A 230,686-nucleotide genomic window follows, 5' to 3' on the forward strand; every position below is an offset into this window, starting at 1 on the left:
TTTCGTTTTTTCAGGTAACGGCACATTTTGAAAACTGTGCTTCCGCAATCCAAAAAGATAATGTCGTTATCTGTCACATACTCAGCAGCGAGTTGAGCGATTTTTTCTTTGTTCTCCTCATTATTTCCGGCTTTCGCAGTAAAACTTGTCAAGACCAACCCCTCAATTTTCATCGCGCCGCCGTGGGTGCGCATGAGCAGTCCTTCGCTAGCAATATCGTGCAGGTCGCGCCGGATCGTGGCGGGCGACATCGCCAGCTTTTCAGATAGTTCAAATACGGATAAGCTGCCAAAATCATTAATGGCCGCCAGGATTTTTTTCTTTCGTTCCTGAAAATTCATTGGAAATATTTTCTCTGATCAAAAATAATCAATATTGATCAAAGCAGGCGGCAGATCTTTTACAATTTTTCAGAAGTTCCCAATTGCAAAGGATCAGGCTCAAAGGATGAGCCTGACTTGGCGTTTTTTGGGATGGATACAAAGAAACTTGTTCCCTCCGAGGGAATGGATTCAAACCAGATCTTTCCGTTTTGGGCCATCAGGAATTCCTGGGTTAGCAATAAGCCCAGGCCAACGCCCTTTTCATTCTTAGTGCCATAGGTCGACTGGACATTCAATGAAAAGATGACAGCCTGCTTGTCCGGAGAAATCCCGATCCCGTTATCCCGGACCGTGATAATGCATTCGTTCCCTGATATGGCCGATTCAATGCTGACGCGGCCACCTTCCGGTGTGAACTTTATCGCGTTGCCAATCAGATTTCTGAAAACGACCTGCATCATTTCCCGATCTGCAAAAATTTCGATCGACGGATCTATTTCGTAGTTCAATTGGATATCCTTCCTGGTGGCGCTGCTTTTTTCCAGGGATAATGTTGAATTTAAAAGTTCATCCAGGTTCAGGGCTTCTTTTTGTGCAGAAACTCCGTTCAATTGTGATTTTGACCAGTTTAGAAGTTTTGATAGCAAAGCCATCGTGTCGTTTGTGGCATTTAGCAATTCCCTTTTGATACCCAGCTTTTCTGTTTCATCAAGATCGTAGACGGTTAACAGTTCAAGGAAATTCTGGATACTCGCCAGCGGTGCGCGCACGTCATGCGCAACGATTGACATTAGCTTGTTCTTTTCACCATTTATGCGTTCAAGCTCAACATTTTGCTTTAAAATTTGCTGATTCTTTTCTGCGATAAACAGCGATTTTTCTACCGCCGACTGTTTTTCATTTTCATAACTCCGCCGGATATAATCTGTGCAGATGTATACCAATACTGCCACCACAACATATGAAGACATCTGATCGACAAACATGCTGAACCTGTCCAGATAGGTGTAGGGAACGGTTACTGGATAGTGATATTCAATAACATTCAAGGCCAGCACAACCATAATGTTGACCGGGATCCATATCTTATATTGCTTCGCAGGGCTTATTCCAATGCTTAACAACAAAAGAAGAAGAAAATAAAGGTCAGTCGGCCCGCGGAGGCCGGAATTTAAAAAGTAGTTGACTACAAATAACAAAAGCCCCACAATGTTGGCGATCAGGATCGAAATGCCGAATTGATGGCGGAAACGGGAATTGTAATATAAAATGGTAACCGCAAAAAGCACCAGCAGGCTGATGAATGCCACTCTTGGCAGTCCGATGATGTAATTAAAGGGAACATTATAGCTCAGGGCAGCTAATGATATGAGGCATACGGAATGAAAAATCCGGGCATTTAAAGGAAATTCGGCAGACGGCCCAGATAGTTTGATCCAAAAATTGTAAAGCGTGGATTTGGAACGCAAAACAGTAGCTATATTAAGGTTCGAGGAAGGTTAATTATTCAGTGTAAATATCACGAATTAATGCGACGTATGCTCAATCTGCCAGAGAAATTTAATGTCGTTATCTGTATCCTGATGTTTACTTGCGTGCTTTTTGCAGAAAACGAAAAACGGTAACCTACCCGAAGGTGGCGCTTTTAACATTTGGTTAAGTTTTGTTTTAGTATTAAACTCGTCCTGTATTTCCGGTTTGTCGCAATATAAAGCGTTGCATTCGCCCTGATGTGCAAAATCTTATACTTTAAATCACTTTTGTCTGCACAACATTTTAATATTCCTTAACCTCTTTTAAAAAAGTAATGAAACGTAGAGATGCAATTAAAGATTTATCCATGCTTCCGCTGGCAGGAAGTATAATGCTTCCACAAAAAAAAGCGCCCGAAACGATCTCCCGGAATGCTGATGCAGCCGCTGGTAAGGAGATTTATCAGGCCATCGGCGTGGAGCCTATTATTAACTGCCGGGGAACATTCACCATTATCGGGGGGTCCATTGAAAGGCCCGAAGTGCGGGCTGCGATGGATGCGGCCGCACAGGTTTTTGTGCAGTATGACGAGCTCGCATTTGGTGCCGGAAAACGGCTTGCTGAGCTTACGGGCGCGGAGTGGGGGCTGGTCTCGGCGGGATGTGCGGCGGGGATGAAACACGTAACCGTTGCCTGCGTAACGGGCGGCAATCCTGAAAAGTTGATCCGCGTTCCGAACCTGGCTGGATTTGATAAAACAGAAGTGATTATTCCAAGATACTCCCGTAATGTTTACGATCATGCATTGCGTAATGTAGGTGTAACATTGATCACGGTTGATTCCATCGAAGAGCTGTCCAATGCCATCAGCTCCCGGACGGCGATGATCTATTTAATGGCTGGCGACGAGTCGATGAGCGGGCCTATGTCGCTGGAAGCAATTGCAAAACTGGCGAAGCCTAAGAACATTCCGGTTATGGTGGATGCTGCCGCAGAAGACCTTACGATTCCGAACGTCCATTTGAAAATGGGTGCGGACGTCGTGATTTACAGTGGTGGAAAGGCATTATGCGGACCGCAATGTGCGGGTTTGGTTTTGGGCAGAAAAGATTTGCTGATGTCTGCCTGGCAGGCGAGCGCTCCGCACCACGGTCCCGGGCGCGACAATAAAGTGGGTAGGGAAGAAACAATGGGAATGGTTGCCGCTGTGGAGGCCTGGATAAAACGCGACCACGCCAACGAATGGAAAAGATGGCTTTCCTGGCTGGATAATATTTCCAAAAAAGTTTCAACGATAGATTCGGTTAAGACAACGGTTGTTGAACCAAAGCAGCTGTCGAACCGCACACCACAGCTTAGGATCTCCTGGGATCCTGCTAAACTGAACATTACGGGCGAGGAGATTGCGGAGCTTTTCGGACGGACCAAACCACGGATCGCTTTGGGAGGCGGAAGCCGCGATGGGGCCACATTTGTCTCCATCACAACCGGACAAATGCAGCCGGGCGACGATAAGGTGGTTTCGGATCGTTTGTTTGAGGTTTTGTCACAAAAGAGAACGCCGCAAAAGACTGAGATGGCAGCTCCTTCGGTTTCCCTGAAAGGGCATTGGGAGGCGGATGTCGAGTTTTTCTCTTCCAAAAGCAAGCAAACGCTCATCATTGAACAGGACGGCAACTGGCTGGAAGGATCTCACAAAGGAGAGTTCAGTGTACGCGAAATGCAGGGTACAGTGGAAGGGAATGAATTCAAAATGCGCAGCACCGACCGTCAGCCCGGCGACGCGATCACATTCATGTTTTCCGGAACAGTAAAAGATGATACAATGACCGGCTCAATCTATATGGGCGAATACATGACGGCGAAATTCACGGCCAAAAAAACGAAATTCAAAATGAAACGGGAGAAAATCATGATCCCGTCTGGCCCGCCTCTGGCAACCTAAGAAGCTGTTCGCAGCATTGGGATATTAAATAAAAAAGAGATTGTTTAGTAAGGTTTATCCTTCTGAACAATCTCTTTTTAGTTTGCTAATGTTAATGATTTCAGAATGCTGCTATCAATGCTAATCCGGCACTTTTTGTTACGAATGCTGTGCTTACTGAAAATAGGCCAGTGTATCGTGCAGGGAAATGTCTTCATGCGAAGCGTCAAAAACACATTCGCCATTTTTTACAACCAGCAATTGCGGCGACTCATGCTGCACATTAAAGCTGTTCGCAATGGACATGGATTCGCTGCGGTTGTTGACCACATCCACAATGTAAAGCGGCACATCCACATCCGGGACCGAGTTTACGTCCGATTTCAACTGGCGATAGGCCATCAGGCTCGTCATGCACCGTGGGCTATGCTTATATATGATAGCGTATTCCGATGACTTATAAATCCTCTCGACCTCTTCCGTACTATTGATTGTAATCCAATTCATAATTTCAGGCGAAAAATTAACTTTAATTCAGGCAATGCTTCTACAACAACATTAACCCCGTTTTTCATTCCCAAACGATTAAAAAAGCGTTCCAAGAGCCTGTCGGTTTTTATTTTACAGATTGTGACCAATTCAAAAATCTACGTCTAAATAGGAGAATGTTTAAAAACAATGTAAACCTATAAGTTGATTTATGAAAATTAGTAATATCTTTGTGATTGTCCGGGAGAGCCTTTTTGCTGCGAAATTTCAGAAACAAGACCGCAATGAGTTTGCACGAATGTTTGACCTTTGGAATGATGCAGAATTCCTTGAAATGTTCTTTGAGGAGCATAAGCAGGATTTAAACGCCTTTTGGCAGCACGTGACTGTTAAAGAAGCGGTTATAGCAACTATGGCTGAGGCAACCTCTTTGGAGCGGAAGTTGGTGGCGGTAGCACGGACGGGGCTGACGGACAGGGATGAGACGCTTTCAGACTTGTTCAGGCCATTGCGAAATGGAACAACACGGCTGGAAGAGTTTGAAAAAAGCAAGCTGAGAGGCTCGCGGCGGCATAGTTGGTTGCGACTTTATGCTATTAGAGTGGATGTCAACTTATTTGTTGTTTCTGGCGGTGCAATTAAGTTGACCAGAACAATGAATGAGCGTAGTCATCTGGTGACCGAATTGAAAAAACTGGATTTGCTGCGGGATTATCTTGGTGATGAAAGTGATGAGTTGGAAGTTTTTGAAATGTATTAACTAGATAAAAATGGAAAAGATCAGGGAGAAGCTTAAAAATGCGAAGCAGGATATGACCTGGCTGCCTGAGGCGCAGGCCAGGCAGGAAAACCATGCTTGGCTGCGGATTTCGTTTGCCATTGGGGTGAGCGTGCTGAGCGCATTGCGGGAGCGCAAAATGACGCAAAAGGACTTGGCGGCGGAATTAAAATGTTCGCCGCAATATGTCAATAAGATTGTAAAAGGGTCGGAAAACCTGACTTTAGAAACGATCTGTAAATTGGAAAAGGCGTTGTCGATCAGACTGATCGAACTGCCTTTTCTTCCCTTAATATCCTGATCCGTAATTTGCCAGTATATCAGGGTTTTGCCTTTGAGAAATAAAAAAATTGCAAGTGTAAAATAGCGAACGATTCGCCGAATTCAATTTGGTGCGCGCGATTACTTATTAACCGTAATTTGACGGGATAGCCGTTATTCTACTCAACTTTTTAAAACGGAATCCGCTATTTTTGTGAAATGGTAAACATGATCCCGCAGAATTTAAGAGAGATAATGATCCACAACGCGCAGGAAGTTCAGAACGACCTTGCAAAGGATCATCCGCCCGTTGTGAAACTGCATTCTAAATATGGTAAGGCAATCTGGCTATTATCTGAATTGGACGCGACAAACAACATCGCATTCGGCTTATGCGATCTGGGGCAGGGGAAACCAGAGCTAAGTTACGTCTCCATCACCCACCTGGAAAGCATCAAACACGCCAAACTCAAGATCCCCATGGTAGAGGCCGACCCCAACTTCGACGCCCATTTCCCCATGAGCATTTACTTCGAAGCCGCCAAAAGTAACAAGCGTGTCACCGAAGATGAGGCGTTGCTTGCTGAGGCCGCATTACGACTTTCCTGAAACTTCCAGCCCCTCTCGTTTTCTTGTCCTAGTTCAATGTTTTGGCCCTGGCGGGTGTGGTATCTTTGTATCAACAAAAAACAAGGAGAACTAAACTTTTGGAAAACATGGCAAATACAATCAACGGAATCCACCACATTACTGCCATTGCTGGTGATGCTAAAAAAAATTATGACTTCTATACCAGGGTTTTAGGATTGAGGATGGTGAAAAAAACCGTCAACTTCGATGACCCTAATACATATCACTTTTACTACGGCGACAAAGAAGGAACACCCGGAACGATCCTGACATTCTTTCCATGGGGCAGCCAGATCCCAGCTGGTCGCAGAGGAACGCGGCAGGTTACGGAAATCGGTTATTCTGTTCCCGAAGGAAGCCTTGATTTCTGGTTGAAAAGACTGGATGCCAATCATGTAACTTACAATAAAGTGGCTGAAAAGTTCGGCGAACAGTATCTGACATTTCTGGACCCGGACGGTTTGAAATTTGAGCTTACCGTGCCCAAAACGGCTGATAACAGAACACCCTACGAAACCTCGGAAGTGACTTCTGAAAACGCAACACGCGGATTCCACAGCATTACGATCACAAGCAATAAAATTGAAGAAACGGCTAAAATACTGACGGATATTTTCGGTTATAAATTGCTTGAACAACATGTGAACCGTTACCGGTTTGTTACGGATGCAGTTGAAAACGCAGCCATTGTTGACCTGGTAGAAGTGCCTGGCGAAAGAGCGGGCCATGTAGCGGGCGGATCTGTTCACCATGTTGCGTTCCGGGTTGCTAATGATGACATTTTGATGGAATTCCGTAAAAAAGTCGTCGAAGCGGGACATCAGATCACGGATAAGATTGACAGAAATTATTTCTATTCTCTTTATTTCCGTGAGCCGGGCGGCGTGCTGTTTGAGATTGCAAGCGATAATCCCGGATTTGCCACGGACGAGACCGTGGAGGAATTGGGTACAGGTTTACAACTTCCGCCTCAATACGAACCCCGCCGGGCCCAAATTGAGAGCGTGCTTCCTAAGTTAGTTTAACGGAACGCATTTTGATTAGCCGGACCGCATTGATACTAATCAATCAGGTCCGGCTGATCTTTCATTTAATTTAAATACAACATTATGTATACGCATAGCAAGCAAATAGTAAAGGATGGAGCTGCCATTGGCGAGGCGAAAAAAGCAATCGTCATGCTACATGGCCGCGGCGGATCTGCGGAAGATATCATTTCACTGAAACGCGTTCTGAATATTGGTGAGATGGCCATTTATGCCCCAAAAGCATCTAATAACAGCTGGTATCCGTATAGTTTTATGGCGCCGGAACAGGAGAACCAGCCTGCGCTGGATTCTGCATTGGATATTGTTGATCAGGTGGTTAAGGAGATTGAAGCGGACGGAATTCTGGCTGAGGACATCTACTTTGCAGGCTTTTCGCAGGGCGCTTGTCTTACATTGGAATACACCACCAGAAATGCAAAGCGCTATGGCGGCGTTATCGCCTTCACGGGCGGTTTGATCGGTGAAAAAATTAATGAGGACCGTTACATAGGAGATTTTGCAGGAACACCCGTTTTCATTGCAACCGGAGATCCCGATCCGCACGTGCCGGTTTCAAGGGTTAAGGAAAGCATTGCGATTTTGGAGCGGATGAATGCATTTGTGACGTTCGCGATCTATCCCGGACGCCAACATACGATTTCCTCGCCGGAAATTCAGTTGGCCAACAAGCATGTTTTGGGTGCATAATTTTAAGCTAAACAAGGAAAGTGATGAAAAATAATATTTTGCACAAGGCCGATTCCCGTTTTGTGGCGGATCATGGCTGGCTTAAAAGTGCCCAGACATTCAGTTTTCACGATCATTATGATCCGCAGAGGATTCAATTTGGGGCTTTGCGGGTCCTTAATGATGACATTGTGAATGGTGGGAAAGGATTTGGCAGGCATCCGCATGACAATATGGAAATCATTTCGATTCCGTTGGAAGGCACTCTGGAGCATCAGGATAGCATGGGCAATGTGGCGGTAATTAATCCTGGGGAAATTCAGGCAATGAGCGCCGGTACAGGCATTTATCACACGGAATTTAATAAGCATCCCGACGAGCCGGTGACTTTTTTGCAGATCTGGCTTTATCCAAACAAATTGAATGTTGACCCGCGCTACGATCAGCTTGATTATAGCAAAGGCGATAAACACAACAAATTTTTACAGATCCTTTCTCCTGATCCAAACGATGAAGGTGTGTGGATACAGCAGCAATCATGGTTTCATATCGGAGAACTGGATAAAGGTTTTGAGATAAAATATTCCCTTAAACAAGCAGGAAACGGACTTTATGTATTTGTGATCAAAGGAAATGTTGTAGTTAACGGCCAGGATTTGGAGCGGCGCGATGGATATGGATTGTGGCCGGATGCAGAGGTTGACATTAAAGCTACGAGCAATGCAGAAATCCTTTTAATGGAAATCCCGGAAAAGTGGTAAAACGCGAATCTGACGTTTTGCCCATCGATTTAAATACTAAACCCAAATAAAATGGCAGATATAAATATCCTTGTTCTGGCGGACCATGCAGAAATCCTGGAAACCATGATCCGGCTGATCAACAAGAACGATCAGTGGCAGGGAACGGGCGTGAGCACATTGGAGGAAGCCAGGTTGGCTTTTAAGATAAATACATTTGATTTAGTACTTTTGGGCGTCGGTGTAAACGATGAAACAGAGTCGCCGATTTTGCGCTTATGTGATTCGGTAGCGCCGAAAACGGTCTGTATGCGGCATTATGGCGGTGGGAGCGGGTTGCTTTATTCCGAAATCAAGCACGCATTGGCGCAACGCTAAACTGAACAATTGAGGCATGTTTGAAAAAATCAATAGTTATGCATTGCGGTGCATGACGTTCACACCTGAGGATCTTGGATATTTTGATTCTTTGCTTCAATATAAAAAATACCCTAAAAAAAGCTTCCTATTGCAGGAAGGCGAGATATGCCAGTTTGAAGCATACATTCTCAAAGGCTGCATCCGCACTTATCACATCGACAATTCAGGCGCGGAAGTCACATTGCAGTTTGCGGTGGAAGATTGGTGGGTGAGTGACATTACGAGCTTCCAGAACCAGACACCCGGCCTTGTTTACATTGAGACACTCGAAGATTGCGAATTACTTATCCTCACGCCGGAAACGAAAGAAAAGCTGCTTGCAAAAGTGCCGGGTTTCGAACGGATGTTCCGGTTAATGGTGCAAAGAAACCTGGCCCAATTGCAGGAACGGCTGTTCCGGACGATATCAACCACTGCTGTTGAAAAATACCTGGATTTTCTGAACCGTTACCCCGCCATTCCACAACGTGTTGCCCAGCATTACATAGCCTCGTATCTGGGTTTTTCCCCCGAATTCCTGAGTAAGGTGCGAAAAAAGCTGAGCGAGAAATAGCCTGCGTTTACAGGCTGTTCTTGCTGGACTGATATACGGCGCAAAAACCTCTACAAATGTCACTCGAAACCTAACCTGCAAGTTGTTTGCGGCCCATTTTGAATGCTGGAACAATAGTTGATATCGTCTCGTCATAACCAAATAAATATAAGTCATGGCAAGTAATTCAGCAGTAGTCGATATACTAAATGATTTAATCCTGATTAATAACGACCGTATTGAAGGATATAAAAAGGCAACCGACGAGACAGATAGTTCAGATACAGATCTGAGATCGTTATATTCAAATTTGGCAGATCATAGCCGCGAAATTGCATCGGAACTGACCGGTCAGGTTACGCAATTAGGCGGAGAGCCGGCGTCGGGAACAATGGTTTCCGGAAAATTATACAGAACCTGGATGGATGTGAAAGCCGCATTCAGCAGTGACGGTAGGAAAACGTCGTTGGAAAACTCTGAATTTGGAGAAGATGCTGCTCAGAAAGCTTATGAAACAGCATTGGCATCGGATGAGTTGACACCCGATTTAAGATCATTGATCACAAGACAAAAGGCAATCCTGAAAGAGGGGCACGATACAATTAAGCGTCTTCGCGATTCAGCGAGAATGTCGCAATAGCATTCATCATCAACGAACTAGGAAAAAGGACCGATGCAAATCGGCCCTTTTTTTTGTATTAAATTATTTGTCGTGTTTCCGGCTGGTCGAATCTGCATTCAGATTGGACTGGTTTGAAGGGAATCCCAGGCTATCATCCTGATTATCTTCACCAACGCCCGTGGCTGCCCGGCTTTCAGCGCCACTGCTGTCGTTCGGCGTCGTTTCTGACTTACTTCCCGAGCCTTCACTTCCTTTTTCCGAATCGTTCACTGATCCGCACGAGGCGAGAGACATGCATATCGCAAAGGCAGACATTGTAATGATTGATTTTAACGCTTTCATATTTGATTTTCTGTTTAATTGGATGTTTATAAGCTCATAATAATAAAGTCATTATCGATGGCGACCTACGAAAGCTGTATCAACAGCCCTTCGTCCCCACCCAGCGTGATTACATCTTCCACTTGCATGCCGATGCGCTCAACTTCTGTTCCCAGTAGAATCGTACCCGAGTAAGACTCTTGTCTCGGCCTGAAATAAGCCGGTCTGTGGCTCAGGTTCAAAACAATCAAGAACCGCTCGTCGCCCCACTCGCGTACATAGGAAATCAGTTGCTGATCCGCGTAAACCGGCCGGTAACATCCCACATTCAGTGCCGCATGCTCTTTACGCAGCCCGATCAGTTTTCGGTAGAAATGCAGTTTGGAATACTTATCATCCTTCTGTTTGTCCACATTCACCCGCCCGGAATTGAACGGCAGGCGTAGCCAGGGCTTGTGATTCGAAAAACCGGCATTGATCTCGCTGTTCCATTGCATAGGCGTACGCGAAGGGTCACGGCTGATATTTAAATCCGGCATGTTAAGCCCTTGCGGATCCACAATCTCGTTCATCGGGATCGGCACATCGCGCATTCCGATTTCGTCCCCATAATATATGGTAGGTGTTCCGCGCAATGTCAGTAGCAGCAGTGCCGCTACTTTTGCCTGCGCACGGCCCACCCTGCTGGATATTCTGGGTTTGTCATGATTTCCAAGCACCCAGTTTGGCCAGCCTTCGGCCGGAAGCGCGCCTTCATATTCATCAATCGCCATCGCGATAGCAGGCGCTTCCCAGGGCAATGTGAGCAACTGAAAATTGAATGGTAAATGTGCGCCTTTATTGTCCTGGCCATAATAAGTGACCAGCTTGTGAATGGGCAGATATATTTCACCGATCAGCACGCGTTCGTCATATTCATCCGTCACAGCCCGCATCATGCGTACAATTTCGTGCACCTCAGGCTGGTCTGTGGAATAAACGGGTGTATAATGGTCGTATATCAAATCTTTCGGATCAAATGTTGAACCCGGGAATGGCGGATTATCACGAAGCTCTTGGTCCTTCACCATATGCCACATCACATCCACCCGGAACCCGTCGATGCCTTTATCCAGCCAGAACCGCATGACATTCATCATGGCCTCCTGAACTTCCGGGTTACGCCAGTTAAGATCAGGCTGTTCTTTTAAAAATGCGTGGTAATAATATTGCTGGGTAACTTCGTCCCATTCCCAGGCATGCCCGCCAAAAACGCTTAACCAGTTATTGGGAAGCCCGCCTTCCGCATTGCCGTCATGCCAGATGTACCAGTTACGTTTGGGATTGTCCCGGGAAGATTTACTTTCCAGGAACCAGGGATGCTGGTCGGAAGTGTGGTTTGGGACCAGGTCCAGAAGCAGTTTCATGCCTCGGTTGTGCACTTCGCTGAGCAGTGCATCAAAGTCTTCCATAGTCCCGAAAAGCGGGTGTATGCCTTGGTAATCAGATATATCGTAACCAAAATCGGCCATTGGCGAAGAGAAGATCGGCGAAAGCCAGACACAATCCACACCAAGCCATTGCAAATAATCAAGCCTGCTGATAATGCCTTGCAGATCGCCTACGCCATCGCCATTGGAATCCTGAAAAGACCTCGGATAAATCTGGTAGATAACGCCATTCTGCCACCAGAGATGCTTAGACCGTACAGATGGTTGTGCTGTTATTTGCTCCATAATCGTGGGTTTTGATCAATCAAATGCCTTTGGATGTAAAAAATCGAGCCTAAAAGAATATTGGGTGGCCATGCTAATGGTTCGCAAGGTTGTAACATTCCTATAAACATATGTATTAATGGATGCTTGTGGCATAGTTTTTAGATCGCCGGAATTATCTGGTAAATTCTGTTAACCAAAACTGAATATTTTCAAATGGAGCAAATAACGACACAGGAAAATGACGCGTTCTTCAAAGTTGCGGAAGGCGTCTGGGGGTTGACGGACATTATGGTGAATGTATATGTTGTCCAAAATAAAGAGGATAAATCCTGGGTCCTGATTGATGCTGGATTGAAATCTGCTTATCCCAAGATCAAGAAAATGGTAACCCAGCTGTTCGGGGAGGATGCGCGGCCTTCGGCCATAGTGCTCACCCACGGCCATTTTGATCATGTAGGATCCTTGAAAAAGTTAGCCGAAGAATGGGATGTCCCTGTATATGCACATTATCTGGAATTGCCTTATCTCAGAGGGAAGTCAAGTTATCCGCCGCCGGATTCCAGCGTTGGGGGAGGGCTTATGGCTTACATGGCTGACCTTTATTCATCTACACCGATTGACTTGCAAGATCGGGTGAGCGAATTCCCGGGAATCACCGCAGATATTCCGTTTATGCCCGAATGGAAATACATTCACACGCCCGGACATGCACCCGGACACGTGAGTTTCTGGCGTGAGAAAGACAAAGTGCTCATTGCCGGCGATGCTATTGTTACTACAAAGCAGGAATCGGCAACGGCTGTTTTGTTTCAAAAGAAAATCATCAGCGGTCCGCCTAAATATTTTACGTGCAACTGGCTTAAAGCCGAAGACTCCGTCGATCAGCTTGCTTCCTTGCAACCAAATGTGCTTGCCACCGGCCATGGAAAACCCATGTACGGAAAAGAAATGCAGCAACAATTGCTGGAACTGGCTTATTATTTTGAAGAACAAGCCGTGCCTAAGACGGGCCGCTATGTAATGAGTCCTGCCATTACGGACAGCGAAGGGATTGTGTCGGTGCCAAAGGAAACTACGGAGCCATATCAGTTGCTGTTTACCATTGGCGCGGTTGCTGCATCGGCGGCACTTGGATGGGCATTATTTTCAAAATATAAAATGCAAAAAAGTTACTAGGCAGGCCTATCGCTGTCTTTTTAGATAAATATTGTTCTCACAATGCCAGGATCAAACTTGGGCGGTGTGCTATGCCAGCACAAAATGCCATGAGCTGACCTGGCGTTGTGTGGAAATCTGTGCACTCAGCGACCAGTTTTTTATAGCAAAAAATCGAAATAAACCGATCAGACTCCTGTGCCAGTTTAACATTGGCTTAAGGAATGATTTTTTAGGTTGATATTTCTCAATTCGTGAGAATTCAGAAGTAAGCAAACAAGTGCTATAACAAAATGGATCAAAAAGAGATTTACCTTGTTGACGATTCGGAGGATCACAGATATCTGGTCCGGACAATCTTTAAAAAATTTCTTCCCAACTACCACGTGCGTTTCTTCCAGGGTGGCAGTGAATTGTACCAATTCCTCATCTTACAATCATCCCCGGATTACGCTGGCAGGCTCCCTGCATTAATTATCCTTGATCAGCAAATGCCAGCCATCAGCGGGCTCGAAGTGCTGAAATTATTGCGGCGGACCCCGGATAATGCAAAAACCAAATGGAAAACAATGCCAATAGTCATTCTGAGTAATGATAATTCAAATGACATTGTCAATAAATGCTATCTGGCGGGCGCAAACTCATTTTTTGTGAAACCACTCGAATTTGAAGAACTGCGGTACATGCTGGAAACGATCTGTCATTATTGGATGGACTACAACAGGCTACCCGAAGTGAGCCAGAAACAAGCTGAACAAAAGCCAACTGCACTGGATCATGACGAGTAATTCGCAGTCTGATCCGGCACATTCGAATGCGTTTACACACATCCGGGATTCCGGAATTGAATAGCACATTCAGCTTTGTAAATCGCAGCAGGTAAATGTGCCCGGCATGGCTGCGTATTATTACCTAATCGGTTGCCATTTAATAATTTAGAAACCGTTTGATAACACAAATTCGCGGATTACGGCTCAATTTGGGTTATTTTTGACATTATACAAAACTAGTAAAACCGTGGAAAGCAATAGAGAAATCGGCGCGACGATTATATTATTTGGGATGATAATTTTCTGGGTTTATTCCAGCATCCGGAAAAATCAAAAAGCAAAACAGAAGCAAAAAATCTTACGTAAAGGCATCCAGGCGAATGCAACGGTCCTGAACATTAAACCAACCGGCGAGTATTCCAACAATTTGCCCGAATATCAAATGAAAGTCAAAATCCAGCATCCAAAAGGCACGGACTTTGTCGCAGAGGTTACAGAAACATTGTCCTATTCCAAATACGACGCCATGAAGCAAGGCAGCCAGGTTTTGGTAAAATATGACCCGGACTATTACAAGCGGGTAATTTTCTTACAAACTGCCTGATAAATCAAAAGAGATTATAAATCACACACCTATTCGCAATTTATTGCGGCTTTTTCAAGGCAACTTCCGGTTATCCGGCGGTTGCCTTTATTTTTTCCGGTAAGCCGCGATTTTTGTGTATAACTCGTTGGGGGTAAAAGGTTTGCTAATGTAATCGTTCATCCCTACACGAAAGGCAATGTCTTTAATGTCGAGCATTGCTGACGCGGTGAGCGCAATGATCGGGAGCCGCGCATATTTCGGGTCTGGCAGATAGCGGATTTTGGCTGTGGCTTCGTAACCGTCCATTTCGGGCATTTGTAAATCCATCAAAACAAGATCATAGTCGTTTTGCTGGACGATTTCATAGGCAATGAGTCCGTTCTCGGCTACGTCGTACTCGATTTCCCATTGCTTCATGAAGTTTTTCATCAGGAAAATATTCACCGCATTGTCTTCAACAATCAGCACTCTCATGCCTTTCAGACTTTTGTTGTTGGTGATCAAGTGGCTTGTTTGTTCCTGGACCGGCTTTTCGCTTATTTTAAATGTCAGGCTAAAATAAAATGCGGAGCCTTCTCCGGGATTGCTGCGGAGGTTTATTGTGCTTTTCTGTAATTCCAGTAACCTTTTGGTAATGGTAAGGCCAAGGCCCGAGCCTCCGTACTTTCTTGTGGTGTCCGAGGTTGCCTGCGTAAAGCTGTCAAAGATATTATCTACCTTTTCGGGTGGAATGCCTATTCCTGTATCTTTTATTTCAAAATCAATGGTTACTGAATCCGCATTGCGGTTTGCTATGGAGGCAGAAACAGTTACCTGGCCAACCTCAGTAAATTTCACAGCGTTGCTAACCAGGTTGGTCAGGATCTGGCCGAGCCGCACCGGGTCACCAATTACATTTAAATTCAGGGCTTTGTCTGCATTCAGCACAAGCGAGATGCCTTTTTCATCGGCTTTTTGAATGTTACCGGAGCGAATGTTTTCGAGTAATACGAAAATGTTGAAATCCACTTCTTCAAACTCAATTTTCCCCGCTTCTATTTTGCTGAAATCCAGAATGTCATTGATGAGCACAAGCAGGTTTTCGGCTGAAAATTTCAGGATATTCAGATATTCCATCTGCTCCGGCTTCGGATCGTGTTGCAGCAGCAAGTGCGTGAAACCGATCACCGCGTTCATAGGTGTGCGTATCTCATGGCTCATTGTCGACAAAAACTGGGATTTAGCAACGGCAGCCATTTCAGCTTGCTCTTTCGCCTTAATCAGTTCCTGCTCATTTTTCTTTTGCGCATCAATGTCCATAATGGCACCGTAAAGCTTTACTACCCGTCCGGTTTGATCTACAAAAGGTTTTCCAATGGCATGAATAAACTTGATCTTCCCATCCGGAAGCACAATTCTCAGGTCAAAACTCGCTGGGCTGAGATTGTTCACCGCGTCCTTGATATGCGAGATGTATAAATGCATATCATCCGGATGGATCATTTTAGAGAAGAGCTCGGTATTCGGGCCCGCAGAATTGGGTTCCAGGCCAAAGATGCGGAATGCTTCATCGGACCAGTAATTCTGCTTCGTTACCAGGTCTGCTTCCCAGCTTCCGCTGTGTGTAAGTTGTTGTGATTCAGCGAGCATTGCCTCATTTCGCCTGATGACCTCTTCGGCATTTTTCCTGTGGCTGATATCGTGCCAAACCACCAGCAACACCAGTTTATCATCTACATGCACCGGATTAAGCGTCACTTCAACAGGAAATTCGTCTCCATCGAGGCGCTTATGGATCCATTCGAAGCGGTTATAGCCGGTTTCGTGCGCAATGCGGTCCATTTCCAGTGACTTCTCTTCGGAGCGCCGTCCGTCGGGCTGGAATTCGGGTGAAAATTTTGCGGGATGGATCGAGAGCAGTTCACTTTTATCACGGCAGCGCAGCATGGTTACGGCGGCCTTATTGCAATCTATAATTCCTTTGTCGTCAATTAATAAGTGCGCATCCGTTGAACGTTCGAAAACGACACTCAGCTTTTCCCGGAGAGAATAACGCTCGTGAATGTCTGTAACGGAGCCCACCATTCTTGCTGGTTTTCCATCGATAAACTTCGCGTTTCCGCAACATTCGAAATATCGGTAACCCTTATATTTTGTGCGCAGCCTGATCTGCACATTATAAGGAATGTTCTGTTCAAGTTGCGCGTCTATTGCGCTGGCAACAATGCCCCGGTCGTCGGGGTGGACGAGCATATTAACAAAATTCTCATAACCCGGTGTAATTTCATTCGGCTGATATTCAAGCAATTCGAAAAACCGGTCTGACCACGTCTGCTTGTTTGTATCGAAATCCCAATCCCATATTCCGGCGTTTATACCGGAAATCACCATTTCCAAAGACTCGATTGTAAATGCTGAACTCATTAGCTAACCTGTTCCATTATTTTTATAAAATTAAGCTAATTTATATGGCAATGATACTGTATTAAGGGTGAATTTGTAAAACTAGTTTGAATAAAATCTTCCTGCGAACATCGCTTTTGCCGTCACTATTTATATCAAAAACCGCAGCAGATCGTCCAAACATTCGTTATGGCATCTGCTGCGGTTATTTCAGAAAAGCTCAGTTCCGAAAAGTAATTTATTTAAAAAATAAATTTGGTGCTCAGGAAGTTGGAAGTATCCTCGTGAACGATTTCGTTGATCAGCTGTTTGTTCGCTTCATTCATTTTAAATGCAACGAGTGAGCGGATCGAGAACGAACGGATCGCGTCGGCGACTGATAATGTTCCTTCCGCGCTGTCTTTACGTCCGGTGAAAGGAAACACATCCGGGCCACGCTGGCATTGGCTGTTGACATTCACACGGCTCACCTGGTTTACCAGAGGATCGATCAGCGAAGCAACCTCATCTGCATTGTTACTGAAAATACTCACCTGCTGGCCGTGGGTTGATTCGATCAGATATTCAATCGTTTCTTCCAGATCATCAAAAGGCACAACCGGCACGATCGGCCCGAATTGTTCTTCATAATAGAGCTTCATTTTATCATTTACAGGATAAACGACCGCCGGATAAAAGAAAGAGCCTTCCGAACTTCCGCCGTTTTCGTTCATGATCTGCGCACCATGTTCAAGCGCATCCGTGATGCAGCCGTTCAGATATTCGATTTTGTTGGTTTCGGGCAGGGGCGTAAGAGCGACCCCTTTTTCCCAGGGCATACCAAATTTCAATTCACCAACCGCAGCGCTGAGTTCTTTCAGGAACTGGTCGGCAATGCTCCTGTGCACCCAAACGATCTTCAAAGCCGTGCAACGCTGGCCGTTGAAGGAAAGCGAACCGGTAATGATCTCTTTTACAGCCAGGTTAATGTCCGCATGAGGCGTAACAATCGCCGCATTTTTCGCATCCAGACCCAGAACAGCACGTAAGCGGTTCACTTTCGGGTGGGATTTTTTCAGTTCATTGGCCACTTTGCTGGAACCGATCAGCGTAAGCACATTGATCTTCCCGGATTGCATTAGTCCCGGAACAATGGCATTACCACGACCATAAATCACATTCACGACGCCTTTTGGAAAGCTGTTCATGAATGCTTCCTGCAAAGGATAATGCAGCAATGTCCCGAATTTCGGAGGCTTGAAAAGTATGGTGTTGCCCATGATCAATGCGGGGATCAGGGTCGTGAATGTTTCGTTTAACGGATAATTAAATGGTCCCATACAAAGCACCACGCCTAGCGGCGAGCGTCTTACCTGCGCTGCGATGCCATCCACAATGTCAAAACCGGAAGAATCGCGGTCCAGGTTTTTCAGGGAATCTATCGTTGCATAAATGTATTCAATGGTCCGGTCAAACTCCTTGGCCGAATCGGCAAAAGATTTACCGATTTCCCACATAATGAGTTTCACGATAATGTCCTTTTGCTCAATCATTTTGCCTGTAAACTGCTCCACACGGTGGATCCTCTCGGCAACACTCATCGTGGGCCATTCGCCGCGGCCATTGTTATAAGCAGCAACGGCAGCATCCAGGGAAGCAGCGGCTTCTTCGGCCGTGCATATTGGGTAACTGCCGATTAGTTTTCGTTCCAGCCCGTTTTCGGTTTTAATGCAGACAGGTGAGTAAACCTCGTGCACGGGACCATCCCAGGTCTTCATTTCGCCATTGCTCAGATACTCCCGCTGATGGATCAGTGAGGGTAACAGGAACTCCGCGGGAATGTCTTTTTCTTCGACAAAGATGTTTTTTAATGTGGAATTGAAATCCATTGAGTCATTTTTTATTGTGGAACCGTAACATTTTAAACACACTGGGATGATGACGAGATTTTGCCATGTCATCCCTAATACCAAAACAAACTTAGCGGAACTTACAATTCTTTAATGGATTGATTTCGACCTAAAATGACTTAAAATTGTCAAATATTACGCTGCTTCGTCATTTTGAAGAAACGGGTAATTAAAAAGATCGAAGCCATCGTCAGCCCGAGGATTAATCCCAGCCACATGCCCACGGCACCCATCTCGAAATGAAATGCGAACAGATAACCAACCGGGATTCCAATAACCCAATAGGCAATGCCAATGAGGAAGGTCGGCGTTTTTACATCCTTAATCCCCCGCAAAAGTCCGGCACCGATCGCCTGGGTGCTGTCGGAGATCTGGAACACGGCGGCAAACAGCAGGAGAAGGGCAGCAAGCGCCAGAACTTCTGTGTTTTTATTGAACAGTGTAGGGATCTGGAACCTGAAAGCGGCAAACAGGATCGCGCAGAGCGTTCCGTAGATCAATGCTGTCAGAATGGTGCTTTTGCCGATAACGAATATTTTGAACCAATCTTTCCTGCCCAGTGCATTGCTTACGCGGATGGAACCGGCCTGCGCCAGGCCCATAGATACCATAAATGTGAGCGAAGCGCTGCTTAATGCAATTTGGTGCGCAGCTTGCGCCACCGCACCCAATGTGCCTATAATAATCCCGGAAACGGCAAAAGCGCCGGCCTCCATGCCAATTTGCAAGCTGCTCGGAACGCCTATATGCAGCAATTCCCGCCAGGTTTTTGCTTTAAATTTCCATTGACTGCTGCTTACGGCAATATATCGGGAGAATGTTTTATGTTTCAAAACAACAGCAGCCAGTGCCAAGAACATGCACGTCCGCGTGATCAATGTAGCCCAGCCTGCGCCTTCGAGTTCTAGCCGAGGGAAGCCCCAGTTGCCATAGATAAGGAGCCAGTTGAGCAAAATGTTCAGCGGCATCCCGGCGAGCGACAGGATCATGGCAGTTCGGGTGTATTCGAGCCCGTCCGCAAATTGTTTCAGCGTCATGAAAAGCAGCATGGGAATGATGGACAAGCCCATTAATTTCATAAAAGGGATCGCCAGCTCCACCACTTCGGGATCCTGTCCCAGGTTATGCAGCAAGCCTTTTCCAAAAACCAGCGTCAGGGAAATCGCTACGGCCGTTAATGCACAAAGGCAAAAGCCATTGAACAAATAATGAGAAACCAGCTGAGAATCGCGGCGTCCATTTGCGAGGGAAACCATTTGGGAAACCGAAATGGTCATGCCTATGCCGATCACAAATGGAATGTTCATGGCATTAATGACCAGGGCGGCGGCGGCAAGTTGCTTGTAACTAATCGCGCCGACCATGGCGCTATCGATCAGGTGGAGGGCCATTTGGGCGAGTTCTCCGATAATGATAGGTAAAGCTAATTTTAATGTTTGTGATGCTTCGGTTTTCATGGAACGCTAACAGATGCTAAAAAAAGACTGCAAAGGTAAATAACCGATCCGGATAAACTTTGATTCGCTAAAAAGTCACTTCTTTAATTCAGCCCGTCATCAGTCCAGGACAATGCTGAAATTATTCGTCTGTCCAGTAAGTTGGTAGAGTAAAAACAATGAGAAAATAGGTTTCTATATTTGTACAAAAAACAGAATATCGACAAAACGCTTACAAATTTTTATAATGGTTAGTAAAAGCAGCATTGCAGCAAGAGGGCCCGGTAGGGCAACGGTAACGTATACGTTTGCCGGATTGGGATTGTTATTTATGATTATTTGCGGCGGTCAGCCGCTGCTTGCGCAAACTGCAAACAAACTGGCGGTTACCGGGAAAATCGTCGACGGCCAGAACAACAGCCCGCTGGGATATGCGAGCATCAGGCTTTTCCGCACTGCGGACAGCACCTTTATAGCAGGCGCCATTACGGATGAAACGGGCGGATTTATTGTCGATATTGTTGCTGGTTCCTATTATGCATTATCCGAATTCATTGGTTACAAACCCCAAATCACGCAGAATATCAGGCTTACGGCTGCGAATTCGCCATTGAATATCGGCACGATAAAAGTTTCGGGATCAGCAAGGACATTGGATGAAGTGACCGTTCAGGCAGAGAAAAGCTCGATGGAATTGTCGCTGGATAAAAAGATCTTTAATGTGGGCAAAGACTTGGCCAACGCAGGCGGAACCGGGGTGGATATCCTTACCAACATTCCGTCGGTTGCTGTGGACGTGGAAGGCAATGTCAGCCTCAGGGGAAGTGGAAATGTACGTATACTAATTGACGGTAAACCTTCGGGATTGGTAAGTATCAAAGGCGCAAGCGGCTTGCAGCAATTGCAGGGAAGCATGATCGAGCGCGTGGAGATCATTACCAATCCATCGGCCCGGTATGAGGCTGAGGGAATGGGCGGAGTGATTAATATTGTTTTGAAAAAAGAAAGAAAAGAAGGCATTAACGGCTCATTTGACATTATCACGGGCTATCCTACGAATTACGGAGCGGCTGCTAATGTGAATTACCGTCGCAAAAATCTCAATTTCTTTATCAACTACACATTGTCTTACCGGAATACACCGGGCAAAAATTATCTTTATCAGGAGCTTTACCGAAACGATTCGACTTTCATCATGGAGCGGGATATGACCTCCAACCTGAAAGGAATGAATAACAGCGCCCGCGGTGGAATTGATTACTATTTTAACCCAAAAAACATTCTGACCGGTTCCTACACGTGGCGCACCAGTAAAGGAAAGCGCTTCTCGACGTTAAAATACAGGGACTACCTGACAAGTGTCAATAATCTGACAAGCTTCACCAACAGGACACAGGACGAAACGGAAACGGAACCAAACTCCGAATATTCCCTGACTTACAGGAAGACATTCAACAAAAAAGGGCAGGAGCTTACGGCTGACGTTCGCTATCTGGATAACTGGGAGGATTCTGACCAGTATTACCGGGAGAATGTTTTCCGGCCCGACGGCAGTCCATCGGATATTCCCCCGCTGCTGCAGCGTGCCGTGAACTATGAGACGGAGAAACAATTACTTTTTCAGGTGGATTATGTGCATCCGTTCGGAAAGGACGGAAAGTTCGAAGCCGGGGCAAGAAGCAGTTCGCGCGATATGACGAACGATTATGCCGTTACGCAGGAAACCAGCGAGGGCTGGATTACTTTGCCAAATCTTACGAATGACTTTTTGTATGAGGAAAACATTAATGCAGCTTACGGAATTGTCGGAAATAAAACGGGCAAATTTTCATATCAGGCAGGCTTGCGGGCGGAATGGACAGGTGTTACAACCGAGTTGAAGCAAACCCGGGAGGTGAATGAGCGCAATTATGCCAATTTATTCCCAAGCGTCCATGTAACTTACGATTTCGCCAAGCAGAATGCATTTCAGCTGAGTCTCAGCCGCCGCGTCCGCAGGCCGCAATACAATGACCTGACCCCATTTGCGACTTATAGCGACAACCGTAACTACTGGAGTGGTAACCCGGACCTCAATCCGGAATTTACCAATGCATTCGAGTTTGGGCACATTAAGTATATGGCAAAAGGTTCGCTAACATCCTCGCTGTATTACCGTCACACCAATGGCAAGATCACCAGCATCCGGAGCGTGCAGGAAGACGGCAGCTCCTACACGCGACCCGAAAACCTGGGAACGGAGGATGCTTATGGTGCGGAATTCACGAGTTCGTTCACACCATATCAATGGTGGAAGCTGGATGGAAGTTTCAACTTTTTCAGGGCAATTACAGACGGCACCGGCCTGGATGAGGATTTTAAGAGTGACACTTACAGCTGGTTCGTCCGGATGATGTCGCGGTTTACATTGTGGAAGAATACGGATGTGCAATTGAGGGGCAATTACGAAGCGCCCCAGCAAACGCCGCAGGGCAGGCGCAAAGCTTTGGCGACCCTGGACCTGGCGGCAAGCAGAGATATTTTAAAAAATAACGGGACACTGACACTGAGCGTGATAGATGTTTTTAACTCACGAAAATTCAGGTCGGTGATCGAGGGTGCGAATTTTTATACAGTGAACAATTCTCAGGGCCGCAGGAGGCAGATTAACCTTACTTTAAATTACAGATTACACCAGGCCAAGAAGAAACCGAAGGAGGGTGTTGAAGGCGAATTTTAGGTCCTAAAATATTATTAAACGGTAATTTTTTTTAACTTGTATTGCGATTTGGCTAAAAATACATTGAATGAATTCTCCATAGTCTGCCGAAAGCCAGTATAGAAACGTGAATTGAGACATTTTAAACCGTATTATGAGCGCTATTCCAAATAAAACAATTTTTCTTGCAGACGACGATGCAGATGATTGCATGCTGTTCGAAGATGCATTGAGAGAGGTGAGCACATCAACGGAACTTACTACGGCCAATGACGGGGTTGAATTGATCCATTTAATGGAAAACAATGTCCCGCCGCCGCCGGACGTGATTTTTTTGGACCTTAATATGCCAAGAAAAAATGGTTTCGAGTGCCTGGAACAAATCAGGAGTACAAAAGCTTGGGAAATGATTCCCGTTGTCATATTTTCGACGACCGGACAAGAGGAAATGGTGCGTAAAGTTCACGAACAGGGAGCTAACTATTTTATCAGAAAGCCCGGTTCTTTTCCAAAACTTAAACAGGCAATTAAACAAATCCTGGATATTGACTGGACGAAGCATAGCTGGAAACCCGTTGCAGATAATTTTTACTATCAATACTAATCCTCAATTGTTCACCTCCTAAGTTTGTAAAAAGACCTTTTATAGAAAAGCAGTGGACAACTCACAGCAGGGCACGGATGCCGACAACCGGGCCACCAAAGCAGAATCTTACAATACGCACTGCCTAGTCGATAGCGAAAGCAGGTTTAGAAACACAATGAGACAGGCGCCCGTGGGAATCACAATCCTGCGGGGACCTGATTTTTTTGTTGAAATGGCCAATGATACCTATCTCAGTATCATTAATAAACCGGAAGAAGAATTCGTAAATAAACCTCTCTTTGTTTCGCTTCCCGAGGTTAGGACTTCCATTGAGGATATTCTTAATAATGTGATCAAAACGGGCATTGCCTATCACGGGAACGAGTTTGAAGTAACTATCAGGCGTTTCGGTAAGCCCGAGCAATGCTATTTTAACTTCGTGTATCAGCCGCTTGTTGAAGAAACAGGTGAGATTTCGGGCATATTTGTCGTTGCAACGGAGGTTACGCAGCAAGTACTTGCCAAGCACCGGCTCGAACGCAGTGAAAACCAATTCCGGACGCTGGTTACACAATCCCAATTTGCCAAAGCCATTGTGAAAGGCCCTGAATTTGTGATCAGCATTGCCAATGAAGCCATGCTGAAAAGTCTTTGGGGGCGTCAGCTGCATGAAGTGGCGGGGCAGCGGTTGTTTGATGTTTTTCCGGAACTGGAAGACCAGAATCTGGGTAAGATTCTTCGGAATGCTTACCAGACTGGCAAGTTATATCGGGATAGTGAGGCGTCGATGATCATTGCCGGTGCCAACGGGCCAACAGAACATTATGTGGATTTCCAATATGCGCCCATTGTGGAAACGGACGATGAGGTTTCGGGCATTATGATTTCCCTGAATGATGTTACGGAAAAGGTCAGATTTCGTAAGCAGATTTCGGAGGCTGCTGAAAGGCTGTCACTGGCCACAGACGGGACGCAACTAGCAACCTGGGATCTGGACCTGAATACAAAGCACATTATCTACTCCGGCCGTCTTGCGACTATTTTTGGGTTTGAAGAAACGGCAACATTGACGCACAAGCAGATGCGTGATCTGGTCCATCCGGAGGACCGGCGGGCTGTGGTGGAGAAAGCTTTCGAGATTGCTTTACAAACCGGCACATATTACTACGAGGCCCGCATTGTACATCCTGATCAAACGATCCACTGGATCCGGACACAAGGAAAGATCCTGTATGATGAGCACCACCGGCCACACCGTATGCTCGGGACAATGATGGACATTACGGACCGGAAAGAAGATGAGCTGGCCTTAAAGATAAGTGAAGATAAATACAGAACATTGGCTGATGAGCTGGAATCACAGGTTCAGCTGCGTACAAAAGAGCTCACAATCGCCAACAGCGAGCTGGTAAAAACCAATATGGAGCTTGCCCAATTTGCCTACGTCGCCAGCCATGACTTGCAGGAACCATTGCGGAAAATCCAGACGTTCGCGACGAGGATACTTGAAACTGAGAATGAGAACTTGTCTCCGCGTGGTCAAGATTATTTTCAGCGGATGCAGGCTTCATCTACGAGGATGCAGCAGCTCATTGTTGATTTACTGGCATTTTCGCGCGCCAATGCGGTTGAAAAACATTTTGAGGAAACGGATCTGAATGATGTTTTGCATAATGTTAAAGAGCAGCTCGGGGATTTGATCCATCAGGCGAACGCAGAGATAATCAGCGACGAGCTTCCGGTCTGGCACATTATCGAATATCAGTTTGAACAGCTATTCACAAACCTGATTGCCAACGCCATTAAGTTTACCAAAACCGACACTAATCCTGTTATTATCATCCGGTCGGGACACATTTCGGGAGAGCTTATCGCATTGAATGGGGCCGAAGCGAACCGGACTTATCAATATTTATCGTTTTCGGACAATGGGATAGGTTTTGAACCTCAGTTCAAAGACCGGATCTTTCAGGTGTTTCAGAGGTTGCACAACCGGAGCACGTATGAAGGCACGGGCATTGGGTTGGCGATTTGTAAAAAAATCGTAGAAAATCACAAAGGACTGATTGACGCCATCGGCAAACCAGGATTGGGTTCTACTTTCATTATCTATCTGCCGCTCTGACTTTGGATTTTTGAAATGTAATGGCGATCCCGGTAAGAATGATGACTCCTCCGAGGATCATTTGCCAGGTGATTTGTTCATCAATAAAAATCCAGGCAAGCAATCCGGTCACAACAGCCTGGCTCAGCAGGCTCAGCGAAACACGCTGTGCGTCCATTTTCTGGACTGCATAACTGATTGCCAACCAACCAATCAGCTGACATATCAGACCCTGAACCCCAAAAATGCCCCAGATTACGGGTTCGAAATTCCAAAGTGGTTCACCGAAAAACAAGCAAACAAACAAAAGGAAGAGGCTGGAAACGGCCATACTGATGGTCATGAAACTGCCGATATTCACTCGGTTTAAAATGGGTTTGCTGATGAGCATGTAGGTGGCATATAGCATTCCGGAAAGAACGGCCAGCGCGAAGCCTCTGTCAAGCCGCATTTCGAAAAACGCAGACGGACCGATAAGGACCACCATGCCGGCAATGGCAATGAATGTCCCGAGCCAGAAACTGGCTTTCGGCTTATCATTCAGGAAAAAGAATGATCCTACTCCCACCCAGGCAGGAGCCAGGTTTGTCAATAATGTAGCTTGCGTAGCATTGGAATACTGAATAGAGACATTCCAAACGGCTATATCCGTGGCGAAAATGATCCCGCACAGGATGATAGGGATCCAAAGATCCTTGTCGGGCCAATTGAATTTACGCATATACAGGATGCCCGGCAGCAAAAACATAAGCCCGAAAAACATTCTGTAAAAAGCAGAAGTTATCCCGGAAACTGGCGCCCATTTGACCAGAACCGGGAAAATACTGATGCTGACAAGTCCGATAAGGAGGCTTACGCGAGGATTCATTATTTATTCGTTGGCTTTGCCCGGTCATACTGGATAGGCCAGCTAATGTCTTCGCCGAGCTCATGCGCTGCGTGCAATGGGAAATACGGATCGCGAAGCAGCTCCCTGGCCATGATGATCAGATCAGCTTCACCGTTCTGCAAGATTTCTTCGCATTGTTTTGCCTCCGTAATTAAGCCTACGGCACCGGTTAAAGCACCCGTTTCCTTCTTTATTTTCGCAGAAAACGGCACCTGGTAGGAAGGTCCAACCGATATTTTCTGGTGCGCCGCCAATCCACCGCTGGAAACGTCGATCAAGTCTACACCTTTGTTTTTCAGTATTTTAACCAATTCCACGGACTGGTTCTCATCCCAGCCATTTTCGGCCCAATCGGTTGCGGATATGCGCACAAATAATGGCAATTCAGCTGGCCAGACTTTCTGAACGGCGTCAATGATTTCAATCAGGATGCGTGAGCGATTTTCTAAACTTCCCCCATATTCGTCGATGCGTACATTGCTAAGCGGTGAGAGAAATTGGTGTATCAGATAACCGTGCGCGGCATGCAGTTCAATAACTTTAAAACCAGCACTTAATGCACGTTCAGCAGCTTTTGCAAAATCTGAAATCACTTTTTGAATGCCCGCAGCGTCCAGGGCGAGCGGCGCCACCTCTTTTTCGTGAAAAGGGATCGCCGACGCGCTCAATGGTTGCCAGCCTCCTTCGTGCACAGGCACCTGCCCGCGACCTTTCCAGGCAGGGTAGGTGCTGGCTTTTCGGCCCGCATGCGCCAGTTGCACGCCCGGAACAGCTCCTTGTTCCGTTATAAATGTGGTGATCTGTTTTAACTTTTCGATATGTTCATCTTTCCAGATGCCCAGATCTTCGGGTGAAATGCGGCCTTCGGGCGAAACAGATGTGGCTTCGGCGATCAGTAAGGCCGCGCCGCCTACTGCGCGGCTTCCCAAATGCACCAGGTGCCAGTCGTTGGCAAAGCCGTCGACAGACGAATATTGGCACATGGGGGAAACAACGATCCTATTTTTGAATGTGATATTTTTAATGGTAAGCGGAGTGAATAACAGCGATGACATATATTGAATGTTAGGTTTTTAATGCTTTAATTTTTTGCAGGATTTTAATTTCGTCAATGGTAATGGTGCTAATCAGCTCAAACAATCCATTGATCGTTTTCAGGTCTGACAGCATCTTACGCGCCGGTGACTGATCTGCCTTTTCGATTCCCAGTTCTTTAATTTCCTTCTTCCTTTTTGCTAAAAGCTCAACGAGCTTCTGGTTTTGGGGCAGCGATTCGCGGGCTATTTCGTAACTGCTTTCCACTTTTCCCTCGATAATGTCCGTTGCCGCTTTGATCTGCCGGTCGATCTGCCGGATCATAACTTCAAATTCAACCGAAAACTCCGAATATTCCAGCGTCTGGGCGTAGGTCGACAGCGAGGCAATGTAGGAAGTCAACATATGGCTCGTGGCAACGAACTGGTGATACTCTTCCATATTCAACTGCTGGCGTTTCGGCTCGGACAGCATTTTTTGAAAATTATCGGAAAGATTGGCCATCGCAATGATCGCGTCTTTTCGAAGCAATTTTAACTCGTTAATATTCAGATCTTTTCCCGTGAATTTTGCTGCTACAACGTCAAAATATTTGCGGTTCGCATCCAATGCATCACGAATGTATTGATTGATCTGCGTATGTTCCCAAACCGGAAGGACATAGGACGAGATCAGGTAAGCGATGAGAGATCCGATGATTGTATCAATCACTCTGTCGTGTAAAACCTCTGTAATCTGCTGCGGGTTCAGGAAATTGAAGGAAAGGATCACATATAATGTAATGGTCGTGGACGCGATGAAATAATTGATCTTTAAAAAGCTGTAAGCCATGATCATTGCCAGCATCATGATGATGAACAACGCGGTGCCGTCTTTAATCAGGTACAAGAGCATAAAGCCCGTGAACACACCCACGAGCGTTCCCCCAATCCGCTGGACATTACGCTGCTTGGTAATGCTGAAAGCCGGTTTCAGGATCACAACAATGGTCAGCAGGATCCAGTAACCATGACCAACCGTCAGAAAAAGGGAAATAATATAACCAACCAGAAGCCCGAGCGTGATGCGCACGGCATGACGGAAATGGCTGGATTTCAGGGAAAGATTGTCCAGCAGGATACGTGGATGATATTCCTGTTTTGGTATAAAATTCTCTGCCTCAACATTTAACTTGTAACCCTTGCTCACCTCCGCATCATAAGTTGTGGCCCGGTGAAGCTTTTTTACGCGTTCCGTCACATCCTGCAAGCTGTTGAGAATCTGACGCAGCATGATAAAATCTTCCATGTTATCATGCGTCATTTTGTGTTCGCGCATATTCTCAAACGCACGCTGACATTTATTAAATGCTTCGTCCAGATCGTGCTTGGGGTGGGAGGGGAAACCACTCTGCACTGCAAGTCCAATCTGCTGAATTTCAGCCGATAACCAGGTTATATATGTACCAAAAAGCCTGAGAATTTGTGTGTGATCAAATGCGCGGTGCAGGTTTGTATAGTTTTGCTGCGAGTTCAGTATCCTTTCAAACAAATCAATGCTGTCTAGGAACATCAGCATTAAAACCCTGCTTTTATTTGTGGATTCGGAAACGATCTCACGGGTTTTGAAGAGGATTTCGCGCAGGTTTTCGTGGTTTTCACGGAGGATAACCTGCTGCTGGATCATCCGGTTGAAGAGGTCGTCGTAGTCAGGATTTGCAAAGTAGTAACCGGCCTTAATCCAGAGGAGCTTTCCCAGTTCCGCAAAGTTCTCCCCTAATAGCTGCTGGATCAGCTTGTAGGGAAGCAATTTTTGCAAGATCATAAACAGGATAAAGTACCAGATTCCGCCAGCCGCGAAGATCGCCGCCGTGCGAAACACCATATCGCCGCTTAAATGGTCATCAATGTTAAAGACAAAAACGAGCAACGCAATGAGCCCGATGCTATTAACCCGGTTTCCATAAACGCCGACCAGCGAAAAAAACATCCCGAAAACGATGATTTCAAGGAATATTATGAAGTGAATGTGCCGGAGAAAGCCGGTAACGCAGGCAACAAGGAAACACGTAGCAATGGCAATCAGCAGGGAATTCCGTCTTCGGTGGTAAGGCCCCGGATTATCCGTAGCGCCGATCAGCAAAGTGCCAAGCGGAAACGCGATCATCTCACCAAGAATACCGAAATGTTGAAAAATAAGGCTCGGAACAACCGCGCCCAAGGTTAATCTTACGCCTGTGGAAAGGTAATGACTTGAAATAAACTTTTTGAATTCGTCGAGGTAATTCATGTAAACAGGCAATCGGTAGCTGTTGCAATACTACTTATTAATAATCCACAAGCAACAAAACGCGTTCCAAAATTCCCGATTATTTGCATTGTCCTGTTAATCGTCGATATAGCTTTGTTTTTGTATTTTTGGTAATTACGGTAACCGGGTTGCTTCCTGAAATGAGCTTCAACTGAATCCAAACACAATGCTGTTCGTAAATTTTGATCCTTTCCCAACATTGCAGACAGACCGTTTGCTACTTCATGCAATGTCCGAAAAGCATGCGGCAGATATGTTTAAATTACGGAGTAATGCGCTTGCTATGCGTTACATTGGAAAACCATTGATGCAATCAGAGACGGACGCAAAGGATCTGATCGACGCCTATTCCCGAAATTTGCGGGAAAAAGGTGGGATTACCTGGGGTATTTCAATGAAGCAAGTGGCAGCTGTGAATAGCAGCAGTCCGTTGATCGGCACCATCGGATTTCACAAAATGGACCTTTATAATTACCGCGCTGAGATCGGTTATATGATCCATCCCGACCATTGGTCCAAAGGCATTATGGGCGAAGCATTAAAACGGATCGTTGATTACGGTTTTCAAAACATGCAATTCCACAGCATTGAGGCCAAAATTAGCCCTGATAATGAGGCATCCAGAAAGATTTTGCTCAGACACGGTTTTGAAAGGGAAGCTTATTTTAAGGAGAGCTTTTATGAAAACGGTAAATTTCTGGATACGGAAATTTTCTCGCTGCTGAATAAAAAGGCATAAAAAAATAGCTGCTCCTTTCGGGGCAGCTATTTTAATTTATATCAAATTGGATCAGTTTTCAGATCCAATTTTAAGAATTGCTTTGTCAATGAAATATTGTCCGGTTCCTTCTTCGCCGATCACGTCAAACAGTTCGATCGCACGACGGGCGTTGTCTTCTTCTTCAATTTGCTCATTCACAAACCATTGCAGGAAGCTTTCAGTACCGTAATCCTCTTCTCTGCGGCTTTGTGTCACAATGCGGTTGATAGATTGTGTTACTGCAATTTCGCTTTGCAATGCTGCTTCGAAAACGCTTCTGAATGTTGCAAACTCTTGTTTCACAGCTGCTACTTCCGGTGAAACGGCCGTTCCACCCACAGTCATAATGTAATTGAATATTTTAAGCATATGTCCGCGTTCTTCGTCAGACTGCTTTAAGAAATATTTTGCGCTGTTTTTGAATCCGTTACGGTCGCACCATGAAGCCATGGCCAGATATTTGGCAGAAGCTTCCGCTTCCATTTTTACCTGATTGTTCAAAAGTATTTCTATTTCCTCTTTCAGGGAAGTCCGTTGTCTTAATAAATCTCTCATGGTTTACTTTCTTTTATTTGTATTAACAAGTACAAATATCATGCGAAAGTTCAGCATTACAAACGAAACCTGAAATTTGGAATTGGTCTAATATGATCGAAATGAGCTATTTAGACTAATTCTGGCTCGCTAAACAACAGTTGGTGCAGGAGAGAATTGAGTTCAATTGCGAAGTGGGTGCCATTCACCAGTTCTCTTAACTGGATCAGCTCGCAAAGGGTAAGTTTGTGGTTAATGTTCAGCTGAGGTGCCTCAACAAACTCATAGTCAGACTCATCTGACAGGTCAAAAATTTTGCTGTGAATGTCAATGTTGTTAATGAAGCGGCGGAAAGTCAGGAAGTCTTGAATCCTGAACGAAGCCTGCATTTCACCAAAATGAAGAATGATCTTAGAAGTTAAATCGCACTGTAAGCTAGATCCTTTCGCAGTACTAAACAATTCATTTGGGGTATTCACTGACAGCAATCGATTTGAATCGTGGAAATTGTTGCACAAATATAACCGCAAACTGAATGTCAAGCAAGTTTATTTGTAAGCAATCTAATTACAGGGAAGAACATTTTAATGTTCACTGTAATTAGATTGCGTCAGATGCCGGATATCAATTTCCAGCCTTCGCCCAGTTGTCTCGCAATGTTACTGTCCGGTTAAAGACTAGCTTTTCTGTGTTGCTGTCCGGGTCTTTGGCGAAGTAGCCTTTTCTTAGGAATTGGAATGATTCGCCTTCTTTGGCTTCGTTGAGCGCTGGCTCAGCGTAGCCGGTTATGATTTCTAAGGAATTTGGGTTGATGTAATCTTTGAAATCACCTTCTTCGGACGAAGGATCTTCGACGGAGAACAACCGGTCGTAAAGCCGCACTTCAACTTCCTGGGCGTGCGGAACAGAAACCCAGTGCAATGTGCCTTTTACATTAATACCGGTCGTGTCGTGACCGCTTTTGCTGTTTTCAATGTAAGAGCAATGCACTTCTGTTATTTCGCCGTTTTCATCTTTAAGAAAATTATCACACTGAATAATGTAGGCGCTTTTCAGTCGCACCATTTTACCTGGTGCAAGGCGGAAGTATTTCTTTGATGGCGTTTCCATAAAGTCCTCTTTTTCAATGTAAATTTCTCTTGAAAAAGGCACTTCACGATTTCCGGTCGCAACATCTTCGGGGTTATTTTCGCTATGGCACATTTCGGTAACGCCTTCTGGGAAGTTGGTGATAATAACTTTCAGAGGATCCAAAACCACCATTCTGCGCAATGCTTTTTTATTCAAATCTTCACGAACGCAGAATTCAAGCAAACCCACATCGATCATATTCTCGCGACGTGCAACACCGATCCGGTCGCAGAAATCACGAATGCTTTCCGGTGTGTAACCTCTTCTGCGCAAGCCGCTTATCGTTGGCATTCTTGGGTCGTCCCAGCCGTTTACGTGCTTTTCCTGAACCAGTTGCAGTAATTTGCGCTTGCTGGTCACCGTATAATTCAGGTTGCGGCGTGCGAATTCATATTGATGCGATGGATAAATGCCGAGCTTTTCAATGATCCAGTCATACAATTCGCGGTGCGGCACAAATTCCAATGTACATATAGAGTGCGTTACCGTCTCTATCGAATCGCTTTGTCCGTGAGCAAAGTCATACATCGGGTAAATGCACCATTTGTTGCCCGTGCGATGATGGTGCGCATGTTTGATCCGGTAAAGAATCGGGTCGCGCATGAGCATATTCATGTGCGCCATATCAATTTTAGCACGAAGCGTGCGGCTTCCGTCGGGGAAATCGCCGTTTTTCATTTTTTCAAAAAGCGCCAGGTTTTCGTCAACCGAACGGCTTCTGTAAATGCTGTCTTTTCCAGGCTCCGTCGGAGTGCCTTTGAGCAATGCAATTTCCTCGGACGTCGAATCGTCAACATAGGCTAATCCCTTATTAATCAGCTCTATGGCATATTGATATAATGTATCGAAATAATCGGAAGCGTAAAGCTCATTCTCCCACTCAAAACCCATCCAGCGGATGTCATTTTTAATGCTTTCCACATATTCCGTATCCTCGGTAACCGGGTTGGTGTCGTCAAAACGAAGGTTTGTGTAGCCTGGGAATTTTTTGGTCAAGCCAAAATTAAGGCAAATGCTGGATGCATGGCCGATATGTAAATAACCGTTTGGTTCGGGTGGAAATCGGGTGATGATCTGGGTATATTTTCCTGCCTGCAAATCCGCTTCCACAATTTCCTCTATAAAATTCAGGCTTTTCTCTTCTTTTTTCTCTTCCGTAATCATACTAAACTGGAAATATTTTTCGATTTTCAAAGTTAACCTTCTTCCCAACATTATCAGCAACCAACGGCGGCAAATCGCAAATCCGGGCTGTTTCCTTTACTTTTGCAAAATGCGCTATTTTCTCGAATTCAGCTATAAAGGAACGGCTTACAACGGCTGGCAAAAACAAAACAATGCATTGGGTGTCCAGCAAGTGCTGGAAGAAGCGCTCGCGAAAATCCTTCGTTGGCCCATTGAAATCACAGGCAGCAGCAGGACAGACACGGGCGTACATGCAGAACAACAATTTGCGCATTTTGATTTAGAAAATCCCATCGAAGATAATGAACTGCTGATTTACAAACTCAACGGGCTTATACCCAGGGACATTGCCGTGCGGCAGGTCATTCCGGTTGCGGATGATATCAACTCCCGGTTTGCAGCCACGCACCGGAAATACGAATACAGGATTACAAGAAGAAAAAACCCTTTTCTGACGGATTTGGCTTATATATTAAAAGCTGAACTTAACATTGAGCAAATGAACGAAGCGGCTGCATTACTGCTGAAACACAATGATTTCGAAAGCTTTAGCAAGATCCATACGCAAGTAAATAATTTCAGATGCACCATTACCGAGGCCGTTTGGGTCGATTCCGGCGATATGCTGATTTTTCACATTCGCGCCAATCGTTTTTTGCGCGGAATGGTCCGGGCTTTGGTGGGAACATTGCTGGAAGTAGGAAAAGGCAAGCGGACTGTTGCTGAATTTGAACAGGTTATTTTGGCAAAAAATAGAAAGGTCGCAGGAGCCCAGGCACCAGCGGAAGGCCTTTTCCTTGTTGAAGTGGGATATGATTTTATTGAATCGCGTCCTGACTGAACTGATTATTAACCAACCTGAAAATGCCAAGCGGGTTACTATTCTTCAATTCATCCGGCAAGAGCGCATCCGGCCAGCCTTGAAATGACTGCGGGCGAACGAAACGCAGAATGGAGTGCCGGCCAACTGATGTAAATTTTGCATCCGCAGTCGCGGGAAACGGCCCGCCGTGGTGCATGGACGGGCAAACTTCCACGCCAGTAGGAACGCCATTCAAGATAAAGCGACCCGAAATTTGCGCAAGCTTATTCACAATCTCAGTATGTGTATTTACTTCACTTTCCTCAGCCATCAGCGAACAGGTCAGCTGTCCTTTTAACTGCGAAATCGCTTGAAGCATTTCGTCCGTGTTCTCACAAATGACCAGGAGCGAAAATGGCCCGAAAACTTCTTCCTGTAATTTTGGATTGGCAATAAAGTTTTTGCCTGAAACCGTCGCTATGGATGCCTGCGCTTGATTTTCTCCATCAGAAATCTGCTCAGAAATGGCAAGTTTGGATACATCTTCCTGCTCAAATGCATGATCGCGGAGCTTATAGTAATTTTTATAAATGCCCGCCGTAAGCATTGTGGCAGATGTGGTTTTCAGAATTTCACTTTTATAAGAATCTGTAAATGCGATCAGGCCCTGCGTTTTTGTTACAAACACGAGTCCAGGATTTGTACAGAACTGTCCTGCGCCCAAACTTACCGAACCAGCGAGCGTTTTTCCGAGTTCCAATGCATGGCGTTCCAGGTAATCTGGTAAAACAACAATCGGATTGACACTGCCCATTTCAGCAAAAACAGCAATAGGTTCCTCGCGTTCCTGCGCCATTTTGAAGAGCGCCATTCCACCTTTCATCGAACCTGTAAATCCGACCGCTTTACTTGCAGGATGCTTTACTAATGCTGCTCCCACTTCAAAACCATCATCATACAACATAGAAAAAACACCATCCGGCATTCCGGTCCTTTGCGCAGCTTTCACAATGGCCTGTGCCGTCAGATCGCTTACGCCGGGATGTGCGGCGTGGGCTTTTACTATAACTGGATTTCCTGCTGCCAGGGCCGGACCCGTGTCGACACCAGCCACAGAATATGCAAATGGAAAATTACTGGAACCAAAAACGATGACCGGGCCAATAGGAACGAGCATTTTGCGAATGTCGGGCTTAGGAACTGGCGTGCGGTCGGGTAGGGCGGTGTCGATGGACGCGTCCACCCAAGAGCCTTCGCGAAGCAGTTCTGCAAATTGGGTAAGCTGGTTGATCGTGCGCGCACGTTCACCTTGCAGGCGTGCAATGGGCAAGCCGGTTTCCAGATTCGCCCTTTCGAGCAAAACATCGCCGATTGCCAGGATTTCTTCGGTTATAGCAATGAGAAAATCAGCTCTTTTTGCGGCGGGAATTTTGGCATATTCGCCAAAAGCCTTGTTGGCAAGCAGCATAGTCCGCTCGACTTCTTCAATCGTGGCTGTATGAAAATTGTCAGCAAGAAAAGAATCTTTTGCGGGGACGTAAGATTGGAATGTGCGGTCGCCCTGGCTGGAAAGTGAATAGCCAATGTAATTTTTGCCTTTGATTTCCATATGTTAAGATTGTGTCAGACGAGACGTGCGATAAGGTCATCCACCGAAATTCCTTCGGCCTCAGCCTTGAAGTTCCGGATAATTCTATGCCTTAGCACCGGCAATGCCACTGCTTTAACGTCTTCAATGTCAGGCGAATATTTCCCGGAAAGCAATGCGTTACATTTTGCAGCCAGGATAAGCGCCTGTGAAGCACGGGGACCGGCGCCCCAGTCAAGATAGTCGTTGGTGTCTTTTACCGCGAGTCCTGCTGCGGGCCTGGTTTTGTGAACGAGTTTTACTGCATATTCGATGACGTGATCGGTTACCGGAACGCGTCTTACCAAATGCTGGAAATCCATGATCTCCTCGGCAGAAACGACTTTTTGAACCTGGTAACGAACGTCGTTGGTTGTGTTTTTAACGATATTAACTTCCTCAGCATAAGAAGGATAATCCAGCTGGATCATGAACATAAAACGGTCGAGCTGGGCTTCCGGCAGGGGATAGGTTCCTTCCTGTTCGATGGGGTTTTGGGTTGCCAAAACAAAGAAAGGACGCTCTAATGAATGTTTTGCGCCGGCAATGGTTACCGAATATTCCTGCATTGCTTCCAAAAGCGCAGATTGCGTTTTTGGAGGGGTCCGGTTAATCTCATCAGCGAGGATAATGTTGGCAAAAACAGGTCCTTTGATAAATTTAAAATTGCGGTTCTGGTCTAATGTTTCAGATCCAAGAATATCTGACGGCATTAAATCGGGCGTGAACTGGATCCGGTTGAAATTCAAGTCAAGAGAAGATGCAATTGTCTGGATCAGAAGCGTTTTGGCCAATCCCGGAACGCCTACCAATAGGCAGTGGCCCTGGCAAAAAATCGCTGTTAGTAACCCTTTGACAACTTCATCCTGTCCGATAATTACATTTCCTATCTCACTCCGGATTTTATCATAAGCTACTTTCATAGCTTCGGCAGCTTCAACGTCCGATGAATACTTCACAATTTGTCAGATTAAATTTTCAACTCCTTTAACCGCAATCCTGTCTCAAAAAGCTAAATATCGTTTGCCATAGCCTCTAATCCGAGCACTTTACAATCTTTATATTCAGGTTCGATGCTGATGAAAACATCCCCCTGCGCCTTTTTAAACCATTCCTCCAATGCATTATTCCGCTTGTTACTTAACACGATCTGGGCAAGCTTTTCATAATCATCGCGCAAATTTGCCGTATGCGGTTCTGATTTACTTTTGTACCAAATGACACGCATCGCGCTTCTTCCGTCTTCCGTACGATATGCAACGGGTTTGCTAAGGTCGCCCACTTTCATGGTATCAATCGCAAAATATAGTGCCGGATCCATGGAAGCGTCCAACGTAAGACGAGCCAGGCCGGTGTTTCTATCCATGATCAACCCCCCCGATTCAGCCGTTTCCTTGTCTTCGGAATTATCCAAAGCCGCTTTTGCAAACTTCAATGTGTCAATTTCTATCAGGTTTCGCAGACTGTCCAATGCGCGTATGGCCGACGTCATATCGGTTCCTTTATTGTAATCAGGACGAAGCAGAATGTGTCTTGCATGATATTCAGCGCCGCGTGTTTCGATTAATTTAATTAAGTGAAAACCAAACTGCGACTCAATGATATCCGACATTTCACCAGGTTTCAGCGACAATGCTGCTCCTTCAAATTCAGGAACCATTGCGCCACGTTTTGCGAAGTTCAGGTCACCACCGTTTTTCGCCGATCCAAGATCTTCTGAATAGATCTGGGCTAATGTGGCAAAGTCTTCTCCCTTTTCAGCGCGTTGCTTCAATTCGAGCAATTGTTGTCTTAATTTATCCTTTTGCTCACGGGTTACAGTTCCCAGTTTCACAATGTGACCGATTTCCACTTCGGAAGGAATGTAAGGAAGACTGTCTTTTGGAATGGAATTAAAAAACTTGCGCACTTCACTCGGCGTGATTTTTACATTGCCTGAAATGGTTCGCTGCATTTTTTCAACGATCTTTTGTTCCTTAACCTGCGTGCGGAGTTCGCTTTTCAGGTTTTCAATGCTTTTACCGTAGGCTTCCACAATGTTCTTTTCTGAACCGAAACGCTGCACCATGTAACCCATCTTGGCATCCAGCTCGCCATCTACTTCTTTGTCTTCCACTACAACCGAGTCAATTTCGGCTTTGGCAAGGAGCATTTTGTTGATGATCAGCGATTCGAGAAGCTGGCATTTTTCAGGAGCGGCGCGTCCTTCGGCTTTGTACTGCGTGTACATTTCCTCCAATTCGGAGTTCAGAATATAATGATTGTCAACCCTGGCAATGATCTTATCAATGCTGATCCCCTGCTGGCCCTGTCCGAAACTGATGAGACTGAAAAACAGTGTGAAGACTGCTATCAGACCGGGCGCAATTACTTTATTTATTTTCATATGTTTATTTGATTCTCCTTAATCTGTTCGGGTTACTCTGGTTTTAATTACAAAAACGGTTTACGAAATGCTAAAATACGTTTAACGCTTAATTTTTTCTAATTCTTGTGCATTCACTTTGATAGGGAATTTTGCCTCCAACCGGTTCATTAACTGTTTTTCCAGTTCTTTCTGATAATCATTGATCACACTTCCGCGTGCTTCGGAAAATGTCTTGCCACGCGAAGGCTCAATTTTTTGCACGGAAGTCCAGAAAACCTTATTGTTATCCGTCACCGTTTGCTCGCCTGCCTGCCATTTGAATTTGGTAAACAATGGATTTTCTTTGGTAAAATAGCCATCCCGGATCATCACAGCATCAGGCACGTCAGCATTATACACATTCTCGACGTCTTCTTTCGACTGGCTGTAAAACTGGAAGCTAACCCGTCGGTTGCGATCCGCCTCTGCCGCCTGCCTGAATGAGCCGTAATCTTTTTCGATGATCCGCAAAATCGGGATATTGCGGCCATTCAGATACTTCACAACGTTCCTGATCCGGTTTGCGGATGTGATCTCACTTTCGTCCGTAGACCTGTAACCCGCAATTTCTACAATGTAATCAGGATTCTTTTCCATTACAATATAAACGTCGTTGAGCGCTTCAAGTTGCTCATTATCAATTTCACTCGCATTTGCGGCGAACAAAATTTCTCTCGATCTTCTTTCCAGCTTGTAAGGGCTTTGTGAAAGTGTCCTTTTAATTGCATTCACAGTCTGTGTGTCTTTGGCAGAAACAATTGTCGCCAACGCACGTTCCGGGAACTGATAACGGTCCTTATGCTGATCGTAAAACGCTTTCTGGCCGGTAGAATCAGTCAATGAACGCCCCCAGACGTTTTCCTCCATTACCTGCGAAAGCAGCACACCTTCCTTGATCTCGCTGATCAGGCTGCGGAATTCAGCATTGGTTTCTTCCAGATGTTCTTTTTCAAAATCAGCCAGACTTTCAGTAACATAATCATTATAATATCTGCGAAAGACAACCTGTGGGGATGAACCCTTCGGTTTGGCCTGTTGCTTTCTTTTTACATAGTTCAGAAAGCTCAGCGCATCATAAGGCAGCTCCTCAATTTTAAATAACGCAATAGAGGCCCAATCTGTTGACACCGCACTCAGATAATCCCAGTTGCCTGCTAAGATTGTGCTGTCTCCAAGCGCGGCAACCGCGTTCCATTGATCTGCAAATTCCTGAACCTTATATTTTTCGCGAAGTCGCTTTGCATTGGCCTGTTCCAGAATTTTTCCTCTCGAATCCGTTACAACTTTTTTGCGAAGCGAAGGCGCCATGACGCTGTAAGGTTCAATGCCGCGTTTTTCTGCCAGCCGCACAATGTGCCAGCCATACATGGTCAGGACAGGTTTGGAATAGGCGTTCACCTTACTCAATGCAAATGCAGCTTCTTCGATTTCCGGCACCATTTGGCCTGTGCCGAACATCGGCAATAACCCCTTGTTTTTTCTGGATTGTTTGTCGTCCGAAAAGCTTTCAACCACCGCTTCCCAATCTTCCCCGCTTTCCAGCAAACCATAGGCTTCATCGATGCGCGCCTTTGCCGATTCCTTTTGCGCCGCAGTTCCGGCAGTATCCTGCTGGACCATAATGTGTGCAATCCGCACCATACCGCGGTTTGAACGACGGTCCATCACTTTTACCAAGTGATATCCTGCTTTCGTGCAGATAGGCTGGGACACTCTTCCGACAGGCAACGTATAAGCAGCGGTTTCAATGGGATAAAGGGTCTGAAAAGCTGTGAAGTAACCTAGGTCGCCTTTGGTTTTTGATGCAACGGGATCTTTGGAAAATTTAGCGGCAAGGTCACCGAAATCATTACCTTCCTCCAATCTCCCGCGCAGTGCAATGGCAGCACGGTAAGCTTCCAATGTATCGGCCGGAGAAGCATCTTCCGAAACACCGATCAAAATATGGGATGCCCTTACTTCTTGTTTCAGCCTGTTATAGGCCTCGTTGGAAAGTTTTTCAACCAGGGATTTGTCGACCAGGTGGTTTTTAGCAAGCTGCTCGCGGTAGGAAGTGATCTCTTCCTTATAGTCCTGGGTGGTGTCTTTCCCTTCTTGCTTCGCGTGTAGTACTTTGATTTTTAAATCCTTATATAAATTAAAATACTCTTCCGGAGTTAATTCACGCGTTGAATCAGAAGCATTTTTGTTTTTGTTATATGAATCCTGGTAATCTTCAATCGAAAATTTCTCGTTCCCTATTTCCAGTAAGGCGGGTGTTTCAGTTGTTACTGCTGCTTGCTGAGGAGGCGCCGTTGTTTTACAAGAGCTTACGGTTAAAAGGGCAAGCAGGGCAATGTTGTATTGTATTTTAAGCATATTTATTAAGCAAAATTTAAAGGAGCTTTCGGCATCATATTACTGCCGTTGAACGCTGGTAAAGCCGGCAAAGTTAGACGCTTTCCGAACAGATTAAAAATATAACGTTCCGGCACGCGATTTGTTCTGTTCCATCCACAACGGCTGGGGTTCGGGTATGGCGTGATCACCCCAATGCAAACGTTTGTAATGTATCCTTTCTCAAAACAATCGTTTATTAATGTTCCATTTTGCACTCCTGGACGATTCTTTGGTTTAATAACGATAAATGCCATTTTTAAGCGTTTCAGGCACAATTTTTTTATCAAATGCGGGCAAAAGTAGTTCTTAAAAAGGTTGGTTATGGAAGAGAGTAGAAAAAATGATTTCGTTCAGGCAATCAGAGCATTGTGGATCGAGCAGAAAACCAGAGAACTCCTTTATTTAGAAGCATTGAAGAAGGACAATATGGGCCCTTGCAGGCGCATTCTCAGCCAGGGCCATGTAAGTGCTTTATTGTTCCAGAAGGAGATCAAGTGGATATACGATTATTTTAAGTGTTTCCTCACAGATAAGGAGTTGGGAGAAACGAATCATATCACGGCGAGGGCAGCATTGAAAATGCTGGAAGACGTCGAAGAAAAAGAGGAGATCGCAACGTGCCTGAAAAAAGTGGAAGCGGCAACATTACAACTTTACAAAAAGCTCCGCATTTACGTCGATAAAGATTCCGAAGCAAGACAAATGCTGGACGAACATCTGGTCCGCATTTCAGAATTTTATGAATCGTTATGCAAGCTTGAAGTCGGAACGCGGACTAAGATCGGATATACGGCAGCGGCTTAACTTGCGCATTTAAATCTCATACAATTCAATCGGCAGGTCATCAGGATCGGCAAAGAATGTGAATTTTTTGCCGGTAAATTCATCTACTCTCACGGCCTCCGTTACGACATTTTTCTTACGCAGCTGCGCAATCGCCAGTTCAATATCATCAACCTGAAATGCAATGTGCCGCAAGCCGGTGGACTCTGGCCGGGACGGACGTTGTGGAGGGTCCGGGAATGAAAATAGCTCAATAATGTATTGTCCATTCAGGGAAAGATCAAGCTTATAGGAATTTCTCTCTTCCCGAAAAACTTCCCTTTCTATTTCAAATCCCAGAATTTCAGTATAGAAGCGTTTCGATTTGTCGTAATCCGAACAAATGATCGCAATGTGGTGGATGGCTTTAAGTAATTGCATAATGCTGAATTGTGAGGTCAAATATAGGCCGCAGATTTTTAGATCCTGATAAATATCTTTCGCACGTATAACCAGTAAAGGATTGCCCATTCCACAAGCAGGATGATGGCACCGCGAACCAACGGCTGGTAATCTAAACCAAATATCAAGTCGTAATTCTGGCTTATATTGATCCTGAATGAACTGTCTATGAAACTCACAATGGTCTCAGCCATGACATATGCCACGATCGAGTTGGTCCCGATGACGACAAGCGGGAAGAAGAATTTTTGTTTTTGATTTACATCAACAATAAAATAGAATCCGGCCAGGAACAACATACAGATCCCTCCACTAAATAGCGTCCACGCAGGCGTCCATATCCGTTTTACGATCGGATTGATGCCGGTAAAATTCAGGATCAATGCTAACGCGAGGAGAATCGCCGCTGTTAAGGCGAGGCGTTTCAATAACCAGATGGATGAAGTTGCGGATTTCAGCCACTTTCCGGCAATGAGACCGAGGATCATGGTTCCTAATGTTGGAATAAAACTTAATGTGCTATATCCGCCACTGTTAAATTTAAATGTTTCGGGGCGCGGAAATAAATTCAGGAACCAGCGGTCAAATGCCCAGGCAATGTTCGTGTTTTTATTCCAATGCGCTGCAAAGCCTTTCAAATTATGCTCCCAGTTTGCCACATTGCCGGTTTCGGACCAGTCGAAATATGGGCCCGGTAAGCTGTATAATGCGAATGCAAGACCATATGCCGCCAGAATTCCAGCCAGAGCGCCCCACTGCGTGCGCTCACCAGTAAAGCCCAGCGCAAACAGGATTGGGTAACCCAATCCGATCTGAGTTAATGTGTCTTCAAATGTGAAATTGGTTTGCTCACTGTGCATGGAACGGAGGAAAATACCCAGCAGAATCAATGTCAGCGACCTCCTGAATGTATGCAGCCACATCACTGTGTTACTTTGCTCCCGACTGGCGCGGCTGGCAATGGAGTAGGGAAGTGCCACCCCGACCAAAAATGAGAAGGAAGGCTGGATCATGTCGTGCAGGGAGCAGCCAACCCATTCTACGTGACTTTGGTGAAAGCTCAGGAAGGCCCAAAATGCGCTCGCCGGAAACGCGTCGGCAACTTTTCCCAGCCGCAGCACTTCGGCCATCATCAGGAACATGACGAATCCGCGATAGGCATCGATGGATGAAACACGTTTGGGCGCGGGTATATACTCTTTCAAATTTTGATGGGTTTAGTCAGAGCATAAAAGAAAAAACCTCGCCGGATATACCCAGCGAGGTTTTTTGTATTCAAAAATATCGTTTAACTAAACATTCATCTTTTTAAGCTCCTTCACTGCATGGTCTGCCGCACGTGCGGTCATGGCCATGTATGTAAGCGATGGGTTCACGCAAGATGCCGAGGTCATAAATGCGCCGTCAGTCACGTACACATTCTCTGCGCCCCAAACCTGATTGTTTTTGTTCAAAACAGATGTTTTAGGATCATTACCCATCCGGGCGGTTCCCATTTCGTGTATACCAATTCCCGGGTGTTTTGAGTCGTCAATGTATGGCGTAACGTTTTTCAGGCCTGCCGCCTCCAGCATTTCTGCTGCATCGTTCATCATATCCACGCGCATTTTCTTCTCGTTTTCACCATATGCTGCATCAAAAACTACAAGCGGAAGTCCCCATTTGTCTTTTTTGGTCGGGTGCAATGTGAAACGGTTTTTCTCATCCGCGATCATCTCGCCAAAGCCCTGAATGTTCATATTCCATCCGCCTGGCTCAGAAAGTGACTTTTTGAAATCAGCACCGAAACCGTCTGTTCCTACGCCGCGTCCCCAGCTTTCGCGGCTTGCGCCTCCCTGGTAACCAAAACCACGAATGTAATCGCGTTTGTCGTCGCCCCAGTTGCGGTAACGTGGAATGTAGATCCCGTTTGCACGTCGTCCGAAATAATACTTATCTTCAAAACCATCCACATCTGCTCTTGCGCCTACTGCCAAATGGTGGTCCATAATGTTACGTCCCAGCTGGTCGCTTTCATTTCCCAGTCCATTTGGGAAACGTTTCGACTTGGAGTTCATCAAAATGGAAGCCGAGGCAATGGCCGAAGCGTTCATGAAAATGATCTTCGCGTAGTATTCTTTGGTTTCCAATGTGTTCTGGTTGATTACGCGAACACCGGTTACTTTGCCCAGTTTATCATCGTAAATCACTTCCGAAACGATAGAGTCCGGCACCAATGTAAGGTTACCCGTTCTCTGTGCAGCAGGAAGCGTTGCCGACTGTGTGCTGAAATAAGCTCCATAGGGGCAACCGCGCATACACATGTTACGGAACTGACAAGCAGCACGTCCCAGTTCTGTATGGAGCGCTTGTGGCTGGGTAAGGTGCGCTGCGCGACCCATAATGATATGGCGGCCTGCAAATTTCTTTTCAACTTCCCCTTTTACGTGTTTTTCAACACAGTTCATTTGCATGGGCGGCAGATAATTTCCATCCGGCAGCACATCCAAACCATCTTTTGCGCCGCTGATCCCGGCGAATTTTTCCACGTAATCATACCAGGGCGCAATGTCCTTGTAACGGATCGGCCAGTCTACGGCGATGCCGTCTTTTGCATTCGCTTCGAAATCCATTGGGTTGAGGCGATAGCTCTGGCGTCCCCACAGCAGCGAGCGTCCGCCTACGTGATAGGCACGGATCCAGTCAAACTTACGCGTTTCGTCGTAAGGGTTTTCTTTATCGTTTTCAAACAGGTAAGCCCATTCTTCATTGGCTGTATAACCAGTCCGGATGCCTGCCCAGTATTGCTCTTTTGCAATGGTGGTCACACGGCCTCTGTGCTCAAATTCCCACGGAGCCAGGGTTGCCGTTTTATAATCTGTAATATGCTTGATGTCGCGGCCTCTTTCGAGCATAACCACTTTCAAGCCCTTTTCTGTCAATTCCTTAGCTGCCCAGCCGCCGCTGATCCCCGATCCAACCACGATCGCGTCGTATGTGGTTTGTTTCGCTGCCTTTATGTTTAAATTCATGATGAATGTTTTTCAATATTAATGACTCGGCCAGATCCAGGCCTATAAAAGAATATTCGAACAAGCAGTGCTTACATTGCCCATGCTTTTTGCCCCGGCTTGTAATCGATGCAACCGTCATATCGGCCCGGAACTGCCACATATTCAAGTGCTTGTGTAGCGCCTTGCTCCGATGTGAAATAGCCTAACAAGGTAAGCTCCTTTAATAAACGGAAGAATGGGACTGGTGCATCCGTATATTCTTTTCCGGCTTCTGTATACTTTTTCTTTTCCGTGTCTGCCTTGGCCAAATCCTGCTTGGACGCTTTTTCCATTTCGGTCAGGATCGCCGTTCTTTCTTGTGGCGTTGCCTTCATGAAATCTTTCTTTTCAAGCTCCTCCAATCCTTTGTTAAAGCTTTTCTGCTCGGGTTCGGAATAGCAGTCCTTCATCATTTTTTCAATAAACTCGCCCACTTTCGCATCTTTCGCTCCCGGCGTGTCTGTTTTTGGAATAATCATTTCGGTAACCTCAGCAACCAGCGCCTGTCTTTCCGGGGTGAACGGAAATGTAATCCCGGTAGCAGTATCAGAAGCTTTTTTGCAGCTTTCGAGAAAAGCCAGCATGGTGGGGGCTGAGAGTGCACCACCCATTAAAAGTGCCACACGACCAAGGGCATCACGTCTTTTCATTTGATATACTTTATATGATAGGTTAACAATCCAAAGTGTAATAATACATTTGATTAATGCAATTTTAAAATGCTTGCTAATTTATGAAATAATCTCTGTTTGCGGGTTCTTAGAATAATTCTATATAATGTTTAAAGCTGCTATGTAGCTCACTATCAATGCGCATATCAAAATTAAAAAAGCATTAATGTGAACAACAATAGCCGGGGCGCTTTTACTGGCCGCAACAATGAACGACTTACATTACCATTAAATTGCAACCACGGATGTCAGAATTGTCAAACCGGCCCATGACATAAAATGAACCTTCTTTTTCCCCGAATCTGCCGAGGTCCTGGGTCTCGATGAAGGAGCAGCTATCGAGGTTGGCCAGGTCGATGACATTGATTCCGCCCGTTTTGGAACTGTTGATATTGTGATCGTAAATCGCAAAGGGATCATTGATATCCCGCAGCAAAATGCGCATTGAAAATCCTGGCATGAGCAGCCCCGCGCCGTGTGAATAGCCTTGCGAAAGCATTTCGGTCATGCCGTATTCAGAATGGATTTTGTTAACCCCAAGTTTGCCGGTAAGGATGTCATGAACTTCTTCTCTTAAAAGCTCCTGCCGACGTCCTTTCATGCCGCCAGTATCCATTACCGTAAGTTCTTTAATATTGGCTAAAAACGAGAGATCGTGGACACTCTCAGCCAGGTCGAGCAGCGCAAATGTCACACCCAGCAGAAGGACCTTCTTTCCGTCAGGGTTGTTTGCAAGAAAATTGAGCGTTTCAAGCAGTTCATCCACATTTTTAAGATAAAAACCGGATAATTTTGACCGGCTTTCATCAATAAAATGTTGCATCATATACACCAGCGAAGAGTTGTTTCGTTCAAGGTATGATGGAAGCAGCGCCAGAATATGGAACTGTTTCAGGTAACCAAAATTTTCCTGAAAAATGCGGGTGGAGACGTGCTTATATAAGGTCTCGTCGAACAAATGGTGCTGGCTGGTTTGCTGCCCGGTTGTTCCGCTGCTTTGAAAAATAATGGATGCAGCAGGCAGGTCACCGCTCCGGATAATATGGTTTTTGAAAAACTGGACCGGCAAAAATGGGATCTGCGTCAGGCGGGTTATTTGCTCGGGCTTAATGTTCAGGTTCTGGATATATTGATGATAAACCGGATTGTATAGTGCCTGATAACGAAAAATTTCGAGCGTAAGGCGTTCGAAATTAGCAGGTTGCAAGTTCAGGACCTGCTTGCGGAGTTCCTGCCTTTTTTCGGTTTGAGATTTGTTGTTTTGAAGTTCCAATACTGTTACTTTCGTAGAAATATAAATACAAAGCTAATATGCAATTGAAAGTTTCCCTATTCATCATTTTGGCAGCAGGAGCATTTGGCTGCGTGGATATCCCGGACTTTAACGATACGCCGAAAATCTACTATAACGGCATTGACCAATATACCGAAGTAAATGATTCGACCGGAAAAAATATCCGTGAAAATGTGATCATTACCATTGATTTTGAAGATGGAAATGGGGACCTCGGTGCTTCTGCCGACGAGCGTTCGGATTCTTCTTTTGTAAGACCTTATGGAAAATGGGGCAACTACGAGCTGGTTACTGCAAGAAGAGGTGCTGACGGCAAATGGACGGAGTCTATCCTGGCGGAGGATCAGTATAAATGGATGCCAATTTTGAAACCGGATGGCAAGCCAGGTCCTATTAAAGGTAAATTGGATCTCAACACCAGCTTTTTATATGGTAACAGCACAGTTCCGGTTTACGTGAGATTCAAAGTGCGTATCCGTGACAGGGCGTTGAATGTCAGCGAGCAGATCCAGACAGACAGCATCCAGGTTCCAGGTTACCGTTAAAATTAAGAACTCTTCAAAAGATCGCATATGAAAGTTGTTCGCGCATTAGTCATCGTTTTTTCAGCTTCATTAGCTGCGTGTGTGCCTGCACCGGATTTCGATTCGGTTCCCAGGATCGAATATTCTGCCATTGATCAATCCACTGAAACGGATCCCTTAACAGGGAAAAAGTTGCGGGAGAATATCGTGATTACAGTGACTTTTGAAGATAAGGACGGAGATCTTGGGGCAACGGCTGATGAACGTTCGGACGAGACCTTCCAATCGATATATGGCAAGCGGGGAAATTATGAACTGGTAACGTTCACTAAAAATCCCGATGGCTCCTGGGACGAGCGAATTTTGTCCAGTGACTCAACAATGTGGATGCCTATCCTGAAACCTGACGGTAAGGCGGGCCCGATAAAAGGAAAACTCGATTACGAACTGAGAAGGCCCTACGGAAACAGTTCGGTTGACATTGAACAGAAATACAAGGTCAGGATCCGGGACAGAGCCTTGCATTACAGCAACCAGGTTGAAACGGATATTATTACAGTTCCCGGTTACAGATAAAAATTACTTATTCAATAATATTAGCATTCAGCAGGATCCGGAAAGTTGTTCCCCGGCCGATTTCTGAGCTTTTCACAAACAGCTTTCCTGAATGATAGTTTTCAATAATCCTCTTGGCTAATGTCAATCCCAATCCCCAGCCGCGTTTTTTCGTGCTGAATCCCGGATTGAAGATCTTGTTCATATTAGCCTTGCTCATTCCTTTTCCCGTATCCGCAATATCAATCCAGATTTCTCGGGTATTCGGCGGCGCTTGAAGCGTTACATTGATTTCACCAATGCCGCCCATGGCGTCCACCGCATTTTTGCAGACGTTTTCAATCACCCATTCAAACAGGTTTTTATTAATTAATGCAGTCTGTTCATCCGCGAGCTGGTTGAAAACAGAAAACTTCACTTTGGACGAAACACGTTTTTCCAGATAGCTGATAAAATTCGTTACGATCTCGGTAACGGGCTCTTCCTTTAATGTGGGCACCGAACCAATGTTGGAAAACCGCGTAGTGATCATTTCAAGCCGGATCACATCTTTTTCTATCTCTTCTGCAATCGACGGATCAATGCTCGGGTCGCTTCGGAAATATTCCACCCAGGCCATTAATGACGAAAGCGGTGTTCCGAGCTGATGCGCCGTTTCCTTGGCCAAACCAACCCAAACACGGTTCTGCTCGGCTTTCCGCGCTGAACTAAATGCCAGGTAAGCCAGGTAACCGATCAAAAGCATGACCGAAAGCTGCAAGAATGGGTAGTAACGTAATTGTGTGAGCAAGAATGAGTTACTATAATAAATGTTCCCTGTGCGGCCCTTTCCCAAATCAACCGGAATTGGCGGATGTTCCAATTTCATGTCGGCGAGCTTGTCCTGGATAATCCTTTCCCGTTCGGCAGGGCCTGCGTTTTTCGGAAATACAATGTTCTTGTTGGGATTAGGGAGATTGTTTTCATTTACATAAATAACCGGGATCTGATAAAAATTCACTGCGTCCTGGATCACCTGGAATACCACATTAAAGTTTTCATCAAAAGGACTATTGAACACATATCGCATTCCCTCGGCATAAAGCTGAACTTCCCTTTCTTCGCGCTGTTCCAGTTCCTCCACCAACTTATCTGTATAGAACAGTGAGCCAATGCTGAGCAGAAGCAGGATAATGCCAATGATGTATTTATAAAAGCTTTTCTGATCGTAGGTGTCCATCAGAGACCGGCGCAGGCGCTGGCTGTTCAGAATGGCAACCGGATGCAGTCGAAAACGAGGCTTTTGCTTTGGAGTTTCGCTAATCATTCATGGGCGGGCACGCATTTCCCGCAGTTAATGTTATATCCTGTAAATAACGTAAAATATTCGTGCTTAGTGGCCTGTAACGAAAGAAATCAATGTTTGCATGCGGTTGTTATTTGTAAGATTTCTAAATAAACTTCCGGTGCTTTACACACGTTCTTATTGTAAGTTTTGTGCCGTACTTTTGTGAACCGAATAAGAACCAGTGATGTATAATCAGTTCAAATCAATCAGTTTATCACATCGGAATGCTACTCTGGCGATCAGAGAACAGCTTGCATTGAATGAGGCGGAGGCAAAAAGCATAATGCTCAGGCTGAAAGATTTCTTCGATGTTTCTGATGTCCTTGTTGTCTCCACCTGCAACCGCACCGAAATATACTATTCCGCCGCAACGGACTTGAATGAGGAAATTATCAAAATGCTTCTCATCCAAAAGGGTGTGACTGACATTGATTCCTTCAAATCGTATTTCGAGCGTTTTTCAGGAGGTGAAGGTGCTGTTCAGCATTTATTCCAGGTGGCTACGGGCTTGCAGTCGCAGGTTGTCGGGGACATGCAGATTCCAAATCAAATTAAGCATGCATATCAATGGTCGGCTGACCTTAACATGGCCGGGCCATTCTTACACAGACTTTTACATACGATTTTCTTTGCCAATAAGCGCGTAGCGCAAGAGACTTTCTTCCGCGATGGAGCTGCGTCTATTTCTTATGCGGCCGTAGAATTGCTGGAAGGCTTAATGCCCAATCCAAAAGTGCTGATCGTAGGATTAGGCGAAATTGGTGCGGATGTTTGCCGAAATCTGGCCCAAAAAGCAACTTCGGAGGTTACCATCGTCAACCGTTCAAGGGACAAATCGGATAAGCTTGCTGAGGAACTTGGTTTCCGCGTAGCTGACTTTTCAGACATTGAAGGCGAAATTTCCAGAGCTGATATCATTGTTTCTTCCATCGTTCGCGACGATCCTTTCTTCACCAAAGAAATGATGGTTCGCCTGCGCGGGATGTCTTTCAAATATTTCATCGACCTTTCTGTGCCACGCAGCGTTTCCCCGGAAGTGGAAGAAATTCCCGGCGTTATGCTCTATACGATTGATTCTATCCGTTCAAAAGCAGACCAGGCATTGCACCGCCGACTGGAAGCAGTGCCGCATGTGCGTGAGATCATTGATGAAGCGGTGATTGAATTCAACGACTGGTCCAAAGAAATGATCGTTTCACCAACCATTCAGAAGCTGAAAGGTGCGTTGGAACAGATCCGAAAAGAAGAGCTGACGCGTTTTACCAAAAACCTGACAGATTCCGAACTCGAAAAAGTGGAACGCATCACCACCAGCATGATGCAGAAAATTCTCAAACTCCCTGTGCTTCAATTGAAAGCAGCCTGCAAAAGAGGAGAGGCAGAAACGCTTATCGATGTGTTGAATGATCTCTTCAATCTCGAAAAACAATCAGAGAAACATTAATTAAGATTTTATAGAAAGCAAAAAAGAAAGGATGGCATTTGCCATCCTTTCTTATGTATTACCTTACCCTCCACAATAATTAATTGTTTCTTATTACATTCCCATTTTCTTGATAAATGGTCCTGCTATTGCCAAAACCTCTTCCATAGTCAAAGGTTCGTCAAATGATTCTGTTACAGTATCTCTGCTGATACCAACAACTCCCGACAGTGTAGCAGCATCCAAACCAGCGTGAACTGTGTTAGACTCAGGTGTTGAACCTTTGTATACTGCCTCTGGGAAGCCTTTATCCTGTGTGATCCATCCTTTCATCATTGGATCTTTTTTCAGGTGGCCGATGATTCTTCTTACCAGCGAAGCATGGCGTGCTTCTACTGAGTGAACTTGCAATGCATATTCCAAAATAGCAGGAGCAGTGATCAGGTTACCAGCTTGGCCTTTGTAGGCACGAACACCAGTGTCTTCCAAGGCTGCTGAGATCGTGATGAATGTCATGAAGTTAGTCCATGCATCAGGGAAAGCACCACCATAAGTGAAGTCAAACTGAGGACGATCAACAGCAGCGCTGCCCAATGCACCTTTCAGAAAGTCAACGTGTTGCGTTTCATGTCTTTCAATTTGAGAGAATACCAAAGTATATTCCGCAGGAATAAAATTGGTCATTCTGTTTGCCTGAAAGTAAAATGTTTCTTCTAGATATTCGAGTGTTAGTGCGAAATTAAGGACTTCGGTAACAGAAGGAGTTGCTCCGTAGGCTTTGTTAACAACGGCAGCAAATGCAGTAGGAACAGCAGCAGTTGCCAAAGTATTTCCTATGCGGTTCATAAACATGCGACGGGTTGTATGCGCAAGGCGTCCTGCTGCGTCACCGTCAACTTGTTGAATGCTATCTAATATTCTAAAAATATTCATGTCAGTAAGTTTTTTAAATGTTAGCGTGGCAGATCTTTTCCACTGATTTTATCCATAATAAATGGTGCAACACCGCTCAGAATTACGGACGGAGAGAAAGCATTTTCCAAGCCCATATTGTTGATCTGTCCACCTGCGAATTCCAATGCGTTCGGGTTGATCAAGTCAGCGATTGCAGAAGCGTGTCTTGCTTCAACTGATACGATCTTACCAGCAACAAGCAGATAATTGACATCCTTGATCAGCTTGCCAGCGCCGTTGTAAGCAGCTACGCCAGTATCTTCAAACAATTTTGCAGCGCCAAGAACACTCGTACGGTCTGCGAAGTCAATGGCAGAGAAGTTTGGGGTAAGGCCTTTGATAGCATTTGATCCCAATGCAGCTTTGAAAAATTCTCTGTGGACGATTTCGTGGTCACGAATGTCGGTAAGGATCCATTTTTCCATATCTGTCATGTTCAGATAAGGAGTCATCATTACTTGCGTATAGAATGCAGCTTCAAGCTGTTCCAATGCATACGCATAATTAAGAATCCCAAGATCGCCTGTTCCCAGGTTCACTGTGTCATCTGATGCAAGATCCTGCTCTGTGCAGGCACCAAGGATAAAAGCTCCCGTGGCAGCGGCAACACCCGCAGATCTCAGGAAGTAACGTCTGCCCACTTTTGATAGCATTGCGCCCTCAGAAGGTTCAGGATTTTGAGTTAATGTTTTGTTCATATCAAAAAGTGTTTGAAGTTTATTGTGAACCGTTTTAGAATTTCCGAGCTGGTCCTGGCAGACTTACGCTGTATAAATCTTTATGGATTAAGCAGAAAGAAATTATCTTGCAACTTTTAGGAATACTATTTTTTGATTTTGCATTAAACCAATTTAAACAAATCATATTCGGTAAAATCGTTGGATTATTTAATTAAAAGTATTTTTCAAATATCTTGAAATAAATAAAAAAAGGGCGCTATAATTAAATAGCGCCCTTTTTTTAGATGTGAATTACAAACCAAATCCCAAAGCAAAGCCTTTGACAGATCCTGCGAAATCGGAAACTTTTGTTGCGCTTCCGTTCGTAAGGTTAATGGAGTATAATCCGGTATTTCCGCCTACGGTAAGCATAGCGTAAGCCATGCCCGTTGTACCGCCGATATCAAAGCCATTGGCTGCATCAACATCGACGCCCAACGCCCCGATTTTTTCAAGACCGCCGTCGTTTGGTGGGTTTTGCTTGAACAAAGAATTTGATTCGCTGTCTATATCATATAACACTGTGCTGGTTGTGCCTGCAAAGCTGTTGGTATAAGCCGCTGCATTCACGAATGGTGTTCCAGGTCCAGGCACGAGTTTCAATGATCCGTCCACAAGTGTGATGCCGTTTGAAACATTGATACGAAGGTTTTGTCCTGTGTTGCTAACAATGCGCAGCCTGTCAGCAACCGGGTTGAAGTCGAAACCGAAGCTTGTGCCCATTACTTTGAAATTAGGATCATCCAGGTAATGCAGCGGAGCAAGCGCCTTGGCAGCAGCAGTTGCCAGGTCAAGTCCGTAAAGTTTTCCGTCTGAACCCAGTGCATGCAAACGGCCGTCTGCCGGGCGGAAGTCAATTCCTTCGATGTTTACTCCCGTTGGTAAGCCTGTGATCGCTTTCTCGATGCGAGTTCCTGCGTTCATTGGATTGAAGATCAACAGCTTGTTGGATGCATCAACGGCATAAGCAACCGGGCTTGTAGGAATTGCGATGCCAATGATCTTGCCGGTAGGAAGATTTCCGATTTTGGTAAGCGAACCCGTCGTAAGGTTGATTTCTGCCAGTTCCCAGATGTTGTTCACTTTTACAGAAGCAATCGCATAGTTGTTGACAGAAGAAATGTCAAATCCACCAACATCCTGAATGTCTGTTCCCAACGGCCCCACTTCCTTTAAAACGCCATCATTAGGAGGCATTTGCAGGAAAAGTTTATCCACATCCGGATCAATGTCATAAAGCTGCGTGGTTGTTGCACCAGCCACATTGTTTGTATAGGCAGCAGCGGCAACTTTCACATCATTATAACCTTTCAAATAACCATCCAGTGCAGCCAATGCATTGGTTTCCGGATGCAAACGCATATTTTGGGCAGTGTTTGTAACCAGCCTGATGCGGTCAACAGTTGGGTTGAAGTCAAAACCAACCACTTCCGGGCCTGAAATACCTGGATTGAATGGAACCGGGCTTATCACCGTAACTCTTCCCGGATTAATGTCGGAGCGAAGATTAACCGTGTAAATGTGATTCTTGTTTCCTACTGCGTAGAGCTGGCCTGTTGCAGGACGGAAATCAATGCTCAATAATTTTTCATTAGGCTCCAATCCTGCGGAGATCGAAAGTGTGCGGATGGGCGTACTTGGGTTTTGTACATTTAATTCATAAATCTTGTTGTCGCTTGTTAATGCGTAAAAAATCTGGTTAGGAGCGCTCACCAGCGGCACCGGCTGGCTATCGAGTTGGGTTTGTTCCGTACAAGCCTGATTTACAAAGACCAGACCAGCGAGAAGCAGCGAACTGCCGGAGACGGATCGCAAAATTTTAGAGATTTTCATACCATTTTGGTTGAGTGTGACAAGTAATTTGACACACCACATACGACTAGCCCTTCGTTTTAGATCAATCGCATTTAATTAATTTTTAATCCGAAAGGCATCGGATTTAATAGCATTTTAATGCTCGATTAATGTGCATAGAACAGATCAATCACTCTTTCGACATCATGCCGATCATCTTGTCCAGGTTAAGACTCCTGGCCGAAGCGTCAAAAATTTCCCTGTAAACGCCCTCTTTATCATACAGTTCGGTGTGCGTTCCGAACTCTGCAATACGCCCTTTTTTCATGACGTAGATCTGATCCGAATCCAGGATTTGAGAAAGACTGTGCGAAATGATGACGACTGTTCGGCCTTTTTTAATAGCATCCAAACTGTTCTTGATCTGCTCGGTTGCAATGGCGTCGAGGCTGGCGGTGGGTTCGTCGAGGAAAATGACGGGTGGATTTTTAAGAAAGAGTCGTGCGATGGCGATGCGTTGCTGCTGGCCGCCCGAAAGCATCTGAGCGTCGGTTTCATATTGTGCAGGAAGTTCCATAATCTGATCGTGCAGATAAGCTTTTCTGGCCGCTGCGATCAACTCTTCCTGCGAAGCGTTCATTTGTCCATAACGGATATTCTCAGCAATGGATCCCTTGAAAATGTGATTTTTCTGCAAAACCATCCCAATGGAATTACGCAAAGCAGGCAGATCATAATCTTCCAAAGGACGGCCATCCAGCGTAAGTGTGCCCGAATCCGGGGCGTAAAAACCGATGAGCAAATTGATCAGTGTGCTTTTCCCGGCCCCCGACAAACCAACCAGCGCCGTGGTTTGCCCGGATTTGATGTTGACATTAATGTTGAACAATGCTTTCGTCCCATTGGGATATGTGAATGAGACGTCGTTCAGCATATAATCGCCCTTAATGGCTTCCGGAATGACTTTCCCACTTTGTTCCACAGCATTATCTGCATCCAGAATGTCGAAAAATCCTTCGGAGTATGTCAATGCATCATTCATCTCGTCATAGATCCGGTGCAGCTGGCGGATAGGAGCGGAGACATTGTTGAAAAGCAGGATATGGAACATGATCGCACCAATGGACATTTGCTGGTCGAGAACCAGATAGGCCGTTAGGATGATAATCAGCACGACGCCAATTTGTTCAATAAAGCTCTTGATTCCGTCGTATGCAAAGTTGGTGCGGCGCGTTTTGAGCTGCGTTTCCATCAGCTCCATCTGCGTCTGATACTGCTTTTGCCCCTCAAATATTTCCCTTACAAATGATTTGATGACAATGATGGACTCAATGAGATTGATCAGCCCGCTGCTTTTATTTTCCCGTTGCCTTTTCAGTTTGCGCCTTACGCCCTGCAATTCGCCTGCCTGCTTGTAACTGATCCAGAAGTAAACCGGTAAGATCGCCAGGGCAATTGCCCCGACATAAAAATTTGCAGAAAACATGATCGCAAGCGCGACGATGGAATTGGCAAAGAGAGGGAGAATGTCGATAAAAAAGTTCTGGATCAGCTTAGTAAGGCTTTCCACGCCACGGTCAATGCGGGTTTGGAGCTTACCTTTCTGATTGTCGTTATCGCTGTAAAATGCAAGATTATAAGTTAAGATCCGGCTGATCGCTTCCTGCGCGAGATCGCTGGAAACTTTGATCCTGATTTTTTCACCAAAATAACGCTGCCCAAATACGATTAGCGAGTTGACAATTTCCTTTACAAACAGAATCAGGGAAATCTTGATTAGCAAGTCCTTACCCTGAATGATCCCCCAATTTTTATCCAGCATTGCCTGAACGGAATCCACCGTATAGCGTAAAACCCAGGGGTTGACCTGGGCAGTGACAGCGCCTAGCAGTGTAAGAAAAAGCGCGAAAACGATTTGCTTGTTATACGGCTTTACGTAAGGTTGAAGGCGCTGGAATATTTGCCAGATACTCATAGTGGATTTTCGGGGAAGCTATGGAGATTCAATTCAGGAGTTATCCCAATAACTATGCCCTACTTTTTGCCGGAGCGCTTGATGGGGCGCCCGTATTTCTGCATTTTTTCCTGCGCGTGGTTTCTTCTGACGTTCACCTTCTTGTTTTTATCAATCTTTTCATGAAATGCGCCGCCGCCTGCTTCTCTTTTGGGAAGCTTTACATCAATGCTCTTCATGTAGATTTGCGGTTCTTCATCCGGCGTAAGGATTTCCGATATTTTAAGGTTTTCGGGAAGGTCTGCGATCGGGATCTGGTAATTCATCAACTCCTCGATTTGCTCTTGGCGCTCTTTTTCGCCTTCTGTAATGAAAGAAATGGCCACGCCCTTTTTATCTGCCCGGCCTGTCCGGCCTATGCGGTGGATGTAATTTTCCGGAATTTCAGGGATATCAAAATTGAAAACGTGCGAAACCTCCGCCACGTCCAATCCGCGCGCAATGATGTCTGTGGCGATCAGGACGCGATAATTGCCTTCGTGAAATTGTTTAACAGTGTTAAATCTGTGGTTTTGCTCCTTGTTGGAATGGATAACGCCAATTTTATTCAAGTAACCCAGTTCAAGTTGCCCAAAGAGCTGATCGGCCAATTTCTTGGTGGCAACAAACACCAAAACCTTTGTCATATCCGCATTTTCTTCAAGGAGCAGATCTAGCAGGTTGACTTTGGTATAAAAGTTCGGAACATTATAAGCCTTTTGCTCAATGTTCTCCAACGGCGTGCCTACGGGAGCAGCTTCAATCCGCACTGGGTTGTTAAAGTAAGTCTGCATTAATGCTTCGACCTCCGGCGTTAATGTCGCTGAGAAAAGCAGGTTCTGGCGTCTCTGTGGCAGGAGGTCCAGAATATTTTTAAGCTGCGTACGAAAGCCCAGGTTCAGCATTTCGTCCACTTCATCGATCACCAGTTTTTTAATCGCTTTGGTTTTGAGAGAGCCGTTCAATGCCAGGTCGAACAATCTTCCCGGCGTTGCAACAACCACGTCCGCGCCGTTTTTCAGCTCAGCCATTTGGACTTTAATATTGCCGCCGCCATATGCGCCCACCACTTCCAATGTCAGGTAAGCGCTCAGTTTTTTCACTTCTTCCACCACTTGCACCACAAGCTCGCGCGTAGGAACCAGGATCAGCAGTTGCGGCAGGCGATCTTTGGAAAATTCGATTTGGCGTAGGGTAGGGAGCAGATATGCGAAAGTTTTTCCTGTCCCGGTTTGCGCAATCCCGCACACATCTTTGCCAGACATCATAACCGAAAACACCTTATGCTGGATAGCCGTCGGCGTTTCGTAGTTCAGATCAGCTAGTGCCTGTAATAGAGGTTTGGTGAGATTTAATTCTTCAAAAGTCATAACAATGATTATAATAAAGCACAAAGTTACGCCTATTCTGCGGTTAGCGCGGCATCATTTGCCTGTATATAGCCACGCCCACCAAATCAGGACAAATTGCAGTGGCAGCCGAAGGATCGCGAGCCATAGATAGGGATTCTGTTTTTGGTAAAATGTAATGGCCATTTGAATGTTTGCGGGAAACACGGCCACCAGCAAAATAATGATCAGCCAGGCGCCTATCGGCCGGGTTGCAGGGAAAAGCAACAGCAACGCAAAGGCGATTTCACAAATTCCACTCACTAAGACGAGCTGGTAATGCCAGGGCACAAATTTTGGCATGATCTGCATAAAGCCCTTCGGGCGAAGGAAATGCATGGTGCCTGTGAAAATGTAGAGGGCGGCCATGATGTAAAGTCCGGTGAGTTTCATGGCTTGTTGATTTAGTAATGTTGTGCTTACTACTCTACAAAAAAAGAACCAGAGGATAATTCCATCTGGTTCTCTTCAATGTTGCTGAGCAAATGACCACTTATCGTGTTCTAAGTCTGCCCGTGTTGCGGTTATAAGTGCCTAGCGGGAAGCTAAGACCAGCATTGATCCCGAAATTCTGGTTTTTAACATTGGTATTGCCGTCTTTGGTCACGTCAATAAGGCCCAGGCCGTAACGTGCATCGAGGTTCAGCCAGATTTTTTCTTGCAGGCGGATGTTAATCCCTGCCCCGAAAGTCAATCCAAGATCAAATGGAGAATAAACGCGGTTGTTAGAATCGCCATTCAGGTTGTTTCCGTCTTTGTCCCGAGCGCCTACCAGGAAATTAAGGTTCGGTCCCAGGAAAATTTTCGGCCGCACTTTATCGCCATATTGTCCGAAGAAGAATGTTGCCAACAATGGGGCCTGGATGTAATTAAGGTTGATTTCGTTGGTTTTATTGTTGATCTGTGCGCCCATTTGCGTAAACAACAGCTGTCCGCTAAATCCGAAGCCGGATTCTGAACTGTAATTGTAGAAACCGCCGACCGTTAATCCTGGTTTCCAGTCCGTGTTAGCAACGTCCCCTCTGAAATTGGCGATAGAAACACCGACAATCGGTCCAATGGAAACATTCTCTTGCGCTTGTGCCTGCGATACAAACAATGTAACCGCAAGTAATAGAATAATACAATTTTTCATCTGAGTAGGTTAAATATAAATTTGTTCGAAAACAACAAATCATATACCAAGACAAATGAAAAAGCACCCGCCGCTCAATGTGCTCATTGCAAGCGGCATATTTATATATTTATATTTAGTCTAAACTCGGAACCGGGGAATTAGCTCTACAACTGTATACGTAACCCGCAAAATCAACGGATTGTAACTGTCAATAATCATCGTCTTCAAGGAAAGACTGCCCCGGGATCTGGTAGGTTTTTAGATATGCTTTGAGCTGTGAAGGCACTTTCCAGTTTTTGATCACATTGCGGATGTTTTTGATCTCCGCTTTCATCTCATTTACATTGGTGTTGAACTTGACGATCACAGTTGTAAGAGAATTGGCATGTTGGAATGGCAATCCACAAACCGCCGAGATCTTTTTCTGAATGCCTTCTTTAACCAGTTCCAGTTCTTCCACTTGCTGTTTGAGCACCTTGTTGTAGTAATTCAACTGATTCTTACTCAAATTTTCCAATTCGTCCTGCCCAATCCGATCCAGCTCAATCTGTAATTTCAGAAGTTTCAGCAAGTTATTTTCCTGGTATGCCTGGGTTACCTGCTGCATAATGTCTGTCTTACGCAGCTTTTCGGTTTCATCCTTTTCCAGGTCGGGGTGAAACGCTTTTACGAGGTCCATATAAACGGTTCGTACAGATTTCGTTGTTTTCTGCTGTTCGGCAAGTTGTTTTGCCTCCTGAATGCGCTTATTCAGCCGTTCTTCACGCTGTTCCGCTTTAATGCGCTGCTGTTCTTCTTCGGGAAGATCATGGAAATTTTCATATTGAACAGTTTCCTTGGCAGCCTCACTTTCGATCAAAAAAGCCGGATCCGTGATTTTCTCCGATTTTGCTCTTTCTTCCGCGAGCAAAACCTCAATGTCCACTGCACTGTATTTATTGAAAACCGGCTTCAAATCGTCAAACCCGTAATGTGCGATCAGGTCGTAAGCGCTTTCTGTGATCAGGTAAGCAAGTTTGTCCTGGTAAATTTTTCTAAAAAGATCAGCAGAATAAGTCCTGTCCATAATGTGGACGATCTCAACACGGAATTCCTGATATTCTCTAACCAGCGGGTCGAGGTCCGTCGGGATACGCTGGATCATCTGATCGTAAGCGCTTTCCAGTTCGGGGATCAGCCGATCCAGTTCTTCGATTTTTTCGGATAGCTGGTTAAATTCTTTTTGTCTTTTATTCAAGACATTCTTCCGCTCATTAATATGTAAAACAGCAGTTTCGGGCATGGAGGTAATTTTATGGGAAACTTGCGATCACAAGCCTAACTCCTGGTAAGATATCATGATGATCGCAATGACTGCCAATAGAAGCCCAAATTTGTTAAGATGGTTCAGTCTTTCATGGTAAATCAGCCAGGCGGCGCATGCGGACACCAGCATGGTGAGAATGTTGTAGATCGGGAAAACGAAAGCGGCGCTGTTGCCAAATGACGCGAGCGCGCGCAGCAGGAAGTAAAGGGAAAGAAAATTAGGCACACCCAGGATAAATCCGCCGACAATGCTGCGCCAATGCAGTTTTTCTCCACGCGCCAGAATCCGGAAAATTAAAATCACAGTCCCGATAAGGATTGCCCCCGAGCAGGCAATGATCATAAAAAGCGTGGTTTCGCCCGCTCCGTAATATTTTACAGATAAGTAATTGATCAGCGTGTTGTTGGTTCCGGCGGCCAGAAACGTAAGGAGGGGAAGGATCAACAGTAAGTTTGCCGGTGAAACAGCATTTGTGGAAGCGGCATTTGTTGGCGGATCGGTTTCCTTTTTTGTAGTTTGGATAGCACCCAAAGCCAATGCCGCGAGCGCAATAACAAGCCCGGCGTAATTGACAGCGGTGAATGCCTTGTTGTTGTTTTGAAATACAAACAAACCAAAAAGCACAGGGATCACGAGCGACATATTACCAGCCAGCGACGTAGCGGTGACGCTTACCTTTTGCGCAGTAAGCCCGATCAGCATAAATGTAATAACAAACATCCCGCCCAATGCCAGCGTAATCAGCGTTCCTTCTGAATTCCAGATCACATTTTTGAACAAATCCAGGTCCGGTGTGAGCACAAGGCCGGTGAGCACGCAGGCGTAATAATTGAATACAACGGCATGAAAAGAATGCACCCGGTAGCGCGGAAACGCCCGCATGATCAGATAAAGCGCGACGGTGAAAAGGACCGACAACAGGAAATAAAGCATAAACAGTTTTTAGCGCTTCTGATAAAGAACTTCATCAATGATGCGCGGATAATTCGCGTGTTCCAATGCATGGATTTTGTTTGCCACATCATCCGAAGTGTCGGTAGGAGCAACCGGGCAAGTTGCCTGGAAGATCACATTTCCTTCGTCGTAATGCTCGTTCACATAATGGATCGTAATGCCGGATTCTGTTTCCTTCGCATTCACCACTGCTTCATGGACAAACTGTCCGTACATGCCTTTTCCGCCGTATTTGGGAAGTAAAGCGGGATGAATGTTAATGATCCTGTTCGGGAAAGCTTCTACCAGGAACGCGGGCACCAATAGCATGAAACCGGCAAGCACAACCAGGTCAATTCCTTCGTTTTGCAGGATTTGAAGCACTTTGCGTGTGTCGTAAAAAGTCTTTTTATCAAAAAACACGACTGGAATCTGCAATTTGCAAGCCCTTTTGATCACGCCTGCCTGGGGATTATTGGTGAAAATCAGTGACACTTCTACATCTTGCCGCTCAGCAAAATATTCAGAGATTTTTTCCGCATTTGATCCAGATCCGGAAGCGAAGATGGCAAGTCGTTTCATTTGTCGTCAAGAATTAATTATTGGTAAGGTAGTATCAGATTTTCCTGTCAAAATTATAACAAGAACGGCTTTCGGTAAATAACCGGAAGCCGCATCCAGAGAATTGTAATGTATGTAGTTGAATATCAGTAAATTTTTGTGAGCTCACTGCGACCCATCAGCTTTCCTTTGCGATAAGTCTCCGTTTTCAAGTCCCATGCAACGCCCGGCGCGCGGTAAGAAATGGTTTCCATGTCCATTTTTACAGGAAAGCCCATTCTCATTTCAAAACTCATGTCCGCTTTGAGCTTGTAAGCGTCGAATGTTCCGGCAGGCAGGGTAATTTTTTCCTGGCCGGTTACGCTTCTGTTTTTAATCAGCATATCAAAATTGACTGCCATAGGTCCGGATTGTCCCGTTCCTTTTACAGATGCATCTTTTAATTTATCACCCACCGAATATTTTGTAGGATACTCAATGTTTTCGTAGGTAAATTTCATCTCCATATTCTGGAAGGATTTGAGCTGCTCCTGGCTGATGAGCGATTTCGCGTCGAGACTGATCACATTGCCGTCGCATTTCATTTTATAAATATTTTTCAGCTCCGATTTGCCTTTCGGATTAGTAGCCTCCATTTCAATGTTGAAGACTGTGAAAGCGCCCTCCGTTGAAACGTCCAGTATTTTGTAAATGATCTTTCCCGTTTCCTTTCCCTTTCCGTCAAAATTAGTCATCTCAAAGCCGCTCCCTTGCTTCAACACGACTCCGCCACAATCCTGGGCGAGGGTTTTTGTTTGAATAAAAAAGAGCAGCAGTAAGCTAAGTAGCAGCAGTTTTTTCATGATCATAACGCGGATACGTGATTTAGTTTGCGGTAAACAAAGATAGTCCTCGTTATCAGAAATCCACTTTTTGTTTAATATATTGATTTTACGGTAAGGCGCTACGCCCAAACCATTGTGATGAGGCCGAGCAGCATAATGATCTTGCAAAGACTGCTGATGCGCTTGAAATCACGGCGCGTATCCGCCCGGGCAAGGCTTGCTGTGAGCAGGGCAATAGGGATCAGAAGAAGGAAAAATAATATCACGAGCACATTGTTGTCAAGCGCCCGGGCCATCACGAATAATGTGGTAACAAACATTAAAAGAATCACATACAGGAAGTTTTTGGTCCGGCGGATGCCCCATATGATAGGCAATGTCCGGCAGCCATGCGCTTCGTCGCCCTTAATGTCTTCCATATCCTTCACAATTTCGCGAACGAGTGATATGAAAAAGGAAAAAACGGCATATATGAATACCAAATGCCGGTTGGCAGGGAAATGAACGGTGAGGATCAGCAGCGAAAAACCGGTGAGCAGCGAAACAATAAAATTCCCTATAAAAGGAAGACGCTTATATCTTTCGGAATAAAACCAGAGTAATGTGATCGAACAAACATTGATCACGAATATGTAAGGACTCACCACCAGCCCGAAAACTGCGCCGAGGACATTCAGGACCTGGTGCGCGCCCATTGCCCAGCGGCGTTTCAGGTATCGCCCGACGACGACGCGTTCGGGTTTGTTTACAATGTCGATCTTAATGTCAAAGTAATCATTGATAATGTAACCTGCCGCGGCTATGCAAACGGTGGAAAGCGACAGGAAGAACATGTCAACATTTGCTATAATGCTGCGCCAGTCGTCGCGCGGGCCTATCAGTAAAATGCGTGTCAAATACTGCGTTACGACCACAATCACCAGATTGGTCATACGGACCAGACGGGCGCTTCCGGTAATGTAATCCCATAAAGTTATTTTTGGTCTGGCAGACACATTCATGGAGGCTAACTCTGGAAACAGAAGGTTTAGGGATTAAAATTATTCATTTTATCCCATTAACGACAAATCTCAACATCTTTATCCATTTTGGGGATAAAAAATGGATCATTTGTTGTTAGGCTAAAAGATCTGTTATCAGAACAGCTCGCCCGAGTGCGACTTTCAACTTTTTAAATAGCATTATGAAAATTGGTATTGTATGCTATCCTACCTTCGGAGGAAGCGGAGTGGTAGCTACCGAACTTGGTAAAGCACTTGCAAAAGTGGGCCATCAGGTTCATTTTATTACATATTCACAGCCTCAGAGACTCGACTTCTTCAATGAAAATCTTTACTATCACGAAGTAAATATCCCGGCTTACCCGCTGTTTCAATACCCGCCTTACGAATCTGCATTGTCCAGTGAAATGGTCCATGTGGCTGCCAGCGCTAATCTGGATCTGCTACACGTGCATTATGCCATCCCGCATGCGTCATCCGCATATCTCGCGAAACAAATTTTAGCGCAGCAAGGCATTCACATTCCCGTGATCACGACCTTGCACGGGACGGATATTACATTGGTTGGGAAAGACGAGTCCTATGAGCCGGTTGTAACATTCAGCATCAACCAGTCCGACGGCATAACTGCTGTTTCGGAATCGCTGAAAAACGATACTTACGCCCATTTCGCCATTACCAAAGACATTGAGGTGATCCCGAATTTCATTGATCTGGATCGTTTCAATCGTCAGAAAAAGGAGCATTTCAAGCTTGCTATTTGCCCGAATAACGAAAAACTGATTGTTCATACATCCAATTTCAGAAAAGTGAAACGGATCGACGATGTAATCATGATTTTCGAAAAGTTGCGCAAATTGCTGCCCAGCAAATTGTTACTCGTAGGTGATGGCCCGGACAGGCAACGCATTGAACGCATGTGCAAAGATTTGGATATGCTTTCAGATGTTAGGTTTTTGGGTAAACTGGATGCAATCGAAGAAGTCCTTTCCGTGGCAGATTTATTCTTAATGCCTTCTGAATCAGAAAGTTTTGGACTGGCGGCGCTGGAAGCACTGGCTTGTGAAGTTCCTTTGATAACATCGAATGCCGGCGGCCTTCCTGAGCTGAACTTGCATGGCATTACGGGCTTTTTAAGTGACGTAGGTGATGTGGACGATATGGTGAAACATGCGGCTTACATATTGGATGACGCCAATTTGCCGACATTCAAAGCGAACGCCCTTGCGCGGGCAAAGGATTTTGATATTGCCAAGATCCTTCCGCATTATGAGTCTTATTATGAGAAAGTTGTCGAAAACAGCAAAGCTGTAACGATATAGGTATGGTATTTTTAAGGTCTGGTCGAAATTCAAAAACGATCAGACCATGTTACCAAACATTCCATATACACAATATAAGCGCGTTGTCATTGTAGGCGCAGGCTTCGGCGGACTTGCTTTGGCAAGAGAAATTGCTAAGCGCGAAGACCTTCAGGTCGTGCTCATTGACCGCAACAATTACCATCAGTTTCAGCCGCTGTTTTATCAGGTTGCAATGGCTGGCCTCGAACCAAGCTCCATTTCTTTTCCGCTCCGGAAAATCTTTCAATCCAAGAAAAACGTACATATCCGCATCACAGAGGTGCAAAGCGTAAACACCGACCGCAAGTCCATCATGACGGGCTTAGGCGAGATTACCTATGATTATCTGGTCATTGCGACAGGTGCGATCACCAATTATTTTGGCATGAAAGAAATTGAGGAGCGGGCCATTCCTATGAAGACTGTTTCTGAGGCATTAGCATTGAGAAACAGGATATTGCAAAATTTTGAAGACGCCCTTTCCGTGGATTCGGATGAGCAACGCGCGGGGTTAATGAGCGTGGTTGTCGTAGGAGGAGGGCCTACCGGCGTAGAATTATCGGGAACACTTGCGGAAATGAAGCATTTTATTTTGCCAAAAGATTATCCTGAAATGGATTTCAAATCCATGGAGATCCATTTGCTGGAAGGTTCCAAAGAACTGCTGGGCGCAATGTCGGATGAATCTTCCCAAAGATCACGCGAATATCTGGAAAAAATGGGCGTCCACATTCATACGGAACAAGTTGTAACCGGCTTTGACGGTAAATATGTGACTACAAAACAAGGTATGCGCATTCGGGCTGACAATTTGGTTTGGGCGGCAGGGATTAAGGCAAATCCTTTGAATGGTTTAAATCCGGAAGTCATTGTTCGCGGTGGTCGTATTAAAGTGGATCAATATAACCGTGTTCAGGGTTATGAAAATGTTTTTGCTCTGGGTGATGTAGCGGCCATGCAGGAGGGCGAATGGGAAAATGGGCATCCGCAGTTGGCGCAGCCAGCGATCCAGCAGGGTAAGGCGCTTGCGAAAAATGTGTGGCGGGTAATGGATGGAAAAAAAGCAGTGCCTTTCAAATACAAAGATTTGGGGTCAATGGCCACGGTGGGACGGAACAGGGCCGTTGTGGATCTTCCTTTTATGAAATTCCAGGGGTTCCTGGCCTGGCTTACCTGGATGTTCGTGCACTTGATTTCTATTGTAGGCGTTAAAAACCGGGTTCTGATTCTGATCAACTGGGTTTGGAATTATGCAACTTACGACCAGTCATTGCGCCTGATCCTGAAACCAAAGACCATCGAACAGATTTCGAATAAAAACGAGAAGAACGAAGAAGCTGTCAAACAAGAAGCCTAGTTGATCCGCAGGTTGTCGGCCAGGCCGCCTGTAATTTCATGGGGCCTTTCCCACCGGGATTGGGTCATTCATTAGGTTTTCGTTATATTCGTGTGCTATTTATGCCAGCTTTACGTTATAGATTAATGTAACAAAATTTGAAAAATGAAACTCTTATTTAATATAATCCTCATATTCTTGCTTCTGATCGCCTTCGTGCCATTTTTCAGAAGGTTTGTTTTCCACTTGCTTGTAGGCCGCCAGCTCATCAAGGAGCAGGAAAGACAATACAAGGCCCAGCAGCAGCGTCAACGTGCGAACGCAGGTGTAAAAGTGGATAACGTGCCGCCGGATGCCAATAACCCATCATCCCGTTTCGGCGGCGGAGAATATGTTGACTATGAAGAAGTGAAGTGATTTTTCTTGAAGTTATATAAGCAAAAAAGCCGACACATATGTGCCGGCTTTTTTGCTTATATAGCAATGATTTAAAACTAACGGCTCAGATACAGATTCCGTTCGCTGTAAATCTTTTGGAAGAAATCATCTTGTAAATCATCGATGAAATAGATCGCTTCACCGGTTGACTTCATTTCCGGGCCGAGTTCCTTATTTACATTCGGGAATTTGTTGAAAGAGAACACCGGGATTTTGATCGCCCAGCCTTTTTTCACCGGATTAAATGTGAAGTCTTTCAGTTTCTTCGTGCCGAGCATCAGCTTCGTTGCGTAATTTACATAAGGCTCTTGGTAAGCTTTGCAAATAAACGGAACTGTGCGGGACGCTCTTGGATTTGCTTCGATCACGTAAACAATGCCGTTTTTCACAGCAAACTGCACATTGATCAATCCAATCACATTCATGGCTAGCGCAATTTTCCGCGTGTGCTCTTCGATCTGACGAATCTCATCCTCTGTCAGATCAAATGGCGGAAGTGCAGCGTGTGAGTCCCCGGAGTGGATACCAGCTGGCTCAATGTGCTCCATAACCCCGATAATGTAGGCATCTTCGCCGTCACAGATTGCATCTGCTTCCGCTTCCAATGCACCTTCCAGGAAGTGATCGAGCAAAATATTGTTATCCGGAATGTCATGCAGGATCTTCACCACATGCTGTTCCAGTTCTTTTTCGTTGATCACAATTTTCATGCTCTGTCCACCCAAAACGTAGCTCGGACGAACCAGCAGCGGGAAGCCCAGCGTACGTGACAATTCCACAGCAGCGTCTGAAGTTCTTACGGTTCCGAATTTTGGAAAAGGAATCCCTAGCTCTTCAAGAAGCGGTGAAAAACGTCCGCGATCTTCGGCCCAGTCGAGTGACTGATAACTGGTTCCAATGATCTTAATGCCATATTTTTCAAGCTTTTCTGCCATTTTCAGGGCAGTTTGGCCACCCAGCTGAACAATGACACCCTCCGGTTTTTCATGCTCAATAATGTCGAAAACGTGTTCCCAGAAAACCGGCTCAAAGTAAAGTTTATCTGCAATATCCGGATCGGTTGAAACCGTTTCGGGGTTACAGTTGATCATAATGGTCTCGTAACCTTCCTCTTTTGCAGCAAGGACTCCGTGTACACAAGAATAATCAAACTCAATGCCCTGTCCGATGCGGTTTGGTCCTGAGCCCAGAACAACCACTTTCTTCCGGTCGCTTACGATGGATTCGTTGTCTGGATATTCCTGGGATGTGTTGAAAGTGGAGTAGTAATATGGTGTTTTTGCTTCAAATTCAGCGGCGCAGGTGTCAACGCACTTGTATACACGCTTGATTCCGAGCTCTTTCCGCTTGTCGTATACCTTGCTTTCCTTGGTTCCGATCAAATGGGCGATCTGGCGGTCGGCATAGCCTTTTTGCTTAGCCGAGAGCAGAAGCTCTTTTGGAAGATCACTAAGATCAAATTTTTCTATCTCGTGTTCCAGTTCGATCAATTCTTCGATCTGACGCAGGAACCAGGAATCAATCTTGGTAAGGTTCTGGATCGTTTTGAACGACAAACCGATTTTGAAAGCATCATAAATATGGAAAAGACGGTCCCAGCTCGGATGTGCCAGGCTGTGCTTGATCGCTTCCTGATCACGCAGCTCGCGACCATCCGCTCCCAAACCATTTCTTCTGATTTCCAGTGATTGACAAGCTTTCTGCAATGCTTCCTGGAAATTCCGGCCTATTCCCATGGCCTCGCCAACAGACTTCATTTGCAGCCCGAGCGAGCGGTCCGCACCAACGAATTTATCAAAATTCCAACGCGGCACTTTTACGATCACGTAGTCGATGGATGGCTCGAAGAAGGCCGAAGTGCTTCCCGTGATCGGGTTGATCAGTTCGTCCAGGTTATAACCGATCGCCATTTTAGCGGCAATCTTTGCGATAGGATAACCCGTTGCTTTCGAAGCCAGTGCAGACGAACGGGAAACACGCGGGTTAATTTCAATTGCAATGATCTGATCATCAGCAGGGTTTACCGAAAACTGAACATTACATCCACCCGCAAATTTACCGATCCCGTCCATCATTTTGATAGCGAGGTCGCGCATTTGCTGGTAAAGCGTGTCGGGCAGCGTCATAGCAGGCGCAACCGTAATGCTGTCCCCTGTGTGAACGCCCATCGGGTCAAAGTTCTCGATCGAGCAAATGATGATGAAGTTTCCTTTGCTGTCGCGCAAGAGCTCCAACTCGTATTCTTTCCAGCCCATTGCGCTTTGTTCAACCAAAACTTCATGGACCGGAGAGGCATGCAACCCGTTGTTTAATGCTTTGTCAAAATCAGCTTCCGAATTCACGAAACCGCCTCCTGTTCCTCCCAAAGTATATGACGGGCGGATTACAAGTGGGAAACCAATTTCCTGCGCAATCTCTTTTCCTTCCAAAAACGATCTCGCTGTGCGGCCTTTGCAGACATTCACATTGAGTTCCAGCATTTTCAGCCTGAATTTTTCCCTATCCTCAGTGGTTTCAATCGCTTTGATGTCCACACCGATGATTTCCACATCATACTTTTTCCAAACACCAGCTTTGTCACAGTCAATGGCAAGGTTCAATGCAGTTTGTCCGCCCATAGTAGGGAGCACCGCATCGATAGGCCTGCCCATCGCTTTGTGTTTTTCAAGAATTTCAACGATATATTTCTTTTCCAGTGGAAGCAGATAAACATGATCTGCGCTAATCGGGTCAGTCATGATCGTGGCAGGGTTAGAGTTGATCAACACAACTTCTATCCCTTCTTCGCGAAGTGAACGGGCAGCCTGAGAGCCGGCATAGTCAAATTCGCATGCCTGACCGATGATAATTGGACCTGAACCGATAATTAGAACGGAATTGATATTCGTATTTTTGGGCACAGTAATTGGTAATTTGTAGAAATGAGGAAAACTTTTTTACAACTTTTGGCAGCATTATCCTGGTAATCTCAGCAGGGGTACGTCCAAAAATTCCACAAAGTTAATTCACATATCCGAAAAAGAAGGGAAGGTTAGCGGAAATTACAGTTATTTTTTAGCGCAGGATATTTAACGGACTTATTATCAGTTAAATGCAATTATTGAAGTGGAGCAATAGCAGGTGCAGAGATGTCAAAATCCCTCAATCTCAGCGGAACATTGCCGTTCGCACCAAAACGGAACACCGAAGAGTTTCCCGGAATATTCGGATAGTAACCGATCCGGAATTGAACTGTATTAAATGTCAGGTTCTCGTTTCTTAACCGCAAACCGATCCCATAACCCTGGTAAAGCGGACTTTTCCAGATTGATTCGGCACCATTGACCAAACCAATGTCTGCGAACACAAAATATGCAATACGAAAGCCCAGCAAACTCTTATCCGAGAAGAAAACCGTTTCAGTGCCCAGAGTAAGCCGAGTCGTCCCGATAAGTTGTTCGCTGTTGATTCCCCTGATGCCCTGATCTCCGCTAATGTTCAGATAATCGAGCGGATCGCGGTTGACGCCGCGTGTGTAGCGGCCCGTTAGAAACTGACGGAAAAAGCTGTATCTGAATGGGATAAGGTTGCTGATATAGTTGAGCTGCGCGCTGATCACGCCTTGCTGCGCTTTGGCTTCCTTAATGTAAGAACCAATGTTGAGCAAGCCATACATGTAACCCAGGTTGTGCGCCAGATATTTCCCCGTTGCATATTGCAGGCCTGCATAACCGCGCGCTCCGAATTCTGTGTCTTCCCGTCCGGCTGTTAATGCAAACAAATGTCCGACGGGAACGTCCTCCGTCCGCCCGAAACCGTAGATCAAGACGTCCCGTTTGTAATTTCGGTTGGAATAACCCAAGCTGAGAAGCGTGGCGCTTTTATTCCAATAAACCTTATTAATGTAGGGCGAAACCTCCGGGCGCTCTGTATAATGATATTTGTTATGCCGCGCCGCAACTACGATCCGCGAATTTTCCGCCAAACGGCTCGCCGGAAACGGGAATTTAAATGAGCGCCCGAGCCAGACATCATAGAAATTGAACCGGGTAGGAAATATAATGGGCTCTTCGGTGTCGCTGGGGTTCCTTTTGATCTGCCTGATCATGGATTGGCCGGCTTCAATTGACCCTGCATACTTTGTCTCATTGGTCAGGAATCGCCGGAAAAAACGGATAGACCTGTCTTCCAGGTCGCGCTCATAAATAAAGCTTGCCTGGCCGGTAATGAATGTTTTTCCAATATACGGAACTGTGTAAATGGTCCGGAACTGGAATTTTTTACCCAGGTCATCATTCCCATCCCATCGGACCCGTGTGAGCTGGGAATGGGTCGTTCCACGCACATTGATATCCTCTACACCAACATTAAATTTATTGAATGAGCTGAAACCGCCCCGGAAGTTGAGCGACCATGCATCCTGGACGAGCACAACCACATCCGCCATCCAGGTTACATCTTTTCTGGGCACCACAATGATACGCGCATCGGTAATGGTTTTGTTGGTCCGCAGCAGACGCTCATTATCTTTCAGCATCTGTGCCTGAATGTCGTCCCCTTCAGAAAATAACAGAAAAGAACGCCTTATAATGCCTTCACGGGTGTTTGTATGGAGGTTTTTACTAAGAAATTTTTCAAGCCTTTTACCCTCCCGCGTTGTGTCATAAACCGATTCGCCCAGAATGTCGAGCTGCCGGATGTATATTTTCCGGATCACCATTCCTTCGTAAGGCGTAAACGGGTTGGTTTCAATTTCCTTCACCTCCGTCACCTGGCCCTGGTTGTACACATCCCTGAACAGAAGCCTGTAAATCGCACGCGAAAATTTGGTTTTCGACATCCGTACTTTCAGGTTGGTATACCGAAGGCTGTCTCTGCTGTACACTTTCAGGCTATCGGGGTTTTTTTGGGCCGAGGCATAGGTCGATAGCAGCAAAAACAACAGGACATATCTAATCATGTGTACTTTCAATTCCAAACCAACAGACTAAACGATAAGGTACGAATGATAGATATAATAAGGTGTTGTAAACCGTTTCTTAAATTTAAATGTAAAAGGAATTATTACTTTCCAGCGTCCAGTATGGCCTTAATTGTCTTTTCTGTTGCGCTGGGGGCCGATGCATTTTTGGATGCAAATTTACCGTTGGGACGGATCAGTGAGAAGGTTCCGGCATCCAGCGGGTTCAGGCGGAAGAGCAGGTCCATCATTTGGTTCGCATCCATGAATAAATGGGTTCCTTTCAGCTTGTGGCGCACAATGTATTGCCTTAGTAATGCCTCGGTAGGAACCACTTCTTCACCTGATAAATGCACAAACAGAAACACGACATCTTCCGGGACATTTGCTTGTAATGCAGGAATGTATTCAAGCTCTTCACGGCTTCTGGCATCATCCAGGTTCCATTTTGTGAGATAAACCGTTTTGCCTTTATATTGATCCAGGACACGGTTAAACCAGCTCGTGCCGCGGTCATTGGAAGCAGCCAGAAAATAGCCCGGTAATACTTCGGTAGGCTCCGTTTTTACATTTTTATATTCAACAAATTTGCGGATATCTGCACTATCCTTCACTTCCAGCCGGACAATCTCATCCAGCGATTCCCGGAAAACCGGCAGGCTGCTGCGGGACTGAATGTGCTTGTTCAGATGCAGTTGTTGGGGGTATGTAAATCGGAAAAGATTTTTGGCGAGATAACGGATTTTGAGAAATTCAGTTGCGGTGCTATCAAAAAGATCTGCATAAATACGGCTCTCCCGCTCGTAGTTAAAAAGAATGTTCAGCACCGCCTCGTTTTTGGCAAACAGTTTGTTTAGGAAATCCAGGTCTGTTTTCTCTGCCAGACCATTTGCGATAATGTCATCCAGCCGTTGGTTTTCCGCCGACGTCAGGTTCACAGCATTGTTTTTGATCAATGTGGCCATCAGACGAACGGGCAGTGAATTGGTTTTGCTTGGATTTGTGTATTTGCGTTCCTCCACTTTGAGGTCGGCATAATTCCCGAACCGGTTTGCCCAAATTACGCGCTGGGCAGTCAGTGGCGGCTCAGAAAGACGTTTAAGGCTGTCGAGTAGTGCTTTGCTAATGTCTGTCTGGTTGCTTAATGCGTGCTCGTACAAGATCTGCATCTGCTCCTCGTCCGTGATCGATTTCGCCCACTGGGACAATGTCGGGGAGGGAACCGTGTTGGCTGCGGCTTGCTTTACGGCCGAAAGTCGCAGGGTTGCGCGCTGCTGCGCCATTTCCCGGGCAGCGGAAGCACTGTTTTCCCAGAAATTTTTGAAAAAATTGGAGCCTAAAAAACTGTTTGCGGCCAGTAATTTGTTTTCAGCGGCCAAATACTGGGCATACTGATTGTTCGCATCCGCATTTACCCCGGCAAAATAAAAAAGCTTGGAAGCCTTACCGAGTGAATCGCCGTCAAATGTAATCTCGACGGTTCCCGGTGAGCCAAGGAATGTTGTAAAAGCCTTTCCACCGTAATCCAGATAAAACTCTTCCTGCGGAAAAAGAATGGGAAGTGACACCCTGAAACTTCCGTCAGCTTCCAGCGGCGTCTGCTTGCTAAGCTCGGATTGGGGTTGTAAAATGTTATTTCGGGAAAACGTAATGACAGGAGCCTGCCTGTAAAGTCTGCCATTAAGGTTTAATATGCGCCCCTTAACGATCAGGGAATCAGTTGAAGCAGAAGAAAATGTAAAAAAGCCTGAAAAAATAATCGCCAGACCAATGAAGCGCATGCCCATACATTAGTGATTTATCAATTTAAAACATTAAGCCCTGTCCTCATTCTCAGGCAGCTGCTCAGAGACACCATCTTCATAACGAACATAAATGCCGTGATAACGGTCCTGAACCTTATAATCTTTTCTCAACGGGTGACCATTCCAATCCTCAGGCAGCAGGATCCTTCGCAGATCGGGGTGTCCATCAAAATGAATACCCATCAGATCAAATGCTTCTCTTTCATGCCAATCGGCTGTACGCCAGATGTTTGCTACGGACGCGACAACCGGTAACGACCCTTCATCCGAACTTCTTGCAAAAATTGTTTTGAGCATCAGATCATGCCCGTAGGGTATGGAAGTAAGGTTGTAAATCAGTTCCATAGTCCCAGCAACGGGGCCATTATCCATGGCTGTGATACAAGCCAAATAATCAAAATACAAACGGTTGTCTCTATATAAAAAACCGAAGATTTCGGCGATACTGTCCACCGGAGCGATCAAAATGGGTTGTGGCCCTTTCGTGTCCGTTTCAATATTCCTATCCGAAAAAGTAGTGATAACCAGTTCCGAAATTTCCTGAAAAGTCATTTGAATTGAGTTTAGGCGATTGCAGTTTCTGCTGCTTCCATTTCCAGAAAAAGCTCAGGAGCAAGCGGATGTTCACCTTTGATTTTTTCCTGCAACTTCATAAAACCACCGATCAGGGCTTCGGGTCGGGGCGGACAGCCCGGAACGTATACATCTACCGGTATGATCCTGTCAACACCCTTCACAACGTGATAGCCATGTTCCCAATAAGGCCCGCCACAATTTGAGCAGCTGCCCATCGAAATTACATAGCGCGGCTCAGGCATTTGCTCATATAATCTCCTGATGCGGTCGGCCATTTTAAATGTTACCGTCCCAGCCACAATCATCACATCCGACTGGCGCGGGGAAGGGCGGGGAAGGATACCAAAACGTTCCAAATCGTAATTTGACGCATATGCAGCCATCATTTCAATCGCGCAGCAAGCAAGGCCGAAACCCATCGGCCAGAGGGAAGACAGTCTCGCCCAGTTCATCAGATCCTCCGCATTTGTAAGAATAATGCCTCCGTCTCCCGTTTTTATTTTATCACTCATCCTATATTTTCCTCCTAAAAATCCAGTGGTACAGATATTGCTTGTTAAGCTACATCAATGTATACAAAAGTAACCATATTTAGCAAAAATCTGTTTCAGGCTTTCATCACAAGCCATTCAACAACACAACTCTATGAAAAACAAATTACTTTTAAGCACCATTCTGACTACGATCATTTTCAGTAATGCGCAGGCACAAACGGACAGCACCGTGCGAATGTTCAAGAGCGGCATGGCCATTTACGCCGAGTTCGGAATGCTCCCTAATAATAAAACCATGCGCGAACAGCTTGACAGACTGCAAATTAAGCCGTTCACTTCCTTCATGGGTTCCATAGTCCTCGCCAAGCGGACCGAATCACAGCGCTGGTTTTCGGAAGGCAGGCTTATCCTGATGAACAGCACCAATTACACCACTGACAAAGATTCCAGGAAAGCCTATCTCAATGGCATTGGAATCGGAACGGATGGAGGGCCGAAGCTGGTCAACAGCCGTCGCTGGAATGTGCTGATTCCCATTGGTTTCGACCTGATGTTATATCAACTAAAAATCAAAAGCAACCAGACTGCGACCATCGGCCAGGTAACGCAGAATCCGCAGTCCTACCAGCCAGTGCGGCTCCGGACCGGTAACATTAATGTCCACGCAGGGATTGGGGCAGATTATAAAATGAATGTGTTGCCGAAATGGCACGATCAGGTTTATTTGAGCGGAAAAGCATCATATCATTTGCCTTTGCTCGGACGCAGGGACTGGAAAGGTGAGGATGTAACGATCAGTGACCTTTCGTCCCTCAAACTAAACCAGGTTTACCTTCAATTAGGTCTTGTATTTTTCCCAAAAAAGGATGCAAAGATGTGGAATGGAATGGGAAAACATCAATGATTTCAGTCATCTTTTTTGCGTAGATCATCCAGCTGCCTTTCCAGTATTTTAATGTAGCTGTCTTTTTCTTCAATGACCCTGATCAGCGCAGATTGCCTACCCTTGGGATTCTCCGAAACGTCGGTATCCCGAGGGTTTTTCTTGCTTTTTGCATCGGAAATCAGTTCATCGACAGACACTTCCAGTATTTCCGAAAACTTTTTGAGCTGATCTATGGATGGGCGTGTTTTACCTCTTTCAATGTCGGAATAGTTGGGTTGTGACATTCCGCTCAGAAACGCCATATACACTTGTGTAAGTCGTTTTTCCTCACGTTTTGCGAGTAAATTACTGGCAAATATGTTCATGATAGTGTGTTGAAAGTATGTAGTCACGGAAGGCATTCGGTGCGCAAAATCCATATTTTTTCTATGTCAACCAAGCTCCGAAAATCAATTATAAGCAGTGGTTATATTTTATAAGCATTGGCTATTGACTTATAAGCACAGCTTGTTGGATTGAAGTGTCATTACAAAGCAATTTTGCAAACCCACTCATCATCGCCCGAATTAATGCGGCGGGAGGGAGTCTTAACATGTGCAAATGCTTATGAAAATACATTATCCAGCAGCTAGGACTGCGCTTTTTCTAATGATCATCGCCCTGGTATTTGCAAAATGCCATCGCGACGAACCGATCGGGAAATCAGAATCGTTAAAAGAGGCCAGGTTTGACTCTTTGCACGTTTCACTTATTGAAGCGTCTGAGGTTGCCTCCGCCGTAAATGCCACTGCAACAGGAGCAACTATTGATTCTTCCGCCAGAATAACAGGCGAAAGAAATGAAGTTGTAGATCAGGTGACCATCAGGGATTCCGCAAACGGCACTCCGCTTCTCTATATTTTTAGGAAAACAAAAGGATTTGCAATTGTTTCGGCAGATTTCAGGGTTATGCCCATTCTTGCTTTTTCAGACAAGTCCGAGATTGACCCGCACAACATTCCCAACGGAATACAGGTTTGGTTGGAAACCGCTACGACCAAGATCAAAAGGGCCAAGGCCGACAAATCACCGCCTCATCCCATTGTTCTCAAAGAATGGGAAAAATTTCTCAGCCGAAAACTGAGAGTCACCGATACCAATTGCATTGAATGGTATCAATACGGGCAGTATCAGTGTAAGAATAAAATGACCATTAAGGGGCCATTGATATCCACGATATGGGGGCAGAATGCCCTGTCAACAACAAAACTTAGCACAGCCGGCAATTGTGATGGATGCCAGCGCAGGAGGGCTGGCTGCGGTCCGGTTGCAATGGCACAGCTTGAAGAATTTTATCATCCAAACCTTTTACGACCAAGAGTTTCCAACACAAGCTGTGATGCGGCCACTGCGGGTGAACATAGTTTAGGCGCAGTGATGAAGACAATGGGCGATAAGTCAAAGGCCAGTTATAATTATATGGGTTCGTGCAATACATTCACTTGGCCTGCTGATGTAAAAAGCGGATTAAAGAGTTTCGGATTTTCAAGTGGTGGGTCTGCGAATGAAGCCTATAACCTCGCATTAATTAAAAGTGAGCTAAATACGAACCATCCATTGCTATTTTGGGGATCCACCTCTTTAAGTTGCTTCAATGATTATCATATTTGGGTGTGCGAAGGTTATCAATTTAGTGAATACAGCGAATTTGATTGTGCGACAAAGACATGCAAAGAGTGGTCGTATACTTTTTTAAGAATGAACTGGGGGTGGGATGGTGAATGGAATGATTACTATGCATTCGGTAAGTATAATCCCGATGGCGACGATTACAATGGTAATTTGCATATCATTACAGGGATCAGGCCATAATAGGTGTGGTTTAAAAATCAATCTGAACAGGTTTAGAGATATGAAACATTTCGAGAGATTCGTCGTCATTATTGTTGTTTTTTTGTTCACTGGTGGCTGTGACCGTAAGGACGATTTATTTGCAGCAGGACCGCTTTCTGCCCACCTTGTAGGAACCTGGATTTTAGATAAAATCGTAACACCAACACGGACATTGACAGGGGCGCAAATGGGTTATTCTGAAAAAATGGTGCATCGGAATGAGGCTGATGGTGATGTGGAGCGTATTATTCGTGATGATACACTTTACGCAAGACACATATGTGCCCGAAACCCGGCCCCAATTTCAAGCAAAAAGCATAAAACAGTGCTGATGTCTTACAGGGGCGGACTTAACAGATTCTATAAAATAACGAAGCAGAGTGGAAAACAGGACACGCTTGAAGCCTCTGATTATCTGCCAGAAATAGGAGGTGCTGCGGATACGGTCAAGTATTTCTACACCAATGCGATGCTTCTCTGATGATCCATTGATGAAAGCAATCAATTCTCAATAGTTTGCGCTGTTACGAGGAATACCCAGACATCAGAAGGTTCCCTAAAACTATTAGGGATGTCGGAAGCTCTACAATGAAGATGATACAGTGATAATTGCCAGGCTTGTCTGTCGAGAATTAAAGTAGTCTTATTGAACTTCAACTTTTACAAAAATTGTCAGCAATAAATTGATCGCTATGAGAAGCACTATCAAATTCTTAATGATCTCCATCCTAACAATCTTGACAGCCAACGGTTGTAAACGCGGTGACGATTTATTTGCTGGAGGGCCGCTTTCGACGCATTTAAATGGGACATGGAATTTAGAGAAAATTTTAACACCCACGCGCACGTTGACCGGATCGCAGATTGGTTATAACGAAAAACTGGTGCAAGTGCATGAGGGTGACGATGATGTAGACAAAGTTTACCGTAATGATACACTTTATGCTAAGCATATATGGGCGCGTACACCGGGTGTAATTACGAATGACAAAAAGAAAACTGTGCTGATGTCTTATAGAGCTGGGCTTAAAAGGTTTTTTAAAATTGCCAAACAAAGTGGAAAACCGAGCACGCTTACCGCTTCTGATTATTTGAAGGAAGTTGGAACAGCCGGGGATACGGTTACTTTTTTCTATTCTCAACCTATTCCTCGTTAACTAAACCTAATAATGATTTAGGTCTTGTTAGCTAAAAACTTTACTTTCTTATTTTTTCTGATACTTCGCATTCACCTGACTATATAGATCCGCAGGCACAGGCGAATCAATGACAGGAACTTGGGGTTTTGGTCTTACCCAGTCGAGGTAGCCTTTGCCCCAGGCATAGGCCAGGCCTAGGATGAGGATGCCGACAAAAATGGTCATTTCGGCGAGTGCAAACCAGCCCCATTGACCATTTGTTTGTGCAATAAGGTCTTCGTTTCCGAAAACGATCGCCCAGGGAAAAAGGAAAAGGAGCTCAACTTCAAATAAGACGAAGATCAATGCTATGACATAAAAACGCACATTGAACTGAATGTTGGCATTGCCTAATGGATCCTCGCCAGATTCATATGTGGTCAGCTTTTCTTCATTTGGACGATGCGGACGCAGGAATTTGGCAATGGTGAGCATTAGACCTAATAGTGCTATTGCTGCAATAATGAAGAGTAAGATGTAGCCAAAATCAGAGATCATAGTCCGGGACTCGTTTTTGCAAAGCTACTGATTTTAGGCTTTTGACGTGGATTCGTTCTTTAAAACCTTTACGAAGTTACCCAAACAAAGCAGGTCACATTACAGACTTAACCAAATTGTTCTCACACTCAGCCCGATGACCAATGCACCGATAATCAGCATGAGGGGCTTGCGTTTGATCTTTCCAACCAGCATTGCACCAAATGGAGCTGCGATAACGCCTCCTATGATCAACCCGGACACAACCTGCCAGCTGCTTACGCCGGTAAAAATGAGGAATGTAACGCCACTGGCAAAGGCAATCACAAACTCAGCCGCATTAACGGAACCAATCGTATAACGTGGGTCGCGCCCCTGACCGAGCAACGTAGAAGTTACAATCGGGCCCCAGCCGCCACCGCCGATCGAATCTAAAAAACCGCCCGCCGCTGCAAGAATGCCGATTTTCTTGGTTTTATTTTTTACCAAATTCTTTTGCAATGCCTTTCTGATAATGATCAAACCAAGAATAAGCATGTAAGCAGCGATGTATGGTTTTACAAAATCACCATCAATAACATCGGAAAGCAGATAAGCGCCGGTTATTGCGCCCAGCACACCAGGAATCAGAAGGCTTTTAAAAAGCTTTTTATTAATGTTCTTGTAACGAAAGTGCGAGATTGCGGAAGCTCCGGTTGTGAACATTTCTGCCACGTGAACGCTCGTGCTGCTGATCGCAGGCGGCACACCCAAACTCAATAAAAACGAAGTAGATGTCACCCCATAAGCCATACCCAACGCCCCGTCAACAAGCTGCGCGGCCAGTCCAACCAGCAGATACAACGCAAAGTCACTTCCTATAAACGCATTTACATCATCCTGACTCACTGATAATGAGCCATTAAATACAAATATTGCCGACAGGAGAATGGCAACAGCCGCAGGAACAATGTACCAGGCCGATATGGAAGGGAGTTTAAGCGAGAGCACTTTTGTAAGCATTGCTGTTGGTTTTTAAATTCGCCGTGAACAGGAAGTTACAAAAGTAGTAAAACTATTTAATCTACGTAATTAATAGATTATTAAAATTCATAAGAGTTTTTGTTTACCAAATGATCTTAACCAATGAGACACCTTGCGCAGGTAATGCAAATTGCAGCTTTATTCTTCCCTTTTCAACATTGACCCATTGCGGGGAAGTCAAAGTTTGTAACTGTCCGGCTCGTTCTAATTCAGCGATTTGCACGGCAGTTGGTTTTTGAGGGGATCCCATTTTTTTCCAAGCTTCATAAGCATTGCTATGTTCCTGATCGATCCGGTAATGATGCACTTGCACGCGCTCTGCATTGAGCCCGTTGAGTTGAAGATTGACAGGCGATGCGTCGACCATTTTGTTGTCGTCATGATAATTCCAGACCATTATGGCCGCTTCCCTCGCATTTTTTGTGGCAAAAGCATTGATATCCCGCTCTCCGCGAACGCTTTCTTTTTTCAGTTTTTCACCATTATAAGCCAGGTTCTGTCTTACCTCCACGCGGTTTCCATCCATCATCCCGAACATTCTGAAAACATTTAAGACAGGTTTATCTACGCCATTCGTCGCCAGATCCCGGAAACCTCTGAACCACGGCTGGTCCTCAAATTCAAATGCCCAGGTCACGGCACCCAGCAAATTAACGCCCCGGGCGTCGGCCAGCTCGTGCTTCCGGGCAAATGAAGCGGCTGTGTAACTGGAATACATGGTCCCGTTCCGGTAAGCATTCTGCGGATGAAGGTCTTCCGAGCAAGCCGCGCAGCCTTCGGGATCAGATTCACCAATGATAATCGGCAGATTTTTAAGGCTGGGATAAGAGGCCACGATCTCAAAACCTTTGTCAATGTCGCGCAGCTGCGTTCCCATATCCATGCGCACAATGCCGTCCACAACCTTGGGATTGCCTTTTGCGTGGAAAGTAATGAAGTCCAGGGGAGAGCCGGTCTTTCCCGTTACATAATTTTTACCGCTTACAACGTGGTCCAGAAATGTCCTGAAAAATTTTGCGGAAACGTCCCAATTTGGCCCGGTAACTTCCGGTCCGCCGATTTTTGCGGTCGGTAACGCACGCTTTACAGCGTCGGCAGAATAGTCGTAAAGCTTGATGTACTCCTCTGTCGTCCCTTTCCAATATCCAATGTTCGGCTCATTCCAAAGCTCCCAATACCAGGTTTCAACCTCCTCTTTTCCATACCGCTGAACAGAATGTTTCACCCATTGAAACACCAGCTCCGCGAATTTTTTATAGTCATTAGGCGGATAGGCCCAGCCAGTGTAAATGTCATTATAGTTGTCTCCCGGCTTCCAATAATGCCTGTAAGGCTGCGGTTTGGACGATAATGCTTCGGGCATAAAGCCAATTTGGGCAATCGGCCGCATGCCTCTTTCAATGTATGTATCAAAAATTTTGTCAACGATCGTCCAGTCATAAACCGGCTTTCCTTTTTTATCCTCGGTATAAACATTGGTCGAGCCCCACTTCAAAGCCGCCACGCCATCGCCCGTCACGAGCATGCTATGCGCCCGCACATAAACCGGAACTTTGCTCAGCTGCGAAATTTCCGTCAGCAACTTTTTCCCATCCTTCATGTAAGTATAGTTCGGCTCGTCATAACCAAACCAAGCCCAAATCGGCTTCGCCAGGCCCTTTTCGACATTCAGGTTGACTTCAATGGTGATAGGTTTTTGTGAAGATTCCTGGGCTACAACAATAGAAGAACTGATTAGTAATAAAGCAGAAACAAGTAATTTATGAAATGACATAGGGCTGTGGGTTATTGCAATGGCCAGAAAGTGGTGATTAGCATTGGTAAGGATATCCCTTTAAAAAACTACTAACCCTAAGGAGCAATTCACCAATTCCCAGCCCAGAAACTCGCTCCGTCAAACCCGCTTTGTGCTAGCAACTTGGCTGCCTGGGCGCTTCTTTTTCCGGTTTGGCAGTAGAAGACGATGGTTTTGTTGGGGGGTAATGTTGGGAGAATGTCGGGGATTTCAGATAGGGGGATGTTGATGCCGCCGAAGTTGTCGGCTTCAAATTCGTTATATTCCCTTACGTCAACGAGGTGGATCTGGCCGGGGTAGGATGCTTCGATTCGTTCGAAGTCTTCGTATTTCATTTCCATTAATTGGCTTTGCGGCTCGCTTTGGGCTGTTGTTTTCTCTGTTTTTGGAGCGGATGCAATTTGTTCGGATCTGGAAAATTCGAAAATGCTGTTTGTGTTGGTTAAAGCATTCATTACCAATAATTTGCCTGATAATGGTTCGCCGATTTCGCAGATGATCTTGATGGCTTCATTGGCCATATAAGTGCCGATCATTCCGGGTAAAATGCCGATTACGCCCGCTTCGGCGCAATTGTCCCCTTCTTCTGCATCGGGGAAAAGGCATCGGTAAGTGGGGCCGCCTTTGTAATTGAAAACCGAAACTTGCCCTTCAAAACGCAGGATGGACCCGAAAATCAATGGCTTATCCAGCTCGACGCAGGCATCATTGACGAGATAGCGCGTAGGGAAATTGTCTGAACCATCGACTACGATGTCATAGTCAGCAATGATTTTTGCAATATTATCTTCTTGCAGGCGAATGTTGTATGGAGTGAGTTTGACAAAAGGATTTTGGGCATTTAGTTTTTCAGTGGCAGTCAACACTTTGCTTTTGCCAATATCGGCTGCCGAGTAAAGAATCTGTCGATGCAGGTTGGTAATGTCCACCACATCATCGTCCACAATGCCAATGTGACCCACGCCCGCAGCCACGAGATATTGTAGCACCGGACAGCCCAGACCACCCGCGCCGACAACCAGCACTTTGGCAGCTTTCAGCTTTTCCTGGCCGGTTAGGCCCATTTCCGGCAATAATATCTGCCTGCTATAACGTTTGCGTTCCTGTTGTTCAAACATGTTATTCCAATTTCTTTATTGCACAAAAACCTGGTCCCAATCCTTCCAAACCGGCTCATAACCCCTTTTTCGGATTATGTCGGCAATCTGAGCCGGACTGCGTTCATCCGAAATCTCAAACTGTTCCAGCGACTCCGGTTCAACCGCATAGCCGCCCGGATTGGTTTTGGAGCCTGCACTGATAGACGTAACGCCCAATTGAATGCAATGATCCCGGAACTGCTCAGATTCACGTGTGGAAAGCGAGATTTCCACTTCCTCGTTCATGATCCGATACGCGCAAATCAGCTGTACAAGCTCCCGATCGGTCATTTCTACCTTCGGTTCAAGTCCGCCGGAAAATGGCCGCAGCCTGGGAAATGATAAACTATAACGCGTTTGCCAATAGGTTCGTTCGAGATATTGCAGGTGCGCGGCGGTGAAAAAGCTGTCTGTCCGCCAATCTTCCAGGCCAATCAAAACGCCGAGCCCCATTTTATGGATTCCGGCCTGCCCGAGTCGGTCGGGTGTCTCGAGGCGATAGTTAAAATTCGATTTTTTGCCTTTCGGATGATGTTTTTTGTAATCTTCCTTGTGATAGGTTTCCTGATAAATCAAAACAGAATAAAGCCCCAGCGCGATCAACTCCTCATATTCAGTGATTTCCAATGGTTGCACTTCCATTGAAATCTGTGAAAAGTAAGGTCGTATCAATTGGATCACTTCTTTGAAATAAGCCGTATGGACCGTCTGATTTGCCTCACCCGTTACGAGCAGAACATGGTCATAACCGAGCGATTTAATGACCTCGACCTCACGCAAAATCTCATCTTTTGAAAGCGTTTTTCTCCGCACTTTGTTATCCAGACTAAACCCGCAATACGTACAAATGTTGGTGCACTCATTTGACAAATAAAGCGGAATGTACATTTGCATGGTTTTGCCAAAACGCTTTTGAGTCAGTTTGCGGCTTAGCTGCGCCATCGGTTCCAGGAAATGTGCTGCTGCGGGAGATATCAATGCTTTGAAATCTTCCAATCTTCGTTTTTGAGCCAAAAGCGCCTTTTGCACATCATTTCCGGTTTTGGAATAAATGCTTGCCTTGACTTCCTCCCAATCGTATGCCTCAAATTTTTCTTTAAAGCTCATAATCCAGAAATGCAGTTAACGGACTGCTCGCCACAGCATGATTTTCCTGATTTCCTAACCGCGCCTCAAACGCCATTCGCCCCGCGATGACGGCCCACTTAAATGCCTTTGCCATAGCCACAGGGTCACCCGCAATCGCAATGGCTGTGTTTACCAAAACCGCATCGGCGCCAATTTCCATGGCTTTGGCAGCATCCGAAGGCGACCCGATTCCCGCATCCACGATCACAGGAACATTGCTTTGCTCAATGATAATTTCCAGAAAATCAATCGTTTTCAAACCCTTATTGCTCCCGATCGGAGCGCCGAGCGGCATGACGGCTGCGACGCCAGCATCCTCCAATCTTTTGCACAAAACCGGGTCTGCATGAATGTAAGGCAGGATTACGAAGCCCAATTTCGCCAGTTCCTCCGCAGCTTTGAGCGTTTCGATCGGGTCGGGGAGAAGATACTTTGGATCGGGATGGATTTCTAGTTTGAGCCAGTTGGTTTCCAAAGCTTCCCGTGCTAATTGTGCCGCAAAAACAGCTTCTCTGGCCGTTCTGACGCCCGAAGTGTTGGGCAGCAAATGAATGTGCGGGTGTTTCAGATGCAAGAGCATATCATCCTGCGCATCATTCACATCCACGCGCCGCAGCGCAACGGTCACAAGTTCCGAACCGGAAGCCAGCAGCGCTTCTTCCATCAACGCGGCAGAACTGAACTTGCCAGTCCCCGTAAACAGCCGCGATTCAAACGCTTTATCTGCGATTTTCAACATAATATTTCATCAAGTTTTTGGACCGTTTCTGTCCGGTTCTCGGATTGGATCAATGCAGAAGACATCGCTACGCCGTGTAAACCTGTTGCTAATAAGGCCGGAATGTCGTCCGGCAAAATGCCTCCGATGGCAATGATCGGAATGCTTAAATTTCGCTCAGATAGTTTTCGCATTAAAACCCGATAACCGTCCAGGCCCAGGATGGGACTGAGATTTTGCTTCGTCTTAGTAAATCGAAATGGCCCTAGTCCAACGTAATCCGCGCCTTCGTTGATCCGCAAACGAATGTCTTCCAATGTGTTGGCTGTTCCGCCAATGATCATGTTGGGGCCAACAATTTTTCGGGCTTCTGGGATAGGCATATCATTTAAACCCAGATGTAAACCATAAGCATTTACTGACACTGCAATGTTCGGGAAGTCATTGATAATCAGTTTGGCGTCATAACCATCGCAAACCGCTTTTGCAGCTCTGGCCATTTCTAAAACTTTGCTTTCAGGTTCTTTCTTAACGCGCAACTGGATCCAGCGGCAGCCAGCTTCCAAAGCCAGTTGAATGCTTTCCAGATGGCTCATTGTATCTGACTGATTGGAAATGAATTGCAGCTTTTGAATTTTCTCAATTTTCTCAATTTTCAACAATTGCCGGGGGCTTAAGCCCCCGGCAATTGTTGAAAATTGAGAAAATGAAGATTGTAAATTCCAGATTGCTCCTAGCATGGCTGCGCCATCGAAGTTCATCTTTTCTATTCTATCTATATTTGAATGATCAATTCCGCCAATAGCGATCACTTTCATTGTTTTTTGTTCTTCTTTTAAATAAAAATCATCATTAACGACTCCCTGATAGCTCTTTTTCGAAATGCTTTCGAAGACAGGCCCGAAGAATGTATAGTTGAAAAATTTGGGAAGTTGTGCGAGTTGGGCAATGTCGTGAATCGATGTGCTGAGTTTGAAACCGCCATTTTTTAGTTTTTCAAACATCAATTCCGGCGTGTCCTTTCTCAATTTTTCCGGGAAATGAAGCCTGGTGATCCCATATTGCGCTGCGAGTTCGTGATGCGAATGCAAAGCAATTTTGCAATAAAAGTCAGCGTCGATTTCTTCAAGCAACCCGTTCAAATCGGCCACATTACAACCGGGTTTACGGAGATGCAGGCGCTGCAACCCATTCCGAAAAAGCGCGTTGATCCGCTCGGATTCGTTCGGAATAAATTCAGGATGCGAAATGATGATCAGCTCCATATTATAAGTAAATCTGGCTGCCCAGACTCGCAAATTCCCTCGATTTTTCCTCCATTCCCTCTGTAATCGCCTCTTCATTCAAACCATTCTCCTCTGCATAATCGCGTACATCCTGCGTAATTTTCATCGAGCAGAAATTCGGTCCGCACATCGAACAGAAATGCGCGATTTTGGCGCCTTCTGCCGGTAATGTTTCGTCGTGGAATGATTTTGCCGTTTCAGGATCCAGCGAAAGGTTGAACTGATCTTCCCAGCGGAATTCGAAGCGGGCTTTGCTTAATGCATTGTCGCGATATTGCGCTCCGGGATGTCCTTTGGCTAAATCCGCGGCATGGGCGGCGATTTTATACGTAATTACGCCGTCCTTCACATCCTTTTTATTAGGCAGTCCCAAATGTTCCTTCGGCGTCACGTAACAAAGCATGGCCGTCCCGAACCAGCCGATCATAGCCGCGCCGATCGCTGATGTAATGTGGTCATAACCAGGGGCAATGTCGGTTGTTAATGGTCCTAATGTATAAAATGGCGCTTCCTGGCAATGTTCCAGCTGCTTTTCCATATTTTCCTTAATCAAATGCATCGGTACGTGGCCGGGGCCTTCGATAATGGTTTGAACATCATGTTTCCAGGCGATTTTGGTGAGCTCACCCAGCGTTTCGAGTTCAGAAAATTGGGCGGCGTCATTGGCATCCGCAATGCAGCCCGGACGCAAGCCGTCGCCTAACGAAAAAGCGACGTCATAGGCGTTCATAATCTCACATATTTCCTCAAAATGCGTGTAAAGAAAATTCTCTTTGTGATGCGCCAGGCACCATTTGGCCATAATAGAGCCACCTCTGGATACGATTCCCGTAAGTCTTTTGGCCGTAAGCGGAATATAACGAAGCAGTACTCCCGCATGGATCGTGAAATAATCGACGCCCTGTTCGGCTTGCTCGATGAGCGTGTCGCGGAATAGCTCCCAGGTCAAATCTTCGGCTTTACCATTCACTTTTTCCAAAGCCTGATAAATTGGAACAGTGCCGATGGGAACGGGAGAATTACGGATGATCCATTCGCGGGTTTCGTGAATATTCTTACCTGTGGAGAGATCCATGATCGTGTCAGCGCCCCAGCGGCAAGCCCAAACGGCCTTTTCTACTTCTTCCTCAATGGTTGAGGAAACCGCAGAGTTGCCAATATTAGCATTGATTTTTACCAAGAAATTACGTCCAATGATCATCGGCTCGCTTTCCGGGTGGTTAATGTTCACTGGAATCACCGCGCGGCCTGCTGCTACTTCTGAGCGTACAAATTCGGGCGTGATAAACTTCACAGGCGTGTTAGCACCAAAACTATGACCGCGGTGCTGGTGCGCAAGCGAGCCTGCCTTACTATTCAGTTCCAATAGATTTTCCTGGATCCGCTGGTTTTCGCGGATCGCAATGTATTCCATCTCAGCCGTAATGATGCCTTTTTTTGCATAATGCAATTGGGAAACATTCGCACCTGCTTTGGCGCGTAATGGCTTGGTAATGTGCGCAAAACGCAATGCATCTAATGACGGATCCGAAAGGCGCTGTTGCCCGTAATTTGAACTGATGCCTTCCAGTTGCTCCACATCCTGCCGTCCTTTAATCCATTCCGACCGTAATGCGGGCAGTCCTTTTTTTACGTCAATTAAAACATTGGGATCAGTAAACGGGCCGCTTGTATCGTAAACGGTCACCGGCGCATTTTTTTCCACCTGCCCAGCTCTTCCATGCAAACGCGTATCGGTCAATGCAATTTCCCGCATCGCAACGGACACATTATGCAGGTTGCCTTTTACATAAATTTTCCTGGAATTCGGAAATGGGTCTGTGGTCACACTGCCGCTCTGTGGCGTTTTTTCAGTTTTCATAAAATGTTGGATTAAGGATAAACATATGGGGGAGAATGGAGGCTAGCCGCCTTGGGTAGCGGTGATCAGCATCACGCGGTCATGCGGTTGCAGCTTATGATCAGTCCATGCCGATTTAGGCACAACAGACTGATTGACAGCGACTGCGATCCCTTTGGCCTGATCAGGAAAAAGAGCAGAAAGTAATTGCTGGACCGAGAGTGGTTCAGAAAATTCGCGCGATTGACCGTTGATGATAATTTCCATTCCGAGTTGTGTTTTTGAGAAAAACTTCAGGAATGGACCTTTTTTTGGAAAGATACATTGAGATACAATAGCAGTATCTCTTACTTTTCCCTTCGGCAGTACTAACTGCATCAGGTTCAAAGGGTATTATCTCAGTCCGCATATCGGGACACCCCTAAAGTTTAGGCAAAGCTATTCCAAAAAATGTATTTATAAAAATTAACCATAGAAAAGAGTGGCAAAGGACACATTGGGATCACTTTTATTTTAAGAATTATCGGGTAACTTTAAGGTCATATTTACCAATTATATCGAACCTACGTTACTTGATGGATCTCATTATCAGAAGCGCTGCTCCAAAGGATTTGCCATCCCTTTTAGAAATTATTAACCACGCCATTCTCAACACCACTGCCATTTACGACTACGAACCCCGGACTTTGGACGAGCAACGGGAATGGTTCGAAAAAATGTTCAATGACGGCATGCCTGTGATTGTCGCGGAAAGGGAAGGCAAAGTCATTGGTTACGGTTCCTACAATATTTTCCGACCCAAAATCGGCTACAAGTTCAGTGTAGAACATTCCATTTACCTGGATGAAAAATCAAGAGGATTGGGCGTAGGCGGCAAATTGCTCGGCAGCCTCATCCAGCGCGCCCGGGAATCCGGCCTGCACAGCATGATCGCCGGCATCGACGCCGCCAACCGCGGCAGCATCGAGTTTCACAAGAAGTATGGTTTTGTTGAAAAGGGATATTTGAAGGAAGTAGCCTATAAATTTGATCAGTGGCTGGATCTGGTTTTTATGCAGTTGCTGTTGGAGGAGGATTGAGAAGCTGTCTGCCTGAGCGTTGCTTATGCCTGTCAGGAGCGTACTTCTGCCGGTCCGCTCAGGCTGACAGGGCGTTGTTCTTGTCAGCAGCATCTCTCAATGTGCCCGTCCAGTCTCCACATAACTCTCCTCATCGCCAGTCGGCTTGCCTTGCCACCAGGATGCAAGTATCGAACCGGTAATGTTCATTAACGGCCCGAAAATAGCGGGTGCGAGCCCTACCGTGGCCATCTTTCCCATTTCCTTGGCTATACCGGACGCCAGGCCGCCGTTTTGCATGCCCACTTCTATCGCAATAGTGCGGCAGTCCCTTTCGCTCATTTTGAAGAGGCGGCCGGACCAGTAACCCAACGTGTAACCGGATAGATTATGGATCAGTACGAGCAGCAGCAATGTTGGTCCGATCGTAAGCAGACTGTCGCGACCGGCTGCTGTGATGATGACGATGATAAATGCGATCCCGGCCATGGAAACGATCGGCATAGCGTCGTCGAGCCACTTGGCTTTGCCGCTGAAAAATTTGTTGAACAGCAAGCCTGCGCCGATGGGAATAATGACCATCTTGATAATGTCCCACATCATATGCAATGTATCAATTTGTACAAATGCACCTGCTAATAAGCTCATTAACAATGGTGTCACGATAGGAGCGAGCATTGTTGAAATCGCTGTGATCGTGATCGATAATGCCAGGTTTGCTTTGGCCAGATAGGAAATTACATTGGATGCCATTCCGTTCGGAGAGCAGCCGATGAGGATAATTCCGGCTGCGATCTCAGGTGGGAAACCGCTTAGGTTGGCCAGTGTAAAGCCAATGGTTGGCATAATGATAAAATGGCTTACTACACCGATTAACACGCCTTTTGGCATTTTCACAACGCCTACAAAATCCCCGAAGCTCATTGAGGTGCCCATACCGAACATAATGATCTGGATCAGCGGAGTGATTAATGCAGCCAGCTTAAAACCATCGACCGTTTGGAAATGCTGCGGATAATAAAGCGCGGTGGTAACTGCGGCGAAAATGACGGTTGTGTAGGTAAAGCCCTTGAGCTTTTCAAAACCCCTGAAACTGATGGCTAACAACAGAAAAAATGCAATAAAGAAGGGTCCGGCTTGCGGAAGGTTTCCGGAGAGGGCCATGAAAAGCGCAACCAGAAGACACAAACCTGCGACGCCGGCGAGTAGCTTGTAAACATTCATATAATTGTGGTTATAATGCTATTGAAAAGGGAACGCAATAGTGCCCTGGCACTTCACAAACAGGAGTTACCAGGTTCTTTTCTTCATGTATTCGTCCAACTCGGCGCGCTTCATCGGAATTTCCTTTGGATTGCTGTCCAGCCATTTCAGGAAAGCTTCTTTGAGCTGGTCGGTCCATTGGTTGTCGATCTGGCCGGGAGTGAATTTGCCTTCGCGAAGCATTTGAAGCGCGAATTTGTCCCTTAATGTGAGAAATTCGGCGGTCAAGATTACTTTTTCGGCCATGTGCGCGGGAATGAAGATCACGCCTTCTTTTTTAGCCAAAACCACATCACCTGGCAATACAATAGCGCGGCCAATTCGGATGGGCGTATTAATGCCGGTCAGAAAAACGTCTTTCAGGAATGATGGGTCAAAGTCCCTCACAAAAGCATTAAATCCTTCAATTTTAGAAAGTCCTTCCAGATCGCGGACGGATGCATCGAACACGACGCCATTGCCTGATTTGGTAAAAATGGATGTTCCCAAGTTATCGCCGATCAATGTTCCGCTGGCGATTTTACCAAAACCATCTGCTACATAAACGTCGCCTTTGGAAAGCTTGTCGATGGGCCAGGAATTGGTGTTTCCCAACATTCCGTTCTTGTTACCACGGTCTTTTACCAATTTTTCAACATCCGGGCGGGAAGGCATAAACTGGGCGGTTAACGCACGGCCGGTGATGACGATATCATCTTTCAAAATCTTCCAATTACCATCGAACTGGCAGTTATAGCCCTCATTTTGAAGCACAACCCAGGCCTCTTCAATAGATATATTTTTAGCGCGTTCAATGAGCGCATCCGGTACTTTGGGGCGGCCGTCCGGGAAGCGTTCGCCTTTCCATTCGGAGGTTAGGAACATGAGTTCTTCTTTGGGCATTATTTGCGCCTGCGTGGACTGCGAAGCGCCGAAATGAAGGGCTAAAAGGGCTATTACGCCAAGAAATCGTACTCTCATATTTGAAAAATAAAAATTGCGGCAAGATATTGGGTCAAAGATGCATCGAATGGATTATCATTCAAATTATCTTTTGGTCATCACGAGCGGTTCTGTAAGGCCATTGAGATCGTAAACCACTTTTCCGGCACGGATAGTGACCTCAGCTTCAAGCTTTTGCTTTCCCTGGATCTTGGTGCCCGTGTAATCCCAGAAACCAAATGTGCCTGTGTCATTCAATTGAAATTTACCATCTAAAACCCGTAAAACGGTCACGTCCGCACGCGAGCCGACGGATAAATTACCAAGTTCTTCTCTATGAATGGCTTGCGCAGGCGCCCAGGTGCTCGCTTTAATCACTGCGGGAAGGTCCATGCCCATGGCCAGGAATTTAGACATTACATTTAGCATATCTTTCATTGCATTGTTCATGCTGCCGGTATGAATGTCGGTGCTGATGGTGTTGGGGTAAAATCCGCTTTTGACCGCTGGAATAGCCTGGGAAAATGCGAAGCTGATGCCGCCATAACCCACGTCAAAAAGGATTCCTTTCTTTCGCGCTTCATATACAAACGGCTTGATCTTTCCCGTCGCAACATCCAGGATCGGCTCTCTGCTGCTGAGCTGACCGAAGCAATGTGTGAAAATATCACCCGGACGCAGGCGCTTCATGAATAACTCTTCGATAGGCAAAACAGGCTTGCTGCCTCCAAAATCCACCATAACAGGCACATTGGCAAGTTTTCCGGCTTCCACGGCGCGCTCCGTCGGCGTCCAGTTGTAGCCATTGTAATGCGCAAGTTTAATGCCGACAATGTAATCCGGGTTTTCCTTTACCACTTTGGCAGTTGCTGCAGCGTCCATATCCTCCACATTCTGCTCGTAAGTGCCGCCCCGCATACCTTCTCCTACAATGTTCAAAAATGCGAGCACGCGGGTTTTGGATATATCAATGGTTTGTTTCTTGAAATCGGGAAAAGACTTCCAGCCCGCGCAGCCAGCGTCCACAACCGTGGTAACGCCCGTGCGGAATGTAAAACCGTCCGGCGGCAATGCATTGGGGCCATTGCTGTAAGTCTGGTCCATGTTTGTACCGTAAAAGTTATGGGAATGCATGTCGATGAGGCCGGGAGTAACGAACAACCCTTTTGCATTCACGACTTGTTTGCCTTCTTTGGGATCAATGTTCTTGGCAACGAGCATCACGGTGTCGCCTTTGAGGGCCACGTCCATGATGCCGTTCACATTGTTTTTGGGGTCAATAACGTGGCCGCCTTTGATCACCACAGAATATTGCTGGGCTTTGACGGAGCTGAATGCGACGAGAAACGCAAAACAGGTTAAGAGTAATTTTATGGTCATGATTTCAGGTTTTAGGAATATGGGCACTCGATAAGCAAAAGAAATTCAGGGTCTGTTTTTAATGCTGGTTGTGTGTTTAATGTTAAAGGGTTTGATATGAATAAATCAGACTTCCCGGTTTGTCGCCTGGAAGTCTGATAATTGGTCGTTGTTTAGACTTGCTAAGTCTTTAAGACTTAGCAAGTCTAATAGCAAAAATTATTTATCCCACCAAACAGTGCTTGAAAGTGTATTAGTACCGCCTTGTCTCGTTCTTGCTTCGTAGAAGTTGTCTCTGTTATAAAGCTCTTCTGAATCTGGGATCACGAAACGGGTCGGGATTTTTCCGCCGGTTAAGTTTCCGGGATAGTTTGTTGGCGTCAGTTTAGGATATCCGGTGCGTCTCCAGTTTGACCAGATCTCATATTCATCTTCCAAAAACAGCGCAACCCATTTCTGCGTGCCGATTTGCTCCATTTTATCGGCCAGTGTTCCGGTGGATTTATATGGATTTGCTTTCAGGTAAGCCGCAATTTTGGCATCGGAAATGACACCGCCTGCACCAAATGCCGCCCATTGTTTCATGCCGGATGTTACTGCGCTTTCGTATTCAGCAGCTGGCGTTGTCGTTGTATACCAGCCTCTTAGTCCAGCCTCAGCCAGCAGCAGGTGAACTTCCGCCGGGGTGAAAACCAGCAATGGCGCATTGTATTTCAGGATTGTGTTTGGATTCGGCTCGGAGTAGGAGTCGAAATCCGCCGGCAACGAGTTGAATGCGGCATTAGGCATTCCTTTTTGTAAGGCAGTTGCAGTGTCGGCAACATAAGGAGCTGTTGCAGAAGCTTTTGTCCAAACTACGGAAATAACATTCAACCGCGGATCTTTGGTTGTTTTCAAATGGTCGACCAATGTTTTGGCCAATTTTCCGCCTTCTACATTGTCACCACCCGGAGAGACGTAATCTGTTGACATCAGGCCTGCCGCGATGAAGTTTCTGCTTGCCGTAATGGAGCCGTCCACATAGGCAATCGTCGCAATGTCTGCGTCCGACGTGATCACGCCGCCAGCGATCGCTTTCTTCACCCAGGTTTCAGCGGATGCTGCATCCACTTCGGTAAGGCGCATTCCCAAACGCAGCATTAATGAGTAAGCGAATTTTTTCCACTTGGTAATGTCGCCGCCATAGATCAGGTCCGCGTTGCCGAATGTTGGCTGAGCCGCGTCAAATGCATTGACCGACTCGTCCAGCTCTTTCAGCAAATCGGCATAAATGGCCTGCTGCGTGTCGTATTTTGGTGTAAAATTCTGGTCAGAAAGTGCTTTTCCAGCGTCAGAATAAGGAATGTCACCATATAAATCAGTCAAGCGGTGAAACAGGTAGGCTTTCCAAATGCGGGAAACAGAGAGCTTATTAACGTCAGCCGGATTCTCCGAAACGGCGTCGATCACCTGTGCAATGTCGATCACCGCGCCCTGGCTCACCGGATCGCCTCCATAAAGCTGCCAGCTTGCCTGGCTGTAACCGAAATTGAAATACTTATCACCCGCACCCGGCACTTCCTTGTAAGTAGCGAAATGCTGCATGGAACCGCCGATGGTCAGGTAGGCAGCGCCTGTGAAGTTGTTGCTTACCGTTACCAGCTGCGCACGTGTGAATAGAAAGCCCGGCACAACCTCGGTTGACGCATTCGGATTCACATTCATTTCTTCAAAACCATTGTCGCAGGAGGCAAAAAACATGGCCGGAGCCAGATATAGTATTTTAATTAAATTTTTCATATCCACTAAAATCTTTTGAATGATTAAAACTTCACTGTAAGGTTCACACCCAAACTCCTCGTTCTTGGAACCCCGAATGCTTCCAGACCCTGCGCATTTCCATTCGTATAGCTCGATTCCGGATCGAAATAATTGTTGCGCTTGTCTTTGTAAAGCAACAGCAGGTTACGGCCCACAAGCGAAACGGATGCAGCTTGCAGTTTCAGGAAAGAAAGCTTGCTTACATTCAAATTGTAGCTCAGGATCACCTGGCGCAGCTTGATGAAGTCATTGTTGAATGTGAAAATGCCCGTGTAGTTTTTGTCATTGTCATAGTATGTATCCACGTCCTTTTTCTCCCACAATTTGGTGAATGGCGCTCCTTCCGGCGTTACACCTGTTACGGTTACACCCGTTTCGCGGCCTGGAAGTGTTTCTTTTGGCAAACCAAAACGATAGGCATACTGGTACATGTTGGAGTAAACCACGCTTCCGAATTTACCGTCTACCAGAATGTTCAGCGAGAAATTCTTGTATTTGAAATTATTGGTGATACCCATCGTCAAAGGCGGGATACCATTGCCCAGTTTTTCGAGATCGCCTCTCACTGCATAACCGCTGGCGGTGTTGTAAACAATGTTTCCATTGCCATCCGTCTTTTTGTTATAACCCCAAACTTCCCCATACGTGCCGCCTTTGTAGTTGTTGATCAAACCACCGCCTACACCGGCACCAATGCTAAGGCTTGGCAGGTTATCCGCCAGTTTCACGATCCTGCTTTGATTGTAAGCCATGTTGTAGCTGATATCCCATGTAAAATTATTCTTGCGAAGCGGTGTTGCTGTAAGCAAAAGTTCGATCCCTTTGTTGCTCAGCTCGCCCACGTTCAAAAGCGCCTGGGTATATCCCGAAGATGCTGCAATGTTGCTTTGCACGATGTCATTGGTTGTCTTACGATTGTAAAAAGTAAGGTCAAGGCCAAACCTGTTGTTCAGGAAACGCGCTTCCAAACCGGCTTCATAAGTCGTGGAAGTAAGCGGGCGCAAATCCGGGTTAGGAACCAACGCCGAAGCCAGCTGCTGTACGGGACGACCATTGTGGCCACCTTGCGCCATTTGGTAACTTTGGTAAATGCGGTAAGGATCCACATTCACAGCACCCACTTGCGCCCACGAAGCGCGCACTTTCGCAAAGCTGATCGCGGAGGGCATGTCAATGGCCTCGGAAAGAATCACTGTTCCACCGATTGCCGGATAGAAAATGCTGTTGTTGGATTTGTTCAAAACCGAAAACCAGTCCTGACGGCCCGACATGGTCAGGTAAGCCAATCCTTTATAACCCAAATCCACCGATGCAAACACGGAGTTGATGCCGCTTTTCCGGTAATTGGGTGTGGTAGTGGTCGTTGCCAGGTTCGTAAAGCTGTAAAAACCGGGAATCGTGAATTCTGCGCCTCTGTAAGCCATTTCATCGTAAATGTTCCTTTGCGTGTTACCACCCAGCAATGCTGAAAAACTCACATTTTCGAATTCCTTATTGTAGTTCAATGTCAGCATGCCGTTGGTCTCGGACGACGTTGTTCTGTTGGACTCATATTTTCCCAGAGGCTCGTAGGCATTGTTGGTAGGCACTACAAATTCATATTTGAAATTGTAGTAATCCTGGCTTACGCTTCCTTTGATGAACAGGTTGTCAAGGATATCATACCGGATGTTCGCCTGACCCAGGAAACGGTTTTTCTTGTCATCGTTTATGAATTTATTGATAACAAAATAAGGGTTTGGCGCTGCCGGAACCGGGTTCCATTCTACTTCTCTGCCTGTAACCGCATCATAACCTGGCGAAAGGCTTCTGATATCAACCGTGTTGGCGATCAAATGCGTGGCCCAGTGCGGGTTATAGTCGGCATAACCTACTTTCGGACGGTTATGGCCGTCTTCAATGTTGTACTGGACAACGGTTTCAATGCTCAGTTTTTTACCCAAAAAAGCATTCACATTCAGGTTGGCAATCCTTCTTGTAAAGTCCGAATTAGGGACGATGGCGTTGGATTTTGTATTATTTAAACCAAAACGAAAGTTGACTGTTTCGTTACCGCCCGTGAATGCAATGGAATTAATATAGTTCGTTCCGGTCCTGTAAAAGTTTTTAAGATTGTCTTTCTGAGGAGAATAGGGGCGCATCTGGCCATCAAACTGGATCACATCGGTGCCATCCATTCGTGCACCGTAAGACAAGCGGCCAGAGCTTTTTGCCTGCGTTTGCGTTGTTGGTTTCACACCGTCCACACCCTGGCCGTATTCATATTGCCAGTCCGGAATGATCGAAAGATTTTCCGTGGTAAAGTTGCTGTTAAACTCCACGCCGATACCTTTTTGCGCGCGTCCTTTTTTAGTAGTGATCAGAATAACACCATTACCAGCACGTGCACCGTACAAAGCCGCTGCCGGGCCACCTTTCAAAACGCTGATCGACTCAATGTCGTCCGGGTTAATCCCGCCGATCCCGTCACCGCGGTCCGTATTATTACCATTTCCGTCCGATGCATTGCCACCGCCCGGAACGCTGTTGTCCATCGGCATACCATTGATCACATACAAAGGCTGGTTGTTTCCGCTCAGTGAACCATTACCCCGAATGATAATCCGGCTCGATCCGCCTGGTCCTGTGGACATCCCCGTAGCATTCACACCCGCGATTTTACCCGTTAAGGCATTCGCTACGTTGTTTTCACGGGCCTGTGTAAATTCAGAACCTTTAACCTCGGTTACCGCATAGGCCAGCGCTTTTTTCTCTTTTGAAATACCCAAAGCGGTTACTACGACTTCATTTAATGCTTTGGATTCCGGTTCCAGTTTTACATTGATTGTCGCCTGTGTTCCTACCGCCACTTCCTGGGAAGTATAACCTACAAAGCTGAAAATCAGGATAGCTGATCCAATTTCTGCATCAGGAATGTCCATCGTGTATTTCCCGGTTGCGTCCGAAGACGTTCCGCGCTGCGTTCCTTTCACGAGCACGCTCACACCGGGAAGTCCGGTGCCGGTTTCATCCGTTATCACACCCGTAACATTGCGTTTCGGGGCATCCTTGGATGTCGAGCCGGATTCTGCCGCTGCTGTTTCGCGTTTCAGAATGATGCGGTCCTGCACCACTTCGTAAGTCACTTTATGCGGAGCGAGGATTTTACCTAACACTTCCGAAAGCGCTTCTTCCTGGAATTTGAATGTATATTTTTGATTGTTGAAAATCTGGGGGTTATACATGAATTTAACCTTTGTCACATTCTCAATTCTTTCCAACGCCTTATCGATTTCGGCATTGGCTAAACGCAACGTCACTTTTTGTTCTAAAACCCGCTGACCGCGCACGTCATTGGCATGCACGAATGTGCTGAGGGCGATAGCGAATATGGCTTGATACAGCGTAATACGCATGATTTTCTGTAAAGCATGGTGAAATTGTACTGTTTTTGACATAATTTTGATTTTGTCGGGTTAAAATTCGGCATAATTGATTCCCACGGCCGCTGCGAGGCGATGACCGTAAGAAGATTCAAACAGGGGATTAACAGAGCCGGTGGTGTTGCAGCATCATCGGCTTATTTTTTAGGCAACGGATAATAGATTCTAGTCATAGGCATTATTGAATTTTACGGGGTTGGTGAGAATGTTAATAGCAACCTTTGCTTGTAATGATAATGCTGGCATCCAGCTGTTCATATTGCGCACCGATCGTTTTGCAGATCAGGTTTATTTTTTCAAAAAGCGGCTCGTCAGACAGCGAGGCCGTCAGGAAGCAGTCTTTCATTACATCCGTGTCATGAATGATCTTCACGCCATACGATTTTTCCAATGTCGCAAAAACTTCGGTAATAGGCGTGCCTTTGAACTCGAACGACTGGCTTTGTATAGGCAGTTCAAGCAGTCTCGGATCCGGCACAAGGCTGCGGGTAAGGCGTAACTCCTTGGCGGTGAACACGATCTGTTGATTCGGTGTCAGCACCATTCCGCCTAGCTTATCGTCGGCCTGCTGGGTCGCAATGGCTTCTTTTGTCATCGGGAAAACTGAAACTTTACCCGTTTTCACCACCACTTTCACTTCTTTGTCCCCCTCAAAGGCGCTTACTTTGAAGCTCGTTCCCAAGACTTTGGTTGCCAGCGTATGTGCGTATACATAGAAAGGTTTGTCGGGGTTTTTAGCCACTTCAAAAAACGCTTCTCCGCTCAGGAAAACTTCTCTTTTATTTCCCTCAAACTGCGAAGGGTAGGTGATCCGGCTGTTAGGCTGCAACAGGACCGAGCTTCCGTCAGCCAGAATGATCAGTTGTGCTTTGTCGGTCGCGTTTTCTTTTTTCACCAAAGGCTCCTTAATTTGGCTCAAAATCACCTTATACTGATCCGATTGCTGCTGGGAAGGTGTTTGTTTGTTAAACCACCAGCCTGCGAACATCAGCAGCAGAACAGACGCGGCCATATTGTACCAGTTTGGCGTGAAACGGCGCCATATGCCTGATTTCTTCGCCTTATTTTCACCAATCGAATGCGACAGCCGGTAAATTTCAGTGGCAATTTCATCCTCGGAAATCTGGTCGAATGCAGCCTCTGTATTGATCAGGAAATATCTTGCTTTGGCGACGAGATCGCTTTTGTCGGGGTTAAGTTCAAGCCATTCAGCCCAGAAAGTCTTTTCCTCGGGGTCGTTGAGCAATGTCCAGCGTCGGAATGATGGATCTGCTGCTAGCTCCTCCGGAAGAAAATTGCGGTAATTATGCATATCGGGCAAATAATAGTATGGCTAATTTATCTAAGGATGCATTTTCATGCGGCCAATACTCTTTTTTTAGAAATTATTTTTTGATGGGAGAGGATGTGCTGTTTAGAGCAAAAATGGCAGGATAGAATCAGCGGAGAAATACTTATCTAGTTCGCGGCGAAAATCAGCAGCATTAAGCTTGTTACTGCGCGGATTTGGGTTTTTAGGGAGGTTATTGCTTTGAAGAGGAGATTGGCAACGGATTGGCGGTTGACCTGCATGAGATCGGCGATCTGCTCATTATCCATTCCTTCGAAATATTTGAGGAAAACAGCCTCTTTTTGGCGGCGCGGAAGTTCATTCATAGCCGACCGAACCTTGATCTGATTTTCAGAATAGATCTCACTTTGTTCGATCTCCGTCTCCACAGTCTGGTAATCCGAAATCTGCCCGACCTCGTCAATGTCCAGAACCGAGTTGGCTGGATTGTTCCTGCGAAATTCTTGCAGCAGCTGATTGCGCAACGCTTTCAGGAAATAAATGGAGACGTATTGGATTTGAATGGTCTGGCGCTTTTCCCAGATGTGGATCAGCAATTCCTGGATAGAATCCTTGATAAATTCCCTGTCAGAAGTAAAGCTAGTCGCGTAATTGAAGAGCGTACGATACTGCTTATCTGCAAGTTGACAAAACGCTAGACTGTCCCCGGCCTGGGATTGTTGCCAGAGATTCAGAAGAACCACATTCTCCTCAGCGATGCGTTGTCGTTTGTTCAAATCTTATTGGGGTCAGATAAACAAAGTAACTGCTTAATCACTGAATTTTAAAATATAAGTAGGACTTTATTTTTTATTTTAAAATTACATTCGGCATAATTGGATTATGCCAGAATTTAAGTTTGTGATTTGAAGTTTGTAAGTGGCGTCGTGGTAGCCCTTCGACCGCCCGGCGGCCCGGTCCGCTCAGGGTGACAGGGCTCTTGTGCTGGTAATTTATCGGTTGATCTGTTTGATGGTCGAACACTTACTGTTCGACCATCAAATTTAATAGCAAGTGTCGGCAATCGCCCTGTCACCCTGAGCGGAGCCGAAGGGCAAGCACGACGCTGCACCTCGCGCACAAACGCCCTGTCACCCTGAGCGGACCGGGCCGCCGGGCGGTCGAAGGGCTAGCGCCCCCGACTATATATAAGCAATACAATCAATCTCAACCAACGAATCCCCCGGAACACCGCCATATACTGCCACTGTTGTGCGGCATGGGGGTTTTGAGCCGAAGCGGCCTTTGTAGGCCTCGTTCATGGCTTTGTAATCGTTCAGGTCGTGGAGGAAGACGCTGCATTTCAGTACTTTTTCCATCGAGGAACCGGCTTTGATGAGTTCTTTTTCGAGCTCGTCCAGTACGTGCTTGGTGTGGGCGGTGATGTCGCCTTCGAAGTGGGCGCCTTTTCCGGCGATGAACACCATATTGTTGAACTTGGTATGACCTGAAAACAAGGGTACATCCTGATACATAACGACATCGCCGACTTCCTTTTCGGGCGCTGCCACGGCTGCCGGTGCTTCTGCGATTGCTTTGGAAGCGACGCCGATACCAGCTACTCCGGCAACAGAAGCGAATAATTTTTTGAGAATGGATCTTCTTTCGGACATGATTGTATAATTAAGGTTATTAAAACGGATATACTTACGATCTTTTTTTCTTGTTTCTCTTCGCCATTTTCTCGTTGGCGGGCATGGTGACTTTCCAGATGCTTCCACCCGACTTGTTACCGCCCTGCTTGCCGCCGTATTCGATAATGTATAAAGTATTTCCAACCAGCAAAGCATCGGTAGGCGATGTAAAGCCGTCGATCATGCGTGTTGTTTTTACTTTATAATTGTCTGAGGCTTTGTCATAGGCCATTTCCAGGTGCAGCAGGTCTCGTCCCTGCTTTCTTAACGGACTCGGATTGGCCACGCCGTTCCTTGGTCCGCCGGTATAACGGATCACGAAACCGTCACCCGTCAGGTCTTTGCCCAGCGCATTTTTAGTATCAAAAAACAAACCCAATGGAGATGAATGTGCATTGAATGTGCTTACGCCTACACCTGTGGAATCCCCGTCCACAACCAGGCCTGATTTACGATCGCGGTATTCGTTAGCGTCGGGGCCCATATTCCGCACGCCGGGACTGAATTTTACGCCTTCCGGTCGTTTTGGGAAATTAGGGTCATTGTGAAAATACTTCATGAGCCAGGCAAAAGCAAATTTGCTCAGGAAGGGATCCGTGTCGGGATTAGGCTGGTAATCTGGAAATTGCTGGGGGTTATCGATGCCGCCCATCACCCACGGAAAGCCGTAATGATGGCCCTGCCGAACCCAGAACATATCTTCTGCGTGATCGTAATCGCCTGAATTAGAAACTGCAAACAAATTGCCTTTCGGATCAAATGCCATATCATATGCATTGCGGATGCCTTCTGCGTAGAGATAGCCGTCGGCTTTTAATTTCTGCGTGTCGGTAGACAGCAGCAAATCTTTGGCATCAATCGGAAAGCGGAAGATGTTGGCTGTTAATGCATTGTCGCGGGCATTTGGATATTCGCCGCCGTTGTCCTGCACTTCGCCGTGATCGGTCCTGGCGCCGGTGTTTACGAAAATGTATTTGCCGTCCGGGCTGATTTCCAGTGCATTCCAGCCGTGGTCGAAGGTGGTTTTGTTGGCACCATATTCCACGGTGTTGAAAACAACGGTCATTTCGGGTTTGGCATCGCTATTGGCCAGCTCGTAGCGCACCATCCGGCCTTTATTTCCTTTGTTATTATTCACATTAATGTTCCCGGCGAGAAACAATGTGTTGCCTTTAAAAGCAGCGCCTTGCAAACGTGTGATCCCGTGATCCTCAGCGCTGAGGATTTTCTTGCTTTCGGGCTGATTGTTTGTGGTAACGATTTTAAAAACATCCCCGAAAAACGTCGTATAATAAATGTCGCCTGTTACGGGATGCTGGATAATTCGCACCGCTTCCGGCTCGATCTTCATGTAATGCTCAATAGTAATGTCTTCCCGGAGCGATTTGGGCGTGTTCGTAACTGTTTCTTTGGGTTGCGCCCAGGCATTGAAAGCGACTGCCACAACGAGCAGGGCAGTGATTTTTGGTTTGATAAAGCGGCTAATAGTCAACATATGGGGATGAAAGTTCAGGATTTACTCGGTTTTGCCTAAATGACGGATGTAAGCGACAAGCTGCCACTTTTGCTCGTCGGTAAACACATCTTTGAACGGCGGCATGTTGCCACGGCCCGTTGCGATTTTCCAGAAAACGGAGCCGTCGCTTTGGGCTTTTACCAATGTGTCGTGAAAATTAGCGGGTTTTTGTCCCAATGCACCACCAGCTGCGCCATCGCCATAACCGGCGTCACCGTGGCAGGTTGCGCAGTATAAGGTAAAAAGTTCTTCTCCTTGTGCCAATGTCAGCGGTTCTTCGTGATACGGGCTTTTGAGTGTGTCGGCCCATGCGGGTGCTTTCCAGGGATCCTGGCCCGCGTGCGGATTGGAAGTCCCGGAGGAAAACCCGGCCAGAACAATTCCTGTAAAAAGTATAATGCTTGCGGCTAAAATCTTATTTTTGATCATTAAATTATAAGAGAAACGTGGTTTATAGTTTTTGTCTTTCTCCCTCCAACCCCTAAAAGGAACACTCAATTGCCGGAGAGTAATATCCACTTAAACGAGGTTGGAAGGAGAAAAACGTTATTTCGGGCTGTCCAGGGACGATCTTGTTTTGGCAACGTCGTCCGCGGTTACGGCACTGGCGCTGTTTCCAAAATTGCTCCTGATGTGCGTAAGCACCTCGGCGATCTCTTCGTCCTTTAAAAAGCTGTGTTGAGGCATCACATTGTTGTACGATTGCCCTTTTACTTCGATTGGCCCTTCCAGCCCTTTCAGCAATACTTTTATAAGGCGATCTTTATCTCCGGTTACCCATTCGGCGCCGCCGAGCGGTGGAAAACGTTGGGAATCGCCCATGCCGTTTCGCTGGTGGCAGGCCGAGCAATATACACTGTACACCGCGCTCCCGGCAACCGGCTTGTCTTTATCCAGATTGTCGTTGATCTGGTCAGGCGTACGAATGTTGGACATCGATTTTCTCTTCTCCATTTTCACAAGGGCAGATTTAGCAAATTTTTGCTTGTTACCCTTGTAAGTGACCTTCCAGATCTTCCCTTTTTCTGTTTCAGCAATGTATAGTGCGCCATCCGGCCCCATGGCAAGTCCCATCGGACGATAAACCGCATCGCTGACATTCACAATCGGATCTACACCCGCAAAGCCATCTGCAAAAACCTCATAATCACCCGAAGGCTGACCAGCCTTAAACGGAACGAAGCCAATAAAATAGCTCGACTGAGGATAGGGAGCGCGGTTTGTGGAACCATGGAAAGCAATGAATGAGCCATTTTTGTAACGGTCGGGGAAGTGATTTCCCTGGTAAAACAAAATGTCATTAGGCGCCCAGTGCCCCGGAAAGCCGATCAATGGTTTTTCGTAATCGCCGCAACGGCCCACTTCATTTCCATCGCCGCCATATTCGGGATTAAGGACCTTTTTGCCCTGCATCTGATCATAATAGCAATAAGGCCAGCCGGCGTCTGTGCCTTCTTTGATCCTCAAAAACTCTTCGGAAGGCAGCATTGCGCTTTGCCAGGGAGAAAAGAGCTGTGGGAACAAGCGCAGCAGATCGTCGCGGCCGTGTTGCAATGCATATAGATTATTATCTGCAAAATTCCAGTCCAGCGCCACAACGCTGCGTAATCCCGTAGCGAATTTTACGCCGTCTTTTTGTAGCTGACCTCTTTTATTGGCATCAAAACGCCAGATCCCTCCATGGTCTTCGAGGATAGGGCAGGGGTCCATTCCGCTGGATGAAGGGATGCGGTTATAGCCCTGACAAGAATTGGAATTGGCCCCAAAAGGCACATACATAAATCCTTTATCATCAAAAGTGACGGGTTTCGCAATGTGCTCGTGCATGCCATGCGCGTGATCATCGGTCAGGATCACTTCCTCTTCGCTGGAAGGGACCAGTTCGCCGGGCTTTAATTTGTATCGGTAAACAATGAGTTCAGAGCTGAAATAAAGATAGCCTTTGTAGATGCGCATCGCGGTTCCATAAACCCCTTCACCACCCCGTCCGCCAAAACGCTTGATGATGTCCGCACGTCCGTCGCCATTGGTGTCGCGCAGGGCAATCACCGATTCCCCTTTGTCTGCAAAACGCGCTTTTACATATATATCACCATTATCATTAACCGCAATGTGCCGGGCGCGGCCGGGCAGGCTGTCTACCACGACAGTTGCTTCAAAACCATCCGGCAAAAATAAACCGCCGTTTTTCGTATTAACAGGCAAATCCTGCTGGTCGCCGCGCTGGGTAAAGCCCAATGCAAAGAGCAGCAGAAAGGAAGCTGAAAGTTTGAACGAGTGATAGCGCATTGTACGTCAGGAGGAGTTTGGGATTGCGGTCAGTTCGTGAGATAAATGGGCTTGGCAATGCCATTCAGGTCGTAGACGATTTTGCCGCCCATAATGGTCATTTCACATTCCAGTTTTTCCTTGCCTTCCATTTTAAAACCTGTTTTATCATAAAAACCAAAATTGCCTTTGCGCATCGAGAAGATCGCTACGTCGGCAATGGCGTTTTCGGAAATATGGCCGAGGTTTTCTCTATGGATCACTTGTGCAGGCTCCCAGGTGCTGGCTTTGATCACCATTGGCAGATCCATGCCCATCACATAAAACTTGGACATTATGCTCAGCATATCCTTCATGGAGCCGTTCATGCTGCCTGTATGCAAGTCGGTGCTGATGGTGTTAGGATAAAAGCCCTGCTTAATAGCGGGAATGGCTTGTGAATAATTGAAGCTCGCGCCGCCGTAACCGACGTCGAAAATAATGCCGCGCTTGCGCGCTTCCAGGACAAATGGCCGCACTTTCTGTGCTTTTTCGTCCACGATTGTTTCTCTCACATTGCCTTCCAGCAAAGTGTATGCGTGTGTAAAAATGTCTCCCGGACGAAGGTGTTTAAGAAACAGATCTTCCAACGGCAATGGTGGTGTGCTCCCGCCAAAATCGATCATAACCGGCATATTAGCCAGTTTTCCTGCTTTAACAGCATTATCGACAGGTTTCCAGTCATTGCCCATGAAGTGCGCTACTTTGAAACCGACCACATCATTCCGGTTCTTAATGGCGACTCCGGCTGCGAGATCCGGGTTCATGTCGCTCGTATCCTGCTCCCAGTTTCCGCCGCGCATGCCCTCGCCCACAATGTTAAGGAAAGAGAGCACCCGCGTTTTGGAATTGAAAATCACATTTTTCTTAAACTCTGAGAAGGAATCCCAGCCCGCGCCGCCTGCGTCCACGATGGTGGTTACGCCTACGCGAAAGGTGAAACCATCCGGTGGTAACGCAACCAAACCATTACTTAAATAATGGTTTGGCTCTGTTCCGAAAAACACATGCCCGTGAATATCAATGAGTCCGGGCGTGACATACATGCCTTTGGCATCCACAACCTGGCGGGCTTCCTTCGGATCAATGTCCTTGGCAACCTTCCTGATCTTTCCCTCAAATATCCCCACGTCCATGATCTGGTTGAGGTTATTTTTGGGGTCGATGACCGTTCCGCCTTTGATCAGTATGCTGTAAGTCTGCGCATGAACGGCGAGACTCACACTGCATATCAGCAGGATAAGCAGGGATTTGTATTTCATTTTTTAAAGGGGCTTAGGAATAGGTATTCTTGGTCTTGCAAAATTTTAAACAACCGCTTTCGATAATTCTTCTTTCAGGCGGGTTGCTACTATTTTTTCTTCACCGGGTTTCAGGCACCAGGTTGTGATGGTCAATGTGTTGTTTTCGCCGGGCATGATCTCGATGGAAGGCTCGCCTTTGCGCAGATTTTCCTGCAAGAGTTTCACAGGAAGGCTCACTTTGGCAGCATCCCAGGAAATCCTGAGGGTAGGCGTGTGGTTGCCTAGTTCCGGCGCAAATGTTTCCACATTGACTCCTGCGACGCTTTTGGCAGCATTACCAATGGTTGCCGCACGGTCTTCCCACATTTTCCACTCTTTTTTGTGATCCATTTTCACAAATTTTTCCAATGCCACGTACATTCCCAGGATCTCTTCCTTATTTACTTTCATACCGCGTCCGATCGTCGATCCGCGTGGCGGCATGCTTAGTCTTGCGGCGTCGATCAGGTGTTTTTTACCCATTAATATACCCGCGCTTTGAGGTCCGCGCATGGCTTTTCCACCCGAAACGCACACCAGGTCGAAGCCCATATCATTGAACCGCCAAAGGTTTTCAACCGGCGGAACGTCCGCAGCCATATCAATCATGGTCGGAATGCCGTTTTTCTTTGCAATTTCTACCCATTGCTCATGCTTGATCTGCCCTTTGTCCGACTGGATATGCAGAAACCAAAGCAATGCAGTTTTTTCATTAATCGCCTTTTGCAGGTCTTCAAGCGTTTCTACCTCAACGATTTTGCAGCCTGTATTGGTCAAAGCGTGGGAATAGCCGATGCTGTGTCCCTTTTGAATGATCACCTCGGATTTCATACCGGTTCCTTCCAGGTGCGGCAATGCTTCCACTCTCTTCTGATCCATTCCCGTAAGCACGCCGGCAAGTCCTAATGTTAATGCAGAGAAGCAGCCAGCCGTTACCACCGCCGATTCTGCGTGGGTTAACGCGGCTATTTTTTCACCGACCTTGGTTTGCACCTCGTCCAACATCATGAAATTTTGGGCAGCGCCCTGGATCGTCTCTACCACTTCGTCCTGCATCAGTGAGCCGGTCATAGCCGTGTAGGTACCCGCAGCGTTAATAAAAGTTCTTATTCCCAGCTCCTTGGCGAGGTTCCTGGCTGGCAATTTAGCGGCGAACGTTGCAGCTTCCGCACTGCCGTTTCCCAAAATTCCGCCTAGTAAGGGCACAGCGGATAAATGTTTGATTAAATCTCTACGGTTTATCATGATATTGGAAAGGACTTGAAAAGTGATAAGGGCGTTAAAAATCCACATTCAAAGGATCAACATACCAAGGATGCAGGAAATGCATGCTGATACTCTTTTTTGTAAGATTATTTTTTTTGATTATCTAAATCTAGAAAATAAACTTTGGTCAATGTAAATTTTAGCGCCTTATTATTCCGCTGGGATACTTCAATTGATAAAAAGCTGCTTCACACATACGGGCGTCGGAATGCTGATCTCCTTGCTGGTGTAAGTTAGCTGGCCGGTTTGCGCATTTCTTTTGAAAAACACCACATTATCATTATCCCGGTTGGTAACCATTACGAGTTCACCCTTTGCATCCACCAGAAAGTTGCGTGGGTGTTTTCCATGCGTTTCGGCATGCCCGGCGGTGGTTAACTTGCCCGTTTTGGCATCTACGGCATAAATTGCAAGGCTTTCATGTCCGCGATTGGAGGCATACAAGAACTTACCATCCGGTGAAAAATGAATGTCAGCAGCGAAACTTTTCCCCGTGAAATCGGCCGGAAGCATTGTAACACGCTCCATAGGAACAAGTGCGCCGGAGTTTTTCACGATTTTGAAAGAATTTACAGCAGAACCCAGCTCACAAGCCGAGTAACCAAAATTTCCACTCGGGTGAATGGCGAAATGGCGCGGCCCGTCTCCCGCTTTCACTTCGGCATAAGGAACGGCTCCGGGCGTTAATTTGCCTGTTTTCGGATCAACGCTGTAAACCATGATCTTATCAATGCCCAGGTCGGAAGCGTAAATGTATTTGCCGTCTGCCGAGGGGATTACGGAATGCATATGCGGCTTTTGCGACGCCGCACCTTTATCCTGAATGCTGTCGGCCACCGCCCCGATTGTGCCATCGCTGTTGATCAGATACACGCCCAACTGGCCGCTTCCATAATTGGAAATGTACAGAAAGCGACCTTTCGGGTCTACGCTGACGTGGCAAGGCCCTTTGCCCAGCGATGGTTTGGAATTCAATGTTGTCAGCTTTCCCTCGGCATCAATGGCATAGGAAGAGACTGTGCTGTTGCCCTCATTGGCGGAATACAGGAATTTTTTGTTAGGATGAAATTCAAGGAACGACGGGCTATTTTTGTTGACCATAACCTGTAATTCTTTGAAAGACAGATTGCTTCTGTCGAATTCATATACATAAATGCCCTCGCCCTTTTGAGTATATGTGCCTATGTAAAGGATTTCTTTTCCAGATTTTTGTGCAAATGTCATGACCGCGGAGATTAGGCAAATGAATGTAAGCAATGTATTGCGCATGGTTCAGGAATTAAATGTATGGATCAGATTTTAGCGTGGTAACAACCGTTTTATTCAAAAATCAATGTTCCGAATTTGTTGAATTCGTGGAAGCTTCCGCCTGTTTTTTGCCAGGAATAGTAAGCTGTTTCGGAATCGTAATCAATGCGATAGAAGTTGCCGCGCCATTTGGTGCCGGACTTCGGAGCACCGGTTACCATTGGGCTCATTAATGTATAGGGGATGAAAAATTCGGCTTTCCAGCCTTCCACTGCGGCCATGCTCTTTTTTTGACCTCCCTGTGCGCTGGTAGCGTGTTGCACGCGGTTGCGATCTGTGTAATGCCAGGCTTTCCAGCCTTCCGTCCGGCCTTTGATGTTGGCGATGATGATCGGGAGCTCGTAGTCGAGGGGCGAAAGTTCGTATTCAAGATAAATGGGCAATGATGTGTCGGGCCAGAGAAAAACTTCCACAACATCTTCTTTAAAAAGCAAACCAAAATCCTCCATAATGGTCGCAGTCAGTTTAATGTCCGTGCAGTCGAAGAGGAAATACAATCCTTTTTCGGAGTAGAGGATTTTTACTTTGGTGGGAAATTGTTTTCCCGGCGCGGCTTGGTTGGGGCCTGTCTGGACTGTAATATCAAACGCTTTGGCGGTGGACCAATTGGCAGCACTGCCTTGTCCGTCTATTTTGAAGTCGGTGGTTTTTTTGATTACCAGGGATGAATCGGGGATTGCGGCGTGCGTGTAGGTGCCCGTAGCAGCAGCACTTATTAAAATTGCCGCCCACAGCGAAAAGAGGACGCATTTTTTAAACATTATGTTATGGTTTAGGATTGGAATAGGGCTGCGGGGAGCAGGTTTCGGCAATTTCCTCAGGTTTTTACATATTACCAAATGATTATTCATGCACAATCTTGGGTAAGTGCCCGATTTTCACATTTGTGGCACGCTTTGGAATGATTATTTAACGAGCTGGGATAAAACATCAACTGAAAACCATTTAACTTTTAAAATTATGATACGCGAACGAGGAGAACCAGCAATAGCTGATACCAGCAAACCAATTCTTGAAGCACCGGTAGTTCCGGATTTCCCAACCAACACGCAGCAAACCCGCTCGGTAGCCGATGATCCGGACCTGGTAGGCGGTAATGATGACGATGATCTGGATGGGGACGACGATGCAGATGACGTGCTTCCACAAGATGTCCTGGATGATGACGACGACAGCCTGCTCGATGATGAGGAGCCTGTGATCATCGACGGCGATGAGATTATCGACAGTGAAGATGACGACGAGGACGACGATATTTTATAGTCTTTCAATACAGTCAAAACAATTGGCCCCTGGATTCATCCAGGGGCTTTTTTATTGGTATAATGAGTAATGATATCCTTCCCGCCGCTTTTCCAGCTAATTCAGGAAGATTGTTCTTATCCTCACCATTTACCTAACCCATGCAGTCCACAGACAAAAATGTTACCCAAAGCATTACCCAGGTAATCGCTGCTTCTTCTCTTGGTACTTTAATTGAATGGTATGATTTCTACATTTTCGGCAGTCTGGCTGTTATTATTGGTCAACAACTTTTCCCCAGCGACGCCGGGGCTTCTGCTTTAATCAACACCCTTGCGATCTTCGCTGCGGGTTTCATTGTGCGGCCATTCGGAGCATTGGTTTTCGGGCGGCTGGGCGACCTGATCGGCAGAAAATATACATTTTTACTAACCCTCGTTTTAATGGGCGGTTCTACATTCCTAATCGGATTAATTCCTTCCTATTCAAGCATTGGTTATGCGGCTCCGATTTTGGTTTTGATTCTGCGATTGGTGCAGGGCCTTGCGCTTGGAGGAGAGTACGGCGGTGCGGCTACGTATGTAGCGGAACACGCGCCGGTGGGTAAAAGAGGTTTTTTTACAAGCTGGATCCAGACGACGGCAACATTGGGATTGTTCCTTTCACTGGGCGTTATTGTACTCACCAAGAATATGTTAGGTGCCGAAGCCTTTGCCGACTGGGGCTGGCGTATTCCATTCCTGGTGTCGATATTGCTCGTTGGCGTTTCGATCTATATCCGGATGAAAATGCATGAATCCCCTGTTTTTACCAAACTCAAAGCTGAGGGCAAAGTTTCTACCAATCCGTTGAAAGAAAGTTTTCAGAAAAAGGCGAATTTCAAAATGGTGCTGCTGGCATTATTTGGTGCCACGATGGGGCAGGGGGTGGTTTGGTATACGGGACAGTTTTATGCGCAATCGTTTTTGGAAAATACTTGTAAGCTGGATTTCAATGAATCGCGTTATGTGCTGCTTTGGGCCATTTTATTTGCGACGCCGTTCTTTGTGGTGTTTGGCTCATGGAGCGATAAAGTGGGACGGAAATGGATTATGCTGACGGGCATGTTGCTAGGCGTGATATGCTATCGTCCTATCTATCAGTATTTTATTGATGCTACCAATGTGAAGGAGTTTGCAAAAACGGAGCTAAAAAGCACGTCGGATCCCGTTGTTGAACGCACTTTGGTGAAAGACACAAAGGATTCCCTGATCACAACCACGACATTAAAAACGCTGAACAACGGGATGACTTTCAAGGAAGCAAAAATTGTGACCATTCCCGATGCAGTGACGACATTTCCTGAGGAGCAAACGGTGATCAAAGACGTGACGCTTTCTGGTTCGTCGTACATTATCATTATCGCATTGGTTTTCTTCCAGGTTTTGCTGGTAACGATGGTTTACGGACCTATTGCGGCATTTCTGGTGGAATTGTTCCCTACCAAGATCCGCTACACATCCATGTCACTTCCTTACCACATTGGAAATGGCGTTTTTGGTGGCTTGGTGCCGTTTATTGCCACATTAGTCGCTTCATTCAGCGGGTCTACACCATTGTCGGGACTCTGGTATCCCATCGGGATTGCGGCGCTTTCATTTGTGATCGGAGCGGTTTACATTGACAATAAGGGCGATGAAAACGTCGCGGATTAAGATTTCGATTTTGGAAAAAACATTTAAAATGAACTCAATATGAATGCTTTGAAGAAATTTCTGGGAATCATCTGGATGCTGCTGGGGCCGATTATCATTATTTTCCTTTTTATGCAAGCCAGCGAGAAAATCGGGCTGGCGGCTGAGGGAATTGCGCGAACAAACACCACATTACAATGGTCGATCATTATCCTGATCTTCATCCCCATTTGCGCCGGACTGGTGATTTTCGGCTATTATGGCTGGAAGGGGGAGTATGAAAAGTTGCCCGGAAGTTCGGCGGAAATATAAGTGCGCAGGTTAAACAAACTTCTTCTTTTGTGGATTTGGTGCTTGTTGACATAGATTTGTCGGGATAGTTTCTATTTTTGACGATCTCATCATACAAGCCGATAACCATGAAAGAAGAAGTTTTTATTTTGTCCGCAGCCCGAACGCCTATCGGAAGTTTTGGAGGAAGTTTGTCGTCCGTTCACGCTGCAAAACTTGGTGCAACGGCTATTAATGGTGCTGTTGAAAAGGCGGGTGTTACGCCGGAACAAGTGCAGGAAGTGATCATGGGCAATGTAATTTCCGCCAATCTGGGCCAGGCGCCTGCGCGACAAGCGGCTCTATATGCGGGCTTGCCAAACAATGTAATTTGCACAACAGTCAATAAAGTGTGCGCTTCGGGGATGAAGGCCGTGGTTTTTGGTGCGCAATCGATCCGGCTTGGTGATGCAGATCTGATCGTGGCAGGCGGGATGGAAAGCATGTCGCAAGTGCCTTATTACCTTCCCAAAGCAAGAAATGGCATTGGCTACGGAAACGGCGAAATTATCGATGGTTTGCTGAAAGACGGTTTGGTGGACGTTTACGACCAGATCGGAATGGGCTTGTGCGGCGACAGGACGGCTGAAAAATACGATATTTCAAGAGAAGAGCAGGATGCATTTGCCATTCGCTCCTATACAAAAAGCGCGGAATCAACGGCTAACGGACTTTTCAATGCAGAAATTGTAGCTGTGGAAGTGCCTTCGCCGAAAGGCGGGGAGCCGACCATTGTGGCTGAGGATGAGGAATTTAAAAAAGTAAAATTTGAAAAAATCCCTTTTCTCAAACCAGCGTTTTCCAAGGATGGAACGGTTACCGCAGCGAATGCTTCCACAATCAACGACGGCGCATCGGCGCTTGTAATTGCAGGAAGTGATTTTGTGAAAAATAGCAGCGCCAAGCCAATAGCCAGGATCGTTGCCTATGCAGACGCTGAACAGGAACCCGCCTGGTTTACGACAACGCCCGTGCTGGCCACGCAGAAGGTTTTGAAAAAAGCAGGCATGTCACTTTCTCAGATAGATTATTTCGAAGTGAATGAAGCGTTTGCAGTTGTGGCGCTGGCTTACATTAAAATGCTTGAACTGGACATGGAGAAGGTAAATGTCTTTGGCGGCGCTGTCTCGCTGGGGCATCCGCTGGGATCTTCGGGTTCGCGCATTATCACCACATTACTTTCTGTTTTGAAACAAAATAACGGACGTTACGGCCTGGCAGCCATTTGCAACGGCGGTGGCGGCGCATCCGCAGTGATCATCGAAAGATTGTAAGGAAATTAGCGGATCAGGACTTTGAGGCGGTTGTAGAATCCTGTGCTTTTGAATGTGAATGTTTTGTGCAAAATATAATTACTCACAAAACTGAAACCCATTCCGGTTACATAGGAGCCCATTTCGGTGATGTTAACCTGCTTTTTTCCGAAAGGAAGTTTCACAATGTAAATGTCCATGCCCAAAACTTCGGTCGCAAGCTTGAATGATCCCAATGTGAAAATTTTGGTCACGCCCAGCGAAATTAAAGCAACGATTAAAAATTTCACCATTTCACGGCGCGTCTGATTGCTGCGGCGTGCGTCGAATGCAAATAATTTGGTAAGGATAAAACCTACAACAAATCCGACTAAATAAGACAGGGTAATGGACTCGCTCCATGTTACATCGAACCAATCCTGGATTAAACTGCTTGAAACAAGTTGTATAACTGCCCCGGTGCCCGCAACAAGAAAATACGCTATTAAATCTTTGGCATTGAGAATTTTATCCTGCTTTACTGGGGCCACTTGAAAGTTAGTTAATGGACTGCCGGGAACAACTGTGGCCCAATATTAGAAAGAAAATGATCCTGAAACAAAAGCAGAATCGTAATTTGAGCATCAGCAATCGGACGATCAGCCCGAGGTTATGGCACTATTTTTGCCCTCTTTACAATTTTGAATAGTGATTATGAAAAAATTCCTTACGCTCGTTTCTCTCTTTTTTATTGCAGTTCCTGCCTTTGCCCAAACACAAAAATGGGCCGTTGGATTTGAAGTCGGTGAGCCTATTGCGGTCAGCATTCGAAAATATGGTGAACGTAATGCGCTGGACATCAGCATTGGAACGTACATTGGATTATTTAAAAGCAAGGATAATTACAAAGTCAGCAATGATGACCTCGGCGGTGTAGGAGTTATGTTCAACGGGACTTATCTTTGGTATGCGCCACTTTTCAACGAACGGATGATTGCGTATGCGGGTCCGGGTGTGCAGGTGAATTCGAGAAGATATTACCCAGACCGGAATGTAAAATCCGTTTATACCACCAACATTTCAACAGGGCCATCGGCAACAGCCGGACTTGAATTCTTTTTCTCGCAAAAACCCGCTTCATTCTTCATTGAAGGCGGCGGCTATCTAGAATTGATACCCAAATTGTTTTACTTCAATCCCAATCTGAGCATTGGATTAAGACATAACTTTTAACAACAAAAACCGTGAAAAACATTTATCTGATCTGCTTTATGGCCGCTTTGACGGTGATAGGCTCATCGTGTTCCCAGCAATTACAAAGACGCTACGATCAGCGTCACGGCACTACGACCGGCAGCACTGATGCCTCTGCTCGTTCCTATGACAGCGATTACCGCTCCAACAACGGGACTTACAAAAGAGATTACGATCGCGTGCTGAACGATTCGCAACGCAGCGAGTCGCAGAATAACGGTTCGCCGGGTAGTGCAGATTATAACCAACAACTGATTTCCCAATATCAGGAAATGGACAAGCTCGGTGAGGTTGTTTTGTATGAACTGGACAACCTGGAAAGCCGCTATAATGTGCTGATCAATGAATACAAGACTGCAAAATCTTCTCAGAAAGGCGTTCTGGCGGATCAGCTAGATAAAGTCAGCGCAGACCAACTGGTTCTTTACCGGGCATATACGAACATTTATCGCAACGGGAAAACCAATTGGGTGGCTGTGAAACGGGATGTGGAGAACGATCTGAGATCGGTAAGGCGCGTTGCAGACCGTTGATTACCAGCCTGCGCCCTTGGTGTTGGTTTTGACCCTGCATATATAGCCATCCACGGTCATATATAATGTAGCGCCATCATTTCCCCAGGCACAATTGGATGTCAGTTCACCCATTTCGATCCTGCCGATCAGTTTTCCGGCAGGTGTGATAATGAGCATTCCGCCGGGACCGGATGACCATAGGTTTCCGTCTTTGTCTATTTTCAATCCGTCGGGTAAGCCTGGTTTTCCGGCTTTTACCATGGGTGTGGCGTCGTAAATCAGCTTCCCTTTTCCGGTTACATTGCCGCTATCATCCACATTGTAGGCCATGATTACGGCCTTTTCAGGATCGGACTGGGCGATGTAAAGGATCTTTCTGTCGGGAGAAAAAGCCAGTCCGTTCGGCCTGGTGAGATCAGGGATTTGGAGGCTTACTTTCCCGTCATTGGCGATGCGGTAAACGCCGAATTGCTTTGTTTCCCTGCTTGGATCTTCATGTTTTTTTGCCAATCCATAAGGCGGATCAGTGAAATAATAACTGCCGTTTGCGTGCTCTGTAACATCATTCGGGCTATTGAATCTGTTGCCATCAAAATGATCCGCAAGCGTAACTTTTCCACCGATTTTTAATGATAATGCTGAAATGCGCCGGTCGCCGTGCTCGCAGGAAACAAGTCGTCCTTTGCTGTCGATAATTAGACCATTGCTGCCAGGTTCATCGCTGTAAACGCCGCGGCCTGTATAACCCGATGGTTCCAGAAATACCGATAATCCGCCTTTTTCATCCCATTTATAGACTTTGTTTTTTGGCACATCAGAAAATAATAAAAAGCTGCTATCCTTCACCCAAACCGGCCCCTCAGACCATTCAAAACCCGAGGCCAGCACTTCAATTTTCGCATCTTTTGCTAGCAATTTCTCAAACGCCGGATCTTCGTAAATGATCTTTCCCATTGTAGGATAAGATTTTTGGGCAAAACCAATGTGCGAAAGCAATAAGAAAGAATACAGGAATGGTGCGCAAAGCTTCATAATTCCGAAGTTTATTGAGATGAATATGGAAAAGAAGCCGATGCACTGCAACCTACTGTCCTGGTTTCAGGAATGAGAGGCGAGAATGAGGCTGCAATGTGGCGCGAGCTGCATGTTCTGCAATGTGCCGGAATGCTGCGGATCTGTGGAAAAAAGGATGTGTGTAAAGTTTGACTTGTCTTCCGGCATCAGAATGGGCTTATCGTAACTGCTAAGGTTATGGATGATAACCAGCGACTTATCCACGTGCGGACGGAAGTAGGAGAGCATCTGATCGTCTTGCAGGCATACGCGATGCAGGTTAGGCGCAAAAATCTGGCTCAGCGCAGGTTCCGTTTTCCGCAGGTTGATTAATGTTTTGTAATGATTAAAAACGGAATCCGGATCATGCGTTTGGACAGACAGCGGCACAACGGTTTCTGGTTTTGAAAACTGCGCATCGATCCAACTTGTGGTCCCGGCGTCTTCCAACTCGTTGGACCAGATAAACGGCTCCCTGATATAAGGATCGGGCTTGGTTCCGAGCATGCCGATTTCTTCGCCATAATAAATGTACGGCTGCCCGGGCAATGTCAGCAGAATGCTGGCGGCCATTTTGATCTTCTCTTTGTGGTTGCCTGTCACGCTCGCAATGCGGTCCTGGTCATGGTTTGTGAGCATAATTGCATCCACGAAAAGCGGGTTATATTTCTCAAAAACTGCATAACTCGACTGCAACTTTTCAACAATGTCCTCGTCTTTTTCGCCAATGAGCATACGCTGCAAGGCAAAGCTGAGATCGAAATGAAAGGTCGCGTCCAGATATCGGAAATACGGAGCAACTTCCTCCGTCTCTGCCCACACTTCACCCACCGTAAATGCACCGGGTTTAATTTCCTGGACCAGTTTTGAAAAATATTGCCAGAACTCGACACTTAAATGCTTTTCCCATTCCGGGTAAACGTGCCGGGCCGCATCCAGGCGAAAACCATCTACACCAACGTCAACCAGCCAGAAACGTATGATTTTTTCCAGTTCTCCGCGCAATGCTTCGGAATGGTAATTGAGGTCGGGCATGCCTTTGTAAAACAGCCCGTAATATTTTTCCGGATCTTCCGGGTTAACGTGCCATGGATATACCACCTGCGAATCATCGGAAGTTTCCCTTTCTGAAATTCCCAGGGCTTCGATTTGTGTGGGCGTCATCCACCAGTAAAATTCGCGATAAGCATTAGCGGTGTTTTTCCGGGCTTCCGAAAACCAGGGATGGAGCGTGCTGGTATGGTTAATGATCAGGTCCAGGTAAATTTCAATGCCCCGCTCGTGTGCGCTGGAAAGAAGTTTTTTAAAATCGTCCATTGTTCCGAATTCAGGTTCAATGGCATAATAATCAACCACATCGTATTTATGATAGCTCGGGGACGGATGGATCGGCGTGAGCCAGATCGCCTCTATGCCCAGGTCGGCGAGATAATCCAGTTTTGAAATAATGCCATTTAAATCGCCAATCCCATCGCCATTGGAATCACAAAATGAGCGGACAAAAATCTCGTAGCAAACCCTCGGAATAAATCTTGACTTATCTGCAATCATAAATGTCGCCTGAAACCGGCCGGCTTAGCTGATGAAATAAGGTTTCAGCAATTTATAAACAATATGCACCGGTAAACCCATTATCGTGTAAAATGATCCTTCAATTTTTTCAACCCCAACCATCCCGATCCATTCCTGAATGCCATAGGAACCGGCTTTGTCAAATGGTTTGTATTGGTCGATGTAATATTTCATTTCCCAATCTTCTAATGCGCTTAATGTTACTTCCGCGATGTCTGAGACAGTCTGAATGCTGTTATCAGAAAGCAAACTCACCGATGTAATCACCGTATGCGTCCTGCCAGACAGCATTCGCAGCATTTGAAATGCGTCCTGAAAATCCCTTGGCTTTCCGAGTATTTCATGATTTGCAACCACGATTGTATCCGCAGTGAGAACAATATCGTCCGGGCGGATGCCGCGAAACATTTCTGCTTTTTCCCGGGAAATGTAATCTGCAACCTGCTCGGCTGGTAATGTTTCCGGAAACGTCTCGTCGGTTGGCAAAACTTCAATTTTAAAATCAAACCCGGCGTCCGCAAGCAGCTGTTTTCGGCGTGGTGAATTGGAAGCGAGTATGAGGGGTTTTTTTAATAAAATCATGTAAGACTAAAATATTTTTCGCGGCGGTGAACCATTCGTTTAAGAATAGATGTTATAACATTAAATGTATATACATCATAAATACATTTGTCAGCAGCTATGTCTATTGAAACTGATATAAAACAAAAAAAATTTCGAAGCGCCTATCAGCGACTCGCATTGAACCTGGTTTATACAACCAATTGGCTGGAATCCAAACAACTTGAATTTTTCAAAGGACACGATATCACGAGCCAGCAATATAATGTGCTCCGGATCCTGCGCGGTCAGCAGCGGAACCCGATCAAAGTCAGTGATATTACTGAAAGGATGCTGGATAAAAATTCTAACACGTCGCGACTGGTTGATAAGCTTTTGGCTAAAAACCTTGCAAAACGATCGTCTTGCCCGAACGACAGACGCGCTGTGGATGTGTTGATTACGGAAGAAGGCTTGAAATTACTTGAAGAACTTGATCCGTTTGTAGAAGAATGGGAGAACCGTTTCAATGTGATTTCCACCGAAGAAGCGGACCAGATCAGCGCTTTGCTGGATAAGCTTCGTGAATCGGACAAGTAATGAACGATTAAATACCCAGTTGTGAATACCCAAAAATGAATAACCCAATAATTTAATTACAATCAATTAATTCAAAAATGAAAACTACAATGAAATCCGTTAAATTCTTCCTCGCTTCTGTTGCAGTTGCTTTATTCGTATCAGGCTCTGTTTCAGCTGATGACAAAGTGAAAAAAGCAACAAATCTGAAAGTAAACACCTCTAAAAGTGAACTTACCTGGTTGGGTAAGAAGGTAACCGGCGAACACACTGGTAAAATTGCCCTGAAAGAAGGAACGATCACAATGGACGGCGCTAAACTGACTGGCGGTAAGTTCGTTGCAGATCTGAACAGCATTACTTGTACAGACCTTACCGACAAGGAATACAATGCTAAATTGATCGGCCACTTGAAATCGGATGATTTCTTTGGCGTTGAAAAACACCCGAACGCAACATTTGTAGTTACAAAAGCAACACCAAAGTCAACTGGCGTTTACGAAGTTACGGGCGACCTTACGATCAAAGGCATTACAAAACCTGTGACTTTCCCGGTGACTGTAAAAACAACTGCTGCCGGTGCGGAAGCAACTGGTAAAATTGTAGTGGACCGTTCTAAATATGACATTAAATACAACTCCAAGTCTTTCTTCGAAAACCTGGGCGACAAAATGATCAACGACGATTTCACCATTGACGTGAAATTGGTTGCTTCAAAATAATCGACTGATATTTAAGATTTTATGGCTAAGATTGTTAACCTGTCCGACCTTTTGGTTGGGCAGGTTTTTGTTTTTTATGCCAAAAATCAATTGTTAAATTCCCTGTATTTGGGAAAATCGTCCATAAAATGGATCTGACCATTTACAGCTTTAAAACAATAGTGGCTCATGCCATTGGTAACAGCCAGATATTGAGGCTGTAATGTGAAGTTGTAGCGGCTGATCTGCGCAAATGTGGCGTCGTTGACCGAAATAAAGGGCGCTTTGCATTCCACCAAAAGAAAAGGAAGCGACTCACCCGACAGGATCATAATGTCTGTCCTTTTAGCCAATGTATTGTATTGAAGGCCGGTTTCCACGGCGAAAAGGGATTTAGGATAACCATATTCCGTGATCAGCAAATGGATGAAATGCTGCCTTACCCATTCCTCCGGCGTAAGCGAAACGAATTTCCTGCGTATAATGTCGAAGATATGCGGTTTCCCGTTAACGTGCTTAACTTTGTAAGCAAACGTCGGGAGGTTCAGAGATTCCATGAACGAAGATACACATCACAACAAACGCAGCCAATAAACTCATTGAATTCATGACTACGAAGGAACAAATCGTCGAAAACTGGCTCCCACGCTACACGGGCACGGCCGTTGAGGATTTCGGAAGCTATATTCTGCTGACCAACTTCGGGAATTACGTAACCATGTTTGCGGAGAAGTTTAATGTAGATGTAAGAGGGCAGGGGCGCGCCATGCAAACGGCTACTGCTAAGGATATTACCATTATTAATTTCGGCATGGGAAGCCCGATGGCCGCCACGGTGATGGACCTGTTATCCGCCATTAATCCGAAAGCCGTTTTGTTTTTAGGTAAATGCGGGGGCTTAAAAAAGACGCAGGTAGGCGACCTTATTTTGCCTATTGCAGCCATCCGCGGGGAAGGAACGAGTGATGACTATATGCCTTCCGAAATCCCTGCATTACCCTCATTCCGGCTTCAAAGCACGGTTTCGGCCAGCATTGCCAAGCATAAAATGGATTACTGGACCGGGACAGTTTACACTACCAACCGCAGGATATGGGAGCACGACGACAGTTTCAAGGAATATCTGCGGGACATTCGCGCGATGGCCATTGACATGGAAACGGCGACGATTTTCATTGTTGGTTTTGCCAATTCCATTCCGCACGGCGCATTGCTTCTGGTTTCTGACAATCCATTGGTGCCAGAGGGTGTTAAAACTGAGGAGAGCGATAAGAAAGTGACTACGAATTACGTCAAAATGCACCTGGAAATCGGCATTGAATCACTTACGGAACTGGCCAGATCCGGTGCGTCGGTGAAACATTTGCGGTTTGAAAATTGATAAAGAAAATGAGTGAAGCTTCATTATATGAGCGCATTGGCGGCGACGCAGCGTTAAGACAGTTGACGGATAAATTCTACGACCTGGTTTTCAACCACGAACTGATTTCCAGGCTCTTCAAAAGTGACAAAGACGAAATCAAGGAAAAGCAACGCCTCTTCCTGACCCAATTCCTCGGCGGCCCGCAACTCTACTCCGACGTTCACGGCCACCCGATGATGCGCGCCCGCCACATGCCCCACGTCATCACCGAAGACGACGCCGTAGCGTGGCTGCAATGCATGTCCGAAGCGGTAGGAACGCTTTCTATTAGTAAGGAATTAAAGGATGAATTGTTCGACCGTTTTCCCAGGACGGCGTTTTTTATGGTGAATAGGTGAATTGTGAGCGATTAACTATGTAGCTAGCTCTTTTTTGATATACTCGAAAACCTCGTTCAAAGAAATATCAGTACTTTCCTGAACGGTTCCATTGGATAGATGTTTGTGATGAGGAAATGTTGCAAGATTCGGGAAGTGCGGCGCGTTATCCCAGCGGATAAGCAAATCTCCATTCTCTTTTTGCCAATGAAACGCATATTTCCTTCGGGTTGCCTCTACATATTCCCTAGCGTAAAGAACTGTGTTCTGACGAAATGTTATTTCCAGATTGAGGTAATAGCTTTCAGAAAACTCGCGGAAGTCATTAATTGTATAGGAAGCAACAAACTTCTTATCATCCAGCCATTTGAAAATCTCCATTCCTGATATCAGCTATTTTTGAATCTATTTCTGACAGGAACTGAGTATAGGCTTTCCATTCGATAAGATCGTCCCAGGCTTGGAAGTCCTCAGACGTTGCGGATTCAAGCGTCGTTTCAAAAGCTTGAAGATCAGCATTATATTTCTTTTCAAGAAAATTAATTTTATCTTGAAATTGTTGCCTTTGAGCCAAATAATCCAACAAAACCCAATTGCCGATTTGTTTTTTTGTCAGCGTAAGCATAATATTTTTGTTGCCGGTGTCTAACAAATTTAAATATTCCGAAAGGTTAAACAAGTTTTATCAGACATTAGTTAAGTTCTTTACCTTTGCCGCATGAATTTTAAAGAGCAGTTAATCCAGTATCCGATTCTTGAAATTGTGGCGAAGGCTGCGGCGGAGCTGGGGGTGGAGGCATATGTTATCGGTGGATTTGTAAGGGACCTGATACTCAAACGGAATAGCAAGGATATTGACATCGTTTCGATCGGAAGCGGCATTGAACTCGCGGAAATGGTCGCCAGCCAGCTGGGACCGGATGTTTTCGTGAGCATATACAAGACCTTTGGAACAGCACAGATCCGGCAGGGCGATCTGGAAATCGAGTTTGTAGGCGCGCGCAAAGAATCCTATCGTGCCGATTCGAGGAAGCCTGCCGTTGAAGACGGAACACTGAGCGACGACCAGAACCGGCGTGATTTCACGATCAACGCGATGGGGATCAGCCTCAATAAAGGAACATTAGGCGAGCTCGTCGACCCATTTGATGGTCTGCGCGACATCAAGAGAAAAATCATCCGCACGCCGCTGGAACCAGAAATCACATTCTCCGACGACCCATTGCGTATGATGCGGGCCATCCGCTTTGCAAGTCAACTCAACTTCGACATTGAGCCCGACACTTTCGACGCGATCATCAAAATGAAAGATCGCATCGAGATTGTTTCCATGGAGCGCATTTCAGATGAATTGAATAAGATTATCCTCTCACCGACGCCTTCCTATGGTTTCAAACTACTTTACCATGCCGGCATATTACAAATCATTTTCCCCGAAATGATCGAGCTTTTGGGCGTGCAAACCATTGATGGAAAGGGGCATAAGGATAATTTTTACCATACATTACAGGTGCTGGACAATGTGTGTCAAACCACAGACGACCTTTGGCTGCGCTGGGCCGCGATCCTTCACGACATTGCCAAACCTGCCACTAAAAAATTCGATAAACGCATAGGCTGGTCGTTCCATAATCACGAGGAAGTTGGTGCGCGCATGGTGCCCGTGATTTTCCGGAGAATGAAATTGCCTTTGAATGAAAAAATGCGGTTTGTAAAAAAGCTTGTTCGATTGCATTTGAGGCCCATTGTTTTGTCCAAAGAAGAAATTACGGACTCTGCAATGCGGCGTTTACTGGTGGAAGCCGGAGAGGACATTGAGGCGTTAATGAAACTCTGCCGGGCAGACATCACTTCCAAAAATCCCGACAAAGTAAAGCGTTACCTGCACAACTTCGACCTGGTGGAACAGAAGTTGAAAGACCTCGAAGAACGTGACAAGCTGCGCAATTTCCAACCCGTTATTACCGGCGAACTGATCATGCAGGCGTTTGGTTTAAAACCGGCCAAGGAAGTGGGCATTATCAAAGAAATTATCCGGGAGGCAATTCTGGAAGGCATTATTCCTAATGAATTTGATCCTGCCTACGCGTATATGGTGCAAGAGGGTGAAAAAATGGGCTTAACTTTACAATCATAAATCTGACTCCTCATTACAATTAAATGGAAAACAATACGCAGTTTAAACGCTTCTTCGGCGCACTTCTCACAATCTTAGGCATTTCGGTTCTGCTTTTTGCCTGCATTGCATTTTTATCAGATAAGCCCGTTTTAGGACTCACCGTTTCCAAATGGGAATCTGTTGTTCCGTTTTTGGTGGGGACGGTGTTTCTGCTGACGGGTGTGAACCTGGTTAAGGGTTAACCGGAGCGCACCAAAGCAGCCCCAACTGTACATTCCAGGCATTTCCGGAATGTACAGTAATTGTTATACCACTCGATAAGTGCCTGTGAATCAGCCGCCGTTTTAACCTTCATTCCCAATAATTCCCACTCACGCGTAATGCGGTTCTTTTCCGCACCGATTTCCGACAACCAATAAATTGCTTTTTCCAGCAACTCCGGTTGCTGCCGGTGCTTTGCATAGGCAACCAAAAGAGGCACAGCGCCATTGACAATGAGCAAATTGACCGAATCCTTTCCCAGAAATGGCACTTTACCTTTTGACTTTTTCTCAAAAAGATAATGATCCTGCCAATAATCCGACTGCTCGATCTGGAACATGGCCTGCAAACTGGAAAAGGTTTGGGCGGAAACGATTTCAGAAAACAGATTGCCATTTTTGTTAAGTAACCGCGCAAACTGGGCGAGCCGCACCGTAGGAAATCCTGCCGGTCGCATGCGGAGGTTTTTCCATTCATGGCCATTCATTTGCTGATCTTTTAATCCATATTTTGCACTCAGAAACTGATATTCCGTTCGCAGCTGTCGAATGTAAGGATCGGTGGATTCGGCTGGGATAAGTCCAGCACTGCCAAAAAGCAAAGCTTCAACCTGGTTTAGTTTTTCGCGATGTTTCCGGATCATTTTCCAGGAAGCAATTTCGGTAAGCCGGGCAAATGGTGCATCATTTAATTTAAAACCAAAATGCCTTCCCAGCCATTGATAAGCCGTTTCTTCCCAATCATTGTTGTGTCTGCCTAACAAATCCATCACAAGACCGGCTTTCCTATCAAGTCTTTCAAGCAGGACCCGATCGAGCATTCCATATTTGTGAATGTCATTCACCTCCGCGAACATTCCCGCGCACGGGATCGTCTCAGTCTCGTCTTGCAGCTGCGCGTATCGTTCCAGAACGGTTTGATTAACACTGCCTTTCAATGTTAAAGTGGGCAGCAGGGAACCGTCCTGCCGGACAATCGGCCTGTCATTTTCCCAAACCACATGCAGGATCACTGTTTCGTAAGCCGGGTCTGTCTGGTGGTGATGCAAAAACCAGTCGGACGATCTTACATGGATTTCAATGCTTCCTACCCATTGAAAATCCTCGATCATGACCCTGGCTTCCGAGAAGTCGGGACCCGCATTGCCATTCTTATGGCCGGTTCTGAGGATGGAAAGCTTGCAACCTTCGTCCGTGCATAGCGCTTCGGCGGCGAAATATTGGAATCGCCATATAAAACTCAGGATATCTTCATTCATCGCATTTAGAATCAGCGTGTGTAGAAATATTTAATGTAATGGCCATTATTTTCTTTGTCTAAACCTGATTAGTTTCTGTTCTTTGTACGCTGATGTTTTGGTTTGGTCACAGGTTTTTGAAGTAAAAAAGTTTTATGCTCCGCCGTTTGCAATTTATTGCGCTTAGAATCCTCATTGTTTTTTTCGTTGTTTCAATCTTTTGGGTGCTGGTTTTGAAGTTCTTACCTGTCTGGGTAACACCATTCATGCTGTCGAGAAAAATCGAAGCGTTCCGTGCAGATGAAGACACCGAAATCCATCACGATTGGGAGCCTTACGAAAATATTTCTAAGGAAGTCGCGCTGGCGGTTGTCGCATCCGAAGACCAGAATTTCCCGAATCACTGGGGATTTGATTTCGACCAGATCTATAACGCGGTGACAGAGAAGCGGAAACGCGCCCGTGGCGCCAGCACCATTTCGCAGCAAGTCGCCAAAAACGTCTTTCTATGGCACGGCAGAAGCTTTGTGAGGAAAGGTTTGGAGGCTTATTTTACCGTCTTAATCGAATTGATCTGGGATAAAGAGCGGATTCTGGAAGTGTATTTGAATGTTGCTGAAATGGGAAAAATGACATTTGGCGTAGAAGCAGCCTCATTGCGATACTACAATAAATCCGCCAAAAAGCTCTCCCGTTTCGAAGCCGCCCGCATCGCCGCCGTGCTCCCAAACCCAGTCCGTTTCTCCATCAAAAACCCCTCAGGCTACGTCCAAAAAAGAACCGGCCAAATCGTAAGGCAAATGCGGTATCTGGGCGGTCAGAAGTATATTGCGGATTTGTAAGGCGAGTGTATCAGTAAACCTACATCTTCGATAAATAAAAATGACCTGTCATAAATGGCAGGTCATTGGTCTATAACTTGGTTACGTTATCCGAGGATAAGAGGCTTTTCCAAGCATCACATACAAAAATATCTATATTTGGCGAATAAAAAAAACGCTGATGCATTTTGATCATTTCACACTATATTTTTCTGAATCAAGGGTTGCGAGATATGTGAAGGCAGCTGATGGCTCACACAGTTTCGCTCAAAATTTATACAAAGGAAATCTCATGGTTTCCCAAGCCTTCCATCCGCTGATTGGTGTCTTGGAGGTTGTCCTTCGAAACAGGCTTAATGACGTAATTGCTGACCATTTTAAGGACGACAAATGGTTATTAAATCAGCGAAATGGTTTCATGGCTGACCCTTCCCTAATCTTTGTTCACAAAAAAAGTCATTCTCAAACAATGAACGACTTTTTGAAGAAGGATGTCACTAACGCAGAAAAGAGAATTAAAAAAACAAAAGCTTCTGTAAGTATTGGGAAGATTGTGGCAGAATTGACCTTTGGCTTTTGGACTGAATTGTTCGAAGTGCACCACTACAAGCTCCTTTTCGGTAGACCTATCCAGGTTTTTCCAGCACTACCACCTGGGTTCGGGAGGAAGGAAGTGAAAGACACACTTGATTTCATCAGAAGATTCAGAAATCGGATCAACCATAACGAGCCTGTATGTTTTAATAACGAGATTGTTGATTTTACATATGCTTTAAAGGTGCATGCATCCATTTTAAACGTACTAAGTTGGATAGATCCTCAATTGTTGATTTTTGTTTCTGATGTTGATCAAGTTGAAACGGCCATAAATGTCATTACTAGGAATACTGACTTATGAAATCCCAACCTCAACTATTCCCCCGACTTTTCTCCTTCAAAAATTTATAAGTCCGGTGCCTGGCTAGGGCTGGGCTGAGTTTTTCGAAGAGGCCTTGATTTTTTAGGGCGTACCAGTTGATTTTCAGGAGGTAAAGACTTACGAAGGAGCTTAGGTTGTTTTGGATGAAGGTGCTGGTTTTGGTTTGGAGGTCGAGGCGTTCGATGGCTTGCAGGCCGCGCCAGTAGTCGATGCTGTCGGCATAAGCTTTGTTTCTGGCCCGTCCTTCACCGGCGGTGTAGATGAGCAGGCGGTCGTCGGAGGGTTTTTGGATGTTGTCCCAGAACTGCCGCCATTCTTCATTGCTTCTGGAATTGCTGACGACGGATCTCGAAATATCAGTTGTGTCGAGCTGGATCTTGATTCCGTTTTCGAGGAAGAAAAAAAGCTGGCCTTTTAACTGGGAGACTTGCATTTGATACAAATTGGGAACCAAATCCTTCTCCATGAGCAGATTAATGCTGTCCTGCCCAAGCTTGATCGAATGTACAGTGGCTGCGAAACCTTTTTCCCGCGTCAGTAAGATGGCCTTGCGACCTTTCAGCTGTTCCGGGTTGACAATTTTTATCTTAATTAGCTGACCAAACGCAGGGGATAGGAGGAAGAAAAAAGCAATAACCCGGAAGAGCAATTTGGTCATCTTGGAACAAAAATTAAGAGGAAGCCAGCGATTAAGAGCGGGCGTTTGACAAGTAAATTAGAAAAAAATTCTCAATATCATTGCCAAAAGCCGACCCACTTCTTACTGCCGTTACTTAATCTCGATCTTAACCAAAACCGGCTGGTGATCAGATGGGTAACGCTGCTCTTTGGCATCTGTTAGAACGCCGTATTTAAGCACATTAATGTTCTTGCTTACAAAAATATAATCAATGCGTTTGTCCATCGGCGCGTCGAATTTGAAACTGTTGAATGTTCCTTCGGGCCCGTAAGGAGGCTGTTTGGTTACCTCATGCGAATCGCTCAGCAATCCCTGAATTGTTTTGATCTGTTCCGTTTCAGGCGTTGAGTTAAAGTCGCCAGTCAGGATCACTGTGGATTTGCCAGCGATCTCGCTGATTTTTTTTACCATCAAATGGCCCGATTGTCTGCGCGCTTCAACGCCCTGGTGATCAAAGTGAACATTAAAGAAATAGAATTCTTTCTTGCTTAACAAATCCTGGAACTTTACCCAGGAAGCAATTCTGTTACAGCAGGTTGCGTCCCAGCCTTTGCCCGGTTTATCCGGCGTTTCGCTGAGCCAGAAATCGCCTGATTGCAAGGCTTTGAAGCGGTCCTTTTTGTAGAAGATCGCTGAATGCTCTCCGCCTTCCTTACCATCGTCCCGGCCCTTTCCGTAAAAAGTGAATTCCGTCAGTTCAGCTACGTCTTTTAATTGACCTATCAGTGCTTCTTGTACACCGAAAATGTCAAATTCATGGAAACGGATCAGGCCTTTCACATTTTCTTTGCGGTTTGGCCAGGCATTTACACCGTCGTTCGCAGTGTTATAGCGCAGATTATAAGAGGCAACATTGATTGTATTCTTTTGCGCAAAAGTGCTTTGCGACAATGCGAACATCAGGGAAAGGGCGAAGGCGATTTTTTTCATTTAATGCTTAAAATTTGTGAACATGGGGCAAAGTTAACAGGCTTCCTGGTTATTGATATTCCGGTTTTGTGATCATTTCCCCTTTTTTGCAAGAAGGAATTTGCCGACAACTTCCCCGTCGTCCCGGATCATTTTCAGGTCGAGTTGCTTTTTGGTTGCGTGCAATTTGATCAATGTTCTTTTGCCTTCCAGCGGTCCTCCGCCAATCACGATGGGATAATTGTGCGTTGCATCCGGCTCGTGCGTGGCATACCGATGGGTATGACCGGAGATTTGTAAGTCAATTTTTGCTTTATTCAAAACCGGCCCGAAAAGCTCGCGACAATGCAATGTTCCATGCCAATCTCCTGAATGATAAGGGGATATGTGGATCAGCACAATCCGGAAATCGGCTTTTTTGAAATCAGGGGATTCCACTTCTTTTTCCAGCCACCTTTTCTGGACCTCCCGATACCGGTCAAATGCCGAAAGTCCGCCATATTCAACGCTGTCATCCGTCTTGTCTTCGCCGGAATCCAGGACGACCAACCGCACCGGCCCCCGTGTGAAGGCATAGTAATATTTGTTTTCGGGATAGGCATAGTAAGCCGGAATGTGCCTGGAAAAGCTCCCGCGGCATTCATGATTTCCCTGCGTGAGGATAAACGGGATTTCGGATGCGAAAATGTCCGTTGCAGGCTTGATCAGATGGTTAACCATCTGAGTTTCTTCGGTTACCCAGTCAAAGCAATCACCATTGAAAACCACGAAGTCATAGTCTCGGGTGTTGCCCGTATAGCCATGTCTGTAAAGCAGTTGCGGGATGATTTGCGGGCGGTCGTGAATGTCGTTGAAGATGACCATTTTGAATTCTTCCTCATTTTCCGCCGGTGTTTTGAAGCCGAACATGGCGCTGGCAATGGTGTCCCCAAACTCGACTTTCGAACCTTTGTAACCTGTTATTTCAGTGGAAACGATTTTGTATTTGTGCTCTGTGCCTGCATTCAGTCCGGATAATGTGACCTTATTAATGCGGTTGTTGGCTTCGATAAGGCCATTGTTATAGCCAAATTCGCGCTTGCTGGTGTATGTTCCGGCCCCGTATTCTACCCAGCTGAAACAGTTTTTGTGCGTAATCCACATGATTGTCACTTCGTTGGTGCCCATATTCTGCAAATAAGGGCCTGCCACAAAATGATTTTTTTCTTCGACTGATGCATTGGAATCGCCGGCTTGTGCAGCCGACAGGGGCAAAAGGCTGAGCGCCCCGATCTGCGACATTTTTTCAAGAAACGACCTTCTGTCTGAAAGCATAATTTATGGGTTTAGGAATAGATGCGATTGATTAAAAAGTTACTCCCAGTTTGGATTTTGAGTCAGGTTGGTATTTAAAAGCCTTTCCTGCTTGGGAATCGGATAGAGGTAATCCTTATTTTCATCAAACTTCTTGGTAATGTGGTTGTTGACCACAATGTTGCCGCCTTTGTTACCATTTTCTAGAAGGATTTCACTGCCGAGTTTCAACAATTGCGCTCCCGGAACATTCGGCTTGGCTCCTTCATAAATGACGAGGTCAACTTTCCCGTTTTTGTCCAGATCGTAGTTTCCGGGGCCGGGAAAGTACATTCCCTTGAACTGCTTGGTCAATAACTGGCCTTCTTTCCAGCGGATAATGTCGTCCCAGCGGAAGAAATTCTCCATAACCAGCTCAATGCGCCTTTCCCTGCGGATTTCCAGGATCACACCCGTGTTTTTACCCGTCAGTTTGGTGTATTGCGCGGCCTGGTAAGGATCCGGTTTTGCGTTGGCGGTGGCCATGTTAATGTTCGGCATGCCCACGCGGTCGCGGGTAAGTTTGGTAGAAATGTCCAGGTCAGCTTGGGTCAATGTGCCTTTTTCTGCCTTGGCTTCGGCATAATTGAGCAGCACTTCGGCGTAGCGGAAAATAGGCATGTCCGTAATGTCCTTTCCGAATGTATCCCATTTCGGCTCCGAGACGAATTTGATCAGCTGATAACCCGTAACCGTTGCACCGAACTCAGGAACAAGCGGCGTCGTCTCGCCGATGCGCGTGTAACCCGGCGTGCGGATCGTCTGCGTCAGGCGCGGATCGCGATTCTGGACTTCTTCATAAAACTGCATGGTTTCATAGCCCTTCATGTCGGTAAACCGCGAGCCGTCAGCCATTAAATAGCTGTTAACCAGTTTTTTCTCCAATCCCGGTTTTCCGTATGAAGCCGTCATTGTATAGTAATTCAGGTTATGATACACCTGCAATGCATCGCTGAAATCGCGCGCCATGATCACCTCATCCGCAATGGCGTTGTCGGATGCGAAAAACATTTGATATGCCGTTTTAGGCGTTGATTTATAAATGATATATCCGCTGTTTTTCATCAGATCTTCCGAAGCGGAAATGCAGGCATCCAGGAATTTCTCGGAATCGGGCAGGTTGAATTCTGTATGGTATTTGCGGAATGTGCCTTCGTATAACCCAATGCGCGATTTCAATGCCAACGCAGTCCATTTTGTAACAGCGCCGACTTGCCGTGTAGCTTCAAGATTAGCAATCGCGAAGTCAATGTCAGCCATCACCGAATCCATGACCAATGTTCTCGGATCGCGCGGTTTGGTAAGTAATGCTTCATCTCCTGCTTCAATCGGCCCACCATACCAGGGCAGGTCGCCGAATCTTTTAACCATTTGGAAATAAAAATAAGCCCGGAAAAAACGTGCGACGCCATTGTATTTGGCAACCGCTTTGGGATCCTGAACTTTGCCGGAATTGGCAAGGAAGTAATTAATGTTCCTCAGGTTGGTCCAGGTCCAGCCGCCGCCGCTTGTAGGCACGATCCGCGTTCCCTGCAATTCATCGCGCAAACTGTTTTTGACCACATTATCCACGTCTTCATTGTAAACATCTTCCGCGCTCGGCAGCATGTTGTAAAATGAGTTTGTATAAAGCAGCAGGTCGTTTTCCGTTTTGAAAAAAGTCTCGGGAGAAATGGCGTCAAGCGGAAGCCTGTCGAGGTCGCACGAAGCTAGACCGAGGGCCATCGTGAGAATGTATATCAGCTTTTTCATTTGATTTTCTTTTAATGTTTTGGCAACTGATTTTAGAAATTAATGCTCAGGCCCGCAGAGTAGGTTTTGGAAAGCGGGTAAGTCCTGCCATTGGTAAAATCACCGTCAAATTGCTCAGGATCAATGTATTTGGATCTTAATGGCGTGTAAGTGAGCAGGTTTTCACCGCTTACATAAATGCGCGCCCTTGGAATGCGTACTTTCTTGCTGATGCGCTCTGGAATGGTATAACCCAGCACAATGTTCTTCAACCTCAGATAACCCACATTCTGAATGTAGCGATCATTGCGTGCATTGAGGTCGCCACCGCCGTTGAGCGCCGTATAGCCGCGCAGGATCGGGAAATAAGCATCCGTATTTTCAGGCGTCCAGATATCCTCCTCGAAGTTTTCAGGAATAAATGAATAGTAAGGGCGGGAGTAAGGGCCCCAGAATTTATCCGCATTCGGTCCCGGATACCAGTTGCGGCGAAGAATGCCCTGAGCCAGCGCAGAGAAATCAAATCCGCCCCACGAAGCACCGAGGTTCAGGCCATATCTGAAACGCGGATTGCTGTTTCCGATCACTTTTAGATCGCCGTGGTCCGCCAGTGTGTTAGCGCCTTCGGAAATCTTGCCATCACCATTCACGTCCAGGAATTTGAGGTCGCCAGCCTGCAACTTGCTCCATTCGCCCGGCGCGCTCAGGCGCTGCTTGTTAACCAATGTCTGGTCAATCGGGTAAGCTTGTGCCTCGTCATTTGTTTTGAAATATCCGTCGATGGAATATCCCCACAATTCACCCACGGTTTGCCCTTCATAGCGACTGGAAAGAAGCTTGTTTGGGTTATCGTAGCGCGTGATTTTGGCTTTGTAATCCGACACCATGAATGTTGCATTGTAAGCAAATGTCTTCCCGGCGAGTTTAAACTGGTCTTTCCACGCAACAGAAAGTTCGAATCCTTTTGTCGTCAAATCACCCGCATTCTGCGTAGGGACCGTTGCGCCGTACACCGACGGAAGCACGCGTCCGGGCACGAGCATATCCTTCGTTTCGCGGATATATGCGTCCATAGCAATGGTCAGTTTGCCCTTCAATAGATCCGCATCCAGACCAATGTTGGATGTTGTAGCCGATTCCCAGGTCAGGCCGGCTGCGATCGGGTTCGGACTGTCCACGTAAGGAAGTTTTTGTCCGTTATTGATCCACGGCGAGAGTGCCGTAGGCATAATTTCAATGTAGGGATAAAAGCTTGCGGAACTTGGGTTATCATTGAATCTCGGCGGAAGCTGGTTGCCTAATGTTCCGTATGAAGCCCTGATTTTCAGATTACTAACAACATTTCGTGCTGACTCGAAGAACTTTTCCTCACTCAATCTCCAACCTGCGGAAACCGACGGGAAAAACCCGTAACGTCTTCCTGCACCAAATCGCGATGTGCCGTCGTAACGACCATTGACTTCCAGCAAATATTTGCCCATATAGTCGTAATTCAGCCTGAAAAACGCTCCGAAAAGAGAATATTCATAAGCTCCGCCGTTAACCAGCTGCTCGCCGGTCCCCAGATTCAGGTCATTAATGTCCTCGGAAAGGAGGTTTTTGCGGGCGCCGGTCAGCACCTGGTGCTTTTTGGATTCATAGTTGATCCCCGCTGTTGCGCCCAGGTAATGTTTGCCCAATGTTTTATTAAATGAAGAATAGACATTGGTAACATGCATAGGATCAAACCAAAAGGTCTTTTTGAGCTGATCCGTATTGTAGTTGGGAACCGTTGTCAGGACGCCCGGCTGAATGGAGTATTGGGCAATGGCCGAGCGATACCAATCGTCCGTGATGTAGAACGAGTAGGAATGGTTTGCGACCAGGTTCCAGGTTTTGGTAAAATCAATGGTCACAGAGTTAATGGTCGTAAGCTCGTGCACTTTTTCTTCACCGCCTGCAACGCCTTTCAAAAGGTTTGCAAATAATCCGTCTCCGATCGAATAATTGTTTTTCAATGTGTTATAAGTAGCCGTTCCGTCGGGGTTGCGCGGTGCATAAGCGGGAAGCGCGTGCACGGTGATGGCGGTAAAGTTTGCATTCGCGCCGCCTTCCAGGCCCGGATATTTGTAGCGCGAGTCAAAATACTGCGTGTTATTGCTCACTTTAAGCCAGGGCGTCAGTTGCGCATTCACCTTTGTCCTTAATGTGTAGGAATTGAAACGGTCGGTGTTGATCCGCATGATCCCGTCTTTTTGGAAAGCGGAGCCTGATAGGAAATAATTGATCTTATCCGTGCCGCCCGATAGGCTGATGTTGTGCTGCATGGATGGCTCTACCTGCTTGAAAAGTGTTTTCCACCAATCGTAATTTCCGTAATAGTTGTAAATGTCCTTGCCATTCACATTCTTCACCACAGTCCATGGCCGGGCCGGATTTTCTGTTTTATCGTAGCGGCGTGCTTCCAGTTCAGCATAATCTTCTTCGGAATAACGCGTGTAAGTGTTTCCGTTTGCGCGCTTGAATGCTTCGTCATTAATGCGGGTATGATCGTAACCATTGGTCAGGAAGTTCGTGCTCACTGTCGGCGTTGACCATCCGAAGTTGTTGCTGTAACTCACGCTTGTCTTTCCGTTTTTGGCACTTTTAGTCGTAACCAAAATCACCCCGAATGCACCACGTGCACCGTAAATGGCGGAAGCAGCCGCATCTTTCAAAACCGAAACCGACTCCACATCGTTGGGATTAATGCGGTTGATGTCGCCCGGGATCCCATCGACCAGAACGAGCGGACCGCCGCCGTTGATGGACGTTTCGCCACGGACATTCAAATTACCGCCCTGTCCCGGCTGGCCGGTTCCGAATGTAATGTTCAGGTTGGGCACCATGCCTTGCAGGATTTGCGACATATTGTTCAGCGGCCTGTTTTCCAGGTCCCTGGATTGAACCTGGCTCACCGCGCCGGTAAGGTTTACGCGTTTCTGTGTGCCATAACCCACCACAACCAGCTCTTCCAAAGCCTTGTTGTCTGCTGCCAGCGTCACATTCACCGTCGACCGGTTTCCTACCACCACTTCCTGCGAAATATACCCCACAAAACTGAATACCAGCACCGATTCCACATTGGGCACAACCAGCTCAAAATTCCCGTTTCCGTCCGTCGTTGTCCCGCTCGAGCTTCCTTTCAGCACAACACTTACGCCTGGCAATGAGCCCTGTCCGTCCGACGAGGTTACTGTGCCTTTGACATTGATTTCAACCGGCAGGACGTAGTTTTGCAGCTTTTCTTCCAGGTCCGGAAGGTTGGATTCTTCTTTTGCGGCTTTTCCTCTTGCCAAAACAATCTGCCCGTTGATAACCCTGTAATTAATGCCGCGGGAAACGAGAAGCTGGTCCAGGACTTTCGATAATTTCTGATTTTTTGCTTCAATGCTGACATGCTCCCGGAGCGAAACCCTGCTGCTGTAAACAAACTTCGCATCCACTTTCTCCTGAATCTCATCCAATGCTTCTTTCAGCGAAACATTTTTAAGACTGATCGTCATATCCTTACTCAGGATCGACTGGGCCGTACTTTCCTTTGCATAGCTGCTGCCTGCCAGTAAGGCCACAAAAAGCCATTGAAGCAATCCAATGCGCATAATTATTTGCCAGTTTACGGGCTTGTTACGTACTGTTTTTTGCATAATTTTGATTGTCTGATGGTTAAGCACTATTAGGTAAAACGTCCCTTAGTTTCGGTGGTACGAGGTTAAAAGGATGGAATTTTGAACCGGGGGTGGTGGTACACCTCCGGTTTTTTCATGGCGGAATAGATCGGTGGTTCATACGAGGTTAATCACAAGGTGTTCCATTGAGTAAAATTGTATTTCCGGAAATAGTATAATTGGCTTCCAAGGTCGTGCAGAGCATTTCCAGGATGACAGTGAATGGCTGGGCTTCAAAATTAGCCGTTACGCTGCAAGTGGCCGTGGCAGGATTGGACAAGTGAATATTCACATTGAAACGCTTCTCCAACTGCTCAATGACTTTATTCAAAGGTGCTTCTTCAAAAACAACCGTCACGGGTTCGTAAATTTCCTTGCGGGCATGCAAAGTCATTTGTTTGGAAATCAGCTTTTTAGACTCGATCTCGAAAATGGCCTGCTGCTTTGGTTTAAGAACGAGTTGCTGCGATTTTGTCTCTTTACCCGGCGCGGTCACCTCCACACTTCCTGTCATTACGTCGACTTGAAAAACCTTCTGCGCCGATGCTGCTTTAACATTAAAGCTTGTTCCCAGGACTTTAATGACCATTTCGCCGCTTTGGATCAGGAAAGGCCTGTTTTTATCTTTGGTTATATCAAAAAAACCTTCACCCGAAAATGTCACGAAACGGCGGTCCGCATCAAACTTCGCGGGATAAGTTACCGATGCCTCCGGGTGCATGATGATGGAGCTGCTGTCCGGGAGGATGTGGGTAATGATCCTGGATTCTGTATTCACAAACTGCACAATCTCGGATTGTTTCTTTTTTTGGATTTCTTCAATGATAGAAACCGGCTGTTCTTTGCTGATCGGATAACTGAAATACAGCCCGGCAGCAATGGCAACGGAAGCAGCAATGCCCGAAATCCAGCGCCACGGGAATGTGCGTACCGGCGATTCGTCCAGAATATTCAGTTCACTCTTAATGTTTTCAAAAGCATCCCCCTTAATGTTTGATTTTTCAGTTTCCGATAATTTTTCCAAATGATCCGCGTCGCCTTTGATGGCTGCATACCACGCCTCAACCTCTTCTTTTTCCTGATCATTGCATTGATCAAGCAGATATTTTTCTAGTAAAATCGGGGAGATAAAGGGTGCTTTCATTGCTTAAAGTATGGTATCAAACTTCAAGTCGCACGCCGGAAAGCGAACCCTTAGGTGGGAAGAAAATTTTTTTTAATTAAAAACAAAAAAGAGGATTCCTGAGATAATATGCTCTTTCAAATGGGCCCTAAGAATGCGGATCGCTTTCGAAATGTGTTGCTCAACCGTTTTTTCGGCAATGGCGAGGCGGTCTCCGATCTGTTTGTTGGAAACGCCTTGCCGGCTCAGCACAAACACTTCCTGACATTTGGGTGACAGCAAATGCAAACCCTGTTCGTAGCGGGTTTGCAGATCGGCTGTTAATGTATGCTGGTCGGCAAAATCAACGGGATCTGCATGCAGGGTTTCCCAGTGATCGTAATGCTGTTTTCGGGTGAATTCTTTGCGGTAGAAAGAAATGATCTGCTTCTTGGCAACAGAAAAAAGGAATGTACGGCAGCAAAGGATCTGCTGCCCGTGACGCTTTTGCCAGATGTTTACAAACAGTTCCTGAACAATTTCCTGGGCTGCAAACCGGTCGTTCACCTTACTATAAGCGTAATTGAACAGCACATTAAAATAGCGGTTATACAGCTCGGCAAAAGCCAGCTCATCGTCCTGCTCACTGATCAGGGCAAGGATATTTTCATCGGAACAGGAAGTATAAATGGCGTTCATAACGAAGATTTCCTTTGAATTCCGGTTGTCCGGATTGGAATGGCTTACAAAATTCGGACAATATTTCCTTTTTGAATCTTTTAACAGATTAAGTATTCTCGTTGTTTTTTTTACTTTCTTAACAATAATATAAAATTGCCCGAACAGCGATTGATTTTTGTAACCGCCGGTTCCTTAAATTGCCTATTATTTATCCCTACACGATCAATTGAATGAATAATTATCCGCAGGCTTCGCGCATTCTGCTGGCAATAGACTGTATTATTTTCGGGTTCGACGGGAAGGATATCAAGCTTTTGCTGATCAAAAGGAATTTCGAACCTGAAAAGGGAAAATGGTCGCTGATGGGTGGCTTCCTTAATGCGGATGAAGATCTTTCGGACGGTGCAGCGCGCATTTTATACAATCTTACCGGTTTAAAAAATATCTACGTTGAGCAGCTTGAAACATATGGAAAGATCAACCGCGACCCGGCTGAAAGGACGGTTTCAGTTGTGTTTTTTGCATTAATTCAAATTGACGATCATGATTCTGAGGCCGTTAAGAGCCATAATGCTTCCTGGATCACGCTGGAAAACCGGCCGGCGCTGATATTTGATCATGAAGAAATGGTTTGCAAAGCCATTGAGCATTTGAAATACAAAGCTGCGCTGCATCCCATTGGTTTTGAGCTGTTACCCGAGTTTTTTACCATTCCCCAATTGCAAAAACTCTACGAAGCCATTTACAGCATTCCGCTCGACCGCCGCAATTTCAGCCGCAAACTTTTATCAACGGGCTTACTGATCGACACAGGAAGCAAAAACAGCAACAGTACGACGAAAAAGGCGACTTTGTACAAGCTGGACGAAGTGCGGTATAAGGAAAAGTTTCACTCGTTCTGGAATTTCATGCCCGATAGTATGAAGCAGTCATAGGGGCGATTGTCAGTTTTGGCGTCAATGATTAATATTAATTGTGTCAAAATAACACCATAAACAAATTTATTTATATTTGTTACGTGATAAGTGAAATAAAACGACCATGAAAGAAAGTTACGTCATAGGGATTGATTTCGGCACGGATTCTGTGCGGGCACTGGTTGTGAATGCGGAAACGGGCGACCAGGCCGGAACTGCGGTTCGGGAATATAGCCGGTGGAAGCAGGGAAAATATTGTGATGCAGCGTCTTCCCGGTTCAGGCAGCATCCGCTGGATTACCTGGAAGCGATGGAAGCCGCTTTGCTGGAAGCACTGGACAAATCACCCGATGGTGTGCGGGACAATGTTCGCGGAATTTCGGTGGATACAACGGGTTCCACGCCCGTGGCGGTGGATCGGAACGGAACGCCTTTGTCACTGCTGCCAGAATTTGCTGAGAACCCGAATGGCATGTTTATCCTTTGGAAAGATCATACGGCCAATGCCGAAGCGGAGGAAATTAACACGTTAGCACACAGTCTGGAAACAGATTATACCAAATACGTCGGCGGCATTTATTCTTCCGAATGGTTTTGGGCCAAAATTTTACGGACGCTGAGAGTCGATAAGGATGTACGGGAAAAGGCATTTTCCTGGGTGGAACATTGCGACTGGATCTCAGCAGAACTAACGGGCAACACAGATCCGCTCACATTAAAGAGATCCAGATGTGCAGCTGGACATAAAGCATTATGGCATAACGATTTCGACGGTCTGCCGCCAAATGATTTCCTGACGCAACTCGACCCGCTTCTGGATGGCATCCGTGAAAGACTTTTCTCCCAGACTCAAACTTCGGACGAAGCCATGGGCACCATTTCCGGCAAATGGGCCGAAAAACTGGGTATTTCTGCGGATACGGTGATTGGCGTCGGCGCTTTTGACGCGCATATGGGTGCAGTAGGCGCATTAATTGAGCCTTATTCGCTCTGCAAAGTGATCGGAACGTCGACGTGTGATATGTTGATCGCGCCGAACGAGGAAGTCGGACATTTGCTTATCAAGGGCATTTGCGGGCAGGTTGATGGCTCCATTATTCCCGGCATGCTGGGTATGGAGGCCGGCCAATCTGCATTCGGCGACATTTATGCATGGTTTGCCAAGCTTATCGTGGAGCCTGTCAGAGCATTGCTGGGCGAGGAAGCTGCGGAAAAATTATCCAAAGAACTAATCCCGCATCTTGCCGAACAAGCCGTAAAATTGCCCGTCACCGAAAACGACATCATTGCCATCGACTGGCTGAACGGCCGCAGAACACCTGACGCAAAACATACATTAAAAGGCGCTATACTGGGATTGAACCTCGCCAGCGATCACGTCAGGATCTTCAAGGCGCTGGTGGAAGCCACGGCTTATGGTTCAAAAAGCATTGTGGAGCGTTTCCGCAAAGAGGGCGTTCCTATCAATGAGGTCATTGCGATTGGGGGAGTGGCTAAGAAATCAGCATTTGTCATGCAAACCCTGGCGGACGTGCTCAATATGCCGATCAAAGTGGCTGCGTCCGAGCAGGCTTGTGCGTTGGGAGCGGCGATGTTTGCAGCGGTGGCCTCGGGCATTCATAAAACATTACCGGAAGCGCAGGAAGCGATGAGTTCAGGTTTTGATGCAGTGTACACACCGCGACCGGCGCAAACAGCTGTTTATCAATCATTATATCAAAAATATACACATTCGGGTGCATTCCTCGAAAACGACTTTTTGCAAAAAAAACAGTCGGCCCCGGAAAGTGCATTGTCAGCTTCTTTATAAATCGTAACCCTTTCACAGGCATAATGGTTGATTTAAAACAATTTGAAATTTGGTTCATTACAGGCAGTCAGGATTTGTACGGAGCGGACACGCTCCGGCAGGTTGCGGAACACGCCCAGATCATCAGCAAGCATTTCGACGAATCAGCTCAAATCCCGGTCAGGACGGTTTTTAAGCCCGTCGTGAAATCGTCGGAGGAGATTTTCAATATCATGCAGGACGCGAATGTGGCTAAAAACTGCATTGGCATCGTGGCCTGGATGCACACTTTTTCACCGGCAAAAATGTGGATCCGTGGTTTACAGATCATGCAGAAACCGCTGCTCCACTTGCATACGCAATTCAACCGCGATATTCCCTGGGCGAACATTGATATGGATTTCATGAACCTGAACCAGTCGGCGCATGGCGATAGGGAATTCGGTTTCATGATGACGCGCATGCGCCTGAACCGGAAAGTGGTTGTCGGACACTGGCAGGAGGCACATGTCGTGGAGGATCTGGCGCAATGGACACGCGTTGCAGCCGCACGGCATGATATGATAGGCGCGAGATTTGTTCGTTTTGGTGATAATATGCGTGAAGTGGCCGTTACGGACGGTGATAAGGTTGCTGCGGAAATGACTTTTGGATTTTCGGTGAACACTTACGCTGTAGGCGATCTGGTTGCTGTGATCAATCAGGTTTCCGAGCAGGCAATAGGGCTTTTAATTGATGAATATGAATCGCTTTACGGTCTGGCGGGCGGCATCAGGAAAGGCGGGGAGAAGCATAATGCCCTCTGGGACGCAGCCAGAATCGAATTGGGACTGAAATACTTTCTGGAAGACGGAAACTTCAAGGGTTATACCAACACATTCGAAGATTTGCACGGAATGAAACAGCTTCCCGGCATTGGCTCGCAGCGCATGATGGCGGCGGGCTATGGGTATGCGGGCGAAGGCGACTGGAAAACGTCGGCAATGGTGCGGGCACTCAAAGTAATGGGCAGCGGGCTGGTTGGTGGCAACTCGTTCATGGAAGATTATACGTATCATTTCGATCCGGCCAACAACCTTGTGCTGGGATCGCATATGCTGGAAATATGCCCGAGCATTGCATCAGGCAGGCCTTCCTGCGAAATCCATCCGTTGGGCATTGGCGGTAAGGAAGATCCGGTAAGACTCGTTTTTAATGCAGCAGCCGGCCCGGCGATCAATGTTTCTTTGGTGGATATGGGTAACCGTTTCCGGATTTTGGTCAATGAGGTGGAAGCGGTGGAAGTTACGGAAGCGCTTCCGAAGCTCCCTGTGGCGAGGGTGTTATGGAAACCGGCGCCCGATATGGCCACGGGATGCGCGGCGTGGATCTACGCGGGCGGAGCACACCATACGGTTTACAGCCAGAACCTTACCACAGACCATATTGAAATGTTTGCCGAAATGACTGGTGTTGAGTTGGTTGTGATTGATAAGAACACGTCGCTGAGGCAGTTGAAAAATGAATTGAGATGGAGCGAGGCTTCGTACAGATAACATTAAAAGTGCATGTCTAAATACACATATTTAAAAGAGCAGGTTTACGAAGCCAACATGGAAATCCCCAGGGAAAACCTGGCCATTGTGACCTTTGGCAATGTAAGCGGCATTGACCGCGCTGCTGGCGTAATTGCCATCAAACCCAGCGGCGTGCCCTACCACAAGCTGAGAGTGGAAGACATTGTTTTGCTGGATCTTGATAATCAGGTTATTGAAGGCACTATGCGTCCATCATCTGACACTAAAACACATACATTGCTTTACAAGAATTTCCCTGGCATAGGGGGCGTCTGCCATACGCATTCTACCTACGCGGTGGCATGGGCGCAGGCGATCCGCGCGATCCCGAACCTGGGCACAACACATGCCGACCATTTGACCACAGCTGTGCCGGTTACGGAGGTGATGTCCGATGAGATGATCCAGCGGGATTACGAGCTGGAAACGGGTAACCAGATCCTGGATTTATTCGGAAATGATAAGTTGAATTATGAAGAAACGGAAATGGTCCTGGTTGCCTGCCATGGGCCGTTTACATGGGGGAAAGACCCGGCCAAGGCTGTCTACAACTCCGTAGTGCTGGAAGAAATTGCCAAAATGGCCTATCTCACGATGCAAATCAATCCATCCGCTCAGACCATTAAGCAGGGGCTGATCGATAAGCATTATTTTCGCAAGCATGGAAAAGATGCTTACTACGGGCAGGGTTGCTGATTAATTCTTATTTTCCGGACGTTTGCTGGCAATGTTGCGCATTTGTTGCAGGGCTTCCTGGCGAGACATGCGTTTTTCGCTCGCTTTTGCCTCTTTAATAGATTCTTTTGAAAAGCGACCTTTGAAAAGGTTAAAAATAGCGAGTAACATATTTGAATATTTTGAAGAATGGACCTTGCATATGAACGTTCATCAAACATAGAAAAGTTTGAGGTAAAAAAAAACTACCAGGAGTGTGTTCCAGGTAGTTGTAAGCTTGCTAAACGTTGAGTAAGAATGTCTTTTTTCGGCTAATTGATCTTATACGCCTCTGCGTAATTTACTTCCGGGGTTGAAATCGTCCTGTATCCAGCGAACGAAGTTATTTGAATTGGTTTTATAAATTTCCATGGACAAAGGCTTGATGCCGCTATACTCAACCTCTTTAACGTACTCCGCGTGTAATTTTAAGATCTCAGACAGAGTTTTGCTATCAGTTTTCATTTTTTTAAGGGATGTTAAAGGTTACGATATCTCCAATCCCTGCACCAAACCTGTTCCCAAAAGCTGAAACTTTTTAGCAATATTAAAAAAGTTATATTAATGGAGCGTATCCTTATATCGTGGGGCGCAAATATCCCACATATGCGTGAAATAGGGATTATGTAGAATAAAATTTGTTACATTTCTCAACAAATTGGGAAATCTTTCCAACTTTTAGTTGATCGTGTAACATTTATATGGCTTCAAGGACGCATATACATGAATAGATAAAGTCCTGTAAATAAGAAAGTTAAGACAGTTTATGTATCTTGAAACAGATGATTATTAACCACGCCTTTTTTCCAAACCTCGGCAAAATCCAAATTCAAATTTCAAGTTTATTTCGGAGTGTTGTGATTTCCAGTGGCTTTGGAAGCAGGTCAATAATGTGGCGGCTGGCTTTCGCTTTGTCAATGTCGCGGGTGTCGATGGTGGAGGATAGCATGAAGATCCTGATTTTTTCGTGCAGACTTTGCGGAAGGTGGTCGAATTCGTCGATAAACTCAAACCCGTTCATGTCAGGCATTTGAAGGTCCAGGAGAATAACGCTTTCAGGAAGACTATCAGCCTGGCTAACCAGGTATTTTAAAGCGTCACGTGCTGAATTGAATGTTTTGACGGAGTCGGTGATGCCGCTTTTTTTCAGCAATTTTTCATATATAAACAGATCGAATGTGCTATCGTCTATAAGAAAAAAGTGTAAAAGTGGCTTCATGACTTATTATTTACGGATGGAAGGTATGTTGACTTCGAAAATACTTCCTTCGCCAACTTTCGAAGAAACGCTAATTTCACCCCCGAGCTTAGCAATCGCTTCATGCACAATGTACAGACCTATGCCTGATCCACTATTCGTTGCGCCGGCCCGGTAAAACATTTTGAAAATTTTATCCTGATCCGATTCTCTGATGCCCGAACCATTGTCTTCAATGATAATTTTGGCTGACTTGGGCGTAGACTTGATTTTCAAATGCACAAACTGATTCGGCTTCGAGGTATCCTGGAATTTTATCGCGTTGTTGATGAGGTTGTTAAAGATAATCCTGAGCTTCATCACATCAGACTGGAACACACCGTCCTGCTCAATGTCCGTGGTCATTTGGAGATTACCGTATTCGGGCAGATATTGGATTGTGGCCTGCACTTCGGTTACCAGTTCATCAAAACTAATGTCGGTAACAACCGGAACGCCGCGTGCATTTTTGTAATAATCAATAATATTAATAATGAATGTATCCAGCTTCTTAACAGACTGACGGATCAGTTCCAGATATTCATTTTGCGATTTGACGTCGTCTTCAAGCAGCGCCAGATTCACGATCCCCAGCACCGACATTAATGGTGCGCGCAAGTCATGGGAGGCACTGTAAACAAACTTGTCCAGCTCTTCATTCGCCTTCTGCAACTCTTCATTCCGCTCTTTTAGGTCTTCCCGCGTTTTGTAAATGTCATAGGCGTGTGAAATTGCATTTTCCACATAACCATAATCCCATGGTTTGTCGATAAACCGGAAAACTTCACCCTTGTTAATGGCGTCGATGGCCGCGCCAATGTCGGTGTGGCCGGTAATGAGGATGCGGATGGGTTTCGGATATTTGGTCCTTATTTTTTCAAAAAACTGCACACCTGTCATGATCGGCATACGCTGATCCGCGAGGATGATGCAAAAATCCTGCTTTTCAAGAATTTCTTCCGCAGTGACTACCGATGAGGCAATTGTAATGTCGTACTGCTTCCGGAAAGAAGCTTTGAACGAATGGAGGTTGTGTTCCTCATCGTCAATGTAAAGGATGGTTATCGGTTTTTCACTCATTGAAATCTTGGATAGGGCGTGCTTTTTGTTTTACTGGAAGGGTGATCAAAAACTCGGTTCCTTCTCCAACTTCGGTATTTACCTGGATATTTCCGCTATGCACTTCAATTATTTTAAATACAATGGATAATCCCAGTCCTGTTCCGTCTCCAACCTGCTTGGTGGTGAAGAACGGCTCGAAGATCTTGGCGCGGACCGCAGGTGGCATTCCGGGCCCGTTATCCCGAATAGAAATGGCTATATTTTCGGGATCTTTCAGCCATGATCTTACCCAGATCGTGGGTGTTTTACCTTCGGTTTTTGCATTCAAAAGGGCGTAAATGGAATTGTTGAGAATGTTCATAAACACCTGGTTCAGCTTGCCTGCGAAGCATTCGATACTCGGAATATTTCCCAATTCCTTGACCAAATGTATCGAATTACCCATTTGATAATTCAAAATAATGAGTGTCGACTCGATGCCTTCGTTAATATTGACGACGTTCAGGTCCGATTCATCTACGCGGGAGAATATTTTCAAACCTTTTACTATCTCAACCGTCCTGCTTGCGCCGTCTTCCATGCCTTTAAGTAACGTACCCAGCTCGGTTTTGATGTAATCAAGATCAAGATCTTCTTTCAGTTTTTCGATTTCTTTGATCTTTTCGTGTAAACTGTCGATCGAGTTCACATCCCGGATATCATTGTAGGAATCAAGTATTTCTAGCACGTCGTCGATGTCGCGCCGGAGGGGCCGGATGTTTGAGCTAACGAAGTTGATCGGGTTGTTGATCTCATGGGCGATGCCGGCCGTAAGCTGACCCAGCGAAGCCATTTTTTCGGAATCCAGCAGCTGTGTTTGCGTGTCTTTCAGTTTGTTGAGCGTAACATTCAGTTCTGTATTAGCGTATTGCAACTCAGCAGTTCGCTCGTTGACGCTTCTTTCCAGATAGGTGTTTTGCTCCATAATTATTTTCTCATTTTCCAGCGACACTTTCAGGGCTTCGGCCTGGGATTCCTCTCTTTCCTTTTTAAATATATTAATCTTATCGGCTAGTGCAATAGATAGCAGTACAACTTCTGCAATAGAACCGAACTGCATGGTATACGTTGTAAAAACATTATACGGCAGGATGTTGATATTTCGAAGGACAAGAAGGAAAAGACCGAACAGGAAAATCGTCCACGCCAACAAGAATAGCTTGGCCGGGCGGTAATCTTCTTTTGAAAGTTTGAAACCAATGATGAAAAGACCAATGGCCCCGATTCCTCCTGACACGTCTACCGCCCGGAAGCTCAAAAGTTCGAATCCAAGCAGATTTAACAGTCCGGTCGAGGAGTACAGTACAATGATCACATTGAGAATAATAACGCCGGGCGGCCATTTTTCGGCGAGCTGAAGAAAGTTCTTGACGAACAGCATGGCAAAAATTCCCGCCACACCCGAGAAGTAAATGGTTGCTACCGAATTGAACTTAGGAGCATAAGGCCAAATGTACTTGAAGCCATAACCCGATAATGCTGTTTGCGCCAAACCTACAAAAAGCACATATAGTACGTAAAAGAGGTAACTTTTGTCCCGGGTAGAGAAGTAAATGAAGACGTTGTAGAGCACCATCACAGCGATGATCCCTGCGAAGATGCCGTTAATGGTTTCACCGGTCTGGGCTGCTTCAAAGAAATTTTCCTGGTCACGGACAATGAGCGGGAGGATTACCTGATTGTAACCCTTCACCCTCAAATAATAGTTTTTTTGCTGGCCTGGCCTTATATCAAGCGGAAAAACAAGATTTTGGTGCTTGATCCTTCTCTCATTAAAATCCGCATTTTCCTGGTGTGTTTCGACTTTAACCTTTGCGCCATCAATCTCGAAAAGTTCGCAAGTGTGAATTAAAGGATGTGCAAGTTCTAAGTAAAGCAACGAGCTGGCGGACTTGTTCGCGATCGAAAACCGGATCCAGAATGTGGATTGGCTCAGTCCCATATTCGGCGTATCGTCCGTACTCTGCTTGAAAGCGTTCGCTGCCAAAACCTGTTCGAAAGTGCGCGTATTGGTGGCATCTTCGAAAATTTCAACATGCTTGCCTATGATCTGGGATCCCTGGTAAAAGTTTACCGGAATACCATAAACAAGCTTAGCGGAAAGTAAAAATGTGATTGCAAATACGTGCTTTAAAAATTTCATAAAAATCCTAAATCTTCATATCAAGATCGTAATGTAATGCAATTTCACCCTTGGGCCCCTTTTCAACGGCAAACTGGACAGGATGCTCGCGCAGGTGCATAATGCGCTCCCGTTCTTCTTCATGAGCCTGGGGTAAATTGTTCAGGTCATTGACAATGATGGCGGTGGCGATCAGCCCTTCTTTCGGATAATAAAATGTTCCGTTATTACCCAGGTCACGAATAATTTCAAACCCGATCCGCAGACATTGACGCAAGGTAGGAGGGGAGCACAATGCAAGTAAATGGTCAACCCCAATCTGCGAGGTGATCGCCACGCCGATCCTTCCAAGGAAAATGCTTCCAATGCCGTAACCAGCCACTTCCTTGGAATTGAAGAGCCCGCAAAATTCCGCGATCTTCTTTTCTTTCAGATTGTCTACGTACCCGTAAATGCGCTCATCCTTCTTGGCAATGGCATCCTCCATCGGCATTTTCATTTTTTCATTTCGGACCTGAATTCTCCCTCCACCATAAATCTTTTCTCCGTCCTCAGATTCCACAATGATCACGTAAGTATTTTCATCATTGAGCCAGTCATGGCTTGCGGAAGTTACCTGCTTTACGCCATAGGCTTCCAGTACTTTCCGGTGCTCGTCAATATACCTGTAGCAGGTTTCAATATCCTCAGTTGACTTGTACGCTCTAATTTTTGCTACCATCAAATTGCGTCATTTACTATAAACAAGGTTTCATTTAATGGGAGGCGTGGTAATTGGATCGCTGGCATTTCAGGTTTGATGATCTTTAAAAGGAAAACCGTCTTGACGTTATTTTTTAAAGATATGATATTTTGAAGCTCGTTTTGTAAACCTCGCAATTTGTCTTTTTCCGTAACACTTAATCCGGCGCCTGAATCGAGCCGTTCGAGCAAAAACAGAGGCGATAGCAATGGCTGGCCCCCCAGACCGAGCTTCTCAACACGCAACCAAAGCCTCTGCGCTGCAATTCCTGCCAGGAAATGCTGATCCGCAGAAACAGGCAATGTGATGAAAGCAACGCACGCGGCATTGCCAACGCTTGTCTGAGTGGCTTCGGTGAGTGCATTTCCACCGCCGATCACATTGAGCGCGGCAGCAATTTTTTTGTCCTTAACAATGGATAATGCGGCCATTTGAGCCGGTGAAGACGCTAATGTCTGAATGGGGACCCCGTCCCCAGCGTTTTCATTTTCCGCGCCCGGCCATCGGGTATCGCGGTTAAAGAAGTCGTTGTGACCTTCTGGATTAAGCATGGCCATCAGGTCACAGGCAGCCACAATCTTTCCTAATGCTGCAAGTTCTACTTTATCCGTAATAAATTGAGCATTTGCGCCGGATACGCTAGCAACAGCCTCACGCAACGCATTGATTTCCTGCTCAGGCAATGTGTATGATAAACTGGAATTGCGGTGAATGTTGCAGGATTCCGGAAGATCGGCAAGTCCGGACGTTTGATTTGCCGGTTGGTTTTCCTTTGTGAATTGAATGCTGGCAATTAATTCGGCTGAACCTGAAAGAGGAAATTGTTTTGTAATTGTCTGATATCCAATGCTATTGGCCTTCAACAGCGCATTTTCAAATGCAGCGCCCAGGGCCAGGTGCGCCGCGATGTTATTGAAATTCGCAAAAGAATGCGAGCGGAACGTATCGTGAAATAAATGCAGCATACCGTTCCGGAAAACCCACTTCCAGGGCTGGTCATTACCGGAAGAATACGCATAATTCCCTGCCGTCACAATCTCCCTGATCTCCTCCGTTTGCGGGACCATATCAACATTGATTTGCGGTAATGAATCGATAATTGCTATGGCCCGATCCAGGTCAAACGGTGTGTTCGGATTACTATAAACGGTTACAGCGGAAGGGTCAGATTTGTTACCGATCAGATGTTCCAGGTCTACATAATATCTCCCGGAATCCGTGAACTGATCCAGCAAAATGCGCCTGCAAACATCGGTTACAACGCCTCCGCCCAATGTTACGGCACTCGCCAACTGAGGCCACGTGCTGATCGTCTGCCCGATTTCGAGCAACGAAGCGCGGCCGCGGGTGGAAGTGTTCATGGCGTCGATGATGCGCATAACCAGGGGGAAACGGTCCGCCGGGCTGATATTCTTCAATTTTTCAGGAGGAATACTGGCCAGCATTCCGTGAAGGATAGGCCTGTCGGCTTCTCTGTCAAACCTTTCAACATCAAGCATTCCCCGGTCGCTCGTTTCCATCACCACCGGGATCTGAAAACTTTTAGCCATTTGCCGCGCACTGATCTTCACTTCCAGGTCGTCGCATTCGTCAACCATAATGTCGAGTTTGCCGCCCTCGGTAAGAAATGAAGTGATATTATGCTCTGTAATCCCGTCCGGGTAACATTGAATGTCCAGGTATGGATCTATTTCCGCAATTTCCCGGGCAGTTACGATGGATTTATTGACTCCAATATTGTGCAGGCCGGTTTTGATCCTGTTCAGATTACTAAGTTCGATTGTGTCGAAGTCAGCGAGTTTTAATGTGCCGCAAATGCGTTCGGTTGCCACACTAAGCGCAACAGCATGCCCCACCGACAGCCCGATAATGCCGATCCTGCGTTTAGATAATTTCGTTTGTTCCTCAGGCGTAATCTTGTAATGGTTCCTGCTGGTCCTCAATGTTACAAAATCGATCTCACTAAGAATGTGCAGCACGCGGTTGGACCAGGGATAATAGATCCACGAGCCCAGCAGATCCGGATCCTTACCAGCGATCCACTCATCGTAATTTTCGTCAAGCTCAGCACTTGTCAGTCGTTTCCTGGGGTTTTGTATTTTGATCAGCTCCTTCATTTGGGATGGAAACAGATCCAGGATTGTTTTTTGCTGATAGTCGGAAATGACTGCGTTAAACTTTTGTTTGTCAGCGCTTTGCTCCTTGAAGATGAAAATCGGCTTGTAGATCGTATTGTTTGCTGGATCTGGATACATTTTTAAGCTATTAGGAGGACGGTTCCCAGAAGAACTCACGTAATATTTAAAATTCGACGAAATGTATTGATCTTCGTATAAAATCGCTGCCGCAGGAACTTTGGAACCGGCAACAAGTGCTCATATGTATATCAATAGTTACACAAATTGCTTAATTTATTTTAGTAAAACTACCACTGCTTCACCCGGGGACAAAATATTTGGTTGAAAAGCGTCAAAATTCGTTGACACGTAGTTGGTTACAATGCCACAAAAAGTTAATTTGTAAAAAGCACTTACCGCTTTTATACTATTATAGAATTAATATTATAATATTATCAATTAGTTGAGAGTATCGGATCGAACTAAGAGATCATACAACCTCCGAAAAGAATATTTTTGTAATAATGGAAAGCAAAGAGAAGATAAGTGTCCTTTATGTAGATGACGAGATCAACAATCTTAACTCATTCAAAGCTGCATTTAGAAGAGATTTCAATATACTGATTGCAACGTCGGGGCGGGAGGGTTTGGAGCTGTTGAAGCATAATGTCGTACATGTGATCATCACCGACCAGCGCATGCCGGAAATGACCGGAGTGGACTTTTTAATAGAAGTTTTAAAGGATTATGCAGAACCGGTCCGTATTCTGCTTACCGGCTACACGGATGTGTCTGCGGTGATCGATGCGGTCAATAAAGGGCACATTTACTACTATCTGAATAAGCCCTGGGATGAGGCCCAGCTACGGATCATCATTAAAAATGCGCACGAGATTTTTTACCTGCGGGAAAAGAACAAGGAACTAATTGAAAAGCTTATCGAAGTAAATGGTCAGCTTGAATTCCTGCTCCGACAAAACCTGCTTTCATAGTATGCAGCCGACTGCAAAAGTCATCTCCTTCTGAAGCTAAAATTCCTTCTTGCCAGCTGTACAGGCTTAAACTGTTTCAGCAGGTTCAGCACAATTGAGAAACCGGCGGTGATGAAGACTGCCAGGAAAAGTATGGCTGCAAAAACGAGGTTGCCAATTGCCTTTAAAAATATGATAACGTCCATGTTCTTATGCGTTTAGTGGGTGTTTGCGTGATGATATGTTAAAATCGTACCAGCGGCATAAATGGCTCCAATAATGCGTGCGGCTGTATGCTTTGGTATCCTTTTTGCTTAGGGAATGTAGAAAGTGACCATAAAATCATCAAACAGATTCAATCATGAAAAAGATATTGGCAGTAGGAGCAGTTTCGGGCGTTGTGTTATATGTTTTCTTCAACAAATTTTTCAGACAGATGGAAAGAAATTTCAGCACTGAAAAAAAACAGAACGAACTTGCCGGGAATAACAAAACAGAAGGGTATTTTTACCACCAGAGTGAGCTGGCAACGGATAACACCGCAGGGCAGCTTGCACCGAATTTCAACAATTAATAAGCCTGATTGCCGGGCAAGTCAAGAATAACTCTACCTGGATAATGTGGCGGACAGTCTTCCTACAATGCATTTTTTTACTTTTAGTGGGATTGTTCGCTGCATGCGAAGGGCCAAGCCCCTTTGAACCACCTGTTAAGGAGCCCATCGGCGAGCCGGGCACAAATCCTGAGCCTGTTGATACTTCGGGCAATGAAAACCCTGGGTCCTCTGATCCCGACCCCATCATAATCGATACATTAAAGCCGCGTAACAGCAACCAGTTTTTGGCATTGTCGAAAGGCTTTGGTACGACCAACATTTACAGTGAGTCGCAACTGGGTATTCGCACCGGCACTTACAAGCAGGCGCCAGACTTCAAAGGGCTTGCCGTCAACCTCAATTATTCATTTCTCGCACCTCAGAATGATACGCTAAAATATCGACCGTTCGTGCTGATGGTGCACGAAGGCGCATTTATCTATGGCGATCTTGGCAGTGAAATGGGGAAGGCCAAATGGATGGCCAGGAAAGGTTACGCAACTGCTGCGATCAATTACCGGCTTGGTTTCGATGGTGGAAGCGAGTTCAATACATGCGGCGGAAATAACACGGAAGTGATCCAGGCCATTTATCGCGGCGTTCAGGATACTTATACTGCTTTGCACTATTTCGCAGATAAGTCAAATGAGTTTGGCATTGACCCCGGACAAATGATGCTGGCCGGAAGCAGTGCCGGATCAATGATTATTTCGGCATTGGTTTACATGGATGAAGCGGATTTTGAAGCATTGCAGCCGGGTATTACGAAAACATTGGGACCGCTTGACCCTGTTACAGGAGGCACCGAGTTCCGTGTGCGTGCCTTGCTGACCTATCTGGGTTATGCTGTTTTCCGGACGGCTTATGTTGGAAAATCCAATGCTAAACCAACTGTATTTTTCCAGGGAACCAGCGACACTGTTTTGCCTTACATTCAAGGAAATTTATTCTCATGCGGAAAATACTTCTGGATGCAAGGTGCTAAGCCGGCCTCCGAACGGCTGCATTCATTGAAAATGCCTTACGATCTCAATTACCAGCCAGGCAAAGGGCACATCCTTACCTATACCGAAGAACACATTGCAAATCGTTTCGCGCAGTTTATGAAGCGGTTCTGGTCCGGTGATTTGCGGCAAACCACCGTTGAAAATATGAACACCATTCAGGATATCAAACTTCCGTAACGCCCGCTATTTTCTCTTCATAAAGGGCAGGAATTGTTTCAGATAAGTGGATAATCTTAATTCGAGATATTGGTAAGAGAGGTAAGATGCGACCATTGTCATAAACAATGACAGGAAAAACATCGCAGTGCCGGTGCTGTAAACCGGATACCCCATGCTTTTGAAAAACTGACCTAAAATTACCACAATGGGCATATGCACAAGATATATCGAAAATGACATATCGCCGATTTTAACCAGCCACTCCGGAAAATTGATCGGGCGCCTGGCGTTGTAAAAAATGAATGCGGTAAAAAGCAGGCTGGAACCAAAACCCCACTGCGACGGGCCTAACCCGCCGAAAAATCCCGACCAGTACTGCCACAATGCAAGGAAAATGAACAGGAACACCAGCCAGGTCCTCGCAAAAGCGGATGCCAGAATGGGGAACAGTTTCGCATCCATGTACACGAGGCCGATAATAACCCCATATACGAAATTCCAGATAATGGGATTGGCGACCATGTTCAGATAGCCATTGCCATAATCTGCGGTGCGCTGGGTTTCCAATGTGATATAACCCAGTGTGATCGGAATGACGATCAATGTTATGATCACGATCACAAAGAAAACATACCACCTGAACCTGGAAAAGAACATGGAGATTGCGACGAGCGCATAAAAATAGATTTCATAATTGAGCGTCCAGCCCACCGGAAGAAAAGCATATCCGTAAAAAGGCGGATCGGTGTGTGTGACTGGGATGAAAAGCAGGCTCAGGATCAAACTCTTAACAGCCCCGGGTTGCAGGCCGATCCTGCTTTGGAACAAAAAGTAAAGCAGGGTGATGATTGCATAAGTAGGCCAGATTCGGATGAACCTCCGGGCCATGAATTTATAAACGGGCAGCCATGAGAATGTGGTGTGTTTGGTAATGTACACCATAATGAACCCGCTGATCACGAAGAACAATGCAACGCCGGAAGGGCCTGAATTGAAAAAAAAGTCAAGTTCCTGCTTGAAAGGTTCACCTTTGCCAATAACGTCTTTAAGATGGTAAATGGTGACAGTTAATGCCGCAGCCGCTCTCAGGACTTGTATGCTGTTTATTTTGGACTCAAAGGGATTGCTGACCGGCTTTATCTCCTGATTCATTCTGTTAAGTAAAAATTTGCGGTTTGGGATCCGGCTGTAAAGTAAGTTAAAGTTTGCTTCATGTAGTAATTTGAAAGCGCCTGCGTCTGATTTTCCGTTAAACTGCATGTACTACGGGAAATCGGCATAGTTTTAGTTAAAGCAAGGAAAACGTATACTGCAAAAAGTAAATTAAATATGATGGATCAAGCGCTGACAGTTAAAGATCAGATACATATAGAGGCTCCGTTGAGCAAAGTTTGGGAAGTGCTCGTGGCCCCGAAATACATCAGGCAATGGGATGAGCTTCCTTCGGATTTTGGGGATTATTATCTGGAACAAGGCAGGGTTATCGACTGGTCGGGCAGGTCGCGGCTGACGGTTACCGCGCACGAGCCGAATGAGCTTTTGAAACTTTCCTTATATGTTGATAAATGGGAGCAGTCGCCTGCCTCTTATGACATTGCGTATCATTACAGGCTCTCGGAGCAGGACGGAGGCGTTTTATTGCAACTGGAAGTGGGAGATTTTGCTGTTTTGGAAGATGGTCGGAACTACTACGATGCTTCCTTAGACTTTGTTAAAACGGCAATGGAAAAAATCAAAAATCTGGCAGAAAACAGACTTTAATTGTGACGGTGAGTATATTTGTAGTGATCACCGCCGAAAGTCATGCAACCGAACACCAAACTTTACTATGATACCAACGAAGTAGCCGAAATGGTTGGCTGCGAGCCATCTGCCCTGCGCTTTTGGGAAAAAAAATTTCCACAGCTGAATCCCAAACGGGACGCACGCAACAGGCGCAGATATACCGAGCGCGACATTGAGATCATCAGAAAGATCATGCACCAGCGCGACAAGCAGGGGCGTACGATCAAAGGCGCGCGCGAGCAAATGCGGAGAAAAGAAGAATCACAGTTGTTGATCCAGCGTTTGATGCGTGTCCGTAAATTCCTGGTTGAGTTGCAGGAAACATTATAATGATCCGTTTTGCCTAATTACAGAATTCCCATGAAATATTTCCTTTTGTTACTGCTTGCCTGTGCTTCTTTTTCATCCTATGCGCAGAAATTTCAGGCCCCGGCAATCCGTAAACACATTGAATTCCTTGCTTCGGACGAGATGGAAGGTAGAGGAACGGGGAGTTTGGGCGAAATCCGGTCGGCAAACTACATTGCCACTATTTTCGGGGAACTGGGCCTGAAACCGGCTGGAACCGATGCAGGTTTCTTTCAGCCTTTTCAGGTAAAATATTCCATTGAGGGAAACTTGCACCAGCTGACTGGCCGCAACGTTGCCGGGTTTTTAGATAATGGTGCCAAAAAGACGATTGTGATCGGTGCTCATTACGACCATCTGGGAAAAGGTTTTCAGGGAAGTTCGCTTTCTCCCGACAGCCGTAACAAAATCCACAATGGTGCCGACGACAATGCTTCCGGAACAACCGGGTTGCTGGAGTTAGCCAGGCATTTTGCAAAAAACAACATTACCGAAAAGCATAACTATCTGTTTCTGGCATTTTCGGGCGAGGAGCTCGGGCTTATCGGCTCCAAATATTTTACGGAAAACCCAACAGTTCCGCTCACGTCCGTTTCCTGCATGATCAATATGGATATGATAGGCAGGCTGAGCGACGAAAAAGGCATCATTGTTTCGGGCTGGGGCACAAGTCCGGTCTGGGGAAAACTGATTCCGGATCTTGCCAAGGCGCAGAATCTGAAATACACTGTGGATTCGTCCGGCGTGGGCGCTTCGGATCACACTTCATTTTATTTGAAGAATATTCCTGTTGTCCAGTTCTTCACAGGCGGTCACGGCGATTATCACAAAGTGAGCGATGACATTGAACGCATTAATTTTGAGGGGGAAGCGAAAATCCTGACCATCATTGCCGGGCTGCTTGAAAACATTGATAAGGAAACCACGGACCCACAATTTATAACCGCTGCAAACCCACATACCGGGAATCAAACGACGGATTTCAAGGTGACGTTAGGCGTCATGCCCGATTATAGTTTTTCGGGAAAAGGCTTGAAAATCGATGGTGTTTCAAAAGCCCGTCCCGCCGACAAAGCGGGGATCCAGGCCGGCGACATTATCACAAAGCTTGCCGGAAAAGAAATTACGTCCATTTACGATTACATGGAAGTGCTCGGCAAGCATGAAAAAGGGGAAAAAGTAGATGCAGAGTTTTTGCGCGGATCGGAGACTAAAAAGGTTTCCATCACATTTTAACTGATCATTGCGCCGCGTTTTCCCAACTCAATAGCCTCCATCTGGCTGATCAATCCTTCGTGCAGGTTGAACCGCAGCAGCGTCCGGAATTTATGAAAACCTTCCCGGCCAGCCGCGCCAGGATTAATGTAAAGCATATTATTCAAAGATTTATCACGAATCACCCTCAGAATGTGCGAGTGTCCACATACGAAAATGTCGGGTGTTTGTGATTTCAGTTCGGGCATGACAATCGGGTTATAACGCGGTGGCGCGCCGCCAATATGCGTGATCCAGACCCTGAATCCTTCCAGTTCGAAATGCAGGTTTTCCACGGTTCTCGCCCGGATATCGTTGTGATCAATGTTACCGAACACGATCCGGCAGGGCTTGAATGCTTCCAGCTGCTCAATGATCTTCACCGATCCGATATCTCCCGCGTGCCATATCTCATCACAATTCAAGAAATGGTCAAAAACCCGCTCGTCCAGATAGCCGTGTGTGTCTGATATTAGGCCAATTGTCTTCATTCGTTTCTAAATATATATCCTGTCATAGCGAACATCAGTCGCATTTTTGTAACCGCAAAATAAATTAATTAATTTTTCTCCGAAGTTAAAGTAACTTATATATAACCTTTTCATATATTGGGTCTCAAATCTTAATTAAAGTTAATTTTTTATTAACACGTTATAAAACCGCTTTCAAACTAATTATTTAGTTGTAAAGTTGCATCAGTTTCTATATTATTGCGTATTGTAATTTATCAGTTACAAACTTCAATCCACTTAACCACCTACCAGCCTTGAAAAAAATCCTACTTCTGTTCTACTTATGTCTTCATCTGGCGGTTGTGCATGCACAAACCGGAGGACGCTTCACGCTGAAAGGTGTAGTAGCCGATACATCCGGCGCGGTGTTGCCCGAAGCGACGATCATGCTGCTGTTACCCAAAGACTCCTCCCTGGTCAACTTTGGAAGAACGAACAAAGAAGGGGCATTTGAGCTAAAAAACCTGAAACGCACGCAATACATTTTCAAAGTTTCTTATGTAGGCTTCGTTCCATACCAGGAAACGGTTAACCCAAAAGATGGCGATGTGACCGATCTGGGCAAGATGAGAATGAAAGTGCTTCAAAAGGAGCTTTACGAAGTCGTTATTAAAACGGCACGGGCACCATTGAGCATCCGGGGCGATACGGTGGAATTTGACGCCCGGGCATTTAAAGTTCCGCCAGGCTCAACGGTGGAAGACCTGCTCCGGAAGTTACCGGGTATGCAGGTTGACGCGGATGGAAACATTAAGGCGCAGGGTGAAGAGGTCAAACGTGTAACCGTGGACGGTAAGCGGTTCTTTGGTGACGACCCAAAGATGGCAACCAAAAACCTTCCGGCGGAGGCCATTAACAAAGTTCAGGTTTTTAACGGAAAAACAGAGCAGTCCAAAGTGACGGGCGTAGATGATGGAAAGCGTGAAAAAACGGTTAACCTGGAATTGAAAGACAGTCATAAAAAAGGCGGATTTGGTAAAGCAATAGCGGGCGTAGGGACCGATAAGAGGCTGGAAGGAAAAGTGAGTTACAACCGCTTTAATGACAAGCAGCAGTTTGCCTTATTGGGCTTTGGAAATAACACGAATCAATCCGGGATTGCACGGAACGATTATCAGGATTTTAAAGGAAGCCAGTCTTTCAACTGGGGTGATGACGGTGATTTTGGTTTTAACAGCGGTCGTTATTACGGTGGTGATGACATTACCATTCAGCCCAACTGGGGTGGAGGAGGATCCGAAGGCTTCACCAAGAACTTTGCAGGTGGCGCCAATTATAATTATGATGATAAAAAAACAAAACTTAGCACCAGCTATTTTTACAACCAGACCAAGGCGATCATGGATGTGAGATCGCGGACAGAAAACTTTCTGACGAACGATTCTTACAGCTCTCTGGCCAACTCCAAAACAATTGGTTTTACCGGAAACCACCGCCCGAGCTTTCGGTTTGAGAAGAACATTGACTCACTGAATACAATTATCCTGATCAGTAATTCGAGGATCAACTCAGGTGATGACAGTTTTAACAGTTATCAGCAGTCTTTCCTCAACGAAGGTGTTGTTACTAACCAGTCATCCGTGAAAAATCTTAGCGAATACAATTCTTTTGCGATGGCCAATCTGCTCATATACCGGCATAAGTTTAAGAAAAAGGGAAGGAATTTTGCTGCAAGCATTGGTTACAATATTAACAATGCGGACGAGAATAAGAACCTAAGCTCTAACAACGTCTTTTTTCAGGATTCGACAAGGAACAGCATCATTAACCAGCTGAATGAAACCGAAAGCACCCGCGGGAATTTGAAAGGAAGCCTGTCCTACATTGAACCCTTTGCAAAAAAGTTCTTTTGGGAAACATTCTACAATTACAGCATGCGGAAGGACAAAGTGGACCGTGATGTGTTTGATGTATCAGACGCAGGCCAGCAGGTTAACCCGCTACTGACCCGTTTTTATTCCAATGATTTTACTTACAACCGCGTCGGTTCGAGCATTCGTTATTCTAACAAAGGACTCAATATCGCAGCCGGGCTTGCGGGCGTCCAGTTCGAGTTAAGGGGAAAATTTGCTGCTGATAAAGCATCTGCTGATTTCATGCGGGTAAGCAAGAGCTATTTCACATTCGTACCAAACGTTTCGGTGAATTACGATCTTAAAAATAACCGTTATGTGTATGCAGAGTATGGCCTGAATGTCCGCGAGCCGTCGATCACCGATTTGCAGCCCATTATCGACAACAGCAACCCGCTGTTCATCACGGAGGGTAATCCTGACCTGATCCCGTCATCATCGCATAGCGTTTATGCAGGTTATAACATGTTCAACCCGGCTAACTTTATCAACATTTATATTGGTCTTTCTTACAATTATAATGTCAACCAGATCGTCTACAACCGGACCGTCAATGTTGAGAACCTGATTACAACCACCAAGCCGATCAATGTTACGGGCGGATATAGTTACGGAACTTATGGCGGCTTTGGCTTTCCGTTGAAAAAAACAAAGGCCACTATGAACGTGAATGCAAGCGTGAACCTAAGCAACAATATTACTTACATTAATAATGTTGAAAATGAGACAAGCACGGATAGCTACAATTTCGGAACACGTCTGGACCTGACGCCGAGTGATGCATTCACTTTTTACGGAAACGCGAACTGGGGCATTAGTGAGGCGAAATATTCTATCAATACAAACCAAAACCAGAAGATCTTCAACGCAACGTATGGGGCGGATGTAAATGCCAAAGGGCCTATGGACATTTATTTCAACGCAAAATTTAATTACAGAATTTACAAAAACGACCAGTTCGGCTTTGATCAAAAGCTGCCGATCCTGAATTTGTCCGTTTATAAGATTGTGCTAAAAAGTAAAAAAGGAGAAATCCGCCTTACTGCTAATGATGTGTTCAAGAAGAATTTGGGGATTACCCAGAACGTAAATCAAAACTACTACACGGAAAGACGTGTGGCGACATTGTCCAGGTATTTTATGCTTAGCTTCACGTATAACATGCGGGGTGTAACCGCTTCGGTGAAACGAAACAATCAATTCTAACATTTGGAAAAGAACCTATGAAATCAATTGGCTTACTAATATTGATGTTTCTGAGTTTTGGAGCTGCTGCGCAGAACATGGCGGGCGAAATCACCTATGAGCGGGTAAAAACCTGGTCTCGGATCAATAACCGCATGACTTTTTTGAGCAAAGAGGAAAAAGAACGGGCTGCGACAACCTGGGCTAATAATGACGAGCAAAAGCAGGAAATGGTGTTGCTCTTTAATGAAAAGCAGAGCTATTTCAGCTATCCTGCCAAGGAAGACCTATCCGAAGGCGGTTACTCTTGGCAAAAAGATGAGTTTAAGATCTACCGCGATTTTGAAAAGGAAAAACGGACGGACATCATTGCCATGCTGGGCAAAACCTATATTGTAGAGGATTCCTTGAAATTGCCCAAGTGGAAGGTCATGAACAAGATCAAAGAAATTGCAGGATATATGTGCATGATGGCCGTGACAGAGGATACGGTCAAGGGGCAAAAAATTACGGCCTGGTTTGCAGATAATATTGCGGTTTCGGCCGGTCCGGAGCTTTATGCCGGACTACCGGGGCTGATCCTGGAACTGGATATCAATGATGGGGATGTTGTCACAACGGCCAAAGTGGTGAAGCTGCGACCTGTAACGGATGAGGAGATAGCACTCCCTAAAAAGATGAAAGGCAAAAAGCTCAATGACCAAAAATTCCAGGAGCTGATCGCCACGCACATCAGCGACAGCATGAAAGCACACCGGAATCCTTATTGGTCCATGCCGTACTAGTTTCCCATTAGAATTATACAAAAAGAGGAAAAAGGGAAGATTGTCTGGAACAATCTTCCCTTTTTTTGTACCTTTGCGACTTGAAACGGGCATGACTGACAAGAGTTTGGCTCGATATTTTTAGAATTAACCTAACGTACCGATTTTTTATACTTAACACTGTTGATTTAATTAACCACCCTTTATTATGAAACAAACGCTTTTGGCCGTTGCCATGCTTTTTATTCTGGGCTCATGTGCGAGCAAGAAAAAAATGCTGTCTGCACAGAAACAAGCCAATGAGATCCAGATCCAACTAGACAAGGCGCGTGCTGATCTTAACGATTGCGACAGCAGAACTGCTGGACTAAATAATGATTTGAAGGCAAAAAATGATGAGCTTACCAGCAAAAATGCAAAATTGAAAGAGCTGGAAGAACAAGTTGAATTCCTTAAAAAGAACAATAACAATCTGCTCGACCGCATGTCTGACCTGTCGGTGATCAGCAAAGAAGGTTCTGAAAGCATTAAGAAATCACTTGCTATGATGGATGCACAAGGCATGCAGATCCGCGATCTGAATTCCAGCATTCAGAAAAAAGACTCACTTAACATGGCGCTTGTGCTGAACCTGAAACGTTCGTTGGCTGATGTTAGCGATGAAGATGTTCAGATCGAAGTGAAAAAAGGCGTTGTTTACGTTTCACTTTCAGACAAAATGTTGTTCAAATCGGGAAGTTCTGTGATCAATACACAAGCTGAGTCGGTGTTGAGCAAAGTTGCCAAGATCCTGAATGACTACAAAGAAATCGAAATTCTGATCGAAGGCCACACGGATAATGTGCCTATCGCAACAGATAAAGTGTCTGACAACTGGGATCTTAGCGTATTGCGTGCTACATCCGTTGCACGTACGCTTCAAAAGAAATACGGTGTTGAGCCTGTTCGTATGATTGCCGGTGGTCGTGGAGAATATTTACCCAAAGTGGCAAATGATTCGGCACCAAACCGCAGCCTGAACCGTCGTACTGAAATCATCATTACGCCGAAATTGGATCAATTCTTTAACCTGTACACGCCTAACGCTGGCAAGTAACAGTAGGATTGCATTATTTTTAGAGCCCGTCCGGTACGACGGGCTCTTTTTTTTGCCATTTTCTGATTACTTTGACCCATCAAATGATCTTTAAAACAAATCCTTCAAATGGCGGATACTGTACCATCCAGGGAAACAATTGAGGCAGCGCATAAGCTCATCGCGCCATACATTCACCATACGCCCGTCCTGACATCGAGCTTCCTGAATGATCTGTGTGAGGCAGAGATTTTTTTTAAATGCGAAAACCTCCAAAAAATCGGCGCTTTCAAAGCCCGGGGAGGACTTAATGCCATTCTTTCGCTTTCGGAAGAGCAGCTTGAAAATGGCGTTACTACGCATTCAAGCGGCAATCATGCCCAGGCCATTGCGTTCGCGGCAGCCAAAGTAGGAGCGAAGGCCTACATTGTTATGCCGGACAATTCGCCTCTCGTGAAGATCAAGGCTGTGGAAGGCTATGGAGGAGAAATTACATTTTGTAAAAACACACCCGAAGAACGGGAGCAGACGGTTCAGGAGATTACGAAGAAGACAGGTGCGACATTCATCCATCCATTCAACAACTACGAAGTGATGGCCGGGCAGGCAACCGCGGCAAAGGAATTGATTGAGGATAATGATGGAAAGCTGGACCTGATGTTTGCGCCGGTTGGTGGCGGTGGTTTGCTGAGCGGAACAGCATTGGCAGCACATTATTTTTCACCTGAGACAAAAGTTTACGCAGGCGAGCCCGAAGGTGCAGCAGACGCAGTCCTCTCATTCCGAAGTGATAAGATAGAAAGAGCGCCTTATGTCAAGACCATTGCCGACGGGCTGCTGACTTATCTGGGCGACAAAACCTTTCCGATCATTAAGCAACATGTTACCGACATCTTTACGGTGTCCGACGAAGAGATCATCCAGTCGATGCGCTTTTTGTGGGAGCGGATGAAGCTTGTTGTGGAGCCGTCGGGTGCGGTTTCGCTGGCTGCTTTCATAAAGCATAAGGAGCATTTCAAAGGAAAAAAAGTAGGGATTATTCTGACAGGCGGAAACGTGGATCTTGGAAAATTGCCATTTTAGCCATGCTCAGGCTCGACTTTTGTATCAGGATACAATTTAGTTGCGGTTAAATATGCGGTTAACACTTCATTGCCGTTATTAGTAGAAAATTGCCGCACTCCGGCTTATTAATTTAGATGTTATTTACTCTTAAAGTCAAAGTATGAAAAAGCTGATTTTTTGCTGCCTGGTTGTTTTAATGGGTTCCTGCAAAGATAAAGAAGACGATGTGGAACCGGAGATTGATTACGCACCGGAATACGTAGGAAGTTTCGGGACAGTGGTTGTCGACGGTCCTACGAGCACTAAAAATGATTGGGTTATTACAGCAACCGGCAAAAATAAACTCTCAATCTATTACACGAGAGATATTCATATAGGAATTGCAGGAACAGAGGTTGACATTCTTCAGGAATATAATTTGATTGATGTGAAAACGACCAAGGATTCTTTTACGATCAATGAAACTGTTGATGTGAAACAAAGCAACAACAAGCCCTTAAAACATACCGTAACAGGGATAGCAACGAAGGTTGTCAACAGCAGTGGGGTGCCTCAGTTGAATACCAATATAAAATTGGCGGATCCGACCAGCGGGAATTCTTCTTACGAAGGTTACCTCGAATTCAAGAAGAAATAAGCTTAAAGCGAAATGATAAAAAAGCGATTGGTTCTCCAATCGCTTTTTTTTGTTATAAAGAGATCTTTTGTTTACCGGCCGCATATCCCAACGAAATCGCAATACTGGCAAATGGACAGATCCGGCGTTTTTCTGAAAGGCACGTCAGGATCCAGCAGCACATCTAAAATGTCCGTCAAAATCACCTCCGACTTCTCAATAAATTGAGCAGGGGCCAGTTCTTCGGTCAGGTCCAATGGATTTGAGATCAGGTTCTTTGGATCGCGGAAGGAGTAAAAGCCGGACTTAACTGCATAATCGCCGAAAGCGTAATTTTTTCCGGCAATTTTCAAGCCCTGCTCATCGAGCATTTTGCGGTACATTAAATATTCATACATCCAGAGCTGCCTTACGTAACCCATTTTCCGGTCCGGATCATTGCGGATCACTTCTTCGCGTCTGACAGGATCGGCTAGCTTTTGTTTTCCGGTCAGTTCTACGCTTCCGGTTTTGTAATCCATTACATACAATGTTCCGTCATCGCTTTGTTCAATGCGGTCGATCTTCCCACCTATGCGTACGGGCGTATAAGCGCCTTGTAGTATGAGCTGGATCTTAGTGCTTAATGGTTGTTCGGCCGCAAGAATTTCCCTTCGCGGCCGCTGTGACATCTGATGTTTCAGAAAAACGAGGATCTGGTTTTCGCCAACTTGATAATAGATCCTGTTCAGGCCCATATCAGTGACGTAGCCCTTAAATTTATCATCAAATTCTTCGCGCAAAACGGCCTTGATCTGTTCTTCGGAAGGATCGGTTTTTTGAAGAAAAAATTCATTGTCCAGCCTTTCCAATGCCGCGTGCAGCCAGGTCCCGATCTTATCCATCCCTAGCTCTTCTTCCACCTCTTCTTTCTCCTTAACGCCCACAATGTGTTTTAAATAAAACTGCATGGAACAGCGGATAAACTCATTCAGATGCGTCGGAAAAATGCCCTTACCAGCCAGGTAATTCCTGATAACGGCCAGCATTGCCTCATCTTTATGCACAACTTCGTCCAGCTCGTCCTGCTTGCGGCTTTCCAGCACGACGGCTTTATTCTCGATCCGGATCAGCGGATTGTATTGTGCCAGCTCATATTCGACCTGTCTGATAAACCGGCTTTTTTCACCGCCGCCAGGCGCATCATTGGTGCTTGTATATAGCATATGCACCTCTTTTGCGCGCTGCAAAAGCCTGTAAAAATGGTAAGACATGACGGCTTCCTGATGCTGGTGCGTAGGAAGTCCCACGGCCTGGGCAGCGTCATAGGGGATGAGCGAGTTTTGCCTTTTTGCCTGCGGGATCATTCCTTCGTTCACAGAAAGAATGATAATACGCTCAAAATCAAGCGCACGGGTTTCGAGCATGCCCATGATTTGAAGATTGCTCACCGGCTCACCGCTGAAAGGAATTTTGGTCTGACGGATCAGCTCAAACATGAATGAACGCAATGTCCGTAATGTGATCAGCTCGGATTTCTCCTCAATCGTTTGTTCAAATTGTTTTAGTAGCGTATAAAAAAGATAGAGATACTCCGTTTCCAGCGCATTTTTGTAATCCTTATAAACCTCCCGAAGCAGCTCAATAAGCTGGTAAAAAGTCTGGATAACCTGCCGCGAATTGTTCTTTTGCCAATGTGTGAAAAGGATCCTGAACAGTGGGTGATCATCGCTCAGTGCCATCAGATCCTGCGGGCTCAAAAACACCTGATTTCCACTGGTAATGGCCCAAAGTGTTTTCTGAATGATCGTTTGTCCGTCGGTGAGCGGTTTCAGTGCAACATATTCATAATGTCGGATAAAGGGGTGGTTCAGGACCTTATTGATGGATTTATGTCCGAATTTCGGGATGCGGATCAGCTGTCCTTTTTTGTTTTTAAATTCAACAACATTCTGTTGAAGCTCAAAAATACTGTCTATTAATGTGTAAAGCAGCGAGTTACGCATGGAAAGGCCCATGGTCACATTCAGGTCGCTTACGCTTTCGTCCAGGGAATACAACATAGGCGAAAGCAAGTTTTCATCTGCAAGGACAATGGCCGTAGGAATGGCTTCCCCCTGCGCATCCAGCTCCCGCATTTGTTTATAAAGCTGCCCGGCTACTTTCGTCTGCAATGTTGCATTAGGCACGCCATAAATGGTAATGTGCTTCTCCGATGACATTAAATGGTCCGTAGTCCAGCTCCAAGCGCCAAATGCATTGCTTTTTTGATATTCCCTCAAACTTTTCCCCGCTTCAACACCTGCATTTTCGGACATATAGTAACGGTCCGTATCCCAAAGCACTTCCGCCTTCTTTGCTTTAATCAACGCGCTGACGATCACTTTTTCAGATTCCGTAAATGCGTTGAAACCAGCAAAATAAAGTTTTTCAAAATCACTTTTTTCAACGAGTATCCCGCTTACATCTTCCGCCACTTCGCGGTATGCCATGCCCCGGTATGCCTTGCCTTTCGCCAGCAGGCGGTTGCGGAAGGAAACGTAAACCCTGTTTATATTTTCAAAAAGGGAGAAATATTGCTTCGTCCCGCCTTCTGTTTGCAGCGTCCGGCCAGCCGGCAGGCTTTCCTGCCAGCGCGTGATCGCGTGCGCTTCTGTCAGATATTCAAACAGATAGGAAGTTTTTACAAGATATTGATCAATGCGGTCGAGGTCATTAAGCAGCACCGATGCCCAGCCCATAAACCGGTCAAACTGCACATCCGGGTCGATCTCCTGGAAGGTTTCATAAAGATCAAACAGCAAATGCACCGGATCTTCGATCTCCAATGTGGACATGCTTTCGACAAAATCATCCACTGCAACCACATTCGGGCTCATAATCGGCTCCGTGGTTTCCTTTGCCAACTCCTGCATCAGGAAAAACGCCGCCCGGCGGGTGGGCACAATGATATTTACCCTCTCCAATGTTGCATGGTTGCCTAGAATGTGTTTTGCAACAAGATTAAGAAAGGATTGCATGCGAATGGGTTTGTGAAAAGTTAATGTATCCGGTCGCCGCGAGGTGTGATCGACCGCATGATTTCGGCTTCCTGGTGTAATAACTCCTTCCAGCGGGCCCTTACTTCTTCCACCGGCAGATATTTTTCCGCCAGCTCAACGAACGTCCGGTAATGTCCTGCTTCCGAGATCATCAGCTCGCGGTAAAATTTCCTAAGTGATTCATCTTCAAGAGATTCGGATAACAATTTGAAGCGCTCGCAGCTTCTTGCTTCGATGAGGCCGCTGATGAGCAACCGGTCCAGCATAGCACCTTCATAGTCACCCTTATTGCGCACCAGTTTCATGAGTTGGCCCACATATTCATCTTTCCGCTGCCTTCCCAGGGGAATGTTACGCTTTTTTAATTCCTTCAAAACGCGCTGGAAATGTCCCCATTCTTCGGCGACGATAGGCGTCAGTGTTTCAACCAGTTCCGTTTTTTCGGGATAATGTACAATGATGGAAATGCAGGTGGAGGCAGCTTTCTGCTCGCAATATGCATGGTCGATCAGGATTTCGTCCAACTGCATGGCCGCAATGTCGGTCCAACGCGGATCAGTTGGCAGTTCAAGTCCCAATGTGGTAAGCGATGCCGCCATAATGTTCAGGATTTATTAGTCAAATAACGGCCAGTTCACGCCGAAAGAAAAAGATCTGGCGAGGCCAAGATAGCTTGGAGCAATGTAATATCCCTTCGGGAACAGACCGAAATTGCCGCCCTGGTTCAGATACTGCATTTTGAAAAACAGTCTTACACGCTTGATGCGCACATTGGCAAAGCCATCCACGATCAGATTATCACCAAGCCGGTAATCGTTCTGAATGTGAAATTGCTGCGTAATGGGCATATAACTGTCGGCCAGATAACCCGAGCGATATCGGGCAGCCAGTCCCAGCTGGATAAACAGAACTTTGGCATACACAAAATCATAAGTAACCTCGCCGCTGGCGAACAACGCAGGAATCCGGATCACATCTTTATTGTCATTCAATGTCAGGAAACCCATCGTCGTGAAGTTCCATTTGTTGAGATTAATCCCGGAGTTAAAACCGACCCTAAGCAACCGGAAACCGGAGTTCAACTGCTTTGGCAGCGCCAGCGTGTCATAGTAAATGTAATCATTGACCTGGTGGATCTGAATTTCAGGAACAAAAGAGATTTTTTCTGTTTTCAGGGGCAGGGACGCGAAGATGGTTTGTACTTTGGTTGGGTCAAAATTGTTGCGCCAGTCAAAATGATTGCTCAGATAACGCTGTACCAGAAGGTCCGGCGCAGTTTGGATGCTTTGAAAACCAGCCTTTCCCCAACGCGTATTCAGTTCTCCTTTCAACCGATATTCTACATTGGCAGCCAGGTTAAGGTCAGCTTCGGCAGTCAGATAATTGACAGAATCTTTCAAATAATAACCCAGCCACGCGCCGATAATGTTATCGAATTTCAAACCTGTCCGGTAAGTTGTATAAGTCTCGCCGATTTCGTTTCCCAGCTGCGTGGCGGCACGCATGCCGTAAAAACGCTGGCGAATGTAAGCACGGTAATTGAAGCCGGAATAAAAGCCCTTAATCCCAACTTTGTTATCAAATAGCTTGTAATAAATGTCCTGCCGCGTTTTCTCCAGATCGTATTTGGCAGCCGGGTAAACCTCTTTTTCCAAACCACGCGAAATGTCAAGATCGGTATAGCGATCGATTACTGTGGAATAATCCGCTTGCTGGAATACCTGGAAACCATTTGCGAGGCGATACTGCTGGTAGATGTGCAGTCCTTGTCTCCTTTCCCAGGAGTTCGCATCGTCGCTGATCCGCGCCGCGCCGTCATACGAATATTTGTCAACGATACCATCGTCGCCCACATCCGGGATCACCCCGCCCTGCTCGCGGACTTTCTGGTTCATATGGCGGTAATGGGCGAGTATCAGGTATTTTTTATTTTTGGAAAAAAAGCTTGTATGTGCCAGAAGGGTCCAGTTTTGTCCCAGAAATGCGCCGGAGTTCAATGTGTTTACAAACCCGTATTGCTTGTTGGAAGTAAGCCTTCGAAAGCCAAGCCCGAAATTGAAACGGGAATGGACATTCTGTGTATAAGAAAAGCTTCCCAATGAGGTTTTTCGTGCACCGGAAATAAAATTGAGCTCTGTATGCTGCGATTTGGTGTCCATATACTGCACATCCTCAGGCTTGATCGCATAAGCATCGTAAGATCTGAAACCCAATTGTGTCCCGATATCCTCCCGCGGCGAAAAAAGAAGGTTCCGGGTGGCGGTAACCGTGTTCCCCAGGTCCGTAAGCTTTCCCCATGAACGGTCCACCGGCGTCCAGCGGTGAAAATTTGTCAAGCTCGTGTCGACCCGGTAACGTGTTGAATCCCGGTTATTTAAAATGTCGTTCTCGAAATAATGGTGGGTGGTGCTGGGGCCGTAAATGTTCTTTGTGCTGTCGTCGAGGATCACGCCGCCCGTCTGTGAGCCGCCCGTGCCGCTTGTGCTTCCCTGCTGGCCGCGTGCGCCGCCGCTGCCCGTATTACCCGGCATCTGCATGCCGCCGGGCATCCTTACCTGCGCCTGAATGGTCGGAATAAAAAAGATGAAACTGCCTAAAACCCACAGTATTATATAAAAAGCAATTCTCATAGAAGCAACTATCGTTCTGCCTGAAAGAGGTGACCGGTTTGTTTAAAAATCCATTCATGGAAGCGTCCGGTATCACTGCCGAAACTCACGGTAACAGGAATATAGGCAAACTTTCCTGCCACGCCTGATGCTTCAACCAACGGCTTCAACTTAACCATATCCTTTTCGGTTGTTACCACAAAAGTATCGTTTTTTAAGTTCTTAATCAGTTCTTCCACGTCACCGGAAGAGTAATTATGATGATCCCGAAAAACAACCTCATCTGTAACGTCAAACCGGGCCCGCAGATGTGCAGCGAAGGGCAAAGGATTTGCAATGCCAGCGGCCATTTTAACTTTATTTAACGATATAGGCTTCCCTGCAAAGCTTTCGGGTTGACCGTATTCAATAAATGAAAAGAAAACCGGCGTTTCCGGGCGGCTGTATTTCTGAATTTGCCGCGTAACTTCCGCCCTGACGTCGTCCGTCAGCAGGGCAGGGGCTTTGGTGACAATGATGGCGTCGGCCCTTCTGGCGCCCTTGCGGTTTTCGCGCAGGCGTCCGGCAGGGAAAGGGAGATCATTATAAAATGGTCTCTGAAAATCGTTTAACAGCAAATTAACATCCCGGGAAATGGCCCTGTGCTGAAAAGCGTCGTCCAGGAACAGGAGCTTTCTTTCAGGATTTGAGACAGCAATGTTCTGCGCACCTTTGAAGCGGTCTTCCGAAACGGCGACCACGACTTCGGGATGAAATTTGAGAAAATACTGCATAGGCTCATCGCCGATCCCGGCTGGCGTTGACGCAGGATTGGCCAAAATGAAACCACGTGTTTTGCGTCCGTAACCCCTGCTTAATATGGCCGTGGGTATTTTATTGGAAAAGAGTCTTGTGAGATATTCGGTAACAGGCGTTTTGCCCGTTCCGCCGACGGTGAGGTTGCCAATGGAAATCACAAACCGGGGAGGCCTTCCGGAAGAAAATAACCGGTGATCGTAACACGAATTGCGGAGGTTGGTGATCAAACCATATACCCACGAAAACGGTGTCAGTGCGATTTTTATCCAATTATGTTCTTTCATAACTGGTGCATAATTACGTATTTTTTGGCTAATATTGTGCCCCGAAAAACTCTGACACCTCAAAATCATGCCTTTAAAAATTGTGTATAAACCGTACACGCTGCATTTTCGGAATGAAGCGCGCACCTCCCGGGGGGTTCTTACACAAAAGACTTCATGGCTGATCAAAATCACTGATTCCGAGAAACCTGGCATTGAAGGTTATGGCGAATGCGGCCCGCTGCCCGGTCTGAGCGTCGACGATATGCCCGATTATGAGCTGCAACTGACCGCTGTCTGCGATCTTTTCAACGACATGGATCTGGACGTTTTTCCTTTTAATCTCGGCATTATTCTGGACCAGGTTATCCCGCAGCATTTGCCTTCTGTTCGGTTTGGAATAGAAATGGCTTTGCTGGACATTATGAACGGTGGGGAAAGGGTTCAGTTCAAAAATGCTTTTTCACGAGGAGAGAGCGGTATACTGATGAACGGGCTGATCTGGATGGGTTCCTACGAAAATATGTCCGAGCAGGTCCAGGATAAGTTGGAGCAGGGTTTTTCTACATTAAAGATGAAAGTTGGCGCGATCAACTTTGATCAGGAATGCCGCATTCTTGAATCCATCCGCAAGCGTTTTGATAAAGAAGACATTACATTAAGGGTGGATGCAAACGGTGCTTTTGAAGCAGATAATGTTGACGAAAAGCTCAAACGACTGGCCGAATTTGACCTGCATTCCATTGAACAGCCCGTTAAGCCCGGACAACATCAGCTTATGCAGGAATTGTGCGTTTCGTCGCCCATTCCCGTTGCGCTGGACGAAGAGCTGATCGGCATATTCGATTACCGGGAAAAATTTGCTATGCTGAAAAAGCTGATGCCCCCGTTTATCATTTTGAAGCCCACATTACTCGGCGGTTTCCGGCACACATCCGAATGGATCGAAATTGCAAACCGGCTCAACATTGGCTGGTGGATCACTTCTTCATTGGAATCCAACATTGGCCTCAGCGCCATCGCGCAGTTCACGGCTTCCTATAATAACCCGCTTCCGCAGGGTTTGGGGACCGGCCAGCTTTACACCAATAATTTTGAGTCGCCATTGGTTGTGCAAAACGGCTATCTTATTTACGATAAATCAGGAAGCCCAATTCAGCCCTTTTTTTAACGCTTCCAAAGTTTCAGCCTCCGGCGAGCCTGCTTCGGGTTCGTAATTGTATTCCCAATTTGCCTGCGGCGGCAAGCTCATCAATATTGATTCCGTGCGGCCATTGGTTTCCAGGCCAAACTTCGTCCCGCGGTCCCAAACCAGATTAAACTCCACATAACGGCCTCTTCGCAGAAACTGCCATTGCTTTTGGGCTTCCGTGAATGCTTCGTCGCGGTGTTTATGCATTAATGCAGTATATATAGGTGCAAATGATTCGCCGATCTCCTTTACGAAAGCAAAAAGAGCCTCTTTTGAAAGCCCATTCCCATTTCCGGCATCATCCGGTTTCAGATAATCAAAGAAAATGCCTCCTATGCCCCGGGTTTCGTTTCTGTGTTGAATAAAGAAATAATCGTCGGCCCAGGTTTTGAATTTGGGGTAAAAATCAATGTGATGCTTATTGCAGGATTGTTTCAGATAATTGTGAAAAAAAGCGGCATCTGCTTCATTAATATAGTGCGGGGTTAAATCAATGCCGCCGCCAAACCAGCAAGTGCCATTGCTTAGCTCGAAATAGCGCACATTCATATGTATAATAGGCACATGCGGATTGTAGGGGTGCATGACTATGGAGACGCCGGTAGCCGTGAAGTGAAAATCGTCATTTTCGCCCAGGTTCATTTGCTGACGAAGCCTTGGATGCACTTCACCCTGCACTTTTGAAAAATTGACGCCGCCTTTTTCCAACACACTGCCATGCTGGATCAGCCGCGTCCTTCCGCCGCCACCCGAATGGTGTTCCCACAGATCTTCCTTAAATTTTCCCGTCCCATCCGCATCCGCAATCGCACTGCAAATACTGTCCTGCAATTCCTTAAAAAATCCTTCTATTTCGTCGACCTTCATACCTAACCGTTATCGTAGCGGGCAAAAATACGATAAAACTTAAAACACCCTTCGCAGGACAGGCAAATCCGGCATCTGGTTTCATGATAGTTTGCAGGCATGTGTAGAAAAAATTAGATAAAGTAAAATTTTAACCAGAATCGTTATAAAAAAGTAAACAAAGGGTGACTTTTTACCGAAAAAATGCGCACAACGTCGTTTGAAAGATAATGTTGCCAAATCGGCCACGATTTTCTTGATATCTATGATTTTTTCTATAATTTGCCAGTAATAGCCTATTTTACTCGAAACATCAATTTTTAGCCCGCTCTGTTTTGTGACAGTAGGTTACAACTACATCTTTTTTTATTTATATTTTAAACAAACCCGAACAGTTAATGAAAAAAAATCTCTACCTGACTATCTTACTGTGTTTCTCTGTGCTGCACGTCTGGGCACAAAACCAGCTAAGCGGACGCATTACTGATGCTTCCGAAAATGTGCCATTACCCGGGGTTAGCGTGCTCTTAAAAGGAACAACTACCGGAACGACGACGGACGCTGACGGCCGTTTTATGCTTGCCACTCCCTCTAACACAGGAACACTGGTTGTTTCCTACATCGGTTATTTCACCCAGGAGGTTGAGATCGGAAACCGCAGCACGATCGACATTTCCATGAGCGCGGACGTAAAATCTCTTACGGAAGTCGTTGTAACAGGTTATGCGGCTCAACGCAAAAAGGACATTACCGGGGCTGTGACGGTCATTAATACCAAGGAATTAACGGCTGTGCCTTCTGCGAGCGTTACGCAAATGTTGCAGGGACGCGCAGCGGGTGTAACCGTTGGAAATGATAACTCTCCGGGCGGCGGAACAATGGTCCGTATCCGTGGATTCGGGTCTATCAACAACAACAGCCCGCTCTACGTAATAGACGGAGTTCCTACACAAGGAACACTTAACCAGCTGAACCCGAATGACATCGAATCCATGCAGGTGTTGAAGGATGCTTCCGCGGCTTCTATTTACGGTGCACGTGCGGCAAACGGGGTTGTGATCATTACAACTAAAAAAGGAAAACAAGGCGACCCGAGCATTACATTTGATTTTTACACGGGTACGCAGAGACCTGGTAAAATGCTTGATCTGTTGAATACAAAGGAGTTGGGCCAGTATTTGTATCAGTCGGACCTGGGCGCTGGTAAAAATCCTTCGGCGACTTCGCCTTCTGTACAATATAAGTTTGACGAAAATGGCAACCAGACCATTGCGGATTACATTTATCCGAACGTTTATGGTGAATTGCCATCCAATTACACTTATACCAATGACATTGCGGATCCTGCGCTTGGCAAAACAGCTTTCAACATTACAAAAGCAAACAAAGAAGGAACTGACTGGCAGGACGTGATCTTCGATCCGGCACCGATTTCCAACTATCAGATCGGTGCAAGCGGTGGTTCGAAATCAGCTAAATATGCGATTTCTGCCAACCATTTCAAGCAGGATGGTATTTTGAGATATACCAAATACAAAAGATACTCGATCCGCGCCAACACAGAGTTCACAAAAGGCAAATTCACTGTGGGAGAGAACCTTACGTTCTCTTATGATGAAAGACAAGGCATTACTAACAATGACGAGGGTAACCCGATCATGTTTGCCATCCGCGTTCACCCGATCATTCCGGTTTTTGACATTACAGGAGGTCCTGCTGCCTTGGGCGGAACGAACCTTTCAGCATACAATGGATTCGCAGGAAGCCGCGGCAGTAACCTGGGTAATGCGCCAAACCCGTTGGCACGTCTGTATCGTGAGCAGGACAACATTACAAAAGGCACGCACGTGTTCGGAAACATGTTTGCACAGGTGGATATCTTGCCAGGACTGGTTGCGCGTACCAGCTTTGGTTTGGAATACAACCAGACAAACCGCTCGGAATATTTCCACCGCGACATTGAAGCAGCAGAATCCAGAAATGCGAATAGCCTGAACGTGATCAACAACCTGGACCGCTCGATCACGTGGTTCAATACATTGAATTATGCCAAAACATTTGGTGTGCACAACTTCAATTTCCTGGTGGGAACAGAAGCTGTTAAAACCTATTTTGCTGCTTTTCAGGCAAGCAGGAGTGGCTTTGCATTTGATGACCTGGACTATCGTTATCTGGATGCAGGTTCGGCGTCCGGTTTGGCCAATGCAGGAGGTGGTGCGGAAAGAACGGCACTTTTCTCCCAGTTCGGAAAAATCAACTATGGTTTCAAAGAGCTTTTGCTGGCTGACTTTACATTGCGTCGCGACGGATCTTCCCGTTTCTCAGAAGCCAACCGTTACGGTATATTCCCCGCATTCTCGGTGGGTATGCGCCTTACAGAGCTGGAATTCATGAAGCCTACCAAGAAGATTTTGGATGACCTGAAAATTCGTTTTGGCTGGGGTAAAACAGGTAACCAGCTGATCCCGAACGTTTACAATGCTTACACATTGTACGCGCCTGACCCACAGAATAATGCTTACGATATTAATGGAACAGGAACATCTATCGTGGGTGGATTTGACCTTGTGCAGTTTGGTAATAACAATGGTAAATGGGAAACCAATACTTCTACGAACATTGGTCTTGACGCCGTGTTGCTGAATGGTAAACTGGAATTCGTGCTTGACTTGTACAACCGTAAGACAACGGATATGTTGACGCAGATCGCCATTCCAAGAACAGCCGGAACAGGAACGATCCCTTACACGAACATTGGTGAGGTTAGCAACAAGGGTTTTGACATCGGTCTTAACTTCCGCGATAAAAAAGGAGATTTCTACTACGCAGCGGGTGTGAATTTTGGTCATTATAAAAATGAAGTGATCAAACTGAACAATGACCCTAACGCAACGATCTTCGGTTTCTCAACGCGCCTTCCGGCTATGTCCGCAACCAAAGCAGGTTACCCGATCGCGAGCTATTATGGATACTTCGTGGATGGTGTGATCAAAGATCAGGCAGAGGCAGATGCAGCTCCTAAATTCGGATCGTATACACGTGAGGGAACATTCAAATTCCGGGATGTAAATGGCGATGGCATCATCACTGCCGCTGACCGTACGATCATCGGCAGCCCGCACCCTGATTTCAATTATGGTGTGAATTTGAATGTAGGTTACAAAGCATTTGACCTGACTGTATTCGGCCAGGGCGTTCAGGGCAATGAAATCTTTAATTATGTGAGATACTGGACGGATTTCAACGTTTTCCAGGGTAACAGATCCAAAGACATGCTTTACAATTCCTGGAAAAAGCCGGGTGACGACGCGAAATTGCCACGCTTGAACTCTGGCGATGCAACGAGCCAGCAGGTTTCTTCCTACTTCCTGGAAGATGGTTCTTACTTCCGTGTGAAAAATGTTCAGCTGACTTACACATTGCCTGTTAAATTGCTGAAAAGGGTGAAAATCGCTTCCGCGCAGGTGTACGTGCAAGGACAAAACATGTTCACATTCACGAAATACACAGGGCTTGATCCGGACATTAACCTGAGAAGATCTGGTAATAACAACGAAGACAAGCACATGGGTGTGGATGAAGGTGCTTACCCGGTTTCTAAATCATATCTGGTAGGCTTGCGTTTTGGTTTCTAATCCTTTGACATTCACGAAATTTCTTATCATTACAATGAAAAAAATAACCATATTAATCGTTCTGATTGGACTGAGCTTTTCATGCTCTGACAGCTTTTTCGATCTTAAACCGCAGGGCCGCGCGTCTGTTGAGCAGCTAAGTAATAAAAATGGCGTAAACGCCTTATTAATAGGTGCTTATTCGCTTGTTGATGGCGTTGGCTCAGGGAATACAGGTCGTCAGTCTACGGTTTCAAACTATGTTTTTGGCGGAATTGCCAGCGATGATGCGGTGAAAGGAACCGATGCAGGTGACCAGCCGGAACAGTCGTTCATCGAGCAGTACAACTGGCTTTCGGACAACACTTACTTCCTGGGCAAATGGTGGCACCAATATGATGGTGTTGCAAGATGTAACGAAGTGATCCAGATCGCTACGAGTGATTTGGTAAAGGATATGACGGAGGCTGAAATTGCTCAGGTTGTTGCGGAAGCGCGTTTTTTGAGAGGTTTCTACCATTTTGAAGCCAAGAAAATGTGGAACAAGATTCCATTTATCGACGAAACCGTGTATGTGTCAGCGGATCCGAACTCAACCAAAGTCCCTAATACAGACGATGTTTGGCCTAAAATTGAGGCTGATTTCAAATTTGCAGCGGATAATTTGCCACCGGTTCAGGCCCAAAAAGGAAGAGCAACACAATGGGCTGCGAAATCCTTTCTGGCAAAAACCTATTTATTCCAAAAGAAATGGGCTGAGGCAAAAACTTTGCTGGACGATGTGTTGAAAAATTCAGGCAAAAAACTGGTTGCCAACTATCACGATAATTACAGGACAACTGGCAACAACAACACCGAATCGATCTTTGAAGTGCAGTTTTCTGTAAACGACGGAACGAATGGTAACAATGGTAATGCGGGTGATAACCTGAACTGGCCGTATTCTGCGGGTGCGCCCGGACGTGGCTGCTGCGGTTTTTACCAGGCTTCGCACAACCTTGTGAATGCATTCAAAACCGAAAATGGCTTGCCGATGATCGGTACTGCTGCGGACGGCACTTTGGATACATACAATAAAGTGGACCTTCCGAATGACCAGGGAATCGTTTCTTCCGCTGCATTTACATTAGACAAAACAGTTCCTGTGGACCCACGCCTTGACTGGACAGTTGGCCGTCGCGGCGTTAACTTCCTGGATTGGGGCCCTATGCCGGGCTCTGCCTGGATTCGTGATCAGGTTTATGCGGGACCATTTACAGGTAAAAAATGGATGTATTACCTGTCTGAGGAAAACAGCACAACGCACTCCACAAGCAAGCGTAACGTGAACAACAACTTCCGCATGATCAAGCTTTCACACGTATTATTGTGGCTGGCTGAATGTGAAGTTGAACTTGGAAACCTGGCAGCCGCGGAAGGTTATGTAAACCAGATCCGTTTGCGCGCAAAAACCGGCTCGGTTCAGGATGCTTCCGTGACTTACAAAGTGGAGCCCTATCCGGCAGGAACATTCGCAGGCAAAGGTGCCGACTACGCCAGAAACGCAGTCCGCATGGAGCAGAGATTGGAATTTGCGATGGAAGGCCACCGCTTCTTCGACCTGGTTCGCTGGGGCATTGCCGCCAAAGTGCTTAATAAGTATGCTGCTGAGGAAGCAGTTCCCGGCAAAGAGCCATCCGGCCGTACATTCAGCAAAAGAGGTTACATGGCTGGCAAAACCTTTACAGAGAAAAACAACTACTATCCGCTTCCTCAGGACGAAATCCTGAACAGTCAGTTGGATGGTAAGCCTACATTGACGCAGAACCCAGGTTACTAAGATCTGTGCATAACAAACAAAAGCGAGGGCGGCCAAATGGTCGCCCTCGCTTTTTTATAACATCCATCCGGTTAATCAGTCATCAATTCTAAGAAATGTTCCGCTCAGGTTGAAGACAAGTTCTTTGTTATCCGACAAGCTCACTTCCTGCGTCGTTTTATTTTTCTCCCAATCGGTAATGTATTTATCAGGATGGTTTTTCTGCACATATTCCAGGATTTTCAATGGAATTACGCTGTCCGGCAATTTCTCGTTCGCATTGCCATCCACACTGTAACATTCTCCCTGTTTGTCAAATTCCAGCTCAACCTGGTTGTCAAGGATGACATCAAAATTGGTGAGCAGGTCGTCGCGATCACGCACTACGCGGGCGATTTTCGCATTTGGAAAGTGGGCTTCAATGAATTCTGAGGCTTGCTGCGGCAAACTGGTTTCGTCTACAACTTTCTCATTATCACAGCCAGAAACGGCCAAAAGAATCAGTACAAAATAAATTGAGATTGCTTTCTTCATTTTATCAATGGTTAAATTGGAACATTGCTTTTCTATTTTGACAACTGAAAAACAAGAAACCCCTATGTCTGTTCTAGATTTTTCATTCAACACAGATGTTGTGTGCAGGATAGTTTGTAACTGGTAACGACCTATTTTTGCCGAAATAATTACTATAACGTCCTGAAATGATTAGAATTCTGCCTTTTTTGTTGTTTTTTATCACACCGGCCTTTGCCCAAAACATCAATTCAACCATCCGTGGTACGGTCAGGGATTTTGATACACGATCTCCGCTTGTAGGCGCAACTGTTTCTCTTTCCTCACCTCAAACCGGAACAATAACCGATTCAGAGGGCGCATTCCGCTTCGATAACCTGCCGACAGGGCGCTATCAGCTTTCCGTTTCGTATGTAGGGTATGAAACAGTCCGGATTCCTGAGCTGCTTTTGGAGTCCGGAAGGGAGAATGTACAGCAAGTGAGGCTGGCACCCGCCGGAAAACAACTGAACGAGGCAATAGTTACAGGCGCCCGGCCGGTTGCTTTTAATAGTGTGCAAGAAATTACCATCGAACAAACGCTCCGTTATGCTGCCACTTATATGGACCCAGCCAGGGTTGCGACTTCATTCCCCGGCGTAGCAGCAGCCAATGATCAGGCCAATGGGCTGGTTATCAGGGCAAATTCACCTAATAGCATGCAATGGAGGCTGGAAGGCGTGGAAATTGTAAACCCGAACCATTTGTCCAATGCGGGTACATTCAGCGACCGGCCTACATCGACAGGCGGCGGCGTGAACATTCTAAGCACGCAGCTTTTGGGCACATCACAATTTCTTTCCGGACCATTTCCAGCTCAATACGGCAATGTCAATGGTGGGATCCTGGACATGCAATTAAGAAACGGAAATGATGAAAAAACTGAATTTACCGCCCAAGCCAGCTTATTGGGACTCGACTTTGCGGCCGAAGGACCATTTTCCAAAAAATCAAAAGCATCCTATCTGGTTAATTACCGCTATTCTTTCACAGGGTTGCTGGGCGCGGTGGGCGTTAAGTTTGGCGGAGAAGACATTCGCTTTCAGGATTTGTCATTCAATCTGAATTTTCCGACTGCGAAAGGAGGGAAGTTTACGGTTTTTGGAATGGGTGGAATCAGCAGCAATACTTTTGAGCCGGACAAGGACACCACAGCATGGGAGTTTGCAAAGGATGGGCAAAATATTTTATACAAAAACAGAATGTTCGCGAGCGGACTGACTTTCGAACAACCGCTCGGGAACAAATTATCATTGCGTACCGCGCTTGTCGGCTCAACATTATATAGTTCCAGGGTTGCATACGGGGTTAACAGCAGGAATTCACAACGAAACGAGCTCCTGGATGATCAGGAGCTGGTTAATGGTAAAGTTTCGCTGAACACAACATTAACTTATCGGTTCAATCCGCGGGTCAGGTTTCAGGGAGGGCTTTTTGTTACATTGAATCAATACGAAACGGATGTCTGGTCTGCAAATACCAATTTGAAAAGCCTGGTTTTTCAGCCATTCGTCAAATGGTCGTTCCAGGTAGCGCCCAGGATTTCAGCAGAAGTCGGACTTCATGCAATGCTCAGCCAGGTCGAAAAAACCGATAAATTGAGTGCATTACCAGAACCGCGGGCTGCAATTAAATGGCAACTCAACGAGACGGATCAACTCAGTGCATCGTTTGGCCTGCATAGTCAAATGCAGACCGCCGGTTTGTATGCTACACGTATTTCTGATACGGACTTTTACAGTAACAAAAATCTTTCTCCGACACGCTCTCAGCAAGTCGTTTTGGGTTATCAAAAAAGCCTTCCCAAAAACAGCAGCCTGAAAATTGAGGCTTACTATCAGCATTTGTTCGATGTGCCGGTTGGTCAGGGAATGCGGGATAATTATTCGGCGGTCAATCTGATCGAGGAAATACCTTCTGTGTTTATGAAAAATACCGGCTCAGCCAGAAATTATGGCATAGAAGCCAGTTTTCAGAAGCTGCTGACCAATGACTTTTACCTGCTCGTTTCAGGTTCATTATACGACGCGACCTATGTAGATCTCTTAGGTCAACGGCACAAAAGCCGCTTCAATGGAAGGCATACATTCAGTCTGACGAGTGGAAAAGAGTTCAAGTCCGGGAACGAAAGCCTATGGGGCGTTAATGTAAAAGTGCTCTGGCTTGGTGGTTTCCGGGACAAGCCCATCGATGCAGCATATTCCAAAATCCTGAAAACTACCCTTTACGAAGAACAAAGCCATTATTCGGTCAAAATGAAAGACTATTTCAGGCCGGATCTAAGGGTTTATTGGAAGAAAAGCAAAACGAAGTTCAGCAGGACATTGTCGATTGACCTGCAAAATGTATCCGGCACCAAAAATGAGGCATATCGCTATTTCGACAAGAGAAAGGATTCCGTTGTGACACAGTATCAGCTTGGATTGATCCCGGTGCTTAGTTACCGGTGGGAGTTTTGAGGTTCAATGAGTGAATGAGTGAATGAGTGAATAATTAAATGAGTCTAATGATGCAATGTGGGGCAGTAAGAGGTTTACGGTCAGTTGCTTAGGGGAGTTTGGTTGGGGATGTGATTGAAATTCTCTTTGGTTGGGTGAACCTTTTGATGAAAAATGCTGTAAATTAGCTTGCAATGAAACTTTAACCTGGCGGCATTTTGCTGCTATTGTGAAGTCCGAATGCCAACTTAATGATGGGGGTGACTGGAATTGACAGCGGGTTGGAAGTCTGTGTGTAAGCATGTCGGGAGTTGAGATTACCTCCCGTAAATAATGGTCTCAAACAATAACTGGCGAATCTACTTACGCCATGGCAGCCTAATCCGGAGGATTTAGCTAATGCCATCATCCCTCCAACCTACGTGCTGATGGTTGGGCTCCGGGGTGTCGCAAATCAGCGCTGGTTGAAATAGTGATACGGAAATTCAACGAGACACCAGTATCTAAGGCCATGACGCGGGTCCGCCGTGCACCTTGTCTGGCCCGACAACCTAATCACGGATAAGCATGTAGAAGGCGCAGGGTTTCCCTGTTCTGGACCAGGGTTCGACTCCCTGCATCTCCACAAGTATCAGTTGCAAAAAGCATCAAAAGCCTGCAAATCAATGATTTGTAGGCTTTTTGTTTGTTGGCGTTAACTTAAAACATTCAATTATTCTCAAATCTGTGGTGAGCGTTTCGGTGAGCAAAATTTGAATACAAGAAGGTGCTCACCAAAACTGACTTAAAGCATTGATTGATAGCCGGTTCACCGAATGAACATCTTGATTTTACTTAGCTGCAATTTTATCTTTATCAATCTTAAATTGCTATGCTATGTTAACAAAAAGCTTCACGCTGCTATTCTATTTAAAAAAACGCAGCAATTACTTGAAAGGAAAACTCCCAATCTACTTGCGAGTGACGGTGGATGGAAAACGCATGGAAGTCGCTACAAAACGAGAATGCGAACCCACAAAGTGGAACTCGGCAGCTGGAAGGGTGGTGGGCAATAAGGAAGAGGTCAAAAGCATAAATTCCTATTTGGATGTGCTTCAATCCAAGGTTTACGATCTTCATCGAAAAATGGTTGAATCAGAGACTAACATCACCGCAGCGTTATTTAAGAATAAGCTGGTTAATGACGATGACAAAAAGAAAATGATTCTAGAGATCTTCGAAAAGCATAATTGTGATATGGCTTCTCTGGTCGGTACAGAGTATTCGAAAATAACTTTGGTTAGGTACAAAACCTCATTAGAGCATACGCGCAAATTTATCAAATGGAAATACAATTTGAATGATTTGAGTATTCAAAGCTTGGATTACGACTTCATTGCACAGTACGAGTTCTGGCTTAAAGCGCAACGCAGGTGTGGGCACAATGCTACAATGAAGTACCTCGCAAACTTCAAGAAGATTGTACTAAGCTGCGTCAAAAAGGGCTGGCTAGGTAAAGACCCGTTCTACGGATTTAAGTTTGCTAAACGTGAAGTAGATCGGTCTGCATTGTCTGAGAAGGAGCTCGAAAATATCAGTTTGAAAGACTTTAACAACGTGAGACTGGATCAAGTAAGAGACATATTTTTGTTTTGCTGCTATACAGGCTTGTCATATGTCGATGTCTTTAAGCTGCAACGTTCTGAGGTTATTGAAGGGCATGGAGGCGAGCTATGGATAACAATCAAGCGACAGAAGACAGAGACAGCCTCACGAGTGCCAATATTGCCAGCAGCTCGAAAAATATTGCAGAAGTACGAAAACCATCCGCAATGCTCGGTTAAGGACCAGCTTTTACCGGTGCTTTCTAATCAGAAAATGAACGCTTACCTTAAAGAAATTGCTGATGTCTGTCAAATAACTAAAAATATAACCTTTCACTTGGCAAGGCACACGTTTGCAACCACAGTGACATTAACGAATGGTGTTCCTATGGAAAGCGTTTCCAAAATGCTAGGACATCGAAATATCAGAACAACTCAACTTTATGCCAAAATTGTCGATAAGAAAATCGCAGAGGATATGAAAAAAATAGAGGGCTTGTATTCTTAAAATTGTGCTTACAATACTGGTTATCGACAAACAAACTCGGTAAAAGGGCAGCTAAATAAGTGGCCCTATTTCAAAAGACTGAGAGAAGCCGCCAAAAGCTTACGGCATAATGGCGGCTTTTCCATTTTTTCAGGAAGTGCAAAGTTGAGCCACCAGCCTTCCAGGCACTTATTCCGTTTCCTTTTGGCTGTTAGAGGGCCACTGTTAGAAGGGCTTTCTTTAACTATTAAAATCCAAATAAGACGGTTTTCTGACATTCGCTTTTTTTAGTGAAGAGGACAACCAATTTCCCAGATATGACCAAATGGATCTTTGAGCTTCCCAATTTTCGAGTCTTCTTCAACCGTGACTGGACAAATTTGGGTAGCTCCGGCCTTCAATGCATTGACGAATATTGTGTCGGGATCCGATGTTGTCAAAATCATGCGAACTGGCGATCCTCCTATTGTTGTGGGACTAAGATTGTCAAATTCCGGTTCCTCATCCCCAATCCAGAAGTCTGCATTGCCTATTCCAATTCTCGCATTCATTCTCCCATCGTTGGTAGACTTTTCCAATATGGTTGCATCAAATGCCGCTTCGTAGAAAGCGGCTGCGCCCAAGGCATCGGTGACTATCAGGAACGGTGTAATGTTCAGTTTTATGTGCGCGCTCATAATTGAATTCAGAGATTTATTCCTAATTACCACAATCTGGGTATCGACAGATAGATCTTGTCTTAAACAAAGTCGACTGGTCGTTTGTCCTTTAAAGAATCTAATACTGCTTTAAATACTTTGGCCTTTTTGATTGCAAGGTGTCCATTAGGTGCCCAAAATGTCCCATGAAGATTATCGCCTAGATCTACTGGCGCTATCTCGCCAATCCTATTCAGATTACGCATCAACTTATCGACAGTTAATTCGTCAAGGTCATCGCAAAGATCATCTACTAGTTCAATGCCGTTTCGACTATTGTTGAAGTTAATCATGTACGGTGTTAAGCCAACGTCAACTAATCGTGTGTGCCGGTCCGTTTTGAGTTTATTTGTGGATTTCAAAACAGGCCTGAGCCCAACATCACCCTCTACAAATGCTTTACGCGTTTGACCAAATTAAGAGCACAATCGAAATCAGAAAATGCAGCTGCTGGTTCGTCTGCACTTTTAGCGAACGCGGCAATCACCCATACAAATGTTGGATCATCAATCTTAGTAATGTCAGAAGTTGAAAGTCCCACGCTATGATAAAGTTCTCGCGTAGTCATTGGGAATTTAGTAGTCATGGCGAAAGGTCAGTTTGTTCATGAGTGAACAGTTGAGATATTTTAAGTATCAAACTAATGATTTCAAAAATATCTAAATGGCGTCTTAAATTCAAGTGGCTGTGAGAAATTATGCAGATCTAAATCTTGGTTCGAGATGTTATCCACTGACTGAGTAGCCATTACGACCAAAAAATTTCCTACAACTTTGCAAGCCGGTCATTCAAATCTACCAGGCCAGACTTTTGCAGACAATCTGCTGACAAAGCCAGTAACTCATCCTTCGACTCACTTGAAGCTATGTCGATCAAGTCGGGATTGCTTTCATCACCAGGAATTCTAAGCGCCCTTCTGATTGCCTGGGTCAGCAGCAAAACATTCCGTCTGCTGATTTTCAAATCGATTTTGATTTGGTCATTCATTCCAGGGATACTCATGATGGTATCATACACACTGGTCAAATCTTTCACGTTCATCATGTCTTTTTAAGTTAAAATTGGAACTCTACAAAACTACCAATTGCCCTTGAAACGATCCTAAGGAGAATTTACCTAGGATAGGTGTCTGACTTTCAAGCTCCTTACTTTCGCTGTCACAAAACAAAACATTGAGCAAAATGAGGGAAAGAACGAGGGGGAATGGTGGGCTTTTGACCTTGGCCCAAATCAAGGAATTAGACATTGTGGATTATCTATTGGAGCTCGGGTTCGAGCCGGACAAAATCAGAAGTGTCGACCATTGGTATTTATCGCCATTTAGAAATGAGCGAACTGCCTCATTCAAGGTCAACAGAAATCTTAATCGATGGTATGATCATGGGCTGGGTAGCGGTGGGAACCTTGTCGATTTTGCAATACTGTTTTATCAGTGTACCGTCCGCGAAGTGGTCAATCTATTTTCGGATTATCTATCCTTTCACAAGCCACGACCGAGACCTATTCCAAGGGTGATCCATGTTACTAAAAGTCCACTGGAAATTTTATCGACGGCGACTTTAAGCAGTGAATTGCTAATCAGTTACATCTCGTCAAGATGTGTGTTTGAAGAAATAGCCAAGCGATATTGCACGCAGGTGAATTACCGAGTCGGTGACCGGAGGAATTTTGCTTTGGGCTTGCAGAATGATTCAGGTGGTTACGAGCTGCGCAACTCATTTACAAAGCTTGCGAGCAGTCCGAAAGACATAACCACCATTGATGTTGGTGCTTCGACTGTCTCTGTGTTCGAAGGGATGTTTGATTTTTTATCGTACAAGACCATCATGAACCAAACAGTCGAGGTGCCGGAGAATCATGTGATACTCAATTCCATCTCACTTTTCGAAAGGTCACGATCGTTTCTTGAACGCCACAGTCAGATTAACCTGTATCTCGACCGGGACACGGCGGGGTTAAAGTGTAGTTCAGTAGCAAAAGGCATCAGTGAAAAATACAATGATGCTAGTCTACTGTATGATGGCTTCAAAGATTTAAATGATTGGCTAACAGCATCACCTAAGCCTCTCAGACTTTTGAATCTTTCTTGAAAGAAATTACCAACATTGACGTACTGAAAAGCTGTAAAGATTGCCTCTTATCCGCAATCGGCCAGATGTCAGTTTGTCTTACAAACTAAGGATCTGGCCCGCTCAAACACTCCGGAGTCGTTGGCGGGATTGAATAAAAAATGAATGTCGAAATGTGAAAATGGAAGTGTGATGAAGAAAGACAAAAACAATCGAACCAAGTTGCTGAATGTCCGCTTAACGCCTGAGGAGTTTCAGCAGCTTCTCCGGAAAGTGCAAAGAACAACATGCCGGAAGACGAGCGAGTACGCAAGGAAAGTATTGCTTTCCGAGCCGGTTATCGTCAACCACAGGAACCAGTCATTTGACGAAGTGATGGTTGAACTTACACGCCTTCGCAGCGAGCTAAGCAAGGCCGGCAGCAACCTGAATCAAGCTGTTAAAAGACTGCATGCACTCTCACAAATTGCCGATTTCCGAAGCTGGTTGGAAGCTTATGAGGGTGATAAAAATCGCCTGATCGACAAGGTGAATGAGATCCATATTTACATCAGCAAAGCCTCGAAAATATGGTTGCAATCATAAAGACTGGAAAGTCGATCCGCAGCACTTTCTATTACAATGAAAACAAGTTAAAAGAGGGAGTTGCAGAGTGCATTATAGCAGGAAACTACCCAGACGATGCCGCAAATCTTTCCGAACAAGAACGTTTGAATATGCTCTTAAAGTTAGCTTCTTTGAACACCAATGTGGTTCGAAATAGCGTCCATATCTCCCTAAACTTTGACTCTTCTGAGCAACATTCCAAGGCGCTGTTGAAAGAAATTTCGCAGGCTTATATGGAGAAGATTAGCTTTGGTGACCAGCCATTCCTGGTGTATCAACATCACGATGCCGGGCATCCGCACATCCATATTGTGAGCGTAAAAGTAGCGCATGACGGAAGCCGGGTTGAAACACAGAATATCGGACGAAACCAATCGGAAAGGGCAAGGAAGGAAATCGAACAAGAGTTTCATCTGGTGAAGGCATCAGGCAAAAAACAACAGCAATCCGAACATTTGAAGCCTGCTATGGTTAGTGCAAACTATGGTAAGGTTGAAACCAAACGGGCAATATCGAATATTCTTGCATGGGTTATCGACAAGTACAAATTCACTTCAATTCCCGAGTTAAACGCGGTATTGAACCGCTACAATGTGGCGGCAGATCGCGGAAACGAAGAGTCTAGAACTTTCAAGAAAGGCGGGCTTCACTACCGGCTGTTGAATGCAAAGGGTGAACGGGTTGGTGTGCCTATTAAGGCAAGCGACTTTCACCAAAAGCCAACATTAAAAAACTTGCAAAATCGGTTTGAAAACAATGAGCAATTGCGGCAAACAGACAAGCTAAGGATCAAAAACGCGATTGATTTTACATTGTATGGAAAGACGAATGTGACACTTGATCGCCTCATTAATATTTTCGAACGAGATTGAATCGATACTGTTCTCCGAAAGAACGATAACGGACTGATCTATGGAATTACTTATGTCGATCACCGCTCGAAAGCAGTTTTTAATGGAAGTTCTCTCGGTAAGAATTATAGCGCAAAGGCCATCCAAGAGCGCTGTGTGACTTTCGATATAGCCATGGCTAACAGGATATCGAATACGCAGAGGCAAGAACAATCAACCACAGATAATAGACAGCAAGCCACATCACAAAGCTATTTGATGCTAACTCCTCAGCAGGGCAATGACGCTAGACTTGCTAATGGCGAGGAGTCACTATTAGATCCTGTAAAACAAGATGGTTTTGCGCCTGCGGACCTACGTGGAAGCAAACGAAAAAAGAAAAAGGGATTCTCTCAATCACTCTAAATCCGTTTTATTATGGCATCGAACACAGGCGAAAACGACATAAGCCTTCGCAAAATAACTGATATGACCCGCCTAATCAGCATCCTGATCCTCGCATTGCATTTTTACTATTTCTGTTATCAGGCATTTCAAAATTGGCACCTGACATCTTTAATCTCAGACCGGATTTTGGATAAAATTTTTGCAGCAGGGTTGTTCTCTTCGTTCAGTAAAACGAAGATTGTGGCACTCGTTTTCTTAGTCATTTCACTGGTCGGGGTAAAAGGTAAAAAGGGCGAAAATATCAGGGTGAAACCTTCACTAATCAGCGTTTTGACAGGGTTCATCATTTATTTTTTAAGTGCTATGATTCTGAAAATACCAGTCGAAGAACTATTCAGATCAGCCCTGTATATGGTATTTACCTCAGTTGGTTTCCTACTTATATTATCCGGTGGAAGCCAGTTTTCCAGATTGATAACTGCTCGTTTGAGCAACGATATCTTTAATAAAGATAACGAAAGTTTTCCTCAATTTGAACAGCTTCTAGAAAACGAATACTCGATCAATCTTCCCGCAGAATACTGTCACAAGGGCAAAACGCGGCAGAGTTGGATCAATATCATTAATCCTTTTCGTGGGGTGCTGGTGAGCGGATCTCCGGGATCCGGGAAGACATTTTTTATCTTTCGACATGTGATCACTCAGCACATTGAGGAAGGTTTTTTCGATGTTCGTTTATGATTTCAAATACAGCGATTTGACCCTGCTAGCATACAATGCCTGGTTGAAAAACCAATCCAGTTTTCCCGTTGAGCCGGCTTTCTATACGATCTGTTTCGATGACCTATCGCGTAGCCATAGATGCAATCTGTTAAATCCTGAGAGTATGCTTTACATTAATGATGCAGTGGAATCAGCACGTACTTTTTTAATGGGATTGAATCGAGAGTGGATCAAACGCCAAGGCGATTTCTTTGTCGAATCATCCATCAACTTTATGACAGCTGTTATCTGATCTATTGCATACCGTGCTGTATGCATCGCGATGATAATGTATCCTGCTTCATTCTTCGTCGCGTAGTCAAGTCTTGACTTGCTAGCAGCACCTTGTTTTGCCCCATAGATTTGTCTAGCTTATCGACGAACGCCATTAAGTGCCTCTGACGAGGATGAGTGTCTTCGGACCTCTAAGTCGTTATTGAATTTTCGGCTGGTACACAAATACCGTGGTTAAAATGAAATCTAAGCTATCTCCTTTTTTATTGAATATCTGAATCGAATTGCCCAAACTGGTACAGTTAATCTAAATAAAAGCACCTTAAATCAAACTTTGTCAGTCTACACGGATTAAAACACATAGTATCTTAAATCAGTTTTTCAAATGATGCTTGGAGTGGCAATCTGGATTCAGCGGTGCAAAGCGATGTAAAAGACAGTCGATTATTGAATCAGATTTAACATATCAACATGGGGAAATGCTTCCTTCGGTTGAATTCTAGGGTTTAGCTCTTGATTCATGTAATTTTATCTTTTCCAACATCGGTGTGTCCATAACCAGCCATAGGGCTCTTCGTTGATATTTTCCGTGAGCACCCATAGCGAATACCATCAGAATCATCAAAATAACAGCCATCGTCTTACGAAATAGAAGATGAGTTGTTCATAAACTTTTGATCCTTAAAGCCTAAGAGTATGGTTGCCAGGCATCGGAATGTGTATTACACAAGGAAGGCTAAAAATTGCATGGCCATATAGTGTCACACTTATTCAGAATTATCTAACTAATCTAACGTTTTGGAACAATCAGGAACCCTTCTGATTCATTGCCAAAAGCCTCATAGTTGCCTGACAAATAAAAACACCCGACAATGGCCGCAGTAATCGCATCAAGCTCATCGTGGGAGATTGGCTTTTCAATAAACGAGCCGGTAATCCCAAATCCTTCCAGTCCCTTTGCCAGATCTGAAATGCCTTTCTGTTTACGCGGGATTCCCAGGATATCCTGAGCGCCACCTGGATACCCTTCAATGACTTCAAAACCCCGCATTCTAAATTCAACCGCCAAACGTATACCGCGTTCAGTAAGTCTTTGCATGCTTGGTAGCAGGCATGGATAGGACCGGATACCCACTTTAAGCAGCGCACGCTCGCATTCCCGGGTAATCCCAAATTGCTGCCGGCCAGGGTCTGTATCAAATACACTTAATCTTCCCGCCGGTAGCGATAGCGGTGCGTCAAGGACAATAACCGCTGGGTTTTGAGCAATGGTAGTATCTATTAATTCCTGATCCGTGCGGATACGGCGCGTCGACGCTACATTATTATTTAAAACAGCCCAGCCGCTATGTTTTTTCTCAGAACTGGTGAGGTCTATTCCAACTGATATGACATTGCCGATCTTGTCCACCTAAATTTTTTTTCTGTTAAATGCTTCCATCTGCCATACTATCTTTCTGGATGGATTTTTGATTTACCCGTTGGGAATCAAGTTAATCATCCCGTCTTCTGAGATAATGATAATCAATATCAAATGCTTTGGGTGATTGGTGCCAAAATAACGGATAGCTGAATTATACCGGGCACCCCGTGAGGCATCCCCCTGTTTGTCTGAGACAATGCCGTCCAGGATTACACCGATTGCATGACATACACAATCCTGGTCGAGCAGCACCGCACCATCAATGGAGGTGATTTGGCTAACGAGCTCCTCGGTGAGTACCAGAGGCTCTACTTTAAAACACTGACCAGCCAACCTCCTAGCTTCTGATTTGGCATGATCGGAAATAACGAGCATCGTACCCGCTTTTTGCTGGGTCGCACTCAGCGTAATATCCCAGAGTCGGTCGGTTTGCGAAGCGTTCAGGCCCTTGAACACCTGATTGACCAGCCCCGTAAAATAGTTGCGGTCAATGCCTTCCACCCGCATTTTCGGCAGGCCATGACAAACCGATAGCAACGGGTTGCCATCATGGAGCAACTCCCATTTGTAATGGCCCTTAAAGTTGATGCAATACAGTGATTTTTGCTTTGGATTGTAATCGCCACGTATCATGCCTAATCCCGTAATGTATTCACCATCACATAGCACGCAGCTGTCTGGATCAGAGAGCTCTAAAAATTTACGGACTTTTCGGGAATCCTTTAACGGGATCGGTTTTGACAGGCGTAGTTTATGGACAATATTTGAATGTCCTTGTTTAGCCAGCAAGATTTTACCCATCGCATCGCTTCCCTCATACCGAAGCAGGGAAACGTTGTCAAACACATCGAACAAGCTAACCTGATCCGAGCCGGGTTCAATGTTTTCCTGGATACTTGTCATGAAATTGCGACCTGCGCTTTTGAGCAGTTCCTCCGAAGACCGGTCCATAAACCGCTTTTTGAACTGGCTATCTTTCAAAGCACCCCACGATTCCGATAAAAATACGTTTATGGCGCTTTCAAGAAAAGAGCGGGTCGATTGGTTCTGCTCGGCATTTTCTGACTTTTGAAGTGTAAAATACCGGGCAATTACGTCTTTTGGCAAGCTCAGTACAATGAATACCAGGTAAGACCCTATTTCACAAGGCACCGAAAGGTGCAGCTGCTTATGTTCGAAAGCCGGGGAAACCATTAGCAGGTTTTCGGCAGCCAGCTTGTAAGCTTGAAAACGCGCCCGCTCAATCTGGCTTCCCGTAATCCTTTTTTGCGAGCTTTTCACTTTACTGACCTTTTCATCAGTGCCAGGTTGCCGGGCAAGTTCATGAATCTTGATAAAGTCATCAGCCCCAAGATCTGAGCCGGATGGCTCCAAAAAAAACGAGGTTTCATCTATGGGTTTTGCCAGCTCGAAGCCCAGCAGCAAAACCTGAGGCACCAGGCTAGGATCGATGATGGAGAAAAATTCTCTCGCCACCATTTCTATCGACTTCTGAGATGATTTCTGCTGGCGCCATAGGAGATTGGACATAGGCGAAAGTGATATGAATTCTTAAAAGGTCTGACATTAAAACAGGGCACACAATTGGTGCCCTGTTCCCTGTTTAGCCAAATCGGTTTTAACTTACCCAAGGCTGCTTATCGGCTGATCAAAGCGGTTTTCATTGTTCTGCGACTCTGTTCCCATTTTTGCTCCGAAACCAGCAGCTGCAACGCCAATCAGCAAACCGAGAAAGCCAAATATAGCTGCCTTCGAAGCTGCCGAAGCGGCGTCATCCGCCATTTGCCTTGCTTTGATTTCTGCCTCTTTTTTGGTCTGTTCTAATTTGACCTGTGCTTGTTTATACGTATTGATCCAGTTGTCCACGATCTGCTTTGATTCTTGCTCAGACTTTCCTGTCCGTTTCATCACCACATTCACCGCATCCTGCCGATCCACTTGTGATACTGTTGCCTGACCTTCTTTGAAAAGGTTTTTGAACATACTACCTGCGATATCATCTGCATTTCCTGGATCCGAAGCGGAATTTTCCGCTGCATTGCCTGCATTGTCGGCAGCACGGTCTGCTTTCTGTTCTAATCTGTTTGGATTTAATGACGGATCACCGGTTTGACGCAGAAGCTTATTCGCCTCGCTTTTCAGGTCAGATAAATCCAGGTTTTCCATGTCAACACCATTGGCTTTCAATTGGCCCTGGACTGCATCGCCAATGCCCGGCGCAGCTGCTGCAATGCCTTTACCGGCTGTTTTCACCAATCCGCCAACCAGTCGGCCTGTTCCGCCTATGATGCTGCCGATTGTTGTCGTCAGAAAGTAAATGGTCAGCAGTGTTACCAGGCACCACGTAAGCACGCCATGCAGGATGCCATCGAACAAGCGCGGAGCGCTGGCCAGCCGACCCGCAACCCAGCTCCCAACAAAAAGGGAAATCAGGCTCGACAGGATATACCAGATCGCACTGCCAATGCCAAGGCCTGCCGCTGGATTTTTTTCTTCGACGGCATCAATCGTACCCAGACCGATCCCGAAACCCAGGAGCGAAAGCAGCATTTGAGCTACAATGGCTACAAGTACACCTGCAAAAATGGCACTCCATGAAATTCTTTTTAAGTTAATAAAGTTGCCAGCTGACGCGGGCTGCGCGTAAAGATTACTACGTTCCATAAATTAGTGGTTATTAGTTGTAAAGATGAAATGGTTGAAGAAGCCGGAGCCAGTAATGCTTGGCAACCGGCCTTCGGGGTGTGGACTTATTAATATTTTTTCTGGAAACGGTCAGCGACTGTTTCTACACCATCCTCGATTTCGTTTTCTGCCTTATTGGCAAGGTCCTTCAATTTGGATCCGGTCTCATCGGCTGCTGAACTAATGGCATCTTTTGCATCGCCTGCTGCCTTACCCGCCTTATCTTTCGCCTGCTCCCAGGAGCTGCCTAGCGTGTCGGCCTGTGAGTCGGCAAGATCCTTAATTTTTCCACGCAAAGCTTTGCCCGATTTAGGAGCAAGCAGGATCCCAACGCAGGCACCTATGGCCGCTCCAAGTAGCAGGCCTGTAATCAATCCTTCAGTGTGCTCGTTTCTGGAAGTGAAGTGAAAATCTTCGAACTTAGATTTCATAGTTTGACTTATTTTAGTTTGATACTATTCTTCCACTTAGAAAAAGCATGCCATATCCGTAAATTTAATACTCCCGAAAGTTGTGTAACTCATTGACAATGATGTAACTACCAGATACTAAAATATGAAATTCTTGCGATTATAATGTGAATTAAAGGACGTTATCAAAATAATGATGCTGGTAAAGCAACGATGTCATTGACAGAAATCTTTATTAAAAAAATTTAAAAACTCCAAGGATCTCGCAGTTTTAAGTTTTAGATTTTGTGGAAAAAAGTAGGCAGGGCTTAAGCCTAATTTTTAGCACGTTGCAGGGTTCTATTGGATCTTGAAAAAAGACAATCAGGTGTTAAAATGATCGAGCAGGGCAGGAACTGTCGATTCACGCTAGGCGAAATGCGCGTTATTCATTAGAAAAAACTGGCTACCGAGCTGTGGATATTTAGCTTTGGGTATGCAGCAGAATAATAATGAACCCGTAAGTGGTTACTTACCGCAAAATTCCCAAATCGCTTTTAGAAAAGCATCATTATTTTCATAATACAGTAAATGCCCCCCATTAATGGAAACGGTTTTCTGAGATGGGAACTGGAAGGATTTGTAATGATTTACACCTATTGCGTGGTCTTGGTCACCTGTTATAATTAATGTTGGCAAACCGATTTCACCGCTCATTTTGGAATAGTCCTGATAGTACTCGGGATATGTTTCCGGTTTGGTGACCACATCAGTTCCAAAATCTATGATTCGCGGATATAAAGAATCTATCTTGTCCATTAGCGCGATGGTTTTGATGTCATCTGTCAAGAATCTGTATCCCATCCTTTTTTTTCTCAGTGCAGCACTTACCTTGAAAAATTGTGGTAAGAGGCTATCCTTTGGAATCACTTTATGGCCGCCCGGAACCTGCAACAGACTATCTCCATATGCAATCTGTTGCTGTAAGGTGGCAGTATTTAAGAAATGCAGTGTGGCGTTCGCCAATATAAGGCCTCTTACATACTGGGGATATTTTTTGGCGTAATTGATAGCTATGATACCTCCAAAAGAGTGGGCGAGAAGGTACATTTTTTTCAGGTTGAGATTTTGCCTTAACTCTTCGATATCTTCAACCATTCTGTCTAGATGATAATTATCGGATTTACCCGAAGCGCCGGATCCTCTCTGATCCATATATATCATCTTTAACTTTTTCTCTAAGTTATCGCCCTTTAATTTTTCAAAAGTTGCATAGCCTTGCCCGGGGCCTCCCGGGACATACATACAAGGGATACCATTGCCGGAAATTTTATAAGCAAGTTTAACCGTATCAGATGTTAAAAAGTATGATTTTGCCTGATTTTGGTGATCACTGGCTGTATGCTTTATGGGGCGGGGCCAACCGAAAAACAGGAATGGCGTGAAAAGCAAGATTATAAAATGTCTCATCTTTTGCAGTTCTTAATTTAGCAATTTTATGAAGAGGTTTTTCATAGGCCTAATTCACACAAGAGCATTTCCTCTTTTGGACTAAGCAAAAATACCTGATCAGACTGGCAGATAAACACAAAAAGCAGCACCGCTCCCGGGTTGACCTTGTGCGGAGATTGCCCCGCCGTGAACGGTAACCACTTTCTGGCATATGGATAGGCCAATTCCTGTGCCTGCAAATTCGCTGGTACTGTGAAGCCTTGCAAAAAGCTCAAACATTTTTTCTGAATGCTGCTGCTCAAAGCCAATCCCATTGTCAGCAACTTCGAATACGTGATATTCTTCGCAGATTTTAAGGGGATGTATTCCGGGCGGCAAATCTGCCTGTAAGAGTTTCTTATACCGGATACTGATCTGCATCTGCTCTCCGGCACGCCTGAATTTGAGCGAATTGCCAATCAAATTCTGAAATAACTGACTTAACTGTGTCGGGTTCCCTTCAAGCTCAGGCAGTGGGCCGTATGTTATAAGCGCTCCTGCATCGGAGATGGCGAGCTCCAAATTTTGCAAAACCGTTTGCAGTACCCAATCCATGGAAACTATGATATTTTCCTGTCGGTTTTCGGGCAGTTTCGAAAGGACCAACAGGTTATTTATTAGCTGTGACATGCGGCCTGCGGCAGATTTTATTTTATATAAATAATCTGCTGCATCTCCAAACTGATCCTGGTAGCGTTTCATGATCAGCTCACTGAATGCCTGGATTTTCCTTAACGGCTCCTGCAAATCATGAGATGCAATAAAAGCAAACTGCTGCAAGTTTGTATTTGATCTTTTTAAGTCTTCATTGTTTTTTAAGACACTCCGGTTGAGATCTGAGAGAGCCTGGTTCTGATGGGAGAGTTGCCTGGTGCGATGTGTGAGTAGACGCTCAACCCTTGCTTCAAGCTCCATTTCATTAGAATTTAACGCCGACACGGGCCGTCTGAGCTCAAAGAGCCGCGCAACCTGCCTGGCCAGGACTTGCAATGCGAAGAGCTGCTGGGAGGTGAGCTGCCTGGGCATATGGTCAATGACGCAGAGCGAACCCAAAGCATAACCATCGCGATCGATCAATGGGACACCGGTGTAAAAAACGATATAAGGGTCCCCACTCACGAGTGGATTATCTGTAAACCTTTCATCCTTTCTTGCATCAGCTACAACCATGGGCTGGTTGGGATTCTTAATCGCGTGTGCACAGAAAGAAAATTCCCGCGGAGTTTGGATGATATCAAGCCCATGACTTGCTTTAAACCACTGGCGGGTCTGGTCGACAAGAGATACAAGCGAGATTGGCGTATTGCAAATCTGGGATGCCAATTTGGTTAGCTCATCATAATCTTGCTCCGGCAATGAATCCAAGATACCATAGCTGTGCAATGCCGAAATTCTTAGCGATTCATGTGTAGTTACTGACTTATTCATAAAATGCTTGTGGTCATTAAGCGATCTATGGATTTGAAAATGAGAAACAACAAATACCAAATCCATAAATATCAAGCCAGCGCAGTAAGTAGTGAGTTAGTTTCGAGATTGCTGGCAGGTAAACACAATTACCAGGTCTGGAATAATATTTTTGTGGTTATCATAAAATTAGAATTATGGAAAATGTTGATCTTAGCTTAAAGCTGCTACTTATAGAAGAGAGGCTTTCAGATGCGCGAGCACGAGTGCTTAACTGCCTTGGTTTTACAAAATTTCACAGGACTGACAGATTACAGGCGTCAATTACCATTTTCTGGTAATACCGGTAGAGAAGAATACGAACGGAATGCACATAAGTCGAAGATCTGCATCCTTCTTTAACTTTTCCAGCAACTGAAAACCGTCCATATACGGCATATTAATACAATAAAGGTGGAATAGCTATTAGGTAGTCTATTTGTACACTATTTGTTCGGTCATGAGCAATTCCTACAAATGCCCAAGATCCTGATCGAGGGCAACTTTTAGCTATCGCCAACTTTCCAAAAAAAATGGACTTGGCCTTGAATATACCCAGTTAGGCAATTGCTCAGGACTTTTAGTTTGATCAGCCGAGTTAAATATTGAAGTGCAAAACGGGAGTTGATCGGGTTATCGTACGAGTCTACGGAATTTATGCGGCTAATGTTGTTGTTAAATTAATTGAAAGTATCAGCGTCTTCTTTCAAGTATTGGCTGGAATTCTCCATTACTGTGACATGCCAAATGGGATGTATATTTTGCAATCGCATTCAAAAGATATAGTTTTTATATTAAGTACTTTTGTACAAGTACTTGGTAAAATATGAAATTATATCCGCTTCCAGACAACGAGTATGAGCGCCTGAACGCGCTGCGTGGTTATCATATCAAGCAAGCCGATCCTAAGAACGAATTTCAGGATTTAGCCAGACTTGCTTCTTTGATCTGCGAAGTGCCTATCTCCTTTGTTTCTTTTATGGATTTTGAGCATCAGTGGGTGCAGGGCCAGGTGGGAACCGATCTCAATGAAATTCCCAGGGAATTATCCTTTTGCCAGTATTTGCTCATGCAGCAGGAGCTGTTAGAGATTGAAGATACGCTGCAGGATGAGCGCGTCCGTGACAATGTCTTTGTCAGTCAGGACCCCAATATTCGATTTTATGCAGGGTATCCCCTGATCGATCCCGATGGCTATGCGCTGGGCTCGCTTTGTGTATTTGACGTTAAACCCCGCAAGTTATCAGGGCTTCAAAGAGAAGCACTCCGCACATTATCCAACCAAGCGATGCGGATTATTATTGACCATGCTAACCTTCGGCGACTGAGAAACTATGAAGGCATTGTCACACTGGCAGAAGACCTGATCTGTGTCACTTCAAATGAAGGGATATTGCTTAGTGTAAATCCCGCCTTTGAGAAACTGTTAGGGTGGCAGCCTGAGCGACTTTTACAGACATCTATTTTTGAACTGGTCCATCCCGAGGACCGAGGCGCTGTTCTCAGGATGGCGGCCAAGACCTTATCCGGCCAGCAATCGATCAAGCTTTCACTTCGGTGTGTAGACAGCCAAAATCGATATCTTCACCTGCAATGGGTTTGTGCTTTGGAGCCGCTCACAGGGAATTTGGTCAATATCGGCCGCGACATAAGCCGGGAGAAAGCAAGGGAGAAGAAAATTAAAGAAAGCGAGGAAAAGTTCAGGTCTTTTTTTGAAAACGGCCAGGGGCTCATGCTGACCCATGACCTGGATGGCAGACTGCTTTCAATTAACGGTTATGGTGCCGCATTACTTGGTTATTCTGTTGAACAGGCCTTACAATACAATTTATCAGACCTTGTTCCGGAGAGACATCAACTTGCTCTGAGGAAATACCTGATAGACATGGACAGGTTGGGTATCGTAGGGGGTATCTGTGCTGCCATACATAAAGATGGGTCAGAACGGTTTTTTCAATATAAAAATATTCTGGTCGAAAATGATAACGGCCTGCGTTATATAATAGGTAATTCGATTGACATTACTGAGCGTTTTAAACAGCAGAAAACACTCAGCCGAATGCAGGATATTCTTTTGCGCATCAACAAGATGGCAAAAGTAGGGACTTGGGAGCTTGACTTTGAGAGTAATACCATAGAGTGGTCCGAACAGACGTGTCAGATACATCAGGTAGTCATGGGCTATAAACCGGACCCTGAAACTGCACTGGCTTTTTATGGGAACGGTGCTGACGCTGAGAAGATCAAAGCTGCTACGCAGGCGGTATTAAGGAACGGAGGAAATTTTGATCTGGAGGTTCAGATCATTACAGCAAAGGGTGAGCCGTTGTGGGTACGGATCGTCGGGATCACTGAATTCAGGAATGGGAAATGTGTCAGGTTTTACGGCACCATTCAGGATATTAACCAAATAAAACTGACTGAGCATGCGCTGATGGCAGAAAGGTCCCTGCTGACCGCTTTTGTAAGGGACGCCCCTGCTGCTGTTGCGATGTTCGATACAGATATGTGCTATATTGCCCACAGTAACCGATGGATAGAGGAGTACCGGCTAAATGGACAGGAGTTGATTGGACGATCTCATTACGAGGTTTTTCCCAATATTAGCCGCGAGTGGAAAATATTGCATCAGAGATGCCTGGCAGGCGCCATAATCAGCGTTGAGGAAGAGAAGTGGAGACCTTTTGGCTGGGATAAAGATCAATACCTAAAATTTGAGATTCGGCCCTGGAAACTGCTTGATGGTAGTATTGGCGGAATGATGATGTCCACCCAGGATATCACAGAAATGGTCGAAAGCAGGGAGGAGCTTAAACAAGCTAAATTACAGGCCGATCAGGCCAACGCAGCCAAATCGGAATTTTTAGCTAACATGAGCCATGAGATCCGTACACCGCTTAATGGTGTAATTGGTTTTACGGACCTGGTTTTGAATTCTGGCTTGACGCCAACCCAGAGGCACTATCTGGAAATTGCAGGTCAATCGGCCCATACACTGCTCAGTTTATTAGATGATGTTCTGGTCTTTTCAAAAATCGAAGCCGGTAAACTCGATCTTCTAATTGAAAAGACTGACATCTTTGAATTAATTTATCAGGTTGCAGACATAATTGCTGCACCAATTCAAAGCAGGAACATAGAAATGCTTGTTGACCTGTCCGCAGGCGTCCCCCAATTTATCTGGGTGGATGCTGTACGCATCAAACAGGTGTTGATGAATTTGTTAACAAATGCCGGAAAGTTTACACACCACGGCCAGATCGAGCTCCGAGTAGAACTGCTTGGGCCCTTGAATGCTTCTGAAAAAATCGCCCGCATAAAATTCTCAGTGATTGATACCGGGATTGGAATCGAGGCAGGCAAGCAGGCCAGAATATTTGAAGCTTTTTTACAGGAAGATAGTTCTACCACCAAAAAATATGGCGGTACCGGTTTAGGACTTGCGATTTCAAACCAGTTGCTGGATCTAATGGGTAGTCAATTACAACTGGAAAGTATACAGGGTATAGGCAGCACTTTTTATTTTGAACTGTCGGCAGTTTATGAAAACGGAGCCGGGGTTGAATGGCATAACCCATTATCGGTTGAGAATGTGCTGATCATAGAAGATAATAGTGATAGCGCAAGGATTTTGGCAAACATGCTTCATACGATGGGGATTCATGCTGAAACGGCATCGCAACCAGATCTGGCACGCACACTATTAGAATCAGAAAGGAAATGGGACGTGGTGATAGCTGATTATCATGAGTCTGCTGACTACTTGCCAGGTTTAACAAGTCAGCCCGAAAGTACAACTTCTCAATTGTCAGGCCTGCCTTACATTATGCTTATCAATGGCGCAGAAGATATCAGCAGGCTAGAAAAACTTGATATGTCAAAACCTATTCATACGCTGACAAAACCAATTAGGATTAGTGATTTGCTGCTTTGTCTAACCCGGCTTTCTACAAGTGAATCCATTAACCAGCACTTGCCGGTGCAGGATGAAATCCTGGCCACCATACCAGCCAGGGGCCTCCGTGTCCTGATTGCTGAAGATAATTCAGTCAATATGCTTTTTGCCAAAATTGCGATCCAGAAAGCTTTTAAGGATGTTCTAATCACAGAAGCCGTCAATGGGGTAGAGGCAGTTGATTTATGCAAGAAGGCTCTTCCGGACATTATTTTTATGGACATCCAAATGCCGGAAATGAATGGCTATGAAGCAATGCAGGCAGTCAGAAAAATTCCCGAGGCAGATCGTGTTATTATTATTGCATTGACGGCAGGAAATAGTGAAGGTGAACGTGAGCGGTGCCTTCGGGCTGGTGCCAACGGTTTTCTTACAAAGCCCTTTACTTTGGAGGATATCAAGGGCATTGTGGAGCAGCATGTCAAAGTATAAAAGAAATTTTGTTCTTAGTTATTTCCCAATAGCTTCTATAAAAGTCCCTCTTGACAGGTTCGTTGGCAAAGAGTCTTCATATAGCAGTTTAATCGCTTTTGATCTGCATCTGGTAAAGAAGATGGTAAACTCCAGATCAGTGAGCCGGTTTGCTCTATATGCTGAGGTAGCTCGCAGCGACCGGGCTCGAAAACTCTTTCCCGTCTACAAAAACCCAGTCGCGTATACGTACTTCAGTTGTGCAGTTCGTAGGAAGATGCGTTTAGGATATTTAGGTGGAAGTTGCAAAGCTAACATCAAAATCTGGCAGTGAGGGACTACTAAGTTGTCCAACAAAGTTTATTATCGTTAATTATGTAAGCAATTTCAGAGAGGAGAAAATACGGTGGTATTCCTGAAATTCCTCCAAGAGGCGAGGTTTATGCGATTTGCTTGAAATAGAAGCTGAATAAGGCTTTTTAGTACAGCAAACAGAAATGGCCCCACCTTTAAATGTAACTTGCGAAGACGTATGCTACCCGTATTTATTGTCAACTGTTTAAAGGATTGTCATAATAAAGGCGGGTTCGGGAAATGAGCAAAGCCACTTCCTCTAGTGTCTTCAGAAATTATTCGGGGCCGCACACCTTTTCCAATAGTCAATCATCAATTTAATTATTGCCTTAATTTCATCGTATTCGCCTGGCTTAACGAAAAAGCCTTGTGCAGATGTGCTATATGCGTCAATAACGACCTGCTGGTTGATCGCTGTGGTAAAGTAAACGTAGGGAATGCACTTAAGGCTGAGCTCTGCATCAGTTTGTACCTTTCTTCTGAGCTCCAAACCATTTAACTGTGGCAGATTAATATCTGAAATAATAATGAAAGGCAGCTTTTTGCTGGTATAAAGAAAATCCAATGCCGATTGACCATCTGAGAAATACATCCTTTGATTAGAATACCCTAATTCGCCAAAAACTTCTTCCAATACGAACTGGTCGTCTGCATCATCTTCTATAATGATAATTGGGCCATTTTTATCCATCCGATAATTAGTTTAGTGTAAGCTCAATATTTACTTACATAGCTTGTCATTTCAAGTCAGTTACACATAAGATTACATTCCAACAAGTTGGTAAGTAGTCAACGCCTGGTTGCATATTGCGAAAAACATTGTGCCACCTACAATAACTTTCTGTACCTTATAAGAATAATTATTTGATGATGTGGCATTTACGCTCAACATCCTGCACCTAACCTAAACTTCTTAATGAATTCAATTGAACCAAATCACATTGTTGCCATCGGTGCATCGGCCGGGGGCCTTGATGAGCTGATTTCTTTTTTTGAAAACACACCTCTGGATGGTATTGCCTACGTTGTGGTCCAGCATTTATCCGCTGATTATGAAAGCAGGTTGGCAGAAGTCTTATCCAGGTACAGCAAGCTGACCATGGTACAGGCGGTAGAAGGGACGGGCATTGCGTCCAATTATGTATATGTAATCCCGGGAGATAAGTTTATGACCGTAAAAAGGGGGCATTTACATTTAAGCGATAAAACCGACGTGCGCGGTCCGCACATGACCATCAATACATTCTTATCTTCCCTCGCTGCCGACTACGGCCCAAAGGCGATTGGCGTCATCCTGTCCGGCCTGGGCTCTGATGGTAGTGATGGTGTAAAAGCAATTAAGAAGGCAGGCGGGATGGTGATTGCCAGAAACCCACAAACCACTGAATTCAACAGTATGCCTTCCAATGCAATCGCCACTGGAATGGTCGATTTCATCGTGGAGCCCGAGGCAATGCCCGGCACTATTGAAGAATATGTCAAGCGGGAAATTGAACTGCTAGCGGCCGGTATCTCTGATGGAGAAAATATGGCTGGTTTGATCGAGATCATAAGCCAGCAGCTTCCACTGGATTTTTCAGACTACAAGCAGTCGACTATTTTGCGCCGGATCAAAAGAAGGGCGGCTTATAACAACTTTGAACGCCTGGAAGCTTACCTGGAATTTGCCAAAGGTTCCCCTGATGAAATTGAAGCGCTTGCCAAAGATTTTCTTATTAGCGTGACTGCTTTTTTCAGGGATACCGAAGCATTTAGTGCGCTGGAAAAACGGGTACTGCCTTCTATCATTAAAAGCCTTTCTACTGGCCAGGAAATCCGGATATGGGTTACTGGTTGTGCGACGGGCGAAGAAGCTTACTCGATGGCTATCCTGGTGCGAGAGCTTTTGGGGGAAAAGATCCAGGAACAGCAGGTGAAAATCTTTGCTACCGATATTGATACTGCTGCCCTGGACCATGCCGGTAAAGGCATTTACGCTGCTGCCATAGTGTCCAAAATGCCGCAATCCTACCTGGAAAAATACTTTATACAGGAGGGGGAGGATTATAAGGTAACGGTTGCCTTGCGTAAAATGGTTATCTTTTCCAGACATGACCTGGTGAAAAATCCGCCCTACTGCAACATGCATCTGATCAGCTGCCGCAACCTGCTGATTTACATGACCCCGATCTTACAACAAAAAATCTATCACATGCTCCTCTTTGGGCTAAAACCCGAGGGATACCTGTTTCTAGGATCCAGTGAGAACCCCTCGCCGATATTAAAGAGCATGAAAGTCATTGATAAAAATGCAAAGATCTACCAGAAACTGGATGCTACCCCATCCGTAAACTTTGAAACGTTTACCCTGCCGGAATATACCTACCACAAACCGGCCAGCTTAGGGGTTGCTCAACCAGAAACCAATAAAGCGCCCGACCGCACCTTGGATGGGGCAATCCATGAAACCATCCTTAATGAAGAGCAGCGCCTGCTTGTCTGTATTGATGAAAACAACAGGGTGCTTAAATCCTACGGCCCAACCGGAAGGTTCCTTACCCAAAAGATTTTAACGTCAGATCTGACCGAACTTCTACCAGGCCCTCTTAATATTGCTTTCAAGACCGCCTGCAAAAAAGTCAGTGAAACCCATAAAAAAGCAGTGGTCACAGGCGTGCAGATCCAGCAGGGAGAACAGATAATCAAAGTAAACCTGTCGGTTAGCCCGATGGTCCTTAAAGGCCGGCCTAATGGGTTCTTAGTTGTACAGTTTAGCGAAGATCAAGGTTCCGGCCAGCCAGCAGATGCAATGCAGTTTGACGAGAAGCTCTATCTAGACGATTATACCAAGTTTTTGGAGCAGGAAAACAAAGACCAGAAAGAGCAACTGGCTGCTGCCACCGAAAAACTGTTTGCACTCAACGAGAATATGCAGTCCTTTAATGAGGAGCTGCTATCGGCCAATGAGGAGATGCAGAGCAGCAATGAGGAAATGCAGTCCGTCAATGAAGAGCTGCACACGATCAATGCGGATTACCAGTTAAAGAACCGGGAGCTGTTAGAGCTTAACGATGATCTGAACAATTATTTCAAAAGCAATATTAATGGCCAGCTCTTTGTCAGCTCGGATCTTCGCCTGATGCGATTTTCGCCAGGTACGGTGCGGCATATTAACTTGCTCGAAAGCGACATTGGACGGCCCATTAGTAATATCTCGACCAATTTCAGGTTTGAAACCCTTTCTGATGACATAACGGATGTCCTGGAGAAGGGTTATCCTATAATCCGGGAAGTGCAATCCAATGATGGAAAATGGTACCAGGTCATGACCATGGCCTATATCCAGCAGCTTGGCAATAAAAGGACGGGTGCCATCATTACTTTCAATGACATCAGCAGCCTCAAAGAAATACAACACCAGCTGGATAAAAAGAATGAAATCCTGACGCGCATCAACGACGACCTGGACAATTTTGTACATACGGCATCTCATGACTTCCTAGGACCGCTCAGTAACATAGGTGTAAGTATAGGGCTATTGACAGAAATGCGTGCAGACGACCAAGAGCTAAGGCCCATTTTAAACATCATTGGCAATTCAGTAAATAAGTTTGGGGCCCTGATCAAGGACATTGGCACAGTAGCCAAACTTGAAGACCAGGCCCTTTTGACTGAGATGGTTGATATGAATGAAATTTTGGAAAGCATGCAGTGGAGCCTGGGCGATAAGATCAAGCAGACCAGCGCGGTTATCACAACCGATTTGAAAGTGGGACAAATCCTTTTTTCTAAAAAGAACCTGAGAAGCATTTTGTTCAACCTGGTTTCAAACGCGATCAAATACCGATCAGAGGATACGCCTGTTGTCAGCATCCAAACTTCTAGTGTAGGTGAATTCACTGCCCTGACAGTCCAAGATAACGGGACTGGGATGGCCGAAGGCGACATTGATAAAATCTTTCAAAAGTACCACAGGCTCCAAACGGACCATGAGGGGCAGGGCATCGGACTTTACCTGGCAAAGAAAATAATTGATGCTGCCGGTGGCAGTATCCGGGTGGAAAGCACGCCGGGTACGGGAAGCAAATTTGTGATCTATTTCCCGGTAGCCGGGCTGCAATAATAGATAGCCAATTAGTGCTACGGTTTACCAGGATCATTTACGCTTTATAACCAAATCACTATGGCAAAAAATAAACCGGCCCCGTCAGGAAAAGTTGTAGTCATCGGCACGTCTGCCGGCGGCCTTAATGCATTGAAAACATTAATAAACCAATTGCAAGAAGATTTTCCAGCGCCGATATTGGTTGTCCAGCATATTTCAGCTGACGCGACGGGGGACGTGCTTTTGAACGAGCTTAGTAAGCAGAATAACTTGAAATGTCAGCACGCTGTAAATGGCGAAAGCCTAAGTAACGGACATTTGTACCTGGCACCTTCTGATCACCATTTGATGATCGGTGATGACGAAAAGATCTTGGTTACAAAGGGCGCGCAGGAAAACCGCTCCCGGCCAGCGATTGATCCATTATTTCGGTCGGCTGCTGTTGTTTTTGGCAGCAGCGTGATTGGGATCTTGTTAACGGGCTATCTGGATGATGGCACAGCGGGGATGATCGCTATCAAGCGCTGCGGCGGGATATGCATCGTTCAAGATCCGGCAGATGCAGAATACCCAGATATGCCTGCCAATGCTTTAAAGCAGGCAGAAGTTGATTTTTGTTTGCCCCTCTTGGAAATGGGAGATTTGCTGTATCAGCTCCTGGCAGCAAAACTGGAAAAAAGCCGGCCAGTCCCCAAAGACATTTTGACCGAAGCAAAAATTGCCAAACGCGTACTTAGCGATTTGCCAGCCGTCAATTCACTAGGCGACCAGGTGCCTTTCAATTGCCCGGGCTGTGGTGGCGTGCTATGGAAAGTGGACAAAGGCCCCTTGACACGCTACCGCTGTCACACAGGTCATGCCTATACTGCGCAAGCCTTGATCGCCGAGCAGACCTTAAAGATCGAAGAGACGATGTGGACAGCCCTTCGGATGTTTGAAGAAAGAAGAAACCTTTTGACCACCTTTGCAAAAGAGCAAACCGGGGCAATTAAGATATCAGCGCTCGAAAGGGCAGAACTGTCTCAGGTACACATTGACCGAATTAAAGCAATCCTGCTTGCTGATGACAAGGGAACTGCTCAGGATACACCCACTTAATGCACGTTTTTCAGTACTTACTAAGGATCAGAACAATAAACAGTTATGAATAAAAAAGGACCTATTGTAATTATAGAAGATGACATGGACGACCAGGATATCCTGTCTGAAATATTCAAAGAACTGAATTATGAGAATGAGCTGGTTTTCTTTGGAGACGGTGTTCAAGCTTTGGAATACTTAACACACATCGATATTGAACCTTTTCTTGTCCTCTCTGACATAAACATGCCGAAATTAAATGGGATGGAACTATATGAAAAAATTCATAACAACGAAGATCTGAGATTAAAATCAATCCCATACCTTTTTTTTTCGACAAGTGCCGAACAAAAGCATGTGATCGATGCGTATTCAAGGTCTATTCAAGGATTCTTTATTAAGCCAAGTAATTACGATAAATTGAAAAAAATGATCGTAAAGATTGTCGAGTACTGGCAAGAATGTGAATCACCAAAATATATAAAGAATGCTCAGTAGCAGTTTTTAAATTGTGTTACTTTTTAGGAAGGGCAGTAGGAGCTTAATCAGCTATCATTGTTTTTCAACCAAGCTGAGATTTTGGCAAGGAATTCATTCTCGGGATTGCATGACAAGATCCCGCAGGAGTGTGAGGTCCGCATAACTCGGCTTATTTATTAGGTAAGTGTCGCAACGATACTGCTTCGCTTTTTTCAAGAAACAACTTCTCCTAACTGTTTTGATGATCTTCATTGTCATTCCCAGGTAATATTTGGCCATAGGATGCTGCTCATAAAGCATTAAACAACCATAAAGCTAGATCTGGGCCTTACCGTATTCGCGTATTAAATAGTAGTCTATTTCAAAGTGTAGGGGCGAATTGCCTAAGTAGGGCTGGAACAGATTTATTATAAGTTACAATACCAAGAGACTTTTGCTTAAAGATCATGAACAAAGTCAATCTGTGTTATTACCTGAACTAACTTCGCTCGTCGACAAATATTTGATTTGCTAATATGAACGATAATAAAGGCAGCTATCTGTTTCTAAATGGTGGTGGTGAACTGGGGAGATTGACCCGGGATTATAGCTGGGATCAAAGTCCTGTCGGATCTCCGGAGTTCTGGCCTCAGAGCCTTCGTACGATGGTATCAACAATATTGAATTCCCGTTTTCCGATGTTCTTATGGTGGGGTACGTATTTGACCCAGTTTTACAATGATGCATACCGGCCAAGTCTCGGCAATGAAGGCAAACATCCAACGGCATTAGGCCAGAGCGGCCCGGATTGCTGGCCAGAAATTTGGGAAACTATTGGTCCATTAATTAACCAGGTGCTGGAAGGCGGCGATCCTGTTTGGAGTCAGGATCAATTAATACCGATCTTTCGAAATGGCCAAATTGAGGAAGTGTATTGGACATTCGGATATAGTCCTGTACTGGATGACCAAGGTAGCATTGCAGGGGTACTCGTTATCTGCCAGGAAACAACCCAGCATGTTGCCTTTAAAACCGAGCTCCTCCGTAGTGAACATAGGTTCCGGGGGCTAGTGGAGCAGGCACCTGTGGCGGTTGCACTTTTTAATGGCCCGGATTTTATCATCACATCAGCTAATGAGCGTGTGCTTGAATATTGGGATAAAACTTACCAACAGGTCATTAACAGGCCCTTATTTGAGGCAGTGCCCGAAGTCCGCCACCAAGGCCTGGAAGAACTACTGTCTGGGGTTTATGCAACAGGTATCCCTTTTAAAGCAAAGGAAAGGCCCGTGACATTGCGGCGCAATGGGGAGCTGACCCATACCTACATTGACTTTATCTATACGCCGTTCTTTGAGGATGATCAAACAGTGTCAGGTATCGTAGTTATTTGCACTGAGATCACGCAAGAGGTAAACCAGCGCCAGACCATTTTAAATGCAAATGAACAACTAACTACCGCAAACAAAGCGCTAAAATCGGTTAACGAAGACCTTGAACGTTCCAATGACAGTTTGAAAGAATTCGCCTATGTTGCATCACACGATCTGCAAGAACCGCTTAGAAAGATCAAACAGTTCAGCAGTTTATTGATGGCCAGATTTGGAGACAGGATCGGAGAGGGGGCACAGTATGTGGAACGCATCCAGTCAGCCGCTTCCCGAATGTCAGTCCTGATGGAGGATTTACTTAGTTTTTCACGCCTCTCAACCCAGCAAGACGCTTTTGCACTGTTACCGCTTGAAGAAGTCCTTAACTACGCTTTAAACACGTTAGAATTAACAATTCAAGAGTCGAATGCTCAAATAAAAATTGGGCCGCTTCCAAATGTAAGTGGTATTGCGTCTCAGTTGCGGCAGTTGTTTGAGAATTTACTTTCCAATGCAATTAAGTTCAGCAGCGTCGACCTGGCAGGGCACCCATCAGTGCCAGTTATAGTTATAGAATCTAAAGCGCTTGCATTAGGTGAGCTGCCCGCCCATATCAAGCCAGCAGCGAAGGTAAGGCTATATCACTGTATACAGATTACTGATAATGGGGTAGGCTTTGAACAAAAATATCGTGACCGTATTTTCCAACTCTTTCAGCGGCTTCATGGCATGAGCAAATTCACAGGGACTGGAATCGGGCTGGCTATCTGCGAAAAGATTGTCCATAACCACAACGGTGCAATAACAGCTAACAGTGTGCTCGGAGAAGGGGCTACATTCGAGGTTTACTTACCAGCGGCTGCTAAAGATTCGTGACAGAAATTTAGGCTCGTGCTTGTCGATTTAATAAATGCCTCTGAGGTGTCTTACATGTTTACAGAACTGGCTGTTTTTGGAGTAGGTTTAGATTCAAAAATTATTAGGTGCTGCGCACTTTCTCCAATACTCGATCATCGCCTTAATTGTTTCTTTAATTTAATCGAAACTAACTGGCTTTACAAAAAAGCCCTGGGCAGATGTGCTGTAAGCGTCAATAACAGCTTGTTGATTAACCGCTGCGGTGAAATATACGTATGGAATACACTTAAGACTCAGTTCGGCATCGTTCTGAACTTTCCTTCTAAGTTCAAGGCCATCAAGCTTTGGCAAATTGATGTCAGAAATTATGATAAAAGGCCGGTCGAGGCTCGAATGAAGATATTCACAGGGGCAAGTTATTAGTGTTCGAAACAGCTTATTATGTAACCACTTGAAGGTAACTAAAAAACCGGTCGTTAAAATGTACTCTGCCGGAAAGTTAAAATACCAGTTTAGAACCCATAAACACCTCCTAAGGTTTGATATACTCTAAATCCTGTACCTTAAAATGTACTGCCTAGCCAATATATTTATAATGGGGTCTTATTGATTTGGACGAACGCAATACCCCCTGAGCTATTGGCATGAGAGAGATATATTATATGTGATCTTGTACATGTATGAATAGCCGAAAACGTACAAGTAATGTTCGATAGTGAACATCAGGGCTGTTATAAATCGGCCATAGCAAGCTGCAACAACCATGGCATTATATTTGTTTAACAAACAACAATGATATAAATCTTTAAGTAATAGTTGAATGGCAAGAGCTTATTTGGGAGAATTTGAGGAGCTCGTTCTTCTGACGGTCGCAGTGCTTGATTCAGACGCGTACGGGGTAACCATCGCCGCTGAACTGAACAGGCGAACCGAAAGACCTGTAAGCCTGAGCGGAGTTCACGTAGCGTTATATAGGTTAGAGGAAAAAGCTTTTGTCAGTTCGGAGTTAGGTAGTCCCACAGCAGCCCGTGGCGGGAGGCGTAAGCGCATATTTACTGTCACTACGCTTGGCAAACACATGTTATTGGATATGCGTGAGCTTAGAAATCAACTCTGGGAATCAATCCCTTTACCATTTATCTCCTGATCATGGCCGACCAACATTCAGAGCCTACCCCTCCCGACTGGGCTGATTTCTTTTTAAAATGGACATGCCCTTCGGAGCAGCACGAAGAAATCTTAGGTGATTTACACGAACAGTTTACAATTGATGCATCTGCACTTGGAGAGACTGTCGCCCGAAGACGGTATCTACTACAAGTGCTAAAATTCTCACGGCCTTATTTTCTTAAACGCAAGATAAATGCACTGAGCGAACCGGCCACGTACCCAACACCGTTTTTTGTCAATGCGGATATGATAAAAAATTACTACAAAATTGCTTTCAGAACCTTTCAAAGAGGACATATTTATTCATTTATAAATCTATTCGGGCTGGCAGTTGGGTTAGCAGGTGTTATGCTGATCATTTCCTATGTTTTTTATGAGTTGTCTTTTGATAAACATTATAGCAATTCGGACAGGATTTACCAGCTTGTAATGGAGAACCGGAAAACATCTCCGATCGAGCGCAATATTGTGGTTCCCGTGGCTCTGGGCCCGACACTAACACAGGAAGTCCCGGAGGTGGAAGCGTTCACTAGTTTCAATGCTTACGAGCTGGTATTTCTCAAAAACGAGAAACCCTTGCGCTCAATTCGTTGACGGTCAGTCCTGATTTTTTTGAAACATTCAATTTCAATTTTCTTGATGGCAACAGATCAACGGTTTTTAAGGACCAGTCAAATGTAGTCATCACGGCAGAGGCAGCAAGTAAGCTCTTCCCAAATGCGGATGCGATGGGCAAGTCAGTTGTTCAGAAAGGCTGGAATGGCAAGAGGGAATATTTCACTGTAACCGGCATTATCGAGAATATTCCTGCCAATACGCATTTTAAAGGAGACGTATTTTTTCCAAAAGTAGATCGGCAGGAAACGTTGAATTTCCACGGCTATTCTGGCACCCCCCAGTATGTGCTGCTCAAAGCAAATGCAGATGTAAAAAAATTGGGTGGTAAGATTTCAAAGACTTTCACCAAATACAATTTGTCCCCGGAAGTGGGTATTCAGTTTTTACCAGTGACCGATATTCATCTTCACTCAGCTGGCATCAATAACCCTAGTGCCAACATGAGCGACATCAAGTATGTGTATATTTTCGGATGTGTTGCTTTTTTGATACTGGTTATTGGCTGTATCAACTATGTAAACCTGACGACAGCGCAGGCATTGGGCCGTGTGCGGGAAGTTGGTATCAGGAAAACTTTGGGAGGCGGAAAGCATCAGCTAGCATTTCAATTTATTGGTGAGTCATTCTTGTTTTTTAGCATTGCTACCGTGCTTGCAATGGTCCTGTCCATGATAGGCTGGCCGGTATTCAGCAATTTTCTCCTGATCAAGCTTCCATTGAATTATCTTTTTAACTTCAAGAACTTGGCACTTTTTTTCGGCATTGGTTTGACAGCCGGTGTTTTGTCGGGCATGTATCCAGCCTTCTTTTTGAGCAGGATGCAGCCTGCCGGTATTCTCAAAGACCGTCAGGGTGGATTGAAAATTAATTTTAGTCTCCGAAAAATGCTGATCGTTTTTCAATTCAGCATTTCTATGGTGATGGTTATTGCCACGATCGTGGTATGGCAGCAGCTTGACCTATTTAATAATCGCCCGCTTGGTTTTGATAAAAACCATCTGCTAATCTTACCTGCGGTTGATATCTCTAAAAATAAAGACGCTTTTAAAAAGACACTGCTCGATAATCCGAATCTTGAATCTGTAAGTTTTGTTGGCATGAAACTGGGAGAAAATTTCGGTAATTCATCCAGTATGCCAAGTCCATTTGACTCGACCAGGCGGCTGGACTTCGCCTTTATCTCAGCGGACCTGGATTTTATCAAAACCATGGGCATTGAAATGAAACAAGGCTGGGCATTTTCAAGGAATTTCTCAACCGACGTGATGGCCTACGATTCGCTGATGGAAGATTTTACTAAACGCGGTGAACATGCCCGGGCCGAGGCCTTACACTACCAAAAGCCAATCATCATAACTGAAAGCGTGGCGAAAGCAATCGGAATACAGAATCCGGTGGACTCTATCTTAAAACTGGGTGCGGTGCAGGGCCGGGTTGTTGGGGTGGCCAAGAATTTTCAGATCACTTCGTTGAAGAAAGTAAGCCCGTTACTTGTTTATAATCCACTTACATTTTTTGCCATTAGCAGCACCTACATTCGCGTGAGCAGTAAAAATATGCCGGCAAGTATTCAGCATATCGAAAAGAGCTGGAAGCAATTTTTCCCCGATGAAGAATTCAAATACAGCTTTGCAGATGAAAATATGCAAAAAATGTACGAGTCAGAAAATCGGCTCGCATCACTTTTCACTGTGTTTGCATTGTTTGCAATCGGCATCTCAGCATTGGGTTTGTTTAGCCTGGTTGCACTGATTGTCCGGCAGAGGACGAAGGAAATAGGGATTCGCAAAGTGATGGGTGCGTCCGTTTCGGGCATTGCAATCCTTTTAACGAAGGATTTTGTTGTCCTAATTATCGTTTCGGCTGTGATTGCCTCACCGATTGCTTGGTTTGGTATGAATCAATGGTTGCAGGACTTCGCCCACCGCGTCGACATTCGCTGGTGGACTTTCGGAATCGCAGGTTTGCTCGTGCTGCTGACCGGACTCATCACCGTTAGCTTTCAGACCATCAGAGCCGCAAAAATGAACCCTGTTGACTCCCTCAAGCGAGAATGATGGATACAATTAATAAACTAAATGGACCTCAAAGTTGATGGTAATCAAATAATCATACTTTACCTCTTAAAGAGCAGATTGACAATCGAATGAAGTATTATGCGCTAACATATAGCCTGAATCCCAAACTTTGCGGCCCTTTTCCTCAGGTCGAGGATACATCAAGTACTGGTAATGAAAACTCAATTGAGAACTTCGATCTGAAATTCATTGCAACAGATGTCTTGGTGCCACAGGTGAGCATTTACAACCGTGCAAAACCAACAGACATCATCTCTGGTGTCAGTGCAGAATTTATGAGTAACTTGCTGGTAAGTGGGAAGCTAAAAAATATCCTAGATAAGTATTCTCCCGAAGCGTTTCAATACTTCAAAACAGTAGTGGGGCACCGAGGCAGTGTGTATGATGATTACTGGTTTGTTCATCCAACAAGAGAATCGCTTGAATCTGTTGATTTTTTTAAAAGCCAGGTGATAAAAGCCCCTTTCTTTGAGTTGCAGGAAGGTAAAGGCATCACCGAAGAAGTTCTTTCAGTCATAGATGCCGACGGTTTTATTCAGGAACGAGCGCGAAACCAGAGAGATTGTACAAATCTGGACGAATATATACGAATAGCAAACCTTGCCTTACTTGACTCGGACGAAACGCCGCAATTTTTATATTTAAGGTTTGTTGAAGGCGCCTTTGCTTACATAGTCTCAGAAACCTTAAAGCAGCAAATTATTGATGCAGGTTGTTTTGGCGTCGAGTTCAGACCCATAGAAATGTCTTTTAACGACTGGCATAATTATCTAAGCGAGCGAAGCAGTCTTACTCGACAAAAAAGCAAAGTTTCAAAAAAGGCTAAACCAGTACTAGCAGTTGAAAACAACATGCCTTCTGAAAATATAGGAGAGATAACAGTGAACGAGCTTGCAAATTGGATAAAAGAGACGCGCAAACGTCATTAATTTGTTGAATGTCGACATCTTTGTTATTTACCACATTATCTACAATTTAGCCAATAAATACACGTCACCTATTGATTCAAGTCACCGGATCATCTAAGTGAAATAAACCTAACTTTGATGTCCTAAAAAACAAAGATGATATTACAGACTCCTATCCAATTCAGATGCCATGAAAAATCAGTTATGTTGTTTTGTTTTTTACTTTATGATCCTCGGATGCGAGCGTAAACATTCGCCGTCGCCAACGCCTGGGGCAAATATACGTTTGAAAAATGTTACCGTAGAGGGAGCGAAAAGTGTCCTAATAGATCACGATGCTAAAACAATCCAGGTTCTACTTCCTGAAAGTTATCAGTCAGATTTAATTACACTAAAGATGGATTTGGCTGAGGGCTTTGTTGTCACTCTCGACGATCCTTTTATTTCCATGTATTTTCGCGGATTTGAGCCGCGTCCATTAATTGTGAATAATACTTTTACAAATGCCATCATTCTCTATAAGGTATATGTAGATCTGGAAGGCGCTCTTCAGGCAAGGCTCAAGGAGGATATTTACGTGACTGAAAATGGAACGGCTATCGCTGACATAGATTTCACGCATGGCGTCGGAACAATACCCGAACGCCCGGACGACGCTGAAAAGATAGAAGCAACGCTACGCGACCTTAGTACAGGGGCCGCCGTGGTAAAAAATACAGGTCCTTACTTTTTTTATTTTGAAGATGGATACAAACTTTTACCTTCTGAGAACGTCGAATTGAGCATTACTTACTATCAAGAGCAATTTGTATTTCCTCAAAAGCTCAAATTAGGCAGGATGCAAGTAGGCGCACAATTTGATGGCATATCTAATTGGTGGCACACAATTCCGAAAAGCCAACAGATCACAATAGCTGGAGGTTGTTTTTTACCCGGTAAATCCTATCGGGTAAAGCTTGAGAATGCACCTGAGAACAAAGCTCTTTGGGTTAATGCCAAATATGAGGGGCCAGACAGATTGCAAGTTAATATTCCTTCCAACGTGGGTAATGGTAATTATTATGTAAGTGTTTATGAGGATAAGGATGTCATTTCCAGTACCATTTACATGATTTCAGACAGAAATAACGAGAATGGATTTCAACGTATCTGGACCAATAAACCAGTGGATAATGAATTCGACCCTGGTTTTTTTGAACCTATCAAAGCTCGTGCAGGAGAAGAAATTTTCATAAGCCCATTCCCAATATTCACCGGAACGTTTGATGGGCCTAAAGTTACTGTGGACAAGTTCCCTTCCTTAAAAATCAAAGGTTCGCAGGGCTCTTTTGATGTGTTTCCCAAAGTCAAAGAAGACAGAACATACGGCGATGGCGCCTTGGTTCTATTCTTTGGCTCATACACATTGCCAGTGGGAGTAAAACCGGGGAAATATCAGATGCAGTTAAATTTCAAGGAATCGGGTGTTTCAGGTCCATTTTGCAAGGAACTGGAAGTCAACTAGATTTAAGTTAGTATATATATGTTAAGAATTTAAATTTGTTACGGCAAAGTATTTAAAGTGTTATGACAAATGCCGGTTTGGAGGGTTTAGTATAAGCTCTTTGACCGAGTTCAGAAAAGAAAAAGGAACTATACCGTAGCACAGTAAAATGATTTAAAATGGCCTGAAACCTGGTTTACAATGTTCATATTTATGAAAATACTGGCCACAAACTGGATTAACGTTTTGGGCGTATTTGTAGCCATGCTCCTCTATTCGGTAATTTTTAACCAAACTAATAATCATCTTAACAATACTATCTTTCAATCAGTAGTAGCTAGTCTGATCCTAATCTGTTTATATGGACTAATTTTCTGGGGTTTGTTCATAGCTGAATTGGCTATTCTGGATTTGTTACTGATACTACCGAACCAAAAGCATATTAGTCAAAAACTTATAATCGAGTGGATTCTGGTGAGCACCCCTTGTATTTATTGGTTGATCCGGTATAAAGTATGGATATTTCTAGTAGCTATAATTGCCTTTGCTATCACTCAGCTGTTACGCAAGCAATTGATAGTCAATATTCTGAATGCTTGATTGTCAATTCCTAACTTGAACACAGAATATATAAGAGAGAACGAGGTAATGCAGGTTGAAGATTTGTGATTTAAGACCTTTAGTATCTCCTATTAAGTGCCAGACCCACAAATAACAGGTTGTTAAATATTGCTAAGTAAAGAATAACATATTGTAAGTCTGATATGCATGAAAGGCAATCAGCACTTTCTAAACATGGTTCACACAAAGGTTGGTGATACCAGAAAAGGAGTACAAAAAAAAGGTTGGTGAGTAATAAACCAATCCAGGATTTTGCATTTTTGACCGTGAGATTTTCCACAATATTTACTTAACGATAATGCAACATTGATAAGAAGTAATGGAAAGTTACGATTGTTTTTAAAAATACAATAGATGATAATAGTTGTGGAACGCCCACGTCCTTTTCCTGAGAATAGATGTCCCATTGAGCCCCTGCCAGGTTTTCAGACGGTTGAAAGGAAAGTTTCCGGTGTTTCTGGATTATATGGTCTTTAACAATCCTGCATGATCCGGATCACAATGATGAGCAACCTTTAAAATTGATGTGATCCGTCTAAATTTCTTTTATTGAATATGCAACAGCGGTTCAATAAAGAATAACATGAGAGCTAGGTTGTCGAGATTACTACATGTAAGGTAGGCGTATTCAGGCAGCACTTAGGTCAATTCATTCGTAAAAAACAAAAAAACCTCTCGGCTGTTGGAGGTATATTTGATCCTTCAGATCTTGCATAGTCCGGAGTGAGCTAGGGTCTGTGGTTCATTCTCTCATTCGTCGTTTATCAGTTTACGCAGAAACGATGGTCACGTAGAGCGGGTGATTTAAACTACCATGTAGGTATTACCTTAACTTACTTAAAGCTGCGTTTCGTAAATTCGGTGGTATAAACGTAATTTGGATTATAGGGGCAAATGTCGGTTGGCAGCTAATGAGCACAGCTTAGAGTTCGTTATACTCCAATTTCAGCGCCTTAACTGTACTTCGGGCTGACTTTGACATACATACAACCAGTCGTATGTTTGACAAATATGACGAAATGCAGCACTTCGTCGCAAAAATTGAGGGTTTTTGAGATTGGCAGCATTTTGCACAACGCAGCTTAACAGTACTAATTAATGGCAGAAACTCCGAAAGGTGCCCATGGTCTTCTAATCACTTCCGGATTTACACCTGGCTCAGCATCCTTGCAATACCAGGCAAGAAACGAAAAGACTATAAAATACAGCAGATTTTTTTATGGCAATAAATGATCAATGTTATTTCAGAATGGTAAATGCTGCTTTGACGGCCAGGCTTTGTCTCTCCAGATCTGTCTTAACACCATTGGCTACCGAATTTCCTCTGTACTTTTTAACAAGCGGTGTTCCTAGAAAATACTGATATTCTGCTGATAACGACCATCTGCCCCGCCTGATACCGGTCGCAAATATGATTGCCGGATTTATGTTGTTTAGAAGTGTCGGTTTCCAGGTTTCATTGTTATAGCGCCAATATTCATTTTTAAAGCAAACCAACCTGTCCGCCTTTATGCCGGCATCAGCGAATAGTCTCAACCTCGAATTTGACACGAAATACTTTCTCAAATGAAGCGCAAGGGAAACATAATGATGGGTTTCCTTAAGGTCATCACCGCTGCCAGACTTTGATAATCCCCCAGAAAGTACATTGTCTTTAATACGTACAATTTGATAACCGAATTGAGGAACCAGTGACCAAGTAGGAGACAACATTCTCTCAGCCCACAACGCACCACCAAAATTCGACCAGGAACTTACATTGTACGCCTGAGTAGATACTACCTGAGTTTGATTTTTGAAATCTCTGGTGACTTTAAATCTTTCAGAGGTTAAGCCAACCGAGACACCAAAGTTCCATTTTCCAGCGCCTTGAGCATATACATACTCCATGGCCACAGTTTGTAGCAAGAGCATCGCCACTAAATGAAGGAATAGCTTTTTCTTCATAACACTTAAAATTAGTCACAGTACTGATGTAATATTTAAATTTACGGTTTGTAACCCGAAATAACTCGAGATTGAAAATAATAGCATTACGAAACTAACACCTTATCAAAGAACAGCAAATGCTGGGACTTGGCATGTTAGATAGAGGATGACTGTCTCACGTTTGAGCGTTTTGTGATACATGAGTCGCCAAAAGGATCCGCTATTCACATTTACAACAAGTGTAAACCTTGGTAGCAACTGATCATGCTACGCAGAATGCTTTTTCAAGCTACCAATCAACACATACTCCGTATTTTCGGTAAATAAACTTTCTTCCATTTTTTTATAATTATTCATCAGCAAAAGTGAGCCATCCACTGTGCCCTCATAGTCATCTTCCGCTCTAAATACTTGCTTCTCATATCTAGGTCGTAATAAAAAAGTATCGCCGGTGTGACCCTTAATTGATATGTGATGGTATGACTTAAAGATTATAGCAAGGGGTGAAAGAACCTCTAAAATTTCGCCTGCTATCAAATTCTGGCCAGCGATGCCCTGAAAATCCCATGGCTCACTCACTATAATTTTGTATTCCCCTGTCGTCATGCAATAGGCTGTTTCGTTTATGCCAGTCCGGGAGTAGTCGTGTTTCATCAGGTACCCGACAAACTGACGTAAAATTAGACAATAAGCCTGTCTCACAAAACGTCCGTGGCTGTTGCACAACTGCCGATCAAACTTCTTACGCTGGTTGCGGCTCCTATGGTCTTAACGAAAAACCAAATTCTGCACCCAAATGACAGGTTAATATGTTCAATTGCTCTGAGAGGTAATCTTTGGCCTTATGAAGGGCATCTTCGGCGGCCTTATTAGGATGACACTTGATGTATTTTTTAATATTAAAGGCAATCGCCGCCATCAGCATCGTTTTATGAGCGCCATCAATTCCAAGTACTGGAATCTTGTTGAGCCCATAATATTGTGTTAAGCTGCCAAAGACTGGTTCGACTGTTCCCTGTCTCAGACCTTTCATGCGTTTCCCGGCTGTCGTTTGTTGGCGGAGATAAGCACGCTGATATTCTTCCTCATAAATCGTCTTTACAATTCTCTTAGTACCAGCCTTTGGAATACATTTCTGTTTAATGGGCAGGACACGCAGTCACTTCTTGTAGTCCAATATGCCTTTAAGGGCTTACCGTCTGTGCTGTACTCGAGTGACCGAAACGGTAACCCTTTCCTATTAGGACAAGGGTAGGAATCTGTCTCCTTATTGTAATCAAAGCCATCCACCAGCGGTTTGAACTTTCCGAAGACTGGGATCCACCCTGCGATTTTGCGCTTTTCCAGGAACTGATAATTGTATCCGTTGGAATAACCTGTATCAGCCATCAGGTCTGTTAAACTCAGACAATTTCTCTTGAGTCTATCCTTCAAAACACTTGCGATTCTAGGTAAATACTGGCTGTCGCGACCGTCGGCAAAGTCAGCTTGAATATGACTTATCACGCCTTTCGCGACGTCAACAGACATTGAACAGTGGTAATTGAGTTTTCTGGCTTTGCCTGGTTTAATTGAGATCCTGGCATCCGGATCATGCGGGTTGTAATGCGTTTTATTACTTAGCAATTGCGCTTTCTCATTACTGGCTTTCGGTCGGTTTGGCCTGTCAGCATTTAAGTTGTCCTGGTATTTTGCCAGGCGTTTGAGTTGACTTGGACTAGCAGTCATCACGGTGTTGTCATCTTGATAGTTTGCTCTCATATCCGGATTGTAGTGATCAACTCCTGTAAAATGCGCCGTAATCGACTGTGCTGGAACCTTTAATTCAAGGTTTTCTATTGAAGCATTTGCTTTTATTGGAGCCGAATCGATGGCATGAGTGTGACCTGCAACCATTCCATTTTCAACACACATGGTAAATACCTTGTCAAACAACGACTCGAAGAGCGTGGCGGGATATAGTTGCCTGGTCCTGCTAACAGTGGAATGCCATGGCAGCGGTTCGTCAATATCATAACCGATAAAATAAAGAACATCCATCCGCATAGAGCAATGCTCCATCAAACGGCGATCAGATGTTATGTTTTCCAGATATCCTGTTAGCATCAACTTAAAGAACACAACCGGATCGATTGATGGATTGCCCGTTTTGCCATACAGCTCGCGGGTGTCTTTGTATAGAAACTGTAAATCGAGCGTTTCGCGCAGCCTGCGATAGAAATTTTCCTTAGGAACGCGATCTGAAAGTTGGAAGCTGACGAACAACTTTTCCGAGTAATTTTTCCTTCCTTGCATTCCTGAAGTTACAAAAAAAGGATTAAACGAGATCATACGGCTCTTTAAAAAAGCAGCAGGCAAGCCCCATAATTTAAATTCAAATGACTATAACAGGAAAGCTTTCAAAATTTTCAATCTATATAGCAGCGAAATGGATTGCCATATATTTACTTCAAACAGTTACTGGCAAAACAACATGGGATTGGGGAAAAGTAATATCAATAGAAGACATATTTTATACGATTTGGATCCTACTATCACTACCAGCGATTGAGATCATTCTTCTATATTTTCCTTTTCAGCTCGCTTTACGACAAAGGGGGTTCAAAATGGGCTGTATTCTTTCTCTTTCATTTCTGTTTGAATTTTCAGTCGTATGGTATGCCACCAGCCAGCATTTTGAGAATTGGATGTTGATAAAAATCATTATTAGCTCTGTACTCTTCGTCCTTTTTTACAAGAACGAAATGATAGATACTCAAGGATTGCAATAGCACTACCAAATGTGTCTGTGACAATCTGTGCATATCGGAAAAGATTAACTCCGAGCATAAGGTCACATTTTTAAGATCGTATTTCAATAGTTGTGCAACAGCCACGTCCCGTTTTGGTAGGTATGGGATGACGGCCAAGATTCTGGACCAAACCTTGAAGAAGGGTTCTCAAATTGTCGTCTCACAAATCAATGTCTCATTTTCAGAAATTAGCTGAGTTGATGAGACATTACATTCCCAGCTACCTGAGATTTTGCCTTGAGGAATGACCTGTCAGTAGATCAACAATAACCTTTGTTTATAGGAGGCTGGTGAAAATTTAATCGGTGGTTTTTCCGTACTCTCCCGGTTAGCAGCTAAGTGGTCAATATCCATCATCGAAGACCTTGAAAGAGTACAGTTTAGTGGTACATGAAATCAAATTACAGTCTATTTCGACCCTAGGGGTTTGAGCACGTTTCGAATGCTTTTTTTTCGTACCTCTTTTCAAAGAAAGAGCAGAACCAAGACTTGGATAAAAATTCTTTGGAAAGTATCTTTGTAAGGAAATTGCAGCTTGATTATTTCTTGGTGAGCGATTCGGTGAGCAGAATTTTGACATTTTATAAGTAACTGATATTTAGGAAGATCTGAGGAAAGTTCGACTCCCTGCATCTCCACTGATTGAAAAATCAAATCTTACAAAAGCCCGCAAAATAAATTTGCGGGCTTTTTGTTTTTCCGCAGATTTCGCATCAAGACCCGATGGACGAATAAGGGACTGAGAAAAATACGGGAAGGTAAGTATTTGAAAATAAGTTGATTAAAGATAGAGTTCGACTTCCTCCATCTCCATTTCAATAAAATTTCAAAACATTAAACCGGCGGTAGATCAATGATTTACGAACGTTTTGTTTAATGCTCGATATCTCAAATCTTTCAAAGTCTAACAATAGCGAAGGGACGAATTCGGGACCGAGTCCAGTTATGATTTTTCAGTCCCTTTTTGGTCCCTCTTGTATGCCTAATTATTTGTCAATCAATAACATGTGCAGGAAATGAACATCTTGATTCAACAAAATGAGATATCTAATTTTAAAACAAAAAAAGATGGAATCAAGCATGACAATTCTGTTTTCGGTTAGGCAATCGAAGATCAATCGAAACAATCAACTGCCCGTTTACATGCGGATAACAATTGGTGGAGCAAGGTTTGAGGTTGCAACAGGTAAATCTGTATCACCAGAAAGGTGGTCAGTAAGCTCGGGAAAGGCGAAGGGCACAACAATAGAGGCGAGAGAAGTCAACGCATTTTTGGAATCCTTGGCAGGTAAAGCTTATGCCATTCAGCGGCAAATTATCCAGGAGGACTTATTAATGTGCATTGAAGTTTTTAAGAGTAAATGGCAAGGCGAGGATCAGAATATTATTGGACTCCTATCCTTATTCGAAGAACATAATATGAAGGTTAAACAGTTGATAGGATCAGAATATGCTCATGCAACCTACATGCGATATCAGACCACTTTCAGGCACACCCAGGAATTCATCAACTGGAATTTCAAAGCAAAGGATTTCGATGTCCGGAAACTCAACTACAAATTCATCTCAGATTTCGAGTTCTATCTAAAGGGTGTAAAAAAGGTTGGTCACAATGCCACAATGAAGTATTTGGCAAACCTGAAGAAGATAGTACTGATCTGCGTGAAGAATGATATCATAGCGAAAGATCCATTTTTTGCTTTCAAATTTGCAAAGCATGAAGTAGATCGAGTTGCACTGACGGAGCACGAATTACGCACAGTTGCGAATAAAGTATTCGAGATTCCACGCTTAGAACAAGTAAGAGACATCTTTCTCTTTTGCTGCTACACTGGCCTGGCATATGCCGATGTTGCAAAACTCAGCAAAATGGATATAATCGAAGGTCGTTCAGGTGAAATTTGGATAAATATAAAGCGTCAAAAGACAGACTCTGCCTCACGAATTCCACTTTTACCACCAGCTTTGAAGTTGCTAAAAAAATATGAAAGCCAATTGGAGCATTTAGACAAGCATCTGCTTCCGGTCCTTTCCAACCAGAAGATGAATGCTTATTTGAAAGAGATTGGAGATGTTTGTGGAATAGTCAAGCCAATTACTTTTCACCTAGCTAGACACACCTTTGCCACCACAGTTACGCTTTCAAATGGAGTTCCAATTGAAACGGTCTCAAGAATGCTTGGACATCGCAGCCTGAAAACGACCCAGCTATACGCGAAAGTCCTGGACAAAAAAGTAGGTGATGATATGCAACGATTGTCAGAGATTATTGGTGCAAAATTTTAGATCATATGTATGGTACCATTAATTAAAGTTTGACAAACAAACTCGGCAAAAGGGCAGCTAAATAAGTGGCCCTATTTCCTAAGACTGAGAGAAGCCGCCAAAAGCTTACGGCATAATGGCGGCTTTTTCTATTGTTTGAGGCACTACAAGTTTTAGCCGTGAGCTCAGTGGGGCGCTTATTTCGTTTCCTTTGGCTGTTAAGGGCCACTGTTAAACAGGCTTTTTCTGTTGCCAAGCAAATATTTTTAGATGAGCATGAGGAATATGAATAAAATCATTTCCACCTCTCACATGAAGTATCTATGGCTCATAACATCAATTATCTTAAAAAAAGACAGGTACAGTCATTTCTGTTAAGGAAAAAGCCAAACAAGGGCCTGGACGGGTGGTCGATCAGTACCATAGTAGCCGAGGGCAATCACCAACGCCGGATTAGATTACCAGGTTGAAAACGCTAAACTATTTGCTGGGGTGTTAATTGGACCTACTATCGATTAATGCAACAAGGCCGATTGCTGATTCGCAGCTCAAAAGCTAATAGAGATTGCCATGGCACTTACTAAGGAAGTGATGTGGGATTTGGAGGGAAGGAGAGTAAATGTGTTTTCAACGCAATATATAAATATTGTCGAGGATGTTCGTGTTCCGTCAGCGGCTAATAGCCTCAATTAGTGGGGGAGCTTGACTTCCTTTTTTTATCACCAAAGCTGGCCGCCGTGGAAGCGAAGCTGTAATTAGCTTTTAACTCAACCAGCCACACTTTACTTCCCTGCTTAGGATGGTATGATGGTAAGTATTTTATGTAGCCGAATATTTCGAGCTCTTTCAAGTGTTTATGATATGTCGAAGGGCTTTTTGCTCGGGACATCTGCATGATCATCCGCCTAGTTACCTGAAAGGGACTTGATTGCCTGTTTTTATCCCAAAGCAGCACCAAGGCAAGGTAAGTCCCCACATGCCAGATCCTTACTCTTTGGTCAATAAGGATCCGGTTAAAGATTTTTATTATTGATCTTTCCATCACTTAGTTCGTTTTGTATCAGCTAGCACCAGTGATTGGGTTTCCTGGAATGCATAATAAAATGATCCTCCTATATTGCTATGTTTTAACCTCCCGTTTATTCTCAGATTCTGATGCGTACCGGATGAGATGTTCAGCATCCTCCTTTTTGCATTAGCGCTTCGAAGCCATTTCTTCGGAGCCTTCTTCGAGCTGGCAAGAAACCGCTTTAAGTCTTCGAGCAGCTCCCGCCATAAGACTTGCAAAACTTCATTAGTTATTACCTCAATATTTATCTTCCAAAAATTAATTGTCAGCCACTAAGTTTAGGCGGAGAAATTTTGGTCGTCTTGTTTTTCTTGAATGCCAGTTGCTGACAGATGTACCCGAACTCACTGAATTATAGGCCAAAGAACGATTGTAGCACGGTAGCGACTACTACCAGGAAAATACAGCTGCCAAACCACGCCGCCGCGACCTTTCCAGTATCATTGTCCCCGGCATTCCATTTCTGGAAAACCTTCACTGCACCTACCAGCCCGAGCACTGCGCCAATGGCGTACATTAGCTGTGTGCCTGGCTCAAAATAGCTGCGCACTTGGCTGTCCGCTTCGGAGATGCCCGCCGCGCCGTCTTGCGCTTTGGCGATGGTTGCAATTACTGAGAGCAGCGCTGCTGCCCATACTTGTTTTGCCCTGCTTGAAAGGGCGGTTTTCCCACATTTCATACGCCTCGTTGATTATTGTTTTGAACTTGTTTACTCGGTTTGTCTCCTTGCGGCTCCCAAGCCCGAAGGCGCGGGAGCGCAGGAGAGCGGGCTCATCATTAAACCTCCCTTCTATAACTCCTCTAGCTCTACTGCACTGAGGTTGAGAAGCCATATTTTGCAGATTCCGAAGTGATCACATTGTTGATCGCCTCACGGAACAGCGTGCCTTTGACGGCAGAAAAATCTTTTATTGACATTTGGATTAGAAAAACAAAGTCTCGCTTTTCGTAGCCTTTTTCGTATGCCTCTCTGATACTAGTCCTGAGCTGCGAGCTTAGCTCTTCGACCTTGGCAAACAAGGCTTCATTTTGCCAGGGTTGCTTTTTCACTTCAACAGGCTCAGCGGTTTCTTCCGGCTGACTTGCCTGTGATTTGATTATTGGCGGGGGCTTTTCCGGCCGTTCCCAAAACCGGGATTTTGAATTAATTAGTGCCCTGATGTCCTGCCGGTAGTACAGTATGCCGATGATCACATAGTAGATCGCCACTGCAGCACCCACTGCAAGAAAATAGCCTGTCCAGGATAAATGCGTTGCCATAACTCGTGTTGTTTAAGGTTGCTGCTGCATTGATTACCTGACAAAACAACACTCAAAACGAAGGCACTTCAAGTACAACTTTTTCTTGTACCCACGCCGCGACTACAGTACCCCAATGATTATCAATTGAATAGAAAAAGGAAATTGCCACAAGACTTGCCAAATTTTTGAAGACCGTCTAAATGCCCGAAAGAGTTTCTTGCATCAATGATGCCCCAAAGTTAGGCACAGGGCCGCGGAGCGTAGTGGAAATTCCGGCATAAACGCATGGCTCACCCACATGCTTTCCTTTATTCCGTTGCTTCCACTACTTGCTTGCCCAGTGCCAGAATGAAGCGCCATAATTCATTCAATCACTTCAAAATCAAGGTAATTATGGAAAGCTTTGCGAATGTTTCAAACTTGTATCAGGTAGCAGAGATTGAGCTGATCTACAAAACCAATGTCCAAGCAAGCCAGCGTCCTAAAGTAGCATCGTCCAGAGATGCATACAATGTGCTGATCCAAAGCTGGAACCGCGATAGACTTGAATTTATTGAAGAGTTCAAGATACTGCTATTGAACAATGCCAGCCGCGTGTTAGGGATTTTTGAAGTTTCCAAAGGTGGGATTTCAGGAGCAAGTGCTGATGTAAGGATCGTTTTTGCAGCTGCTTTGAAAGCAAATGCAACAGGGCTTATCCTGGCACACAATCACCCTTCCGGGCAGCTAATTCCGAGTGATGCTGATAAGTATATTACTGGGAGTATGAGAAAAGCCGGGGAGTTACTGAATATACGGGTTTTGGACCATTTGATTGTGACGGCGGAGGGTTTTTACTCGTTTTCAGATGAGAGTCTTTGGTAAAATTCCAAATCCTACTGTGATATACCTTGACGGCAATATCACAGTAAATACAACCGAAATCAGCAATGGAATTCGCCTGGAATTTTAGAGCTTGATCTTCTGAAGAAATATAATACTTGTCTACCTTGGTCGAATATTCGTTGGCTGCCCTTATATTTTGCGGTTCCTTTCCGGCCGGTTCTAGAACCCTTGCTTTGAATTTAGGAGTGCCCTGATGTCCTACTGGTAATAGCTAATTCCGATGAGTACATAGTAGATCGCCACTGCGGCACTTACTGCCAGAAAGGAGCCGGTGCAGGATAACTGCGTTACCATAACTTGTGTTGTTTTTAAGGTTTCTGCTGCGTTGATTTCCTGACAAAACAACACTCAAAACCAAGGCGCTTCAAGTAGATTTAATGATCTTAAGCTTCTACTCAAAAACAGCGTATGAAAAATGATCGTGTAATTGTATCGCTAGCTCTGGTCACCTTCACGGTAGCCATGTTCATCAGTGGCTCATTTAAATATGTTTTACTTGGTTTTTCAATAGCGGCCTTCCTGATTTTTATTCTCAAAATTGTTAACCGAGATAAAACCACATAACATAATGCCCTTAAATAGCCTAATCGATACTCACACATCCCTCTCGGGAAATAGCGTGAGCTCAGCGAAGCAGTCCGCCTATTTTATCTAAATGGCTTCTTAAATTCAAGGGGGTGCGAAAGATTATGCAGATATAAATTTTGGTTCGAGATGTTATCTACTGACTGAGTAGCCATTACAACCCAAAAAATTTTTACAACTTTGCGAGGCGGTCGTTCAATTCTACCAGACCGGATTTCTGCAAGCAATCGGCCGACAATGCTAATAGTTCTTCCTTTGACTCGTTTGAGGCGATTTCGATCAAATCAGGATTACCCTCAACACCGGGAACACTTAAGGCTCTTTTGATCGCCTGGGTCAGAAGCAAAACATTCCGCCTGCTAATCTTCAAATCGATCTTGATCTGATCGTTCATTCCGGGGATACTCATGATGGTATCATACACACTTGCCAGCTCTTTCGCGTTCATCATGTTTCTTGGTTTTGGTACGGTACAAAAATAATAATTGCCCCTGAAACGATCCTAAGGAGAATTTACCCAGGATAGGTAGCTGACATTCGTGTTCTTTAATTTCGCTCCACGAACCAAAACAGAAAGCAAAATGAGCGAAAGAGAGAGGGGAAGCCGCGGGCTGTTAACGTTGGCAGAAATTAGAGAATTAGACCTTATTGATTATCTGTCAGAATTAGGATTTGAGCCAGTCAAAGTGCATAGTGCAGATCACTGGTATTTGTCCCCCTTGCGGGATGAACGGACTGCATCGTTTAAAGTCAACAGGAGACTTAATCGTTGGTATGATCACGGAATCAGTCTTGGAGGGAATTTAATTGACTTCGCCACGATTTTTTACCAGTGCTCAGTTGGGGATGTAATCAAGATTTTCTCCGATTACTGGTCCTTTCACTAGCCTAAGATTCTTGTACGTTCAACAGAGAAGGCTGCTGCAAATTGCCCCATACAAGTTTTGTATACCGGGCAGCTCACCAGTAAAACACTTTTGGACTACATAGTTTCAAGATCTGTTTCACCTGATATCGCCAGGCAATACTGTCGACAGGTTAACTACCAGATCGGGGACCGAAGGTATTTTGCAATTGGCTTGCTCAACAATTCTGGTGGTTATGACCTACGGAATTCTTACTCGAAGTTGGCAAGCAGTCCGAAGGATATTACTACAATCAATGTCGGTGCTCCGTCAGTCTCGGTGTTTGAGGGCATGTTCGATTTTCTGACCTACAAAACCTTGATGACAAAGATGGCTGAGCAGCCCGAGAATTACGTCATCCTGAACTCCATCTCTCTCTTCGATCGCGCACGGCCTTTTCTGGAAAGCCACTATCACATCGACGTATATTTTGATCGGGATGCTGCGGGTGTTAGGTGCACTTCGATGGCAAAGGACATCAGTGAAAAATACAATGATGCCAGTGGAATGTATACTGGCTGTAAGGATTTCAATGAATGGTTTGCTGGTGGAGCGGCCGGGCGAAATAAATAACTAGTCAGACCTATCAAGTTTTTATGATCCAGACTAGAAAAAGTCTGGGTGGATTGCCTCTTACCCGCAATCGGCCAGATGTCAGTTTGTTTTACAAACTAAGGATCTGGCCGCCTAAACACTCCGGAGTCGTGGGCGGGATTGAATAAAAATGAATGTCGAAATGTGAAAATGCTAGTGTGATGAAGAAAGACAAAAACAATAGAACCAAGATGCTGAATGTCCGCTTAACGCCTAAAGAGTTTCAGCAGCTTCTTCGAAAAGTACAAAGGACAACATGCAGAAAAACGAGTGAGTACGCAAGGAAGATCCTGCTTTCTGAGCCCATCGTTATCAACCATCGAAACCAGTCATTTGATGAAACGATGGTCGAGTTGACCCGTCTCAGACGCGAACTGACCGCTGCTGGTAATAACCTAAATCAAGCCGTCAAACGGCTACATGCCTTGTCCCAAATCGCCGACTTTCGCAGTTGGTTGGATGCCTACGAGAACGACAAAAATCAGTTTGTCGAGCTGGCGGAGGAGATCAATATTTACATCGGTAAAGCCGCGAAGATATGGTTGCGATCATAAAGACCGGAACGTCCATCCGCAGTACTTTTTACTACAACGAGAACAAGTTAAAAGAGGGAGTTGCAGAGTGCATCATGGCCGGAGACTACCCGGACGATGCAACAAATTTGACGGAGCAGGAGCATTTGAATATGCTTTTGAAACTGGCTGCATTGAACACAAATGTGGTTCGAAACAGCGTCCATATATCTCTAAACCTTGACCCTTCTGAGCAGCATTCGAAAGCACTTCTGGCGGAGATCTCGCAAGCTTACATGGAGAAGATTGGCTTTGGCAATCAGCCTTACTTGGTGTACCAACATTACGATAGCGGACATCCGCACATCCATTTAGTGAGCGTAAAAGTTGATGCAACCGGTAGGCGAATTGAAACGCAGAACATCGGACGGAACCAATCAGAAAGGGCGCGAAAAGAGATTGAAAATGAGTTTTATTTGGTAAAGGCATCGAGCAAAAAACAACAGCAATCCGAGCATTTGAAGCCTGCGATGGTTAATGCAAGCTAGGGTAAGGTTGCGACCAATAGGGCCATTTCAAATGTACTTTCTGGAGTTGTCGATAAGTATAAATTCACTTCAATCCCCGAGTTAAATGCGGTTTTGAACCGCTACAATGTGGCGGCAGATCGTGGAAATGAAAAGTCCAGGACTAATTAGAAAGGGGGGCTTCATTACGGGCTGCTTAATGCGAAGGGGGAACATGTTGGAGTTCCCATTAAGGCTAGCGACTTTCACCAAAAGCCGGCATTAAAATACCTGCAAACCCGGTTTGAAATTAATGAGCAACTGCGGCAAACAGACAGGCTAAGAGTCAAAAACGCGATTGATTTCACGTTGTACGGAAAGACGAATGTGACACTTGATCGGCTCATTAATATTCTCGAACTTGATGGAATCGACACGGTTCTCCGAAAGAATGATAGTGCGCTGATCTATGGAATTACTTACGTTGATCACCGCTCGAAAGTAGTTTTTAACGGAAGTTCTCTTGGTAGAAATTATAGTGCAAAAGACATCCAGGAGCGCTGTGTGGCTATTGATACAGCGATGGCTAACAGGCTATCAAATACGCAAAAACAAGAGCATCCAATGGTAAGTAATGGACAGTCAGCCACATCAAAAAGCTAGTTGTTAGCAACTCCTCAGCAGAGCAATGACGCCAGACTTGCCAATGGTGAGGAGTTGCTATTTGATCCTGTCAAACAAGATGGTTTTACACCAGCTGACCTTCGTGGAAGTAAACGTAGAAAGAAAAAAGAGTTCTCTCGATCGCTTTAAATCTGTTTTATTATGGCATCGAATACCGGCGAAAATGAGATAAGCCTTCGCAGAATAGCCGACATGACCCGCTTGATCAGTATCCTGGTCCTCGCATTGCACTTTTATTATTTCTGTTACCAGGCATTCCAAAATGGCACCTGACATCTTTAATTTCAGACCGGATTTTGGATAAAATTTTGCCGCAGGGTTGTTCTCTTCGTTCAGTAAAACGAAGATTGTGACAATCATTTTCTTAACCATTTCACTGGTCGGGGTGAAAGGTAAAAAGGGCGAAGATATACGGATAAAACCTGCCTGGATCAGTGTTTTGACCGGGCTCATAATCTATTTTTTAAGTGTTTTTATTCTGGAAACATCAGTCGAAGAGCAATTTAGATCAGCCCTGTATATGGTAATTACGTCAATTGGTTTCCTACTGATATTGTCCGGGGGGAGCCAGTTTTACAGATTGATAACCGCTCGTTTCAGTAACGACATCTTTAACAAAGACAACGAAAGTTTCCCTCAATTTGAACAACTTCTGGAAAACGAATACTTGATCGCTCTTCCAGCGGAATACCGTTACAAGGGCAAAACGCGGCAGAGCTGGATCAATATCATTAATCCTTTTCGTGGGGTGCTGGTGAGCGGATCTCCGGGATCCGGGAAGACATTTTTATCTTTCGACATGTGATCACTCAGCACATTGAGAAAGGTTTTTCGATGTGCGTTTATGAATTCAAATACAGCGATTTGACCCTGCTAGCATAAAATGCCTGGTTGAAAAACAAATCCAATTTTCCAGTCGAGCCGGCTTTCTATACGTTCTATTTCGATGACCTATCGCGTAGCCATAGATGCAACCCTTTAAATCCTGAGAGTATGCCTAACATTAATGATGCAGTGGAATCAGCACGTACTATTTTAATAGAATTGAATCGATAGTGGATCAAACGCCAAGGCGATTTCTTTGTCGAATCATCCATCAACTTTATAAAAGCTGTTATCTGATCTATTGCATACGGTGCTGTATGTATCGCGGCGATAATGTTTCCTGCTTCATTCTTCGACGTGTAGTCAAGTCTTGACTTGCTAGCAGCACCTTGTTTTGCCTTATAGATTTGTCAAGCTTATCGACGAACGCCATTTAGTGCCCGTGACGAGGATGAGTGTCTTCGGGCCTCTTAGTCGTTACTGAATTTTCGGGTGGTTCACAAATACCGTGGTTTAAACGAACTATTCTCCTTGACTGTTGATATAGTATTTGCAAGCTGTGAGAGCCCTTATTAGTTTAATCAATGAAATATGTGACACGTTTAACTGTAATCTTTCCCATTTAGCTTTACTGATAATTGATCTAAAATCCGTGCAACTTCCTTAATCCACTCCACAATCCGGATATTCTTTTCTTGCAAAACAACCAATCGTTCGAAATTGTCGCTATTTCTAATATGCAGGGCCAAAATTCGGTCTTGTACTAAGGATAATCTCTCATTGTTGAAAGAATGGTATCTGGTTGAAGGGGTTGATTGTTTCATCTGAGCTCTGGTGATAGTTCCCTGGAAGCCTCCAGGTTACCCTGATTACAGTGGTTTCCACTATCAGGAATAATTTTTTTACTTGGCTCCGGCTTTGAATTATTCTTAATAGAATGGGACCAAACATACCCGGATTTGATAAACCTAATTTGGATAAACTTGAATTTAGAAGTATTGAAGAGTTAGAAGCCTATGAACAAATCCTTAATGGAAATAGGTTGAAATGGCAGCTTCAAATTGATCAGCTGACAAAAATGCTGTATCGGCTTTACAAGATCAAAGTCATGGATTAGCTGACCATTAACAGGTATGGATTTAAAAGGGCCGTTTTTTTACCAATCTGAATATATGGGCAATAAGCAACTTTTAGTGATGATCGACGATGATACCGACGATCATGAAATATTTAAAATAGCCATCAACGAGCTTAATGAACCATTGCAATGCCTGTTCTTTTTAGACTGTGAATCTGCAATAGCACATTTTTCAATAAACACGTCAACACCTCCCGGTTATGTCTTCATCGATCTGAGGCTGCCCAGGATAGATGGTGACGAGTGTTTGGAAGAGTTGAAAAAGTTAAAACAGTTCGATGGGCCGTGGCTTGTGGCATATTCTTCTTCTATCCCGACGGAATACCGCAGCAAGCTATCCCGAATTGGGGTGGACCAGTTTATCGAAAAGACAGGGTCGATACAACAGCTTACCAGTCAAATACAGAATTTGCTCTTAACGAGCTAATTACAATTGATGCTGGATCATTCTTACACCAGCTGTTTACTCTTACAAATGGACAAAACAACCAATTCAACATGGCCGCAGGCCGATATCAAGTTGACAATACGAGAATTTTTGAAAGTTTATCAAAAAAACCCGTTGGCAATGGCTAAACTGCAGTCGCTTATTGAATCGCAACCAGCTCTTAAAGAAGGGTCACATCACTGGCGGCCCACCTCTGAGGACGGAAGGGAATTTACTTTACAAAGACCCCACACAGACAATCTTCCATACATTCTGGCCTGGTCGCAAATATTAATTGATCGCGAAGTCTTATGTGCGATAAATTTGGACCAGCGTAAGCAAGCCGCATTGTATGTGACAATAGATCAAGCCATGTATGCCCAAGATGAAAAACTGTACCGCTTGTTAGGACCTGGACAAATCCCGGCGGAATTAAATATAGAGGTTAGGAATGGAAAATCGGTCCGGCTTACCATACCGCCGAATACACTTGTCATTTATGGGAAGCGATCAATGCTTTTGTAGTTTTCAGAGAAAGTAAATGCTCACGGATGGATCGATAATTGCTAGGGCACCGCTTCGCAGAAATATTGGACATCAAAAAACTTTATGGCATTTATTGATAGAGTATTACAAACCCCATCATATGGGTGGTCTGATCAGGCAGGTGAGCTGATCAAACCAAAGGCAGGACAGATTTTAACGGAATTTTTTACCAGGTTGAATGTCTTTGCAGACCGCAGGAACTGGCTTCCCTTAATGAGCTGGGTCAAGGTGCTGTGCACAATACCATTACTGATGCTATTTCTTTTTAAGTTTATCAGCTTACCCTTATTTGCCGCAGCCTTTGTATATAGCATGATTATTATGGGCACGCACGGCACGATTTGGCATCACCGGTATTGTACCCATGGCGCATATAAGTTCCGCAACAAATTCTGGCGGATTGTCACGCAAAATCTGACTGTCAGCATGATTCCAGAAGAGATCTATGCAATTTCCCATCATGTCCATCATGCCAAATCTGACCAGCCAGGCGATCCCTATAATGCACGGGCTGGTTTCCTTTACTGCTTTCTGGCCGATGTCAACCATCAGCCCATTGCAAAAGAGCTGAGTGAAGCGGATTACAACCGTGTAAGGCTGCTTATGAAACATACAGGCGTTGAAGGCAATTCCTACAAGCAATATCAAAAATGGGGCTCTTACGTGCCCCCAGGTCAGGCACTTTTTGCCTGGCTGCTAAACTGGTCGTTTTGGTACTTTTTATTCTATGCTGTTGGGGGGCATGCACTGG

Annotated in this window: 209 protein-coding genes, 1 other RNA gene and 1 riboswitch (2 of these 211 cut by a window edge); of the genes, 91 read left to right on the top strand and 119 right to left on the bottom strand. The window is 45.3% G+C overall.

Annotated elements, in window-relative coordinates:
• Window positions 1-341: the 5' end (the start) of a DeoR/GlpR family DNA-binding transcription regulator gene (locus tag L0659_RS06605; protein WP_235124941.1), read on the bottom strand. 421 nt of this gene lie to the left of the window's left edge; 341 of the gene's 762 nt are visible here — the first part of the coding sequence; it begins with the start codon at window positions 339-341; the stop codon falls past the left edge of the window.
• A gap of 59 nt (window positions 342-400) precedes the next feature.
• On the bottom strand, window positions 401-1,792 hold the full coding sequence (locus L0659_RS06610) for a sensor histidine kinase KdpD (RefSeq protein ID WP_235124943.1): 1,392 nt from the start codon (window positions 1,790-1,792) through the stop codon (window positions 401-403).
• 338 nt (window positions 1,793-2,130) lie between these two features.
• On the opposite strand from L0659_RS06610, the gene L0659_RS06615 reads away from it, so the two are divergent.
• Window positions 2,131-3,741 carry an aminotransferase class V-fold PLP-dependent enzyme gene (locus L0659_RS06615; RefSeq protein WP_235124944.1) on the top strand — a complete coding sequence of 537 codons (1,611 nt, stop codon included), beginning with the start codon at window positions 2,131-2,133 and terminating at the stop codon, window positions 3,739-3,741.
• A gap of 153 nt (window positions 3,742-3,894) precedes the next feature.
• On the opposite strand, the gene ytxJ is transcribed toward L0659_RS06615, so the two are convergent.
• A complete protein-coding gene (ytxJ, locus tag L0659_RS06620) occupies window positions 3,895-4,227 on the bottom strand; it encodes a bacillithiol system redox-active protein YtxJ (RefSeq protein WP_235124945.1) in 333 nt (110 codons plus the stop codon).
• Between the two features lie 193 nt (window positions 4,228-4,420).
• On the opposite strand from ytxJ, the gene L0659_RS06625 reads away from it, so the two are divergent.
• The 9 genes from L0659_RS06625 to L0659_RS06665 all read left to right on the top strand — a co-directional run bounded on the left by L0659_RS06625 (window position 4,421) and on the right by L0659_RS06665 (window position 9,925).
• The gene (locus tag L0659_RS06625) at window positions 4,421-4,969 is read left to right on the top strand and encodes a hypothetical protein (protein WP_235124946.1); all 549 of its coding nucleotides are present in this window, start codon (window positions 4,421-4,423) and stop codon (window positions 4,967-4,969) included.
• A 10-nt stretch (window positions 4,970-4,979) separates the two neighbouring features.
• On the top strand, window positions 4,980-5,288 hold the full coding sequence (locus tag L0659_RS06630) for a helix-turn-helix transcriptional regulator (RefSeq protein WP_235124947.1): 309 nt from the start codon (window positions 4,980-4,982) through the stop codon (window positions 5,286-5,288).
• A gap of 188 nt (window positions 5,289-5,476) precedes the next feature.
• A complete protein-coding gene (locus L0659_RS06635; RefSeq protein WP_235124948.1) occupies window positions 5,477-5,857 on the top strand; it encodes a DUF2958 domain-containing protein in 381 nt (126 codons plus the stop codon).
• A 107-nt stretch (window positions 5,858-5,964) separates the two neighbouring features.
• The gene (locus tag L0659_RS06640; protein ID WP_235124950.1) at window positions 5,965-6,903 is read left to right on the top strand and encodes a ring-cleaving dioxygenase; all 939 of its coding nucleotides are present in this window, start codon (window positions 5,965-5,967) and stop codon (window positions 6,901-6,903) included.
• An 84-nt stretch (window positions 6,904-6,987) separates the two neighbouring features.
• Complete coding sequence (locus tag L0659_RS06645) at window positions 6,988-7,614, top strand: alpha/beta hydrolase (RefSeq protein ID WP_235124952.1); 627 nt, start codon at window positions 6,988-6,990, stop codon at window positions 7,612-7,614.
• Between the two features lie 23 nt (window positions 7,615-7,637).
• Window positions 7,638-8,354: a pirin family protein gene (locus L0659_RS06650; RefSeq protein WP_235124953.1), complete on the top strand. Its 717-nt coding sequence runs from the start codon at window positions 7,638-7,640 to the stop codon at window positions 8,352-8,354.
• A 51-nt stretch (window positions 8,355-8,405) separates the two neighbouring features.
• Complete coding sequence (locus L0659_RS06655; protein ID WP_235124955.1) at window positions 8,406-8,711, top strand: response regulator receiver protein; 306 nt, start codon at window positions 8,406-8,408, stop codon at window positions 8,709-8,711.
• 16 nt (window positions 8,712-8,727) lie between these two features.
• On the top strand, window positions 8,728-9,306 hold the full coding sequence (locus L0659_RS06660; RefSeq protein ID WP_235124956.1) for a Crp/Fnr family transcriptional regulator: 579 nt from the start codon (window positions 8,728-8,730) through the stop codon (window positions 9,304-9,306).
• 154 nt (window positions 9,307-9,460) lie between these two features.
• Entirely contained in the window at window positions 9,461-9,925 is a 465-nt protein-coding gene (locus L0659_RS06665) for a PA2169 family four-helix-bundle protein (protein ID WP_235124957.1), read from the top strand.
• Window positions 9,926-9,988: 63 nt separating this feature from the next.
• On the opposite strand, the gene L0659_RS06670 is transcribed toward L0659_RS06665, so the two are convergent.
• Window positions 9,989-10,249 carry a hypothetical protein gene (locus L0659_RS06670; RefSeq protein WP_235124958.1) on the bottom strand — a complete coding sequence of 87 codons (261 nt, stop codon included), beginning with the start codon at window positions 10,247-10,249 and terminating at the stop codon, window positions 9,989-9,991.
• 65 nt (window positions 10,250-10,314) lie between these two features.
• On the bottom strand, window positions 10,315-11,943 hold the full coding sequence (locus L0659_RS06675) for an alpha-amylase family glycosyl hydrolase (protein WP_235124959.1): 1,629 nt from the start codon (window positions 11,941-11,943) through the stop codon (window positions 10,315-10,317).
• A 195-nt stretch (window positions 11,944-12,138) separates the two neighbouring features.
• Here L0659_RS06675 and L0659_RS06680 point away from each other — a divergent pair, with 195 nt between their 5' ends.
• The 3 genes from L0659_RS06680 to L0659_RS06690 all read left to right on the top strand — a co-directional run bounded on the left by L0659_RS06680 (window position 12,139) and on the right by L0659_RS06690 (window position 14,454).
• Window positions 12,139-13,101 (top strand): MBL fold metallo-hydrolase, encoded by a 963-nt coding sequence (locus L0659_RS06680; RefSeq protein ID WP_235124960.1) that lies wholly within the window; start codon window positions 12,139-12,141, stop codon window positions 13,099-13,101.
• A 272-nt stretch (window positions 13,102-13,373) separates the two neighbouring features.
• Complete coding sequence (locus L0659_RS06685) at window positions 13,374-13,868, top strand: response regulator (RefSeq protein WP_235124961.1); 495 nt, start codon at window positions 13,374-13,376, stop codon at window positions 13,866-13,868.
• 229 nt (window positions 13,869-14,097) lie between these two features.
• Complete coding sequence (locus L0659_RS06690) at window positions 14,098-14,454, top strand: hypothetical protein (protein WP_235124963.1); 357 nt, start codon at window positions 14,098-14,100, stop codon at window positions 14,452-14,454.
• Between the two features lie 87 nt (window positions 14,455-14,541).
• On the opposite strand, the gene L0659_RS06695 is transcribed toward L0659_RS06690, so the two are convergent.
• The 3 genes from L0659_RS06695 to L0659_RS06705 form a co-directional block, all read right to left on the bottom strand.
• Window positions 14,542-16,839 (bottom strand): PAS domain-containing protein, encoded by a 2,298-nt coding sequence (locus tag L0659_RS06695; protein ID WP_235124964.1) that lies wholly within the window; start codon window positions 16,837-16,839, stop codon window positions 14,542-14,544.
• Window positions 16,840-17,060: 221 nt separating this feature from the next.
• Window positions 17,061-18,686, bottom strand: coding sequence for an NADP-dependent glyceraldehyde-3-phosphate dehydrogenase (locus L0659_RS06700; RefSeq protein ID WP_235124965.1), 1,626 nt, complete (start codon window positions 18,684-18,686; stop codon window positions 17,061-17,063).
• Window positions 18,687-18,835: 149 nt separating this feature from the next.
• On the bottom strand, window positions 18,836-20,164 hold the full coding sequence (locus L0659_RS06705) for an MATE family efflux transporter (RefSeq protein WP_235124966.1): 1,329 nt from the start codon (window positions 20,162-20,164) through the stop codon (window positions 18,836-18,838).
• 310 nt (window positions 20,165-20,474) lie between these two features.
• On the opposite strand from L0659_RS06705, the gene L0659_RS06710 reads away from it, so the two are divergent.
• The 3 genes from L0659_RS06710 to L0659_RS06720 all read left to right on the top strand — a co-directional run bounded on the left by L0659_RS06710 (window position 20,475) and on the right by L0659_RS06720 (window position 25,552).
• Entirely contained in the window at window positions 20,475-22,862 is a 2,388-nt protein-coding gene (locus L0659_RS06710; RefSeq protein ID WP_235125257.1) for an outer membrane beta-barrel family protein, read from the top strand.
• A gap of 133 nt (window positions 22,863-22,995) precedes the next feature.
• The gene (locus L0659_RS06715) at window positions 22,996-23,445 is read left to right on the top strand and encodes a response regulator (protein WP_235124967.1); all 450 of its coding nucleotides are present in this window, start codon (window positions 22,996-22,998) and stop codon (window positions 23,443-23,445) included.
• Window positions 23,446-23,497: 52 nt separating this feature from the next.
• A complete protein-coding gene (locus L0659_RS06720) occupies window positions 23,498-25,552 on the top strand; it encodes a PAS domain-containing protein (protein WP_235124968.1) in 2,055 nt (684 codons plus the stop codon).
• Here the strand turns inward: L0659_RS06720 and L0659_RS06725 are convergent.
• Genes L0659_RS06725 through L0659_RS06735 form a run of 3 tightly spaced genes read right to left on the bottom strand, consistent with a single transcriptional unit; the run spans window position 25,533 to window position 29,723 of the window.
• On the bottom strand, window positions 25,533-26,399 hold the full coding sequence (locus L0659_RS06725; RefSeq protein WP_235124970.1) for a DMT family transporter: 867 nt from the start codon (window positions 26,397-26,399) through the stop codon (window positions 25,533-25,535). The genes L0659_RS06720 and L0659_RS06725 overlap by 20 nt on opposite strands.
• Window positions 26,399-27,475: an NADPH dehydrogenase NamA gene (gene namA / locus L0659_RS06730; RefSeq protein WP_235124971.1), complete on the bottom strand. Its 1,077-nt coding sequence runs from the start codon at window positions 27,473-27,475 to the stop codon at window positions 26,399-26,401. The genes L0659_RS06725 and namA overlap by 1 nt, the downstream gene beginning before the upstream one ends.
• A 10-nt stretch (window positions 27,476-27,485) precedes the next feature.
• Complete coding sequence (locus L0659_RS06735; RefSeq protein WP_235124973.1) at window positions 27,486-29,723, bottom strand: FUSC family membrane protein; 2,238 nt, start codon at window positions 29,721-29,723, stop codon at window positions 27,486-27,488.
• A 187-nt stretch (window positions 29,724-29,910) separates the two neighbouring features.
• On the opposite strand from L0659_RS06735, the gene L0659_RS06740 reads away from it, so the two are divergent.
• Entirely contained in the window at window positions 29,911-30,483 is a 573-nt protein-coding gene (locus tag L0659_RS06740) for a GNAT family N-acetyltransferase (protein WP_235124974.1), read from the top strand.
• Window positions 30,484-30,534: 51 nt separating this feature from the next.
• Here L0659_RS06740 and L0659_RS06745 read toward each other — a convergent pair whose 3' ends face one another.
• From L0659_RS06745 to L0659_RS06755, 3 genes are all read right to left on the bottom strand, one after another.
• Window positions 30,535-31,059, bottom strand: coding sequence for a ferritin (locus L0659_RS06745; protein ID WP_233797736.1), 525 nt, complete (start codon window positions 31,057-31,059; stop codon window positions 30,535-30,537).
• Between the two features lie 110 nt (window positions 31,060-31,169).
• On the bottom strand, window positions 31,170-31,427 hold the full coding sequence (locus L0659_RS06750) for a hypothetical protein (protein WP_235124976.1): 258 nt from the start codon (window positions 31,425-31,427) through the stop codon (window positions 31,170-31,172).
• 235 nt (window positions 31,428-31,662) lie between these two features.
• Entirely contained in the window at window positions 31,663-33,333 is a 1,671-nt protein-coding gene (locus tag L0659_RS06755; RefSeq protein WP_235125258.1) for a glutamine--tRNA ligase/YqeY domain fusion protein, read from the bottom strand.
• Between the two features lie 109 nt (window positions 33,334-33,442).
• On the opposite strand from L0659_RS06755, the gene truA reads away from it, so the two are divergent.
• Window positions 33,443-34,195 (top strand): tRNA pseudouridine(38-40) synthase TruA, encoded by a 753-nt coding sequence (gene truA, locus L0659_RS06760; protein WP_235124978.1) that lies wholly within the window; start codon window positions 33,443-33,445, stop codon window positions 34,193-34,195.
• Here the strand turns inward: truA and L0659_RS06765 are convergent.
• The 5 genes from L0659_RS06765 to L0659_RS06785 form a co-directional block, all read right to left on the bottom strand.
• A complete protein-coding gene (locus L0659_RS06765) occupies window positions 34,173-35,765 on the bottom strand; it encodes an aldehyde dehydrogenase (NADP(+)) (protein WP_235124979.1) in 1,593 nt (530 codons plus the stop codon). The genes truA and L0659_RS06765 overlap by 23 nt on opposite strands.
• Before the next feature lie 14 nt (window positions 35,766-35,779).
• Entirely contained in the window at window positions 35,780-36,742 is a 963-nt protein-coding gene (locus L0659_RS06770) for a MoxR family ATPase (protein ID WP_235124980.1), read from the bottom strand.
• Between the two features lie 53 nt (window positions 36,743-36,795).
• Window positions 36,796-38,169 carry a peptidylprolyl isomerase gene (locus L0659_RS06775; RefSeq protein WP_235124981.1) on the bottom strand — a complete coding sequence of 458 codons (1,374 nt, stop codon included), beginning with the start codon at window positions 38,167-38,169 and terminating at the stop codon, window positions 36,796-36,798.
• Window positions 38,170-38,250: 81 nt separating this feature from the next.
• The gene (locus L0659_RS06780) at window positions 38,251-40,548 is read right to left on the bottom strand and encodes a peptidylprolyl isomerase (protein ID WP_235124982.1); all 2,298 of its coding nucleotides are present in this window, start codon (window positions 40,546-40,548) and stop codon (window positions 38,251-38,253) included.
• Between the two features lie 5 nt (window positions 40,549-40,553).
• Complete coding sequence (locus L0659_RS06785; protein WP_235124983.1) at window positions 40,554-40,823, bottom strand: hypothetical protein; 270 nt, start codon at window positions 40,821-40,823, stop codon at window positions 40,554-40,556.
• A gap of 67 nt (window positions 40,824-40,890) precedes the next feature.
• Between L0659_RS06785 and L0659_RS06790 the strand changes: the two genes are divergently transcribed.
• Entirely contained in the window at window positions 40,891-41,373 is a 483-nt protein-coding gene (locus tag L0659_RS06790; RefSeq protein ID WP_235124984.1) for a hypothetical protein, read from the top strand.
• Window positions 41,374-41,382: 9 nt separating this feature from the next.
• Here the strand turns inward: L0659_RS06790 and L0659_RS06795 are convergent, their stop codons facing one another.
• From L0659_RS06795 to L0659_RS06815, 5 genes are all read right to left on the bottom strand, one after another.
• Window positions 41,383-41,772, bottom strand: a complete 390-nt coding sequence (locus L0659_RS06795; RefSeq protein ID WP_235124985.1) for a VOC family protein — start codon at window positions 41,770-41,772, stop codon at window positions 41,383-41,385.
• A 38-nt stretch (window positions 41,773-41,810) separates the two neighbouring features.
• The gene (locus L0659_RS06800; RefSeq protein ID WP_255726993.1) at window positions 41,811-42,998 is read right to left on the bottom strand and encodes an acyltransferase family protein; all 1,188 of its coding nucleotides are present in this window, start codon (window positions 42,996-42,998) and stop codon (window positions 41,811-41,813) included.
• Between the two features lie 87 nt (window positions 42,999-43,085).
• Entirely contained in the window at window positions 43,086-44,804 is a 1,719-nt protein-coding gene (locus L0659_RS06805; RefSeq protein ID WP_235124986.1) for an FAD-dependent oxidoreductase, read from the bottom strand.
• Between the two features lie 71 nt (window positions 44,805-44,875).
• Complete coding sequence (locus L0659_RS06810; protein WP_235124988.1) at window positions 44,876-45,475, bottom strand: gluconate 2-dehydrogenase subunit 3 family protein; 600 nt, start codon at window positions 45,473-45,475, stop codon at window positions 44,876-44,878.
• A gap of 238 nt (window positions 45,476-45,713) precedes the next feature.
• Window positions 45,714-46,769 (bottom strand): acyl transferase, encoded by a 1,056-nt coding sequence (locus L0659_RS06815; RefSeq protein ID WP_235124989.1) that lies wholly within the window; start codon window positions 46,767-46,769, stop codon window positions 45,714-45,716.
• A 38-nt stretch (window positions 46,770-46,807) separates the two neighbouring features.
• On the opposite strand from L0659_RS06815, the gene L0659_RS06820 reads away from it, so the two are divergent.
• Window positions 46,808-47,335: a hypothetical protein gene (locus L0659_RS06820; RefSeq protein WP_235124990.1), complete on the top strand. Its 528-nt coding sequence runs from the start codon at window positions 46,808-46,810 to the stop codon at window positions 47,333-47,335.
• Window positions 47,336-47,362: 27 nt separating this feature from the next.
• Window positions 47,363-47,890, top strand: coding sequence for a hypothetical protein (locus L0659_RS06825; RefSeq protein WP_235124991.1), 528 nt, complete (start codon window positions 47,363-47,365; stop codon window positions 47,888-47,890).
• Between the two features lie 7 nt (window positions 47,891-47,897).
• Here the strand turns inward: L0659_RS06825 and L0659_RS06830 are convergent, their stop codons facing one another.
• Window positions 47,898-49,175 carry a PAS domain-containing sensor histidine kinase gene (locus L0659_RS06830; protein WP_235124992.1) on the bottom strand — a complete coding sequence of 426 codons (1,278 nt, stop codon included), beginning with the start codon at window positions 49,173-49,175 and terminating at the stop codon, window positions 47,898-47,900.
• A gap of 205 nt (window positions 49,176-49,380) precedes the next feature.
• Between L0659_RS06830 and hemA the strand changes: the two genes are divergently transcribed.
• Window positions 49,381-50,640, top strand: a complete 1,260-nt coding sequence (gene hemA / locus L0659_RS06835) for a glutamyl-tRNA reductase (protein WP_235124993.1) — start codon at window positions 49,381-49,383, stop codon at window positions 50,638-50,640.
• A 93-nt stretch (window positions 50,641-50,733) separates the two neighbouring features.
• On the opposite strand, the gene L0659_RS06840 is transcribed toward hemA, so the two are convergent.
• The 12 genes from L0659_RS06840 to L0659_RS06895 all read right to left on the bottom strand — a co-directional run bounded on the left by L0659_RS06840 (window position 50,734) and on the right by L0659_RS06895 (window position 63,209).
• The gene (locus L0659_RS06840; protein ID WP_235124994.1) at window positions 50,734-51,552 is read right to left on the bottom strand and encodes a ferritin-like domain-containing protein; all 819 of its coding nucleotides are present in this window, start codon (window positions 51,550-51,552) and stop codon (window positions 50,734-50,736) included.
• A 20-nt stretch (window positions 51,553-51,572) separates the two neighbouring features.
• Window positions 51,573-52,271 carry a ferritin-like domain-containing protein gene (locus L0659_RS06845; protein ID WP_235124995.1) on the bottom strand — a complete coding sequence of 233 codons (699 nt, stop codon included), beginning with the start codon at window positions 52,269-52,271 and terminating at the stop codon, window positions 51,573-51,575.
• Window positions 52,272-52,544: 273 nt separating this feature from the next.
• Entirely contained in the window at window positions 52,545-54,125 is a 1,581-nt protein-coding gene (locus L0659_RS06850; RefSeq protein ID WP_235124996.1) for a DUF4394 domain-containing protein, read from the bottom strand.
• Window positions 54,126-54,276: 151 nt separating this feature from the next.
• Window positions 54,277-56,061: an ABC transporter ATP-binding protein gene (locus tag L0659_RS06855; protein ID WP_235124998.1), complete on the bottom strand. Its 1,785-nt coding sequence runs from the start codon at window positions 56,059-56,061 to the stop codon at window positions 54,277-54,279.
• A 59-nt stretch (window positions 56,062-56,120) separates the two neighbouring features.
• On the bottom strand, window positions 56,121-57,449 hold the full coding sequence (locus L0659_RS06860; RefSeq protein ID WP_235124999.1) for a DEAD/DEAH box helicase: 1,329 nt from the start codon (window positions 57,447-57,449) through the stop codon (window positions 56,121-56,123).
• A 54-nt stretch (window positions 57,450-57,503) separates the two neighbouring features.
• Window positions 57,504-57,860, bottom strand: a complete 357-nt coding sequence (locus tag L0659_RS06865) for a MauE/DoxX family redox-associated membrane protein (protein WP_235125000.1) — start codon at window positions 57,858-57,860, stop codon at window positions 57,504-57,506.
• 100 nt (window positions 57,861-57,960) lie between these two features.
• Window positions 57,961-58,602, bottom strand: a complete 642-nt coding sequence (locus L0659_RS06870; protein ID WP_235125001.1) for a porin family protein — start codon at window positions 58,600-58,602, stop codon at window positions 57,961-57,963.
• Between the two features lie 190 nt (window positions 58,603-58,792).
• A complete protein-coding gene (locus L0659_RS06875) occupies window positions 58,793-59,866 on the bottom strand; it encodes a hypothetical protein (protein WP_235125002.1) in 1,074 nt (357 codons plus the stop codon).
• Between the two features lie 27 nt (window positions 59,867-59,893).
• A complete protein-coding gene (locus L0659_RS06880) occupies window positions 59,894-60,823 on the bottom strand; it encodes a hypothetical protein (RefSeq protein ID WP_235125003.1) in 930 nt (309 codons plus the stop codon).
• A 9-nt stretch (window positions 60,824-60,832) separates the two neighbouring features.
• Window positions 60,833-61,405, bottom strand: a complete 573-nt coding sequence (gene purN, locus L0659_RS06885) for a phosphoribosylglycinamide formyltransferase (protein WP_235125004.1) — start codon at window positions 61,403-61,405, stop codon at window positions 60,833-60,835.
• A gap of 125 nt (window positions 61,406-61,530) precedes the next feature.
• Entirely contained in the window at window positions 61,531-62,226 is a 696-nt protein-coding gene (locus L0659_RS06890; RefSeq protein WP_235125006.1) for a hypothetical protein, read from the bottom strand.
• 101 nt (window positions 62,227-62,327) lie between these two features.
• Entirely contained in the window at window positions 62,328-63,209 is an 882-nt protein-coding gene (locus L0659_RS06895; RefSeq protein WP_235125008.1) for a geranylgeranylglycerol-phosphate geranylgeranyltransferase, read from the bottom strand.
• Window positions 63,210-63,391: 182 nt separating this feature from the next.
• Between L0659_RS06895 and bshA the strand changes: the two genes are divergently transcribed.
• From bshA to L0659_RS06910, 3 genes are all read left to right on the top strand, one after another.
• Window positions 63,392-64,531: an N-acetyl-alpha-D-glucosaminyl L-malate synthase BshA gene (gene bshA, locus L0659_RS06900; protein WP_235125010.1), complete on the top strand. Its 1,140-nt coding sequence runs from the start codon at window positions 63,392-63,394 to the stop codon at window positions 64,529-64,531.
• Window positions 64,532-64,577: 46 nt separating this feature from the next.
• A complete protein-coding gene (locus L0659_RS06905) occupies window positions 64,578-65,909 on the top strand; it encodes an NAD(P)/FAD-dependent oxidoreductase (RefSeq protein WP_235125012.1) in 1,332 nt (443 codons plus the stop codon).
• Window positions 65,910-66,053: 144 nt separating this feature from the next.
• Complete coding sequence (locus tag L0659_RS06910) at window positions 66,054-66,305, top strand: DUF4834 family protein (RefSeq protein ID WP_235125013.1); 252 nt, start codon at window positions 66,054-66,056, stop codon at window positions 66,303-66,305.
• Window positions 66,306-66,382: 77 nt separating this feature from the next.
• Here L0659_RS06910 and carB read toward each other — a convergent pair whose 3' ends face one another.
• From carB to nuoB, 5 genes are all read right to left on the bottom strand, one after another.
• The gene (carB, locus tag L0659_RS06915) at window positions 66,383-69,226 is read right to left on the bottom strand and encodes a carbamoyl-phosphate synthase large subunit (RefSeq protein WP_235125014.1); all 2,844 of its coding nucleotides are present in this window, start codon (window positions 69,224-69,226) and stop codon (window positions 66,383-66,385) included.
• Between the two features lie 197 nt (window positions 69,227-69,423).
• Window positions 69,424-71,265, bottom strand: coding sequence for a hypothetical protein (locus L0659_RS06920; RefSeq protein WP_235125015.1), 1,842 nt, complete (start codon window positions 71,263-71,265; stop codon window positions 69,424-69,426).
• Between the two features lie 104 nt (window positions 71,266-71,369).
• Window positions 71,370-73,046, bottom strand: coding sequence for a hypothetical protein (locus tag L0659_RS06925; protein WP_235125016.1), 1,677 nt, complete (start codon window positions 73,044-73,046; stop codon window positions 71,370-71,372).
• 33 nt (window positions 73,047-73,079) lie between these two features.
• A complete protein-coding gene (locus L0659_RS06930) occupies window positions 73,080-73,622 on the bottom strand; it encodes an NADH-quinone oxidoreductase subunit C (RefSeq protein ID WP_235125017.1) in 543 nt (180 codons plus the stop codon).
• 11 nt (window positions 73,623-73,633) lie between these two features.
• Window positions 73,634-74,158 (bottom strand): NADH-quinone oxidoreductase subunit NuoB, encoded by a 525-nt coding sequence (gene nuoB / locus L0659_RS06935; protein ID WP_255726995.1) that lies wholly within the window; start codon window positions 74,156-74,158, stop codon window positions 73,634-73,636.
• 133 nt (window positions 74,159-74,291) lie between these two features.
• On the opposite strand from nuoB, the gene L0659_RS06940 reads away from it, so the two are divergent.
• Window positions 74,292-75,044 (top strand): hypothetical protein, encoded by a 753-nt coding sequence (locus tag L0659_RS06940; protein WP_235125019.1) that lies wholly within the window; start codon window positions 74,292-74,294, stop codon window positions 75,042-75,044.
• 2 nt (window positions 75,045-75,046) lie between these two features.
• On the opposite strand, the gene L0659_RS06945 is transcribed toward L0659_RS06940, so the two are convergent.
• Complete coding sequence (locus tag L0659_RS06945) at window positions 75,047-75,391, bottom strand: helix-turn-helix domain-containing protein (protein WP_235125020.1); 345 nt, start codon at window positions 75,389-75,391, stop codon at window positions 75,047-75,049.
• A gap of 241 nt (window positions 75,392-75,632) precedes the next feature.
• On the opposite strand from L0659_RS06945, the gene L0659_RS06950 reads away from it, so the two are divergent.
• The 3 genes from L0659_RS06950 (at window position 75,633) to L0659_RS06960 (ending at window position 78,055) form a co-directional block, all read left to right on the top strand.
• Complete coding sequence (locus L0659_RS06950) at window positions 75,633-76,877, top strand: Spi family protease inhibitor (RefSeq protein ID WP_235125021.1); 1,245 nt, start codon at window positions 75,633-75,635, stop codon at window positions 76,875-76,877.
• A gap of 40 nt (window positions 76,878-76,917) precedes the next feature.
• On the top strand, window positions 76,918-77,379 hold the full coding sequence (locus tag L0659_RS06955) for a hypothetical protein (RefSeq protein WP_235125022.1): 462 nt from the start codon (window positions 76,918-76,920) through the stop codon (window positions 77,377-77,379).
• Between the two features lie 211 nt (window positions 77,380-77,590).
• Window positions 77,591-78,055 carry a hypothetical protein gene (locus L0659_RS06960; RefSeq protein WP_235125023.1) on the top strand — a complete coding sequence of 155 codons (465 nt, stop codon included), beginning with the start codon at window positions 77,591-77,593 and terminating at the stop codon, window positions 78,053-78,055.
• 48 nt (window positions 78,056-78,103) lie between these two features.
• Here the strand turns inward: L0659_RS06960 and L0659_RS06965 are convergent, their stop codons facing one another.
• The 9 genes from L0659_RS06965 to thiS all read right to left on the bottom strand — a co-directional run bounded on the left by L0659_RS06965 (window position 78,104) and on the right by thiS (window position 87,860).
• Window positions 78,104-78,574, bottom strand: coding sequence for an NADH-quinone oxidoreductase subunit A (locus tag L0659_RS06965; protein ID WP_235125024.1), 471 nt, complete (start codon window positions 78,572-78,574; stop codon window positions 78,104-78,106).
• 99 nt (window positions 78,575-78,673) lie between these two features.
• Entirely contained in the window at window positions 78,674-79,555 is an 882-nt protein-coding gene (locus L0659_RS06970) for a sulfite exporter TauE/SafE family protein (RefSeq protein WP_235125025.1), read from the bottom strand.
• Between the two features lie 103 nt (window positions 79,556-79,658).
• Window positions 79,659-81,350 (bottom strand): GH39 family glycosyl hydrolase, encoded by a 1,692-nt coding sequence (locus L0659_RS06975; protein WP_235125026.1) that lies wholly within the window; start codon window positions 81,348-81,350, stop codon window positions 79,659-79,661.
• An 89-nt stretch (window positions 81,351-81,439) separates the two neighbouring features.
• On the bottom strand, window positions 81,440-82,489 hold the full coding sequence (gene moeB / locus L0659_RS06980; RefSeq protein WP_235125027.1) for a HesA/MoeB/ThiF family protein: 1,050 nt from the start codon (window positions 82,487-82,489) through the stop codon (window positions 81,440-81,442).
• Window positions 82,490-82,504: 15 nt separating this feature from the next.
• The gene (gene thiH, locus L0659_RS06985; RefSeq protein ID WP_235125029.1) at window positions 82,505-83,617 is read right to left on the bottom strand and encodes a 2-iminoacetate synthase ThiH; all 1,113 of its coding nucleotides are present in this window, start codon (window positions 83,615-83,617) and stop codon (window positions 82,505-82,507) included.
• On the bottom strand, window positions 83,607-84,377 hold the full coding sequence (locus L0659_RS06990) for a thiazole synthase (RefSeq protein WP_235125030.1): 771 nt from the start codon (window positions 84,375-84,377) through the stop codon (window positions 83,607-83,609). The genes thiH and L0659_RS06990 overlap by 11 nt, the downstream gene beginning before the upstream one ends.
• A complete protein-coding gene (locus L0659_RS06995; protein ID WP_235125031.1) occupies window positions 84,371-85,621 on the bottom strand; it encodes a thiamine phosphate synthase in 1,251 nt (416 codons plus the stop codon). The genes L0659_RS06990 and L0659_RS06995 overlap by 7 nt, the downstream gene beginning before the upstream one ends.
• 1 nt (window position 85,622) lies before the next feature.
• Entirely contained in the window at window positions 85,623-87,503 is a 1,881-nt protein-coding gene (gene thiC, locus L0659_RS07000) for a phosphomethylpyrimidine synthase ThiC (RefSeq protein WP_235125032.1), read from the bottom strand.
• Window positions 87,504-87,545: 42 nt separating this feature from the next.
• Window positions 87,546-87,860, bottom strand: coding sequence for a sulfur carrier protein ThiS (thiS, locus tag L0659_RS07005; protein WP_235125033.1), 315 nt, complete (start codon window positions 87,858-87,860; stop codon window positions 87,546-87,548).
• A riboswitch (TPP riboswitch) is annotated at window positions 87,820-87,915 on the bottom strand. It overlaps the preceding gene by 41 nt.
• A 142-nt stretch (window positions 87,916-88,057) precedes the next feature.
• On the opposite strand from thiS, the gene L0659_RS07010 reads away from it, so the two are divergent.
• Window positions 88,058-88,561: a GNAT family N-acetyltransferase gene (locus L0659_RS07010; protein WP_235125034.1), complete on the top strand. Its 504-nt coding sequence runs from the start codon at window positions 88,058-88,060 to the stop codon at window positions 88,559-88,561.
• 96 nt (window positions 88,562-88,657) lie between these two features.
• On the opposite strand, the gene L0659_RS07015 is transcribed toward L0659_RS07010, so the two are convergent.
• The 15 genes from L0659_RS07015 to L0659_RS07085 all read right to left on the bottom strand — a co-directional run bounded on the left by L0659_RS07015 (window position 88,658) and on the right by L0659_RS07085 (window position 108,710).
• Window positions 88,658-89,764 carry a bile acid:sodium symporter family protein gene (locus L0659_RS07015; protein ID WP_235125035.1) on the bottom strand — a complete coding sequence of 369 codons (1,107 nt, stop codon included), beginning with the start codon at window positions 89,762-89,764 and terminating at the stop codon, window positions 88,658-88,660.
• A gap of 66 nt (window positions 89,765-89,830) precedes the next feature.
• Window positions 89,831-90,763 carry an RraA family protein gene (locus tag L0659_RS07020; protein ID WP_235125036.1) on the bottom strand — a complete coding sequence of 311 codons (933 nt, stop codon included), beginning with the start codon at window positions 90,761-90,763 and terminating at the stop codon, window positions 89,831-89,833.
• 66 nt (window positions 90,764-90,829) lie between these two features.
• Window positions 90,830-92,104 carry an amidohydrolase/deacetylase family metallohydrolase gene (locus tag L0659_RS07025; RefSeq protein ID WP_235125037.1) on the bottom strand — a complete coding sequence of 425 codons (1,275 nt, stop codon included), beginning with the start codon at window positions 92,102-92,104 and terminating at the stop codon, window positions 90,830-90,832.
• A 198-nt stretch (window positions 92,105-92,302) separates the two neighbouring features.
• Complete coding sequence (locus L0659_RS07030; RefSeq protein ID WP_235125038.1) at window positions 92,303-93,862, bottom strand: SusD/RagB family nutrient-binding outer membrane lipoprotein; 1,560 nt, start codon at window positions 93,860-93,862, stop codon at window positions 92,303-92,305.
• Window positions 93,863-93,885: 23 nt separating this feature from the next.
• On the bottom strand, window positions 93,886-97,320 hold the full coding sequence (locus tag L0659_RS07035) for a SusC/RagA family TonB-linked outer membrane protein (RefSeq protein ID WP_235125039.1): 3,435 nt from the start codon (window positions 97,318-97,320) through the stop codon (window positions 93,886-93,888).
• A 193-nt stretch (window positions 97,321-97,513) separates the two neighbouring features.
• Window positions 97,514-98,617 (bottom strand): FecR family protein, encoded by a 1,104-nt coding sequence (locus tag L0659_RS07040; protein WP_235125040.1) that lies wholly within the window; start codon window positions 98,615-98,617, stop codon window positions 97,514-97,516.
• 146 nt (window positions 98,618-98,763) lie between these two features.
• Window positions 98,764-99,372 carry an RNA polymerase sigma factor gene (locus tag L0659_RS07045; RefSeq protein ID WP_235125041.1) on the bottom strand — a complete coding sequence of 203 codons (609 nt, stop codon included), beginning with the start codon at window positions 99,370-99,372 and terminating at the stop codon, window positions 98,764-98,766.
• Between the two features lie 405 nt (window positions 99,373-99,777).
• Complete coding sequence (locus L0659_RS07050; RefSeq protein WP_235125261.1) at window positions 99,778-100,251, bottom strand: RidA family protein; 474 nt, start codon at window positions 100,249-100,251, stop codon at window positions 99,778-99,780.
• Between the two features lie 31 nt (window positions 100,252-100,282).
• Window positions 100,283-101,764, bottom strand: coding sequence for a sorbosone dehydrogenase family protein (locus L0659_RS07055; RefSeq protein ID WP_235125042.1), 1,482 nt, complete (start codon window positions 101,762-101,764; stop codon window positions 100,283-100,285).
• A gap of 21 nt (window positions 101,765-101,785) precedes the next feature.
• The gene (locus L0659_RS07060) at window positions 101,786-102,304 is read right to left on the bottom strand and encodes a cytochrome c (RefSeq protein ID WP_235125043.1); all 519 of its coding nucleotides are present in this window, start codon (window positions 102,302-102,304) and stop codon (window positions 101,786-101,788) included.
• Window positions 102,305-102,331: 27 nt separating this feature from the next.
• Complete coding sequence (locus tag L0659_RS07065) at window positions 102,332-104,074, bottom strand: c-type cytochrome (protein ID WP_235125044.1); 1,743 nt, start codon at window positions 104,072-104,074, stop codon at window positions 102,332-102,334.
• A 29-nt stretch (window positions 104,075-104,103) separates the two neighbouring features.
• A complete protein-coding gene (locus tag L0659_RS07070) occupies window positions 104,104-105,354 on the bottom strand; it encodes an amidohydrolase/deacetylase family metallohydrolase (protein WP_235125045.1) in 1,251 nt (416 codons plus the stop codon).
• Between the two features lie 45 nt (window positions 105,355-105,399).
• On the bottom strand, window positions 105,400-106,620 hold the full coding sequence (locus L0659_RS07075) for an aminotransferase class V-fold PLP-dependent enzyme (RefSeq protein WP_235125046.1): 1,221 nt from the start codon (window positions 106,618-106,620) through the stop codon (window positions 105,400-105,402).
• Between the two features lie 189 nt (window positions 106,621-106,809).
• The gene (locus tag L0659_RS07080; RefSeq protein WP_235125048.1) at window positions 106,810-107,865 is read right to left on the bottom strand and encodes a lactonase family protein; all 1,056 of its coding nucleotides are present in this window, start codon (window positions 107,863-107,865) and stop codon (window positions 106,810-106,812) included.
• Between the two features lie 95 nt (window positions 107,866-107,960).
• The gene (locus tag L0659_RS07085) at window positions 107,961-108,710 is read right to left on the bottom strand and encodes a carbohydrate-binding family 9-like protein (RefSeq protein WP_235125049.1); all 750 of its coding nucleotides are present in this window, start codon (window positions 108,708-108,710) and stop codon (window positions 107,961-107,963) included.
• Between the two features lie 199 nt (window positions 108,711-108,909).
• Between L0659_RS07085 and L0659_RS07090 the strand changes: the two genes are divergently transcribed.
• From L0659_RS07090 to L0659_RS07105, 4 genes are all read left to right on the top strand, one after another.
• Complete coding sequence (locus L0659_RS07090; protein WP_235125050.1) at window positions 108,910-109,212, top strand: hypothetical protein; 303 nt, start codon at window positions 108,910-108,912, stop codon at window positions 109,210-109,212.
• Between the two features lie 140 nt (window positions 109,213-109,352).
• Complete coding sequence (locus tag L0659_RS07095) at window positions 109,353-110,885, top strand: MFS transporter (RefSeq protein WP_235125051.1); 1,533 nt, start codon at window positions 109,353-109,355, stop codon at window positions 110,883-110,885.
• A 39-nt stretch (window positions 110,886-110,924) separates the two neighbouring features.
• Entirely contained in the window at window positions 110,925-111,176 is a 252-nt protein-coding gene (locus tag L0659_RS07100) for a DUF6814 family protein (protein WP_235125052.1), read from the top strand.
• A gap of 107 nt (window positions 111,177-111,283) precedes the next feature.
• Window positions 111,284-112,468, top strand: a complete 1,185-nt coding sequence (locus L0659_RS07105) for an acetyl-CoA C-acyltransferase (RefSeq protein WP_235125053.1) — start codon at window positions 111,284-111,286, stop codon at window positions 112,466-112,468.
• A 5-nt stretch (window positions 112,469-112,473) separates the two neighbouring features.
• On the opposite strand, the gene L0659_RS07110 is transcribed toward L0659_RS07105, so the two are convergent.
• Entirely contained in the window at window positions 112,474-112,977 is a 504-nt protein-coding gene (locus L0659_RS07110; RefSeq protein WP_235125054.1) for a GtrA family protein, read from the bottom strand.
• Between the two features lie 163 nt (window positions 112,978-113,140).
• Here L0659_RS07110 and L0659_RS07115 point away from each other — a divergent pair, with 163 nt between their 5' ends.
• Both L0659_RS07115 and L0659_RS07120 read left to right on the top strand, forming a co-directional pair.
• Window positions 113,141-113,659, top strand: a complete 519-nt coding sequence (locus L0659_RS07115; RefSeq protein ID WP_235125056.1) for a hypothetical protein — start codon at window positions 113,141-113,143, stop codon at window positions 113,657-113,659.
• Window positions 113,660-113,670: 11 nt separating this feature from the next.
• On the top strand, window positions 113,671-114,213 hold the full coding sequence (locus L0659_RS07120) for a hypothetical protein (protein ID WP_235125057.1): 543 nt from the start codon (window positions 113,671-113,673) through the stop codon (window positions 114,211-114,213).
• Here the strand turns inward: L0659_RS07120 and L0659_RS07125 are convergent, their stop codons facing one another.
• The 3 genes from L0659_RS07125 to L0659_RS07135 all read right to left on the bottom strand — a co-directional run bounded on the left by L0659_RS07125 (window position 114,214) and on the right by L0659_RS07135 (window position 117,402).
• On the bottom strand, window positions 114,214-115,227 hold the full coding sequence (locus L0659_RS07125; protein ID WP_235125058.1) for an SMP-30/gluconolactonase/LRE family protein: 1,014 nt from the start codon (window positions 115,225-115,227) through the stop codon (window positions 114,214-114,216).
• Window positions 115,228-115,293: 66 nt separating this feature from the next.
• Window positions 115,294-116,799, bottom strand: a complete 1,506-nt coding sequence (locus tag L0659_RS07130) for an alpha-amylase family glycosyl hydrolase (RefSeq protein WP_235125059.1) — start codon at window positions 116,797-116,799, stop codon at window positions 115,294-115,296.
• A gap of 24 nt (window positions 116,800-116,823) precedes the next feature.
• Entirely contained in the window at window positions 116,824-117,402 is a 579-nt protein-coding gene (locus L0659_RS07135) for a Maf family nucleotide pyrophosphatase (RefSeq protein ID WP_235125060.1), read from the bottom strand.
• A 99-nt stretch (window positions 117,403-117,501) separates the two neighbouring features.
• Here L0659_RS07135 and L0659_RS07140 point away from each other — a divergent pair, with 99 nt between their 5' ends.
• On the top strand, window positions 117,502-117,960 hold the full coding sequence (locus L0659_RS07140) for a MarR family winged helix-turn-helix transcriptional regulator (protein ID WP_235125061.1): 459 nt from the start codon (window positions 117,502-117,504) through the stop codon (window positions 117,958-117,960).
• An 89-nt stretch (window positions 117,961-118,049) separates the two neighbouring features.
• Window positions 118,050-118,661 (top strand): YceI family protein, encoded by a 612-nt coding sequence (locus L0659_RS07145; protein WP_235125062.1) that lies wholly within the window; start codon window positions 118,050-118,052, stop codon window positions 118,659-118,661.
• An 86-nt stretch (window positions 118,662-118,747) separates the two neighbouring features.
• On the opposite strand, the gene L0659_RS07150 is transcribed toward L0659_RS07145, so the two are convergent.
• Window positions 118,748-119,197, bottom strand: coding sequence for a type I restriction enzyme HsdR N-terminal domain-containing protein (locus tag L0659_RS07150; RefSeq protein WP_235125063.1), 450 nt, complete (start codon window positions 119,195-119,197; stop codon window positions 118,748-118,750).
• A gap of 50 nt (window positions 119,198-119,247) precedes the next feature.
• Here L0659_RS07150 and L0659_RS07155 point away from each other — a divergent pair, with 50 nt between their 5' ends.
• On the top strand, window positions 119,248-120,021 hold the full coding sequence (locus L0659_RS07155; RefSeq protein WP_235125064.1) for an AMP nucleosidase: 774 nt from the start codon (window positions 119,248-119,250) through the stop codon (window positions 120,019-120,021).
• A gap of 8 nt (window positions 120,022-120,029) precedes the next feature.
• Window positions 120,030-120,401 carry a globin gene (locus L0659_RS07160; protein WP_235125065.1) on the top strand — a complete coding sequence of 124 codons (372 nt, stop codon included), beginning with the start codon at window positions 120,030-120,032 and terminating at the stop codon, window positions 120,399-120,401.
• 15 nt (window positions 120,402-120,416) lie between these two features.
• Here L0659_RS07160 and L0659_RS07165 read toward each other — a convergent pair whose 3' ends face one another.
• Complete coding sequence (locus L0659_RS07165) at window positions 120,417-120,761, bottom strand: DUF6516 family protein (protein ID WP_235125066.1); 345 nt, start codon at window positions 120,759-120,761, stop codon at window positions 120,417-120,419.
• Window positions 120,736-121,005, bottom strand: a complete 270-nt coding sequence (locus tag L0659_RS07170; RefSeq protein WP_235125067.1) for a hypothetical protein — start codon at window positions 121,003-121,005, stop codon at window positions 120,736-120,738. Before L0659_RS07170 ends, L0659_RS07165 begins: the two co-directional genes overlap by 26 nt.
• 93 nt (window positions 121,006-121,098) lie before the next feature.
• Between L0659_RS07170 and L0659_RS07175 the strand changes: the two genes are divergently transcribed.
• A complete protein-coding gene (locus L0659_RS07175; protein ID WP_235125068.1) occupies window positions 121,099-122,517 on the top strand; it encodes a CCA tRNA nucleotidyltransferase in 1,419 nt (472 codons plus the stop codon).
• A gap of 23 nt (window positions 122,518-122,540) precedes the next feature.
• The gene (locus L0659_RS07180) at window positions 122,541-122,741 is read left to right on the top strand and encodes a hypothetical protein (RefSeq protein ID WP_026630003.1); all 201 of its coding nucleotides are present in this window, start codon (window positions 122,541-122,543) and stop codon (window positions 122,739-122,741) included.
• Here L0659_RS07180 and L0659_RS07185 read toward each other — a convergent pair.
• Window positions 122,738-124,018: a DUF2851 family protein gene (locus tag L0659_RS07185; RefSeq protein ID WP_235125069.1), complete on the bottom strand. Its 1,281-nt coding sequence runs from the start codon at window positions 124,016-124,018 to the stop codon at window positions 122,738-122,740. The two genes, L0659_RS07180 and L0659_RS07185, sit on opposite strands and share 4 nt — an antisense overlap.
• A gap of 134 nt (window positions 124,019-124,152) precedes the next feature.
• Here L0659_RS07185 and mtgA point away from each other — a divergent pair, with 134 nt between their 5' ends.
• Window positions 124,153-124,839, top strand: a complete 687-nt coding sequence (gene mtgA / locus L0659_RS07190) for a monofunctional biosynthetic peptidoglycan transglycosylase (RefSeq protein ID WP_235125070.1) — start codon at window positions 124,153-124,155, stop codon at window positions 124,837-124,839.
• Window positions 124,840-124,999: 160 nt separating this feature from the next.
• Window positions 125,000-125,716: an Abi family protein gene (locus tag L0659_RS07195; RefSeq protein WP_235125071.1), complete on the top strand. Its 717-nt coding sequence runs from the start codon at window positions 125,000-125,002 to the stop codon at window positions 125,714-125,716.
• Between the two features lie 10 nt (window positions 125,717-125,726).
• Here L0659_RS07195 and L0659_RS07200 read toward each other — a convergent pair whose 3' ends face one another.
• From L0659_RS07200 to L0659_RS07230, 7 genes are all read right to left on the bottom strand, one after another.
• Window positions 125,727-126,395: a hypothetical protein gene (locus L0659_RS07200; protein WP_235125072.1), complete on the bottom strand. Its 669-nt coding sequence runs from the start codon at window positions 126,393-126,395 to the stop codon at window positions 125,727-125,729.
• A 111-nt stretch (window positions 126,396-126,506) separates the two neighbouring features.
• Window positions 126,507-127,346 carry an endonuclease/exonuclease/phosphatase family protein gene (locus L0659_RS07205; protein ID WP_235125073.1) on the bottom strand — a complete coding sequence of 280 codons (840 nt, stop codon included), beginning with the start codon at window positions 127,344-127,346 and terminating at the stop codon, window positions 126,507-126,509.
• Between the two features lie 72 nt (window positions 127,347-127,418).
• Complete coding sequence (locus L0659_RS07210; RefSeq protein WP_235125075.1) at window positions 127,419-128,639, bottom strand: metallophosphoesterase; 1,221 nt, start codon at window positions 128,637-128,639, stop codon at window positions 127,419-127,421.
• 39 nt (window positions 128,640-128,678) lie between these two features.
• Window positions 128,679-130,409 (bottom strand): RagB/SusD family nutrient uptake outer membrane protein, encoded by a 1,731-nt coding sequence (locus tag L0659_RS07215; protein ID WP_235125077.1) that lies wholly within the window; start codon window positions 130,407-130,409, stop codon window positions 128,679-128,681.
• Window positions 130,410-130,441: 32 nt separating this feature from the next.
• Window positions 130,442-134,053: a SusC/RagA family TonB-linked outer membrane protein gene (locus L0659_RS07220; protein WP_235125079.1), complete on the bottom strand. Its 3,612-nt coding sequence runs from the start codon at window positions 134,051-134,053 to the stop codon at window positions 130,442-130,444.
• A gap of 148 nt (window positions 134,054-134,201) precedes the next feature.
• On the bottom strand, window positions 134,202-135,218 hold the full coding sequence (locus L0659_RS07225; protein WP_235125080.1) for a FecR family protein: 1,017 nt from the start codon (window positions 135,216-135,218) through the stop codon (window positions 134,202-134,204).
• Between the two features lie 72 nt (window positions 135,219-135,290).
• Window positions 135,291-135,875: an RNA polymerase sigma factor gene (locus L0659_RS07230; protein ID WP_235125081.1), complete on the bottom strand. Its 585-nt coding sequence runs from the start codon at window positions 135,873-135,875 to the stop codon at window positions 135,291-135,293.
• A 212-nt stretch (window positions 135,876-136,087) separates the two neighbouring features.
• Between L0659_RS07230 and L0659_RS07235 the strand changes: the two genes are divergently transcribed.
• From L0659_RS07235 to L0659_RS07250, 4 genes are all read left to right on the top strand, one after another.
• Window positions 136,088-136,792 (top strand): NrtR DNA-binding winged helix domain-containing protein, encoded by a 705-nt coding sequence (locus L0659_RS07235; protein WP_235125082.1) that lies wholly within the window; start codon window positions 136,088-136,090, stop codon window positions 136,790-136,792.
• A 106-nt stretch (window positions 136,793-136,898) separates the two neighbouring features.
• Window positions 136,899-138,584: a ribulokinase gene (locus tag L0659_RS07240; RefSeq protein WP_235125083.1), complete on the top strand. Its 1,686-nt coding sequence runs from the start codon at window positions 136,899-136,901 to the stop codon at window positions 138,582-138,584.
• A gap of 23 nt (window positions 138,585-138,607) precedes the next feature.
• Window positions 138,608-140,098: an L-arabinose isomerase gene (gene araA, locus L0659_RS07245; RefSeq protein WP_235125084.1), complete on the top strand. Its 1,491-nt coding sequence runs from the start codon at window positions 138,608-138,610 to the stop codon at window positions 140,096-140,098.
• A gap of 12 nt (window positions 140,099-140,110) precedes the next feature.
• Window positions 140,111-140,815 carry an L-ribulose-5-phosphate 4-epimerase gene (locus L0659_RS07250; protein WP_235125085.1) on the top strand — a complete coding sequence of 235 codons (705 nt, stop codon included), beginning with the start codon at window positions 140,111-140,113 and terminating at the stop codon, window positions 140,813-140,815.
• On the opposite strand, the gene L0659_RS07255 is transcribed toward L0659_RS07250, so the two are convergent.
• The 6 genes from L0659_RS07255 to L0659_RS07280 form a co-directional block, all read right to left on the bottom strand.
• Complete coding sequence (locus L0659_RS07255) at window positions 140,816-140,965, bottom strand: hypothetical protein (protein WP_235125086.1); 150 nt, start codon at window positions 140,963-140,965, stop codon at window positions 140,816-140,818.
• 697 nt (window positions 140,966-141,662) lie between these two features.
• Window positions 141,663-142,052, bottom strand: a complete 390-nt coding sequence (locus L0659_RS07260) for a response regulator (RefSeq protein ID WP_235125088.1) — start codon at window positions 142,050-142,052, stop codon at window positions 141,663-141,665.
• A 6-nt stretch (window positions 142,053-142,058) separates the two neighbouring features.
• Window positions 142,059-143,150 (bottom strand): hybrid sensor histidine kinase/response regulator, encoded by a 1,092-nt coding sequence (locus tag L0659_RS07265; protein WP_235125089.1) that lies wholly within the window; start codon window positions 143,148-143,150, stop codon window positions 142,059-142,061.
• Window positions 143,143-145,314, bottom strand: coding sequence for a 7TM diverse intracellular signaling domain-containing protein (locus tag L0659_RS07270; RefSeq protein ID WP_235125090.1), 2,172 nt, complete (start codon window positions 145,312-145,314; stop codon window positions 143,143-143,145). Before L0659_RS07270 ends, L0659_RS07265 begins: the two co-directional genes overlap by 8 nt.
• A 7-nt stretch (window positions 145,315-145,321) precedes the next feature.
• Entirely contained in the window at window positions 145,322-146,014 is a 693-nt protein-coding gene (locus tag L0659_RS07275) for a hypothetical protein (RefSeq protein WP_235125091.1), read from the bottom strand.
• Window positions 146,014-148,290 carry an Rv1355c family protein gene (locus L0659_RS07280; RefSeq protein ID WP_235125092.1) on the bottom strand — a complete coding sequence of 759 codons (2,277 nt, stop codon included), beginning with the start codon at window positions 148,288-148,290 and terminating at the stop codon, window positions 146,014-146,016. The genes L0659_RS07275 and L0659_RS07280 overlap by 1 nt, the downstream gene beginning before the upstream one ends.
• 386 nt (window positions 148,291-148,676) lie before the next feature.
• Between L0659_RS07280 and L0659_RS07285 the strand changes: the two genes are divergently transcribed.
• Complete coding sequence (locus L0659_RS07285; RefSeq protein WP_235125093.1) at window positions 148,677-149,144, top strand: response regulator; 468 nt, start codon at window positions 148,677-148,679, stop codon at window positions 149,142-149,144.
• 20 nt (window positions 149,145-149,164) lie between these two features.
• Here L0659_RS07285 and L0659_RS07290 read toward each other — a convergent pair whose 3' ends face one another.
• A complete protein-coding gene (locus tag L0659_RS07290; RefSeq protein WP_235125094.1) occupies window positions 149,165-149,329 on the bottom strand; it encodes a hypothetical protein in 165 nt (54 codons plus the stop codon).
• A 155-nt stretch (window positions 149,330-149,484) separates the two neighbouring features.
• Between L0659_RS07290 and L0659_RS07295 the strand changes: the two genes are divergently transcribed.
• Window positions 149,485-149,697 carry a hypothetical protein gene (locus L0659_RS07295; RefSeq protein WP_235125095.1) on the top strand — a complete coding sequence of 71 codons (213 nt, stop codon included), beginning with the start codon at window positions 149,485-149,487 and terminating at the stop codon, window positions 149,695-149,697.
• A gap of 86 nt (window positions 149,698-149,783) precedes the next feature.
• Window positions 149,784-150,902, top strand: a complete 1,119-nt coding sequence (locus L0659_RS07300) for an alpha/beta hydrolase (RefSeq protein ID WP_409018827.1) — start codon at window positions 149,784-149,786, stop codon at window positions 150,900-150,902.
• A gap of 6 nt (window positions 150,903-150,908) precedes the next feature.
• On the opposite strand, the gene L0659_RS07305 is transcribed toward L0659_RS07300, so the two are convergent.
• Window positions 150,909-152,036, bottom strand: coding sequence for an acyltransferase (locus L0659_RS07305; protein WP_235125097.1), 1,128 nt, complete (start codon window positions 152,034-152,036; stop codon window positions 150,909-150,911).
• 177 nt (window positions 152,037-152,213) lie between these two features.
• On the opposite strand from L0659_RS07305, the gene L0659_RS07310 reads away from it, so the two are divergent.
• Genes L0659_RS07310 through L0659_RS07320 form a run of 3 tightly spaced genes read left to right on the top strand, consistent with a single transcriptional unit; the run spans window position 152,214 to window position 154,253 of the window.
• Window positions 152,214-152,645, top strand: a complete 432-nt coding sequence (locus tag L0659_RS07310; protein ID WP_235125098.1) for an SRPBCC domain-containing protein — start codon at window positions 152,214-152,216, stop codon at window positions 152,643-152,645.
• 42 nt (window positions 152,646-152,687) lie between these two features.
• Window positions 152,688-152,999: a MerR family transcriptional regulator gene (locus L0659_RS07315; protein ID WP_235125099.1), complete on the top strand. Its 312-nt coding sequence runs from the start codon at window positions 152,688-152,690 to the stop codon at window positions 152,997-152,999.
• A gap of 30 nt (window positions 153,000-153,029) precedes the next feature.
• The gene (locus L0659_RS07320) at window positions 153,030-154,253 is read left to right on the top strand and encodes a M20/M25/M40 family metallo-hydrolase (protein WP_235125100.1); all 1,224 of its coding nucleotides are present in this window, start codon (window positions 153,030-153,032) and stop codon (window positions 154,251-154,253) included.
• Here L0659_RS07320 and L0659_RS07325 read toward each other — a convergent pair.
• Window positions 154,250-154,762, bottom strand: coding sequence for a metallophosphoesterase (locus tag L0659_RS07325; protein WP_235125101.1), 513 nt, complete (start codon window positions 154,760-154,762; stop codon window positions 154,250-154,252). The two genes, L0659_RS07320 and L0659_RS07325, sit on opposite strands and share 4 nt — an antisense overlap.
• A 275-nt stretch (window positions 154,763-155,037) precedes the next feature.
• On the opposite strand from L0659_RS07325, the gene L0659_RS07330 reads away from it, so the two are divergent.
• From L0659_RS07330 to L0659_RS07350, 5 genes are all read left to right on the top strand, one after another.
• The gene (locus tag L0659_RS07330) at window positions 155,038-157,842 is read left to right on the top strand and encodes an outer membrane beta-barrel family protein (RefSeq protein ID WP_235125102.1); all 2,805 of its coding nucleotides are present in this window, start codon (window positions 155,038-155,040) and stop codon (window positions 157,840-157,842) included.
• A gap of 17 nt (window positions 157,843-157,859) precedes the next feature.
• A complete protein-coding gene (locus L0659_RS07335; RefSeq protein WP_235125103.1) occupies window positions 157,860-158,606 on the top strand; it encodes a GLPGLI family protein in 747 nt (248 codons plus the stop codon).
• Between the two features lie 187 nt (window positions 158,607-158,793).
• Window positions 158,794-159,681: an OmpA family protein gene (locus L0659_RS07340; RefSeq protein WP_235125104.1), complete on the top strand. Its 888-nt coding sequence runs from the start codon at window positions 158,794-158,796 to the stop codon at window positions 159,679-159,681.
• Between the two features lie 108 nt (window positions 159,682-159,789).
• The gene (locus L0659_RS07345; protein WP_235125106.1) at window positions 159,790-160,743 is read left to right on the top strand and encodes a threonine/serine dehydratase; all 954 of its coding nucleotides are present in this window, start codon (window positions 159,790-159,792) and stop codon (window positions 160,741-160,743) included.
• Between the two features lie 142 nt (window positions 160,744-160,885).
• Entirely contained in the window at window positions 160,886-161,362 is a 477-nt protein-coding gene (locus L0659_RS07350; RefSeq protein ID WP_235125108.1) for a hypothetical protein, read from the top strand.
• Between the two features lie 71 nt (window positions 161,363-161,433).
• Here L0659_RS07350 and L0659_RS07355 read toward each other — a convergent pair whose 3' ends face one another.
• From L0659_RS07355 to lpxK, 4 genes are read right to left on the bottom strand one after another with little or no spacing between them, the layout of a single operon-like run.
• Entirely contained in the window at window positions 161,434-164,340 is a 2,907-nt protein-coding gene (locus L0659_RS07355; RefSeq protein ID WP_235125109.1) for a PD-(D/E)XK nuclease family protein, read from the bottom strand.
• A 20-nt stretch (window positions 164,341-164,360) separates the two neighbouring features.
• Window positions 164,361-164,960 carry a tRNA-(ms[2]io[6]A)-hydroxylase gene (locus L0659_RS07360; protein WP_235125110.1) on the bottom strand — a complete coding sequence of 200 codons (600 nt, stop codon included), beginning with the start codon at window positions 164,958-164,960 and terminating at the stop codon, window positions 164,361-164,363.
• A 15-nt stretch (window positions 164,961-164,975) separates the two neighbouring features.
• The gene (locus L0659_RS07365) at window positions 164,976-166,991 is read right to left on the bottom strand and encodes a putative porin (RefSeq protein ID WP_235125111.1); all 2,016 of its coding nucleotides are present in this window, start codon (window positions 166,989-166,991) and stop codon (window positions 164,976-164,978) included.
• 8 nt (window positions 166,992-166,999) lie between these two features.
• Window positions 167,000-168,052: a tetraacyldisaccharide 4'-kinase gene (gene lpxK / locus L0659_RS07370; RefSeq protein ID WP_235125112.1), complete on the bottom strand. Its 1,053-nt coding sequence runs from the start codon at window positions 168,050-168,052 to the stop codon at window positions 167,000-167,002.
• A 67-nt stretch (window positions 168,053-168,119) separates the two neighbouring features.
• Here lpxK and L0659_RS07375 point away from each other — a divergent pair, with 67 nt between their 5' ends.
• The gene (locus L0659_RS07375) at window positions 168,120-169,202 is read left to right on the top strand and encodes an o-succinylbenzoate synthase (RefSeq protein WP_235125113.1); all 1,083 of its coding nucleotides are present in this window, start codon (window positions 168,120-168,122) and stop codon (window positions 169,200-169,202) included.
• Here L0659_RS07375 and hemF read toward each other — a convergent pair.
• Window positions 169,173-170,090 carry an oxygen-dependent coproporphyrinogen oxidase gene (gene hemF, locus L0659_RS07380; RefSeq protein ID WP_235125114.1) on the bottom strand — a complete coding sequence of 306 codons (918 nt, stop codon included), beginning with the start codon at window positions 170,088-170,090 and terminating at the stop codon, window positions 169,173-169,175. The two genes, L0659_RS07375 and hemF, sit on opposite strands and share 30 nt — an antisense overlap.
• 377 nt (window positions 170,091-170,467) lie before the next feature.
• Here hemF and L0659_RS07385 point away from each other — a divergent pair, with 377 nt between their 5' ends.
• The gene (locus L0659_RS07385) at window positions 170,468-173,704 is read left to right on the top strand and encodes a TonB-dependent receptor (protein WP_235125116.1); all 3,237 of its coding nucleotides are present in this window, start codon (window positions 170,468-170,470) and stop codon (window positions 173,702-173,704) included.
• 34 nt (window positions 173,705-173,738) lie between these two features.
• Complete coding sequence (locus L0659_RS07390) at window positions 173,739-175,502, top strand: RagB/SusD family nutrient uptake outer membrane protein (protein ID WP_235125117.1); 1,764 nt, start codon at window positions 173,739-173,741, stop codon at window positions 175,500-175,502.
• A gap of 75 nt (window positions 175,503-175,577) precedes the next feature.
• On the opposite strand, the gene L0659_RS07395 is transcribed toward L0659_RS07390, so the two are convergent.
• A complete protein-coding gene (locus tag L0659_RS07395; RefSeq protein WP_235125118.1) occupies window positions 175,578-176,015 on the bottom strand; it encodes a PepSY-like domain-containing protein in 438 nt (145 codons plus the stop codon).
• A 167-nt stretch (window positions 176,016-176,182) separates the two neighbouring features.
• Between L0659_RS07395 and L0659_RS07400 the strand changes: the two genes are divergently transcribed.
• From L0659_RS07400 to L0659_RS07410, 3 genes are all read left to right on the top strand, one after another.
• The gene (locus tag L0659_RS07400) at window positions 176,183-178,492 is read left to right on the top strand and encodes a TonB-dependent receptor (RefSeq protein ID WP_235125119.1); all 2,310 of its coding nucleotides are present in this window, start codon (window positions 176,183-176,185) and stop codon (window positions 178,490-178,492) included.
• 235 nt (window positions 178,493-178,727) lie between these two features.
• Window positions 178,728-179,099, top strand: a transfer-messenger RNA (tmRNA) gene (gene ssrA, locus L0659_RS07405).
• Window positions 179,100-179,347: 248 nt separating this feature from the next.
• The gene (locus L0659_RS07410; protein WP_235125120.1) at window positions 179,348-180,562 is read left to right on the top strand and encodes a site-specific integrase; all 1,215 of its coding nucleotides are present in this window, start codon (window positions 179,348-179,350) and stop codon (window positions 180,560-180,562) included.
• Window positions 180,563-180,828: 266 nt separating this feature from the next.
• Here the strand turns inward: L0659_RS07410 and L0659_RS07415 are convergent, their stop codons facing one another.
• The 4 genes from L0659_RS07415 to L0659_RS07430 form a co-directional block, all read right to left on the bottom strand.
• The gene (locus L0659_RS07415; protein WP_235125121.1) at window positions 180,829-181,218 is read right to left on the bottom strand and encodes a VOC family protein; all 390 of its coding nucleotides are present in this window, start codon (window positions 181,216-181,218) and stop codon (window positions 180,829-180,831) included.
• A gap of 62 nt (window positions 181,219-181,280) precedes the next feature.
• Window positions 181,281-181,532: a hypothetical protein gene (locus L0659_RS07420; protein WP_235125122.1), complete on the bottom strand. Its 252-nt coding sequence runs from the start codon at window positions 181,530-181,532 to the stop codon at window positions 181,281-181,283.
• 95 nt (window positions 181,533-181,627) lie between these two features.
• Window positions 181,628-181,807 carry a hypothetical protein gene (locus L0659_RS07425; protein WP_235125123.1) on the bottom strand — a complete coding sequence of 60 codons (180 nt, stop codon included), beginning with the start codon at window positions 181,805-181,807 and terminating at the stop codon, window positions 181,628-181,630.
• A gap of 197 nt (window positions 181,808-182,004) precedes the next feature.
• Window positions 182,005-182,283 (bottom strand): hypothetical protein, encoded by a 279-nt coding sequence (locus tag L0659_RS07430; RefSeq protein WP_138366770.1) that lies wholly within the window; start codon window positions 182,281-182,283, stop codon window positions 182,005-182,007.
• Between the two features lie 137 nt (window positions 182,284-182,420).
• Here L0659_RS07430 and L0659_RS07435 point away from each other — a divergent pair, with 137 nt between their 5' ends.
• The 4 genes from L0659_RS07435 (at window position 182,421) to L0659_RS07450 (ending at window position 185,893) form a co-directional block, all read left to right on the top strand.
• Entirely contained in the window at window positions 182,421-183,329 is a 909-nt protein-coding gene (locus L0659_RS07435) for a toprim domain-containing protein (protein WP_235125125.1), read from the top strand.
• A 171-nt stretch (window positions 183,330-183,500) separates the two neighbouring features.
• The gene (locus L0659_RS07440; protein ID WP_235125127.1) at window positions 183,501-183,893 is read left to right on the top strand and encodes a plasmid mobilization protein; all 393 of its coding nucleotides are present in this window, start codon (window positions 183,501-183,503) and stop codon (window positions 183,891-183,893) included.
• Window positions 183,878-184,786, top strand: a complete 909-nt coding sequence (locus L0659_RS07445; RefSeq protein ID WP_235125128.1) for a relaxase/mobilization nuclease domain-containing protein — start codon at window positions 183,878-183,880, stop codon at window positions 184,784-184,786. Before L0659_RS07440 ends, L0659_RS07445 begins: the two co-directional genes overlap by 16 nt.
• A gap of 396 nt (window positions 184,787-185,182) precedes the next feature.
• Window positions 185,183-185,893, top strand: a complete 711-nt coding sequence (locus tag L0659_RS07450) for a YWFCY domain-containing protein (RefSeq protein WP_235125131.1) — start codon at window positions 185,183-185,185, stop codon at window positions 185,891-185,893.
• Between the two features lie 275 nt (window positions 185,894-186,168).
• Here the strand turns inward: L0659_RS07450 and L0659_RS26480 are convergent, their stop codons facing one another.
• From L0659_RS26480 to L0659_RS07480, 7 genes are all read right to left on the bottom strand, one after another.
• The gene (locus L0659_RS26480) at window positions 186,169-186,303 is read right to left on the bottom strand and encodes a DUF4113 domain-containing protein (protein WP_409018801.1); all 135 of its coding nucleotides are present in this window, start codon (window positions 186,301-186,303) and stop codon (window positions 186,169-186,171) included.
• A 635-nt stretch (window positions 186,304-186,938) separates the two neighbouring features.
• Window positions 186,939-187,559, bottom strand: coding sequence for a DUF429 domain-containing protein (locus L0659_RS07455; RefSeq protein ID WP_235125133.1), 621 nt, complete (start codon window positions 187,557-187,559; stop codon window positions 186,939-186,941).
• A 63-nt stretch (window positions 187,560-187,622) separates the two neighbouring features.
• Window positions 187,623-189,101, bottom strand: coding sequence for a diadenylate cyclase (locus L0659_RS07460; protein ID WP_235125135.1), 1,479 nt, complete (start codon window positions 189,099-189,101; stop codon window positions 187,623-187,625).
• 93 nt (window positions 189,102-189,194) lie between these two features.
• Window positions 189,195-190,235, bottom strand: coding sequence for a hypothetical protein (locus tag L0659_RS07465; RefSeq protein WP_235125136.1), 1,041 nt, complete (start codon window positions 190,233-190,235; stop codon window positions 189,195-189,197).
• A gap of 89 nt (window positions 190,236-190,324) precedes the next feature.
• Window positions 190,325-190,687 (bottom strand): YtxH domain-containing protein, encoded by a 363-nt coding sequence (locus tag L0659_RS07470; RefSeq protein WP_235125137.1) that lies wholly within the window; start codon window positions 190,685-190,687, stop codon window positions 190,325-190,327.
• A 486-nt stretch (window positions 190,688-191,173) separates the two neighbouring features.
• Entirely contained in the window at window positions 191,174-192,115 is a 942-nt protein-coding gene (locus tag L0659_RS07475; RefSeq protein WP_235125138.1) for an alpha/beta fold hydrolase, read from the bottom strand.
• A 99-nt stretch (window positions 192,116-192,214) separates the two neighbouring features.
• Entirely contained in the window at window positions 192,215-193,564 is a 1,350-nt protein-coding gene (locus L0659_RS07480) for an ATP-binding protein (RefSeq protein WP_235125139.1), read from the bottom strand.
• 844 nt (window positions 193,565-194,408) lie between these two features.
• On the opposite strand from L0659_RS07480, the gene L0659_RS07485 reads away from it, so the two are divergent.
• A complete protein-coding gene (locus L0659_RS07485; protein WP_235125140.1) occupies window positions 194,409-197,969 on the top strand; it encodes a PAS domain S-box protein in 3,561 nt (1,186 codons plus the stop codon).
• Window positions 197,970-198,570: 601 nt separating this feature from the next.
• Here L0659_RS07485 and L0659_RS07490 read toward each other — a convergent pair.
• Entirely contained in the window at window positions 198,571-198,993 is a 423-nt protein-coding gene (locus L0659_RS07490) for a response regulator (RefSeq protein ID WP_235125142.1), read from the bottom strand.
• A 225-nt stretch (window positions 198,994-199,218) separates the two neighbouring features.
• Here L0659_RS07490 and L0659_RS07495 point away from each other — a divergent pair, with 225 nt between their 5' ends.
• The 4 genes from L0659_RS07495 to L0659_RS07510 all read left to right on the top strand — a co-directional run bounded on the left by L0659_RS07495 (window position 199,219) and on the right by L0659_RS07510 (window position 206,171).
• Window positions 199,219-202,404, top strand: a complete 3,186-nt coding sequence (locus tag L0659_RS07495) for a chemotaxis protein CheB (RefSeq protein ID WP_235125143.1) — start codon at window positions 199,219-199,221, stop codon at window positions 202,402-202,404.
• 60 nt (window positions 202,405-202,464) lie between these two features.
• Window positions 202,465-203,484 carry a chemotaxis protein CheB gene (locus L0659_RS07500; protein WP_235125144.1) on the top strand — a complete coding sequence of 340 codons (1,020 nt, stop codon included), beginning with the start codon at window positions 202,465-202,467 and terminating at the stop codon, window positions 203,482-203,484.
• 45 nt (window positions 203,485-203,529) lie between these two features.
• Entirely contained in the window at window positions 203,530-203,964 is a 435-nt protein-coding gene (locus L0659_RS07505) for a response regulator (protein ID WP_235125145.1), read from the top strand.
• A 497-nt stretch (window positions 203,965-204,461) separates the two neighbouring features.
• On the top strand, window positions 204,462-206,171 hold the full coding sequence (locus tag L0659_RS07510; protein ID WP_235125146.1) for an ATP-binding protein: 1,710 nt from the start codon (window positions 204,462-204,464) through the stop codon (window positions 206,169-206,171).
• Between the two features lie 159 nt (window positions 206,172-206,330).
• Here L0659_RS07510 and L0659_RS26485 read toward each other — a convergent pair whose 3' ends face one another.
• Entirely contained in the window at window positions 206,331-206,504 is a 174-nt protein-coding gene (locus L0659_RS26485) for a hypothetical protein (protein ID WP_409018805.1), read from the bottom strand.
• A gap of 469 nt (window positions 206,505-206,973) precedes the next feature.
• Between L0659_RS26485 and L0659_RS07520 the strand changes: the two genes are divergently transcribed.
• The 5 genes from L0659_RS07520 to L0659_RS07540 all read left to right on the top strand — a co-directional run bounded on the left by L0659_RS07520 (window position 206,974) and on the right by L0659_RS07540 (window position 212,431).
• Window positions 206,974-207,300, top strand: coding sequence for a helix-turn-helix transcriptional regulator (locus L0659_RS07520; RefSeq protein ID WP_235125148.1), 327 nt, complete (start codon window positions 206,974-206,976; stop codon window positions 207,298-207,300).
• Between the two features lie 2 nt (window positions 207,301-207,302).
• Window positions 207,303-207,917, top strand: coding sequence for a permease prefix domain 2-containing transporter (locus L0659_RS07525; protein ID WP_235125149.1), 615 nt, complete (start codon window positions 207,303-207,305; stop codon window positions 207,915-207,917).
• Window positions 207,914-209,998, top strand: a complete 2,085-nt coding sequence (locus tag L0659_RS07530; protein WP_235125150.1) for an ABC transporter permease — start codon at window positions 207,914-207,916, stop codon at window positions 209,996-209,998. The genes L0659_RS07525 and L0659_RS07530 overlap by 4 nt, the downstream gene beginning before the upstream one ends.
• Window positions 209,999-210,087: 89 nt before the next feature.
• Window positions 210,088-210,948 carry an imm11 family protein gene (locus L0659_RS07535; RefSeq protein ID WP_235125151.1) on the top strand — a complete coding sequence of 287 codons (861 nt, stop codon included), beginning with the start codon at window positions 210,088-210,090 and terminating at the stop codon, window positions 210,946-210,948.
• A gap of 169 nt (window positions 210,949-211,117) precedes the next feature.
• Window positions 211,118-212,431 (top strand): hypothetical protein, encoded by a 1,314-nt coding sequence (locus tag L0659_RS07540; RefSeq protein ID WP_235125153.1) that lies wholly within the window; start codon window positions 211,118-211,120, stop codon window positions 212,429-212,431.
• A 1,839-nt stretch (window positions 212,432-214,270) separates the two neighbouring features.
• Here L0659_RS07540 and L0659_RS07545 read toward each other — a convergent pair.
• The 4 genes from L0659_RS07545 to L0659_RS07560 all read right to left on the bottom strand — a co-directional run bounded on the left by L0659_RS07545 (window position 214,271) and on the right by L0659_RS07560 (window position 217,318).
• Window positions 214,271-214,978: an outer membrane beta-barrel protein gene (locus L0659_RS07545; RefSeq protein WP_235125155.1), complete on the bottom strand. Its 708-nt coding sequence runs from the start codon at window positions 214,976-214,978 to the stop codon at window positions 214,271-214,273.
• A 249-nt stretch (window positions 214,979-215,227) separates the two neighbouring features.
• A complete protein-coding gene (locus tag L0659_RS07550; protein WP_235125157.1) occupies window positions 215,228-215,566 on the bottom strand; it encodes a hypothetical protein in 339 nt (112 codons plus the stop codon).
• Window positions 215,567-215,720: 154 nt separating this feature from the next.
• The gene (locus L0659_RS07555; protein WP_310590686.1) at window positions 215,721-216,119 is read right to left on the bottom strand and encodes a transposase; all 399 of its coding nucleotides are present in this window, start codon (window positions 216,117-216,119) and stop codon (window positions 215,721-215,723) included.
• The gene (locus L0659_RS07560; protein ID WP_235125159.1) at window positions 216,059-217,318 is read right to left on the bottom strand and encodes a transposase; all 1,260 of its coding nucleotides are present in this window, start codon (window positions 217,316-217,318) and stop codon (window positions 216,059-216,061) included. The genes L0659_RS07555 and L0659_RS07560 overlap by 61 nt, the downstream gene beginning before the upstream one ends.
• 1,502 nt (window positions 217,319-218,820) lie before the next feature.
• Between L0659_RS07560 and L0659_RS07565 the strand changes: the two genes are divergently transcribed.
• A complete protein-coding gene (locus L0659_RS07565) occupies window positions 218,821-220,038 on the top strand; it encodes a site-specific integrase (RefSeq protein ID WP_235125160.1) in 1,218 nt (405 codons plus the stop codon).
• Window positions 220,039-220,702: 664 nt separating this feature from the next.
• Here L0659_RS07565 and L0659_RS07570 read toward each other — a convergent pair.
• The 3 genes from L0659_RS07570 to L0659_RS07580 all read right to left on the bottom strand — a co-directional run bounded on the left by L0659_RS07570 (window position 220,703) and on the right by L0659_RS07580 (window position 222,346).
• Window positions 220,703-221,059: a hypothetical protein gene (locus L0659_RS07570; RefSeq protein ID WP_235125161.1), complete on the bottom strand. Its 357-nt coding sequence runs from the start codon at window positions 221,057-221,059 to the stop codon at window positions 220,703-220,705.
• Window positions 221,060-221,438: 379 nt separating this feature from the next.
• On the bottom strand, window positions 221,439-221,765 hold the full coding sequence (locus L0659_RS07575; protein ID WP_138366785.1) for a DUF4134 domain-containing protein: 327 nt from the start codon (window positions 221,763-221,765) through the stop codon (window positions 221,439-221,441).
• Between the two features lie 128 nt (window positions 221,766-221,893).
• On the bottom strand, window positions 221,894-222,346 hold the full coding sequence (locus L0659_RS07580) for a hypothetical protein (protein WP_235125162.1): 453 nt from the start codon (window positions 222,344-222,346) through the stop codon (window positions 221,894-221,896).
• Window positions 222,347-222,721: 375 nt separating this feature from the next.
• Between L0659_RS07580 and L0659_RS07585 the strand changes: the two genes are divergently transcribed.
• Window positions 222,722-223,192, top strand: coding sequence for a JAB domain-containing protein (locus L0659_RS07585; protein WP_235125163.1), 471 nt, complete (start codon window positions 222,722-222,724; stop codon window positions 223,190-223,192).
• Window positions 223,193-223,970: 778 nt separating this feature from the next.
• Here L0659_RS07585 and L0659_RS07590 read toward each other — a convergent pair.
• Window positions 223,971-224,249, bottom strand: a complete 279-nt coding sequence (locus L0659_RS07590; RefSeq protein WP_235125164.1) for a hypothetical protein — start codon at window positions 224,247-224,249, stop codon at window positions 223,971-223,973.
• A gap of 130 nt (window positions 224,250-224,379) precedes the next feature.
• Between L0659_RS07590 and L0659_RS07595 the strand changes: the two genes are divergently transcribed.
• The 6 genes from L0659_RS07595 (at window position 224,380) to L0659_RS07615 (ending at window position 227,804) form a co-directional block, all read left to right on the top strand.
• On the top strand, window positions 224,380-224,685 hold the full coding sequence (locus L0659_RS07595; RefSeq protein ID WP_235125165.1) for a hypothetical protein: 306 nt from the start codon (window positions 224,380-224,382) through the stop codon (window positions 224,683-224,685).
• A gap of 90 nt (window positions 224,686-224,775) precedes the next feature.
• Entirely contained in the window at window positions 224,776-225,276 is a 501-nt protein-coding gene (locus L0659_RS07600) for a toprim domain-containing protein (RefSeq protein WP_235125167.1), read from the top strand.
• Between the two features lie 182 nt (window positions 225,277-225,458).
• Window positions 225,459-225,851: a plasmid mobilization protein gene (locus tag L0659_RS07605; protein WP_235125168.1), complete on the top strand. Its 393-nt coding sequence runs from the start codon at window positions 225,459-225,461 to the stop codon at window positions 225,849-225,851.
• Window positions 225,836-226,357 (top strand): relaxase/mobilization nuclease domain-containing protein, encoded by a 522-nt coding sequence (locus L0659_RS07610; protein ID WP_235125169.1) that lies wholly within the window; start codon window positions 225,836-225,838, stop codon window positions 226,355-226,357. The genes L0659_RS07605 and L0659_RS07610 overlap by 16 nt, the downstream gene beginning before the upstream one ends.
• Before the next feature lie 783 nt (window positions 226,358-227,140).
• A complete protein-coding gene (locus tag L0659_RS26300; protein WP_255727008.1) occupies window positions 227,141-227,272 on the top strand; it encodes a YWFCY domain-containing protein in 132 nt (43 codons plus the stop codon).
• A 46-nt stretch (window positions 227,273-227,318) separates the two neighbouring features.
• Entirely contained in the window at window positions 227,319-227,804 is a 486-nt protein-coding gene (locus L0659_RS07615) for a YWFCY domain-containing protein (RefSeq protein WP_255727009.1), read from the top strand.
• A gap of 318 nt (window positions 227,805-228,122) precedes the next feature.
• Here the strand turns inward: L0659_RS07615 and L0659_RS26490 are convergent, their stop codons facing one another.
• Window positions 228,123-228,257, bottom strand: a complete 135-nt coding sequence (locus tag L0659_RS26490) for a DUF4113 domain-containing protein (RefSeq protein WP_409018810.1) — start codon at window positions 228,255-228,257, stop codon at window positions 228,123-228,125.
• A gap of 504 nt (window positions 228,258-228,761) precedes the next feature.
• Here L0659_RS26490 and L0659_RS07620 point away from each other — a divergent pair.
• The 4 genes from L0659_RS07620 to L0659_RS07635 all read left to right on the top strand — a co-directional run.
• A complete protein-coding gene (locus L0659_RS07620) occupies window positions 228,762-228,941 on the top strand; it encodes a hypothetical protein (RefSeq protein WP_233796358.1) in 180 nt (59 codons plus the stop codon).
• A 16-nt stretch (window positions 228,942-228,957) separates the two neighbouring features.
• Window positions 228,958-229,389 (top strand): response regulator, encoded by a 432-nt coding sequence (locus tag L0659_RS07625; protein ID WP_235125170.1) that lies wholly within the window; start codon window positions 228,958-228,960, stop codon window positions 229,387-229,389.
• Window positions 229,390-229,437: 48 nt separating this feature from the next.
• Complete coding sequence (locus L0659_RS07630) at window positions 229,438-229,914, top strand: hypothetical protein (protein WP_235125171.1); 477 nt, start codon at window positions 229,438-229,440, stop codon at window positions 229,912-229,914.
• A gap of 84 nt (window positions 229,915-229,998) precedes the next feature.
• Window positions 229,999-230,686, top strand: partial view of a fatty acid desaturase gene (locus L0659_RS07635; protein WP_235125172.1) — the 5' portion only. 347 nt of this gene lie beyond the right edge of the window; 688 of the gene's 1,035 nt are visible here — the first part of the coding sequence; its start codon is at window positions 229,999-230,001; its stop codon lies off the right edge, out of view.

Source organism: Dyadobacter sp. CY347 (assembly GCF_021502655.1).
Lineage (GTDB): Bacteria > Bacteroidota > Bacteroidia > Cytophagales > Spirosomataceae > Dyadobacter.

Excerpts from the sequence above, each read along its gene's own strand:
- L0659_RS06780 (WP_235124982.1), bottom strand. The coding sequence starts at position 40,548 with ATGCTTAAAATACAATACAACATTGCCCTGCTTGCCCTTTTAACCGTA.
- L0659_RS06990 (WP_235125030.1), bottom strand. The coding sequence starts at position 84,377 with ATGTTGAAAATCGCAGATAAAGCGTTTGAATCGCGGCTGTTTACGGGG.
- L0659_RS07475 (WP_235125138.1), bottom strand. The coding sequence starts at position 192,115 with ATGAGACATTTTATAATCTTGCTTTTCACGCCATTCCTGTTTTTCGGT.
- L0659_RS07255 (WP_235125086.1), bottom strand. The coding sequence starts at position 140,965 with ATGTTACTCGCTATTTTTAACCTTTTCAAAGGTCGCTTTTCAAAAGAA.
- L0659_RS07260 (WP_235125088.1), bottom strand. The coding sequence starts at position 142,052 with ATGAAGCCACTTTTACACTTTTTTCTTATAGACGATAGCACATTCGAT.
- L0659_RS07480 (WP_235125139.1), bottom strand. The coding sequence starts at position 193,564 with ATGAATAAGTCAGTAACTACACATGAATCGCTAAGAATTTCGGCATTG.
- L0659_RS07280 (WP_235125092.1), bottom strand. The coding sequence starts at position 148,290 with ATGTATCCAGATCCAGCAAACAATACGATCTACAAGCCGATTTTCATC.
- L0659_RS07025 (WP_235125037.1), bottom strand. The coding sequence starts at position 92,104 with ATGACCATAAAATTACTCTTAACCTGTTTTGCGTTTCTCGTCGCATTC.
- L0659_RS06630 (WP_235124947.1), top strand. The coding sequence starts at position 4,980 with ATGGAAAAGATCAGGGAGAAGCTTAAAAATGCGAAGCAGGATATGACC.
- L0659_RS07075 (WP_235125046.1), bottom strand. The coding sequence starts at position 106,620 with ATGATAAACCGTAGAGATTTAATCAAACATTTATCCGCTGTGCCCTTA.
- L0659_RS07265 (WP_235125089.1), bottom strand. The coding sequence starts at position 143,150 with ATGAGTGAAAAACCGATAACCATCCTTTACATTGACGATGAGGAACAC.
- moeB (WP_235125027.1), bottom strand. The coding sequence starts at position 82,489 with ATGTTTGAACAACAGGAACGCAAACGTTATAGCAGGCAGATATTATTG.
- L0659_RS06700 (WP_235124965.1), bottom strand. The coding sequence starts at position 18,686 with ATGGATTTCAATTCCACATTAAAAAACATCTTTGTCGAAGAAAAAGAC.
- L0659_RS07150 (WP_235125063.1), bottom strand. The coding sequence starts at position 119,197 with ATGGAATCTCTGAACCTCCCGACGTTTGCTTACAAAGTTAAGCACGTT.
- L0659_RS06950 (WP_235125021.1), top strand. The coding sequence starts at position 75,633 with ATGAAAATACATTATCCAGCAGCTAGGACTGCGCTTTTTCTAATGATC.
- L0659_RS06695 (WP_235124964.1), bottom strand. The coding sequence starts at position 16,839 with ATGAGTTCAGCATTTACAATCGAGTCTTTGGAAATGGTGATTTCCGGT.
- L0659_RS07100 (WP_235125052.1), top strand. The coding sequence starts at position 110,925 with ATGAATGCTTTGAAGAAATTTCTGGGAATCATCTGGATGCTGCTGGGG.
- L0659_RS07195 (WP_235125071.1), top strand. The coding sequence starts at position 125,000 with ATGCATTTTGATCATTTCACACTATATTTTTCTGAATCAAGGGTTGCG.
- L0659_RS07115 (WP_235125056.1), top strand. The coding sequence starts at position 113,141 with ATGAAAAAATTCCTTACGCTCGTTTCTCTCTTTTTTATTGCAGTTCCT.
- L0659_RS07360 (WP_235125110.1), bottom strand. The coding sequence starts at position 164,960 with ATGGCGGCATCGCTTACCACATTGGGACTTGAACTGCCAACTGATCCG.
- L0659_RS06675 (WP_235124959.1), bottom strand. The coding sequence starts at position 11,943 with ATGGAGCAAATAACAGCACAACCATCTGTACGGTCTAAGCATCTCTGG.
- L0659_RS07130 (WP_235125059.1), bottom strand. The coding sequence starts at position 116,799 with ATGATTGCAGATAAGTCAAGATTTATTCCGAGGGTTTGCTACGAGATT.
- L0659_RS07230 (WP_235125081.1), bottom strand. The coding sequence starts at position 135,875 with ATGAACGCCATTTATACTTCCTGTTCCGATGAAAATATCCTTGCCCTG.
- L0659_RS07540 (WP_235125153.1), top strand. The coding sequence starts at position 211,118 with ATGAAAAATCAGTTATGTTGTTTTGTTTTTTACTTTATGATCCTCGGA.
- L0659_RS07165 (WP_235125066.1), bottom strand. The coding sequence starts at position 120,761 with ATGGAGATTTTCAAATGGCTGGATGATAAGAAGTTTGTTGCTTCCTAT.
- hemA (WP_235124993.1), top strand. The coding sequence starts at position 49,381 with ATGTATAATCAGTTCAAATCAATCAGTTTATCACATCGGAATGCTACT.
- L0659_RS07585 (WP_235125163.1), top strand. The coding sequence starts at position 222,722 with ATGGAAAGCTTTGCGAATGTTTCAAACTTGTATCAGGTAGCAGAGATT.
- L0659_RS07375 (WP_235125113.1), top strand. The coding sequence starts at position 168,120 with ATGCCTTTAAAAATTGTGTATAAACCGTACACGCTGCATTTTCGGAAT.
- araA (WP_235125084.1), top strand. The coding sequence starts at position 138,608 with ATGGTTGATTTAAAACAATTTGAAATTTGGTTCATTACAGGCAGTCAG.
- L0659_RS07310 (WP_235125098.1), top strand. The coding sequence starts at position 152,214 with ATGATGGATCAAGCGCTGACAGTTAAAGATCAGATACATATAGAGGCT.
- L0659_RS07235 (WP_235125082.1), top strand. The coding sequence starts at position 136,088 with ATGAATAATTATCCGCAGGCTTCGCGCATTCTGCTGGCAATAGACTGT.
- L0659_RS06805 (WP_235124986.1), bottom strand. The coding sequence starts at position 44,804 with ATGAATTTAAACATAAAGGCAGCGAAACAAACCACATACGACGCGATC.
- L0659_RS07085 (WP_235125049.1), bottom strand. The coding sequence starts at position 108,710 with ATGTTTAAAAAATGCGTCCTCTTTTCGCTGTGGGCGGCAATTTTAATA.
- L0659_RS07630 (WP_235125171.1), top strand. The coding sequence starts at position 229,438 with ATGGACAAAACAACCAATTCAACATGGCCGCAGGCCGATATCAAGTTG.
- L0659_RS06665 (WP_235124957.1), top strand. The coding sequence starts at position 9,461 with ATGGCAAGTAATTCAGCAGTAGTCGATATACTAAATGATTTAATCCTG.
- L0659_RS07575 (WP_138366785.1), bottom strand. The coding sequence starts at position 221,765 with ATGAAATGTGGGAAAACCGCCCTTTCAAGCAGGGCAAAACAAGTATGG.
- L0659_RS07105 (WP_235125053.1), top strand. The coding sequence starts at position 111,284 with ATGAAAGAAGAAGTTTTTATTTTGTCCGCAGCCCGAACGCCTATCGGA.
- nuoB (WP_255726995.1), bottom strand. The coding sequence starts at position 74,158 with ATGAGTGATAAAATAAAAACGGGAGACGGAGGCATTATTCTTACAAAT.
- L0659_RS06640 (WP_235124950.1), top strand. The coding sequence starts at position 5,965 with ATGGCAAATACAATCAACGGAATCCACCACATTACTGCCATTGCTGGT.
- L0659_RS26490 (WP_409018810.1), bottom strand. The coding sequence starts at position 228,257 with ATGGCGTTCGTCGATAAGCTTGACAAATCTATAAGGCAAAACAAGGTG.
- L0659_RS06830 (WP_235124992.1), bottom strand. The coding sequence starts at position 49,175 with ATGATTAGCGAAACTCCAAAGCAAAAGCCTCGTTTTCGACTGCATCCG.
- thiH (WP_235125029.1), bottom strand. The coding sequence starts at position 83,617 with ATGAGCTTTAAAGAAAAATTTGAGGCATACGATTGGGAGGAAGTCAAG.
- L0659_RS26480 (WP_409018801.1), bottom strand. The coding sequence starts at position 186,303 with ATGGCGTTCGTCGATAAGCTAGACAAATCTATGGGGCAAAACAAGGTG.
- L0659_RS06945 (WP_235125020.1), bottom strand. The coding sequence starts at position 75,391 with ATGAACATATTTGCCAGTAATTTACTCGCAAAACGTGAGGAAAAACGA.
- L0659_RS07610 (WP_235125169.1), top strand. The coding sequence starts at position 225,836 with ATGGTTGCGATCATAAAGACCGGAACGTCCATCCGCAGTACTTTTTAC.
- L0659_RS06865 (WP_235125000.1), bottom strand. The coding sequence starts at position 57,860 with ATGAAACTCACCGGACTTTACATCATGGCCGCCCTCTACATTTTCACA.
- L0659_RS07535 (WP_235125151.1), top strand. The coding sequence starts at position 210,088 with ATGAAGTATTATGCGCTAACATATAGCCTGAATCCCAAACTTTGCGGC.
- mtgA (WP_235125070.1), top strand. The coding sequence starts at position 124,153 with ATGCTCCGCCGTTTGCAATTTATTGCGCTTAGAATCCTCATTGTTTTT.
- L0659_RS07065 (WP_235125044.1), bottom strand. The coding sequence starts at position 104,074 with ATGCGCTATCACTCGTTCAAACTTTCAGCTTCCTTTCTGCTGCTCTTT.
- L0659_RS07425 (WP_235125123.1), bottom strand. The coding sequence starts at position 181,807 with ATGACTACGCGAGAACTTTATCATAGCGTGGGACTTTCAACTTCTGAC.
- L0659_RS07420 (WP_235125122.1), bottom strand. The coding sequence starts at position 181,532 with ATGATTAACTTCAACAATAGTCGAAACGGCATTGAACTAGTAGATGAT.
- L0659_RS07090 (WP_235125050.1), top strand. The coding sequence starts at position 108,910 with ATGATACGCGAACGAGGAGAACCAGCAATAGCTGATACCAGCAAACCA.
- L0659_RS07385 (WP_235125116.1), top strand. The coding sequence starts at position 170,468 with ATGAAAAAAAATCTCTACCTGACTATCTTACTGTGTTTCTCTGTGCTG.
- L0659_RS07320 (WP_235125100.1), top strand. The coding sequence starts at position 153,030 with ATGAAATATTTCCTTTTGTTACTGCTTGCCTGTGCTTCTTTTTCATCC.
- L0659_RS06655 (WP_235124955.1), top strand. The coding sequence starts at position 8,406 with ATGGCAGATATAAATATCCTTGTTCTGGCGGACCATGCAGAAATCCTG.
- L0659_RS06845 (WP_235124995.1), bottom strand. The coding sequence starts at position 52,271 with ATGAACAAAACATTAACTCAAAATCCTGAACCTTCTGAGGGCGCAATG.
- L0659_RS07015 (WP_235125035.1), bottom strand. The coding sequence starts at position 89,764 with ATGAATGTTTACAAGCTACTCGCCGGCGTCGCAGGTTTGTGTCTTCTG.
- L0659_RS07315 (WP_235125099.1), top strand. The coding sequence starts at position 152,688 with ATGCAACCGAACACCAAACTTTACTATGATACCAACGAAGTAGCCGAA.
- L0659_RS06860 (WP_235124999.1), bottom strand. The coding sequence starts at position 57,449 with ATGACTTTTGAAGAATTAAATCTCACCAAACCTCTATTACAGGCACTA.
- L0659_RS06995 (WP_235125031.1), bottom strand. The coding sequence starts at position 85,621 with ATGGAGCTGATCATCATTTCGCATCCTGAATTTATTCCGAACGAATCC.
- L0659_RS07450 (WP_235125131.1), top strand. The coding sequence starts at position 185,183 with ATGGCATCGAACACAGGCGAAAACGACATAAGCCTTCGCAAAATAACT.
- L0659_RS07175 (WP_235125068.1), top strand. The coding sequence starts at position 121,099 with ATGAATTTTAAAGAGCAGTTAATCCAGTATCCGATTCTTGAAATTGTG.
- L0659_RS07525 (WP_235125149.1), top strand. The coding sequence starts at position 207,303 with ATGGCCGACCAACATTCAGAGCCTACCCCTCCCGACTGGGCTGATTTC.
- L0659_RS07495 (WP_235125143.1), top strand. The coding sequence starts at position 199,219 with ATGAATTCAATTGAACCAAATCACATTGTTGCCATCGGTGCATCGGCC.
- L0659_RS06670 (WP_235124958.1), bottom strand. The coding sequence starts at position 10,249 with ATGAAAGCGTTAAAATCAATCATTACAATGTCTGCCTTTGCGATATGC.
- L0659_RS07030 (WP_235125038.1), bottom strand. The coding sequence starts at position 93,862 with ATGAAAAATTTAATTAAAATACTATATCTGGCTCCGGCCATGTTTTTT.
- L0659_RS07125 (WP_235125058.1), bottom strand. The coding sequence starts at position 115,227 with ATGAAGCTTTGCGCACCATTCCTGTATTCTTTCTTATTGCTTTCGCAC.
- L0659_RS06740 (WP_235124974.1), top strand. The coding sequence starts at position 29,911 with ATGCTGTTCGTAAATTTTGATCCTTTCCCAACATTGCAGACAGACCGT.
- L0659_RS06870 (WP_235125001.1), bottom strand. The coding sequence starts at position 58,602 with ATGAAAAATTGTATTATTCTATTACTTGCGGTTACATTGTTTGTATCG.
- L0659_RS26300 (WP_255727008.1), top strand. The coding sequence starts at position 227,141 with ATGGCATCGAATACCGGCGAAAATGAGATAAGCCTTCGCAGAATAGCC.
- L0659_RS07470 (WP_235125137.1), bottom strand. The coding sequence starts at position 190,687 with ATGAAATCTAAGTTCGAAGATTTTCACTTCACTTCCAGAAACGAGCAC.
- L0659_RS07020 (WP_235125036.1), bottom strand. The coding sequence starts at position 90,763 with ATGAGAGTACGATTTCTTGGCGTAATAGCCCTTTTAGCCCTTCATTTC.
- L0659_RS06790 (WP_235124984.1), top strand. The coding sequence starts at position 40,891 with ATGGAAGAGAGTAGAAAAAATGATTTCGTTCAGGCAATCAGAGCATTG.
- L0659_RS07415 (WP_235125121.1), bottom strand. The coding sequence starts at position 181,218 with ATGAGCGCGCACATAAAACTGAACATTACACCGTTCCTGATAGTCACC.
- L0659_RS07400 (WP_235125119.1), top strand. The coding sequence starts at position 176,183 with ATGATTAGAATTCTGCCTTTTTTGTTGTTTTTTATCACACCGGCCTTT.
- L0659_RS07095 (WP_235125051.1), top strand. The coding sequence starts at position 109,353 with ATGCAGTCCACAGACAAAAATGTTACCCAAAGCATTACCCAGGTAATC.
- L0659_RS06965 (WP_235125024.1), bottom strand. The coding sequence starts at position 78,574 with ATGATCTCTGATTTTGGCTACATCTTACTCTTCATTATTGCAGCAATA.
- L0659_RS06960 (WP_235125023.1), top strand. The coding sequence starts at position 77,591 with ATGAGAAGCACTATCAAATTCTTAATGATCTCCATCCTAACAATCTTG.
- L0659_RS07170 (WP_235125067.1), bottom strand. The coding sequence starts at position 121,005 with ATGCTTACGCTGACAAAAAAACAAATCGGCAATTGGGTTTTGTTGGAT.
- purN (WP_235125004.1), bottom strand. The coding sequence starts at position 61,405 with ATGAAACGACTTGCCATCTTCGCTTCCGGATCTGGATCAAATGCGGAA.
- L0659_RS07545 (WP_235125155.1), bottom strand. The coding sequence starts at position 214,978 with ATGAAGAAAAAGCTATTCCTTCATTTAGTGGCGATGCTCTTGCTACAA.
- L0659_RS07270 (WP_235125090.1), bottom strand. The coding sequence starts at position 145,314 with ATGAAATTTTTAAAGCACGTATTTGCAATCACATTTTTACTTTCCGCT.
- L0659_RS06820 (WP_235124990.1), top strand. The coding sequence starts at position 46,808 with ATGCAATTGAAAGTTTCCCTATTCATCATTTTGGCAGCAGGAGCATTT.
- L0659_RS07460 (WP_235125135.1), bottom strand. The coding sequence starts at position 189,101 with ATGTCCAATCTCCTATGGCGCCAGCAGAAATCATCTCAGAAGTCGATA.
- L0659_RS07520 (WP_235125148.1), top strand. The coding sequence starts at position 206,974 with ATGGCAAGAGCTTATTTGGGAGAATTTGAGGAGCTCGTTCTTCTGACG.
- L0659_RS06890 (WP_235125006.1), bottom strand. The coding sequence starts at position 62,226 with ATGAAAAAACTGCTGCTACTTAGCTTACTGCTGCTCTTTTTTATTCAA.
- L0659_RS07570 (WP_235125161.1), bottom strand. The coding sequence starts at position 221,059 with ATGGAAAGATCAATAATAAAAATCTTTAACCGGATCCTTATTGACCAA.
- L0659_RS07605 (WP_235125168.1), top strand. The coding sequence starts at position 225,459 with ATGAAGAAAGACAAAAACAATAGAACCAAGATGCTGAATGTCCGCTTA.
- L0659_RS06715 (WP_235124967.1), top strand. The coding sequence starts at position 22,996 with ATGAGCGCTATTCCAAATAAAACAATTTTTCTTGCAGACGACGATGCA.
- L0659_RS07140 (WP_235125061.1), top strand. The coding sequence starts at position 117,502 with ATGTCTATTGAAACTGATATAAAACAAAAAAAATTTCGAAGCGCCTAT.
- L0659_RS07410 (WP_235125120.1), top strand. The coding sequence starts at position 179,348 with ATGTTAACAAAAAGCTTCACGCTGCTATTCTATTTAAAAAAACGCAGC.
- L0659_RS06785 (WP_235124983.1), bottom strand. The coding sequence starts at position 40,823 with ATGGCATTTATCGTTATTAAACCAAAGAATCGTCCAGGAGTGCAAAAT.
- L0659_RS07350 (WP_235125108.1), top strand. The coding sequence starts at position 160,886 with ATGAAAAAGCTGATTTTTTGCTGCCTGGTTGTTTTAATGGGTTCCTGC.
- L0659_RS06635 (WP_235124948.1), top strand. The coding sequence starts at position 5,477 with ATGATCCCGCAGAATTTAAGAGAGATAATGATCCACAACGCGCAGGAA.
- L0659_RS07040 (WP_235125040.1), bottom strand. The coding sequence starts at position 98,617 with ATGCATAATTACCGCAATTTTCTTCCGGAGGAGCTAGCAGCAGATCCA.
- L0659_RS07135 (WP_235125060.1), bottom strand. The coding sequence starts at position 117,402 with ATGATTTTATTAAAAAAACCCCTCATACTCGCTTCCAATTCACCACGC.
- L0659_RS07055 (WP_235125042.1), bottom strand. The coding sequence starts at position 101,764 with ATGTTGACTATTAGCCGCTTTATCAAACCAAAAATCACTGCCCTGCTC.
- L0659_RS06925 (WP_235125016.1), bottom strand. The coding sequence starts at position 73,046 with ATGCGCTTCATTGGTCTGGCGATTATTTTTTCAGGCTTTTTTACATTT.
- L0659_RS07205 (WP_235125073.1), bottom strand. The coding sequence starts at position 127,346 with ATGAAAAAAATCGCCTTCGCCCTTTCCCTGATGTTCGCATTGTCGCAA.
- L0659_RS06975 (WP_235125026.1), bottom strand. The coding sequence starts at position 81,350 with ATGTCATTTCATAAATTACTTGTTTCTGCTTTATTACTAATCAGTTCT.
- L0659_RS06955 (WP_235125022.1), top strand. The coding sequence starts at position 76,918 with ATGAAACATTTCGAGAGATTCGTCGTCATTATTGTTGTTTTTTTGTTC.
- L0659_RS07340 (WP_235125104.1), top strand. The coding sequence starts at position 158,794 with ATGAAACAAACGCTTTTGGCCGTTGCCATGCTTTTTATTCTGGGCTCA.
- L0659_RS06795 (WP_235124985.1), bottom strand. The coding sequence starts at position 41,772 with ATGCAATTACTTAAAGCCATCCACCACATTGCGATCATTTGTTCGGAT.
- L0659_RS06750 (WP_235124976.1), bottom strand. The coding sequence starts at position 31,427 with ATGCAGGCTTCGTTCAGGATTCAAGACTTCCTGACTTTCCGCCGCTTC.
- L0659_RS06905 (WP_235125012.1), top strand. The coding sequence starts at position 64,578 with ATGTTACCAAACATTCCATATACACAATATAAGCGCGTTGTCATTGTA.
- L0659_RS07590 (WP_235125164.1), bottom strand. The coding sequence starts at position 224,249 with ATGATGAACGCGAAAGAGCTGGCAAGTGTGTATGATACCATCATGAGT.
- L0659_RS06615 (WP_235124944.1), top strand. The coding sequence starts at position 2,131 with ATGAAACGTAGAGATGCAATTAAAGATTTATCCATGCTTCCGCTGGCA.
- L0659_RS06970 (WP_235125025.1), bottom strand. The coding sequence starts at position 79,555 with ATGCTTACAAAAGTGCTCTCGCTTAAACTCCCTTCCATATCGGCCTGG.
- L0659_RS07580 (WP_235125162.1), bottom strand. The coding sequence starts at position 222,346 with ATGGCAACGCATTTATCCTGGACAGGCTATTTTCTTGCAGTGGGTGCT.
- L0659_RS06910 (WP_235125013.1), top strand. The coding sequence starts at position 66,054 with ATGAAACTCTTATTTAATATAATCCTCATATTCTTGCTTCTGATCGCC.
- L0659_RS07035 (WP_235125039.1), bottom strand. The coding sequence starts at position 97,320 with ATGTCAAAAACAGTACAATTTCACCATGCTTTACAGAAAATCATGCGT.
- L0659_RS07200 (WP_235125072.1), bottom strand. The coding sequence starts at position 126,395 with ATGACCAAATTGCTCTTCCGGGTTATTGCTTTTTTCTTCCTCCTATCC.
- L0659_RS07395 (WP_235125118.1), bottom strand. The coding sequence starts at position 176,015 with ATGAAGAAAGCAATCTCAATTTATTTTGTACTGATTCTTTTGGCCGTT.
- thiC (WP_235125032.1), bottom strand. The coding sequence starts at position 87,503 with ATGAAAACTGAAAAAACGCCACAGAGCGGCAGTGTGACCACAGACCCA.
- L0659_RS06680 (WP_235124960.1), top strand. The coding sequence starts at position 12,139 with ATGGAGCAAATAACGACACAGGAAAATGACGCGTTCTTCAAAGTTGCG.
- L0659_RS06775 (WP_235124981.1), bottom strand. The coding sequence starts at position 38,169 with ATGAAAATAAATAAAGTAATTGCGCCCGGTCTGATAGCAGTCTTCACA.
- L0659_RS07500 (WP_235125144.1), top strand. The coding sequence starts at position 202,465 with ATGGCAAAAAATAAACCGGCCCCGTCAGGAAAAGTTGTAGTCATCGGC.
- L0659_RS07185 (WP_235125069.1), bottom strand. The coding sequence starts at position 124,018 with ATGAATGAAGATATCCTGAGTTTTATATGGCGATTCCAATATTTCGCC.
- L0659_RS06840 (WP_235124994.1), bottom strand. The coding sequence starts at position 51,552 with ATGAATATTTTTAGAATATTAGATAGCATTCAACAAGTTGACGGTGAC.
- L0659_RS07155 (WP_235125064.1), top strand. The coding sequence starts at position 119,248 with ATGACTACGAAGGAACAAATCGTCGAAAACTGGCTCCCACGCTACACG.
- L0659_RS06895 (WP_235125008.1), bottom strand. The coding sequence starts at position 63,209 with ATGAATGTGTCTGCCAGACCAAAAATAACTTTATGGGATTACATTACC.
- L0659_RS07435 (WP_235125125.1), top strand. The coding sequence starts at position 182,421 with ATGAGGGAAAGAACGAGGGGGAATGGTGGGCTTTTGACCTTGGCCCAA.
- L0659_RS07625 (WP_235125170.1), top strand. The coding sequence starts at position 228,958 with ATGGATTTAAAAGGGCCGTTTTTTTACCAATCTGAATATATGGGCAAT.
- L0659_RS07445 (WP_235125128.1), top strand. The coding sequence starts at position 183,878 with ATGGTTGCAATCATAAAGACTGGAAAGTCGATCCGCAGCACTTTCTAT.
- L0659_RS07275 (WP_235125091.1), bottom strand. The coding sequence starts at position 146,014 with ATGGTAGCAAAAATTAGAGCGTACAAGTCAACTGAGGATATTGAAACC.
- L0659_RS07250 (WP_235125085.1), top strand. The coding sequence starts at position 140,111 with ATGTCTAAATACACATATTTAAAAGAGCAGGTTTACGAAGCCAACATG.
- L0659_RS06855 (WP_235124998.1), bottom strand. The coding sequence starts at position 56,061 with ATGAGTATCTGGCAAATATTCCAGCGCCTTCAACCTTACGTAAAGCCG.
- L0659_RS07080 (WP_235125048.1), bottom strand. The coding sequence starts at position 107,865 with ATGACATTTGCACAAAAATCTGGAAAAGAAATCCTTTACATAGGCACA.
- L0659_RS07225 (WP_235125080.1), bottom strand. The coding sequence starts at position 135,218 with ATGAAAGCACCCTTTATCTCCCCGATTTTACTAGAAAAATATCTGCTT.
- L0659_RS07355 (WP_235125109.1), bottom strand. The coding sequence starts at position 164,340 with ATGCAATCCTTTCTTAATCTTGTTGCAAAACACATTCTAGGCAACCAT.
- L0659_RS07365 (WP_235125111.1), bottom strand. The coding sequence starts at position 166,991 with ATGAGAATTGCTTTTTATATAATACTGTGGGTTTTAGGCAGTTTCATC.
- L0659_RS06940 (WP_235125019.1), top strand. The coding sequence starts at position 74,292 with ATGAAAAACAAATTACTTTTAAGCACCATTCTGACTACGATCATTTTC.
- thiS (WP_235125033.1), bottom strand. The coding sequence starts at position 87,860 with ATGCAGTTAGTACTGCCGAAGGGAAAAGTAAGAGATACTGCTATTGTA.
- L0659_RS06850 (WP_235124996.1), bottom strand. The coding sequence starts at position 54,125 with ATGAAAATCTCTAAAATTTTGCGATCCGTCTCCGGCAGTTCGCTGCTT.
- L0659_RS06920 (WP_235125015.1), bottom strand. The coding sequence starts at position 71,265 with ATGATTAGATATGTCCTGTTGTTTTTGCTGCTATCGACCTATGCCTCG.
- L0659_RS06660 (WP_235124956.1), top strand. The coding sequence starts at position 8,728 with ATGTTTGAAAAAATCAATAGTTATGCATTGCGGTGCATGACGTTCACA.
- L0659_RS07390 (WP_235125117.1), top strand. The coding sequence starts at position 173,739 with ATGAAAAAAATAACCATATTAATCGTTCTGATTGGACTGAGCTTTTCA.
- L0659_RS07010 (WP_235125034.1), top strand. The coding sequence starts at position 88,058 with ATGGATCTCATTATCAGAAGCGCTGCTCCAAAGGATTTGCCATCCCTT.
- L0659_RS07215 (WP_235125077.1), bottom strand. The coding sequence starts at position 130,409 with ATGAAAAAGCTGATATACATTCTCACGATGGCCCTCGGTCTAGCTTCG.
- L0659_RS07145 (WP_235125062.1), top strand. The coding sequence starts at position 118,050 with ATGAAATCCGTTAAATTCTTCCTCGCTTCTGTTGCAGTTGCTTTATTC.
- L0659_RS06755 (WP_235125258.1), bottom strand. The coding sequence starts at position 33,333 with ATGATTACGGAAGAGAAAAAAGAAGAGAAAAGCCTGAATTTTATAGAG.
- L0659_RS07430 (WP_138366770.1), bottom strand. The coding sequence starts at position 182,283 with ATGATGAACGTGAAAGATTTGACCAGTGTGTATGATACCATCATGAGT.
- L0659_RS07070 (WP_235125045.1), bottom strand. The coding sequence starts at position 105,354 with ATGAAATACAAATCCCTGCTTATCCTGCTGATATGCAGTGTGAGTCTC.
- L0659_RS06930 (WP_235125017.1), bottom strand. The coding sequence starts at position 73,622 with ATGACTTTTCAGGAAATTTCGGAACTGGTTATCACTACTTTTTCGGAT.
- L0659_RS06685 (WP_235124961.1), top strand. The coding sequence starts at position 13,374 with ATGGATCAAAAAGAGATTTACCTTGTTGACGATTCGGAGGATCACAGA.
- L0659_RS06645 (WP_235124952.1), top strand. The coding sequence starts at position 6,988 with ATGTATACGCATAGCAAGCAAATAGTAAAGGATGGAGCTGCCATTGGC.
- L0659_RS06765 (WP_235124979.1), bottom strand. The coding sequence starts at position 35,765 with ATGGAAATCAAAGGCAAAAATTACATTGGCTATTCACTTTCCAGCCAG.
- L0659_RS06650 (WP_235124953.1), top strand. The coding sequence starts at position 7,638 with ATGAAAAATAATATTTTGCACAAGGCCGATTCCCGTTTTGTGGCGGAT.
- L0659_RS06705 (WP_235124966.1), bottom strand. The coding sequence starts at position 20,164 with ATGAAAACCGAAGCATCACAAACATTAAAATTAGCTTTACCTATCATT.
- L0659_RS07620 (WP_233796358.1), top strand. The coding sequence starts at position 228,762 with ATGGGACCAAACATACCCGGATTTGATAAACCTAATTTGGATAAACTT.
- L0659_RS07565 (WP_235125160.1), top strand. The coding sequence starts at position 218,821 with ATGGAATCAAGCATGACAATTCTGTTTTCGGTTAGGCAATCGAAGATC.
- L0659_RS07325 (WP_235125101.1), bottom strand. The coding sequence starts at position 154,762 with ATGAAGACAATTGGCCTAATATCAGACACACACGGCTATCTGGACGAG.
- L0659_RS06880 (WP_235125003.1), bottom strand. The coding sequence starts at position 60,823 with ATGCTTTATTTCCTGTTGTCGGTCCTTTTCACCGTCGCGCTTTATCTG.
- L0659_RS06710 (WP_235125257.1), top strand. The coding sequence starts at position 20,475 with ATGATTATTTGCGGCGGTCAGCCGCTGCTTGCGCAAACTGCAAACAAA.
- lpxK (WP_235125112.1), bottom strand. The coding sequence starts at position 168,052 with ATGAAAGAACATAATTGGATAAAAATCGCACTGACACCGTTTTCGTGG.
- namA (WP_235124971.1), bottom strand. The coding sequence starts at position 27,475 with ATGTCATCGCTGTTATTCACTCCGCTTACCATTAAAAATATCACATTC.
- L0659_RS07550 (WP_235125157.1), bottom strand. The coding sequence starts at position 215,566 with ATGACGACAGGGGAATACAAAATTATAGTGAGTGAGCCATGGGATTTT.
- ytxJ (WP_235124945.1), bottom strand. The coding sequence starts at position 4,227 with ATGAATTGGATTACAATCAATAGTACGGAAGAGGTCGAGAGGATTTAT.
- L0659_RS07305 (WP_235125097.1), bottom strand. The coding sequence starts at position 152,036 with ATGAATCAGGAGATAAAGCCGGTCAGCAATCCCTTTGAGTCCAAAATA.
- L0659_RS07595 (WP_235125165.1), top strand. The coding sequence starts at position 224,380 with ATGAGCGAAAGAGAGAGGGGAAGCCGCGGGCTGTTAACGTTGGCAGAA.
- L0659_RS07285 (WP_235125093.1), top strand. The coding sequence starts at position 148,677 with ATGGAAAGCAAAGAGAAGATAAGTGTCCTTTATGTAGATGACGAGATC.
- L0659_RS07345 (WP_235125106.1), top strand. The coding sequence starts at position 159,790 with ATGGCGGATACTGTACCATCCAGGGAAACAATTGAGGCAGCGCATAAG.
- L0659_RS07510 (WP_235125146.1), top strand. The coding sequence starts at position 204,462 with ATGAACGATAATAAAGGCAGCTATCTGTTTCTAAATGGTGGTGGTGAA.
- L0659_RS06825 (WP_235124991.1), top strand. The coding sequence starts at position 47,363 with ATGAAAGTTGTTCGCGCATTAGTCATCGTTTTTTCAGCTTCATTAGCT.
- L0659_RS07490 (WP_235125142.1), bottom strand. The coding sequence starts at position 198,993 with ATGGATAAAAATGGCCCAATTATCATTATAGAAGATGATGCAGACGAC.
- L0659_RS07290 (WP_235125094.1), bottom strand. The coding sequence starts at position 149,329 with ATGGACGTTATCATATTTTTAAAGGCAATTGGCAACCTCGTTTTTGCA.
- L0659_RS07210 (WP_235125075.1), bottom strand. The coding sequence starts at position 128,639 with ATGCTTTCAGACAGAAGGTCGTTTCTTGAAAAAATGTCGCAGATCGGG.
- L0659_RS07180 (WP_026630003.1), top strand. The coding sequence starts at position 122,541 with ATGGAAAACAATACGCAGTTTAAACGCTTCTTCGGCGCACTTCTCACA.
- L0659_RS07295 (WP_235125095.1), top strand. The coding sequence starts at position 149,485 with ATGAAAAAGATATTGGCAGTAGGAGCAGTTTCGGGCGTTGTGTTATAT.
- truA (WP_235124978.1), top strand. The coding sequence starts at position 33,443 with ATGCGCTATTTTCTCGAATTCAGCTATAAAGGAACGGCTTACAACGGC.
- L0659_RS06875 (WP_235125002.1), bottom strand. The coding sequence starts at position 59,866 with ATGCCCGAAACTGCTGTTTTACATATTAATGAGCGGAAGAATGTCTTG.
- L0659_RS07465 (WP_235125136.1), bottom strand. The coding sequence starts at position 190,235 with ATGGAACGTAGTAATCTTTACGCGCAGCCCGCGTCAGCTGGCAACTTT.
- L0659_RS06810 (WP_235124988.1), bottom strand. The coding sequence starts at position 45,475 with ATGAAAAGACGTGATGCCCTTGGTCGTGTGGCACTTTTAATGGGTGGT.
- L0659_RS07335 (WP_235125103.1), top strand. The coding sequence starts at position 157,860 with ATGAAATCAATTGGCTTACTAATATTGATGTTTCTGAGTTTTGGAGCT.
- L0659_RS07160 (WP_235125065.1), top strand. The coding sequence starts at position 120,030 with ATGAGTGAAGCTTCATTATATGAGCGCATTGGCGGCGACGCAGCGTTA.
- L0659_RS06625 (WP_235124946.1), top strand. The coding sequence starts at position 4,421 with ATGAAAATTAGTAATATCTTTGTGATTGTCCGGGAGAGCCTTTTTGCT.
- L0659_RS06745 (WP_233797736.1), bottom strand. The coding sequence starts at position 31,059 with ATGAGAGATTTATTAAGACAACGGACTTCCCTGAAAGAGGAAATAGAA.
- hemF (WP_235125114.1), bottom strand. The coding sequence starts at position 170,090 with ATGAAGGTCGACGAAATAGAAGGATTTTTTAAGGAATTGCAGGACAGT.
- L0659_RS07485 (WP_235125140.1), top strand. The coding sequence starts at position 194,409 with ATGAAATTATATCCGCTTCCAGACAACGAGTATGAGCGCCTGAACGCG.
- L0659_RS07440 (WP_235125127.1), top strand. The coding sequence starts at position 183,501 with ATGAAGAAAGACAAAAACAATCGAACCAAGTTGCTGAATGTCCGCTTA.
- L0659_RS07220 (WP_235125079.1), bottom strand. The coding sequence starts at position 134,053 with ATGCAAAAAACAGTACGTAACAAGCCCGTAAACTGGCAAATAATTATG.
- L0659_RS07505 (WP_235125145.1), top strand. The coding sequence starts at position 203,530 with ATGAATAAAAAAGGACCTATTGTAATTATAGAAGATGACATGGACGAC.
- L0659_RS07240 (WP_235125083.1), top strand. The coding sequence starts at position 136,899 with ATGAAAGAAAGTTACGTCATAGGGATTGATTTCGGCACGGATTCTGTG.
- bshA (WP_235125010.1), top strand. The coding sequence starts at position 63,392 with ATGAAAATTGGTATTGTATGCTATCCTACCTTCGGAGGAAGCGGAGTG.
- L0659_RS06725 (WP_235124970.1), bottom strand. The coding sequence starts at position 26,399 with ATGAATCCTCGCGTAAGCCTCCTTATCGGACTTGTCAGCATCAGTATT.
- L0659_RS06735 (WP_235124973.1), bottom strand. The coding sequence starts at position 29,723 with ATGAATTACCTCGACGAATTCAAAAAGTTTATTTCAAGTCATTACCTT.